We start from the raw sequence: 230,686 nt of genomic DNA on the forward strand, positions 1-230,686 counted from the left end.
TCCCGAAGACGCGTGGGAACGTGCGGACGGGTTCGGAATGCTCGTCAAGGATCTGCACCACGTCGTGTCCCAACCCCACCGTGAGCATCCGCCCGTGGAAGACGGGCCCGGCGGCGTACGTGTTCCCGTCAATGAGCAGGTTCCCGGTCTTGTCGGCCTTGCGCGATTCGTAGCGCACGGCATCGAAACCGATCCCCGGCAGTTCCATGGAGGCGGCCACGTCCTGGGCGAACAGCTCACCCAGGGGCAGGCCCTTGCGGTAGTGCACTGTGGTGGCCAACGCATCGCAGCGCGCCATGAGGACCTTGTTGAGCCCCTCCAAGGTGGCGGCCTCCGGCTCGGGGACCATGAAGTTCCGGCGCAGGAACCCCACCGCGTTCTCCACGTTGCCCTTCTCGTGGCCCGAGTATGGATTGCAATAGCGGGACTGGGACCGGTAATGGAGTTTGAAGGCGCCAAACAGCTTCGTCTCGGTCACCCTGGTTCCCACCCGGTTTCCGATGCCCGTCGCGTTGTCAAAGACCATGTGCCGCGGCGCAGCCCGAATGTGCTCGAACACGGTCCGCAGCCCGTGGGCAACGCATTCAGCGGTCTCGCCGCGGTATGCCTGGACGAAGCGCATGTTCGAGAACGGGAAGGTCACCACGAGGATGTGCAGGACCTGCCGGATCCCGGCAATGATGGCCTCGGCCTGACCGAAGTCGACCTGCACGGTGCCGGCAGGCCAGACCAGTTCGGTGAACCCCTCGCCGGGCTGCCGGTTGGCGGCCAACCATTTCTTCACGTGCCGCTGGACCGGTGAATAGGTGCCGGTGAACCCATGCTCTTCCACGAGCCTGTCAAAGATCCGCTTGACCGTGTGCCGCTGCTTGCGGTTCCGGCGCGCATCCTCGATGAGCCACCGCTCAATGATGTGCTCGAACCCGGCCAGGACCGAGGCACCCGGCCTGGCCAGCGGTGCCGGCGGCGCCGGGGAGAAGTCCTGCTGCTCGGCGTACTTGGCCGCCGAGGTCCGGCTGACTCCCAGCCTGCGGGCGATCTCCCGCACGGGGACTCCCTGGGAGTCGAGTCGTCTGATATTTTCTTGTACGGACATGGGTACCGTCATCTGCTTTCCAGCCCTTCCGGCGCATACGCTTCGCAATGGCAGCGCCGTAAGGAACCTATCTGGGGGTGGCGGGCCCATGTCCCTGACACTCAAGGCGGGGCCCGAACCACCGGGTGATCTCTATCTCCAAACCAGCCCCCGAAACCTGATTCCGGGATGAAATGACTGGCCTGATTCTTACCGCTCTTTTGGCCTGAAACGAGCCACCAACGTGGCCCATATTCTCGGCTGAAACGGCCTACAGATAGTCGATCACACACACCTGGCCTTCCCGGCCCTGGAACGCTCCGGCCTGCTCGCCTGTGCACGGGAAACACTGGGGGCCTTGCCGAACGGTTTCTACGGGCTGGACACCATCCTCATCGACGCGGTGCTCCGTGCCCTGGCCGGGCAGGCCCGCGCCGAGGGCGCGACCCGCTTCACCCCCCAGGATTTGGGCCGGATCCTCGGATTGGACCGCGCCCCGGAAGTAAAGACCATCCGCCGCAAAATCGGCCGGCTCGCCGAAACAGGCAAAGCCGCCGAACTGATTGCCGCCCTGGCCGCCCACCACCTGCACGCGGCCGGCCCCGGCGGGGAGAACCTCGCCGCCGTGTTGTATGTTGATGGGCATGTGCGCGCCTACCAGGGCACGAAAAAGATCGGCAAGCTCTACTCGACCCGGTTGAAGTTCCCGGTCCCGGCGACCGAGGAAACCTGGGTCAGTGACGCCCACGGCTCCCCGGTCTTGTTGGTTATGGCCGACCCCGGCGCCTCCCTGGCCAGCGAGCTGCGCCGCATCCTCCCCGAACTGCGCACCATCATTGGCGATTCCCGCCGGGTGCTCGTGGGCTTTGACCGCGGCGGCTGGTCCCCGGCCCTCTTCGCGCACATGGCTGCCCAGGGTTTTGACGTGCTGACCTGGCGGAAAGGCAAAACAGAAGACATCGACGCGTCCCTGTTCACCGAGGTGTCCCACACGGACGGGCACGGTGAAACCCGGTCCTGGCCGGTCGCTGACACGCTCGTGGACCTGCCCCTGGCCGGCAGCAAAACCACCGGGGAAGTCTTCCAAACCCGCCAGATCACCCGCACCGTTCCAACGGCCGGCGGCGCCACCCGGCAGATCCACATCCTCACCACCGATCACGACCTGCCGGCCGGGGAGGCGGTCTACCGGATGGGGGCCAGGTGGCGGCAGGAGAACCAGTTCCGCTACGCCCGCATGCACTTCGACCTGGACTCGCACGATTCCTACACGTCAGTGGACGATGACCCGGACCGGATGGTGCCCAACCCCGCCAAGGCCACGGCGTACCAACGGGTTGTGGCCGCGAAGAAGCACTTCACCGACATTGCCGCCGACACCGACGCGGCATTGCTCACCCTGCACACCCCGCCACCGGGAACGACCGGCCTCATTCTCACCAATGCCATGGTCAATGCGATCGAGGCACCCCGCTGGGAGGCCGAAGCAGCCCTCGACGCCGTGGAAGCCGCCCACAAGTCCCTTCCTGCCAGGGTCCGGCTCGGGGACCTGCCCCCGGCCAGCAGGTGGCGGACACCGGGACGAAACTCATCCACCACGGAATCCGCATGGCCGCCTACAACACGATGATGTCCCTCGCCCGGGAAATCCGCACGAACACCGGCTACAAACGCGCCGCCGACGAAGCCCACGCCCTCATCCGCCACGCCTTCAGCCAATCCGGCGACATCGACCCCACCATCCCCGGCCAGCTGACAATCACCTTGGACCCGCTGCCAACAGCCAGGGCGACCAGGGCCCTTGCGGAACTCTGCGAACACCTCACCGGCACCGAAACCCGCTACCCCGGCACCGGCCTCATCCTCAAATACGCCATCAAAACGAAGGCCCCGGCTCCGGGGAATTAAATCGTGATGTCCCGAGTCCTGAGCCTGGCGCCGGCAGCCCGGCAGCCCGGCAGCCCGGCACTGCGGAGTCCTGCCGGGGCCGGCACGGGCCGGCACTGTGCCGAACCCCACGAAAAGACCGCGCACCGCCATCGGCGGTGCGCGGTCTTTTCGTGTTTTACCGGCCACGTCCCGGCGGCTACCCGAGCTGGAGCACGGCAATCCCCGCCACCGCCGCCACCGCCACCACCGCCAAGGCAGCCGGTGGCTGTGTGCAGAAACACGCCCCGCGCAGCCCGCCGCAGCCGGCAACCCGGCGCAGGCAGGCCGGCACCGCACCCGGGCCGTGGGCCGAGGGGATGGGCCCGGCACCGCGCGGCCCGGCACTCCGGCCGCCACGGGCCGGCACTGTGCCGAATCCCACGGAAAGACCGCGCACCGCCATCGGCGGGGCGCGGCCTTCGTGGCTGACCGGCCACATTGCAGCGGCTACCCGAGCTGGAGCACGGCAATCCCCGCCACCGCCACCACCGACAGGGCCGCCCGGCGGACGCTGAACCGCTCCCGAAAGAACAACACACCCAGAACCCCGGCCAACAGCACACTGCACTCCCGCAACGCCGACACCAACGCCAACGGGGCCAGGCCCTGCGCCCACACCACCATGGCGTAGGCCACCAGCGACAACAGCCCTCCCAGCAACCCCAGGCGCCACCAGCGGCCCACCTCCCCGGCCAGCACCCGGCCGTCCGGCGCACGCAACCAGCAGATGGCCGGCACCACGACCCCCTGGAGGGCAAACAGCCACATGGCATAGCCCAACGGGGAACCGGACAGCCGCACCCCCACCCCGTCGATCAGCGAATACGCCGCGATGCACAACCCGGTCACCAGGGCAAAACCCGCCCCGCGCCGCTGCCCGCCGGAGAACAACGACACACCGGAACCAACGCGCATTCTTTCCCTGCCCAGCGGAAATGGTGATTTCACGTGTCGATATTTAAAACCAAATTCTGCGCAATGCGCTTATTTTTCGGCTTTGCTCATCGGCATGGCACTGCTGTTTGCCGGTGCCGCGTTGCACGGGAGCCGGGGAAATCATCCGGTTGCCAGGATCGGGGCCATGGTGGGTTTCATGTGCTGCCTGGTTTGGTGGTGTTTTCTCCGCGAAAACGGGGCATGGGTGATGTGACGCTTGCCATACTACTTGGACGGTACCTAAGTGACCTTCGGCTGGGGCCGGTCACACTGGCGCTGCTCACTGGTATCAACATGAGGGTCGTGGCGGGTGTGGCCCTGATGTTCCGCGGATTCGTAGGGCTTGAACCCGCCATCCCGTGTGGTCCGTCCATGGGCTTGGGGCAGGGCTCCTGCAAAGTCTTTGATGGGCGGCTTGGGTCTTAAGATGTGAGACGACGCGGGCGGGGCTGTTAAAAGGCGAGTGTGATGTCTCAAGACACCGGTGACAGTTCTGCACCAGTACATCGGTAGCACTCGGTGTCTCAAGACATCGGTGACACTTACCCCATTTCCGGCGGGTTCTGGAACATTGCAATGGCATGCTTCAAGCTCAGATACGTGACGCCGTCTGGGAACGGATAGTCATATTTCGTGATCAATTCACCCTCCATCGAGATCACCATCAACTCCGCCTGATCCCAGACGACTTTCACCATGGCGCTGCGTAGTAGCTTGCCCAAATAGAGCTCCACACCCGCAACCCGCAGGCACCTGTTCTTATTGACCCGCATCAGCTGACTGCCGGTCGCCTCCATGTGCTCGGTGCGCAGCGTGGCACTAAGTTTGGCCGGCTCCGGGGTTGAACCGTCCTGCGGCGGTGGCGATTGCTCTTCACTGGGCCATACGGCCAGGACGGCTTCGCCGACGCCCGGAGGAGGCGTGGTGCTGTGCTTCATCCATTCCCCGGGTGCGAGGGGCTCAGCGACCGGTGTGGCATCCCACGCCTCCTGCGGTGTCATCCGATCCTCCAAGGCCTGATGGCCGCGCTGCGTATTGTAGGCCTGGTCAAAGACCTCAACCTGCGCCTGCAGTTCGGCCAGGTCCTTGGCGAAAGGTTGCTTCTTCAACCACTTGAACAGCGTCGAATGAAAGCGCTCATTCTTCCCCTGAGTCGTGGGCTTATACGGCTTGCCGGTAATCGTGGCAACGCCGAGACTGTTGGCGTACGCGACCAGTTCGCTGATCACGCCCCGACGGATGGGGTTCAGGGCCTCGCCATTGTCACTGAGCAGGCGCTGTGGTATTCCGTGGGCGGCGACACCCATGCGGAAGACCTTCACCGCGTCCGGACCGTTCTCCGTCCTTGCCACTAACGAGGCCACGGCCAGGCGGGAATGGTCATCGAGCAGCTGGAAGATCACGCATTTGCGACCGCCTTCCACCACGTACTCGGTAGCATCGAGCTGCCAGCAGGCGTTGGGCATCGGATAGCGGAAGGAACGGTAGGAGGAGCGGGGACGCTTCTGCGGGGCCGGGGTGACAAGGCCGCGTTCGCTGAAGATCCTGGCCAGGGACGCAATCGAGGGGGTTTGCATGCCAAGCTTGCGCATTTGGTCGTGCACGCTGATCGGACCGTGGTCCCAGCCTGCGTCTTCCATGGACTTGCGCATGGCGACGGCTTGGTCTTTGAGGGTTTCGGTGGTGGCGTTGGGCGAGGTCTTCGGGCGGCGGGAACGGGGTTCGAGTGCGGCTGCTTGTCCTTCGGTGCGGGCTCGTTTGAGGATTTGGTAGAACGTTTTGCGGCTGATGTGGTTCTCGGTGCAAAACGCTGTGACAGCTCCTCTGGGTGCGTCTTCTGGCCATCGGGCGATGGCCAGGCGTATCGTCGGTTCAACTGGATCATTTTTCACACAATCCAGTTCAGCAGCCCGCCGTTGGCCTTCGTGCCAGAGGCGGGCTGTGTGCTTGCCGAGGTTAAAAGGTGGGGTGAAGTGTCACCACCAAGGAGCACTGTTGTGTCACCGATGTCGTGAGGCAGAACTGTTACCGATGTCCTGCGAGATAACACTGTTAAAAGGCGAGAACCCCTGTTAAGCATGTGATTGTTCAGTCCCACATGTTGCCAGGAGTTCTCTCGTGCCATCTTCCCACCTTGCCCTGTTCCATGACGAATTCGCCCGGATGGGACCAGTGGAAATCGATCCTGGAGCTGTTCTGGCCGCCTTGTGCGGGTTGCCGGATCCGCGGAAGAAACGCGGGGTGCGGCACCGTTTCGCCCACTTGCTGGTCATCATGGTCTGTTCGGTGTTGGCTGGGGCAACATCGTTGGTGGAGATGGCTGAATGGGCTGCCGACACAGCGCGGGACCAGCTGGCCGTCTTGGGGATTGGTACCCCGCACGCGACGACGCTGGGCCGGGTCCTTGAACGCCTCGATGCGGACTTGCTGGACCGGTTGGCGGGGAGCTGGGTGCAAGCTGCCGCGACCGTGACGGCTGTGGCCATCGACGGGAAGGAAGTCCGCGGCGCCAAGAATGGCGGAGGCACACGGGTCCATCTGCTCTCTGGCATCGACCAGGGAACCGGCGCCGTCCTGATGCAGCAGAACGTAGCCGAGAAGCACAACGAGATCACCTATTTCAAGCCACTGTTGGAGGGCGTGAAAGAGCTGACGGGTGTCATCGTCACAGCGGACGCCCTCCACACCCAGCGTGAGCACGCCGTCTACCTGCACGGGCGTGGCGCCCACTTTGTACTCACCGTCAAAGCCAACCAACCCAAGCTCCACGACCAGCTTCGCTCCCTGCCCTGGAACCGGATCCGGTCAGGGAGCAAGACACTGGAGACCGCCAATGGCCGCGAGATCGAACGCACCATCAAGTGCGTCGGTCTGGCCGGCGGGATCAACTTCCCCCACGCCGCCCAAGCCGGACAAATCACCAGAAAGTCCCGGCCGATAGGGGCCCGGAAGTGGAACACGGAGACCGTCTACATAGTCACGTCGCTCAAACCGGCAGCCGGAAAACCGGCCCACATCGGCGCCCTGGTCCGCGGCCACTGGGCCATCGAAAACGGCCTCCATTGGAGAAGGGACGTTCTCTACCGTGAGGACCACAGCCAGGTCAGGAGAGGCAACGCCCCCAGGGTAATGGCCTCCCTGCGCAACACTGCCATCAGCATCCTGCGACTGGAAGGAGAAACCAACCTCGCCAAAGCCACACGGGCCGCCCGCAACTACCCGCTCCGCGCCCTAAAACTCGCCGGCCTCACTACCAGCTAAACGACTTTGCAGGAGCCCTGGGGCTTGGGGTACCTGCCCGCCGTGCTGTTTGGGTCCCCACTCAGGGGTCGTCATTCTGCCCTTGCTGTTCGGGTAGCCCCGGCCATGCAGGTGGTGCCATCCGAAAGTGGAGTGGCCACCCAAACAAGTAGAGTGTTGCGGACCGTTGCCCGGTGGTGCCGGCGCCCGGTAAATATTGTTTATCGAAGTTCGACGGAACCTAAATCCGGGGGATGCAAAAGAATTTCGAGTCATGTCGCTTCCAAAGAAAAAGGAATACGAAAATGAACACTTTCATGGTCTCAATGCTCTCTTTCGTCGCCGGCGTCAAGAACCGGTTCACCGACGAGGAGAAGGGTGCCACCGCCGTTGAGTACGGCATCATGGTCTCGCTGATCGCGGTTGCCATCATCGGCGCTGTCGCCCTGATCGGCACCAACCTCAACACCATATTCGGAGTCGTCAACACCAACCTCAAGCTGACCAAGTAGCACCCACCGCAGGCCACCGTGGAGGCGGCACCAGGCTTGTCTGGGGCCGCCTCCACTGCTTTCCAACCGGAGGGATTGTCATGAAGTGCAAGGATTCGGAGCGGGGTGCCGCGGCAGTGGAATTCGCGCTCCTGTTGCCGGTGCTGCTGCTACTGGTCATGGGCATCATGGAGTTTGGACGGGCGTACAACGTCCAGATTTCCGCAAGCCAGGCGGCGCGCGAAGGTGCCCGCTACGTGGCGGTAAATTACCCGTCTATTTACTTTTCTGCCGATACCGCCAAAACCACTGCGCTGGATGCCGCGCCTGGCCTGCCTGCCGGCACGACTGTCTCCATCGAGTACAAGCAGGCCAATGGCGGCGCTGCAGGGGCATGCGCCTCAGGGTCCGCGGTGACCGTCACGGTAGTTAACCAACTGAACTGGCTGACGGGCTATCTGCCCATTGCTGGGCCGAAAATCACCGGAGTGGGGGTTATGCAATGCGGCGGATGAGGCTGTTCAGGCACAAAACAGACAATGAACGCGGGGCGGCAGCAGTGATAGTGGCTATCCTGATGGTGGCGCTGCTGGGTTTTGGGGCAATCTCTGTGGATATCGGCATGATGTATGCCGAACGGGGCCAGCTGCAAAACGGTGCGGACGCCGCCGCACTGGCCGTGGCCAACAACTGTGCCAAGGGCAGCTGCGGTGACTACCAGGCCACCGCCGGTGCACTGGCCAACTCAAATGCAAACGACGGCGCCGCCAAGACCAACAGCGTGACGTTTCCGCAGCCCGGCAGCGTCGAAGTGGTTACGTCAAGCAAGGACGACGCCGGCAACGACTTCATTCGTCTCGCCTTTGCCAACATCTTTGGCATCAGCACAACGAATATCGGCGCCGAGGCCACCGCCTCATGGGGTGGACCTTCGGCGGGGCCAGCTGCCTTTCCGCTCACGTTTTCGGACTGCCAATTTGTGCTGAGCGGTGAAGTCCAACTTCTGCAGTCCCACAAGACCGATGAGGGCCATGAATGCAAGCGTGGAACCTCGGGGCAGATCCTGCCTGGCGGCTTCGGCTGGCTGGACCAGGACCCCGGAAAATGCCAAGCCTCCATCAATATCAATGCCTACGGTGGCACCGTTGGGGGTGACACGGGGAACAACCCGCCCAGTAACTGTGACGACGTGCTCAATGGCTGGAAAGCGAAAATCGAAGCCGGTCAGCCGGCCATCGTACTTCTGCCGGTGTATGACCAGGCCGATGGCAATGGGTCGAATGCCACGTTCCACATCCGCGGGTTCTCCGCATTCCAAGTGATGGGCTGGAAATTCTCCGGTGGAGACAACAGCCCCCCATTGTCCTTCCGCAACAGCGGCAATGCGTCCAACAATTGCACCCGAAGCTGTCGGGGCATCATTGGGAAGTTCGTCAAGTACGTGTCGCTGGACGCTGGGTTCACACCCGGCGGACCGGATCTGGGTGCTACTACCGTCCAACTGATCAAGTGATTTAGGAGTCAAAAGTGAAAACACGCCTGCTGGGGGGCGTTGCCGCACTGGTGCTAGCCATTGTGGGTGCTGTCCTCCTTGCTACCTACGTCCAAGCCGCAGACCACCGAGCCCAAGCCGGGATGAACCCGGTGGAGGTGTTGGTGGTCCAACAGCCCATCGCGGCTGGCACCACGCTTGACCAGCTCACAACGCTGGTCAAGGCCCAATCCGTTCCTCAGGCGGCCGTCGCGGACGGTGCCGTCACAGATCTGTCGACCTTCAGTGGAAAGGTTGCTGGCGTGGCGCTGGTCCCGGGCGAGCAATTGCTGTCCTCCCGACTAGTGGATCCGGGCAGTCTCTCTGCGCCCGACCAGGTGGACGTGCCCAAGGGGCTTGAGGAAGTCACGCTCAAACTGGAACCGGAGCGGGTCCTCGGCGGAGCGCTGCAGGCCGGAGACACCGTGGGTGTCTTCATCTCCTACAACTCGGGCACAGGAACCGGCACGGCGGACAACCCGGCCACCAAGCTGCAATTCCACAAGGTGCTGGTCACCAAGGTGGGCACAGGAACCGGCACGGCAGACAAATCAGCGGGGTCCAGCCAGCAGCCCAGCTCCGGTGGAAGCATCTACATCACGCTGGCCCAATCGGGAGCCGATACCGTGCAGACCGTCCACGGCATCGAATTCGGCAAGATCTACCTCTCCAAGGAGAACGCCGATTCCAGCACCGCCGGTGTGGATGCCCTGCTCAAGGATGGTGTGCTGAAATGAGCCGCTTCATCATCATCACCACGGCCGCCGACTTTGAGCAGCGCGTCCGCGCGGCAGTGTCCGGAGGGCTGCATGGATCTGTCCAATCGCTACCGGAATCCGCCATCAACGGCGCGCCGCAGGACATCGTCCGCCAAGACCCGGCAGAGCCTGCAGAGGTCATCATCCTCGGTCCCGGGGTGTCCACCGATGAGGCGCTCAAACTGGCCACCGTCGTCGATCTCCAGTTCCCGGAAATCAGCGTGATCCTGGCCGCTGACACTTCGGCGGACCTGGTCCTGACCGCCATGCGTTCCGGGGTGAGGGACATTGTCAGTCCGAGCGCGGATACCGCCACCATCCGGGTCATGCTTGAACGGGCCTGCCTGTCCGCCGCCGGCCGGCGCCGGGGTTTGACAGTGCAGGGAAACTCCGAGCATGAGACCGGACGGGTCATTGCCGTCATGTCCCCCAAGGGCGGCGTCGGGAAGACCACCATCGCGACCAATCTGGCGATGGGGCTGGGCAAGGTGGCCCCCATGGGCGTGGTGATAGTTGACCTGGACCTCCAGTTCGGTGACGTTGCCTCCGGGCTGTCGCTGGATCCGGAGCACACGTTGCTGGACGCGGTGACGGGTGCGGCGGCGCATGACGCCATGGTGCTCAAGGCGTTCCTGACAGTACACTCCGGGGGAGTGTACGCACTGTGCGCGCCGCGGAATCCCAATGAAGCGGATCTGGTCACGGCAGACCATGTGCGCCATTTGATCGCCCAACTTGCCACCGAATTCAAGTACGTGGTGGTCGATACGGCCCCCGGTCTGGGCGAGCATGCATTGGCCACGCTGGAACATGCCACGGATGCCGTCTGGGTGGTGGGCATGGACATTCCCAGCGTCAAGGGGCTGCGCACCGGGCTCGGCATTCTCAACGAGCTCGGCCTGCTCCCGCAGGGACGCCATGTGGTGCTCAACTTCGCCAACCGGCACGCCGGCCTGAACATCCAGGACGTCGAGGCCACTATTCGTGTTCCTGTCGATGTCGTGATCCCGCATTCCGCGGCCATGCCGTTCGCCACCAACAAGGGCGTCCCGCTGCTCCAGGAGGGCGTGCGGAATGCAGCCACCAAGAACCTGCGCCGGCTGGTGGCGCGCTTTGAGCCCGATTGGGGCACCCAGGTACACAAGAAACTCCATCGACGGGCGGTAGTGGCATGAACCTCTCAGCACGATTGAATGCGGCCAGGGGCAACAGCCCGGCTAGCGAGTCGGCGGGGTTCACCGTCCCCTCAGTTCCTGTAATTCCGCTCACCGCCACGGCCGAGACAGCGACGTCGAGTGCGGGCGGGACGGCCTTGGCCGGCCTGAAGCAGCGCGCCGGCGAGGCCCTCTTTGAGCGGATGGGCGGGCGACTGACGGATCCACACCTATCCGAAGATGACTTGCGTAAATCCGCCCGGGAAGAACTCAGCCAGGTCATTGACGAGGAGCAGGTTCCACTGACCCCGGAGGAAAGGCGCCGGCTGATCCGCGAAATCGGGGACGATGTGCTCGGCTACGGCCCGCTGCAGCGCTTCCTTGATGATGACTCGGTCACGGAAATCATGGTCAACAAGGCAGACCAGATCTATGTGGAGCAGGCCGGTCAGCTGACCCTCACTGACTCAAAGTTCGCCACCGAGGACCACCTGCGCCGCGTGATCGAGCGGATCGTCTCCAAGGTGGGACGGAGAATTGACGAGTCCTCCCCCATGGTGGATGCTCGGCTGGAAGACGGCTCGCGCGTCAATGCGATCATCCCTCCGCTAGCCGTCAACGGCCCGTCACTCACTATCCGCAAGTTCAGCCGGGTGCCCCTGACGGTGCAAAACCTGGCCGACTTTGGCACGTTGACCCCCGAAATGGCAGAGCTGCTAGATGCCTGCGTGAAGGCCCGGCTGAACATCCTGGTCACCGGCGGCACCGGCACCGGAAAGACCACGCTGCTCAATGTCCTCTCGGGGTTCCTCCCCGCCGAGGACCGGATTGTCACCATTGAGGATGCCGTGGAACTGCAGCTGCAGCAGGCACATGTGGTGCGGCTGGAAAGCCGGCCGGCCAATATTGAGGGCCGGGGCGAGGTTTCCATCCGTGACCTCCTGCGGAACTCGTTGCGCATGCGGCCGGACCGGATTGTGGTGGGCGAGGTCCGTGGCGGCGAGGCGCTGGACATGCTCCAGGCCATGAACACCGGCCACGACGGATCCATTTCCACCGTCCACGCCAATTCGCCCCGGGACGCCATTGCCCGTCTGGAAACCCTGGTGCTGATGGCCGGCATGGACCTCCCGCTGCGCGCCGTACGCGAGCAGATTGCCTCCGCCATCAACCTGATCGTTCACCTGAGCCGGCTCCGCGACGGCACACGGCGTGTCACGCACATTACCGAGGTGCAGGGCATGGAGGGCGACGTCGTCACGCTGCAGGACGCGTTCGTGTTCGACTACTCCGCCGGCGTGGACAGGAACGGAAGGTTTCTGGGCAAGCCGGTGCCCACAGGTGTCCTGCCGCGCTTCGTCGACCATTTTGCCGAGCTCGGCATCACCGTCTCGCCCCGTGTCTTTGCTTCGCAGCCGCTGCTCACCGGGAGGCGGTAGCCATGCCCACCATTGTTCCCATTGCCGGTTTTGCCCTCTGTTTTGGCGCTCTGCTGGTGGCCCTGCTGGTGGTCTTCAAACCGCGACGGACCGCCGTCCCAGTGGGGCGCCGCCGCCCCTTCGGGGACACCAGCAAGACTGCGCTGGGCAGCCTCACCGACTCCACCGTCGCCGTGCTGGACAGGACCGTGGGTGGTGGCCCGTACAGCCGCTCAAAACTGGAGGACGCCGGGCTGCGGATGCCGCCGTCCAACTTCCTGATCATGGTCATCGCCGCCGCCGCCGTCGCCGGGTTGGTGGGCCTGCTGCTCGGCGGGCCAGGGCTCGCCGTGGTACTTGCGATAGTGGCCCCGTTGGTGGCTTGGGCCTATTTGGCTCTGCTGGCGGACCGCCGCCGGGTCAAGTTTGACGAGCAGCTGGGCGACAATCTGCTGCTCATCTCCGGCGGCCTGCGCGCCGGCCACAGCGTGATGTCATCCATCGATGCGGCAGCGCAGGAGGCCGAGACCCCGTCGTCGGAGGAATTTGCCCGTATCGTCAACGAGGTCAGGATTGGCAGGAACCTCGAGGCTTCGCTAGCGGACACAGCGGCCCGCATGAAAAGCGATGATTTCGCGTGGATCGGGCAAGCGATCCAGATCAACCGCGAGGTGGGCGGGGACTTGGCGGAGGTTCTTGACCATGTGGGCGAAACCATCCGCGAGCGTGGCCAGATCAAGGCCCAGGTCAAGGCGCTGAGCGCGGAGGGCCGGATGTCCGCCATCATCTTGCTTGCGCTGCCGTTTGGCATCGGCCTGATGCTGATGGTGGCCAACCCGAAGTATCTGGCAGTCCTTACCACCAATGTGGTGGGTTGGTTAATGCTCGGAGCTGGCGCCATCATGATGGTCATTGGCAGCCTGTGGCTGCGCAAAATCGTCCAGATCAAGTTTTGAGAGGGTGAAAGCACATGACTGCTCTTTCCTGGATTCTCATCGCGGCAGTTGTCCTGCCGGTGGGCTATCTCGTCTGGTCCTTTATCAGCGTGGATACCAAATCCCGGCTGGTCATCCGCAGCAACCTCAACCGTGGCAGCCAATCCGGGCAGTCTGTGGCCGTTTCCGGCAACAGGAGTGCATTGGAGCTGGCACGCAGGTTTACGCCGGACGGATACACGGCCAAGCTGGATCGGCTGCTGGCCCGTGCCGGACGCCCGGCCACCATGCCCCTGTCCCGGCTGCTGGTGGCCAAGCCCTTGCTGGCGCTGGCCGGCGCGGCAGTGGGAGCGCTGATTATCGCCATTAAACCTGGAGCTCCGATGGTGCTGGTGGCCCTGTTTTTGACAGCCCTGTGCTATTTCATTCCCGACCTCCTGGTGATGAGCAAAGCCCAGGAACGGCAAAAGGCCATCCAACAGGAACTGCCGGACACCTTGGACCAGATGCTGATCTCGGTGGAGGCCGGCTTGGGCTTTGAAAGCGCCATGGCCCGGGCCGGTACCAACGGGAAGGGACCTATGGCCGAGGAACTGGTCCGTACGCTGCAGGACATGCAGATGGGCCGAGCCCGCCGCGACTCCTACCAGGCCCTGGCCGACCGCACCACTGTGGCGGAGCTGAAAAGCTTTGTCCGGGCCGTGGTGCAGGCTGATACTTACGGTATCGGCATTGCCAAGGTGCTGCGGACCCAGGCGCAACAGATGCGGATCAAGCGCCGGCAACGGGCGGAGGAAAAAGCCATGAAGCTGCCGGTGCTGGTGCTGTTCCCGCTGCTGTTCTTCATCTTCCCTACGCTGTTCATCATCATCCTGGGCCCCGCAGTCATCAACATCATCGCGGCCTTTAGCCATGGAGGCGGACTGGGCCAATAGCCCCTGCCGTCGGTGGGGCCGGGGGAGCTGCAACCGTTGGTGCAGGCGCCTCAGCGGAAGGCAGCAATCCCGGTGATGTGCTGCCCCAGGATCAGGGTGTGGATCTCATCGGTGCCCTCATAGGTGCGCACTGACTCCAAGTTGTTGGCATGGCGCAGCGGGGAGTAGTCCAGGGTGATGCCGTTGCCGCCGAGCATGGAGCGTGCATCGCGGCAGATCTGGATGGCCTCACGGCAGTTGTTGAGCTTGCCCACTGAAATCTGGTGTGGTTTGAGCCGGCCGGCGTCCTTTAGCCGGCCGATCTGCACGGCAAGCAGCATGCCCTTGTTGATCTCCAGCGCCATGTTGACCAGCTTTTCCTGCGTGAGCTGGTAGCCCGCCAGCGGCTTGTCGAACTGGAGGCGTTCCTGAGAATACTTCACCACCGTTTCGTAGCTGTCGCGCGCTGCCCCCATGGCACCCCAGATGATGCCGTAGCGGGCCTCGGTCAGGCATTCGAACGGTCCTCGCAGTCCCCGGGCGTGCGGCAGCACGGCATCGGCCGGAAGCCGGACCTCATCCAGGACGATGTCGCATTGGATGGAGGCACGCATGGAGAGCTTGGGGCCGATTGTCGTGGCCGAGAAGCCGGGGGAGCCGGTGGGCACGATGAATCCGCGGACACCGTCGTCGGTCATGGCCCAGATGATGGCAATCTGCGCGATCGTGGCCAGACCGATCCAGCGTTTGGTGCCGGTAAGCACCCAACCAGCGCCGTCGCGGCGGGCAAAGGTCTTCATGCTGCCCGGATCCGAGCCGGCGGTGGGCTCTGTCAGGCCAAAACAGCCGACGACGTCGCCCGCGGCCATGCGGGGAAGCCACCGGTTCTTCTGTTCCTCGGAGCCGTGCTTGTGGATGGCACCCATGGCGAGCGAACCCTGCACAGAGACGAAGGTGCGCAGGCCGGAATCGCCGGCCTCCAACTCCAAGGCCGCCAGCCCGTAGTCGACGGCGGTGCGGCCGGGACAGCCATATCCCGGCAGGTTCATGCCCAACAGGTTGAGCTCGGCAAGCTCCTTGATGATTTCGACGGGGAAGACCGCTTGTTCGTACCAGCCGGCGATGTGTGGACGGATCCGCCTGTCCACGAAGGCCCGGACAGTGTCCCGCAGCGCCAGCTCGTCCGCGCTGAGGAGTGAATCGATATTCAAGAGGTCGTATGTTTCAGTCATGGCGTTCTCCATGTGGACTCTCCACGCCTTACCGGGGGACGGGCCAAGGCGTCGGATGGGCTGCTGCTTCAAGGACTCGAAGCCTAGCAACGGCCCCTAGGAGGGCGCTGAACAAGGGGCAATTCGGGGCCGCGGGTTTGGCTGTCGCACCTTTCCGGGGCCTTTGGCGGCCCGCTGGGGGTCTCCTTTCTGATCGCCGGAGATCTGGTTCGTGATTTTTGCGGGCCTTGTACCTCCGTTCGTGGCTCCCCGCGGCTGGGATTTGGCCCAGGACCGGGGTGGGGGCCCTTTCCGGGTCTTATCCCAGGGCCCAGGCCCCGTTGTGGCGGGTGAGGCCCAGTTTCAGGAGTCGCCGGAGGTTCAGCGCGGCGGTGCGGACCTGCAGCCAGGCGTTGTTCTTTTCCACGCCCCGGTATCTCAGGGCCCGGTTGCCTCCGGCGACCAGCCAGCCGATGGACCGTTCCACCAGGGGCCGGTGGGCCCGGTAGTCGTGCCGGAACCCGGGCTCGAGGGCGGCGGCCCGGTGGGCGCGCTGCCGTGCGTGGTGGACGGTGATGACGACCTTGCGCCCGCCCTTGGCCGTGGTGCATTTCTCCCGCAGCGGGCAGGCCTTGCAGGCGGTGCCGAAGTTCACGTTGCCTCTGGCGCTGATGGTGCGCACCTCACCTTTGGGGCAGGTGAGCGTGTTCTTTGCTTCGTCGTGGGTGAAGTCGTCCAGGTCGTAGCCGCCGGGCACTGCCGGGCGCAGCGGCCTGGGCTTGACCAGCCCCTGGTGCCCGGCCCCGTCGAGGTGTTCGAGCATGGGCCCGGAGCCGTAGGCCGAATCGCCAAGCATTTGGTAGTCAACCTCCGTATCCTTCATGGTCGGATCGGCGGCGGCCAGCCCGATTCCGGCCTCCGCGTCGCTGGAACCGGGGCCGGCGGCCCGGGTCATCACGGCGCTGGTGTAGAGCCCGGTTTCCGGTTCGGCAATGATGTGTCCCTTGAACCCGTCCATCATCACCGAGCGGGACTTGTGCGCGTGCCTGGCCTCGGGATCCACGATGGAGACCATCCGGTCCCGGGCGACCTTCCGGGCGATCCGCCACCGCCCGTCGGTGCCGTCGGAACCCTCGGCCGGCTCCACGTCCTGGCCCGAAACCAACGCCAGCAGCACGTAGGCCTGCGCCTGCGGCGAGTCTTCTTCCAGGGTGTCGGGATCCACCGCGCCAAGCAGGGCCAGGGCGTCGGTGACCAGCCCCGAGACCAGGGCGTCCTTCGCTTCCTTGTCGTCCCAGGCGATGTCCGGCTTGCCCACGTGCGAGTAATCGTAGGAGGTGGCATGGACCGCCATGAGCGTGGCCCCGTGCTCCATGGCCCTGCCGAAACGGCGGATCACGGCAATCAGCTGGGTGATGGTGTCCTGCCGGGCCACCGCATCGGCGAACACGGTCGAATCCACCGCCCGGCGGTGCCGGCCGGTGAGGACACCGGTCGCGGTGATGACCTGGGCGACGGCTTCGGTGATGCGGTGCGGGTTGCTGCTGCCGCGCAGGCGGTTGCGCCAATGCACCAGCGCCGTGGGATGGAACGCGGTCTCGGTCAGCCCGTACCCGCAGGCGGCCTTCCACCGCAGGTCAAAGGTCAAGGCTTCGGCGGCGGCCCGGTCCGAGAGACCCTCCAGGGCCTGCAGGACCAGGACGGTGCCGATGACCGCGGCCGGGATCGAGGGCCTGCCCCGGGTGGAGGGAAACAGGTCCTCCATCATCGAGTCCGGGAAAAGCTCCGAGCGGTGCCCGGCCAGAAACGCGTAGGCACTCCCCGGGGCCAACAGCTCCCCGGCCAGCGCCTCCACATCCAAATACCCGCGCTGGGCCTCTTCAATTCCTTGCATGCATCCAGTCTTAAGGACCAGGACCCGAAGTCCAGCAGGCGCGCCTTAAACCACCCAAATTGTTCAGCACAGTCCTAGCACCCGCCCGGTGCGCCCCGGATTTGCGCGGGGCCGCAAAGGCGTGTAATGTATTTCGAGTTGCCCCGGACGCCGGGGAAACGAAAAACCCCCCTTGCGACCGTCCGGTGGAATATCCGGCGGTCCGCCGCGCCCGGAGTTTTCAACCGATGGATCATTGGTTGGTTTGCTTGCCGGGGGCGGATCGGGTAGGGTTGGAAAGTTGCTCCGGCACTGATCGCCGCGGAAACCACCGGTTTCCTGCAGGTGCGTGTTGGCCGGAAGCTCCTGTTGTTTGAGAACTCAATAGTGTGCCAAGTTTTATTGATACCAATGAATCATTGATTGGTTGAACGGGCCCGTCCATCCCACCCCCGTGGTGGTGGCGGCCCGAACAGCCGGTTTCAAATTTAGTGCACCGTGTGTCCGCCCTTTTCCGGCGGTCCGGGGTGTGTCTGTAAAAACATTTATGGAGAGTTTGATCCTGGCTCAGGATGAACGCTGGCGGCGTGCTTAACACATGCAAGTCGAACGATGGCCCCCCGCTTGCGGGGGTGATTAGTGGCGAACGGGTGAGTAACACGTGAGTAACCTGCCCTTAACTCTGGGATAAGCCTGGGAAACCGGGTCTAATACCGGATATTTACCCTCCTCCGCATGGCGGGGGGTGGAAAGCCTTGTGCGGTTTTGGATGGACTCGCGGCCTATCAGCTTGTTGGTGGGGTAATGGCCCACCAAGGCGACGACGGGTAGCCGGCCTGAGAGGGTGACCGGCCACACTGGGACTGAGACACGGCCCAGACTCCTACGGGAGGCAGCAGTGGGGAATATTGCACAATGGGCGAAAGCCTGATGCAGCGACGCCGCGTGAGGGATGACGGCCTTCGGGTTGTAAACCTCTTTCAGTAGGGAAGAAGCGAAAGTGACGGTACCTGCAGAAGAAGCGCCGGCTAACTACGTGCCAGCAGCCGCGGTAATACGTAGGGCGCAAGCGTTATCCGGAATTATTGGGCGTAAAGAGCTCGTAGGCGGTTTGTCGCGTCTGCCGTGAAAGTCCGGGGCTCAACCCCGGATCTGCGGTGGGTACGGGCAGACTAGAGTGATGTAGGGGAGACTGGAATTCCTGGTGTAGCGGTGAAATGCGCAGATATCAGGAGGAACACCGATGGCGAAGGCAGGTCTCTGGGCATTAACTGACGCTGAGGAGCGAAAGCATGGGGAGCGAACAGGATTAGATACCCTGGTAGTCCATGCCGTAAACGTTGGGCACTAGGTGTGGGGGACATTCCACGTTTTCCGCGCCGTAGCTAACGCATTAAGTGCCCCGCCTGGGGAGTACGGCCGCAAGGCTAAAACTCAAAGGAATTGACGGGGGCCCGCACAAGCGGCGGAGCATGCGGATTAATTCGATGCAACGCGAAGAACCTTACCAAGGCTTGACATGAACCGGAAACGCCTGGAAACAGGCGCCCCGCTTGCGGTCGGTTTACAGGTGGTGCATGGTTGTCGTCAGCTCGTGTCGTGAGATGTTGGGTTAAGTCCCGCAACGAGCGCAACCCTCGTTCCATGTTGCCAGCGGGTTATGCCGGGGACTCATGGGAGACTGCCGGGGTCAACTCGGAGGAAGGTGGGGACGACGTCAAATCATCATGCCCCTTATGTCTTGGGCTTCACGCATGCTACAATGGCCGGTACAAAGGGTTGCGATACTGTGAGGTGGAGCTAATCCCAAAAAGCCGGTCTCAGTTCGGATTGGGGTCTGCAACTCGACCCCATGAAGTCGGAGTCGCTAGTAATCGCAGATCAGCAACGCTGCGGTGAATACGTTCCCGGGCCTTGTACACACCGCCCGTCAAGTCACGAAAGTTGGTAACACCCGAAGCCGGTGGCCTAACCCCTTGTGGGAGGGAGCTGTCGAAGGTGGGACCGGCGATTGGGACTAAGTCGTAACAAGGTAGCCGTACCGGAAGGTGCGGCTGGATCACCTCCTTTCTAAGGAGCACCAAGCACGCGACGGTGCACCGCATGGTGTCCTGTCGCTGTGAGGAAGCAAAGCCCATTGCGAGAACGATTGTTTCTCGGTGGGTGCTCACGGGTGGAATTTCAATGGAACAGACCCCTGGCGGGTTTGGCCGGTTTTCCAAGTACGGATGTCCGCACGCTTGCGTGGGGTGTCCTGGAACGGAGCGTGACCGGCCTTCTTCGTGGGGGGATCGTTTGGCACACTGTTGGGTCCTGAGGCAACAGGAACCGTTGGTGCTTAGGCATCACCGGTTGGCTGGTTGGCTTGGTTTCCCGCACACGACCCCGTCCCCGGGGTCCGCCGGCACGCCCGAAAGGGTGGTGTTGGTTCCGGGGTGTGGTGTGTGACGGGGTTGTTGGTTGAGAACTACATAGTGGACGCGAGCATCTTATAAAGGAAGCAATTTCTTATGAGTTGATGAACCTGGATCTGGCACGCCCTTGGGTGTGTCTGTTTTCATGGTTCTCTCGAAATATTATATTGAATTCTGTGATCTAAGTGGTCAAGTTTTTAAGGGCACACGGTGGATGCCTTGGCATTAGGAGCCGATGAAGGACGTAGGAATCTGCGATAAGCCTCGGGGAGTTGATAACCGAACGGTGATCCGAGGATGTCCGAATGGGGAAACCCCGCCACGCGCCGCAAGGTGACGTGGTGACCCATGCCTGAACACATAGGGCATGTGGAGGGAACGTGGGGAAGTGAAACATCTCAGTACCCACAGGAAGAGAAAACAACAGTGATTCCGTCAGTAGTGGCGAGCGAACGCGGACGAGGCTAAACCGGTCCATGTGTGATAGCCGGCGGGCGTTGCATGGTCGGGGTTGTGGGACTTTCCATTCCAGTTCTGCCGGACTGGTGAGGTGAGAGTGTAGGCATAGGTGAACGGTCTTGAAAGGCCGACCGGAGAGGGTGCGAGTCCCGTAACCGAAATGCTTGTTACACCGCCTGGGAAGCATCCCAAGTAGCACGGGGCCCGAGAAATCCCGTGCGAATCTGTCAGGACCACCTGATAAGCCTAAATACTACCTAATGACCGATAGCGGACAAGTACCGTGAGGGAAAGGTGAAAAGTACCCCGGGAGGGGAGTGAAATAGTACCTGAAACCGTGTGCTTACAAACCGTCAGAGCAGGCTTGGTTCCTGTGATGGCGTGCCTTTTGAAGAATGAGCCTGCGAGTTAGTGTTACGTCGCGAGGTTAACCCGTGTGGGGAAGCCGTAGCGAAAGCGAGTCTGAATAGGGCGAGTGAGTGGCGTGATCTAGACCCGAAGCGAAGTGATCTACCCATGGCCAGGTTGAAGCGACGGTAAGACGTCGTGGAGGACCGAACCCACTTCAGTTGAAAATGGAGGGGATGAGCTGTGGGTAGGGGTGAAAGGCCAATCAAACTTCGTGATAGCTGGTTCTCCCCGAAATGCATTTAGGTGCAGCGTTGCGTGTTTCTTGCCGGAGGTAGAGCTACTGGATGGCCGATGGGCCCTACAAGGTTACTGACGTCAGCCAAACTCCGAATGCCGGCAAGTGAGAGCGCAGCAGTGAGACTGTGGGGGATAAGCTTCATAGTCGAGAGGGAAACAGCCCAGACCACCAACTAAGGCCCCTAAGCGTGTGCTAAGTGGGAAAGGATGTGGGATTGCGAAGACAACCAGGAGGTTGGCTTAGAAGCAGCCATCCTTAAAAGAGTGCGTAATAGCTCACTGGTCAAGTGATTCCGCGCCGACAATGTAGCGGGGCTCAAGTACACCGCCGAAGTTGTGGATTTCCGGTACCAGGCAAGCCTTCGTGGTTCAGCCGCCGGGAGTGGTAGGGGAGCGTCGTGTGGGCAGTGAAGTCGCGGTGTAAACCAGCGGTGGAGCCCACACGAGTGAGAATGCAGGCATGAGTAGCGAAAGACGGGTGAGAAACCCGTCCGCCGAATGATCAAGGGTTCCAGGGTCAAGCTAATCTGCCCTGGGTAAGTCGGGACCTAAGGCGAGGCCGACAGGCGTAGTCGATGGACAACGGGTTGATATTCCCGTACCGGCGAAAAACCGCCCATGCCAAGCGGGGGACACTCACCGCCCGAAGCCTGCCCGGGGACACCCTTGTGGTGGAAGGGTTTTGGTGGAGCGCGGGAGAAGATCCCGGGAGGCAAGCGTATTAACAGGTGTGACGCAGGAAGGTAGCCGAGCCGGGCGATGGTTGTCCCGGTCTAAGGATGTAGGGCGGGCCGTAGGCAAATCCGCGGCCCTTAAATGCCTGAGATCTGATGGGACCCCCGTCAAGGGGGGATTCGGTGATCCTATGCTGCCTAGAAAAGCATCGGCGCGAGGTTTTAGCCGCCCGTACCCCAAACCGACACAGGTGATCAGGTAGAGAATACTAAGGCGATCGAGAGAATTATGGTTAAGGAACTCGGCAAAATGCCCCCGTAACTTCGGGAGAAGGGGGCCCCAACCTTGAACCACCCGCGCGGTGGGGAGGGGATCGGGGCCGCAGAGACCAGGGGGAAGCGACTGTTTACTAAAAACACAGGTCCGTGCGAAGTCGCAAGACGATGTATACGGACTGACTCCTGCCCGGTGCTGGAAGGTTAAGAGGACCGGTTAGCCGCAAGGCGAAGCTGAGAATTTAAGCCCCAGTAAACGGCGGTGGTAACTATAACCATCCTAAGGTAGCGAAATTCCTTGTCGGGTAAGTTCCGACCTGCACGAATGGAGTAACGACTTCCCCGCTGTCTCAACCATAAACTCGGCGAAATTGCAGTACGAGTAAAGATGCTCGTTACGCGCAGCAGGACGGAAAGACCCCGAGACCTTTACTATAGTTTGGTATTGGTGTTCGGAGTGGCTTGTGTAGGATAGGTGGGAGACTGTGAAGCGCCAACGCCAGTTGGTGTGGAGTCATCGTTGAAATACCACTCTGGTCACTTTGGACATCTAACTTCGGCCCGTAATCCGGGTCAGGGACAGTGCCTGATGGGTAGTTTAACTGGGGCGGTTGCCTCCTAAAGAGTAACGGAGGCGCCCAAAGGTTCCCTCAGCCTGGTTGGCAATCAGGTGTCGAGTGTAAGTGCACAAGGGAGCTTGACTGTGAGAGCGACAGCTCGAGCAGGGACGAAAGTCGGGACTAGTGATCCGGCGGCACATTGTGGAATGGCCGTCGCTCAACGGATAAAAGGTACCTCGGGGATAACAGGCTGATCTTGCCCAAGAGTCCATATCGACGGCATGGTTTGGCACCTCGATGTCGGCTCGTCGCATCCTGGGGCTGGAGTAGGTCCCAAGGGTTGGGCTGTTCGCCCATTAAAGCGGTACGCGAGCTGGGTTTAGAACGTCGTGAGACAGTTCGGTCCCTATCCGCTGCGCGCGCAGGAAATTTGAGAAGGGCTGTCCTTAGTACGAGAGGACCGGGACGGACGAACCTCTGGTGTGTCAGTTGTACTGCCAAGTGCACCGCTGATTAGCTACGTTCGGATGGGATAACCGCTGAAAGCATCTAAGCGGGAAGCTCGCTTCGAGATGAGATTTCCATGAACTTTGGTTCGAGAGGCCCCCAGCCAGACCACTGGGTTGATAGGCCGGATGTGGAAGCGAGGACTAACGACTCGTGAAGCTGACCGGTACTAATAGGCCGATAACTTACACCACCCCACACCTGGGTGAACCCGTTCTTCAAAAGGGGTTTACCACCTAAGGGTGTGGAGGTCACTGCATGCTTGCGTCCACTATGTGGTTCCCGGCCAACAACTTCCGTTGTTGCGCGGGGGACGAACACCCGCCACGGGTTTCCCCTCGGAAGCCCCGGCACGGGTGATAAATGAATGAAACGACACACGTTTCCCTGGTTTTCCCGCACCACCCCGCCTGAAAAGGCCAGGGTGTGGTGTGTGGAGGTAGAGTTACGGCGGTCACAGCGTGGGGGAAACGCCCGGTCCCATTCCGAACCCGGAAGCTAAGGCCCACAGCGCCGATGGTACTGCACTCGTGAGGGTGTGGGAGAGTAGGACGCCGCCGGACACCCATTAGGGCAGGCCCCGCACCGTTGGTGCGGGGCCTGCCCGCATTTAACACCCGTTTTGGGGGCCGGGGGCGGTGATTCCGGCACGCCCGGCCCCCTCCCGGGATTCCGGCAACACGGTCCGCAGACGCCTTGCCGCCACTCCCGGCAGCAAGCGCACGGTTGGGCGGAGAGACGGACGGGAACTGTGCGCACAAACACGCCCCGCGCAGCCCGCCGCAGCCCGGCACACCACCGGTGTTGGCGCCCTGGAGGGTGCGGCCCTGGCACTTTTGCCGCCGCCCGGCCGGCCAACACTGTGTTGAATCCCACGGAAAGACCGCGCTCCGCCATCGGCGGGGCGCGGCCTTCGTGGCTGACCAGCCACATTGCAGCGGCTTCCCTGGCTGGAGCACGGCAATCGCCGCCACCGCCACCGGGGCCGCCCGACGGACGGGAACCGTGCCGAACCCCATACAAAATTCGCGCACCGCCATTGGCGGTACGGTTTGCTGCCTGGCATGCCGTTCACTCCACGTAACTTGTCTTGACCCCGCCCCGGATCCACGGGCAGCCGTCAGGCATCTCCGGCACTGGGCCGCACTGTCGCGCTGCAGCCGCCGCAGGCTGTCCTGCCTGTCGGGTGCGCGTCGGGAGCCCGCGACACGGTCCGCACGCGCCATGCCGCCACGCCCGGCAGCAGCCGGCGCACGGTTGGGCGGAGACACGGACGGGAACTGTGCGCAGAAACACGCCCCGCGCAACCTGCCGCAGCCGGCAGCCCGGAGCAGGCAGCCCGGTGTTAGCGGCCATGGCAAACTGCCCATAGGCGGCCATGTAACTGCCCACTGGCTTGAATTCCAGGGGTCGTTGCAACACCCGAGGTCAGCTGGCTACCAGTAGATCACGTAGACGCTCGGCCGGGGTGTCCCAGTCGAGTGTTTTGCGTGGTCGGGCGTTGAGTTCCTGGGCGACGTGCTCGAGGTCCTCGGGCCCGTAGGCGAACAGGTCGGTGCCCTTGGGGAAGCACTGTCGCAGCAGCCCGTTCGTGTTCTCGTTGGATCCGCGTTGCCAGGGGCTGCCGGGGTCGCAGAAGTAGACGTCCATGTCGGTGGCAAGGCTGAAGGTCTTGTGTTTGGCCATTTCGGCGCCTTGGTCCCAGATGAGGGATCCGCGCAGGTGCGCCGGCAGGGTCCCATGGTCTTGATCAGCCCGTCGCGGACCGATTCGGCGGTGTGGTCCACCGGCAGGTGCACCAGCATCACGTAGCGCGTGGTGCGTTCCACCAGCGTTGCGATCGCCGACTGGTTGTAAGCTCCGGTCACGTAGGGTCGGGCCGGAGCGCGACACCGGAATTGCTCCCGGCTCGTTTCTCCGACCCGCCCTCCGCACCGGACGTGCGACTCTCATCGCATCCGGCGCTCCACGGATAGCCACTCAACCAACAACACTGGATGCCCACGGCGTCGGGATATTGTGTGCCCGCCACCGGTACCGTGTCACCGGTACCGTCGCGGTGTCGAACATGGTAATTCCCTCGGCCTGCGGCTGGTTCCCGGGCCTTCCTGTCAGAAAGCGCCGGTAGAGTTCCCGCCAAGTAATGCCCGGGTGCCGTTTGCGAATCCACTGGGTCACCCGATGCCAAATGAACGCATCGAGGTAGCCGAAGGTCGCCTTCGAAACCCCATGGCGGAAATAGTTGCACCAGCCCCGCACCACCTGATTGAGCCGGCGGAGCAGGACGTCCAGCGATGGATGTTCCGCTCGACGTGTCAGCGCCCGCACCTTTCCGAGAATCGTCAATAACGACTTCTTCGACGGATAGGTGTAGACACTCATCTTCCGGGTTCCTTTCTTTAGTCTTCGCTGGATGTGAAAACCAAGAAAGTCGAACCCCTCATCCACATGGCAGACCCGGGACTTTGCGACGGAAATCTTCAACCCCAACGGGGCGATAACCTCCGCAACCTCGTCCCAGAGGGCTTCCGCATGGGCTTGGGTACCGGCGACCATGATCACGAAGTCATCCGCGTAGCGGATGATCCGGTACGTGGCCCCGCCCCGTTTCCGGTGCGCTTCCCTGCGATATGGGGTGCCATGGGCATCCCATAGGTCGCAGAAATGCTTATCCAGTACCGTCAAGGCGATATTGGCCAGAAGCGGGGAAATGTTTCCTCCCTGCGGGGTCCCGGTGCTGGATTCCCTGATCTTCCCCTCGGCGGACATGATGCCTGCCTTGAGGAACCTGCCGATCAGGGTCAGAACGCGCTTGTCAGTGACGCGCTTGCGCACCTCGGCAATGACTGCCGAGTGTTTCAGCTCGTCAAAGCATGCCTGGATATCGGCCTCAAACACCCAGTGATAATGACGGGTGCCCATGGCGTGTATTTCGGCAATCGCATCCTGAGCCCGTCGTCCGGGGGGAAACCGTAACTGACCGGTTTGAAGTCCGCCTCGAAGATCGGTTCCATCACCAATGCCAAGGATGCCTGAACCACCCGGTCCCTCGCGGTGGGAATGCCGAGCCGCCGAAGCTTCGTGCTTCCCGGTTTGGGGATCAAGCGTTCCCTCACCGGCAACGGAAGAAAGGCCCGGGACTTCAACAGCTCCCTGACCTCATCCAAAAACTCCACGGTTTCGGCACCAGCACCGATCAGGGCCGGAATGCGCCGGTCAACACCGGCCGTTCGGGCACCCTTGTTTCCTTTGACCCGGCCCCACGCAACGGTGAGGAAATCCCGGTCGTAGACGAGGTTGAACACATCGTCGAACAGACGGTCAGGGTCACTGACCGCCCAGTGGTGCAGTTTCGTCTGCATCGCACGTACCCGCACGGTCGCCTCATCGAGGTCAGCCCAACGCGGTTCATCGGTATTCACCAATGCCTCGCGTTCCTTGCAGTAACTACTGCGTCATATCCGCTGGGGCCCTTCGCCATGTACGAGGCTTTCCCCCGCTCGGACTACTACGGCCCCTCCGCCCCATCGCGCGCCGATCGACGGACAACACGCCCACCCGAAACCGTGACCCTGGATGGGCCTACGATCACGGGAGATGCACGATGGTTCCCACGTTCACTGTTTACCGAGTGGCAGGTTAGGCGCCCAGCTATGCCCCTGCGATATCGCCACGGCTACGCCGCAGGCCTTCACCGTGGCCTCGGATGCCAGCGATCTTAACCGACATCCAAGTTCCCGTCCCGTAATGAGGGGGCGGTGCGCATCGCAGGCCAGCCCATATCCACCGAATTTGAGCTGGCGGGAGACTTGAGAAGCTTTTAGCACTGGTTCCTCTCGTACACCTTCCTGCCTTGCTTGCCGGACCCGACCCATTCGGTAGTACTGGACCGTCCCGGCGTTGTCGGGGCTGCTCTCCACCCTTCCCGGTGTTTCCTCGGGTCAGGCTGCCCCCAGCTTCTTCATGCTGCTGCGACAGCACAAAGGCGAAGGTCTTCCACCTCCGCTCGGTAAAACAGCGCCTCGTGGCGCACCAGATCCCCTTCCCAATGGCCCGGGACGGCGCGGTCTTGGACCTCGGGCGGGGCGTTCGGAAATGTTGACCATCGGGTCCCGGAAACGATGGGTGCGTTCTTCGGGATTCCTGTGCTGCTTGCGGCGGGTCCGCCCGGTGCGCAGGGCCTCCTTGACCTCGCGTTTGAGTCCGCCGCCGGCCTGCAGGTAGAGGGCCTGGTAGATCGTTTCGTGGCTCACGCGCATCTGCCCGTCCTCGGGAAAGTCCTTGATCAGCAGCTTCGAAATCTGTTGCGGGGACCAGCGTGTGAGGAGCCTGGTTTTTACGTAGTCGTGCAGTTCCCCGGGTTCTGCCAGCTTACTGTCCTTGGGGCGTGCCCGGGCCGCCGTGGCGGTGCGGTGGGCGCCGTAGGGCCGGTAGCCGAGCACCGGGTGGCTGTTGCGTTTGATCTCGCGGCTGATGGTGCCCACGGAGCGGCCCAACGCCCTGCCGATCGCCTGCATCGAGGATCCCCGGGAGCGCAAGTCCGCGATCCTCTCCCGTTCGGGCAGGGACAGGTAGCGGGCGCTGACGGACTGCTCCAGGGCCTCCAAAGCCACCGGAGCGGATACTGGCTCCGCCGTCGCTGGGGCTGGCGGCTCCGGCGCCGCTGCAGGGGCCGAAGGTTCCGCAAACGATACTGTCACTTCCTGTTTATACGGCAGATCCACAGTATGGCCCTCGGCAGCCGCCGTGTCCTTGGCAGCCTGTTGCCGGTCCCAGTTGTAGGAGCTCTGTTTGCTGGCACCAACGGCGAGGGCGGCGTCCCTCCGGCCGGCTCCTTCTTGGCGCAAGCGCAGGTAGTGAAGCTGTTTCTCCGATGGGCGCCGCAGACATTTGGAGGCCATGCCGGCATCGATCGCCCAGTTGGAGCAGGTGGAGCGGTTCAGGCCCAGCTGCTTCGCTGCCGCACTGACGCTGCCGATTTCGCGCAGCACGCTGAGGAACTCCTCAACCACCGCAGGTGGGTGGCGTTGCGCGGGATCGGTCTTCACGGTTCTCGTGGCCCGTGGTTTTCTCCCGGCAGGATTGACCCTGCCGGCCCAGGTGTGCGCGGTGCTGATGTTCAGCCCCAGTTCCCTGGCTGTCGCCACGATGCTGCCGGTCCGGTCAAGGACGGCATGGAACTGTTCCTTCTCGGCCGGGGTGTACTGGCGTTGACGCCTGATCCGGACAGCGTTCGCCCACTTCTGGCACGTGCTCCGGTTAATGCCGAGTTCCTGAGCCGCCTCGGCGACAGTTCCCAGGCGCTCCACGGCGGAAAGGAAATCCTGTCTTTGCGCACGGGTATAGGACTGCTGGGGACGCTTCCCCGGCGCCCCGGCCATAGACGCCGGTTCCTTCGTCGACGGAGACTTTTTCCTTAAGGAAGAACTATTTTTTGATGGTGATTCCATGGGTGTTGCAACTCCCGGATTTTCGGGGATGTTGCGACGATCGCTAGAACTCGCCTGGGCGGGCAGAAGAAGTGGCCGCTGGTGGGCAGAAGCTCATGGCCCTTGACAGCCCGGCACCGCGCCGGAGTTGGCGCCCTGGAGGGTGCGGCCCCGGCACTCTTGCCGCCGCCCAGCCGGCCACATTGTGTCGAATCCCACGGAAAGACCGCGCTCCGCCATCGGCAGGACGCGGTCTTCGTGGTTAACCGGCTCTTCCGACAACGTATCCGGCCACCACCAGCCCCTGCTGGGCCCGTTGCCGCTCCGGACGTACCGCTTGCGCAATGGCCGACTGAAACAGTGCGGAGCGAAAATTGTCAAGCTGTGTGGAGTCGCTTGGTTGGTTGTTTGGTGGTTTTTGTGTCGGGGAGGTTGGGGAGGTTGATGCCGACGTGTCCGGCTGGGGCTGGGGTGGTGGGTCGCTGGCGGAATCGTTCGGGGTGTTTCCCGTAGTAGTCCTGGAGCGCGTGGTCGCGTGTTTTCCAGACATCTTTCCAGGTCCCGTTGTGCACTTGTGAAGGGGAGAAGAGTGCAATGCCTGAGTGCTTGTGTTTGGTGTTGTACCAGGGCACGTAGTCGGCGAGGTAGGCCCTGGCGGTCTCGACTTCGGTGAAGACGCGCGGATAGCCCGGCCTGTACTTCATCGTCCGGAACCCCGACTCGCTGAAGGGGTTGTCATTGGAGACATAGGGCCGGTTGTGGGATAGCTCCACGCCGTGGGTGGTGAGGGCATCGCGGAGCAGGTTTGATCGCATGGCAGGCCCCGAATCGGCGTGGACGATCTGCGGTGCGCCGTGACGGTCGATGGCGGCTTCGAACATCTCCACGGCGAGGTGGTCGGCTTCTCGTTCCTCGACCCGCCAGGCAACCATCTCACGGGAGTAGATATCAAGGACCGAGTCGGCCTTGAACGCCTTTCCCCGCCAGGGCGAGTAGAGATCGGTGATGTCCCACGAGCAGACCTGGCCCGGGCCGGTGGCCTTCACGACCGGCTTCTCCCGCGGGCGGCGTTTGTTCTCGGCCTTGGTGGGGATGGTGGGCCGGAGCATCTGGTCCTCGATCTCCGTCGCGATACGCCACCACGTGCGGCGGGAAGCGAGCATCACCCCGGCGTCCCAGGCCACCGCGAAGGAGTGGTCAACGGAGACCTGGCCGGCCCAGCCTTCCATGATGCACCCGCTGATCCGGTCACGATCCGCGGTGCTGATGCGACACTGGTAGGCGCGCTCGGACTGCCGGAGCGGGTCCTGGACCCGCTCGCGGGGATTCTGCCGGTAATGCCACGTCGAACGCGACACGCCGGCCAGTTCGAGGGCTTGCCGCTGCGAGCCCGTGAGCTTCGTCAGAGACCGCACAAGACGGTTCTCTGCGTCTATGAACTTTTCGGATCGTTCGCCTGTTTCGTCTCGGGCTCTGGCACGCTCAACTCGTGCAAGAGCCCGATAGCTTTTCCCAGGGCCTCATTCGTGCCCTCCAGCTCGGCAATACGCTTCTCGAGCTTCGAGATATCGGATTGGTGCTCGGCGATCTCCCTGGCACGCATCTTCTCAAACGCGGACCTCTCGCCATTCTTGCGTGTCATGCCCCCATCGTCCCTTGGAACAAGGGTCCGGTCGAGGTCGCCCTCGAACACCATCGTGCGCCACTGCCGAAACGTCCACACCGTCAGTGACTTCGAATCAAGCCACGCCTTCCTCTTTCCATGCGGCTGAAGATAATACTCATGCACGAACCCACGAATCTCATCACGGGTATATCCCTGCGTAATACCTGACATGGCTGGCTCCTTCAATCAACAAGAAAAGAATGACTCACAACCAGCCTGACGTAGAGGGCAGGAGCTGCTCCTGCGCAGCGTCCGGCCCAGGGACTGCGCAGCCCGGTGCGCAGACATGGGGTGCGGGCTAAGCCCACCCGGGCCGTGGGCCGAGGGGATGGGCCCGGCACCGCGCGGCCCGGCACTCCGGCCGCCACGGGCCGGCACTGTGCCGAATTCCACGGAAAGACCGCGCACCGCCATCGGCGGTGCGCGGTCTTCGTGGCTGACCGGCCACATTGCAGCGGCTACCCGAGCTGGAGCACGGCAATCCCCGCCACCGCCACCACCGACAGGGCCGCCCGGCGGACGCTGAACCGCTCCCGAAAGAACAACACGCCCAGAACCCCGGCCAACAGCACGCTGCACTCCCGCAACGCCGACACCAACACTAAGGGGAAGGAGACCGACCAGGAAGGGTCTCGGGGCGCAGGCGGTCCGAGGAGCGGAAACCTCGAACCTCCCTGATCTGGCTCTCCGAAGCAGAGAGCCCCAACCTAGACAAGTCGTTGGTCATTGCCCGATTGCAGCCGGTCGCGCATGTGGTGCCGCCGCCGTTGGCCCCATTGCAACGCGGCCATATTGACCAGCAGAGGCAAATGGATACTTTGGCGGCGGACAGTACGGGGAACGGTGCCCGAACCATCGTTGCCACTCGCGAAAATGCTTCCGCGGGCATTGTGCTCAGGTTTCTTCGGACTCCCCTGAGGAAGCTGGCGGATCGTTCGCCGCTCGAGCAGGGGATCCAGAGTGGTCCGCCGTGCCAGCCAGCAGGGCGCTTCCTGGATGCGGTTCATCGGTGGAAAGGAGTGCAGCCGCCGCATGGCTCCCAGAGTTCAGCGGAGCCATGCGGCTTCTCTAGTCTTGGTGCAGCTGTACCAGGTTGCCAAAGCTATCGTCGAACACCGCGGACACTGCTCCTGTTGGATCCGGCGCCGGGCTTGCCGTAAAGACGACACCGGCGGCGTTGAGCCGCTCATACTCTCCCTGCACGTCCGAAACGCCGAAGACAATGCAGGGAATCCCCTGGCTGTGGAGGCCCTCACGGTAGGCGGAGGCAATCGGATTGTCACTTGGCTCCAGCAACAGGCCAGTTCCTTCGCCGGCCGTCGGGGATTTGACGATGAAGAGGTTGTACTCAGGCATGGCCATGAGGGTTTCGAAGCCGAGTGTCTCGGTATAGAAAGCATGGGCGGAGGCGGGCTCGGTGACATGGATACTGCACATCTTGATTCTCATCTGGCTACGGTAGCCAATGGGCCCCGTCTGGTCGAGCCTCTCGCGGATGAGGCTGTGCATTGGTGGCCGCCGGTGCCTTGTGGGCCGGCCGTTCCCGGCCGGGCGCCCGCCCGGTGCGCCCCGGATTTGCGCGGGGCCGCAAAGGCGTGTAATGTATTTCGAGTTGCCCCGGACGCCGGGGAAACGAAAAACCCCCCTTGCGACCGTCCGGTGGAATATCCGGCGGTCCGCCGCGCCCGGAGTTTTCAACCGATGGATCATTGGTTGGTTTGCTTGCCGGGGGCGGATCGGGTAGGGTTGGAAAGTTGCTCCGGCACTGATCGCCGCGGAAACCACCGGTTTCCTGCAGGTGCGTGTTGGCCGGAAGCTCCTGTTGTTTGAGAACTCAATAGTGTGCCAAGTTTTATTGATACCAATGAATCATTGATTGGTTGAACGGGCCCGTCCATCCCACCCCCGTGGTGGTGGCGGCCCGAACAGCCGGTTTCAAATTTAGTGCACCGTGTGTCCGCCCTTTTCCGGCGGTCCGGGGTGTGTCTGTAAAAACATTTATGGAGAGTTTGATCCTGGCTCAGGATGAACGCTGGCGGCGTGCTTAACACATGCAAGTCGAACGATGGCCCCCCGCTTGCGGGGGTGATTAGTGGCGAACGGGTGAGTAACACGTGAGTAACCTGCCCTTAACTCTGGGATAAGCCTGGGAAACCGGGTCTAATACCGGATATTTACCCTCCTCCGCATGGCGGGGGGTGGAAAGCCTTGTGCGGTTTTGGATGGACTCGCGGCCTATCAGCTTGTTGGTGGGGTAATGGCCCACCAAGGCGACGACGGGTAGCCGGCCTGAGAGGGTGACCGGCCACACTGGGACTGAGACACGGCCCAGACTCCTACGGGAGGCAGCAGTGGGGAATATTGCACAATGGGCGAAAGCCTGATGCAGCGACGCCGCGTGAGGGATGACGGCCTTCGGGTTGTAAACCTCTTTCAGTAGGGAAGAAGCGAAAGTGACGGTACCTGCAGAAGAAGCGCCGGCTAACTACGTGCCAGCAGCCGCGGTAATACGTAGGGCGCAAGCGTTATCCGGAATTATTGGGCGTAAAGAGCTCGTAGGCGGTTTGTCGCGTCTGCCGTGAAAGTCCGGGGCTCAACCCCGGATCTGCGGTGGGTACGGGCAGACTAGAGTGATGTAGGGGAGACTGGAATTCCTGGTGTAGCGGTGAAATGCGCAGATATCAGGAGGAACACCGATGGCGAAGGCAGGTCTCTGGGCATTAACTGACGCTGAGGAGCGAAAGCATGGGGAGCGAACAGGATTAGATACCCTGGTAGTCCATGCCGTAAACGTTGGGCACTAGGTGTGGGGGACATTCCACGTTTTCCGCGCCGTAGCTAACGCATTAAGTGCCCCGCCTGGGGAGTACGGCCGCAAGGCTAAAACTCAAAGGAATTGACGGGGGCCCGCACAAGCGGCGGAGCATGCGGATTAATTCGATGCAACGCGAAGAACCTTACCAAGGCTTGACATGAACCGGAAACGCCTGGAAACAGGCGCCCCGCTTGCGGTCGGTTTACAGGTGGTGCATGGTTGTCGTCAGCTCGTGTCGTGAGATGTTGGGTTAAGTCCCGCAACGAGCGCAACCCTCGTTCCATGTTGCCAGCGGGTTATGCCGGGGACTCATGGGAGACTGCCGGGGTCAACTCGGAGGAAGGTGGGGACGACGTCAAATCATCATGCCCCTTATGTCTTGGGCTTCACGCATGCTACAATGGCCGGTACAAAGGGTTGCGATACTGTGAGGTGGAGCTAATCCCAAAAAGCCGGTCTCAGTTCGGATTGGGGTCTGCAACTCGACCCCATGAAGTCGGAGTCGCTAGTAATCGCAGATCAGCAACGCTGCGGTGAATACGTTCCCGGGCCTTGTACACACCGCCCGTCAAGTCACGAAAGTTGGTAACACCCGAAGCCGGTGGCCTAACCCCTTGTGGGAGGGAGCTGTCGAAGGTGGGACCGGCGATTGGGACTAAGTCGTAACAAGGTAGCCGTACCGGAAGGTGCGGCTGGATCACCTCCTTTCTAAGGAGCACCAAGCACGCGACGGTGCACCACCGCATGGTGTCCTGTCGCTGTGAGGAAGCAAAGCCCATTGCGAGAACGATTGTTTCTCGGTGGGTGCTCACGGGTGGAATTTCAATGGAACAGACCCCTGGCGGGTTTGGCCGGTTTTCCAAGTACGGATGTCCGCACGCTTGCGTGGGGTGTCCTGGAACGGAGCGTGACCGGCCTTCTTCGTGGGGGGATCGTTTGGCACACTGTTGGGTCCTGAGGCAACAGGAACCGTTGGTGCTTAGGCATCACCGGTTGGCTGGTTGGCTTGGTTTCCCGCACACGACCCCGTCCCCGGGGTCCGCCGGCACGCCCGAAAGGGTGGTGTTGGTTCCGGGGTGTGGTGTGTGACGGGGTTGTTGGTTGAGAACTACATAGTGGACGCGAGCATCTTATAAAGGAAGCAATTTCTTATGAGTTGATGAACCTGGATCTGGCACGCCCTTGGGTGTGTCTGTTTTCATGGTTCTCTCGAAATATTATATTGAATTCTGTGATCTAGTGGTCAAGTTTTTAAGGGCACACGGTGGATGCCTTGGCATTAGGAGCCGATGAAGGACGTAGGAATCTGCGATAAGCCTCGGGGAGTTGATAACCGAACGGTGATCCGAGGATGTCCGAATGGGGAAACCCCGCCACGCGCCGCAAGGTGACGTGGTGACCCATGCCTGAACACATAGGGCATGTGGAGGGAACGTGGGGAAGTGAAACATCTCAGTACCCACAGGAAGAGAAAACAACAGTGATTCCGTCAGTAGTGGCGAGCGAACGCGGACGAGGCTAAACCGGTCCATGTGTGATAGCCGGCGGGCGTTGCATGGTCGGGGTTGTGGGACTTTCCATTCCAGTTCTGCCGGACTGGTGAGGTGAGAGTGTAGGCATAGGTGAACGGTCTTGAAAGGCCGACCGGAGAGGGTGCGAGTCCCGTAACCGAAATGCTTGTTACACCGCCTGGGAAGCATCCCAAGTAGCACGGGGCCCGAGAAATCCCGTGCGAATCTGTCAGGACCACCTGATAAGCCTAAATACTACCTAATGACCGATAGCGGACAAGTACCGTGAGGGAAAGGTGAAAAGTACCCCGGGAGGGGAGTGAAATAGTACCTGAAACCGTGTGCTTACAAACCGTCAGAGCAGGCTTGGTTCCTGTGATGGCGTGCCTTTTGAAGAATGAGCCTGCGAGTTAGTGTTACGTCGCGAGGTTAACCCGTGTGGGGAAGCCGTAGCGAAAGCGAGTCTGAATAGGGCGAGTGAGTGGCGTGATCTAGACCCGAAGCGAAGTGATCTACCCATGGCCAGGTTGAAGCGACGGTAAGACGTCGTGGAGGACCGAACCCACTTCAGTTGAAAATGGAGGGGATGAGCTGTGGGTAGGGGTGAAAGGCCAATCAAACTTCGTGATAGCTGGTTCTCCCCGAAATGCATTTAGGTGCAGCGTTGCGTGTTTCTTGCCGGAGGTAGAGCTACTGGATGGCCGATGGGCCCTACAAGGTTACTGACGTCAGCCAAACTCCGAATGCCGGCAAGTGAGAGCGCAGCAGTGAGACTGTGGGGGATAAGCTTCATAGTCGAGAGGGAAACAGCCCAGACCACCAACTAAGGCCCCTAAGCGTGTGCTAAGTGGGAAAGGATGTGGGATTGCGAAGACAACCAGGAGGTTGGCTTAGAAGCAGCCATCCTTAAAAGAGTGCGTAATAGCTCACTGGTCAAGTGATTCCGCGCCGACAATGTAGCGGGGCTCAAGTACACCGCCGAAGTTGTGGATTTCCGGTACCAGGCAAGCCTTCGTGGTTCAGCCGCCGGGAGTGGTAGGGGAGCGTCGTGTGGGCAGTGAAGTCGCGGTGTAAACCAGCGGTGGAGCCCACACGAGTGAGAATGCAGGCATGAGTAGCGAAAGACGGGTGAGAAACCCGTCCGCCGAATGATCAAGGGTTCCAGGGTCAAGCTAATCTGCCCTGGGTAAGTCGGGACCTAAGGCGAGGCCGACAGGCGTAGTCGATGGACAACGGGTTGATATTCCCGTACCGGCGAAAAACCGCCCATGCCAAGCGGGGGACACTCACCGCCCGAAGCCTGCCCGGACACCCTTGTGGTGGAAGGGTTTTGGTGGAGCGCGGGAGAAGATCCCGGGAGGCAAGCGTATTAACAGGTGTGACGCAGGAAGGTAGCCGAGCCGGGCGATGGTTGTCCCGGTCTAAGGATGTAGGGCGGGCCGTAGGCAAATCCGCGGCCCTTTAAATGCCTGAGATCTGATGGGACCCCCGTCAAGGGGGATTCGGTGATCCTATGCTGCCTAGAAAAGCATCGGCGCGAGGTTTTAGCCGCCCGTACCCCAAACCGACACAGGTGATCAGGTAGAGAATACTAAGGCGATCGAGAGAATTATGGTTAAGGAACTCGGCAAAATGCCCCCGTAACTTCGGGAGAAGGGGGCCCCAACCTTGAACCACCCGCGCGGTGGGGAGGGGATCGGGGCCGCAGAGACCAGGGGGAAGCGAGTTTACTAAAAACACAGGTCCGTGCGAAGTCGCAAGACGATGTATACGGACTGACTCCTGCCCGGTGCTGGAAGGTTAAGAGGACCGGTTAGCCGCAAGGCGAAGCTGAGAATTTAAGCCCCAGTAAACGGCGGTGGTAACTATAACCATCCTAAGGTAGCGAAATTCCTTGTCGGGTAAGTTCCGACCTGCACGAATGGAGTAACGACTTCCCCGCTGTCTCAACCATAAACTCGGCGAAATTGCAGTACGAGTAAAGATGCTCGTTACGCGCAGCAGGACGGAAAGACCCCGAGACCTTTACTATAGTTTGGTATTGGTGTTCGGAGTGGCTTGTGTAGGATAGGTGGGAGACTGTGAAGCGCCAACGCCAGTTGGTGTGGAGTCATCGTTGAAATACCACTCTGGTCACTTTGGACATCTAACTTCGGCCCGTAATCCGGGTCAGGGACAGTGCCTGATGGGTAGTTTAACTGGGGCGGTTGCCTCCTAAAGAGTAACGGAGGCGCCCAAAGGTTCCCTCAGCCTGGTTGGCAATCAGGTGTCGAGTGTAAGTGCACAAGGGAGCTTGACTGTGAGAGCGACAGCTCGAGCAGGGACGAAAGTCGGGACTAGTGATCCGGCGGCACATTGTGGAATGGCCGTCGCTCAACGGATAAAAGGTACCTCGGGGATAACAGGCTGATCTTGCCCAAGAGTCCATATCGACGGCATGGTTTGGCACCTCGATGTCGGCTCGTCGCATCCTGGGGCTGGAGTAGGTCCCAAGGGTTGGGCTGTTCGCCCATTAAAGCGGTACGCGAGCTGGGTTTAGAACGTCGTGAGACAGTTCGGTCCCTATCCGCTGCGCGCGCAGGAAATTTGAGAAGGGCTGTCCTTAGTACGAGAGGACCGGGACGGACGAACCTCTGGTGTGTCAGTTGTACTGCCAAGTGCACCGCTGATTAGCTACGTTCGGATGGGATAACCGCTGAAAGCATCTAAGCGGGAAGCTCGCTTCGAGATGAGATTTCCATGAACTTTGGTTCGAGAGGCCCCCAGCCAGACCACTGGGTTGATAGGCCGGATGTGGAAGCGAGGACTAACGACTCGTGAAGCTGACCGGTACTAATAGGCCGATAACTTACACCACCCCACACCTGGGTGAACCCGTTCTTCAAAAGGGGTTTACCACCTAAGGGTGTGGAGGTCACTGCATGCTTGCGTCCACTATGTGGTTCCCGGCCAACAACTTCCGTTGTTGCGCGGGGGACGAACACCCGCCACGGGTTTCCCCTCGGAAGCCCCGGCACGGGTGATAAATGAATGAAACGACACACGTTTCCCTGGTTTTCCCGCACCACCCCGCCTGAAAAGGCCAGGGTGTGGTGTGTGGAGGTAGAGTTACGGCGGTCACAGCGTGGGGGAAACGCCCGGTCCCATTCCGAACCCGGAAGCTAAGGCCCACAGCGCCGATGGTACTGCACTCGTGAGGGTGTGGGAGAGTAGGACGCCGCCGGACACCCATTAGGGCAGGCCCCGCACCGTTGGTGCGGGGCCTGCCCGCATTTAACACCCGTTTTGGGGGCGGGGGCGCGGCGCACGGTGCGTGGCCCGGATCCCCGGGACCGGCCGCACGGGCCGGGGGCGCGGCGCCGAACCCCACGGAAAGGCCGCGCCCCGCCACGCCCGGCAGCAGCCGGAGCATGGTCGGGCCGCCCGGCGGGCGGTGGCTGTGCGCAGAAACACGCCCCGTGCAGCCGGTTCACAGCCGGCAGCCTCAGGACTCCGGTCATGGTCGGGTGACGGGTTTGCGGGTTTGTTGATTTTTCGGGGTTCTTGGTCGGTGAAGGGCTGTTAATTCCCTACCGATATTCGATATAATAGATTCAAGAATCCGTATCGATTGGAAGGGTGGAATGATGGGTGTCGTGACTACCCAGCCTCCCCTTCCCGTGGCGATGGTCCTGGATGCCGCGCCCCTGGGATTGGCTGGTTCCCTGGAACGCGATGGTGCCGGCGGCGGTGCCGTTTACCTCCACGGCCAGGTGGTGTTTTCCTGGGATGCCGGCGATGAGGCCGCACGCCGGTGGGCGGCGGTGAAGCTGGCGCAGATGAAGGCCGCTCCGGTGGGTGAGGTCGCCGCCGCTTTCGAGGTCACTCCCGGAATGGTGTGGCTGTGGGGACAATTGCTGGCCGCCGGCGGCATCGTGTCCCTCGTTCCGGAAAAGAAAGGCCCCAAAAAGGCATCCCGGCTCAGCGGCGACGTCATCGCCCGCATCGTGGAACTGCGCGGCACCGGCCTGTCCCAGCAGGCCGTCGGCGATGCGGTCGGCGTCTCCGAGTTCAGTGTCCGCCGGGCCCTGAAACTCGCCGCCGGGCAGGGGGCCGAAGCCGCGCAAACACCCACTGGGGAACCGGAACCGGCACCGGCGCCCGTTGCCGCGGAACTGCCGGTCCTGCCGGCACCGGTGGCCCGTTCCGTGGAGCGTGCCGCCGCGGGCGTGCCCGGGTGCGCTGCCCCGGTGTTTGCCCCGGCGGCCCGCATCCCGCATGCCGGGTTGTTCCTGGCCTTCCCGGCCCTGGAACGCTCCGGCCTGCTCGCCTGTGCACGGGAAACACTGGGGGCCTTGCCGAACGGTTTCTACGGGCTGGACACCATCCTCATCGACGCGGTGCTCCGTGCCCTGGCCGGGCAGGCCCGCGCCGAGGGCGCGACCCGCTTCACCCCCCAGGATTTGGGCCGGATCCTCGGATTGGACCGCGCCCCGGAAGTAAAGACCATCCGCCGCAAAATCGGCCGGCTCGCCGAAACAGGCAAAGCCGCCGAACTGATTGCCGCCCTGGCCGCCCACCACCTGCACGCGGCCGGCCCCGGCGGGGAGAACCTCGCCGCCGTGTTGTATGTTGATGGGCATGTGCGCGCCTACCAGGGCACGAAAAAGATCGGCAAGCTCTACTCGACCCGGTTGAAGTTCCCGGTCCCGGCGACCGAGGAAACCTGGGTCAGTGACGCCCACGGCTCCCCGGTCTTGTTGGTTATGGCCGACCCCGGCGCCTCCCTGGCCAGCGAGCTGCGCCGCATCCTCCCCGAACTGCGCACCATCATTGGCGATTCCCGCCGGGTGCTCGTGGGCTTTGACCGCGGCGGCTGGTCCCCGGCCCTCTTCGCGCACATGGCTGCCCAGGGTTTTGACGTGCTGACCTGGCGGAAAGGCAAAACAGAAGACATCGACGCGTCCCTGTTCACCGAGGTGTCCCACACGGACGGGCACGGTGAAACCCGGTCCTGGCCGGTCGCTGACACGCTCGTGGACCTGCCCCTGGCCGGCAGCAAAACCACCGGGGAAGTCTTCCAAACCCGCCAGATCACCCGCACCGTTCCAACGGCCGGCGGCGCCACCCGGCAGATCCACATCCTCACCACCGATCACGACCTGCCGGCCGGGGAGGCGGTCTACCGGATGGGGGCCAGGTGGCGGCAGGATGAACCGCACTGGGTTTTGTAGAGACTCGGTTTATGCAGTCTGCGATGACAGAATACACGCTTTTTGATGGTTGGTTTCATATTCCATTGGCGGGATGTCGCCGATCCCGGTATGCAACCGTTCGGAGTTGTACCAGGTGACCCAGCGCGCCGTTTCGGTCTCGACCTGCTGGCATGATTTCCATGTCGTGCGCCTGTTCCGGTCGATCAGCTCGGTCTTGTACAGACCGATTGTTGACTCCATCAGGGCGTTGTCGTACGCGTCACCCACGGTGCCGATGGAGCCTGCCATCCCGGCGGCGGCGAGCTGGTCCGTGAGCATCACGGAGGTGTACTGGCTGCCGGCATCCGAGTGGTGGATGAGCCCCTCCGGGGTGAACCCCGTCAGCGTCCTCCTGCGCACCGAGAGCGCCTGCGCCAGGGCGTCGGTGACCAAGACCGTCTCCTTGGACGTGGAGACCTTCCAGCCCAGGATCCGCCGCGATGCGGCATCCGTGACGAACGACACATAACAGAACCCTGCGTAGGTCCATACGTACGTGAAATCGGCGACCCAGATCCGGTCCGGGACGCCTGTGTCCCAGCGGCGGTTGACCCGGTCCGGGAACCGGGCCGCCGTGTCGTCCCGGCGCGTGGTGAACGTCTTGCGCCCGCCGCGCAACACCCCGTACAACCCGGCACGGCGCATGAGCCGGGCGACCTGGTCGCGGCCGACACGGTGGCCGTCACGGAGGAGTTTCTTCCACATTTTATGCACTCCATACACTGAGAAATTGGCGGCATGAATGGTCTGGATGACGTCGGTCATCAACTGGTCCGAGACCGCCCGTTTGGACGGGCCGCGGCGGGTCGCCGCGTAGTAGGTCGAGGGGGCAATTTTGCAGCCGTGCTCGGTGAGCACGGTGCAGATTGGTTCGACGCCCCATCGCAGGCCTTTGGTGTCTTTACGCCCCTTGTGGGCCGCAATGAAGGCAACTATCTGGTGTGTGGCCGGTCGATCTCGGCCGCGAAGAAAGCCGAGGCCGCCTTCAAAATGGAATTGGCCCGGCGCAGTTCGGCGTTCTCCCGGCGCAGCTTCTTGACCTCTTCGCTTTCGGCGATTGTTGACCCGGCCCGGGTGCCGTTTTCGATCTCATGCTGGGCAATCCAGGGCCTCATGGACTGCTCGCTGATCCCCACCAACCCACTGACATGCCGCCTCGAAGCAGCCCCTGACTCGGCAGGCATTTCGCCCCGTCGCTCCAGGTACAGGCGCACCACACGGGCCTTGGTTTCCTCGTCAAACTTCTTGCCACTGGCCATGACTCTATTCTCCCTGTGAGGTTGGAGTCTCCACCAAACCCAGTGCGGTTCACAGCAGCCTGAGCTGCCGCTCCTTCCGGCCCCTGTGTCCCGCACGGCGGAGCGTGCCGCCGCCGGCTTGCTTGAGGGCGCATCCCCGGCGTTTTCCCCGGCCGCCCATGTTCGGCATGCCGGCTTGTTTCTGGCGTTCCCGGCATTGGAAAGCACCGGGCTGCTCTCCTGCGCGAAGGAGGTGTACGGGGCGTTGCCGAAGGGTTTCTACGGGCTCGATACCGTCCTGATCGATGGTGTGCTGAGGGCGTTGGCCGGGGAGGCCCGGGCCGAGGGCGCGACCCGCTTCGACCCCGTGGAGCTTGGGCGGGTGTTGGGGTTGGATCGTGCCCCGGAAGTGAAAACCATCCGCCGGCGGATCAGCCAGCTCGCCGAGACGGGCAAGGCCCCGGAACTGATCGCAGCCCTGGCAGCCCACCACCTGGCCGGCACCGGTCCGGGCGGTGAGGACCTGGCCGCGGTCCTCTACGTTGACGGGCATGTGCGCGCCTACCAGGGCACGAAGAAGATCGGGAAAATCTACTCCACCCGGCTCAAGTTCCCGGTCCCGGCGACCGAGGAAACCTGGGTCACCGACGCCCACGGTTCCCCCGTCTTCGTCGTCATGGCACAGCCCGGTGCGTCCCTGGCCGCTGAACTCCGCGACCTCCTGCTCGAACTCCGCACCGCCGTGGGCGACGGGCGGCGGGTGCTGGCCGGCTTTGACCGGGGCGGCTGGTCCCCGGCCTTGTTCAAACACATGGATGCGGCTGGTTTTGATGTGCTGACCTGGCGCAAAGGCACCATCAAAGACATCGAAGAGAAGCTGTTCACCGAGGTGTCCCACACCGACGAGCATGGGCAGGAGAAGAACTGGTCGGTGGCTGACACGCTCGTTGACCTGCCCCTGGCCACGACCAAAAGCAGCGGGGAGGTCTTTGGGATGCGCCAGATCAGCCGGATCGTGCCCGCCGCCGGCGGCGGCACGAGGCAAATCCACATCCTCACCACCGACCACGACCTGCCGTCCGGGGAGGTCGTGTATCTGATGGGGAACCGGTGGCGGCAGGAGAACCAGTTCCGTTACGCCCGCATACACTTCGAGCTGGACTCCCACGACTCCTACACCAGCACCGAGGACAACGAAGACCGGACGGTGCCGAACCCGGCCAAGGCCAAGGCGTACCAGAAAGTCGTGACCGCCCGGAATGCCCATACCGAGGCCGCCGCCATCGCCGACATCAACCTGATGGCACTGAAAACCCCGGCAGAAGGCTCCAAGGAACTGGCCGTCACGATCACCAGTGCCATGCACAACCGCGCCATGGCACCGCTCTGGGAAGCGGAGAACGCGCTGATCGCAGCCGAGAAGGCCCACAAGAAGATTCCGGCGAAGCTCCGCCTCGGGGAGCTGAACCCGGGCCAGCAAGTACTCGACACCGAGACGAAACTGATCCACACCGGCATCCGGATGGCCGCCTACAACACCGCAATGACCATCGCCAGGGAGATCCGCACCAACACCGGCTACCGGCGCGCCACCCAGGAAGCCCACGCCCTCATGCGCCAAATGTTCAACCAGACGGGAGACATCGACACCACCGAGCCCGGCCACCTCACCATCAGACTGGACCCGCTGCCGACCACAGCCAAAACCGCGGCCGCCGCCGAACTCTGCGCCCACCTCACCAGCACCAAAACCAGCTACCCCGGCACCAACCTCACCCTCAAATACGCCATCAAAACAAAGCCCCAGGGCTCCGGTCATGGTCTGGTGGCGGGTTTGGAAGTTCGTTGACTTTCGGGGGTTTTGAGCGGCTTGGGGGATGTTAATTTTACCTGTTTTGCGATAAAACAGAGTTAGTATTTTATCGTCTATCGAGGGGTGAAATGATGGTTTTCATGACTGCTCAACGTCCCCTGCCGGTGGCGATGGATCCTGTTGCCGTGCCGGTGGGCTTGGCGGTGTCCTTGGTGGAGAACGACCGGGGCGGGGAAGTCTATATCCGCGGGCAGCTCTGTGACGTGTGGGATGCCGAAGATGCTGCGGCACGCCGGTGGGCGGCAGTGAAATTGGTGCGTCTGGGCGCGGCCTCGCAGGCGCAGATCGCGGCAGCTTTCGGAGTTTCCTCGGTGGCGGTGTGGAAATGGGTCCAGCTGGCAGCCACCGGTGGTGTTACCGCCCTGGTGGCGGAGAAGAAAGGCCCCAAGCGCCCCTCCCAGCTGGTCACTGCCACGATCGAGCGCATCGTGGCCCTACGCGCACAAAACCAGTCACTGCGGACCATCGGCGAGACGGTGGGAGTCTCCGAGTTCAGTGTCCGCCGCGCCCTGAAACTCGTTGCCGGGCAGGGCGCCAACGCCGCGGAAACACCCGCCGCCGGTGAACCTGAAACCCAGGAACCAACACCAGCACAGCAGCCTGAACTGCCGCTCCGGCCGGCCCCGGCACCCCGCGCTGCGGAGCGTGCCGCCGCCGGCTTGCCCGGGTGCGCGGTCCCGGTGTTTGCCCCGGCAGCACACATCCGGCATGCCGGGCTGTTCTTGGCCTTCCCCGCCTTGGAAACCACCGGCCTGCTCTCCTGCGCGAAGGATGTCTACGGGTCCTTGCCGAATGGTTTCTACGGCCTGGAAACGATCCTGATCGATAGCGTGCTCCGGGCCTTGGCCGGGGAAGCCCGGGCCGAGGGCGCGACGCGTTTTGACCCGGAAGAACTTGGGCGGGTGTTGGGATTGGACCGGGCCCCGGAAGTGAAAACCATCCGCCGCCGGATCAGCCACCTCGCCGAGACGGGCAAAGCCGCCGAACTGATCGCCGCCCTGGCCGCCCACCACCTGGCCGGCACGGGCCCGGGCGGGGACAACCTGGCCGCGGTCCTCTATGTTGACGGGCATGTGCGCGCCTACCAGGGACGCAAGAAGATCGGAAAGCGGTACTCCACGAGGTTGAAGTTCCCGGTCCCTGCGACCGAGGAAACCTGGGTCACCGGCGCCCACGGCGCCCCCGTGTTCGTCGTCATGGCCGCCCCCGGTGCATCCCTTGCCGCGGAACTGCGCGACCTCCTACCCGAACTACGTATAGCGGTGGGTGACGAGCGGCGGGTGCTGGTTGGTTTTGACCGCGGCGGCCGGTCACCGGCCTTGTTCAAACACATGGACGCTTCGGGTTTTGATGTGCTGACCTGGCGCAAAGGCGCCACGGAAGACATCAAGGAAGAGCTGTTCGCCGAGGTGTCCCACACCCACGATCATGGTGAAGAGAAGACCTGGAAAGTGGCTGACACGCTCGTTGACCTTCCCCTGAACGCCACCAGGACGACCGGGGAGGTCTTCCAGATCCGCCAGCTCAGCCGGGTTGTGGCCACCACCGGCGGGGGCACGAGGCAAATCCACATCCTCACCACCGATCGCGGCCTTCCCGCCGGGGAGGTGGTGTATCGGATGGGGAACCGGTGGCGGCAGGAGAACCAGTTCCGTTACGCCCGCATGCACTTCGACCTTGACTCCCACGACTCCTACGCCAGCACCGAGGACGACGAGGACCGGATGGTGCCGAACCTGGCCAAGGCCAAGGCGTACCAAAAAGTCGTTGCCGCCAGGAATGCCCATGCCGAGGCCGCCGCCATCGCCGATATCAACCTGTTGGAGCTGAAAACCCCGCCAGAAGGAAGCAAGGAACTGATCGTCACGGTCACCAGTGCCATGCACAACCAGGCCATGGCACCACTCCGGGAAGCGGAGAACGCGCTGATCGCAGCCGAGAAGGCCCACAAGGGAATCCCTGCCACGCTCCGCCTCGGAGAACTCAACCCGGGCCAGCAGGTCCTGGATACCGAGGTGAAGCTGATCCATACCGGCATCCGGATGGCCGCCTACAACACCGCGATGACCATCGCGAGGGAGATCCGCACCAACACCGGCTACCGGCGCGCCACCCAGGAAGCCCACACCCTCATGCGCCAACTGTTCAACCAGTCCGGCGACATCGACCCCACCACCCCCGGCCACCTCACCATCAGACTGGATCCGCTGCCAACCAAGGCCAAGACCGCGGCCGCCGCCGAGTTGTGCGAGCACCTCACCGCCACCGAAACCCGCTACCCCGGCACCGATCTCATCCTCAAATACACCATCAAAAACCGGGCTCAATCCTAAAAGCATTAAATCGCCATGACCGGAGTCCTGAGCCCGCGGCTCTCAGGAATTAAATCGTGATGTCAGGAGCCCTGGCTCCTGGTGTCCATTGCAGCCCTGCTGATCGCCTCCTTCGCCTTCAACTTCAACAACTTCAACGTCATCTACATACTCACCGGCGGCGGTCCGCGTTTCACCGACACCAGCCGTGACATCGGCTCGACCAACATCCTGGTCACGCTGGTGTACACGGTGGCGTTTGGCCAGGGCAGCGGCGACTACGGCTTGGCCAGCGCCGTGGCAATCATCATCTTTCTCATCGTGGCCACGGTTTCGCGGTCAGCTTCAAGAAGACCAAAGCGCTGGAGGACGTGAACTCATGAGCACCCAGACCACCGTGGCTGTGCAGGCCACGACGACGGCGGTTCTTCCGTCCCGGCCCCGCCGCCGCTTCGGCGCCTGGTTCAAGGACAAGGGCTGGCGGCACCTGGTGGGCGCGCTGGTGAGCATTTTTGCCGTCTTCCCGCTGTTGTACATCCTCTCCGCGGCGCTGAATTCCAATGGCACGCTGGTGGTGTCCAACGCACTCTTCAGCCAGATCGACGCCGGCAACTTCACCAAACTGTTCAGCGATGCCAGCCGGCCTTTTGGCCGCTGGTTCATCAACACGATGGTCATTGGCCTGGTGACCAGCGCGGCCACCGTCTTCCTGGGGGCCATGGCCGCCTACGCGTTTTCGCGGATGCGGTTCACGGGCCGACGCGTGGGGCTGCTGTCGCTGCTGCTGGAGATGTTCCCGCAGCTGCTCGCCGTCGTCGCAATCTTCCTGCTGCTCAGCGGGATTTCCGACGTCGTCCCGTGGCTGGGGCTGGGCAGCCAGCTGCACCTGGTGACGCCCATCTTGGCCGTCGTCGGATTGCTGGCGTTCATCGGCATTTCCAGCGAATTTGTCATTGCTAGTGTAGTGTCTCCAAAATAGTTCATGGCTTGGGTGTTAAGCTTGGGTCATGTCGAATCACGCCCCCGCATTGGCCCTTGGTGACGTCCAGCGCGAGGTCCTGGCGGCCCTGTCCAGGTCGCAGGTTGCCTCGCACCGGGAGGTGCAGCGGGCGCAGGTGCTGCTGATGGCGTCCGAGGGTCTGGCCAATGAGTGGATTGCCCGGGTGGTGGGCGTGAACCCGGGCACGGTGCGTGCCTGGCGTGCCCGCTTTGCCCAGGACGGGCTGGTGAAGTTCGGTGCGGTGCGTGCCGGGCGCGGCCGGAAGCCGGTGATCCCGGAAGCGAAGATCGCCGAGATCGTGTGGCTGACGCAGAACACCAGGCCGGCGGCGGAAACACACTGGTCGGTGCGTTCCATGGCCGCCCGCGTCGGTGTCTCCCCGGCCCAGGTGCAGCGGATCTGGGCCGCCCGGGGGCTCAAGCCCCACCTGGTCAAGACGTTCAAGCCCTCCAACGATCCGAACTTCGACGAGAAGCTCATTGACGTGTGCGGGCTGTACCTGAACCCGCCGGAGAACGCGATCGTGCTGTGCATGGACGAGAAGACTTCCATCCAGGCCCTGGACCGCACCCAGCCGTCCCTGCCCATGGTCAAGGGCCGCGGGGAAACCATGACACACGACTACAAGCGCAACGGGACCACCACGCTCTTCGCCGCCCTGGAGGTCGCCACGGGCAAGGTGCTGGGAACGTGCGTGCCCAAGCACCGCCACAATGAATTCCTTGATTTCCTGAAGACCCTTGAGAAGGAAGTCCCGAAGGGCTTGGAGATCCATCTGATCATCGACAACTACGCGACCCACAAGCATGCCAACGTCAAGGCCTGGCTCCAGAAGCATCCGCGGTTCCACCTGCACTTCACACCGACGTCCTCGTCCTGGCTGAACCTGGTCGAAGGCTGGTTCCGGGACCTGACGGAGAAGGCCCTGCGCCGCGGAGTCTTCCACTCCGTGCCGGACCTCATCGAAAAAATCGAGGACTACATCCGCGCCAACAACGAAAACCCCAAGCCGCTGATCTGGACCGCGACCGCCGAATCCATCCTTGAAAAAGTCAACCGCGGCCGCGTCGCACTTCAAGCCACCAAACAAAACTGAGACACCACACTAGTGTGGTGCTCACCGAGCCGGAGAGCCAAACGCTGGCCGTGGGACTGTATTCCTTTGTGGCGGACACCAAATCCAAGAATTGGGGCGTGTTCTCCGCGGGCGCTGTCCTGGCCGCGGTCCCGGTCATGGCGCTCTTCCTGTTTTTGCAGCGGTACATTGTCAGCGGTCGGGTCCAGCGCGTCTGGGTGCGCTCCGTGCAGGACGGCGAGCCTCGCTACGACGAGGCGGCCCGTTTGGGCGAGGCCGACGGTTGGACGTGGTGGGAGGCCGCCATGCTGGTGGCCAACCCCGTGGCCAAATACCGTTTCCTCTTCGAAGCGGCCTCGGAGTGCGGCCGGTGCGAATACTGGTGGCTGAACAACGCCGGCCTGCACAACCGCGATGTCTCCGACTACGCGGACTTCAGGCTGAGTGCACTCGCCGCGGAACCGGACTGGGTGCACCGGTCGGTGATGTACCAGATCGTCCCCGACAGGTTTGCCCAGTCCGCGGACGCCGATGTGCACACTGCGCCATCGTCTACCTGACCCCGTTCTTCCCCGCCGGGTCCAACCACCGCTACGACGCCGCCACCTTCGAAGGCGTGGATCCGCTGCTGGGCGGCGATGCGGCCCTGATCGACCTGGTGGCGGCCGCCCACGCCCGCGGCATGAAGGTGGGGGGTGACCTCACGGCCAACCATTCCGTCAGCAGCCATGAATGGTTCCAGCGCGCGCTCACCGATCCCGCGGCGCCCGAGGCTGGCTACTACCACTTCAGCCCGGACTACAGCAGCTACGAGTCATGGCGGGGCGTGCCCTCGCTGCCCAAATTCAACTGGGCCTCGGCCGGACTGTGCGAAGCCTATACCACGGGCGAGGACTCGGTGGTGGCACATTGGCTCAAACCACCCTTCAACCTGGACGGCTGGCGGCTCGACGTGGGCAACATGGCGGGGCGCCTGGGCGCGCAGGACGTGAACCATGAGGTGGCCACGTTGATCCGGGACCGCGTGGTGGCGGTCAATCCCGACGCCCTGCTGCTGGGGGAGCCCACCAGCGACGCCGGCCCCGACGCCGACGGTTCCGGCTAGCAGGGGGCCATGACGTACTCCAACTTCACCCGGCCGCTGTGGCAATGGCTCGCCGGCGATGCCCGCGGCGTGGACTTCTTCGGCCCGCCGCTGGATGGTCCCAACCGGATCCCGGCGGAGGTCTTTCTGGCCACGCACCAGGACAGGATCTGGCCGGTGCCTTCAGCTGGCGCGTCCGCTCGTCGAATATGAACGCGCTCAACACCCATGACACGGCCCGCGCCGCCAGCGTGATGCTCCACGGCGGCCAGCTCGTGGGTGCGGCCACGGCCTTCACGCTGCCGGGCATCCCCGTGGTCTTTGCCGGCGACGAGTTTGGCCTGCGGGGGACCAACGGGGAGTTTTCCCGGACGCCGATGCCGTGGGAGGACCCGGAACGGATCGCCACGGACCTGCGCGCGGCCTACGGGCAGTTGGCGGCCCTGCCCCACGAACATGACGCGTCCGCCGGCGGCGGGCTCGCTGCACGTTGTGGCCGCCAGGAGTGCGTTTTCGGGCATCCGCTTTGACGCCGCGGTGCTCTTCGGCGCCGCTCTGGCCGCCATCGCCGGGGCACCGCTCTTCGCGACGGGGGAGTGGTCGTGGGCAGCGGCCGACGGCGGGGGTGTGCTCGGGGGATCCGGCCCGGTGCGTACATCTGGCGCCTTCCCGGCAGCCCGGCGCCAAACCACGCGGGATGACGGCCGGCGTCCCGCCGTGAACCCGCCAGGGTTTCTGTGGGGCACCGGCTGTTGCCTAGACTGATACCCAGCGGCCGGGGCAGTTGCGCGGCCGCCAGGATCGACGGGATTGGACCTACTGTGGCGCCACACAACACCACCAACGCGGCATTTGTGCAGGACCTGGGGGCGGCGCTGGCACCGGAGCAGCTGAGCGTCGACGCCGGTGTGCGCGCCGCCTACGCCGTCGACCAGGGGCCCGTGACGGACTACGCCGAGCCCCTGGCGGTGGTCTGGGCCGGATCCGTGGCGGACGTGCAGGCGGTGGTCCGCATCGCCGCAGCGCACGGCGTACCCGTGATCGCCCGCGGTGCCGGCACAGGGGTCTCCGGCGGGGCGCATGCCACCACCGGCAGCATCATCCTGAGCCTGGAGCGGATGGACCGCATCCTGGAGATCAACGCCGAGGACGAAATTGCCCGGGTGGAGCCCGGCGTCGTCAACGCCGACCTGAACGACGCCGTGGCCGAGCACGGCCTGATGTACGCGCCGGACCCGGCCAGCTACAAGACGTCCACCATCGGCGGCAACGTGGCCACGAACGCCGGCGGTCTGCGCTGCGCCAAATATGGGGTCACCCGCGACGCCGTGCTGGCCCTGGACGTGGTGCTGGCGGACGGGCAGCTCATCCACACCGGGCACCGCACGTTCAAGGGCGTGGCCGGCTACGACCTCACCAGCCTGTTCGTCGGCTCCGAGGGGACACTGGGCATCGTGGTGGGCATCACCGTGCGGCTGAAATACCTGCCCATGGACATCCGGACCCTGGCCGTCTTCTTCCCCACCGTCCAGGCCGCAGCCAGGGGCGTGCTGGCTCTGGGCAAGGCCCGCGTCCAGCCGTGCATCCTGGAACTGATGGATGGCCCGTCCCTGCAGGAACTGGACTTTCGCAACGGCTCGGACTTGGCCAGCCGCGGCACGGCGCTGCTCCTGGCCCAGTTCGACGGACTGGCCGCCGCCCAGGAAGTGGAGATCGCGACGGCAGAGCTGACCGCACTCGGCGGCAGCGTCAACCAGGAGCACTCCGACGAGGCGGCGCGGCTGGTGGACCTGCGCCGGCACAGCCGCGGCATGGATGTGGACTCGGAGATCACGGTGGGGGAGGACGTGGCCGTGCCGCGCTCGCAGCTGGTCCACTACGTGAGCGCACTGGAGGAAATGGCCGCGCGCCACGGTGTGGGCGTGCGCGTCATCGCCCATGCCGGCGACGGCAACCTGCACCCGACGTTCTATGTGGAGAGCCAGGATGCCCGGTCCGTGGCCGCCCTCAACCGTGCCCTGGACGAGTCCATTGAAAAGGCGTTGGAGCTCGGTGGCACCATTACGGGCGAGCACGGCGTGGGCCAGTACAAGCTCCGCTGGCTGCCGTTGGAACAGCGCGAAGAGGTGTTGGAGCTCCAGCGCCGGCTCAAGGACCTGTTCGATCCGGCCCATGTCCTCAACCCGGGCAAGGCCATTTCCGCTCCGGCCTGACTTGCATTATTCACAACGCCACGGGAGGATGCCACGGGGAGGAAAATTCCGCCCCCGTGGTGGAGCCCGCCAAATACTCGGAGTTTTGCATTGAATTCGCGCATTCGTTCTGCCGCCGCGACGGGGCTCTCGGCCCTGGCCCTTGTCCTTTTGGGATCGGTTGGCGCCCTGTCGGTGTCCAGTGCGGCCCATGCCGATGACAAGCCCTCCGCCACCGCCCCCGCCGTGGTGACTCAGCCTGCAGAAACCACCGCTCCCGCGGCACCCACCACCGCTGCGCCCCAGCCGAGCCTGGAGCCGGTGGAGCCGGCCCCGGCTCCGGCGACGGTGCCTGCACCGCAGCCAACCGCCACAGTGGTGCCGGATGAACCCACCCCGGCCGCGGAAGAGACTGCCACGGACGAGCCCACCACCTCGGACAGCCCCAGCGAATCGGCCTGGCCCACCTATACGGCGAGCCCCAAGGCAACGGTCAGCGACGCCGCCACCGACAAGCCGTCCGGGGGTTCGACGAGCCTCACCGATGTCCAGACTGCCTCCACCAGCGGCGGGGTCATGACCTGGCTGCTGGTGCTGCTTTCGGCCGCTGTCATTGGCGGCGGCATGTACACGGTGTATGCCCTGAACAAGGAGAGCGCGGGCCGCCACTAGGCCTCGCGCGCGGCGGTCCCGGCTCCCAGCCGCACCCAGCGCGCCGCGACGGTCCACCCCGTCCAGGACACCGGAGTGGTGCCGTCCCGGAGGGGGTTGGGCGTCACGGGTGCAGTTGGGTGTCATGGTTCGAGTTCCATGGCGGTGCGGGGTCTCGGCTCCGCTCGACCAGCGAGGTCTCGCGGGGCTGCTAGGGTGTGTCTCCCAATGCGGCGCTCCAGATGACGACGGCGTGCAGGACGGCCGCTGAGCGGTAGGTGAGGGCCAGTTTGTCGTAGCGGGTGGCCAGGGACCGCCATTGCTTGAGGGTGTTGAAGCTGCGCTCGACCACATTGCGCCGTTTGTAGGCGTCCCTGTCGTATCTGACGGGGCGTCCCCCGGCGGAGCCCTTGCGTTTCCGGTTGGCCTTCTGGTCGTCCTTTTCCGGGATAACGCACTCGATGCCCCGCCCGCGCAGGTACGCCCGGATTGCTTTGGAGGAATAGGCCTTGTCGGCCATGGCCCGGTCCGGGCGGGTGCGGGCCCGGCCGGGACCGGGCCTTTCTACCTTCAGGGCCTCCATGAGGTTCTCAAACATCGGCGAGTCCCCGCCCTGGCCCGGCCCCAGCAGCAGGACCAGGGGACGCATGTTGCCATCCACCAGGGCGTGGATCTTGGTGGTCAGCCCGCCGCGGGACCGGCCGATGGCATGGTCCTCAGGCTCGTCGAGCAGATTCCTGTAATTCGACAGGTCCCCCTGTGTGGCGGGGCAGGTTCGTGCCGTGCTGGTGGGCACGGTTGACCGTGGAGTCGATCGAGACCTCCCAGTTGATCAGCCCGGCCGTGTCCGCGCGGGTCAGCAACGCCGCCAGGACCTTGTCCCAGGTCCCGTTGGCGGCGTTGCGGCGGTGGTGCTTCCACACGGTCTTCCACGACCCGAAATAGGCAGGGAGATCACGCCATGGGATCCCTGCCCGGTAGCGGTAGATGATGCCCTCGGTCATCAGCCGGTGGTCGTTGAAGGGTCGGCCCGGTTTCCCCGACGAATCGGGCATCAACGGGGCAATGGACTCCCACTGGGCATCGGACAACACGGAATAGCGAGAAGGCACCCATCAATCATGCCAAACCGCAAAACCACTGATTAGGAGACACACCCTAGTCGTCCTCGGATTCGGTGAGGACGCCGCCCTCTAGAATTGCCATGGTGGCGGTGTCGGCCGTGAGCATGATGGCGGCCTCGTCCCGGCGGTGGCGCAGGATGGTGTCGATGTAGCTCTGCAGCGCCTCCGACAAGGGTGTGTTGCGGTCCTGGGCCTGGGACATGTACCAGCGGTGCTCCAGCACCTCGTGGACCACCTCCGCCGGTTCCAGCTTGCCGCCGAGCTCGCGCGGGATGGCGCGGACGATCGGCTCGAAGATGGAGCTCACCCAGGAGTGGGCGCTGATCTCCTCGTCCAGGTCCGGGTTGGTGTCCGCCCGGAAGGAATCCATCTCGTTCAGCAGCCTGCGGGCCTGGTTTTCCTGGGCATCGATGCCGGTCAGGCGCAACAGCCGGCGCTGGTGGTGGCCGGCGTCGACCACCTTGGGTTGGAGCTGGATGGTGGAACCGTCCGGGGTGGTCTTGATGGCGTATTCCTCCACATCGAAGCCCAGCTCGTTGAGCCGGCGGATGCGGGCGCCCACGCGCCACCGTTCGCCGAGTTCGAAGGATTCCTTCTCCGTGAGTTCTTTCCAGAGCCGGCGGTAGCTCTCCATGATGAGCTCGCTGGTGGCCACGGGGTCCACCTTTTCCTCGATCAGGCCGCCCTCGAGCAGGTCCATGAGTTCCCCGGCGATGTTGACCCGGGCAATCTCCAGATCGTACTCGCGCTGGCCGGTGGAGAGGTCCGGGTAAAGCTCGCCGGTTTCGGCGTCCACCAGGTAGGCCGCAAAGGCACCGGCATCGCGGCGGAAGAGCGTGTTGGACAGGGAGACATCGCCCCAGTAGAAACCGATCAGGTGCAGCCGGACCAGCAGCAGGGCCTGCGCGTCGATCAGGCGGGTCAGGGTGTCGCGGCGCAGCTTCTGCGAGAACAGGGCCCGGTAGGGCAGCGAGAACTTCAGGTGACGGGTGACCAGCACCGGGTCCAGTGGTGCGCCCGTCGGGGTGGTGCGGCCGGTGATGACGGCGACCGGCTCCACGCAGGGCACGTCCAGCCGGGCCAGTTTGCGCAGCATATGGTACTCGTGGCGGGCCACGTGCTCGGAGGTTTCCTTGATGGCGATCACGGAGCCATCCAGGTGGGCAAAGCGCACCACGTGGCGGGAGATGCCGCGGGGCAGGGCCGCCAGGTTCTCCGCCGGCCAGTCCTCCAGCCGGATGTGCCAGGGCAGGTCCAGCAGCCCGGGATCGGCCGAGGCCGCGGTGATGTTCAGTGAACCGAGCACCGACGCCGGGGCAGCGGTGGTGGTGCCCACGCGGGGCAGCTTGCCGTGCTGGTCAAAATCCGTGGGTTCATCGGTCCACTGGGCGCCGCTGGGTTCAGTCATGGCCTCATTCTTTCTTAAAAGGGAAAGCGCGGGTGACTCGTGTGGTCCCGGCAAGCGTGACCAGCGGAGTCACCCGCGCAATCCGGTGGGGACTAGCCCAGACGCAGACCGGACGTGGCGTCGAACAGGTGGACGTGGCCAACCTGCGGACGGACGTAGATCTTGTCGCCCTTGAGCGGGGGACGGCGGCCGTCGACACGGACCACGATGTCGCGGTCGGCGCCATCGATGGAGGTGTGGCCGTACACGTAAGCGTCGGCACCGAGCTCTTCAACGACGTCGGCCTCAACGGCCATGCCGTCGCCGGCGCCAACGAGTTCCAGGTCCTCCGGGCGGACACCCAGCGTGACGGTGGAGCCGTGGGCAGCTTCGAGGACATCGCGCGGCACGGGGTAGACGGCGCCGCCGAACTTCACGCCGCCGTCGACGACGGGCAGCTCGAGCAGGTTCATGGCGGGGGAGCCGATGAAGCCGGCCACGAAGACGTTCTTGGGCGTGTCGTAGAGGTTGCGCGGGGTGTCAACCTGCATCAGCAGGCCGTCCTTCAGCACTGCCACGCGGTCACCCATGGTCATGGCCTCGACCTGGTCGTGGGTCACGTAGACGGTGGTGACGCCCAGACGGCGGGTCAGCGAGGCGATCTGGGTGCGGGTCTGCACGCGCAGCTTGGCATCGAGGTTGGAGAGCGGCTCATCCATGAGGAAGACCTGCGGGTTGCGCACGATGGCGCGGCCCATGGCAACGCGCTGGCGCTGGCCACCGGAGAGGGCCTTGGGCTTGCGGTCCAGGTACGCTTCCAGGTCCAGCAGCTTTGCGGCTTCCCGGACGCGGGTGGCGCGCTCTTCCTTGGAAACGCCGGCGATCTTCAGGGCGAAGCCCATGTTGTCGGCGACGGACATGTGCGGGTACAGCGCGTAGTTCTGGAAGACCATTGCGATGTCGCGGTCCTTCGGCGGAACGTCGGTGACGTCGCGGTCGCCAATGAGGATGCGGCCGGCGTTGACGTCTTCCAGGCCTGCGAGCATGCGCAGGGAGGTGGACTTGCCACAGCCGGAGGGGCCAACGAGGACGAGGAATTCGCCATCGGCGATTTCAATGTTGAGCTTGTCAACAGCGGGCTTGTCGGTGCCCGGGTAAAGACGCGTTGCGTTGTCAAAAGTAACTGTAGCCACAGTTGATCAATCCCTTCATCGGCAGGTACGTGCCGAACGATCCGTTGTGAATGGTGAGTATTCAGTTGTGGTTGGCGGTGAGGCCAACAGTTAGAAGTATGGCATACCGCGGGGTGCGCTTCGTCACATTTGCTCCGGCCGTCCACATGCTGGACGGCCAGAATGGCCCTACGACGCGGGGATCCGCGCCGCCAGCTGGGCCAGCGAGGGCTCGCGGCCCAGCTCGATGTGCGCATAGGCCAGCGCTGCGGCCAGGTCCGGTTTTCCCGCACGGATGGCCGCGGACAGGGCCAGATGCTCGGTGTACTGGGCCTGGGGGTCCCTGTCGCTGGTGAGCGCGAACAGCCGCCGCAGCCGCCCCAGCACCGGGCGCATGGCCGTGTCGAGCAGCGAGTTGTCGCTCATGGCGATGATCTCGGCATGGAAGGCGGTGTTGGCGGCAGCGATCGCCGGGACGTCGTCGGCCAGCATGGCCGCTTTGGTCCGGTCCATCAGCTCGGCCAGCCGCGGGGAGGCGCCGCCGGCGGCGACGGATTCGGCGGCCTTGCGCGCGGCAAAGACCTCCAGATTCAGCCGGACGTCGAACAGTTCCTCCACGTCCTTGAGCGTGAAACCGCGCACGACGGCGCCGCGCCGGGGGAAGGTGGCAATGAACCCGTCCGCTTCCAGCTGGGGCAGGGCCTCCCGGATCGGGATCCGGGAGACCGCCAGGTCCTCCGAGATCTCGCGTTCACGCAGCCGGTGGCCCGCGGCATACTCGCCGCGGATGATCTTGTCGCTGATGCGCAGATAGGTCTGGTCGGCGAGCGAGCGGTGCGGCTGCGGGCCGGCGTCGGGGTCCGGATGGTCCATGGGTCTGTTTCCTCCACTGCGGGCGGTCGGCGCGTGCCCACTGCCAGCATAAGCGAACGGGCGGGGCCGCCCGCATGGCGGCCCCGCCCGGTGCGGTGGTGCCTAGACCAGCCGGAGCTGGTCCGCCACCACACGGCCCTGGTGGATCACCGTGCGGTCGGCCGGGCGGTCCATGACCGCGGCGCTGACGCATTCGGCCGCCACCAGCACCAGCTCGGCGGGGTCGCCGACGGCGGTGCCCGGGCGGTCCGCCGTCGAGGCCAGGCGCGTGGCGCCGGGGTCCAGGATGGAGGCGCCGCCCACGGTGGCCACGGCCAGGGCGTGCTCGAGCAGTTCGTCCGCGCGGAAGCCGTTGGCGAAGGCCAGCTGCCAGGTGCGGTCCAGCATGTCCGCGTTGCCGTACGGGGACCAGTAGTCGCGCTGGCCGTCCTCGCCCAGGCCCACCCGGACGCCGGCCGCGGCCAGCTCGGCCAGCGGCAGCTGGTGGCGGCCCCCGGGCGCGACTGTCGCGGTGGAAATGTCCAGCTCGGCCCAGGTCTCGATCAGCCGGCGGGTGTGCGCCTCGCTGACACCCCAGAGCGGGTAGCCGTGCGAGATGGTGACGTTGCCCTGCATGCCCAACGCCTTGGTGCGCTCGGCAATGAGCTCGGCGCTGAAGTGGCCCAGCTCGCCGGGTTCGTGCAGGTGGACGTCGATGGGCACCTGGTACTTCTCCGCCAGCCCAAAGAGGACGTCCAGATGGCGCACGGGGTCCCGGTCCAGGGTGCAGGGATCGATGCCGCCCATGACGTCGGCGCCGTTCTTCAGCGCCTCCTCCATCAGGGCCGCGGTGCCGTCCTCCAGCAGCAGGCCGGCCTGCGGGAAGGCGATGATCTTGACCTCGGCGCGGTCCTTGTGGGTCTCCCGGGCGGCGGCCACGGCCTCAAAACGCTCCAATCCGCAGTCCATGTCCACCTGGGCGAAGCCGCGGACCCGGGTGGTGCCGCGTTCGATCATCATGCGCAGGGTGGTCTCGGTGCGTTCGCCCATGGAGGCCTCGGCGTTGCGCCAGTTGTTGCGGTCGTTCATCATCATGCCCCAGACGCCCGGGGCGCCGGTGTGTTCGCGGAAGGGCAGGCCCAGGCGGGTGGAGTCGAGGTGCACGTGCACGTCGGAGAAGGAGGGCAGCAGCAGCCGATCCCGCCCCTGGACCACCGTGGCCGAGGCGTCGGCCACGGTGGCCGGGTCGTGCGGGGCGACGGCGGCGATGCGGCCGTCGGCCAGGGTGACGTCGCTGGACTGGCCGCCCCACGGGCGCACCTGCCGGAGAATCGTGGATGCCATGAATGGGCCTTTCGCCGCTGAAGGAGTATTTTGTATCCCAAATATGGCAATACTAACGCTAAATTGCCAACATTGTGCGCATTTTCTCTATTTTGGTATACCAGAACTCGTCTTCGGCTAGCGGTGGCTGCGTTCGTCCAGGAGCAGCTCCAGTACCGGGGGCAGTCCGGCGGGGGAGGGAATGCGGAAGCCCGCCGCCGTGTCTCCGGGGCCGACCTTGACGCCGACGTCGGCGGGCCCCAGGGCGGCAAAGGCATGTTCGTCGGTGACGTCGTCGCCGGCAAAGAACACGGCCGTGGCGCCGGCCGCCTCCTTAAGCAGCGCCAGCCCCTGGCCCTTGTCGGCATGGACCACGGCGGCCTCCAGCACGCGCTTGCCGTCGGAGAGGAAGACCCCGGGCAGTGCGGCCAGCAGGCCCCGCGCGGCGGCAACGGCGGCGTCACCGGTGGACTCGTCCGTCTGCCGGGTGTGCAGGACGGCGCCGGCCGGCTTGTATTCGACGGTGGTGCCTGGGTGCGCGGCAGCCACCGCCTCCATGATCTGGACCGTTTGGTGCAACGCCGCCGCCTGGGCCGCGTCCAGCGCCAAGGGCTCGGCACCGGGCCCCAGCCAGACCTCCGCACCGTGGCTGCCCACCAGCAGTGTGTCCGTCGTCGGGCCGGCGACCAGGCGCAGGCTGGCCAAGGCCCGCCCGGAGATCAGCGCCGTCGTCGTGCCCGGCAGTGCGGCCAGTGCGGCCAATGCCGAGGCCGACTCCGGCAGCGGTCGGGCGTCCTGGGGCCGCGGCACCAGCGGTGACATGGTGCCGTCAAAGTCCAAGGCCACCAGCAGGTGCTCTGCAGCGGCAAGGCGCACGACGGCGCTGTGCAGCCCGGCGGGTAGCTCCCGGTCCGCTGTCACGGCAGGTGCGCCCCACCCTTGGCCGCGCTCTGGGCCAGCGTGGCCAGGAAGTCCCTGGACCAGCGCTGGACATCGTGGTCCAGCACCTGCCGGCGCATGGAGCGCATCCGCCGGCCGGACTCGGACCGGCTGAGGTTGACGGCCTTCACGATGGTCTCCTTGAGCCCGTCGATGTCGTGCGGATTCACCTGCAGGGCGGCCTTGAGCTGGTCCGCGGCACCGGTGAATTCGCTGAGCACCAGGGCGCCCGTGCTGTCCACGCGGGAGGCCACATACTCCTTGGCCACCAGGTTCATGCCGTCGCGCAGGGCGGTGACCAGCATGACGTCGGCGGCCAGGTACAGCGCCACCATCTCCTCCACCGGGTAGCTGTGGTGCAGGTAGCGGATGGCGGTGTTCTGCATGGTGTCGAACTGGCCGTTGATCCGGCCCACCATGCCGTCCACCTCCTCGCGCAGCAGCCGGTAGCTTTCCACGCGCTCGCGGCTGGGGCTGGCCACCTGGATCAGTGCGGCGTCCTCCACCTTCAGGGAGCCGTCGTGCAGCAGCTCGCCGTAGGCCTTGAGCCGGTGCGTGATGCCCTTGGTGTAGTCCAGCCGGTCCACGCCCAGCAGGATGGTCTTCGGGTTGCCCAGGTCTTCGCGGATCTGCTTGGCGCGGGCAATGACGTCCGGGCGGACCGCCAGCTCCTGGATGCGGCCGACATCGATGGAGATGGGGAACGGCTCGGCCCGGGAGCTACGGCGCGCGCCGCCGCTGGCGGTTTCCAGGTTTACATGCCGGGCCTTGACCGTGGCGCCCAGGAAGCGGCGGGTGCAGCGCAGGAAATTGGCGGTGTCGCTGGGGCGCTGGAAGCCGATCAGGTCAGCGCCCAGGAGCCCCTCCAGGATCGACTGGCGCCAGGGCATCTGGGCAAAGATCTCGGGGGAGGGGAACGGGATGTGGTTGAAGAAGCCAATCACCAGGTCCGGCCGGAGCTCGCGCAGGTACTGGGGGACCAGCTGCAGCTGGTAGTCCTGGACCCACACGGTGGCGCCCTCCGCGGCGACGGCGGCCACGGCCTCGCCAAAGCGCAGGTTGACCTGGTGGTAGGCGTCCCACCACGTGCGGTGGAACTCGGGCGGGGCAATGACGTCATGGTAGAGCGGCCAGAGGGTGCTGTTGGCAAAGCCCTCGTAGTACAGCTCAACTTCTTCCTCCGACAACGGGACGGGGACCAGATGCATGTTCTGGTTGTCGAAGGGTTCCAGCGTCTCGCCGGGAGCGCCGTGCCAGCCCACCCAGGCGCCGTCGTGCCCCTCCATCACCGGGGCCAGTGCCGTGACCAGCCCGCCGGGGGAACGCCGCCAGCCCTGGACGCCGTCGTCGTCGGTGACCCGGTCCACGGGCAGGCGGTTGGAGACCACGACAAAGTCGTAGGGGCCGCGCGCGGCGAGCGGGCGGTCCACATTGGGGCGGACGATCTGGATCGGCCGCGTAAGGGGACTGGACAAGCGTGACTCCCACCACTGATGGATCCTTTGTCCCAGCGTAACCGTTCCCCCGCGGGCGTGCAGGCATGTGGTGCGGCCACAAGGTTGCTTCAAGGTTTCTCACCTAGACTGAACCCGATGCCGCCGCGCGGTCCAGATGCCGCGCCTACTACGACGAGGAACAACGAGCCAATGAACGACGACTCACGGCTGTCCAAAGCCGAACGCACAGCCAAGGCCCGCGAACAGGCCCGCGTAATCCGCGAGGCGCAGGCCAAAAAGGAGAAGCGCAACAGCTGGCTGATCCGTGGCGGCGTACTGCTTGCCGCCGTGGCCGTAGTAGTCATCGCCGCCCTCTTCATCGTCCAGGCGCAGAAGAACGCCGAGCCCATCCCGGCCGCCGGTCCGGTCCCGGCCAACGCCAACGCCTACGGCGGCGTGGTCCTGGGCAAGGACAACGCCGTGGTTCCTCCGGCAGCCGCCGCGGGCACTGTGGACAAGGGCACCCTGCCGCCGGCCCCGACCGCTGCGCCCACCGCGGCCACCGACCTGTCCGCCATTGGCATTGCCAACTCTGGCGACGGCAAGCCCGTGCAGATCGTGGCCTACATCGACCTGCTCTGCCCGCACTGCAAGGCCTTCGAGGACAGCTTCGGCGCCCAGCTGAAGACCTGGCAGGACGCCGGCAAGGCCACCGTGGAGTACCGTTCCACCGGCCTGCTGGACCAGTACTCCACCACCAACTACTCCTCCCGCGCCGCCGCCGCGGCCGCCTGCGTGGCCAACTCCGTGCCCGAGAAGTACTCGGCCTTCCTGCATGGCGCCTTTGCCCAGCAGCCCGCCGAGAACGGCCCCGGCCTGACCAACGACCAGCTGAAGAAGATCGCCTCCGACGCCGGGGCGGACATCAGCGGTTGCGTGGACGCCAAGACCTACCGCCCGTTCGTTGCGTACACCACCGCCAGCGCCACCGCCCACGGCGTCAACGGCACGCCCACCGTGTTTGTGGACGGCCAGCAGTGGAGCACCGGCGACTTCGGCGCCTTCGCCACTGCCATCGTGGACGCCAAGAAGTAGATCGTCCCTTTGCACCACAGGCCGGGCCCGCAGCATTCGCTGCGGGCCCGGCCTGTTTTCGTGATCGGTGCATGCCTGAGCTACCCTTGTCTAGCGCCGAAAGTGCGTGTCTGTGGCCTGGGGGCCGCATGGCACGCGGTGCACGCCTCCTTAGCTCAGTTGGCCAGAGCACCTGTCTTGTAAACAGGGGGTCGCCGGTTCGAATCCGGCAGGGGGCTCCACCCGAAAGGCCCCGGTTCCCAGCAATAGCAAGGGATCGGGGCCTTTGCGTTGCAAGACTGCCATTCTTCTTGACGAAACTGATCAGGTGTGGATTCCCTTGGAATCCGGCCGATTCTCTAGGGAATTGTGACTGGATTCGAATGAAGCTTCGTTGCCGCAACGGCCTCCGAGCATCTGTGCTTGGAATACACCGCCATGGCAATGCAACGGGCGAGTGCGACCGATGCGGAAAAGCCGCCCGAACCTCTGGATGCGAGCCAGAGGTTCGGGCGGCTTTTGGTGGGTCAAAGGCAGGGGCTGCGGCAGGCTAGACCAGGGTGGCAACCGGCAGGGGCTCCAGCGGCACGTGGCGCACCGCTCCCTTGTCTGCCGACAGAGCGAAGGCCGCGTACGCACGCAGTGCGGGGGAGACGGCGCGCTCGCGGTTGCGGGGCCGGTAGCCGGTGGTCGCCTCCAGCAGTGCGCGGCGGCGGCCAAGCTCGTCGTCGGACACCTCCACGGTGATGGAGCGGGCGGGAATGTCGATGGAAATCGTGTCCCCGTTCTCGACGAGCGCGATGTTTCCGCCCGCGGCAGCCTCCGGGGAGACATGGCCGATCGACAGCCCGGACGTGCCGCCGGAGAACCGGCCGTCGGTGATGAGGGCGCACTTCGCCCCCAGCCCGAGACCCTTCAGGAACGACGTCGGGTACAGCATTTCCTGCATGCCCGGGCCGCCGCGCGGTCCTTCGTAGCGAATCACGACGACGTCGCCGGCGACGATCTGCTTGCTCAGGATGGCCTCGACCGCATCGTCCTGCGATTCGAAGACCACGGCCGGGCCGGAGAACTGGAAGATCGATTCGTCCACGCCGGCGGTCTTCACCACGCAGCCGTCGACCGAGATGTTGCCGCGGAGCACGGCCAGGCCGCCCTCAACCGAGTGCGCGTGTTCCATGGAGTGGATGCAGCCGTTCTGTGCGTCCAAGTCCAGGGTGTCCCAGCGCTCGGACTGGGAGAATGCCTCGGCGGAGCGCACGCAGCCGGGGGCGGCATGGAACAGCTCGACGGCGGTGTCCGTCGCCTTGCCTCCGCGGATGTCCCAGTCGTCCAGCCAGGAGCGCAGGTCTTCGCTGTGCACGGAGCGGACGTCGTGGTTGAGCCGGCCGCCGCGGTCCAGCTCGCCCAGGATGGCGGGGATGCCGCCGGCGCGGTGCACGTCCTCCACCAGGTAGTCGCCGTTAGGGGCAACCTTGGTCAGGCAGGGGGTGCGGCGGGAGATCTCATCGATGTCCTCCAGGGTGAAGTCAAGCTCGGCTTCCTGGGCTGCTGCGAGCAGGTGCAGGATGGTGTTCGAGGACCCTCCCATGGCAATGTCCATCGTCATCGCGTTCTCAAACGCCGCCCGGCCGGCGATCGCCCGCGGAAGGACGGAGTCGTCGTCGCCGAAGTAGTGGGCGTTGGTGATGTCGACAATCGCCTTGCCGGCATCCTGGTAGAGGTCGCGGCGGGCGGTGTGGGTGGCCAGCGTGGTGCCGTTGCCGGGCAGGGAGAGGCCCAACGCCTCGGTCAGGCAGTTCATCGAGTTCGCGGTAAACATGCCCGAACAGGAACCGCAGGTGGGGCACGACGCCTCCTCGATGCGGAGCAGGTCCTCGTCGGAGACAGAATCATTGACGGCGTCGGCAATGGCGGAGATCAGGTTCAGGCGCTTGCGCACCGTGCCATCGACCAGGACGGCGGTGCCGCCCTCCATTGGTCCGCCGCTGACGAAGACGGTGGGGATGTTCAGGCGCATGGCGGCCATCATCATGCCGGGGGTGATCTTGTCGCAATTGGAGATGCAGATCAGCGCATCGGCGCAGTGGGCGTTGACCATGTACTCGACCGAGTCGGCGATCAGGTCGCGCGAGGGCAGCGAGTAGAGCATGCCGCCGTGGCCCATGGCAATGCCGTCGTCGACGGCGATCGTGTTGAACTCGCGCGGGATGCCGCCGGCCTCGATGATGGCGTCGGAGACGATGCGCCCGACCGGCTGGAGGTGGGTATGCCCGGGGACGAATTCGGTGAAGCTGTTGGCGACGGCGATGATCGGCTTTCCGAAGTCGGAACCCTTGACGCCGGCGGCGCGGAGCAGGGCGCGTGCGCCGACCATGTTGCGGCCGTGGGTGACTGTGCGTGAACGAAGAGGAGGCATGGCACCAGTCAACCAGCCCAAGCGCCGGGGGTGGAAGACGCTCCTGATACTAGTAGTGGCAGTGCTAGATTTAGTCGAATGAGTGATGAGCGCAGGCGGGAGCTGGGGCAGTTCCTGCGGGACAGGCGCGGGAGCCTTGTCCGCGCGGAGCTGGGGTTGGGGCCCATCGGACGCAACCGAACCCTGGGCCTGCGCCGTGAAGAGGTGGCTTCCTTTTCCGCGGTCAGCGTCACCTGGTACACCTGGCTCGAACAGGGCCGGGAGATCAATGCCTCCCGGCAGGTGCTCGAGGCCATCTCGCGGGTGCTTGGCCTGACCGGCGCCGAGAGGTCGTACCTGCTGGCGATGGGCGGCTATGCTCCCGTTCCGGCCGCGGAGGTCGCCATCATCGAGCAGGCCCCCGCGCACCTTCAGCGCCTGCTTGACTCCCTCGACTTCCCGGCCTTCGCCGTGGCCCCGGACTGGGGGATCGCCGGCTGGAACCGCGCCTACGCCGGCCTGTATTCACGGATCGCTTCCGTGGACCCGGCCGACAGGAACCTGCTGTGGTTGATCTTTACGGACCCGCACCTGCGCGAAATGCTGCCCGACTGGGAAGAAACCTCACGGCACTTTGTTGCCGAGTTCCGGGCCGAGGCAGGGGCCCGGCTCGGATCGGCCGCCCACGCCGCGCTGATCAACCGGTTGGGTGAGGCCAGCCCGGAGTTCGCCCAGCTCTGGGCCGACCGCGGGGTGGAGCGGTTTGCCTCCCGACAACGGGTGTTCCTGCATCCCGTCGTCGGTGAGCTGGTCTTTGAGCAGCACCGCCTGGTGCCCTCGGACGCGCCGGAACTGCACCTGGTGATGTACGCCCCGGTGCCGGGCACGCCAACCGGTGCGCGGATGCTGGCGCTGGTGGCTGATTAGGCGCCGCTTCGGCGTGATCTTCCCGGCCCGGCCATGTTGAATGAACCGGAGTATTATGTGCGTATGTGACGCATGTCATATCAATTTTCCCACTTCATAAAATGCACATTCCACTATTTGGAATTTAGTTTTCGGAGGGATTATGAGCGGCCCGGTTGAAGGACCACGCGGAACTCCAGACCTGACTGAACATGGCCATCATCCCGAAATTCGAAGGATCCACTCGGAGGGGCGCGTTGTCAGCGACCGGCTCTGGAATGAAGACCTTGCCCCGGCGCGGGAGCGCAAGTGGAATGTCCGGAGCCTGTTTGCCCTGTGGATGTGCGATGTCCACAGCATTGCCGGCTATACCTTTGCTGCCGGCCTGTTCATCACGGGCTTGGTGGGCTGGCAGGTTTTCCTGGCCTTGGTGCTGGGAATTTTCATTGTCTATTTCCTGATGAATTTCGCCGGTACGGCGGGGCAAAAGACAGGTGTCCCGTATCCGGTGCTGGCGAGGATCTCCTTCGGGCTGTTTGGTGCAAACCTTGCCGCTTTGATCCGGGCCTTGATCGCCATTGCCTGGTACGGCATCCAGACCTGGCTGGCCTCGCAGGCGGTCCTGGTGCTGGTGTTCTCGATCTGGCCGGAGCTCGCGTACCTGAATGCCCGCGGCACGGTGGACATCCTCGGGTTGACCCCGATCGGCTGGCTGGCGTTCCTGGTGCTCTGGGCGGTGCAGCTGCTGGTGATCCGCCGTGGGATGGAAACCGTGCGCCGGTTCCAGGACTGGGCCGGACCGGCGATTTGGGTTGCGATGCTGGCCTTGGCCATCTATATCGTGTCCCAGGCCGGCAGCAGGTTCAGCCTGGCGATCCCCGGCGTCGAACCGTTGCAGGGCCCCGCGGTCCTGAGCCAGTTCCTTGCCGCCACGGCCCTGACCGTGACGTACTTCGCCGCGCTGCTGCTCAACTTCTGCGACTTTTCCAGGTTCGCCCCGAACCGGAGGACCATCCTGGTGGGGAACTTTTGGGGCCTGCCGGTGAACTTCATTGCCTTCGCACTGGTCACCGTGGTGGTGACGGCGGGTGCGGCGTCGTACTTTACCGATGACCAGTACCAGGGCGAGGACATGTTCAAGGTCATCACGGATCCGGTGACGATCATCAAGGCGATCAACAACCCGTGGATAACGATCATTGGAGCGGTGACCTTCGTTGTTGCCACCATCGGCATCAACGTGGTGGCAAACTTCGTCTCGGCGTCCTACGACCTTGCCAACCTGGCTCCGCGGCTGATTTCGTTCCGCCGGGGCGGGTTGATCAGCGCAGTGCTGGCCATCGTGATTCTGCCGTGGAACCTGTTCAACAGCCCCGTGGTGATCACCTATTTCCTGGGCGGTCTGGGCGCGTTGCTCGGCCCGCTGTTCGGCGTCCTGTTCACCGACTTTTTCCGGGTCCGCCACCAGCGGATCAAGATTTCCGATCTGTACCATGAGGACCCCCAGGGCCTGTATGTCTACACGCGCGGCTGGAACCCGAAGGCGTTGGCGGCGTTTATCCCGGCCGCAATCATTGCCGGCATCGTGGCCCTGACTCCGGGCCTCCAGAACATCCTGCCCGGTGGCGGCGGCCTGGGCCCGTACTCCTGGTTTGTCGGTGTGGTCATTGCCGGAATCATCTACTTCGTGATCACCCGCAACGATCCGGTGATCAAGCGTGCCATTGCGGAGGCCGACGGCTGAGCGCATGCCCGCTACCGCGCACGACGGCGGCCGCACCGGTGTGGTGCGGCCGCCGCTGCGTCCGGATGTGCGCCCGCATCGATGGCGCCAGCCGGCTATGCGGGGTCTGGTTTGTCGCGCCGTTCGTGCGTCTCTCCGTAGGGGACGTCGCGGCTGACGGCGACGGTGTAGCTGGTGCAGTCGTGCCGGGTGACCAGGATGCCGTGCCGGCGGTCCTGCATGGCACGTGCGCGGGCGATGGCCTCGGCGGTGTTCAGGTCGTTTTCGATGGTGTCCGGATCGTGGGCGGTGATTTCCAGGACGAGGTCGGAATGGTGCTTGATCATCGTGGTCTCCATTGGGGTGGTCTGCCGGAGGTGCCGGCGTCGGAATGGGGATGGACAACGGGTGCCGGGAAGGGGCATGCAGGGCTGGGGAGGAAGCTGTGGTTCGGTGGGGTGCCCGGCATGCTGTGATGGGGCGGCGGCCGGCCGTGGTGTCCGGCGGGCTGGATCGGGAGCGTTGTACGTCTCGCGGATCCACCCCCAGTCTGTGCGATCGGCGGCCCGGAGGCAAGCTGTGCCAGCACTTTTGTTGCCTGCACCGGCGGAAAGTGGCGAAGGTCACTCCGATGGGCCAACGGCGAAGACGGCTAGCGCGGCCCCATCTCGGACCCGAAAATTGGCCCCGGGTCCGGCCTCTTGGGCGCCACGCCGCCGCTGATGGGGTGGCGGGCGATTCCGCGGAGGACCCATGGCACCAGGTAGTCGCGGGTCCAGGCCAGGTCCTCCGTCCTGGCCTGGCGCCAGCCTTGCGGAGGAAGGGGAAGGGGGAAAAGCGGCTGCAGGGAATGGTCCACGTTCAATGCGTCCAGGACCATGACGGCAACGGTGTGGTGCCCCAGCGCGGACAGGTGCAGCCGGTCTTCGTCCCACATTTGCGGATCGGCCAACCGGGACAGGGCCCACATGTCGGCCACCACGGCATCGTGCTGTGCCGCAATGGTGCGCAGGTTCTCGTTGAAGATGGCAATCTTGGCCCGGAACCGCCCCAGGACAGTTGACCGTCCGGAATCGGGCCCAACGAAGAGGACCACTGTTGCTCCGCCCGACGCCAACACTGCGATGGCCGGGTCAAGCATTGCCGCCATCTTGTCCGGGTCGCTGCCGGGATGGATGATGTCGTTGCCGCCGGCCTGGAAGGACACCAGATCCGGCTTCAAGGCCATGGCCGGGGCAAGCTGGCAGTCGATTACCTGTTCCAGCAGCAGGCCGCGAACGGCCAGGTTGGCATAGGAGAAACCATTCTGCCTGGCGCCGAGTTCCTCCGCGGTGCGGTCCGCCCAGCCCCGGTGCCCGCCCACGCTTCCGGGATCTGGATCGCCCAGCCCCTCGGTGAGGGAGTCCCCGAGCGCGACGTAGCGGTGCCATGGGTGCTGGTTGGCCAAGGGGGCAGCCGCTGCGGCTTCGGGCCCGCGCGAAGTGTTCTCCGGCCCTGCACCACGGATGATCACGGCACTTCCGCCTCCTATTGGCCCCCAACCCCTACACTGCCACTTTTGCCAAGGGCGGCGTCGTCTTTGGTCTGAACGGTTTTGGCGGATTCCTTCCCCGCGCGCCGGGCAGCGGTCTCGGCGGGCACGATCAGGGCGAGCGAGACGGCCAGGCACAGAGCGAGCAGGACACTGCCGGCGGTCAGGGCGTTGCCGACGTGGCCGGCGACGGCAACCTGTGTGGTGCTGCCCCCGGTTGCCGTTGCACCCGCGGCGGTGACGAGGATGCCGAGGCCGAGGCTGCTGCCGAGCTGGTGGGCGGTGTTGACCAGCCCGGAGGCGGCCCCGGCGTCCCGGGCGGTGGCGCCGGCGATGCCGGCCGAGGTGAGGGGTGCGAAGGCGAGGCCCTGGCCGATGCCGAGCAGCACCATGGGCAGTGCAACGGCGGTCAGGTAGAGGCTGCCGGCGTCGATCCGGCTCAGCCACACCATGCCGGCAAGCGTCACGGCGACGCCGATGGCGAGCAGCGCCGCGTTCCCAAACCGTGCCGTCAGCCGCGGAATGGCCATGGCGACGGCGAAATTGACCACTGTCATCGGGAAGAAGGCCATGCCGGCCTGGAGCGGGTTGTATCCGAGGACTTCCTGGAGGAACTGTGTGGTGAAGTAGAAGAACCCGATCATGGCACCCATATAGAGCATGCGGGCGGTGTAGGCGCCGGTGCGTTCGCCACTTGTGAAAAGCCGCAGCGGCATGATCGGATGCGTGGCCCGCCGCTCGTTGAGCACAAAGAGCGTGAGCAGCACGGCGCCGGCGGCAATGGCGGCGATGGTCGCCGGCGAACCCCAGCCGGCGTCGGCCGAGCTGATGATCCCGAAGACGACGGCACCCATGCCCAGTGTTGCGGTGATGGCGCCGACGACGTCGAACCGTCCCACGGCGCGCAGGGACTCGGGCAGGTACCGGGGCGCCAGGACGATCATGGCGATGCCGATGGGCACGTTGAGAAAGAATCCGGCGCACCAGGAGATCCAGTGGGCGAGGGCGCCGCCGAGGACCAGTCCGAGGCTGGCCCCGATGCCGGCGGTGGCCCCGTACCAGGCTACGGCCCGCGTGCGCTCGCGGCCCGGCGGGAAGCTCGCAGTCAGCAGGGACAACGACGAGGGGGCAACGATGGCTGCACCGACGCCTTGCAGCGCACGGGCGCCGATCAGCCACCCGCCGTCCGGGGCCAGACCGATCAGCAGCGAGGCAGTGGCAAAGATGGCAAGCCCCGCGAGAAAGACGCGGCGGCGGCCGAGTAGGTCGCCGGCGCGGGCCCCGAGGAGCAGCAAGCCGCCGAAGACGAGCGTGTACGCGTCCTGCACCCAGGCCAGGCCGGTTGCCGACAAGTCCATGGCCGACTGGATGCTCGGCAGCCCCGTGAAAATGATCGAGTTGTCGAGCAGGATCATGAAGTAGCTGGCGAGGATGATCGCCAGGATGGCGCCGGTCTTGGCGGGGGCGGCGGCGGAAGTGCGTGGCACGCGTCTCCTTGGGTTGGGGTGGATTGCGGCGGCGGAACTCCGCCGCCCGCCGTCGTACTGCCTTAGGGCCGGACGAGGACCTTGAGCGCCTCGCGGCTGTCCATGGCGCGGTAGCCGTCGGGCACCTCGTCGAGGCCGATGGTGCGGTCGAAGACCTTGCCGGGCTCGATGGTGCCGTCGAGCACGTCGGACATCAGCTCGTCGATGTAGGCGCGCACGGGCGCGGGGCCGCCGGTGAGGGTGATGTTGGGCCCGAAGAGGCTGCCGAACCCGATGGGGGCTTCCTCGTACTGGGGCACGCCGACGCGGCTGATCACTCCTCCCGGGCGCACGACGCCGACCGCCTGCTGGTAGGCCTCCCGGAACCCGACGGCCTCAAGCACCGTGTGGGTGCCATGACCGCCGGTCAGTTCGCGGACCTTCGCGATGCCTTCGGCGCCGCGCTCGGCGACGACGTCGGTGGCGCCAAACTCGACTCCGAGGTCGGTGCGGTCCCGGTGGCGGCCCATGAGGATGATGCGTTCGGCGCCGAGCCGTTTGGCCGACAGGACGGCCATCAGCCCCACAGCGCCGTCACCGACCACCGTGACGGTGGTCCGCGGATTCACGCCCGCGCTCTTGGCGGCGTGGTAGCCGGTGCCCAGCACATCCGAGAGCGTCAGCAGGGACGGCAGCAGAGCCGGATCCTCACCTCCCGGGACCTTGACAAGGGTGCCGTCGGCCAGCGGCACACGCACGGCCTCGGCCTGGCCGCCGCCGATCCCGTTCCAGAAGCCGCCGTGCAGGCACGAGGTCTGCAGCCCCTCGCGGCAGAACTCGCAGGTTCCGTCGGACCAGGCGAACGGGGCGATGACGAAGTCGCCCTTGGCCAGGGTGGCGACAGCCGAACCCACCTCCTCGACGACGCCGATGAACTCGTGGCCCATCGAGGTCCCCTCGGCGCTGGCCGGCAGCTGGTGGTACGGGTGCAGGTCGCTGCCGCAGATGCACGCATTCACGACGCGCACGATGGCATCGGAGGGGTGTTGCAGCACCGGATCCGGGACGGTCACGATCCGAACGTCGCCGGCTCCGTACATATAGGTTGCTCGCATGGTGTTTAGTCCTCAATGTGGGAAGTCGATCCCGGCGCCGGGGGTCTGCGCCCGGGCCGGTCCTTCCATTGAAGGTGGGCTGCGCCGCGGGTGGGAGTGGCCGCTGGTACAGGTAATGGCAGGGCCTCCCTCCGCTGCGCGGCCCGGCGTACCGTTGACCGCATGGACCACCGAAATGAGATCCGCGAGTTCCTGACCACTCGCCGTGCCACGATCACCCCCGAGCAGGCCGGCCTGCCGGCCTATGGCGGGAACCGCCGGGTGAAAGGGCTGCGCCGCGAAGAGGTCTGCCTCCTCCCCGGCGTCAGCATCGACTACTACGTGCGGATGGAACGGGGCAATCTGGCGGGCGTGTCGGACAGTGTGCTCGAGGCCCTCGCCCGGGCGCTGCAATTGGACGACGCCGAGCATGACCACCTGTTCGACCTGGCCCGCAAATCCGTCGCGGTGCCGCCGGCACGGCGGCGGCCGGCGGCACCCAAGCAGGTGCGCCAGCCGATCCTGCAGATGCTTGAGGCGATCCCGGACGCCCCCGCCTGGCTCCGCAATGCACGGCACGACCTGCTGGCCGCGAACCGGATGGCCCGTGCGCTGTACGCGCCCATGCTCGCCGACCCGCACCAACCACCGAACACCGCCCGTTTCGTCTACCTCGACCCGGCCGCCAAGACGTTCTTTCCCGACTGGGACCGTGCCTCCGACGACATCGCCGCGATGCTCCGGTCGGAAGCGGGAAAGAACCCGTACGACAAGGCCCTCACCGACCTCATCGGCGAACTGTCCACCCGCAGCGAGGATTTCCGGCAACGCTGGGCCGCGCACAATGTGCGCTTCCACCGCACCGGCTTCAAGCGGCTCCACCACCCGATCGTCGGCGACCTCGAACTCAACTTCGAGGCCATGGAGTTCCCCTCCGATCCAGGCCTCACACTCCTCGTCTACACGGCAGCAGCGGGGGCGCCAAGTGCCCGATGCCTTGAAGCTCCTGGCCAGCTGGGCGAGCACCCAAGACCAACCCAACGAACACCCGGCGAGCGCCGCATCGGCCGCCGCTTCACAGAAGGAATAGAAATGCACCTCATCCCCAAGACCCCCTCCACCAAGGGCCCGGGCGGAATGTTCACCGGCGATGTCCACTTCGACGTCATCGCCGCCGGCGTTGCGCCCTCGAGGCTGCGCGTGAACATCGTCAGGTTTGCCCCCGGTGCCCGCACGGCGTGGCACCGCCATGCAAACGGCCAGACCCTCCATGTGACCGACGGCCAGGGGCTGGTCCAGGCCCGCGGAGGCGCCGTCGTCGAAATGCGCCCCGGCGACACGGTCTACACGCCGCCGGGCGAATGGCACTGGCACGGCGCCGCACCCGAGCATTTCATGTCGCACCTGGCGATGTGGGAGTCCCTCGCCGACGGGCAGGACGGCCCCGAGACCGAATGGGGCGAGCACGTGAGCGACGGCGAATACGGAACGCCCCAGCCGTAGATCCGTTGGGCCGGGCCCGGCCGGACGGCGCCATCCCCGCATCCCTGGGGTGGAAGGGTGTTGCCGGCTGGGCCCCCGGGCTAGGCTGGCGCCATGACCGATCAAAGCACTGCCCTTGCAGCCAAAGCCGCCGAATTCCTGCGCCTGCACCAGTCCCCGGACGTCCTCCAGCTCATCAACGTCTGGGATGTGGCCACGGCCCGGGTCATCGCCGATCTGCCGGGCACCACGGCCCTGGCCACGGCGTCGCACTCAATCTCTGCGTCCCTTGGTTATCCGGACGGGGAGAACATACCCGTCGAACTCATGATCGAGGCGGTCGGCCGCATCGCCGCCGCCACCGACCTGCCCGTCAGTGCGGATCTGGAGGCCGGCTACGGCAACCCCGGTGAGACCGTCCGGCGTGCCATCGGGGTCGGCATTGTCGGGGCCAACATCGAGGACCAGATGCGCCCGCTGGCCGACGCGGTGGCGCAGATGGGCGACGCCGTCAGGGCCGGAGCGGCCGAGGGGATCGACTTTTTCCTCAACGCCCGCACCGATGCGTTCCGCAAGGGAGCGGACCGGGACCCCAAGGACGTCCTGGCCGACGCCATCGAACGCGGGCGGGCATTCCTGGATGCCGGGGCGGCCTGCGTTTTCGTGCCGGGAAAGCTGGACGAGCCGACGGTGGCCGCCCTGGTCGAGGGCATCGGCCGTCAGAAGGTCAGCGTCATCAACGTCCCTGGTTCCCTGGCCCCGTCCAGGCTGCAGGAGCTCGGCGTTGCCCGGATCTCCTACGGGCCCTGGACCCAGCGTGTGGCGCTGACCGCCCTGGCGGACGCGGCCCTGGTTCTCTTGAACGACGGCGCCCTGCCGGCGGGGACCCGGGCCCTCAACTGACACCCGCAACACCTGCGCCGCAGGGGAGTGGCACCACTTAACTTAAGCGCTTTAGTTTAGGATGGTTGATGACGTAGGTCACAGGTCCGCCGATGGGCCGCCACCACTGCTACAGGCTAGGAACTTGCATGGAACTGCTGCCCCACCGCGGCCCTCATTTCGCCCCCAGCTCGCGCGCGGACTCCGGATTCCGCACCTCGTCGCCGTGGAAGTACGCCATGGGCGCCCACGAGCTGGCGGCCGCGGCGGGATCGGTGCGGCGGGCCACGCTGCGGGCGGTGTCGACGCCGATCGTGGCAGGCAGCACGCTGTCCTATGTGGTGTTCCCGGCGTTTGCCGGCAACGACGCGGATCCGGCCGGCGGCTACGGTGCCTGCGCGGCCGCCGTCGACCTTCTCCTTGACGACGGCAGCCGGCTCTCCGGGACGGCCCTGTGCGACCAGTACGGTTTTGGCGTCTCCGCGCAGGCGCAGGGTGCGGCCAAGACGGTGGTGCCGGACCAGTGGAACATCCGCCGCGTGGACCTGTCCGCACTGGCCGGGCGGACGGTGGTCGCCATCGAGGCCGCGGTGCACGTACCCAAGGGCCTGGCCGACACCTCGCTTGCGGGCTGGATCGACGACGTCGTGATCCGCACGGTGGACGCCCTGCCGGACGCCGGCCTGCGGCCCTCCGACCATGTGCGTTCCACCCGCGGCACCCATTCCTCCGGTGCCCTCTCCCGCGGCAACGCCCTCCCGGCGACGGCCGTTCCCTACGGGTTCAACTTCATCACCCCGGCCACCGAAGCGCGGACCACCCAGTGGGTCTACGCCTACCACCAGCACGACGTCGCCCCCGGAACCAGTGCGCTGCAGGCCCTGAGCATCTCCCACCAGCCCAGCCCGTGGATGAACGACTACAGCGTCCTGCAGTTCATGCCCGGCACCACGGAGGGCACGCCCGACCCTGCCCCGGCCGCCCGGGCCCTGGCCTTCCGGCACGGCAACGAGGACGCCAAGGCGCACCGCTACCGTGTCCGCTTCGACAACGGCCTGGTGGCCGAGGCCGCGCCCACCGACCACGCCGCCGCCCTGCGCTTTGTGTATCCGGGCGACGATGCCACGCTGCTCATCGACCAGCTGGACGACAACGGATCCCTGGTGATCGGCATGGACGCCGCGGGCCGGCCCGTGCTGAGCGGCTATGTGGACGGCAGCAGCGGATCGACGGCGCTGCGGATGTACTTCTACGCCACGGCGGACCGCCCGCTGGACGGCTTCGGGAAGTTTGCCGGCGCCCATGCCAACGTGTCCGGCTACCTGCGCTTCCGGCTGGACGCGGACCGGACCGTGAACTTCAAGGTCGCCACGTCCTTCATCAGCGTCGCGATGGCGCGGCACAGCCTGGAGCTTGAAATCCCGGATGGGGTTGGCGTGGACGCCATCGCCGCGCTGGCCCAGGATCTGTGGGACGAGAAGCTGGGCGCCGTCCAGGTGGCCGGCGCCAGTGCGGACCAGCTGGCCACGCTGTATTCGAACCTGTACCGGATGTTCCTGTACCCCAACTCGGCCAGCGAAAACGCCGGGACAGCCCAGGACCCGCAGTGGCAGTACGCCAGCTTCCTGCGGCCGGCAGCCAAGCATGGCGCCGAGGCCACCGGGGCGCCGGTCCGGGCCGGCCGCATTTACGTCAACAACGGATTCTGGGACACCTACCGGACCGAATGGCCGGCGCTGTGCCTGCTCGATCCAGACCAGGCCGGGCGGATGCTGGACGGCTTTGTGGAGCACTACCGCGAGGGCGGCTGGACGCCGCGGTGGTCGGCCCCAGGCTACGCGGACTGCATGGTGGGCACCAGCAGCGACCTGGTCTTTGCTGACGCCGCGCGCAACGGGGTGGGCGGCTTTGACCTGGAACAGGCGTACGACTCTGCCTTGCGCAATGCAACAGTCCCCTCCGATGCCTCGGCGACAGGGCGCAAGGGCCTGGGCCTCGGTATCTTCACCGGCTACATCCCCACCAGCACGGATGAGGCCATGTCCTGGTCGCTGGAGAATGCCATCAGCGACTTTGGCATCGCGCAGTTCTCGGAAGTGATGCTCGACCGCAGCGGCGAGGACGACCCGCGCCGCAGCGAATACGCGGCCAACGCGGCCTATTTCGCCAACCGGGCGCTGGGCTACAAGCTGCTCTTTGACCCGAGCGTTGGCTTTTTCCAGGGTCGGGACAGTGACGGCACGTTCCGGCACACGCCGGAGACGTTCGACCCGCGTGTGTGGGGGCACGACTACACCGAGACCAACGCCTGGGGCATGGCCTTCAGCGTGCCGCACGACGGCGCCGGCCTCGCCGGGTTGTATGGCGGCCGGGCCGGGCTGGAGGCAAAGCTGGACGAGTACTTCAGCACTCCTGAAACGGCGCGCGAGGAATTCCGGGGCTCGTATTGGGCCGTCATCCACGAGATGGTCGAGGCCCGGAACATCCGGATGGGCATGTTCGGCATCTCCAACCAGCCGGCCCACCATGCCCCGTTCATGTATGCCTTCACCGATGCCCCGCACAAGATGCAGGCCATCACCCGCGAGGCCGTCGGCCGGCTGTTTACCGGCAGCGAGATTGGCCAGGGGTATCCAGGGGACGAGGACAACGGCGAGATGTCCGCTTGGTACGTGTTTGCCGCGCTCGGCTTCTATCCGCTCAGCCTGGCCTCCGGGGGGTTCATCCTCACCTCGCCCCTGTACGGCGAGGCCACCGTCACGCTGGCCGGGGGCAAGACCATCACCATCCGCGCGACGAACAATGCCCGGGAGAACGTCTACATCCAGTCGGTGGCCGTCAACGGGGTTGCCTGGGAGAGCCCGTTCATCGACCACGCCACGCTGGCCGATGGCGCCACGCTGGAGTTCGTGATGGGGCCCGAGCCCTCCGGCTGGGGGTCCTCGCCCGAGCTGGCCCCGCCGTCGTTGAGTGCGCCGGGCTCGCAAGCTGTGCCGGCGTCGGACCTCACCACCCCGGCCGGGGCCGCCACGGCCAGCGTGCCGGATGCGCACCTGGCCTTCGACGACTCGTCGGCCACGGGAGTCCGCCTCCACGGCGGCGACTGGGTGGGCTACGCCCTGCGCCAGCCGGCGGCGGTGCCCCTGTACACCATCACGGCCGGGCCCGCCCTTTCCGGCTGGGATCTGCAGGGCTCGGCGGACGGCCACGAGTGGACCGCCGTCGAGCGCCGCCGCGGTGAAACCTTCCGGTGGGAGCGACAGACGCGCCCGTTCCTTGTCCCGTCTGTCCCGGATGCCGACCGCTTCCGGCACTACCGGGTGCGAGTGGCGGGCCACCCGGCAGCGTCTGCCACGCTGTACCAGCTGGAACTGTTTCCGGAGCACTAACGGATCACGCCCGGCCGCCGGGGACCGGTGATCGAGCTTGTCGAAATCCGGTGGGCCGGGGGTGTCCCCGGGTTTCGCCGTCGGGTGCGGGCCGGCGGCATCGACCTCACGACGCCGCACCCGAACCGGGTCATCTTCACCAACGATCCGCCCAACACCGAGATGGTGCTCAGCGGGCAGCTGGGGTCCGTCCTGGACACGGCCGGGGTCTTCCTGGTCTCGTGGCTGAACGTGGTCAAGGACGAGGCCATTCTTCAGAGCCGGTTGCGCGAACGTGCGCAACTGGTGGCGGCACTGCCCGGGGACGCCACCGTCCTCTACGAAGATGCGGGCTTCCACGTCCCGGCCTATGCCGGCCGGGTGCGCGACGCCATGGCGGACATGGTGGATGTCTACAGCATGAACGAGGACGACATGCACCACCACCTGGACCGGGAGGTGGATCTGCTCGATGCCGTGGCCTATGAACGGGGCCTGCAGGGCGGCATCACCATGGCGAGCACCCGCTTCCGCCATGGCGACGGTTTCACCGTCCAGGACCACGAAGCGGTGGGCCTGCTGCCGGTCAATCCGGCCGGTGCCCGGTTCGGCGCGGACATCGAGGCCCGGCTGGGCCCGGCGGTGCGGTGCCTTCCCGCCTTCGCCCTGGACTCCGCCGCGCCGGCCACCATCGGTGTGGGGGATTCCTTCGTGGGTGGATTCATCGCTGCCCTGGCGGGGCAGTGACTGTGGGGCCCGCTCCGCCGCCGGACTTGATGCAGCCCGGCAGCTGCCTCAGTCAGCCGGCGTGGGCGGTCGCCGGCCCGAGTGCCGCGGGCAGGGCCGCGAGGGAGTTGAAGCTGTAGAGGTGCAGTCCGGCGATGTGGGTGGGGGCGAGCCCGTCGATGAGGGCATCCGGCTGGTAGCGCTCGCCGCCGAGCATGTGCCGGGCGAAGGACCCCTTGGTGCTCAGGAAGCGCAGCGAGGTGCCGACGCCGATCTTGCCGGCCAGCGCCAGGAGTTTGGTGCGCGGCACGGCGCCGGCCACACCGGCCCAGACCGGCAACCGGACGCCCTCGCGGCGCAGCAGCCCCGCGTAGTTGTTGATGGCCTCGGCCGAAAAGCACATCTGCGTGACCACGCGGGAGGCCAGCTCCTGCTTGGCCAACAGCTCATCGAGCAGCTGGACGCCGTGGGTGGCGGGGTGCCCCTCCGGGTATCCCGCCACCCCCATTTTCATGCTGCCGGCGCTCAGCTCGGCGATGTCCGCCATTAACGGCGTGCTGGATGCGTAGGGCCCGGCGGCACGCGGGGCGTCGCCGCTGATGGTGAAGACCTCGGTGATCCCGGCGGTGGCGCAGTCGGCCAGCAGGTTGCGCAGCTGCCCCTTGTCCGCCACCGCCCGCGCGGCGAGGTGCGGGACGACGGCGTAGCCCAGGTCCGCGAGCTCGAGGGCGGCCGCCATGGTCCGTTCAATGCCGTGGGCGGGCAGGCACGTGATGGTCAGTGTCGTGGACGTCGGCAGGTGCCGCGACACCATTGCGGCGATGCCATTGGCGGGGATGATCTCGACGCGCGAATCGAACATGGCTGGCCTCTGCTTGTCGGGGGTTAGTGTCCGGCGAGGAGGGTGGCGGCCTCCTGGCGGGTGGTGCCGGAGTCCTGAATGCCCTCGGCGATGTGGGCCAGGTGGGCGGGGATGTCGCGGCCCTTCTTGCGCATCGCGGTGGCCCAGAGCCGGCCGGCCCGGTAGGAGGAGCGCACGAGGGGTCCGGACATGACGCCCAGGAAGCCCAGCTCCTCGGCCTCGGCGGCGAGCTCGACGAACTCCTGGGGCTTGACCCACCGGTCCACGGGCAGGTGCCGTTCGGAGGGGCGCAGGTACTGGGTGATGGTGAGAAGGTCGCAGCCGGCCCCGTGCAGGTCCGCGAGGGCCTCGGAGATCTCCGCCCGGGTTTCGCCCATGCCCAGGATCAGGTTGGACTTGGTGACCATGCCGTGGTCCCGGCCCTGGGTGAGAACGTCCAGGGAGCGGTCGTAGCGGAACGCGGGGCGGATCCGCTTGAAGATCCGGGGCACGGTCTCCACGTTGTGCGCGAACACCTCCGGGGCGGAGTCGCAGATCGCGGCGATGTGCTCGGGGTTGCCGGAGAAGTCCGGGATGAGCAGCTCGACGCCGGTGTTGGGGTTCAGTTCGTGGATTTTCCGCACGGTTTCGGCGTACAGCCAGGTGCCCTCGTCGGCGAGGTCGTCGCGGGCGACGCCGGTGACGGTGGCGTAGCGCAGGTTCATCTTCACCACGGAGCGGGCGACCTTGGTGGGTTCGAACCGGTCGATGGGGGAGGGTTTGCCGGTGTCGATCTGGCAGAAGTCGCAGCGGCGGGTGCATTCGGAGCCGCCGATCAAAAACGTCGCCTCGCGGTCCTCCCAGCATTCGAAGATGTTCGGGCAGCCCGCCTCCTCGCAGACGGTGTGCAGGCCCTCCTTTTTGACCAGGTTCTTCATGGCGATGTATTCCGGGCCCATGGAGACCTTGGCCTTGATCCAGTCGGGTTTGCGCTCGACCGGGGTGGCGGCGTTGCGCGCTTCGATGCGCAGCATCTTGCGGCCTTCGGGTGCCAGCGTCACAGTGCTGCTCCTTCTGCGGGGGTGGCGGCAGGCATCAGCACGCCACCACATTCACGGCGAGGCCGCCCAGGGCGGTCTCCTTGTATTTGGAACTCATGTCCTTGCCGGTTTCGCGCATGGTGACAATGACCTCATCGAGGGAAACCCGGTGGGTGCCGTCGCCCCAGAGCGCCATCTTGGCGGCGTTGATGGCCTTGGCCGCGGCAATGGCGTTGCGCTCGATGCAAGGGATCTGCACCAGCCCGCCGATGGGATCGCAGGTCAGGCCCAGGTTGTGCTCCATCGCGATCTCCGCGGCGTTCTCCACCTGCTCCGGAGTGCCGCCCATGACCTCGGCCAGGCCGGCGGCGGCCATCGACGACGCCGAGCCCACCTCGCCCTGGCAACCCACCTCGGCCCCGGAGATGGAGGCCTGCTCCTTGTAGAGCACGCCGACGGCGCCGGCGGCGAGCAGGAACTTGACCACGACGTCGTCGACGGCGTCCTGGCCGGCCTCGGCGATGCCCGGTGTGTAGTGGGTGGCATAGAACATGACTGCCGGAATGATGCCGGCGGCGCCGTTGGTGGGAGCGGTGACCACGCGCCCGCCGGAGGCATTTTCCTCGTTGACGGCCAGGGCCACCAGGTTGACCCATTCCTGCCAGAACTTCGGATCGCGGTCCGGATCCTCGGAGCGCAGGCGGGCGTGCCAATCGGGTGCCCGGCGGCGGACGTTCAGCCCGCCCGGCAGCAGCCCAGTGCGCTTGAGCGAGGAGTTCTTGCACTCCTCCATGACGTCGCGGATGTGCAGCAGGGAGCTGCGGATCTCGGCTTCGGGGCGGAGGCTCTTTTCGTTCTCGAGCATGACACCGCTGAAGTTCAGTGAGTTGGCGGTGCAGTGGGCCAGCAGCTCCGCGGCGGTGCGGAAGGGCAGCGGCAGCTCTTGGATGGAGTCCTCCAGCTCGGCCATGGCGCTGTCCTCGCTGCCCTCGCGGACAATGAACCCGCCGCCAACGGAGAAGAAGGTGGCCTGGTGCAGGACGGTTCCGGCGGCGTCGGAGACGGCAAACTTCATGCCATTGGTGTGGCGGGGCAGCACCGTGAGCGGGTGCAGGACTATGTCCTTGACCGCGTAGGGCAGCTCAACCTCGCCGGCCAGCCGCAGCGTTCCGGTGTCGGCAATGATGGCCAGGCGTTCCTCCACCTCGTCGGGGAGGATGAGCTCGGGGTAGTAGCCCTCCAGGCCCAGGAGCACGGCGGTCATGGTGCCGTGTCCGTGCCCGGTGGCGGCGAGCGAGCCGTAGAGGTCCACCCGCAGGCTTGCCGCCCGGCCCAGGGTTCCGCCGGTGCGGAGCTCCTCGGCGAACACGGCGGCGGCGCGCATGGGGCCCACCGTGTGCGAACTGGACGGTCCGATGCCTATCGAAAAGAGGTCAAAGACTCCGACTGCCATGGGGTGTTCCTTACGTGCAAAAGCAATGGTCCGGCAGATTGTCCTGCCGGAAAGGATGGGCGCACGGTGGTGGGGTGCGCCCATCCCGGGCGTCCTGCGCCGGGCCGCCGCGGGTGGCGGCGTCCGGCGCAGGAGGGTGGACCCTAGCTGGGCCGGCCCGAGAGGGCCGGCACGGCGGGGTAGAGCGGATGGGCGCCGGCCAGGGCCTCAACCCGGGTCCGCAGACCGGAAAGGTCGGCATCGGCGTCGGCCGTCAGGGCCTCAGCAATGATATCGGCAACCTCCGTGAAGGCCGCCTCGCCGAAACCACGGGTGGCCAGCGCCGGGGTGCCGATGCGCAGGCCAGAGGTGACCATCGGCGGGCGCGGGTCGAACGGAACGGCGTTGCGGTTGACGGTGATGTCGATCGCGGCCAGGCGGTCCTCGGCCTGCTGGCCGTCCAGCTCGCAATTGCGCAGGTCCACCAGCACCAGGTGCACGTCGGTGCCGCCGGAGATGACGGAGATGCCCTTGGCGGCGACGTCCGGCTGGATGAGGCGCTCGGCCAGGATCCGGGCGCCGTCGAGCACGCGCTGCTGGCGCTCGGCGAATTCCGCGGAGGCCGCGATCTTGAAGGCCACGGCCTTGCCGGCGATCACGTGCTCAAGCGGACCGCCCTGCTGGCCGGGGAACACCGCCGAGTTGATCTTCTTGGCGATGTCGGCGTCGTTGCTCAGGATGATGCCGCCGCGCGGACCGGCCAGGGTCTTGTGCGTGGTGGAGGTGGTGACGTGGGCATGCGGCACAGGGTTCGGGTGCAGGCCCGCGGCCACCAGACCGGCAAAGTGGGCCATGTCCACCATCAGGTAGGCGCCCACCAGGTCTGCGATCCGGCGGAACTCGGCGAAGTCCAGCTGGCGGGCGTAGGCGGACCAGCCGGCCACGATCAGTGCCGGCTTGTGCTCCAGCGCCAGGCGCTCCACCTCGGCCATGTCGACGCGGTGGGTGTCCTCGCGCACCTGGTACGGGATGACGTTGTAGAGCTTGCCCGAGAAGTTGATCTTCATGCCGTGCGTCAGGTGTCCGCCGTGGGCCAGGTTCAGGCCCATGATGGTGTCGCCCGGCTTGATCAGCGCGTGCATCACCGAGGCGTTGGCCTGGGCGCCGGAGTGCGGCTGGACGTTTGCGTAGGCGGCGCCGAAGAGGGCCTTGACCCGGTCGATGGCCAGCTGTTCGACGACATCCACGTGCTCGCAGCCGCCATAGTAGCGCCGGCCGGGGTAGCCCTCGGCGTACTTGTTGGTCAGCACCGAGCCCTGGGCCTGCATCACCGCTGTGGCGGTGTGGTTCTCGGAGGCGATCATCTCCAGGCCGGAGCGCTGGCGGGCCAGCTCGTTGTCGATCTGCACCGCGATTTCCGGATCCAGCTCGGACAGCTGCGCGTCGAGGCTGGGGGAGACGACCTGCTCGAACGCCGTGGTGGCGCTTGCCGCGCTCACAGCTCGCCGCCGTTCTTGGCAGCGTAGTCCACCGCGGAGAGCAGCGGGCCGTGGGATTCGGCGGCCACCTTGAACAGCCAACCGGCGCCGTAGGGGTCGGAGTTGATCAGGGCCGGATCCTCGACGACGGCGGTGTTCACCTCGGTGACCTCGCCGGTGACGGGGGAATAGAGATCGGAAACGGACTTGGTGGATTCCACCTCGCCGCAGGTCTCCCCGGCCGTGACGGCGGTGCCGACCTCGGGCAGGTCGACGTAGACGATGTCGCCCAGGGCGTCCGTGGCGACGGCGGAGATGCCGATCGAGACGAGATTGCCGGCCTCATTGGCCACCCACTCATGCTCTTCGGAGTACTGCAGTTCGGGTGCTACTTGTGCCATCTTTGCTTCCTTCGGGTCTGGTGGGGCGGACGTTACTTTTGGCGCTTGTAGAACGGCAGGGCAATGACCTCGAAGGGCTCGGCCTTGCCGCGCAGGTCGACGTCCAGGGCGGTGCCCAGGGCTGCGTGCTCGACGTCGACGTAGGCCAGGGCCACGGGGAAGCCGAGCGTCGGGCTGGGCTGGCCGGAGGTCACCTCGCCGACGACGACGCCGTCCTTCAGCACCGGGTAGTGGCTGCGGCCGGCGCGGCGGCCCAGGCCCTTCAGGCCCACCAGCTTGCGCCCGGTGGTCTCGCCCTCGCCGGCGGCCTTGGCGGCCTCCAGTGCGGCGCGGCCTACGAAATCGCTCTCCTTGGCCAGCGACACGACGGGGCCCAGGCCGGCGGCGTAGGCGTTGCCCTCGCGGGAGAGTTCGTTGCCGTAGAGCGGCATGCCGGCCTCCAGGCGCAGCGAGTCGCGGCAGGCCAGGCCGGCCGGCACGAGTTCGCCGTCGTGCGCCACGGCCGCGATCTCTTGCCAGAGGGCTGCCGCATGGTCGTTGGCCACGAAGATCTCGAAGCCGTCCTCGCCGGTGTAGCCGGTGCGGGCGAGCAGCAGTTCGGCGGTGCGCCCGCCGAACGTGAAGGGGACCTCGACGGCGGCGTAGTACTTCAGCCCGGTGACCAGGGCGTGCGCCTGGGCCGGCACCAGGCGCAGCAGGATCTCCTCGGCCTTGGGGCCCTGCACGGCGATCAGCGAGGTCTCGGCGGAGGCATCCTCCACGACGACGTCGAACGCCGCGGCGCGCACGGTGAGGGCGGCGGCCACCACGGGGGCGTTGCCGGCATTGGGCACCACCAGGAACTTGTCTGTGCCTTCATCCGTGGCCGGACGGCGGTACACGATGAGGTCGTCGATGATGCCGCCGTCCTCTTGGCAGATCAGCGAGTACTTGGCCTTGCCCACGCTCATGGCGGAGATCTTGCCCGCCAGGGCGTAGTCCAGGAACGCGGACGCCGCCGGGCCGCTGACCCAGACCTCGCCCATGTGGGAGAGGTCGAACAGTCCGGCCGACTGGCGGACGGCGTGGTGCTCGGCCAGCTCGGAGGAGTACTTCAGGGGCATCTGCCAGCCACCGAAATCGGTGAAGGAGGCGTCGAGCTTCTTGTGCTCTTCGTAGAGCGCGGTGTAGTTCTCAGTCATTGAAGGGTTCCTTAGTTCTCGAACTCGGAGATGGGAGGGCAGGAGCAGACGAGGTTGCGGTCGCCGGCTGCGCCGTCGATCCGGCCCACCGGCGGGAAGTACTTGTCCTGGCGCAGGGCCGCCACCGGGAAGACGGCCTGCTCGCGCGGGTAGCTGCGCTCCCAGCCGGAATCGACGACGGCGGCCGCGGTGTGCGGGGCGTTGCGCAGCGGGCTCTGCTCCACAGTGAAGTCGCCGTTGGCGACCTGGTCGATCTCGGCCCGGATGGTGACCATGGCCGCGATGAACCGGTCGATCTCCGCCAGGTCCTCGGATTCGGTCGGCTCCACCATCAGCGTGCCCGCCACGGGGAACGCCAAGGTGGGGGCGTGGAAGCCGTAGTCGATCAGGCGCTTGGCCACGTCCTCGGCGGTGACGCCCGTCGCGGCCGTCAGCTCGCGCAGGTCCAGGATGCACTCGTGCGCCACGAGGTCCCCGGCGCCGGTGTAGAGGACGGGGAAGTGCTCGTTGAGCCGGGAGGCGATGTAGTTCGCTGCCAGCAGGGCGGACTTGGTGGCCTCGGTCAGCCCGGAACCGCCCATCAGCTTCACATAGGCCCAGGAGATCGGCAGCACGCCGGCGGAGCCGAAGCGCGACGCCGAGATCGGCACGTCCCCACCCTCGGTCCAGGACGTGGCGTCGCCGGGCATGAACGGAGCCAGGTGCGCCTTGGCCGCGACCGGGCCGACGCCGGGGCCGCCACCGCCGTGCGGGATGCAGAAGGTCTTGTGCAGGTTCAGGTGGCTGACGTCGCCGCCGAACTTGCCCGGCTGGGCCACGCCCACCAGGGCGTTGAGGTTGGCGCCGTCGATGTACACCTGGCCGCCGGCGGCGTGCACGGAGTCGCAGACCTCGCGCACATCGGCGTCGTACACGCCGTGCGTGGACGGGTAGGTGATCATGATGGCGGAGAGGACGTCCTTGTGGGCCTCGATCTTGGCCTTGAGGTCCGCATGGTCGATGGTGCCGTCGGGCGCGGTGGCCACCACGACCACCTTCATGCCGGCCAATACGGCGGAGGCGGCGTTGGTGCCATGCGCCGAGGCAGGGATGAGGCAGACGGTGCGCTGGGATTCGCCGCGGGAGTGGTGGTAGCCGCGGATGGCCAGCAGGCCGGCGAGCTCGCCCTGGGAACCGGCGTTGGGCTGCAGCGAAACCTGGTCGTAGCCGGTGATCTCGGCCAGATCGGCCTCGAGGCCGGAGATCAGCTCGCGCCAGCCCTCGGTCTGGGAATCGGGGGCGAACGGGTGGATGGACGCGAACTCCGGCCAGGAGATGGCCTCCATCTCGGCCGTGGCGTTCAGCTTCATGGTGCACGAGCCCAGCGGGATCATGGTGCGGTCCAGTGCCAGGTCGCGGTCGCTGAGCTTGCGGATGTAGCGCAGCAGCTGGGTTTCGGAGCGGTGGGTGTTGAACACCGGGTGCTGGAGGTAGTCGGTGGTGCGCTCCACACCGGCATCGAGGCCGAACGTGGCCGCGCCGGTGTCCACGCCGTCGCCTGCGGCGGAGGCGCCAAAGGCGCCGGCCACGCGGGCGACGATGTCCGTCGTCGTCGTCTCGTCCACGGAGATGCCCACGTGGTCGGCGTCGATGGCGCGCAGGTTGATGCCGCGCACCTCGGCCAGGCCAACAATGGCATTGGCCCGGCCCGGGACGCGGACGGTGAGCGTGTCAAAGAAGGAGTTGTGCAGGACCTCGATGCCGGAGGCGGACAGGGCCGCCGCCAGCGTGCGGGCGTGGCCGTGGACGGTCTCGGCGATCGCCTTCAGTCCCTCGGGGCCGTGGTAGACGGCGTACATGGAGGAGACGATGGCCAGCAGCGCCTGCGCGGTGCAGATGTTGGAGGTGGCCTTCTCGCGGCGGATGTGCTGCTCGCGGGTCTGCAGGGCCAGGCGGTAGGCCGGAATGCCGGCGGAATCCTTGGACACACCGACGAGGCGGCCGGGCAGGGAGCGCTCCAGGCCCTGGCGGACGGCCATGTAGGCCGCGTGCGGACCGCCGAAGAACAGCGGCACGCCAAAGCGCTGGGTGGAGCCGACGGCGATGTCGGCGCCCTGCTCGCCGGGAGGGGTGATCAGGGTCAGGGCGAGCAGGTCGGCGGCCACCGTGACCAGTGCACCGCGTTCCTTGGCGGCGGCAATGACGGGCGCGTGGTCGAAGACGCGGCCGGAGACGCCGGGCTGCTGGAGCACGACGCCGTTGATGTCGCCGTCGGGCAGGCCCAGGGACAGGTCGGCGATCTCCACCTCGAAGCCGAGGGCCTCGGCGCGGCCGCGGACGATGGCGATGGTCTGCGGCAGCAGGTCGGCGTCCAGGACGGTCTTGCCGTCGGTGGCGGGCTTGGACTTGTTGGCCCGGCGCATCAGCAGCACGGCCTCGGCCACGGCGGTGGCTTCATCCAGCAGGGAGGCATTGGCGATCGGCAGGCCCACCAGGTCCTGGACCATGGTCTGGAAGTTCAGCAGCGCCTCAAGCCGGCCCTGGGAGATCTCGGGCTGGTAGGGGGTGTAGGCCGTGTACCAGGCCGGGGATTCGAGGATGTTGCGGCGGATCACCGGGGGAGTGACGGTGTCGAAGTAGCCCTGGCCGATCATCTGCACGGCTGTGACGTTCTTGGCAGCCAACTCACGGAGTTCGGCCAGCACCTCAACCTCGCTGAGGGCCCGCTGCAGCGCCAGGGGAGCGTCCTGGCGGATGTCGCCGGGAACGGCCGTGTCCACGAGGGATTCGAGGGTGTCGTAGCCGATGGACTTGAGCATGGTGTCGATGTCGGCCTGGCGGCGCGCACCAATGTGGCGGTCAACGAATGCGGCGGGGGTTGCTTGAACTGTCAAGGGGAACTCCAAGGTATGGCCGGCGCCGAATGCGCCGGAGTGGACCGGGTTCCTCCCCGCTCTGTATTGGACCTGAGAGTTTCCGCGGACCAAAGTCCGCTTGCACCGTCGGTGAGTCCGGGCTGGCGCCTGACTACTTTCCAGAGTTGCCTCGCCGTGGCGGTACGGGGGCCTGAGAGATTCCTGGGGAGGATTTGCTCCTACGGCGCCTGCCGGCTGGTTGGCTGGAGGACTCTCCCGCCACGGTTCAAAAGGCATGTTCAGTTGTTGGTGATTCAGGACACAGATTACACGCAATCCGGGCGGCGGGCAAAAAACCTTAGTGGGGGCGATTTAGCCATTGCCTGGAGGATTTGGGGCGCGGGGGCTCGGCTTGACATTTTTGTGTGACGCACTCCACACTGATCCGGGAGCCGCCGAACGACACGTGCCGGCCCTGACCCCGCCAGCTGCCACTGCTGGCCTACGACCAAAACTTCGACGCAATTCCCCGAGCGGACGGCCCCGATGGGCCCTGACCCCGCCAGCTGGTTGCGCTACGAAACACCGCACATTGTCCGTCGCCGACGACGGTCCATGTTGTGCTGTCGCTGCGGCTGGCAGATCCGCAGCACAAGAAAACAGCCCTGCCGCACCATGGTCCACAAGACCAGCCTTTCCTGATGAGAAAGAAGCCCCATGCCAAAGCAAACGACAGCCCTGCCGGATAGCGCCGGATCCACCACCGCAGACGCCGGCCCGCACCTGTCCCGCTCGCTGTCCAACCGCCACATCCAGCTGATCGCCATTGGCGGCGCCATTGGCACCGGCCTGTTCATGGGCTCGGGAAAAACCATTTCGGCGGCCGGCCCCTCGGTCATCTTCGTCTACATGATCATCGGCTTCATGCTGTTCTTTGTCATGCGGGCGATGGGCGAGCTGCTGCTGAGCAACCTGCACTACAAATCCTTCAGCGACTTCGCCGCGGACCTGCTGGGCCCCTGGGCAGGCTTCTTCACGGGGTGGACCTACTGGTTCTGCTGGGTGATCACCGGCATCGCCGACGTGATCGCCATCGCCGGGTACACCAAGGAACTCTGGCCGGGGCTGCCCCTGTGGATCCCGGGGCTGGCCACCATCGCCATCCTGCTGCTGCTGAACCTGACCACCGTGAAGGCCTTCGGCGAGACCGAATTCTGGTTCGCCCTGATCAAGATCATCGCCATCGCGGCCCTGATCGTGGTGGGCCTGTTCATGATCTTCAGCGGATTCTCCTCCGAGGCCGGACCGGCCAGCTTCACCAACCTGTGGAGCCATGGTGGCTTCTTCCCCAACGAGTTCATGGGCTTTGTGGCCGGTTTCCAGATTGCCGTGTTCGCCTTCGTGGGCATCGAGCTGGTGGGCACCACCGCGGCGGAGGCCAAGGACCCGGAGAAGAACCTGCCCAAGGCCATCAACTCCATCCCGGTGCGCGTGCTGCTCTTCTACGTGGGCGCCCTCATCATCTTGATGTCGGTCATCCCGTGGACCCAGTTCGCCGCCGGACACAGCCCCTTCATCGCCATGTTCTCGCTGGCCGGTTTGGGGGCCGCCGCCACGGTGGTCAACTTGGTGGTGCTCAGCTCAGCGATGTCCTCGGCCAACTCAGGCATCTACTCCACCTCCCGTATGGTCTACGGCCTGGCCCAGGAGGGCGACGCACCGGCCCTCTTCAGCGGCCTGTCCGGCCGCAAGGTGCCCCGCAACGCCCTCTTCCTCTCCTGTGTGCTGCTGCTCTCCGGCGTCGTGCTGATGTACGCCGGACAGGACATCGGCAAGGCCTTCGACATGGTGACCACCGTGTCAGCGGTCTGCTTCGTCTTCGTCTGGTCGATCATCCTGGCCAGCTACCTCGCCTTCCGCCGGCGCCGCCCGCAGCTCCATGACGCGTCCAGGTTCAAGATGCCCGGCGGCATCCCCATGGTGTGGGTGGTCTTCGCGTTCTTTGGCTTTGTGCTCTGGGCGCTGACCACCCAGCCGGACACGCTGCTGGCGCTGCTGGCCACACCGCTCTGGTTCATCGTGCTCGGCGTCGCCTGGTTCATCCTGCGCCGGCGCCCCGCGCATCTGGCCCGCTACGCATCGTTCCAGAACGAGCTCGCCTCGGACAAGGACTCGGCGGACATCCACCTCCAGGGGCGCTGACCGGCTCCGTTTGAAGTACAGCTACGCGGCGGCCGGCCGGTTCCCGGCCGCCGGACCGGCCAGCCCCGCGGGACCCGCGGGGCTGGCCGGCAGTTCAAATGACCTGGCCGCCCGTGAACCGGCCAGGGTGCTGGCGGCGATCGTCACCAGCGCACCAAGGATCAGGGCCGCCGCTTCACCGGGGAGGAGCAGGCCCTGCTGGGTGCCGATGGTGGCCGCTGCGACCGGCACGCCCAGCTGCGCGCAGGAGAGCACCCCCAGCGACATCGGCATGCCGATGATGCGCAGGGCGCCGTGGGCCACCATGGTTCCGGCGCCCAGGCACAGCCCCAGCAGGACCATCTGCGGGTGGCTGCCGAGGTCGCGCAGGTTCAGCGAGGCACCCAGCCAGACAAAGAACAGCGGCCCCAAAAACCCCTCGGTCAAGGCAAACAGCTGCCGGGCCAGCCGGCGGGGCTCGCCGACGGCAGCGACGGTGAGGCCGAACGAGAACCCGGCGAGCATGATCGATACATGTCCCAGGGTGGCCAGCCCAGCCAGTCCGAAGAGGATGGCCAGCTGGATCCGCAGCTCGAGGGCAAACTTGCGCCGCTCGGAGAGCCGGTGGACCCGGCCGCGGATCCCGGCGCCTTCCAGCCAGCGCAGTACAAAGAACAGTCCGACGGCGCAGCCGGCCACCAGGGCGGCGCCCAGTGCGGCGGGCCCCGCATTGGCGGGATTGATCGCCAGCGGCAGAGCCACAATGGCGGCGATGTCCGCAATGGCCACCTGCGCCGTCATGGCCAGCACCTCTGGTCCGCCCAGCCGCAGGGAATCGATGATCGGCAGGATCAACGCGGCCGAGGACGAGGCAATCAGCACCACATACATCGGGGCGTGGGCCGTGCCGAACGCCCAGGCAATGGCGGTTCCCAGGCCGGCGGACAGCACGGCGGCCAGGCCTGCCCGCACCCCGCCGCGCCCCAGGGCCGAGCGGATGGCGGCATCCCGGAAGGGAACGTGGGTGCCCGCGACAAACATGATCAGGGCGAAACCAATGTCCGCCAGCAGGACGAACGAGGAATCGTGCGGATCCACCAGCGACAGGCCGCTTTGCCCAATCACGACGCCGGCGAGAAGCTCGCCGAGGACCACGGGCAGGCGCCACGTTGCCGGCATCGCCAGCAGGGGACCTGCCAGGGCGACGACGGCGACAAGGGCCAGCGAGAGAAAGGTCACCGGGTGCTTCCATCCCCTTGGGCGGAAAGGGGCGCAAGTTTGATGGGGATGTCGGTGTTCTCGTCGGTGTAGTAGCTGGCGCAAACGCGGTGGTAGCCATCGGCGATGTGGGCCGGGACGCCGGCGGCCATGTTGCCGCGGACCAGCAACACAGGGGAGAGCTTGTGGCCGGCGGCAATCTTGGCCAGGTCCGAGGCAACATGCGGGTTGTCCCGCGGCAGCAGCGCCAGCCCCGCGGCGCGCAGAATGTCCTTGGCCAATTGGTGGGTGACGGGGGCATCCCGCAGCGCTTGGACGGTGGCCGCCACGCCGCCGTCGTCCGCCAGCAGCGCCAGGTACTGCGCGGCCGCCGGATAGTCCTGGTCTTCTGGCTGCTGCAACCAGAAGACCAGCGGGCCGGGGTCCTTTTTATGGACGTCCTTGTGCTCGTTTCTGGCCATGCTGGTTCCTCCCGGACGGCATTGGAACGAGACTACTCCGGGGCCTGCCGGCTTTCTGGCTCTGAGGGATCGCCGGCCCGCTGCTTTGCGCGACTTCCGTATGAAGTTGCGGCCAACTCATCCTGCCGAGGAGGGGGCCACCGGATTCGAAGCGGTCAGCCCGCGCCCTGACCCTCGCGGGCCACCTCTTCCAGAATCCTCGCTGTTGGCGATGCCGTCATCAGATCCCCTATCACCTCGGGTTTGTCCCACACCTGGCTGCGCAGCTGTTCCAGAAAGACGCCCGCAGCGTCCTTGGTGTCGAAGTCAAGGTGCACGACCACACTGTTCTGGTCGGCTGTATCCCGGAGCAGGCGGACAGACCGGGCGCCCGAGGCGGCGCGGCCTGCGGGATCAGTGTCGAATACTTTCTTAAAAGCCCCGTAGTCCCGGACCGGATAGCTGATCTGCAGGGTGAACATCGTCGTTCCTTTCCTCGTGCTATGTCAGCACCACGATAGGCCGTCCAGAGTCATCCCGGTAGGGGGAGTTTCTAGACCATGGCAAACGCCAAGGCACCGATGGGGTGGGTCAGCATGGATCCGAGCAGCCGTCCGGCGGGACCGCTGGGCGGAGAACGCCACCAAGGGAAGCGGGCCCGCCACCGCCCGCCAGCCAAGGACCACTCCGGCCAGGGCGGCAGCCATCAGAGCGGTCAGCAGATTGTTGATCCGGGAAGCCCACGGACCCCGCGCTGGTGCGTGCCGCCGTCGTGCTTGGCCTGGAAGCTAGGCCAGCTCGATCGGGCCCAGCTCCGCCAGCAGGTCCCCGGGCCCCGGGTTGGCCGGGGCGGAACTGCCGCCCAGGTGCGTGAGCACACCCCACACGGCGTTGAGCCCGGTGCTGACGGCACCCTCGGCCCAGCCGGCGGTGAAGGAGACGTCGTCGCCGGCCAGGAAGATGCCGCGCTGGGACGCCGGCAGCGAGTCCTGCTTGAAGTGGCTGAACAGGCGCTGCTGGTAGCGGTAGTGGCCGGGCAGATTGGCCTTGAAGGCACCCATGAAGTTCGGGTCCGCCTCCCAGGAGACGGTGATCGGCTCGCCCACGATGTGCGAGGCGATGTCCACGCCGGGGTAGATCTGGGCGAGGGAATGCAGCATCAGGCGCACCCGCTCGTCGGCATCGAGCGAGAGCCACTTCAGGGCGTCGTCGTTCCAGGTGTAGGAGAGCAGGATGACGGCGGGCTTGTCCGGGCCGTTGTCCAGCAGGTAGGTGGCGCGCGGCAGCCGGTCCGTCAGCGTCATGCTGAGCACCTCCTGGCCGGTCACCGGGTCGCGGTCCTTCCAGAACGGCCGGTCCACCATGACAAAGGTCTTGGAGGACTGCATGTAGTGGTTGCGCTCAATGGCCGTCCACAGCCCGGCCGGGAACAGGGCCTCATCGGTGTGGATCCGGGTGGAGAGCAGCCAGGTCTGGCAGGTCACGACGGCGGTGGGGTAGGACGCGCTGTGTCCCCAGCGGTCGGTGAGCACGATGTCCCCGGCCGGATTGGACTCAGTGGGTGCGCCGCGGGTGATGCTGGCGACGGCGCCGCGCGGGCTGCCCTTGTGCAGGGATTTCAGCGAGGTGCCGGCCGGCCAGAAGGCGGCGTCCGCCGGCGCGTGCTCCCACAAGGCCTCGGGCAGCCGCTGGGCCCCGCCCACGATGCCGCGGTGCGCGTCGTCGGCGTCGGTGTAGACCACGCGGAGGATTTCCAGGATGGTATTGGGAAAATCGGTGTCCCAGCCGCCGGTGCCAAAGCCCACCTGGCCGAAGGCCTCGCGGTGGGCAAAGCCGGCCGTGCGGAAGGAACGGCTCGCAGCGACGAAGCCGTAGAACGTCTGCTCGTCGAACTCGGGCAGCATGGCGTTCCACAGTTCCTTGATCCGGGCGGTGTCCCGGCTCCGGATGGCCGCCTGCATCTCATCGAAGGAGGCGTGCTCGCGCAGCGCGGCCTTCCAGGCGTCGGCGACCTCGCGGAAGAAGTCCGGCAGATCCTCGGCCTTTTCGGCGTAGTGCTTCTCCCCGGCCAGCTCGATCACGGTGCTGGAGGTGGGGCCGGCCAGCGGGTTGGGGAACTCCTCCGTGGCCAGGCCCAGCAGGTCCACGTAGTGGTAGAAGGCCCGCCCCGAAACGGGGAAGCGCATGCCGCCCAGGTCCGCGACGACGTCGGGGGCACCGGGGAAGGACTCCGTCTTGAGCCGGCCCCCAATGGACCCCGGCTCGTAGATGACCGGCTTGAGCCCCAGCTTCATCAGCTCGTAGGCGGCGACGAGGCCGGACAGCCCGGCACCCACCACGGCCACCTCGGTGCCGTAGAGGTGCTCCGGCACGGTGCCCAGCCCGGCCGGATTGGCCAGGTAGTGGTCGTAGCTGAAGGGGAAGTCCGGGTTCAGCATGGTGATCGGCGCGGACTCGGGCATGGCCTGGCGTGGTTCGGCGAGCAGGTCGGTGGCTTGTGACATGGCGTGCGTGCTTTCAGTTGGAGGGGTGGTGGCGTGCGGATCAGGCGCGGACGGGCTCGGCGCTCGCCGGCTCGGCGGCCGGTTCGATGGCGTCGGGTTCGGCGTCGGAGAGCGTGGTGTAGTCGGCCTGGCTCAGTGCCGCCACGCGGGAGTTGCGCCGGCCGTAGCCGAAGTAGGCGGCGATGCCCACCAGCATCCAGACCCCAAAGACCCACCAGGTGGTGGCGCCGAGGTTGGCCATCAGGTAGATGCACATGAGGGTGCCCAGGATGGGGGTGATGGGGTACAGCGGCACGCGGAAGGTGCGCTTGAGGGTGGGCCGGCTGCGGCGCAGGTAGATGACGGAGAGGTTCACCAGGGCAAAGGCGAAGAGCGTGCCGATGCTGGTGGCGTCGGCGAGGGCGCCCAGCGGCACCAGGCCGGCGGTGATGGCGACGGCGGTGCCCACGATCAGCGTCCCGGCCACGGGGGTGCCCGTCTTGGGGGAGACGCGGCCAAAGACCTTGGGCACCAGTCCGTCGCGGGACATGGACATCAGGATGCGGGTCTGGCCGTACAGCACCGTCAGCACGATGCTGGCGATGGCCAGGACGGCGCCGATGGAGAAGACCAGGGCCAGCCAGGGGTTGCCGGTGATTTCCTGCAGGATCTGCACCAGCGCGGCCTCGGTGCCGTCGAACCAGCTCCATTCCCGGGCACCGATGGCGGCGACCGCCACCAGGATGTAGATGGAGGTGATGATGACCATGGAGGCGATGATGGCGCGCGGCAGGTCCCGCTGCGGGTTCTTGGCCTCCTCGCCGGCGGTGGAGGCGGCGTCGAAGCCGATGTAGGAGAAGAACAGCCGGGAGGCGGCGGCGGACATGCCGGCCATGCCCATCGGCATCAGGGTGTCGAAGTGGTGGCCGTTGAAGGCCGTGAACGCGATGATGCAGAACATCAGCAGCACGGCGATCTTGACCGTCACCATGATGGTGTTGACCCAGGCGCTTTCCTTGGCGCCGCGGACCAGCAGCACCATGGCCAGGAGCACGATGGCGAGGGCGGGCACGTTCAGCAGGCCGCCGTCGGTCCCGGGCGGGGCGGTGATGGCGGCTGGCAGGGACAGTCCGAAGGCGCTGAGGGTCTCGTTGACGTATTCCCCGGAACCGACGGCGACGGCGGCCACGGAGACGGCGTATTCGAGCACCAGGCACCAGCCGCAGATCCAGGCGATGCCCTCGCCCATGGTGGCGTAGCTGTAGGAGTAGCTGGAGCCGGAGACCGGCACGGCCCCGGCCATTTCGGCGTAGGAGATGGCCGAGAGCAGCGCGGCGAAGCCTGCCACGAGGAAGGAGATCCAGATGGCGGGTCCGGCCAGCGGGACGGAGGAGCCGAGGATGACAAAGATTCCGGTGCCGAGCGTGGCGCCGACGCTGATCATCGTCAGCTGCCAGACGCCCAGGCTGCGGCGCAGCGACGGGCCGTGGGTGGACGTGCCGGCTTCCTGGATCATTTGGCCGAGCGGCTTGCGCCGCAGGAGCTGCCCGGTCAGGCTGAGGGGCTGATCGTTCAGACGTATCTGCTGGGTCATCATTGACCTCCATTCGTGCTGTGGGGCCCGCCGGGGCGGGGTGGGAGGCCCGGTGGCCGGGTCTCCGTGCAACCAACTCTGCCATGTGATGCCGGTTACATGTGAGGATAAAATGACCTACACTGATCAACCATGAGACATTTTGCACACACGCCGGCCATGTCCGGCCGGCCACAGGCCGGCCAGATCACCGTGGATCTGAAGGCCATCGCTGACAATGTCGGGATCCTGCGCAAGCACTCGCCGGGGGCCGGGTTCATGGCGGTGGTCAAGGGCAACGCCTACGGCCACGGGCTCGTGGAGGTTTCCCGGACGGCGCTGGATGCCGGTGCCGGCTGGCTGGGCACCGCCCAGCTGGCGGAGGCCGTGGCGCTGCGCCAGGCTGGCATCACCGCCCCCATCCTCGCCTGGCTGTACCTGGCCTCGAGCGACAGCGGCACCATCCGCGCGGCCGTGGAGAACTCCATCGACGTCTCCGTGGGCAGCATCGAGGCCCTCGAGGCGGTGGCGGCCATTGCCAAGGAGCGCGGCACCCGGGCACAGATCCACCTGGAACTGGACAGCGGACTCAGCCGCGGCGGAGCCCGGCCGGACGAGTGGGCGAAGCTGGTGGAGGCAGCGGCCGCGGCCGAGCGCACGGCGGGCCCCGGCGGGGTGGGCGTGCGCGGGATCTGGACGCACCTGGCCTGGGCCGACGTGCCCGTCCACCCGGGCAACGCGGCCGCCGTCGCCGGCTACGAGGCCGCCGTCGGCCAGGCCCGCGCCGCCGGGCTGGAGCCGGAGCTGCGGCACGTGGCCAGCTCGGCCAATTTGCTCGCCCGGCCCGAATACCACTTCGACATGGTGCGGGCCGGACTGGCCATGTACGGGCTCTCGCCCGCGGACCACCTGGATCCGGCGGACTTTGGGCTGCGCCCGGCGCTGAGTGCCACGGCGCCGCTGGTGATGGTCAAGAAGGTCCCGGCCGGCACCGGCGTCAGCTACGAGCACAAGGCCATCACGCACGAAACGCGCTATCTTGGGCTGATCCCTCTGGGCTATGCCGACGGCATCCCCAAGGACATCAGCGGCCGCGGCATCGTGACGGTGGCCGGAGCGCGAGTGCGCGTGATGGGAAAGGTGTGCATGGACCAGTTCATGGTTGATTTGGGGCCGGATCCGCGGGGCATCCGCCCGGGCGATATGGCGCAGCTCTTTGGCGACCCGGCCGCCGGTGCAGCCAGTGCCGACGAGTGGGGCGAGGCGATCGGCAGCCACGGCGATGAGATCATCAACCGGATCGCGCCCCGGCTGCCGCGGACCTTCCTGCCCGTGGCGGGCCGCGCGTGAGCCTGGCACAGGGGCAGACGCACGACGGCGGACTGCCGGGATCGCTGGGACGGGTGACGCTGGGGGACTTCCTGGCGAGCCTGCCGGACGGGCCGGAGCTGGTGGTGGACGGCGATGGACTGGAGCACGCCGCCGACATCACCGTGGGCTGGATGGAGCCCAGCGAGCTGGAGGACCCCACCCCGTACCTGCTGGAGGGTGAGATCATCCTGACCGCCGGGCTGCAGTTTGTCGGCGACGGCGGCTCTCCGGAGCGCGTGGACGGCTACGTCCGCCGGCTGGTGGAGGCCAAGGTCTGTGCCCTCGGCTTTGGCATCCGGCCCTACTTCGACGATGTGCCCGATGCGGTGGTGGACGCCTGCCGGCGGCACGGGCTGATGCTGCTGCGCGTGCCCGAACGGGTGCCGTTTGCCGCACTGGGCATGCTCTACGCCCGGCTGCTGGAGACCCAGAACATGCGCGCCCTGCGCCGGATCTCCGAGGCCACCCGGGCGCTGCTGCGCGGCGCCCTGTCGGACCGGCCGGAGGGCCAAGTGCTGGAGGTGCTGGCCCGGCAGGTCCCGCTGTGGGCGGTGCTGGCCGGCGCCGACGGGCGCCCGCGGCACCGGGCCGCCGCGCCGGGGCTGGTCCCGGCCGAACCGGACCGGTTGGAGCCGCTGCTGGCGAAGCTGTTCGCCGGATCCGGGCCGCGGATCGAGGTGGACTCCTTTGCGGAGCCGTCCTCCGCCGCCGTCACGGGCTATCCGCTGCGCAGCGCCCGGGACGCCAACATCGGCGCCCTGGTGATCGGCATGGCCGAGCGCCCGGGCCCGGTGGAGCGGAACATCGTGGAGGTCGCGGTGGGACTGCTGGAGGCCCTGAGCCGCCAGCGCACCGGCGGGGCACTGGCGCCGGGCCAGCTGGCCACCGCACTGCTGTTGCACCCGGCGACGGCGCTGTCCGCCATCGCCCGGGGCGGCGGGCCGGCCAAGGACCTGCTGGCGCAGTGCACCTCCTCCTCCCGGGCGGCGGCACTGCGGGTGGTCCAGGGCATCCGGGCCGATGCGACGGCGTCCGCGCGCACCGCCGCGGAGGAGCCGGGCCGGGAGCTGCTGCAGTGGCGTCGGATCTTCGACACCAGGCTGGTGGAGCTGACCGACTTCGGCTTCAGCGCCGTCACCCGGCTCAAGGTGGACGACGCCGCCATCGCCGAGGCCGAGCGCAACGGCTGGCTGCTGGCCATCTCCGACGCCGTCGAGCCCGCCGAGCTGGCCGCCGCGCACCAGCGGGCCACCGCCATGCGGGCGCAGGTGCGCAGCTCCGGGCGCAGCATCCGGGTGGACACCATGGCCTGGTCGGTGGAGGGCCTGCTGGGCCGCGACGCCGGGGCCATGCTGGCCGCCCAACTGCTGGGGCCGCTGCTGGCTCCGGGGGACGGGAAGGCCCGCGGCGTGCTGCGCGTGCTCAAGGGTTGGCTGGAGGAAAACGGCAGCTGGGATGCGGCCGCCAAGGCGCTGGGCCTGCACCGCAACAGCGTGCGCCGGCTGGTGGGTCAGGCCGGCGAAATGCTGGGCAAGGACCTCGCCGACGCCGGGACGCGGGCGGAGCTGCTGATTGCCATGCGCTTCCTTGACCCGGGGATCTTTGCCGTGGACCCGGACGCCGCGGCCCAGTCCGCGTAGAGGTCCGGGCGCCGATCGCGCAGATAGGGGACCTGGTCCCGGGCGCGGGCAATGTCTTCGGCGCCGACGTCGGCGAGGAGCAGTTCAAAGCCCTGCCCGGGCACCGGTGCCGTGGCGGCCTGGGCCAGCAGGCGCCCGTCGGGCCCGGCGATGATGCTGCCGCCGCCCAGGGCCAGCGTGCCGCCGCCGGCCACCGGCGCCGTGCCCACCTGGTTGGCGTAGGCCAGGGCCACCTGGCTCTCCAGCGCGCGGGCGCGCAGCAGGATCTGGGGAACGTCGTTGAACCCCGCGGCCAGGGCGGTGGGGACCAGGACGGCGTCGGCGCCGGCCGCAGCCAGCGCCCGCACGGACTCGGGGAACTCGGCGTCGTAGCAGACCAGCAGGCCCACGTGCAGTCCTGCCAGCTCCACGACGCCGGGCGCCGCGGCGGCCGGGGCAAAGGCGGCCCGCTCCTCTGCGCCAAAGAGGTGGACCTTGGCGTAGCGCAGGATCTCGGCGCCGGCGCCGTCCAGCAGCACCGCACCGATGTGCCAGCCGCCGCCCGGGGCCGGGACGGGGCGGCTGTAGGCCACGGCCACCGAGTGCCGGGCCGCGATGGCGGCGGCGCCGGCGTCGATCCGGGCCGCCAGCGCCGGGGTGAAGGCCGCAGCCACGGCCGCCGGGGCGTAGCCGGTGGGAAAGAGTTCAGGTGTCAGCAGGACGTCCGCGCCCGCCGCCGCGGCGCGCTCGGCCGCGGCATCCACCACCGCCAGATTGGCCGCAATGTCCAGCACGGTGCTGGCGGCCTGCAGAACGGCAATGCGCATCGAAACTCCCCTGTGAGCGTGGAAACGTGGATCTCCAGCCTAGGCTGGACCGGCAGCCGTGCGGCAGGGCAATTGGCACCATGATTCACCGTGCCAGGGTGAAATGCACCAAAGCCGGCGGGATGGTCCGGCAGCTGCCGGACCATCCCGCCGTTGTGGCTATGGCAACCCCGGCCCTGACTCACTAGCGTGGTAGCGGGCAGTGGATAGTTCCGCCGGCGTGGTCCGGCGTGCAGGACGCAAGGAATCAGGCAAACGAACCAGGCCAGGGGGCCAGCAATGGATGGGCAGCAGATACACCACCGGATCCAGGAACTCGTGGAAAAGGAGCAGCTCCTCCGGGAGCAGGCACCGTCCCAGGGCGCATCGGAGGCCCGCAGCCAGGAGCTCCACACTATCGAGGTCCAGCTGGACCAGTGCTGGGATCTGTTGCGCCAGCGCGACGCCAAGATCCGTGCCGGTGCCAACCCGGATGAAGCCAAGCTGCGCCCTGCCGACAAGGTGGAAGGTTACCGGCAGTGACCGGCGGCGGCCCGTGCCTTGGGTGGGCATCGCGCCCAAGGCACGGGCCGCGGGTGCTAGGGCGTGTCTCCCAATGCGGCGCTCCAGATGACGACGGCGTGCAGGACGGCCGCTGAGCGGTAGGTGAGGGCCAGTTTGTCGTAGCGGGTGGCCAGGGACCGCCATTGCTTGAGGGTGTTGAAGCTGCGCTCGACCACATTGCGCCGTTTGTAGGCGTCCCTGTCGTATCTGACGGGGCGTCCCCCGGCGGAGCCCTTGCGTTTCCGGTTGGCCTTCTGGTCGTCCTTTTCCGGGATAACGCACTCGATGCCCCGCCCGCGCAGGTACGCCCGGATTGCTTTGGAGGAATAGGCCTTGTCGGCCATGGCCCGGTCCGGGCGGGTGCGGGCCCGGCCGGGACCGGGCCTTTCTACCTTCAGGGCCTCCATGAGGTTCTCAAACATCGGCGAGTCCCCGCCCTGGCCCGGCCCCAGCAGCAGGACCAGGGGACGCATGTTGCCATCCACCAGGGCGTGGATCTTGGTGGTCAGCCCGCCGCGGGACCGGCCGATGGCATGGTCCTCAGGCTCGTCGAGCAGATTCCTGTAATTCGACAGGTCCCCCTGTGTGGCGGGGCAGGTTCGTGCCGTGCTGGTGGGCACGGTTGACCGTGGAGTCGATCGAGACCTCCCAGTTGATCAGCCCGGCCGTGTCCGCGCGGGTCAGCAACGCCGCCAGGACCTTGTCCCAGGTCCCGTTGGCGGCGTTGCGGCGGTGGTGCTTCCACACGGTCTTCCACGACCCGAAATAGGCAGGGAGATCACGCCATGGGATCCCTGCCCGGTAGCGGTAGATGATGCCCTCGGTCATCAGCCGGTGGTCGTTGAAGGGTCGGCCCGGTTTCCCCGACGAATCGGGCATCAACGGGGCAATGGACTCCCACTGGGCATCGGACAACACGGAATAGCGAGAAGGCACCCATCAATCATGCCAAACCGCAAAACCACTGATTAGGAGACACACCCTAGAGGACCTTGTTCAGGAAGTCCCGCACCCGGGGGTTCTCATTGGTGTCGGAGAAGAACTCCTCCGGCGGCATGTCCGCGGCGATGACGCCGCCGTCGACGAAGACCACGCGGTCGGCGACCTTGCGGGCGAAGCCCATCTCGTGCGTCACCACCACCATGGTCATGCCCTGCTGCGCCAGATCGGCCATGACGCCCAGGACGTCGTTGACGACCTCCGGGTCCAGGGCGCTGGTGGGCTCATCGAAGAGCATCAGCTTCGGGCTCATGGCGACGGCGCGGGCAATGGCGATGCGCTGCTTCTGGCCGCCGGAGAGCTGGCTGGGGTAGGCGTGGGCGCGGTGCGTCATGCCCACCTTCTCCAACAGCTCCAGCGCGTGCTTCTCGGCGTCGGCCTTGCTGGTGCCCAGCACGTTCATCTGCGGGAGCATGATGTTCTTCAGTGCCGTCATGTTGTGGAACAGGTTGAACTGCTGGAACACCATGCCCATGCGGGCGCGGAGCCGGTCCAGGTCGACGTCCGGGGCCAGCAGGTCCTCGCCGTCGAAGATGACATGGCCGGAGGTGGGGGTTTCCAGCAGGTTCAGGCAGCGCAGGAACGTTGACTTGCCGCCGCCGCTGGGACCGATGACGGCCACCACCTCGCCGGGTTCGATGGAGAAGTCGATGCCGTTGAGGACCTTGAGCGTGCCAAACGTCTTGGTGATCGCCGTGGTGTGGAGCAGTGCCATTAGATGTAAACCGCCAGTTTCTTCTCAAGGGTGTTTGCCACAAACCCGATGATGTTCGTGAGGATGTAGTAGACCAACCCGATGAACAGGTACACGGTCAGGGCGTCAAAGGTGCGGGAGATGATCGACTGGCCCACCAGGAACAATTCGCTGATGGTCACGAAGGACACCAGGGCCGAGTTCTTGGTCAGCGAGACAAACTCGTTGCCCAGCGGCGGCAGCATGCGCAGGAAGGCCTGCGGGATGATTACGTGCCGCAGGGCAGCGGCGGAACTCATGCCGCACGAGCGGGCCGCTTCCATCTGGCCCTTGTCCACGGACTGGACGGCACCGCGGAAAATCTCCGTGACATACGAGCCGCTGTACAGGCCCAGCGCCAGGACACCGGCCACCATGGGCTGCAGCTGCACGCCCAGCTGGGGGAGGCCGAAGTAGATCAGGAACAGCTGGACGATGAACGGGGTGCCGCGGATGACCGAGACGTACGCGGTGCCCAGCCAGCGCAGGGGCAGGATCTTGGAGAGCTTCGCGAAACCGCCCAACATGCCAAAGCCCAGGCTCAGGACCAGCGACATGCCGATGATTTCCATCGTTGTGACCAGGCCGCGCCAGAGCTGGTCGGCCGAGTTGGTGATGGAGGAGATGTTGATCAGGCTGTGGGCTTTCGCCGGCTCGGTGGAGGCCGAGGCCACATCGCCGAACCACTGCTCCGTGAGCTTGTCGTAGCCGCCGTCGCCCTTCAGGTCCGTGAGCGCCTTGTTGAAGGCGTCCTTGATGTCGGTGTCCCCCTTTTGGAACGCGTACCCGTAGTTCTCATTCGTCAGGCGGTCGCCCACCTGCTTCAGGCCGCCCTGCTGGTGGATGAAGTAGCGCCCGCCCGGCTGTCCGGTGACCACGGCGTCGGCCTGGCCCAGCTTCACGGACGTGAACATCTGGTCGTTGGTCTGGACCTGCACCAGCTCCGCCTTGGGCTGGTTTTGCTCCAGCCAGGCCACGGACTTGGTGCCCACCTGGACCGCGACCTTCTTGCCGGCCAGGTCGGCGAGCGAGTTGATGGCCGTGTTGGAATCGGCCACGAAGATGGACAGGCCGCCGGGGTAGTAGACGTCGGAGAAGTCGATGGCCTTGGCGCGTTCGGCACTGATGTAGATGGCCGATGCGCCGAGGTCGATCTGGTTTGCCTGCAACGCCGGAACGATGTTGCCGAACGGCATCTGGGTGAACTCGACGTTCTTGATGCCGGCCTTGGCCGCCAGCGCCCGGACCAGATCGACGTCGAAGCCCATCTTCTCGCCGTTGGCGTCGGTGAACTCGAAGGGCGGGAACGTGGCGTCGGTGCCAACCCGCAGGGCCACCTTTCCGGATTGCAGGTCAGCAAGCTTCGCGGACGTGGTGGCAGGGGCGGCCGGTGGCGTGGTGGCCGCCGTCGCCGCCTGGGCGGCAGCGCCGGTGATGCCCAGGACAAAGGCGGCCACGATGGCCCAGAAACGGTAGCGGGTGAACAGTCTTTTCACGGGAGCTCAATTCGATGATGGTTCGCAATTGCCGGTTCGGCAGAGGGCTCCCGCAGGAGCGTGGTGTGCTCGTCCGCGATGGCCTGGATGAGCCGGGCGGCGGTACGTGCGGTTCTGTTGTCGATGTCGAAGCGCGGATTGAGTTCGACGACGTCAACGAGGATGAGCTTGGGGGAGCGGGCCAGCTGTTTGCAGACGGCCAGCACGACGTCGAATGGCACCCCGAGCGCGGCCGGCGCACTGACGCCGGGGGCCACATAGGCGGGGAGGACGTCAAGGTCGATGGTCAGGTAGACGGCGTCGACGTCGTTGATGAACGCCGCGACGAAGTCGGTGACCTGCTCCAGCCTGGTGCTGCCGCAGTCCTCGTCCGCCAGGTATTCCACCCCCAGCTCGCTGGCCGTCTGGAAGAGCTCCAGCGTGTTGTTGGCGGCACTGATGCCAACGACCCGGTACGTGAAGCCGTGGCCCGCGGCACGTTCGGCCGCGGCAATCTGCCGGAACGGGGTGCCGGAGGACGGGATGGGGTCCGAGCGCAGGTCAAAGTGGGCGTCGAGGTTAATGATGCCCAGCCGCTTGTTCTCCAGCGTGGTGCCGGCGCGCAGCCCGAGGTAGCTGCCGAAGGCGGTTTCGTGGCCGCCGCCCAGGACGATGGGCAGCTGGCCGCCGGCCAGCGCCGCGGCAATGGCGCGGCCCAGGTTGGCTTGGCCCGCGTCCAGGTCGCCGGTGGCCACCGAGACATCGCCCAGGTCCTGGACCGCGAAATCCGCCGGGGCCGCCAACGGGGCAAGGGCGGAGCGGATCACGGCCGGGGCATCGAACGCGCCGATGCGGCCCTTGTTCCGGCGCACGCCCTCATCGCTGCGGAAGCCGAGCACGGCAATGCCCGCCCGGCCGGCGCGGCGCAGGGGGTCGGCGAGCGAGTCGTTGACGGCATGGTGCCACCGCCTGTGTTCCGGGCCGGGCCCGTCGTCGCGGCCCGTCCACGGTTGGGGACTGAGGTCGGTGGTCATCAAATTCCTTTGTCTGCTTGGTTGAGGAGAACGGCGGTGGAGTGGGTGAGCGCGATGAGCCGCTTTTCATTCCGGATGGCCCGGGCCGAGGGCGCCATGGAGCTCACGGTGCCGACGAGTTGCCCGGACGAGTCAAAGACGGGGAAGCTGACACCCCACACGCCGGCGTCAACGGCGCCATTGCTCAGGGCGAATCCGCGGTGTGCCACGATCGCCAGCTCCTGGCGCAGGGCGTCTTCCCCGGCGGTGTCCAAGGCCAGCGCGCTGATGATGCCGGAGCGCCGTTCGGGGGACAGATGGGCGAGCAACGCCATGGCGCTTGCGCCGCGGTACAGCGGCTGCGACCGGCCGGGGGAGTAGCTGCAACGCAGCATTTGCGGGCCTTCGACGGCGTCGACGCACAGGGCCTGCATGCCGCTGACCACCAGGTAGGCGGCCAATTCCTGGGTTTCATCACAGAGCTGCTGCAGCGCGGAGCTGACGTGGCTTCGCACGATTGATTCCTGCCGGAAGTGTGCGGCCAGCCGCAGCGTCTCCGGGCCGGCGGAGAACTGGCCCCGGTTGTTTGCCGTTGCCACCAGGCCGGACTGGAGCAGGACCGCGAGGTGCCGGTAGACGGCACTGGCGGGAATGCCCGTGCGGGTTGAGATTTGGGCGGCGGTCAGCGCCTGCGCCGATGCGAATTGGAGCAGGATCTCGATGGACCGGGAGGAATTTGCTTCGCCCTTCACCGAGCCGCCATGTGTTTCAACCATGCAGGCGACATTAGTGTCTGAAATTACAGCCAGCTAGGGGAGATTCCCACTCAATGGGAATCGGATTTCCAATGGGTGGGTATTTGTTCCGCGGCGGGTCTGCGGCGCCCATGGCGTCGGAGGGGCGGGCCTGCACGGCAAAGGGCGCGGCGGGTGCCGGGGGACTTGCGTCCCCGGCACCCGCCGCGCCCTTGCCTCAAGCATCCATGCGTTCCTAGCGGGGCGCGGTTGCCTCCTCGGTGATCTTGCCGCGGGCCAGGCGGAACTTGCGGTCCGTCTTGGCCGCCAGGGCATGGTCGTGCGTGACCACCAGGATGGTGGTGTTCTTCTGGTGCGAGAGGTTGCGCAGCAGGTCGATGATGAGCTCGCCGGTCTCATCGTCCAGGTTGCCCGTGGGCTCGTCGGCGAGGACCAGCTTGGGGTTGTTGGCCAGGGCCCGGGCAATGGAGACGCGCTGCTGCATGCCGCCGGAGAGCCGGTTGGCCTTGCGGTCGTGCATCTCATCCTCCAGCCCCACCTGGTTCAGCAGCTCCGCGGCGCGGGCGCTCCGCTCGGCGCGGGGCAGCCCGGCGAACTCCATCGGCAGCATCACGTTGTCCTTGGCGGAGAGGTTGGGGATCAGGTTGTAGGCCTGGAAGACGAAACCGATGTCATCGCGCCGGTAGGCGGTGAGTTTGGCATCGGGCAGCGTGGAAATGTTCACCCCATCCACCACCACATCCCCCGAGGTGGCCTTGTCCAGCGCCCCCAGCAAGGACAGCAGGGTGCTCTTGCCACTGCCGCTCTTGCCCAGGATGGCGGCAAAGGTGCCCTGCTCGATGCTGAACGAAATGCCGTTCACGGGCTTGATGGTGTGGTCGCCGGCTTTGAACGCCTTGACGACGTCTCTGACATCCAACATGGCTTACTCTCCTCGCAGAACTTCGATGGGGCGGACCTTGGCGGTCAGCAGGGCCGGGACCAGGGCGCCGACGGCGGCAATGAGCAGGATGCCGACCACGCCGACAACCAGCGTCTGCCAGCCGACGGAGGTGTTGATGGTGCCGATCAGCTGGCTGGCGCCGGCGAAGGCGCCGCGCCCGCCGCCAAACTGGCCACCGCCCGGCAACCCGCCGGCGGCGGCCTGTCCGGCGAACTGGGAGGCGGCGCCGCCGGTGCCGCGCGCCCGGGTGCCCGCCGTCGTGCTGGCGGTGTTCCCGGCCACCAGGGCGCTGACGATCGAATTGGAGCTGAAGGCCGCGACGGCGGCGCCCCCCACCGAGCCCATGACCACCAGGACCAGGGCCTCGATGACGAACTGCACGCCGATGGTGCGGTTGGAGGCGCCGATGGCCTTGAGCACGCCGATCTCCCGGCGGCGCTCGCGGACCACCATGATCATGATCAGCAGGACGATCAGCCCGGCCGTGACCAGGGCGGCGATGAAACCGATCAGCGAGATGTTCTGCACCGTGGACAGCGAGCTGACGGCCGATTCAAGGTTCTGGCCGCCGGAGCTGACATCCACCCGGGTGCTGCCCAGGGCATTCGCGAGGGCGGTCTTGGTGGCCTCGACGTTGTCGATGCTGTCCACCGTGACGGTCATGGTGCTGATCTCCCCGGCCTGGTCCAGCAGTGTCTGGGTGGCGGCCAGCGGCAGGAAGATGGTGTTGTTGTCGAAGGCGGTGCCGGCGTCGAAGATGCCCGCCACCGTCACGGTCCGGTCCTGGACGGTGAACGTGGAGCCCACCTGCAGGGAGTTCTTGGTGGCCAGCGTGGTGCCCACCAGGGCCTGCGTTGAGGTGGCGGCGAAGTCGCTCAGGGCGGCGCCGTCGGTGATGTTGATGGCCTCGCCGCTGGCATTGAGGGTGCCTGAGATGCCGGTGGCCTCTATCGGGATGGTGAAGGTGCGCCGGGCGGTGCTGCCGGTGCCCGACGTTGCGGATCCGGAGCTGTTCGCCCGGTTGCCCAGCGTGCCCGGGTCAACCGCGGAGGTGAGGCTGGTGGTGCCGCCGGCACCGAAGCCGCCGGGCCCGCCCGGTGCGGCACCGGCGTCGGCCGTTCCGGTGGTGGTGCTGGCCGCCGCGTTGCTGAGCCGGGCCGACAGCGAACCCGTGACGTCGCTGACGTGGGCCACGGCGGCGGCCTTGGTGACGTCCGCGGCCGTCAGGGGCTCGCCACCACCCTGGCCGCCGCGCGCCCCGGCGGGGTTGACCGTCAGGTTGTTGCCGACGGAGGCCTTGAGCGAGCTGACCTTGGCGGCCACCGCCTGGTTGGCCACCAGCATGGACAGCGCGAGACCGATCGCCACGGCCAAAATGACCACGACGGCGCCGGTGCGCACCTTGTTTCGCAACGCATTGCCCACGCTGCGGGCTATGACACTCATATTCAGGCTCCGATACATCCCTTGGGCGCCGGGCGGCGTCCCATCGTCTCCATCGTCTGGGCACCCGCCGTGGCTTTGCTTTGGCCTTGCTGTGCGTGGGCTGTGAACCGCGCGGCCCTGGGCCTTCAGCGGATGCACAGGTGCCGCCCGCTAGACTTGGACCAGGACGTAAGCAGCAACGTAATTGAGGGTCTCTTGCCAGAATTCACCGCCAGGTTTGCCACTCCCGCCGAGATCGCCAACTGGGATGCGCATGTGACCGCCAACCCCAATGGCGGCAACATCCTCCAGTCAGAGGCCTTCGCCGCCGTCAAGGCAAACTACGGCTGGAAGCCGCAGTACCTGGCCATCGAGGGGCCGGCTTGGACCAGCTACAACCTGGTCCTGGAAAAGACGTTTCCGGTGCTGGGCCGGCTCTGGTACCTGATCAAGGGGCCCGACGCCGCCGCCGTCGAGGATGTGCCGGGCATGGTGGCCGCCGTCCGCGGGTTTGTCCGCCGCGACATGCTCAACGTGTTCATGCTCAAGATCGAGCCGGACATCGTGGACTCCGAGGCGGCCCGCGCCGTGCTCACCGGCGCCGGGCTGGTCAAGACCTTCGACCTGCAGCCCAACGACAACACCGCCATCCTGGACATCTCCCCGGAGGAGAACCAGCTGCTGCGCAACCTGCATTCGCGCGGCCGCAACGCCGTCCGCCGGGCCATCCGCGAGGGCGTGGAGGTGGTTCCCGTGGAGGCGAACGAGGCGAACCTGCGCACCATGTTCGAGTTGATGCAGGGCACGCTGGCGGCCAAGAGCACCAACCAGCTGCGCGAATACGCCTACTACCGCTCGTTCTGGCACGAGTTCACCAGCCGCGGCCAGGGCCACCTGTACTTCGTCTACGAGGACGGCCGCCCCGCGGTGGGCGCGTTCGTCATCAACTACGGCCGCAAGGCCACGTACAAGGACGGCGGATCCCTGCAGAACCGCTCCCAGTACGGTGACTCCCACCTGGTGCAGTGGCAGGCCATCGGCGACATGAAGGCCCTGGGCGCGGTGGAGTACGACTTCTGCGGTGCCCCGCCGGCCGCCCGGCTGAAGGACCCCACCCACCCGCACCACGGCCTGGGGCTGTTCAAGACCAGCTTCACCAAGACCGTGACGGACTTCGTGGGCTGCTACGACCTGGCGCTGCGCCCGCTGAAGTACAAGGTGTGGATGGCGGCCGGCGAACGGATCTTCCGCCAGCTGTACAGCCGCCGCACCGGCCACCAGTTCTACTAAGCCGAATCCAGCGACGACGGCGGCGCGCCAGGCGGGCCGCCAAAGAAGGGCACATGAGCGAGGAAGCAGCGGACAGGCCGGCAGCGGAACCGCGGGTTGGCATGATCCCGGTGGTGCCGGTCCCCGGCCGCGCGCCGCAGGCCGGGAAGCCCGCCGGGGCTCGCGCCCGTGCGCCGGAGCCGGACGGGACTCTGGTCCGCGCGCCGGAGCCGGTGCAGCCGGCCACCCCGGCCGTCGGAGCCGCCGTGGTGGCCGCCCGCATCGAAGGCCCGATGCGGCCCAGCTTTGCCGCCCGCCGGGTCCTGCGCCGGCTGGTCCAGGGCGAGGCGCCGCCCACGGCGCCGATGAACATCGTGGACCGGTTGGCGGGAAGCCCCTATGCCAACCCCACCATCCAGGTGGGCGGGGTGGACCCCTCCGCCCGCAAGACCATGGACTTTGCCCTGCATCTGGCCGAGACCATGTTCCGCTACGGCGCCGGTGCCCTGGAGGTGGAGACCTCGATGATTGCCGTGACGGCCGCCATGGGCCTGCGCAACATCGAGGTGGACATCACCAACCAGTCGGTGGTGATCAACTATGCCAAGAAGGACGCCACCCCCATTACGCTGCTGCGCGTGGTGCGGTCGTGGACCGACAACTACGCCGGCCTGGCCAAGATCCACGAGCTGGTGACGGGCATCGTCTCCGGCGGCGTGACCCGCGACGCCGCCACCAAGCGGCTGGACGAGATCGTCCGCAGCCCCAAGCCGTTCCCGCGCTGGCTGGTGGTGCTGGCCGAGGCCATCTTCGCCGCCGCGGTGGTGGCCGTGATCGGCGGCACCTGGGCCGGTGCGCTGGTGGCCTTCCTGAGCAGCCTGCTGGTCGGGGGCATTGCCCGCACGCTGGGCCGCTGGCGGGTGCCGGACTTCTTCGTGGTGGGCACCAGTTCCTTTGTGGTCACCGCCGTCGCCATCACCTGCCTGCTGCTGAAGGTTCCGCTGACGCCTGCCCTGGTGGTGGCGGGCGGAATCCTGCTGCTGCTGCCGACCGGGCGGCTGGTCTCGGCGGTCCAGGACGCCATCAACGGCTTCCCCGTCACGGCGGCCGGGCGGTTCCTGTCCGCCTTCCTGACCTTTGGCGCCATCGTGTCCGGCATCGCCGTCGCGCTGGTCTGCGGGGCGGTCTTCGGCACCGAACGGCTGGATGTCGCCGAACCCCTGACGGGGAGCCTGCCGCTGGCGGCGCTGCTGCCGCTGGTGGCGGTGGCCACCGTGGCCATCTGCATCGCCGAGCAGACCTCCCTGCGGCTGGTCCTGCCGACGACGATGGTGGGGCTGCTGGGCTACGTGGTCTACTTCGCGACCACCAACGCCGGGCTGGGCGGGCGCTTCGCCCCGGCCGTCGCGGCCGTGGTGATTGGCCTCGTGGCCCGCGTGGTGGCCCTGCGGATGGGTGCGCCGGCGCTGGTGGTGGCCGTGCCGTCCATCTTGTTCCTGCTCACCGGGCTGTCCATTTTCCGGGCCATGTTTGTCCTGACCATCACCCCCGACCAGTCCGCCGAGGGTGCCATCGGCATCTTCAATGCGCTGACCACCATCCTGGCGGTGGCGGCCGGGGTGGTGCTGGGCGACAACATCGCCCGGCCGCTGACCGGGCAGAAGGGCGGCAAGAACCGCCGCAACCGCCGCCGCTAGGACCCGCGCCGCTGCCAGGGCCCGCGCCGGTGCGGTTCACCGCCCCACGGGATCGGAGATCCGGGGCAGGGCCGCCTCGGCGCTTCCGTGGGAGCTTCCCGCCGCCTCCATCACGTCCACCAGCAGCGGCCGCAGGACCACGATGAGGGCCTGCCCCTCCAGGGTTGTCGCGCCGAAATCCCCGGGCGCGAGCCGTCCGGCCAACTGGACAAGGGACCCGCGGCACCGGGCCAGCCGGGCGTCCCGGCGCCCTGCGTCGGCCTCGGCGAAGGCATCGGCCAGCGCTCCCACCTGCCCGGCCAGCACGGCCAGGAAACCGGCCAGCCCGCCGGCGGCCGCCTCGGACAGGGCTGCATTGTTGATGGCGTAGGTCAGCCGCCGGGAGAAGACCCTGCTGTTGCGCAGCCCCAGATCCAATTTGCCGGCGGCCGCCAGGAGGAGGTCCATGCCGGCCCGCCGCCGGAACGGGGACAGGATGGCTGCCTCATGGGCCCTGGCCAGGACGGCGGCCGTTTCATTGATGGCCGACTGGCTGCTGCGCGCGCGGACCAGGGCGTGCCAGGCCAGCGTCGAATCGTTGGCCTCCAGCGCCGCCGCGCACTGGCGCAGCACGGCCGAGAGTTCGCCGGCCAGACCGGCGATGGCCTGGCGGGGCAACCCGTGCCGCCCCAGCGGTGCCAGGGCGGTGAACAGCAGCGCGCAGCCGCCGCCCACCGCGGCATCGATGCTTGTGTCCAGGATGCCCTCCAGTGTGGTGCCGCGCATGGACGCCAGCACCGCCTGGATGGCCATCTGGGTGGCGAAGACGGCGCCCTTGTCCAGAAACCGGGCGACCACCACAAAGGCGAAGACGATCAGGACCGACTGGGCAGGGCCCTGGCCCAGCAGCAGCGTAAACAACCCGCCGCCGGCGACACCGAGGGTGCAGCCGATGGCCACCTCCAGGACACGGCGGCTGCGCAGGTCCGAGGAGAACTGCAGGGCAATCAGGGCCGAGGTTGCCGTGAAGATCGGGGCCGGGTGGCCCAGGACGCGTTCGGCAAAGAGATAGGCGAGGACCGCGCACAACGCCATGAGCAGGGCCTGGCCCAGCGAGGACCGGCTGCGCACCAGTCCGCTGCGGACGTAGCGTTGAAACTTTTCCACCATGGTTGTGGACATTCTCCCTGGTCCCGCCATGGCACCATGGCGGGCATTGGCGACACCGGCATGCACGCTCCACCGGCCGTCCGGGGAGCATCCACGGCCACGCTAGCGCGACCATGTTTCGCGCCGATTGCCCGCAGGTTTCCCGGGCACCGCTTTCCCCGGGGCCCTGCTGCCGCCGGGAAAGCGGTGCGGCGGGATTCCTAGGCCGGGGCCAGGATCTGGCCGATGGGTTCCTTCTTTTCCGCCTGGAAGTAGTCCTCGGTGCGCCCGTAGGCCCAGTACCCCGACAGGGACACCTGGGAGCGCTCCAGTCCCTGGCCCTTGAAGAGGACATCGCGCAGGGCCTTCATGTATTCACGCTCGCCATGGGCGAAGACGTCCACCCGGCCCAGTTCCCACGGCGCACCGGCCACGGCCTCGGCCAGCAGCGTGGCGGTGCCCGCCGGCTGGCCGCGGCGGAACAGCCACTCGATCTGCATTCCGGCGGGGGCCTTGATGTCCTGGATGTCGGCCTCCTCGTCGACCTCCAGGTAGGTGCGCCCGACGGCGCCGGCCGGCAGGGCCTCGAGGCAGGAGGCAATGGCGGGGATGGCGGCGTCGTCGCCCGCGTACAGGTACCAGTCCGCCTCCGGATTGGGCTTGTAGCCGGCGCCCGGACCGGAAATGATGAGCCTGTCGCCGGGCTTGGCGTTGGCGGCCCAGGGCCCGGCCAACCCCTCGTCGCCGTGCACCACAAAGTCGATGGCGAGTTCGCGCGCCGCCAGGTCCAGCCAGCGGATGGAATAGGTCCGGGTGGCGGGCCACTGCTCGCGCGGCATGTGCTCGCGCAGGGCAAACACGTCCAGCGGCTCTTGGTACGCGACGCCGGGGTGCGGGAAATGGATCTTCACGTACATGTCGGTGAAGTCCTTGGGCGTAAACGTGCCAAACCCGTCGCCGCCGGCCACCACGCGCACCATATGGGCGCTGGGCCACTCGGTGCGCAGCACCACCAGGGTCGATTGCGGGCGAGGCTTCACGGCGGGGGCAACAGTCACGGGGAGGCTCCTTGGGTGCCGGCGGGGCCGGCCGTTCGCGGGGCGCCCAGGTGAGGGCACCCTAACTACTTTAGCGCCGCCGGCAATTCCCAGTCGACCGGCGCGAGGCGCCGGGCCGCCAGCAACTCGTTGGTCCGGCTGAAGGGGCGCGACCCGAAGAAGCCGCGCGAGGCCGAAAGCGGGCTGGGATGGGCGGAGGCCACGATGTCCGCGCGGCCGAGCTGGGGGCGGAGCTTGAGGGCATCGTTGCCCCAGAGCACGGCCACGGCCGGCCTGTCCCTGGCAGCCAGGGCGGCGATGGCGGCATCGGTGACCTGTTCCCAGCCCTTGCCCCGGTGCGATCCCGCGGCACCGGGGGAGACGGTCAGGACCCTGTTGAGCAGCAGTACGCCCCGCTCAGCCCAAGCCGAGAGGTCCCCGTGCTGCGCCGGAGCGATCCCCAAGTCGGCCTGCAGTTCCTTGTAGATGTTGGCCAGGCTGCGCGGCAGCGGCCGGGTGGCCGGGTCCACGCTAAAGGAGAGCCCGACGGCGTGCCCCGGGGTGGGATAGGGGTCCTGGCCGGTGATGAGCACCTTGACCCCGTCCAGCGGGTGGGAAAAGGCGCGCAGCACGTTGGCGGGGCGGGGCAGGAAGCCGGTGCCGCCGTCGTGCTCGCGCCGCAGGAACGCGCCCAGGGCGCGCAGCTGGGGCTCCACCCCGGACATGGCCGCGGCCCAGTCCGGGGCCATGAAGGACAGGGGATCGGCGGCCAGCCGCTCCAGGGCCGCATGGTCTTGTGCCGCGGTGCGGGCCGCATGCGGGGATTCGGGGGCGTCAAAGAGCGCGGGCTGGTTGTCCATCCCTCCATTGTTCGCCACGCCGGGCCCGCCGGGGCGTCTTCCGTGAGGTCTTCCGGGCTGGTCGCCAAATGACAAGCCTGTGAATGGGAACTAGCATGGAGAGACTGGCCATTTTTGTAAGTCGTGGAAGGAACCAAGGCATGTCCGACGCCGAACAGGCTGCGCACGAGCTCCACGCTCCCTCCGCCGAGCCGGCCGCAGACGCCGCCCAGGACACCGCCGGAGCCTGGGGTCTGAGCGAGCGCGATGCCCAGATGCTGGCCCTGGAACGGCAATGGTGGAAGTATGCGGGGGCCAAGGAACAGGCCATCCGCGAACTCTTCGACATCTCCGCGACGCACTACTACCAGATCCTCAACGCGCTGATCGACACCGAGGCTGCCCTGGCCCACGATCCCATGTTGGTGAAGAGATTGCGTAGACTACGTACGTCGCGCCAGCAGGCCCGCACGGCCCGCCGCCTGGGCAGCTGACGCCACCCGTTGCCACAACACCACAAGGACACCGCCGCCACATGAGCACCTACCCTCGGGACGAATTCGACAAGATCCCGGAAAATTCCTCACGCCACGGAGTCCACCGCACGTCCATCGCCCCGGCACGAAACAGCCTGTTTCCGCTGATGGCCTTTGGTGTCCTGGCCTTGATCGTGGGGCTGGCAGCCTTCTTTGTGCTCCCGAGGCTGGGCATCGGCGGGAGCGGCAACGTTCCCCCCGCGGCCGTGGCCACGACGGATACGGCCACGACCGGAGCGGCTCCCACCGAGAATCCGCCGGCCAGTGAAACGCCGTCGGTGCCGGCCTCCGAGTCCGCATCCCCGGGGCCCACCGAGCCGCCGGCCGCGGTGGACAAGAGCGTCCCCGTCCAGGTCTTCAACGCCTCCGGCATCTCCGGGCTGGCCGCGAAGTACAGCGGGATCATCTCCAGCGCCGGCTGGGGCGTGAACCAGACCGCCAACTGGACGGGCGCAATACAGCCCAGCTCGGTGGTGTTCTACAGCGTTCCGGCCCAGAAGGCGAACGCAGAAGCGCTGGCCCAGCTGCTGGGCATCCCCCGCACGGCCGAGCTGGCCGAGCTGGCCATTCCGCTGGCCGTGGTGCTGGGCCCCGGGGCCCAGTAAGCCCCCGAACGCACAGCAGCTGCCCCGCAGCCGGTGCCCGCTTGATGGCTCAAGCGGGCACCGGCTGCGGGGCAGCGTGCGTTGGAGCTAGTCGCGCAGCGGGATGCCCCTGGCGTCCCTGCGGAAGTTTTCCGAGCCGGTGAGGATCAGGATGCCCTCGATCAGGCCCCAGATGGAGCTGACGATGGCGAGGGTGCCCACGGACAGCACACTGATCAGCAGCTGGATGACGGCCTTCGTGGTGAAGCCGAGGTAGAAGTTGTGGATGCCCAGGCCGCCGAGGAAAATGCCCAGCAGGCCGGCCGCGATCTTGGACTTCTGCTCCGCCGGGGCCCCATAGGGGGCGGCGTAGGGGCCGGGCTGGCCGTACGGCGCCTGGTTGTAAGGCGCCTGGTTGTAGAGCGGCGGGGCCGGCGGGGCCGGGTACTGTGCCGGGTGCTGTGCCGGGCCAATGGGTGGCGCCGGCGGGGCCGCGTACTGGGTGGGATCGGCTGGCGGAGCGGGCGGCGGCTGCGGAACGACCGGCGGCTGCGGCGTGGCCGCGGGTTCGGGGGTGGGGATTTCGCTCAAGGTGCGCCTCCGGTTCATGTGTGCGGGCACCATCCACGTGCCCCACTAAATGCGTGCAATGGAATATTTCATGGCCAACGCTAGGGCATGGACGGCCCCTGCGGAAGCGTCGCCGGTTTCACCAGAAGCAGATGTGGCGTCCAATTGTTTGCACTCTGGGGTGCCGAGTGCTAATTATTGAGTTAGCACTCTGTGGTGGAGACTGCCAGTTTTGTCTCCACCAGCAGCAGTGAACACACTTCCGGTGTGGTGAGGGTGAGTTGGCCGGCGTACAGAGATCGCCGTCCAATGCAGCCCGTCCGTCGCGGGCGCCACAGTTCGGAAACTGAGTCCAAAATGACTGTCCCGAAAGGACTGAAGCCTCCATGGCCAAGATCATTGCATTCGATGAAGAGGCACGCCGCGGCCTTGAGCGCGGATTGAACATCCTCGCCGACGCCGTCAAGGTCACCCTGGGCCCGCGTGGCCGCAACGTCGTTCTCGAAAAGAAGTGGGGCGCCCCCACGATCACCAACGATGGTGTGTCCATCGCCAAGGAGATCGAGCTGGAGGACCCGTTCGAGAAGATCGGTGCCGAGCTGGTCAAGGAAGTTGCCAAGAAGACCGACGACGTGGCCGGCGACGGCACCACGACCGCTACGGTTCTGGCACAGGCCCTGGTCAAGGAAGGCCTGCGCAACGTTGCAGCCGGAGCCGACCCGCTGAGCCTCAAGCGCGGCATCGAGAAGGCCACCGCGGCCGTCATCGCCGAGCTGCTGGCCAACGCCAAGGAGATCGAGACCAAGGAAGAGATCGCAGCCACGGCTTCCATCTCCGCCGGCGACACCGAGATCGGCAACCTCATTGCCGAGGCCCTGGACAAGGTTGGCAAGGAAGGTGTTATCACCGTCGAGGAGTCCAACACCTTCGGCCTGGAGCTTGAGCTCACCGAGGGCATGCGCTTCGACAAGGGGTACATCTCCGCCTACTTCGTCACCGACGCCGAGCGCCAGGAAACCGTCCTCGAGGACGCCTACATCCTGATCGTCAACTCCAAGATCTCCAACGTGAAGGACCTCGTTGCAGTTCTGGAGAAGGTCATGCAGTCCAACAAGCCGCTGCTGATCATCGCCGAGGACATCGAGGGCGAGGCCCTGGCCACGCTGATCGTGAACAAGATCCGCGGCACCTTCAAGTCCGTCGCCGTCAAGGCTCCGGGCTTCGGCGACCGCCGCAAGGCCCAGCTGGCCGACATCGCCATCCTCACCGGTGGCCAGGTCATCGCCGAGGAAGTTGGCCTGAAGCTGGAGAACACCACCCTTGAGCTGCTGGGCAAGGCCCGCAAGGTTGTTGTGACCAAGGACGAGACCACCATCGTCGAAGGTGCCGGCGACGCCGACGCCATCGCCGGCCGCGTGGCCCAGATCCGCGCCGAGATCGAGAACTCCGATTCCGACTACGACCGCGAGAAGCTGCAGGAGCGCCTGGCCAAGCTGGCCGGCGGCGTTGCAGTCATCAAGGCCGGTGCCGCAACCGAGGTTGAGCTCAAGGAGCGCAAGCACCGCATCGAGGACGCAGTCCGCAATGCCAAGGCAGCCGTTGAAGAGGGCATCGTCCCCGGCGGTGGCGTGGCCCTGATCCAGGCCGGCGTGAAGGCATTCGCCAACCTGAACCTCACGGGTGACGAGGCCACCGGCGCGAACATCGTCCGCGTTGCCATCGACGCTCCGCTGAAGCAGATCGCCTTCAACGCCGGCCTCGAGCCCGGCGTTGTGGTGGACAAGGTCCGCGGCCTGCCCGCAGGCCACGGCCTGAACGCCGCCACCGGCCAGTACGAAGACCTGCTGGCTGCCGGCGTCAACGACCCGGTAAAGGTGACCCGCTCTGCACTGCAGAACGCGGCCTCCATTGCCGGTCTGTTCCTGACCACCGAAGCTGTTGTGGCCGACAAGCCGCAGAAGTCGGCTCCGGCCGGCGGCGGCGACGACATGGGCGGCATGGGCGGCTTCTAGTCCCCAACCTCTCCCCAATACGGGCTCGCTAGCGAGCCCGTATTGGGGGCCCTCGAGGTTGTGGGCCCACCCAACCTCTCCCCAAAGCTCGCTAGCGAGCCCGTATTGGGGGCCCTCGAGGTTGTGGGCCCACCCACACTCCGTAGGGCAGTCGGCTGGCTGTTTGGACGGCGGCGGTGCCACGGTTCCCTGCACGGGGAACTGTGGCACCGCCGCCGCTGCTTTAAGCGCCTGCCCGGCGCCCCGCCGGTCTCACCAGCGGTGCGCCACATCGATCACCAGCCGCGACCCTTCACCCGGGCCGGCCAGGGTGGAGACCCGGAACGGCAGCCGGGCACGGACGCCCAGACCGATCTGGGTCACGGCCTCAAAGCTGCCGAGGAAGGCCACCTGGCGGAAGGTCCGGAAGCCGGAGACGTCCGCCGCCTCGTTCCTGTCCGCCGGGGTGTAGGTCGGCTGGTAGTTGCTGTCGTGGGCCGGCGCCAGAACGCTCACCTGGAGGGAGGCGCGCCCCCGCAGCGGAACGATGGAGCCGGACCCGTCCTGTGTCACGTCGTCGACATAGCGCACGTTGTACGCCGGGGCCACGCCGTTGACGTCGACCACCAAGCGGTCAAAGCAGCCATGGCGTCCGGCCCGGATATTGGTGATCGGATCCTGGCTTGGGCCCGGCACCGTAGCGGCGTTCGACTTGGCCTGCGAACCCCAGACGAGCCCGCAGGTGGGGGCCGCCGAGGCAATGGCCGGGGATACCAGCCCCAGGCCGGCGGCCAGCACCAGGGCAGCAAGGGCGGCCTTCGCCCCCATCAATGTGGGCCGACCCTTCGGCTGCGCCCTGGTCCGCGGCGATGGGGACAAGGTCCCGCCCGCGGGGATCGCCGCGCGGGAGGTAGAATGATGGCGCAGCCGTCCCCACGCTGCCCGGAGATTGATGCGCATTTTGCATCCTGCTTGCTCAACTGATTGCGGGTGGAAATCGTCCGCCGTACGCGGCGGACTCCACGGCCGTGCAGCCCAAGGCACCCTCCGTCCACGCGTGCCGCGTGCCGTGGTGCATTCAGCGTCTGCCGCCGGAGGACCATAGACAAGCAAGATTCGGGGACAATGGTGAAACGGATCGGCATCAATTTCCTGGCCTGTCAATCCCCGGCCCTGTCCGGAACCCGAGGCCGGCGGAAAATCCGGTGCCCGCGCGTGAAAGTATTGGTGCATGACGATTGTTGCTGCTGCGGATGGTTCCGCGCTGGGAAATCCGGGACCCGCAGGCTGGGCCTGGTATGTGGACGAGAACTGCTGGCAGGCCGGCGGCTGGCCGCACGGCACCAACAACCAGGGCGAGCTCATGGCCGTGCTGGACCTGTTCCGGGCCACCGAGCACGTTGCCGCCGAGCCGCTGCGGATCCTGTGCGACAGCCAGTACGTGATCAACTGCATCACCAAATGGATGCCGGGCTGGAAGCGCAAGGGCTGGCGCAAGGCCGATGGCAAGCCCGTCCTGAACCTGGACCTGCTCAAGGACATCGACGCCGCCATCGTGGGCCGCAACTACACCTTTGAGTGGGTCAAGGGCCACGCCGGCCACGACCTCAACGAGGCCGCCGACGACAAGGCCCGTGCCGCCGCGACGGCCTACCAGGCCAAGCGCCAGCCGCCCCGCGGCCCCGGCTTCCCGAACACCCCGGCGGGCGGAGCGGCCACGGCCGAGGCCAAGGAGCCCGCTGCGGCAGCGTCCGCGCCCGTGGCCGGCAACGCTGCGGCCGCCCTGCCGGCAGCGGCAGCGCCCTTCGAGCTGCCGGGCCACGAGCAGCCGGACCTCTTTTCCTCCCTGGAGGAGGAATTCGCACCCGCCGGCGGCACCGCCGTCGACGCCGTGGTGGCTCTGGAGCGCGAGCTCCTGACGCCCTCGGTCCGGGCGGATGTCAGCCGCGTTGCCGTGCTGCTGCACCCCGACTTTGAGGAGATCGGCGCCTCCGGACGCATGTGGACCCGTGACGCCGTGCTGGCGTCCATGGACCAGGGCGCAGCCAAGGCGCCATCCATGGACGTGCTCGCTGTGGACCTGCTGGACCCCGCCACGGCGCTGCTGACCTACCGCAGCACCGACCACCGGGGGACCGCGCTGCGCAGCTCGCTCTGGCGGCTGCTGGAGGGCCAATGGCGCCTGCGCTTCCACCAGGGCACGCCGGAGGCCTAGACATCTAGGCCGGTTCCGGCCTGCAGGCCAAACCGGTGGCTGGTCCGGGTGCGTTGCCGCCCGGACCAGCCACTTTGCCGTTGCCGGCGGGAGCCGGGTCTAGGCTGGGGGCATGGCCATTGAAGACTTTGACGCGACCGATGACGTTGCAGGGGCGATTTCCGCCGTCGACATTGCCGACTGGCGCCTGCGCACCTTTGCCCTCTACGACATTGTCCGGACGATGGCTGCCACCGATCCGGCCGAGGCCCATGCATGGTGGCAGCGCGAACGCCTCCGGATGTTCCTTACGCACCCCGCCTCCGCGCTGACCGAAGAGATGAAGGCGGACTTTGCGGGCCTGCGGACCGCCCCGTACGATCCCGGCTTCCGGAAGTACGCGCCATTGTCTCCCCATGGTGCGGGCGAGGAGCTGAACGTCCAGACCGGAACGGACGGCATTGTCCCGTTCGTGCGCCTGGGCACCCTTAACGTCCCGGACCTGGGCACCCTGGCGCTGTGGCGGCTGTGCAGCTATGGCGGAGGCCTGTTCCTGCCGTTCCGCGACGCCACGGCCGGGAAGCCCGGCGGCAGCTACGGTGCCGGACGCTACCTGCTGGACACCAACAAGGGCGCCTTCCACGGTGTCCGCGAAACCCCGGCGGGCCAGGAGTTCGTGCTGGACTTCAACTTTGCCTACAATCCATCGTGCGCGTACAACGAGGCGTGGGCCTGCCCGCTGCCCGGGCCCGCCAACAGGCTCGAAGTCGAGGTGCCCGTCGGCGAGCTCTACGCCCCAGCCTAGCGGGCGGAGAAGAGCCGGGTGTTGGCATCCTCGGCCTGGGCGTACTGGCTGGCCGCCGTGCCGAGGGCGGCATTGATGCCCTCCAGCGACGCCTCCACCCGGAGTTGGGTGGCGCGCCACTCATTCACCAGCACCTGGAAGTTGGTGGACGCCGCTCCGGTCCAGGTGGACTGCAGGTCCGCCAAGTTCCGCGCCATGGCATCCACCTCGGCGCGGATGCGGTCGACGGAGCCGTGGACGGCCTGGTTCTTCAGGGCGAGGTCATCGGAATTGACGTTGAACTGTGCCATGGTGTTCCTCCTGGAGCTGGCGTGTTGACGTCTTCCACGCTAGGACCCATGCCGCACCCGCGCCCGTGCCCGCGGCTCAGGTGTGCGTGGAGGACCCTTCGGCCGCGCCTGTGGAGGAGTCCTGGCCTTCGGCGGCCGCATCCGCGCCGTCGGTTTGCTCGGCATCCGCATCGGCATCGGCTTCGCCCTCGCCAGATCCGCCGTCGGTGCCCGGAACGGCATGGAAGGGGAGCGTGATGACCATGGTGGCTCCGCCGCCGTTGGTCTCCTCCAGTCTGACCGTCCCGCTGTGGGCCGCGACAATGGCCGCCACAATGGCCAGCCCCAGCCCGCTGCCGCCGGTGTCCCGGTTGCGCGATGTGTCGGCCCGGTAGAAGCGTTCAAAGACGCGCGGGGCCTCGGCCTCGGAGATGCCGGGCCCATGGTCGCGGATGGACAGCACCGACACCTGCCGGCCGGATTCGGTCCGCGTGCCCACCTGAATCTCCAGCGGGCTGCCCTCGGGGGTGTAGCGCAGGCAATTACCCATCAGGTTGGCCACCACCTGGCGCAGCTTGGCCTCGTCGCCCAGGATGGGGGCGCTGGTGCCCTGGCCGCCGTCGAGCCCCAGCAAGGTGATGGTCCGGTCCCCGGCAATGGCGCGCGCGTCCACCACGGCATCGTGGCCCAACAAGAGCAGGTCCACGGGTTTGCGCTGGAGCGGGCGCTGCTCGTCGATGCGGGCCAGCAGGAGCAGGTCCTCCACCAGCTCGCCCATCCGCTTGGCCTCGCTCTCGATCCGGCCCATGGCCTTCCCGACATCCTCCGTGGACTCCAGGGCCCCGTGCCGGTACAGCTCGGAATAGCCGCGGATGGTCACCAGCGGGGTGCGCAGCTCGTGCGAGGCATCGGCGACAAAGCGGCGCATGCGTGTTTCGGAGGCGGTCCGCGCGGCAAAGGCGGACTCGATGTGCGCCAGCATGGCGTTCAGCGACCCCGACAGCCTACCCACCTCGGTGGAGGGATTCTCGATGTGGACGCGGCGCGACAGGTCTCCGGCGGCAATGGCCGCCGCCGTCTTCTCCACCCGGGCGAGCGGGCGGAAGGACCGCGTCACCGTCCAGTAGGCGATCATGGTGCCCAGCGTGACGGCCAGAACGGCGACGCCGGCGATCACCACGGCCAGGCGCTCCATGGTCACGTTCAGCGAGTCATAGGGCAGGCCGATGACGACGTAGCCGGTGAAGTAGGTGGGCGCCCCGTCCTTGCTGGTGACAACAATCCTGGAGGGCGAGACCACAATGAGCCGCCAGGGGTCGCTGCCGTCCGAGCTGGGGACGGTGAACGGCTGGGTGGCCCGGGCCGTGGCCTGGTTCATGGTGAGCAGCGGCATCATCGGCTGGTCCTGGCCCGACCGGTTCTGGTCCACCAGCTCGCCGTCCGGATAGAAGTAGCCCACGTAGTAGTCGAAGCCGATGGGGTTGGCACCGGTGTTTTCCGCGTTCACCGTGCCGACCGTGCCGATGGACTTCTGGAAGGTCTGCAGCTGCGCGTCCATCTGGTCCTCCAGGAAGGAGTGCAGCAGCAGGAACGTCGTTGCGCCCAGCGCCAGCAGCGAGACCGTCAGCAGGGCGCTGATGATGGCAACCAGCTGTGAGCGCAGCGAGGCGTTCTTCCAGGTTTGAATCAAGGCTCTAGCGCTTTTCGGCCGTCCGCAGCACGTAGCCCACGCCGCGCTTGGTCTGGATCAGTGCAGGCAGCGAGGGATCGATGTCCACCTTGCGGCGCAGGTAGGAGATATAGGACTCCACAATGGAGGCGTCGCCGTTGAAGTCGTATTCCCACACGTGGTCAAGGATCTGGGCCTTGGACAGCACGCGGTTGGGGTTGAGCATCAGGTAGCGCAGCAGCTTGAATTCGGTGGGGGAGAGCTCCACTGTGGTGCCGGCCCGGCGGACCTCGTGGGCGTCGTCGTCGAGCTCCAGGTCATCGACCCGGATGACGGCGTCGTCGTCGTCCACCTGCTGGGTGCGGCGCAGCACCGCACGGATGCGGGCCACCACCTCGTCCAGGCTGAACGGCTTGGTGACGTAGTCGTCCCCGCCGACGGTCAGGCCGGTGACCTTGTCCTCGGTGTCGTCGCGGGCGGTCAGGAACAGGACCGGGAAATGCCGGCCGGCGGCGCGCAGCCGCCGGGTGACGGTGAACCCGTCCATGTCCGGCAGCATCACATCCAGCACGGCCAGGTCGGGGTTGTGCTCCTCCGCGGCCGCCAGGGCCTCATGGCCGGTGCCGGCGGCCACGACGTCGAAACCGGCGAACCGGAGGGAGGTGCAGAGCAGCTCGCGGATGTTTGGCTCATCGTCAACAACGAGCAGCTTGGCTTCGGGTCCTGTCTTTTTCACCATTTCAGTCTCCGACCACTGGCTGGGAATTAGCTGGGTGTACCTTGTGAGTGCTCTGTCAGCGTACGCCCAGCGGGCACCCTGCGTACAGCCAGAAACCGGACTCCGGGGCACCCCGGCCGGCCTCGGGCGGGCCCGGCGGTCCTCAGCGCATGCCTTCCCGGCGGATGGCCGTGGCGATGGCCGCGGCCCGGGTTTCGACGCCGAGCTTGGCGTAGATGTGGGCCAGATGGGTCTTGACCGTGGCTTCGGAGATGAAGAGCCGCTGGCCCAGCTCGCGGTTGCCCAGTCCCTGGGTCAGCAGCGCAAGCAGTTCGGCCTCCCGCGGCGTCAGCACGGCGTCGGGATTGCGCAATTGCGCGAACAGGCGCGAGGCCACGGGGGCGCTCATGTGGCTGCGGCCGGCAACTGCACCGCGGACGGCGGCGAAGATCTCCTCCGGAGCGGCGTCCTTGAGCAGATAGCCCATGGCCCCGGCATCGACGGCGCGGACAATGTCGGCATCCGAATCGTAGGTGGTGAAGACCAGGATGGGTTGGCGGGAATTGCGCCGGCGCAGCACCTTGATGGCCTCGATGCCGTCCATGCCCGGCCCCATCGCCAGGTCCATGATGACCACGTCCGGGGACCACTGCTCCACGGCAACCAGGGCCTCCTCGCCCGAGCCCGCCTCGGCCACGACGTCCAGGTCCGGCTGGGTGTCCAGCAGCGCCTTCAGCCCGGTGCGGACCACCAGATGGTCGTCCACCAGCAGGATCCGGATAGTGGTCATGGGGTGTCCTCCAAGGGTGGCAGCGGAATCTGGGCGGCGATGATGGTGCCCTCGCCGGGGGTGCTCTCCACCGAGAACACGCCGGCCAGCTGCTCCACGCGCTGGCGCATGGCACGCAGCCCGTAGCCGCCGTCCTGGCTGGGCGGCGGCACCGCGGCCGGGTCGAAGCCGCGGCCGTCGTCGTAGATGTCCAGCGTGAGGGCGTCCGGCAGATAGCCGAGGGTCAGGCTGACGTTGCCGGCGCCGGCGTGCAGTTTGATGTTGGCGCAGGCGCTCTGGGTGACCCGCAGCAGCACATGCCGCACGTCCAGGGGAACCGGGCGCTCCTGGCCGGTGACCTGGAGCCGGACGCCGTCCACGTAGGCCGAGGCCGCGGTGAGCAGGGCCTGCGGGAGGGGCTGTCCGTCGGCGGCGGGGGTGGAGAGCTCATGGACCAGGCTGCGGGTGTCGGCCAGGTTCCCGCGCAGCAAGGCACTGGCCTGGCGGATGTCCTCCCGCGCGGCCGGGGCGGGCCACGAGCGCAGCGCGGCCTCCAACAGCAGGATGTTCGAGGCCAGGCCCTGGGTGACGGTGTCGTGGATTTCACGGGAGACGCGCTCGCACTCCCCGGCGGCCCCGGCCGCGCGCTCGCTGGCCAGCAGCCGTTGCTGCGCCAGCTGGACCTGTGCGTGGAGCTGGCGCTGGATGCGGGCGTCGGCTTCAATCCGGTCGTAGACAACCGTCAGCAGCACACCTACCGCCACGGGTCCCAGCAGCATCGCGATGTCAGTGGCCCCGCTGAGCCGGAACAGGCCGGCGGCGGTGGACAGTGTGGTGGCCCCCGCCGCCACATAGGCCACCGCTCCGCTGAAGGCGGCGCGGCACAGGAAGTACACGGCGAACGAGCACCAGGCAAAGCTGGGGGCCATCAGCACCAGGGCCGCCCAGGCCGCCACGAGCACCAGCATCGCGCCAAGGTGCGGTTCGCGGTGCCGGGCGAGGGCGGCGATGAGGATGTAGAGGGCCGTGACGGCGACGGCGAGCACCAGCACCCCGAGGTTGTCCGCGGGGCTGTGCCGCATGGCATAGCGCACCCCGGAGGCCACCATGAGCACCGCGAAGCCGAAATGGACGACGGCGTCGATCCGGCCCAGCGCCGGGCGCGGCGCCGGGGGCGCGGTGGAATCGGCAGTCATGTGGGGTCCGTCCAGGGGTCGAAAAGCATCTCCCACCATGCTAGGGCGTGTCTCCCAATGCGGCGCTCCAGATGACGACGGCGTGCAGGACGGCCGCTGAGCGGTAGGTGAGGGCCAGTTTGTCGTAGCGGGTGGCCAGGGACCGCCATTGCTTGAGGGTGTTGAAGCTGCGCTCGACCACATTGCGCCGTTTGTAGGCGTCCCTGTCGTATCTGACGGGGCGTCCCCCGGCGGAGCCCTTGCGTTTCCGGTTGGCCTTCTGGTCGTCCTTTTCCGGGATAACGCACTCGATGCCCCGCCCGCGCAGGTACGCCCGGATTGCTTTGGAGGAATAGGCCTTGTCGGCCATGGCCCGGTCCGGGCGGGTGCGGGCCCGGCCGGGACCGGGCCTTTCTACCTTCAGGGCCTCCATGAGGTTCTCAAACATCGGCGAGTCCCCGCCCTGGCCCGGCCCCAGCAGCAGGACCAGGGGACGCATGTTGCCATCCACCAGGGCGTGGATCTTGGTGGTCAGCCCGCCGCGGGACCGGCCGATGGCATGGTCCTCAGGCTCGTCGAGCAGATTCCTGTAATTCGACAGGTCCCCCTGTGTGGCGGGGCAGGTTCGTGCCGTGCTGGTGGGCACGGTTGACCGTGGAGTCGATCGAGACCTCCCAGTTGATCAGCCCGGCCGTGTCCGCGCGGGTCAGCAACGCCGCCAGGACCTTGTCCCAGGTCCCGTTGGCGGCGTTGCGGCGGTGGTGCTTCCACACGGTCTTCCACGACCCGAAATAGGCAGGGAGATCACGCCATGGGATCCCTGCCCGGTAGCGGTAGATGATGCCCTCGGTCATCAGCCGGTGGTCGTTGAAGGGTCGGCCCGGTTTCCCCGACGAATCGGGCATCAACGGGGCAATGGACTCCCACTGGGCATCGGACAACACGGAATAGCGAGAAGGCACCCATCAATCATGCCAAACCGCAAAACCACTGATTAGGAGACACACCCTAGGGCCCGCGCCGTTGTTGGCGGCTCAGCCATTTGGCTGATGCCGGGAGCCCAACGGCCGAGGCAGCGGCAGCCTAACGCCCGATGCTGCGGCGGTGTCCGCCCGGCCAGCATGGAGGAGCAAGCATTTCCGCCATCGATCCACCACCCCAGGAGACCCCCGTGAAGAAGTCCACCAAGATCTTTGCCGCCGCATCCGCAGCCGCCCTGCTGACCACCGGCGGGGCCACAGTGGCCGCCAACGCGGCCCTGGCGCCGGAACTGGCCACCCGCTCCAGCGCCACCGTTGACATTGCCCCGGTCCCTGAAACGGTGGTGGCCCAGAACCGGATCACGGTCAAGGCCTCGGCCGCCGCCGTGGGTGCGGCCATGGACAAGTGCCAGGCGGACAAGCTCGGGTTTGTGACAGTGGCGCTGGTGGACCGCTTCGGCACCCTCCAGGCCCTGCTGCGCGGCGACAACGCCGCCGAGCACACCATCGAGGCCGCGAAGCGGAAGGCCTACACCGCCGCCGCGTTCGGCGCACCCACCAGTGAGCTGGCCAAGCGCATCAACGGCAACGGGCCGGGCATCGCTGATCTGCCCGGCACGTTGTTCCTGGCCGGCGGCGTGCCGCTGAAGGTCAACGGTGTCTCGGTGGCCGGCATCGGCGTCGGCGGCGCCCCGGACGGCGCGCTGGATGAGGCCTGCGCCGCTGCCGGTGTTGCGGCGCTGGCCGCCGCGGCCAAGTAGGCTCGGTTCCATGGGCTCCTTTCGGCACCTGGCGCGTGCGCTTTCCGCTGCCGTGGCAGGGCTGCTGCTGTTGGCAGGCTGCGCTCCATCGGACGGGCCGGCGACCGGTGCCGGAGGGACAGCCACGGTGTCGGCGACGTCGTCGGCATCCGGGTCCCAGCCGGTGACCACGGAGCCGCTGCAGCCGCCGTCGTCGGCTCCGGCCGCCACACCGACGGCGCCCGCGCCCACCCCGCTGACGAAAGAGGAACAGATGGCACTGGACACTGACCTCATCCTGGCCGCCAAGGCCAACGACGCCGCCCGCGTGCGCGGGCTCATCGAGGCCGGCGGCAACGTCAACACCAAGGATGCGATCCAGGACTCGGCGTTCCTCTACGCCGGGGCGGAGGGGTACAACGAGGTGCTGGCCCTGACGCTGGCCCATGGCGCCGACGTCGCGAGCACTAACCGCTACGGCGGCACGGCCCTGATCCCGGCCAGCGAGCACGGGCATGTGGAGACCGTGCGGATCCTCATCGCCGCCGGCGTGCCCGTCAACCACGTCAACAACCTGGGCTGGACGGCCATGCAGGAGGCCGTGCTGCTCAACGACGGCGGGCCCAACCAGCAGCAGGTGGTGTCCCTGCTGCTGGCCGCCGGGGCAGACCCGGGCATCCGCGACCCCCAGGGGCGCACGGCGCTGGAGAATGCCGACAGGCTGGGCCTCACCGGAATTGCCGCCGTGATCCGGGGTGCCGGCTTCTAGAGCCAGCGCCGGCGCTTGAACACCGCGTACAGCCCCACGCCCAGCACGACCATCAAGCCGATCGCAAAAGGGTAGCCGAACTCCCAATGGAGCTCGGGCATGGCAGCTAAGTTCTTGCCGTAGACGGTGCCCACCAACGTCGGAGCGAACAGGATGGCGGCCCAGGAGGAAATCTTCTTGGTCTCCACGTTCTGCGCAATGCTGGTCACCGTCATGTGCCGCAGCTCATCGTTGTGCCGCTGCGTCACGAGCGTGGCGTGGACGTTGATGGCGGTTTCCAGCAGGGTGCGGAAGCTGTTGGCCCGGTCCGTGACCCGCAGCAGATGGTCCTGCACATCGCGCAGGGAGCGCTGCAGTTCGATGTCCACCCGGTACTTCAGCGAGCCGCGCTGCAGGCCCTGGAGCATGTCGCCCAGCGGTTGGACGGTGCGCTGGAAGTTGATGACCTCACGGGAGAGCTCGTAGATGCGCCGGGACAGATCGCCCTTGTAGTCGCTGTCGAAGAGCTGGTCCTCGATCTCATCGATGTCGTTCTGCAGCCCCGCAATGACGGGCTCGTCCTCATCCACCACCTCGTCCAGGATGGCGTACAGGACGGCCTCCGGGCCCTTGGCCAGCAGCTCCGGGGTGGCCTCCAGCCGCAGCCGGACGCGGGCCAGATTGGGGGATTCGGCGTGGCGGATGGTCACCACAGAGTCCTTGCCCATCAAGATGTGCAGTTCGCCGAACTCCACCACCTCGTCCGCGTCAAGGTACCGGGCCGGGCGCAGCACCAGAAACAGGGTGTCGCCATAGCGTTCGAGCTTGGAGCGCTGGTGTCCGGAGAGTGCGTCCTCGACGGCAAGGTGGTGCAGGTCGAACTCGGCCGCCACGGAGCGGATGGCCGCCGGCTCCGGGCGGTACAAGCCGATCCAGGCCATGCCGTCGCCGGCATGCATCGCCTCGTAGGTTTCCAGCAGATTGGTGGGGTTTCCGTGCGCCGTCCTGCGACGTACAGGCCGTTGTCAACGATGGTCATGGGCAGGCTCCGATCTGGTGGCCGGCCCGCCGGATCGCGGCGGGGCACGGCAACGGCAGCACCGCAACGACGGCGGTGTCCCGGGGGATGTGTGGTCCGGGAGCCGATGCTGCGGCGTCTTGGAGCGGGCCCGGGCCTGGGCGGCGGAACGGGAGGTTCGGCCTAGAGGGGGCGGGGGCGGTGCAAGAGGGCCCGGCCTGGGTCGGCGCACATACTATGGCTGGCCACAGCCTCTCCTCTTGCGAGCTTGGAAGGCCCTCAGGCACCAAGGCTGGTGCGGGCCTGAACCGTGCATAGCAATGGCCCCCGGCCGGAGCGCAAACGGGTGCCGCGCAGGGCCATGCCCCTCCCGCTGCGTAGCCCGCGCAGGGTTCGGTGCTGTGTCCCCATGAACCAGGCACCAGCCCAGCCACCTGTCACCTTCGGCCGCGCGATCGCCACGGCCTTGCGCAAATACGCGGACTTTGACGGACGGGCAACACGGCCGGAATTCTGGTGGTTCGCGCTCTTTGCCGCCCTGGTGGGCAGCGCCCTCGGTGCCTTGAACATTGCGACGGCGGACGGCATGATCGCCATCGGCTCCAGCCTCGCGTCGGCGTGGTCCGTCGTCGTCCTCCTGCCCACATTGGCGGCCATGGTCCGCCGGCTGCGCGATGCCGGTCGCCAGTGGGGTGAGGTGTTCTGGCTGCTGGTGCCCATCGCGGGGCTCATCGTGCTCGCCATCCACCTCAGCGAACCGTCAAAGACCGGGGATGCCAAGGCCGGCAGTGCCGGCCTTGGCATCCCCTCTAGCGGGACCTAGTACGGCACGGCAAAGATGCCGGCCCGGACGGCGGGGTCCACAGCGGCCGGCAGGATGAGCCGTTTGAGGAAGCCGTCGTCGCCCGTCTCCAGACACCACGCCAGCAGCGCGCAGCGCATTTCCTCCAGCACCTCGTCGTAGGCGGCTTCCACCGCCAGGTTCCGCTGTTCACCGGGATCCTGGGCCAGATCGTGCAACTGTTCGCGGTGCCGCCCCCAGCTGTAGACGGTGTACTTGAACGCACCGGAGAGCAGGCTCCGGCCCGTGGTTTCCGGGCCAGGCCCACCGGCGAACCGCGTTTGGACCACCACCGGCGACGGTTCGTCGGTGAGCATGCTGCCCTCCGGCAGCCGGGGAGGAGCATCGATTCCGGCTACGTGGCACAGGGTTGGCAGCAGGGCCAGCGCCGCCGGGACGGGATGGCCGATCCGGCGCGGGCTTTCGCGGGCGGAGCGGATGAGCAGCGGAACGCGGATGGACTCCTGGATCAGTGAGGTCTTCTGGTTCCAGCCGTGCGAGGCATCGCCGTCGCCGTGGTCGCTGAGGAAAACGACGGCCGTGTCCGTCCCCTCGACGGCGTCCAGCAAGGCCCCGATCTGCCCATCCACGCGGGCCACCAGGGCGGCGTAGGCCTGCCGGTACCTGCGCCAATCATCGGGGCCATACTCGAGGGTTCCGTAGACGGTGGAGGCGCGGCGCCGCTCCTCCACCGGGGCCTCGGGCGCGTAGGCGGCCCGGTGGTGGTTGGCCGGCAAGGGTGGGGCCGAGCGGACGTCCGACGGCGGGACGTTTCCATAGGGGAGCGGCTGGCGGCGGGCGTATTCACAGATCGTGTGGGGGTCGTCGAAGGAGGCCACCAGCAGGAAGGGCCTCTCGGTGGTCCGCCCCGCGAGCCACCCGGTGCAGGCTTCGACAAGCCCCACGTCGCCGAAAGCGTGGATCGGATCGAAGCCGTCCAGGACGCCGGCACTGGGCTGCGGGGCATGCCACTTGCCCGCGTAGGCGCAGTCGTAGCCATGGGCGGCGAACCAATGGCCCAAGCTCTCTGCCCCCTGCCCGGGTTGGTTGTGGACGGAGTGGTCGTTGCCCGTGATGCCCAATTGGTGCGGATAGCGGCCGGTGACCATGGAGCTGCGGGCCGGAACGCACAGCGGAAAGCTGGTGTAGGCCTGCGGGAACACGACCGATTCGCCAACCAGACGGTCGAGGTTGGGGGTGGCGAAGTGCCCGTCCGTGCCATCGCGGTGTTCCAGCACGTGGGCAGAGAACTGGTCGGCCATGACCAGCAGAATGTTCTGCGCGGGGGCGCCGGCGGCGCTCATCGCAGGGCCGCCGGGTCCACCGCGGCCACCAAGTCCGCGGCGAGCCGCCGAATCCCGGGCAGGCCTGCCCAGTCATCGCCGACCGTCCCTAGCTCCGCCACCAGGCGGGCTGCCCGTTTCGCCACGGTGCGTCCGTCGGTGAGCGGATGAAGCTCATACGGGTCGGCGTCCAGGTCGAAGCACTCCACTGTGGTGCCGGTGGCGGGGGAGTGGGTGGCCACAATCTTCCAGCCGGCGGTCCGGAAGCCGCGCAGGCTGGGGGAAGCGGGGTCGTGGGGGTAGTGGAAGTAGAGGGCCCCGGCGTCGGCATCGGCAGCGTCCGGGTCCAGCAGCGAGGCGGCCCGGTTGGTGCCCTGCATGGCGGCGGGGATGCCGTCCGCCAGACCCATCAGCCCGAGCAGGGTGGGGCCGGTGTCCACGCTGGAGAGCACCGTTGCATTGGGCCCGGCGGGGATCCTGCCGGGCCAGCGCAGGACGAAGGGGATCCGCATGGACTCCTCATGCGGGACGTTCTTGTACAGCAGTTGGTGGCTGCCCATCTGCTGGCCGTGGTCGGAGGTGAAGACCACGAGGGTGTCCTCGGCCAGGCCGCGGTCCGCCAGCGCATCCAGCAGCCGCCCGACTTGGGCGTCGATGCCGGCGACGGCGGCGAAGTACAGGGGTGCGATCCGCGCCGCCTCCCGGCCGGCGTCGCTGTCCAGGTCCACATTGGGCCGCGGCAGCAGCTCGTCGGCCCCAAGGTCCCCATAGCGTTGATCCCAGGCGTCGGGCAGCTGGTCGAAGGGCTGGTGCGGCGGATTGTAGGAGACGACGAGCGCGAACGGCGCATGGCCGTCGTCGTCCAGACTGTTGCCCAGAACGTCGTCGAGGAAGTTGATGGCCACGTCCGTCTCGTGGGCCGCGGACCAGCCCTGGATGTCGATGCGCTGCTCCCGCGGCGCACCCCCGGTCCAGTAATGCGGCGTCAGATGCTGGTCGCAGCAGCCGTAGGAGTACCAATAATCAAAGCCGTGCCGGCATTCCGGGGGCGAATAGGCGTCCCAATAGCGTCCGTCCTCCAGGATGCCTTCGCCGTGGACGGCGTCCTCGGGGGCCGGGGCCTGCAGATGCCACTTGCCGATGTAGCCCGTCCGGTAGCCGGCGGCGCGCAGCACCCGGGCCCATGACGGCGCGTCGGCGCGCAGGCCCACGCCCCAGGCCGCCGTCAGCGAGTTCACATTGTGGGTCACGTGGTTCTGGTGCGGATACTGACCGGTCATGAGCATCGCCCGGTGCGGGCTGCAGACGGGGTAGTTGCTGACAGCGTGGCGCAGGGAGGTCCCCTGCGCCACGAGGGCGTCCAGCGACGGCGTCGACACGGGGTCGCCGCCGTCGCCGGGCGTGTCCAGGCACATGGCCCGGAACTGGTCCGCCAGGACAAAGAGCAGATTGGTCCTGCTCATTTGCCCATGCCCAGGGTCAGCCCCTCCGTGAGGTGGTGGCCGAGCCAGACGTAGACGATCAGCATGGGCAGCACCACGATGCACAGGCCGGCGAAGAGCCCGCCCCAGTCCGCTCCGGAGTACGTCTGCTGCTGGACAAAGGAGATCAGCGCGATCGGCAGCGTGTACTTTTCGGTGGATTGGATCAGGGTCAAGGCGAGCAGTGTTTCGTTCCAGTGGCTGACCACCTGCAGGACGAAGGCGGTCAGGATGCCACCCTTGGCCAGCGGCAGCGTGATCTGCACAAAGGTCCGCAGCGCCGAGGCGCCGTCCAAGGCGGCCGCCTCCTCCATCTCCAGCGGCAGGCTGCGGAAGAACGCCGTCAGCAGGAACACGGTGAATGGCATCGACACGCCGATGTACACCAGATTCAGGCCGAACAGGCTGTCGGTGAGGTGCGCTTCATTCAGCATCACGAACAGCGGAATCAGGATCACCTGCGCCGGAATGCCCAGTCCGAGGATGAAGTACAGGCTCAGCGCCCCGGTCAGACGGCTTTCCACCCGGCTGAGGTAGTACGCCGCCGGGGCCGCGATGGCCACGGTCAGGAACGAGGACACGCCGGTGGTGACGACGCTGTTGAACGTCGCCGTGGCGAAATCGCTGGCCGTCCAGGCCCGGACAAAGTTCACCATGTCCAAGGACTCGGGCATGCCCCACGGGTTGCTGAGGATGGCGCGGGTGTCGCGGAAGGCCTGCAGCAGCATCCACACCAGCATGCCAATGCTGATGGCGACGACGCCCCACAGGAGTACGACGCCGATGCTGCGGGCGACACTGCGCTCCGCCCGCAGCGCGGGGCTGGTGCCGCGGCGATTGGCGGGCCGGCTACGGGGAGCGGGTGCCGGCGGCTTGTGTTTGGTCAGAGTTGTCATGATGATCCTTAGAATTCGACGGCGTCGCGGCGCATGGCCCGGCGCAGCACGACGACGAGCACCGAGACGAGGGCCAGCGAGATGATGGCCGACGCCGTCGCCGCCCCGTAGGCCGGTGTCGACTGGCCGGAGAAGGCTGTCACATAGGTGTAGACGGCCGTGGTCCAGCTCTGCGTCGGCGGGATGCCGGCGCCGCTGCTGCCACCGAAGACCCAGATGATCTCGAAGATCTTGATCGAAGAGATGGTCCACAACACCGCGCAGGTGCCGAACACATCCCACGTCAGCGGCAAGATCACATAGCGCAGCCGCTGGAACGGGGTGGCCCCGGCCAGGGCGCAGTCCTCGTAGTAGTATGGCGGAATGCGGTCCACACCGGCCATCAAGATGGTGGTGAAGTAGCCGGTAGTGGTGGCCACCAGCGTGGCCATGATGAGCGGAAAGATGTTGTCCTGGGCCAACCACGCCGGTGGATTGTCCACACCGAACGGTGCCAGCAGGGTGTTCACGATGCCGCCGGGGTTGAAGATGAATCCGGCCAGTACGCCAAAGACCAGGGCATTGATCAGGTGCGGGAAGAAGATCACCGAACGCACAATCTTCTTCCCGGCCATGTCCCGCAGCACCAGCGTCATGGCGAAGGCCAGGATGAAGATGGCAGCGCCCACCACGAAGAGCAGCAGCAGGGTGTTGCCAAAGGACTTCATAAACAGCGGGTCCCTGAACACCTTCAGGTAGTTCTCAATGCCCACGAAGGTCATGGGACCGCTGCCGGCCCATTTGTGCAGGCTGATCCAGGCGGCTCCAATGGCAGGGACGATGAACAGAGCCGTGTAGAAGATGAACGCCGGGCCCACGAAGGGCAGCAGCAGTTTGCGGCGCTGGCGGTCCATGGTGCTTCCGCCGGTCTCGGGGCGGCGGGCCGCCATGGAAGAGGCGGCGCGCCGGGTGTTGGTGGCCGTGCTCATCAGCCGTTGTCCTTCCAGTACTGGATTTGGGCATCCTTCATCTTGGCGACGAATTCCGCCGCGGAGATCTTGCCCAGGAACAGCTGGTCATCGATCGGCCAGAACACCTTCTCCACGTAACCCGGGAACGTCACGCCGTCGTTCTGCTGGTACACGGAGGTGGCGCTGTCCAAGGACTTCTTGACCGAGTCCATCTGCGGGGAGAAGGCGGCATCGGCCCGGATCGGCAGCACCTTGGCCTTGGTGCCGTAGTCGTCCTGGTACTTCTTGTGCAGCATGAAGGTGGCCAGCTGCTGGGCCAGCTCGGGGCTCTTGGCCTTCTTCGGCACGGCCCAGCCGACAAAGTCCGCGCGGACCGAGGTGGGCTTGCCATCGATGGCGGGGAACGGGAAGGAGGAGTACTGGAAACCCTCGGCGGCGTAAGTGCCGGTCTCGGTGGGCAGCCAGGAGCCGTTGAGGATCAGTGAGGCCTTGCCGCTGGCCCACACCTGCTGTTGGGCCGGCCACTTGCTGGCATCGTAGCCGGGGATCAGGTAGCCGCCCTTGGCGATCTCCTCGACCTTCTTCGCCGCGGTGAGGGCCGCCGGCGAATCCCAGCCAGCCCCGGTCTTGTCACTGGCGATCGTCTTGAAGGACCCCGGACCCTCGGCCCGGATCAGGGCCGTGGTGAACCACAACGAGTTGTACCCGGCCACATCGCCGTCGGCGGCCAGGGGTGCAGCGCCGGAGGCCTTGAGCTTGGCCAGCTCAGCGATGAAGGCATCCCAATCGGCCGGCGGGTTGGCCACCAGCTCCGGGTGCTTGGCCGCATCAAACCAGATGGCGTCCGAGCTGAGGCTGTACGGCAGCATCCAGGGAGTCCCGTCCTCGCCCTTGATGTTGCTGATGGAGGTGTACTTGGCCGGAATGAGTTCGGAAACCTTCTTGCCTTCCACCACGGTGTCGTAGGCGGCGCCCAGTGACAGGGCCTGCCCGGTGTCGCCCAGCACGGGCGCCAGCTTGGCGTAGGGGCCGTCCACGATGTCTGGCACATTGTTGGTGTTCAGGGCCGGCACGAGCTTCTCGGTGTTGGAACGGCCCTGCCACTGCACCTTGACGGTCGCGCCCGTCTGCTGCTCAAAATCGGCGATCGCCGCGGCAATCACCTTCTGCTGCGGCTCGCCGTCCTTCCACATGGACCAGTACGTCAATGTACCGCCCTCGGTTGGCGCCGTGCTGGCCGAACCCTGTCCACAGGCGGTCAGGGCCAGTGAAGCGCCGGCCAGAACGGCCAGTGCCTGCACAATGCGGGACTTGGAATTCATGAAGCCACCTCTGTTAAGTCGTTGGGCTGTATCTAAGTTCTTGTTTGCCAAGAGTCTCTGCGCCGCCGTGGCGGCTGTGTCCCACGACTCAAACAGTACTGAAAGAGAGGAATCAAGGAGTATCTGGTGAACATTTCGCAGGATTGACCCGCATTTCGCGCTGCGGCTTCTTCCTACGTTCCGCATCGCACTGTTGTTCCAGCGATTTGGCGGTGGCATGGTGGACAGGTAGTGGGAATTCTTTTGGAATAGTCCTTTATTCATTTCTTTTCAACCCGGGATACTCGGTTCCCGGAGCACAATCCGCGCAGAGGAGGGGTCGTGGCAGCAACAGGTGCAACGCGCCGCATCAGGGACACGGTGTCAAAGGATCTCAAATTCCAATCTCTGGCCGACGAGCTTCGTCGGGGCATCCTCGCCGGCACGTGGGCGGTGGGTGCCAAGCTTCCAACGGAAGCCCAGCTGGCCAGCGGGACGGGGTTGTCCCTGACCACCGTGCGTCGTGCCTTCGACGAGCTGGTTGAATCCGGGCTGGTGGTTAGGCGGCAGGGGGCCGGCAGCTTTGTCGCGCCGCCGCAGCCGGTCCGACGGCGCTCGCGGTTCACCGTGGGGGTGCTGCTGCCCGACACCCAGTTGTACTACCCCCGGGTTCTGCAGGGCATCGAACAAACGTTGTCGGCAGCGGATGTGAGCCTGCAACTGTCCACGTACAACTACCAGCCGGAACGCGAGGACGCCAGCATCGACTTCCTGCTGGGCTCCGGCGTCGACGGATTGATTCTGGTGCCCACGCTGACGGGCATCCCCGAACCAAGCCGCCGGGTGGCGGAACTGATGGGGCTGGGTGTGCCGGTGATCCTGCTGGAACGCAGCCTCACGGACCTGGGCCCGGGGGACCGCAGCGAGCATGTCTGCTCCGACCACCAGGGCGGGGCCTACGACGCGGTGGCCCATCTGCGGGCCCTCGGGCATGGGCGGATTGCGCTGCTGACGCGCACCAACACCCCCACGGAGCCTGCCATCGTGGCCGGCTACGAGCGCGCCGCAGCGGACATGGGGTTTGCCCCGCAGATCGTCCGGCGGACCAAGCTGGAATGGGAGGACGGCGCGGCCGAGGGCATGCTGGCGGCCCTGCGCGAAGTGGGAGCCACAGCGGCCCTGGTGTTCGGCGACCGGGAGGCGGCCCTCCTGGAGGCCGCCGCGCGGCGGGCCGGGGTGCGGATCCCCGAGGATTTGGCGCTCGTCTCGTACGACGACGAACTGGCCGATGTGGCCGAGGTGCCGTTGACAGCCGTGGCCCCAGCCAAGCACCGGATGGGCAGGATGGCAGCTGAAATCATGCTGCGCAGGCTGGTGGAGGGCACCGAATGCCCGCTGCACCAGGTGCGGCTGCGGCCCGGACTCGTAGTGCGGGAATCGTGCGGCGCCCGGCTGCTGCAGGCCACTGGCCGGGCAAGCACCGATCTGACGAGCACCGAGCTGGCAAGCACCGGCTTGATAAGCACTGACTAAAGAACCACTACAGAAAAGGGAATGGGAATGCGGATAGGAATCATCGGTGCCGGGGCGGTGGCCCCCTTGCATGCGCAGGGGGCAGCCAGCATTGAGGGCATGACACTGACGGCTGTCTGCGATCTGAACCTGGAGCGGGCCGCCGCCGTTGCGGCCGAGTGGGGAGCCGCCGTCTTCACCGACTACCGGGAGCTGCTGGCCAGCGGCCTGGTGGACGCCGTCGTCGTCAACACTCCGCACAGCCTGCACACGGAAATGGTGCTGGCGGCAGCCGCCTCCGGCATCCATGTACTGGTGGAGAAGCCCATGGCGACCACCCTGGCCGACTGCCAGCTGATGGAGGATGCCTGCGAACGTTTCGGCGTCGTCTTGGTCATCGGGCAGATCCAGCATTTCCTTCCCGAGAAGACCGCCATGGCGCAGGCGTTGGCTACGGGGGAGATGGGTCAGGTGCTGATGATCCACGACTACCGCAGCACCGACTACCGCCCCGGCCACCGCTCGGCCTGGTTCTTCGATAGGGAGGTCTCCGGAGGCGGCGCGTTCATCAACATCGGCGCCCACTGTCTGGACCGGAGCCTGTGGATGGGCGGAGCCCGCGCGGCATCGATTTCGGCCACTAACCGCAACCGTTTTGGCTCGCCCGTGGAGACCGACGGCGCCATGGAGCTTGAGCTGGCCAACGGGGTCCAGGTGCGCATCTTCATTGCCTCGGACGCGCCCCGGCACCTCGACGAGATCATGGTGGTGTGCGAGCACGGGCTGGTCAGTGCGGATCCGCGCACAGGCACCTTTGTCAGGCGCGACGGCGTCACCACGCAGATCCACGAGTCCTCGCCGTCGGACATCCAGACGGCCTTCACCGCACAGCTGGCCGACTTCGCCTCAGTCGTGGCGGGCGGCCAGCCGGCTGTCAGCACGGCCCATGCCCGCCACGTGGTGGAGCTGGTGCTGCAGTCCTACGAGTCGGCCGCCCGCGGCGAGGCGGTGGCGCTGGCCGTTCCGGCGTAGGCGATTCGCCGGGCCCGGGGTGTTGCCCCGGACCCGGCAGTCCGCCATCGGGCACAGGGAAGGGGGCCAGTTCAATGAACTGGCCCCCTTCCCTGTGCCCACTGGCTACTTGTGCAGCTTCAGCTCAACGGTGGCCCCGGCCAGCCCCGCCGTCGGGATGGTGACGACGACGTCGCCGTTGGCGGCGCGGACCAGGGTGGCCCCGGAGCCGGCGTCCACGCGGGTGAACTTCGTGCCCGTAATGGTCAGAACCACCGAGGCGGCGCTCTGCGTGGGGTCCGACACGGCCAGCTTCAGCACGCCGGGCGTCTGCCAGGCCAGCACGCAGGCGGGACCGCCGGCGGCGATGCTGCCCACCGTGGCCGGTTGCCAGAACGTGGCGGCCGTCAGCTTGCCCGAGGCGATGCCCTGGGCCGCTGCGTCGTTGCGCAGCACCGTGGGCCTGTCCTTCGCCGAGGCCTTGGCTGTCGTTTCCGCGGTGGCGCCGGGCAGCACGGCATAGGCGTAGCCTCCCTGCGCGGGGCTGGCCCCGTGGTCCACCAGCAGCGTGGCGTACTGGCGGGTGGTGGTTGCCGCCGTGCCGCCGGTGTTGATGGCCTTCCACGATCCCGTGCGGTTTTCGCGCAGGGCCGTGACAGGCCCGCCGTCGAGGAACAAGTAGCCGGCCACCCCGTCCAGATGCGCCCACTGGGGGTTGGTGTGGACGCTGGGGGCACCGGCCTCGGTCTGGACCGCGGTGCCGTCGACCACCAGCGCATTGCCGCCCGTGGCACCGAGGTTGCGGTGTTCGATGATGCTCTCGACGCTCTTCCCGCTGTTGGTGCGGATGTCCGAGCCGAGCGCCACCACCATGTCCGGCAGGAAGAACCAGGACTTGCGCGCCTTCATGCCGGTGCCGCCCGGGGCCACCAGATGCATGCCGACCACGCCGTAGTCCTCCAGCGTGGCGCCGCCCGTCCACTCATTCTGCGGCGTCTTGGCACCCCACTCGCCCTCCACCTTGGGCTTGAGCGGCGTGGTGTCGACGGTGGTGCCGGGCAGGCGGTTCAAGTTCGCCGTCGGCCAGAAGTCGTCGTCGAAGTGGCCGCCGTCGCCGGTGTACAGATAGGTCAGGCCGGAGCCAGTGTGGTAGCCGGTGTTGTTCTCGCCGTTGCCGCATTCGTACCAGGTCATCCGGCGGCTGGAGAGCCCCAGCGCCACCGCCCAGCCCTCGGACCGGTAGACGGAGCGGTCCATGCCGGCAAAGAACTTGTGCCCCAGCGGTTCCGGTGCCGCGGCTGCGCCGGCGGACAGCAGTTCCTTGAGCAGGGCGGTGCGGGGGATCGTGGCTCCCTCGGTCGGGCTCTTGTAGGTGCTCCGCTCGATCCAGCCCCCGCACAGCGAGCTCCAACGGGCGGTGGTGGCGGAATCCACGGCACGGGCCAGCCACAGGATCGCCTCGATGGCCATCGCGCCGTCCTCGTAGCTGCGCTCCTGGGCGCGGGAGATGGCCCGGCCACGCACGGAGTCCATCATGGCGCCGTCGTGGATGAACGGGGCAAAGGAACCCTCGACGGCGTCGAAGAGGATGCTGCGCGAAGGATCGGCGACGGCGTGGGGCGAGCCGCCCAGAAGCGAGAACAGCTTCGCCAGGCCGCCAAGCAGGACGACGCCATACGTGCCGGTGTAGCCGATGGTCGAGTGCTGGACAAAGGAGCCGTCGGCGAAGAAGCCGTTGCCCGTGGTGACGTACTGCCACACCGGGCTGAGTGCGGCGATCGCTGCGGACAGCCGCTGGGTGTCCTGGCCCACGATCGAGCGGATGATGATCGCCTGGCAGATGTCCACCCGGTTGGCACCATCGGAGAGGATCTTGCCGCGGCTGTCCGGGAACTGCATCGTCGGGTCCGGGATGAAGTGGTCGATGGCAGCGCAGTAGTTGGCGATCTCGGTAGCGTCGAGCTTGTCCCCGAGGATGGCCATCGTGTCCGTCAGAGCCTTCGGCGTGCCGATCTCCCAGGACCACCAGTTGCCGTACTCGGCCTGCCCGGTGTTGTAGACCAGCCGGTGGCCGTCCGCCAGCCCGGCGCGGATGTCGGCCAACAGGGCCTCATCGCCGAGGTAACGCGAGCCCGGCGTGGCCCAGGCCGTGGCCATCTGCGCCAGCCGCTTGTAGACCGTGACGATCTGGGCGTCGACGGCGAAATCGGTGTCGGAGAAGACCTTGGTCCGGGCGGCGCCGGGGACCAGCAGCGCCAGTGAAGCGGCGACCGCGGTGTCGAGCCGCGACAGGGCCGCGGCGAAATCCGGGTCCGAAGCCGAGACCACCGTGCGGCCGGTGGTCTGGTCCACCCAGCGTTCGCGCAGCGCCAACAGATCAGCATCCGTGGCGGTGGTGGCGGCCTGGGCCAGGGGTGCGAAGCCGGCTCCCAGGGCCGTCAGGAGCGAGGCGGCGACGCCGCCTTGCAACAGCTGGCGTCGGGTGAGTGCGATGTTCATTCAATGCCCTTTCGATGCCCGCGTGGCGGCGCCGATGCCGTCCACTGCGTTGTTGAAGTCAATGACAACGCTTGACAAGCAATAAAGGGGTAATTGGAAGATTGCGGCGTTTGTATTGCGTGGGTGGCTTTCTGAGATGAATTTGTGTGGCCCTCACTTAGCGCGTCGGACTCCGATGGTCAGAAGATCCGCTTGCCGCTGCGGCGCCGATCAGCTTAGTTTGGCGGCTCCGCTGCGCATGGACATAAGGATGCGGGGCCGTCATAGATGTCGTTACCGCGCAGCCGCCGCGCACATCGTGCTAGGCGCCGCCCGTATCGAAAACTAGTGTAGAGGGGTTTAAGGACGGGCGTTACTGGCGTGAAGTTGAGGCCGGTTTTGGTGATGAACCCGTCGAGCAGGCCGGGCCGGTGCTGGATGTGCCGGAGCCGGGACCTCACCAGGGCGGCGAGCCGGTCGATGCCGCATTTGACGAGGTGGGCCAGGGACCGCTTCAGGTGGGACCACACGGCTTCCACCGGGTTGAATTCGGGCGCGTGGGGCCGAAACTGGCAGACGGTCAGCCACTGCCGTGCCGCTGCCAGCCGGCGCATCGCGGCGCTGGTGTGGGTGTTGTTGTCGCAGACCAGCACGATCGGGCCGCCGGGCCGCCGGGCCGCCGGGCCGCCGGGCCGCCGGGCCGCCGAGCCGCCGAGCCGCCGAGCCGCCGGTGTCCCGCGTCCAGGAGCCGGGCGTAGCCGGCTTCGGCGAAGCCCTTGCGCCGTCCCTTGGCCGGACCCCGGTGGACGTGGGTGCGCCAGAACAGCCGCCCCTGGTGCAGACCAGGCCGGCCAGCGAGACCCGCTTGGTGCCTGCGGCGGTCACCTTCACCACGGGCGTGGTCCCGCGCCGGCCCCAGGTGCGTCCCTTCGGCGGCCTCAGCCCCTGGCCGGCCTCATCCTCGAAGCAAAGCCAGGCACCCAGGTCCGCCGCGGTGCTTTGAGGACCGGCCACTGCTGCTCCTTCCAGGCGGCAATCTTCGCCTCGTCGCGCTCGGCGGCCCGCCGGGTTGGCACCTGCACGCTCCAGCCGGCCCGGTGCAGCAGCAGGCCGGTCCCGGCCCGGGTGTAGCCGGCATCGAACAAACGGCGGATCACCTCGGCGATCCGGGCCAGCGTCCAGCATTGGTCCTCGTCCCACCCCTGTACGCCCGGGCCGGCGTCCAGGACCTGCTTGAGTTCGCGTAGCTGGTCCGGAGTAAGCCCGCAGTGGGCGCCGCCTGCCACCTTCGAGGCCAAGGCCGCCCTGCCGCCGGTGGCCAGGACCGGCCGCCACCGGCTCACCGACATCCGGGTCACCTCCCGGCCGGTCGCCACGGACTGGATCAATTCGGCCGCGGCGAGCCGTAACCGCTCACGCCGGGCCCGTTCATCGGCGGTCAGCCCGCCACCATCGGGATACCTCATACAACCGGCATACCCCACCAATCACCGGCCGGGAACCCCACGCTTAAACCTCTCTAGATGCCGTCCCAATTCGGCCCGGTGAAGGCACCGATCGGATCGGCACCGAGGGGGTGGTGTTGGCCGGCGCCGGCCACCGGAAGCGCGGCTCCGTCGAAGGCGGGCACGCCGTGGTGGCGGAACCAGACATCGAGCTGGGCGCGCAGATCCCCGAGGCGTTCCGCACACAACGGATCTCCCACCAGATTGTGCCGCTCGCCCGGGTCCCCGGCCAGGTCGTAGAGCTCGTGGGGTCCATGCGGATACCGGTGCACATACTTCCACTCGGCGGTGCGGATCATCCGCACGGGGCCGTACTCGTCATAGACCACGACGGCGTACGATGCGCGTGATCCGCCGTCGGCCGGGGTCCCGTCGGCCAGCAGGGGAGCGAACGAGGATCCCGGCCCCGTTTCGAAGGGTGCCGGGTCCAGCCCGGCCAGCTCCAGCAGCGTCGCCGCCACATCGTAGGCGCTCAGCAGTTCCGAGCGGACCTGCCCGGCGGCGACCCGGCCCGGCAGGTGGAAGATGGCGGGCACCTTGACGGAGGAATCGTACATATTCTGCGGGAACGTGCCGTTGCCCTTGCCCCAGATGCCGTGGTGGCCGCAGTTGAAGCCGTTGTCGCTGCTGAAGACGATCAGGGTGTTGGAGTCCAGCCCCAGGCTGCCCAGCTGGGTGCGGATGCGGCCGATGGCGGCATCCATGGCGCTGACGGCGGCGAAGTAGCCCACCAGCGCCGCCCGGACATCGGGCTCGCCGCCGATGGCGACGCCGTCCACCGTGGGCTGCCACGGGTGCGCCGGTTCCTGCGGGCAGCTGTCGAAGACACAGTCATCGTACAACGCCTCGAACTCGGGAGGGTGCTGGCCCTTCCAGGGCTTGTGCGGTGCCGTGTAGTTAACGGCCAGGAAGAACGGCTCCTCCCGTGGCGCCTCGGCCTCCAGGAACCCCAGCGCGTCCTCGGTGATGGCGTCCGTCAGATACTCGGTGACCTGTTCGGCCTCGCCGTTGCGGTACATGGTGGAGCGGAGGTAGGGGCTGCCGCCGCCCTCCAGCCCGTACCAGTGGACAAAGCCGTGGCGCGGGGCATCGTTGGCGCCCAGATGCCACTTGCCCGAGAGCCCCAGCCGGTAGCCGTTCTCGGCAAGGACATCCGTAAACAGAGCCTGGCCGGCGAGGTAGTCGGGTGCCTGCGGGCCGACCTCGACGCCGGTGAGGTAGTCGTGGACGCCGTGCCGGGAAGGGATCTGCCCGGTCATGAGGCTGGCACGGGCGGGGGAGCAGACGGGGGAGACGCAGAAGAAGTTCTCCAGCCGGGTGCCGGCGGCGGCCAGGGCGTCCAGATTCGGCGTGTGGATCTCGTCATTGCCGGCGCAGCCCAGGGCCCATGGACCCTGGTCGTCGCTGAGGACAAAGACGATGTTGGGCCGGGTTGGGTCCGTGCTGGCCACGTGGCTCCTTCGGTTGGTGGTGGTTCGACGACGACGTCAGCGCCGGGGAGGCGGGCCGCCGGACTGGATCAGACGGAAACGGGCGAAACTCCGGCGTCGATGGCTGTCCGCCACTGCTCGTGGAGGGCTGTCAGCTCCGCCACGACGGAAGGTTCCAGGGCGGCCAGGTTGGTGGTCTCGGATTCATCCCGGGCCAGGTTGGCCAGGAAGAATCCGCTGCCGGGATCGGCATGCTCCACCCTCCGGATTGAATCGGGCACCGGGGAGGTGGCGTCGACAAATGACAACTTCCAGTCGCCGCGGCGAACCGCCCACTGCCAGCCGCAGTCCCAGTGCAGCGTCTCGTGTCCGGACCCGCTGCCGGAATCGCCGTCGTCGTCGGCCCCAAATCCGGCCATCAGGTCTAGGCCATCTACGTGGCCGTAGGCCTGCGGATCGGCACCGGCTGCGGCCAGCGCCGTGGGCAGGATGTCCATGGAACTGGCCAGGCCCCCGCGCACGGCGCCGGCGGGGATCCGCCCGCTCCACCGGGCCAGGAACGGCACCCGGATGCCGCCCTCCCACAGGGTGTATTTGGTGCCGCGGAGGGGCTCGTTGACCCCGTAGTTGCAGGTGGAACCGCCGTTGTCGGTGGTGTAGACAACCAGTGTGTCCTCGGCCAGGCCCAGCTCATCGAGGTGGTCAAGGATCTGCCCGATCTGGGCGTCCATCAGCTCCAGCTGGGCCAGGTAGTACGCCCGGCCGTTCTCCAGATGAGGGCTGATGGCGCCGTCGTACCAGTCCAGGTACTCGCTCTCGCCCGGATTCCAATCCTCGTAGGCCGGCAGGCCGCGCTTGGCCAGCTCCTCCGGCGGCAGCTGCCAGCAGAAGTTGTGGACGGCGTTGAAGGCCACTGTGGCCAGGAACGGTTCCCCCGCGTGGTCGGAGATGAACGTACGGGCCCGGGCACCGATCTCATCCGTCAGGAACCCCTCCAGTTCGGCCGGTTCGCCGTCCTCCCACAGGGGCTGGACGGCCATCGGGAAGGCGGCCTCGCCGTAGGAGTCCACGGCTGCTTCGGAGTGGTGGAGGTAGTTCAGCCGCCCCATCGATTCGCCGGCCAGGCCGTAGAAGGATTCGTCGTAGCCGTGCTGCGGCGGGGTGCCCCTGTCGCCGGAGTGCTCGGTGCCGTAGTGGACCTTCCCGAAGTACCCGGTGGCGTACCCCTCGGCACGCAGCAGTTCGGCCATGGTGGGGACCTCGGCGGGGCCGATCTCGGAATCATTGAACCAAAAAGCGCCCCACCGCTGCTGGTAGGAGCCCGCCGCCAGTCCGGCCCGAGACGGCGAACAGATGGGTGCCGTGACGTAGGCGTTGGCATAGCTGGCCCCCTGGGCCGCGAGCCTGTCCAAGGCAGGTGTGGAGACATCGTCCCGGGTGCCCAGCGCGGACCTGTCGGCGTAGCCATGGTCATCGGACACAATGACAATGATGTTGGGGCGGCGTGCGGCGGCGCCATCGCGCGGGGGCATTGGGGGGGTCCTTTGCAGTGGGGGATCGGGCGCATCCGCACTGCGGCGGCCCGGGCCGGGCCGGCCCACCTCCAGTCTCCAAGGGCGCGGGGGGATGAATCAAGGAGGAATCGCCTCAAGTCCACTCGCCGGCGCGGGACTCAGGGCTTGTGGCTGAAGATTTCCACCGGGGCGAGGATCCCGGCGTTGAAGGCCGCCAGCAGATTGCCAAAGCGGACAAGTCCGTCCGGGCCTTGCATGGTGAGGTTGCCGCCAAATGGACCCGCTGCACCGGCGGCCCTGCCGTGCTCGAGGAAGCTGATGCCGAACTCCCTGCGGCTGCGCTCGGAATCCACCTCCAGGCCGGCCTGCCCCAGCGCATCAGAGTAGGCCATGGGCGGCTGGACAAAGGACGTCGCGGGCTCACTGGACCACGGGAGCGGGAACTCGGGGTCCTCGCCGCCCATCTTCATGATGTCGTAGATGGCGAAGACGCCACCGGAGCGCAGGACGCGGGCCACCTCGGCAAAGACCCGGTCCTTGTCGCGGATGTTCATGCCCACGTGCAGCATGGTGGCAATGTCAAAGCTGGCATCCTCAAAGGGGAGCGAGGCGGCGTTGCCGACACCGAAGGAGACCTGGTGGTCCAGGCCCACCCGCGCGGACAGGGAGGTGGCCACGTCGACATACTCCGGGGTGAGGTCGATTCCCTGCACAGTGGCGCCAAAAGCATGGGCATAGACGCGGGCCGGGCCGCCCATCCCGCAGCCGACGTCCAGCACGTGGCTGCTGCCGTTGATGCCGGCGCCGCGGGCAATGTCCAGTGCGGCTTCCAGTCCGCCAGTGTGCAGCTGGTCGAGGCCTGTCAGGTCATCGGGATGCAGATGCGCGGGATCCTTGCCGCCAGTGCGCAGGGCGGCCAGGATTTGCTCCTCCAGGTTGCCGCTGCTGTAGTGCTTGACCACTGATTCTTCGACGCCCATGATGGCCTCCAGATGCTGGTTTGGTGCCGATCTTACTCCAGTGCGCCGGCAATGTCCTTGGCATCGAGGATCCTGTACGCATAGCCCTGTTCGGCCAGGAACCGCTGGCGTTTGGCGGCAAAATCGGCGTCCAAAGTGTCCCGGGAAACCAGCGTGTAGAAGCGGGCGGCGCGGCCGTCCGCCTTGGGCCGCAGGAGCCGGCCCAGGCGTTGGGCCTCCTCCTGGCGCGAGCCGAAGGAGCCCGAAACCTGGATGGCCACGGAGGCCTCCGGCAGGTCGATGGAGAAGTTGGCCACCTTGGACACCACCAGGGTGTGGATCTCGCCGCGGCGGAAGGCTTCAAAGAGCCGCTGGCGTTCCTTGACCTTGGTCTCGCCCTTGATCACCGGCGCATCCAGCCGCTCCGCGATCTCGTCCAGCTGGTCGATGTACTGGCCGATCACCAGCAGCTGCTCGCCGCGGTGCGCGGCCACCAGCGCCTCCACCACCTTGGTCTTGGTCTCGCTGGTGGCGCACAGGCGGTACTTGTCGGCGTCCTCGGCCATGGCGTAGGCCATCCGCTCGTCGCGCGGCAGGTCCACCCGGACCTCCACGCAGTCGGCCGGGGCGATGTAGCCCTGGGCCTCGATGTCCTTCCACGGGGCGTCGTAGCGTTTGGGCCCGATCAGCGAGAAGACCTCGCCCTCGCGGCCGTCCTCGCGCACTAGCGTGGCCGTCAGCCCCAGCCGGCGGCGCGCCTGCAGGTCCGCCGTCATGCGGAAGACCGGGGCCGGCAGCAGGTGGACCTCGTCGTAGACGATCAGGCCCCAGTCGTTGGCGTCGAGCAGTTCAAGGTGGGGGTAGAGGCCGCCGCGGCGGGCGGTGAGCACCTGGTAGGTGGCAATGGTGACGGGCCGGACCTCCTTCACCGCGCCGGAGTACTCCCCGATCTCGGCCTCGGTCAGCGAGGTCCGTTTGAGCAGTTCGTCCTTCCACTGGCGGGCCGAGACGGTGTTGGTGACCAGGATCAGCGTGGTGGTGGAGGAGACGGCCATGGCCGCCGCTCCCACCAGCGTCTTGCCGGCGCCGCAGGGGAGCACGACGACGCCGGAGCCGCCCGCCCAGAAGTTCTCCACCGCAAGGTGCTGGTATGGGCGCAGGGACCAGCCCTCCTCGCGCAGGGCGATGGGGTGCGGGGTGCCGTCGACAAAGCCGGCCGCATCCTCCGCGGGCCAGCCGATCTTGAGCAGCAGCTGCTTCAGGGCCCCGCGCTGGGAGGAATGCACCACCACCGTCAGGGGATCGATCCGCGGCCCCAGCAGGGGTTCGATCTTCTTGGCCCGGACCACCTCCTCGAGCACGTAGTAATCGTCGGTGCGCATGACCAGGCCGTGGATCGGGTCCTTTTCCAGCCGCAGCCGGCCGTAGCGGGACATGGTCTCTTCGACGTCGACCAGCAGGGAGTGCGGCACCGGGAAGCGCGAGTACATCAGCAGCGTGTCCAGCACCTTCTCGGCGTCGATCCCGGCGGCGCGCGCATTCCACAGGCCCAACGGCGTGAGCCGGTAGCTGTGCATGTGCTCCGGTGCCCGTTCCAGCTCGGCAAAGGCCGCAATGGCATGCCGTGCCTCGGTGGCCTGCGGGTGGTCCACCTCCAGCAGGATGGTCTTGTCGCTCTGCACGATCAGCGGTCCATCAGCCATGCTGTGCCTCCCCGGGGTCCGTTTCCACAACTTCCACATCCATGATCCGGTGGATGGAGAACACGCGCTCGCTCTCCCGCCCGGCGTCGAAGGTCCGCACCCGCCCGCCGGAGAGCGAGAGCGGGAACACGGCGAGATCCTCGGCATTGCTGGAACCGTCCACCACCGACATCCGGACCGCCACCTTGCGCCGGATGGCCTGCGCCAGCGTCTCCAGCACCAGGGCCGGAGCGGCCTCCGCGCCGTGCGGTGCCCACGCCGGCCGGCTGCGCAGCAGCGCCAGGGCCGCCTCCACGCCGTCGCCGCCGTCGGGGACGGCGCGCTCATAGGGGGCCAGGCCCGCCGGCGCGGGGTGCCCGGCCGGACGGCGGACCGAGAGCACCGCCTCCGCGGGGTCGAGCATGGCCGGGGCCAGGCCTGCGGCCGCCAGGGCGGCGGAGAGTTCCCGTGCACCGGCCGAGGCGACGGCCACGGTGGGCGCCAGCAGCCGCAGCCCGAGCGCGGCGAAGGCCGGCTGGGCCGGGAGGTCCGCCAGCAGGCCGTCGTCGTCGCTGGTGACAAAGCTCGACGCCGTGCCCACCTTGAGCGCCCCGTGCCGGGCGGCGGTGTCCCGGAGGAGGTACTCCAGGGGCTGTGGCACGGGGGTGGCCGAGTGGCCGGCGAGGAAGGCGGCAATGCCCGCCCCGGTGCGGCCGGCATCCAGGGCCCGGCGGATGGAGGCCACGCTGAATCGGTAGATGGTGGCCGGACCCTGGCCCTCGGCGTCGGCCAGCAGCGCCAGCTCGGCGGCCAGCGCGGGGGAGAGGTAGCCCGGTGCGACGGCCGTGAGGTCCGCCTGCAGGAGCACATGCTCCAAGGCCTCGGGCAGGGCGCCAGCCAGCTGCGCCAGCGCCGCCTCCCAGCGTTGGTGCGCGACGGCGCTGCCCGCCGGGGTGAGGGCGCCGGCCCCCGTCAGGCCCAACAGCTCGGCCTCGGCGAGGAACCCGGGCAGCAGCCTGGCCGCCCGGCGCGCCATCCGCGGGTGGTGCCACCTGAAGCGGGCCATCACGGCCGCCGGCTCCAGCACCGGCGCGGTGCCCTCGGGGCCGCCGGAGACGGCCAGCTCGGCCATGGCGGCGAGCACCCGGCGGCGCAGGGCCGGGGCCTCGGGGCGCTGGGCCTCGGCGGCCAGGGCGTTGATGCTGGCCCCGCCGGCGGAGCGGATGCCGCTGCTGGTGCCTACCAGCGCCGGGGCCCGGTCCGCCCCCAGCCAGGCGCTGGCCAGCCACAGCCACTGCTGCGGGCGCGGCCGCGACAGCCAGCCGGCGGGATGCGCCACCCACGCCGAGGTATCGACGTCGAGCACCACCAGCGCCGCCATGGCGGCCAGTTCAAGGTGGAAGGTGGCCGCGGCGGCGTCCACGCGCAGGGCCGCGGCGAGCCTGCGGACCTCGCGCACGCCCACCCCGCCGGTGCGCAGCGTGGCCACCGGGACCGCGGCGACCTCGGCCAGCAGCGCCGTCATGGTGCGCAGGAGCTCGGCAATGGAACCCAGCGAGGCGTTCTCCCGCACCGTGAGGCGGGTGTGCGGGGTGGGGACGGCCGGCGGTTCGGGGGCGAAGTCGGCCACCAGGTACCCGCCGCGCACCAGCCGGGATACCTCCGCCGGCAGCTCCACGTGCTCGCCATCGATCGGGACCAGCAGCCCGCGGGCCACCAGCCAGCCCAGGGCGGTCCCGCCGTCGTCGTCCAGGCTGGCCCGCAGCAGTGCCGGGCCGCGCACGCCGGCCGGGACGCTGCCGATGGGGCCTGTGGCGAAGCGGGCCAGCAGGGCGGCCGTGGCGTCCGGTGCGCCCAGCAGCAGCTGGTCCAGGACGGCGAATTGGCCCACCCAGCCGGCCAGGGCGGCGGCGGCCTCGGCGGGGGTGCCGGCCGGGGCAATGTCCGTGCCGTGGCTTCGCAGGTCCGCCGCGACAGCCACCAGCGCGGCGCCCCAGGCCGGGTTGCTGCGCGCAAAACCGCTGTAGCGCCGGCCCAGCCCGGCCGGGTGGGCGCCGATGACGTCCTTGAGGCTGGACACCGGCAGGTACTGCGGCAGCATGCCCGGGTCCGCGTCTTGGGGCCACGGATAGATCAACGCACGGGCGGCGAGCTCGGCGAGGATGGACTGCACCACAGCCACCGTGCCGCCTTGGAGGTAGCCGGCCAGGTCCGCGGCGCCCGCCGCGACGCCGGTGTCCTCGTCCGTGTCCAGATGGAGGGCCTCCAGCACCTGCAGCGCCGGAGCGCAGAGGCCGTCCAGGGCCCGGGACATGCTGGCGCGGCTGGACGCACGGGCGGCCAGCGCGGCAAAATCCGGGGTGGGCGGAGCGGCCAGGTCCGGGCGCACCGCCAGCAGGGCGCGCAGGGAATCATCGCTGCGGGCGGCCAGGGCCGTGGTCAATACCTTGAGGGAGGGCACTGGGCCACGCTACTCTCTCCGGCGGCTCGGGGCGGTGCGCTCAGACGCTGCGGCGCCGGACGATGGCCCGCAGCACGGAGCTCCCCAGCATCACAAAGGCCACGGGCAGCCCGACCATGGGGATCCAGACCAGCCCGGACCAGGTGTCCGCCCCGGCCAGCTTCAACAGCAGCAGCGCCGCGAGCGAGCCCACGGACACGACGGCGAGGACCGTCGCGGCGGCGGCAAAAACGGCCCAGCCGCGGGGGTTTCCACGCGGCGGATTCCGGGGTCCGGCGGGCGGCTGTGCGGAGTCTTGGACGCGGGTTGGGGCCGGGCGGCCCGTGTTTGTCATGGACTTAACGCTAACAGCGGACAGCAGCGGCACAAAGCCGCCCCTGCCGCGCCAACACGCTAATCTAGAGGCAACAGACCAGCATGGTCCATGCTGTTGCGCCCATCAGGCAGCGCGCGCACGCAGGCTATGGTTCCCGATAGACAGGCGAGGTAAGCAAGTGCCAACCGGCAAAGTTAAGTGGTACGACAACGAAAAGGGCTTCGGCTTCCTCACCACCGACGACGGCAAGGAAGTCTTCCTGCACGCCAACGCGCTGCCGGCCGACGCCGGGGAGATCAAGGTCGGCACCCGGATGGAGTTCGGCGTAGCCGACGGCCGCAAGGGCGCCCAGGCGATGGCCGCGCGCATCCTGGACAAGGCGCCCTCCGTGGCCAAGGCCAAGCGGATGTCCGCCAAGGACCTGGCCCCCATCGTGCAGGACCTGGTCAGCCTGCTGGAGCGTTCCGTGGGATCGCTCACCAACGGCAAGTACCCGGAAGGCGACGCCAGCAAGATTGCTGCTGCGTTGCGCAAGGTTGCCGACAACTTCGACGCATAGAGAAGGATCCCCTTTGACTGCCGCAGATTCCACCCCAGCCGCCCAGCGGACCACCGCGAAGCGCACCCCCAAGCGTCCCGCCGGCCGCCCTGGCGTGCCCGTGTGGCGCGTCGGCAAGCCTGATGCCTTCCTGGCCGACGCCGTCGGGCCCGCCCGCGAGGCGGTGCGCACCATTGCCGCCGACGCGGCGATCGGCGCCCACCTGGGTGCGCGCAGCGAGGGCGAGCGGGTGGTGACCCATCTGTTCGAGTGCACCATGTCCGGCTACAGCGGGTGGACCTGGTTTGCCGTGCTGGCCCGGGTCTCGCGCGCCAAGACGGTCACTGTCAACGAGGTGGGCCTGCTGCCCACCGAGGACTCCGTGCTGGCGCCGGAGTGGGTGCCGTGGGCCGCACGCGTGCGCCCCGAGGACGCCGAGGCATTGGAGGAGGCAGAGGAGGCCGCACTGCCCGAGATCGACACCGTGCCCGCCCTGGACGACGAGGCCGACGACGAGGCCGACGACGAGGCCGACGACGAGGCCGACGACGAGGCCGACGACGAGGCCGACGACGACGAGTCCGAGGACGCCGAGAGCGATGCCGAAGACAGCGACGGCGGCGCCTAGGCTTCACACCCTGCTTCGTGCACTGCGGAATCCCCCTGGCAACAGGGGGATTCCGCGTTTAAGGTGCGTTGGCGGCCGTTCCCATGGTGTGTCCGCGGCATGAGCATAGGATAGGGGCACTGGGATGATCTCGGCCGAGGGCGGTTGCACATGACGTATTTGGCAGACCCACGTGTTGACGCGTACATCGCCGCCCTGCCGGACTGGCAGCGCGGGATTTGCGCCGAGGTGCGGGACCTGGTCCATGCGGTGGACGCTGGTGTGGTGGAAACCATCAAGCGGACGGACCGGCCCTACTTTGTCCTGCAAGGCAACATCTGCGCCTTGTTGGCGGCGAAGGACCACGTTAATGTGTTCCTCTACGACGGTGCCATGGTGCCCGATCCGGAGGGAATCATCACCGCCGGGCACGGGAACAAGACGGCACGGACAGTGTCCTACCGCAGGGACGAGAAAATCAACGCACCCGCACTGGCGGCCATGCTGGGCCAGATCATTGCCAACAACAAAGCCGGAGGCTGGCGCAAGCTTAGGCGTGGGGACTCCGGCCCCTTGTGACGGTCCGGGCCGCATGGTGGGCGTTCCAACCAACCAATGGGTGCCGGGCATCCAATCCGCCGGCGGCCAGGGCAACGAATGCAGGGGGGACGGCCTGTTCTGCCAACCGTTCTGCCAACAGAGAGGATCGAATGATGGCTGTACGTGACTTGCCGGAGACCGATTCGGCCACCGCTCCGGCACGCCTGGGCGGTGCGGCGGCCGCTGCCACCATGATCGAGTTCAAAGGCGTCAGCAAGACGTACCAGGGCAACCCGCCCGCCGTTGACGGGCTGAGCATGGGCATCGAACGCGGCAAGATCACCGTCTTCGTTGGGCCATCGGGCTGCGGAAAGACCACCTCGCTGCGGATGATCAACCGCATGGTTGAACCCAGCGGCGGGGCCATCACCGTGGACGGCCGCGACGTCAGCACCGTCCCTGCAGCCGCGCTGCGCCGTTCCATGGGCTACGTCATGCAGTCCGCCGGGCTGTTGCCGCACCGGACGGTCAATGACAATGTGGCCACCGTGCTGCGGCTCAACCGGGTGCCCCGGTCTCAGGCCAGACGCCGTGCCGCGGAGCTGCTGGAGGTGGTTGGCCTCTCCGCAGCCATGGGCAAGCGCTATCCTGCGCAGCTCTCCGGTGGCCAGCAACAGCGTGTGGGCGTGGCCCGCGCCCTGGCCGCCGATCCGCCGGTGCTCCTGATGGATGAACCCTTCAGTGCCGTGGATCCCGTGGTCCGGGCGGAGTTGCAGCAAGAACTCCTGCGGCTGCAGCGGGACCTAGCCAAGACGATTGTTTTTGTCACCCACGACATCGACGAGGCCACGCTGCTGGGCGACAAGGTGGCGGTTTTCGCCACCGGTGGCCGGTTGGCCCAGTACGCGTCTCCGGAGGAAATCCTGCGGGCCCCGGTGGATGACTTTGTCGCGGCGTTCGTGGGCCGGGACAGGGGCTTTCGGCACCTGTCCTTCAGCAGCGGCGCGGGCGTGCCCATCCGCCCGGTTGACACAGTGGTTCTGGACCCGGCGCTTCCGCACTCCATGGCCGGCAACTCCGACGGGTGGACCTTGGCCGTGGACGCCCGGAACCGCCCCATGGGCTGGCTGCCGCCGGCGCGGGCCACCGGGCTGGTTCCCGGCGGCTCGCTTTTCCGCGACGGGGAATCGCTGCGCGGTGCCCTGGATGCGGCACTGTCCTCGCCCGCGGGTCTGGGCGTGGCCGTGGACGACGACGGCGCGCTCCGTGGGGTTGTCACAGCGGCTGAGGTTTTGGCCGTGATTGAGGCAGGCCGGCAATTGCGCGAGGGCGGTGCCTGATGGTCTGGCTCAACGCAAACCTTGGCTACGTGCTCGACCTCGCCGGGTACCACCTGCTCCAGGCGGTTGTCCCGCTGGTGCTCAGCGTCCTCATCGCCATTCCCCTGGCCCAGCTGGCCCGGCTCAACAAAACTGCCGGAGGGGTCCTGCTGACAGCCGGGTCGGTGCTGTACACCGTTCCATCCTTGGCGCTGTTTGTCATTCTGCCCAGCATCCTGGGCACCCGGATCCTGGACCTCGCCAACATCATTGTGGCGCTGACCATCTATGCTGTCGCATTGCTGGTCCGGTCCACCGTGGATGCGCTCAATTCCGTGGACGACGGCATCCGCCAGGCGGCCGTGGCGATGGGTTTCAAACCCCTCCAACGCTTCCTGTCCGTGGACCTGCCGCTGTCCGTCCCGGTGCTTTTTGCCGGCCTTCGCGTCATCTCGGTCAGCAACGTCTCGCTGGTCACTGTCGGGGCGCTGCTGGGGATCCCCAGCCTGGGCTTCCTGTTCACCGATGGTTTGAGGCGGGACTTCATGACGGAGATCGTAGTGGGCATCGCGGGCACGTTGCTGCTGGCCCTGGTCCTGGACGCCATTTTGGTCCTCCTGCAACGGCTGCTCACGCCTTGGCTTCGCTCCCCGCGGGCAGCTGCGGCGGCCACCGGAACCGCGGCCGCAGGCGGCGCCGCATGAGTGGCGCAGGGATGCCCGGCGGCTACACCAGCAATAGCCCGTTCGTCCAGGGCTTCCAATGGCTGTCCAACCCGGCCAGTTGGCAGGGACCGCTGGGCATCCCCGCCCGGACCGTGGAGCATTTGGGGTACACCGGGCTGACCCTGGCCATTGCCTTGGCCATTGCACTTCCCCTGGGCTTCTACGTGGGCCACACGGGCCGGGGGAGGGTGGTGGCCATTGCACTGGCCGGTGTATTGCGGGCACTGCCGACCCTGGGCGTCATGACCCTCTTCGTCCTCATGGCCAGCAGCACGCTCTCCCTCATGCCGCCCCTCTGGGCGCTTGTCCTGTTGGCCGTGCCGCCCATCCTGGCCGGCACCTACGCGGGGATTTCCTCGGTCAGCCGGGACACGGTGGATGCGGCGCGGGGCATTGGCATGACGGAGCTGCAGATCCTGTTCCGGGTTGAAGTGCCCAACGGACTGGCAGTGATGCTCGGTGGCATCCGGGCCGCTGTCCTGCAAGTCATCGCCACCGTGGCGGTGGTGGCCTATATCAGCCTTGGGGGTCTGGGCCGTTTCATCATTGACGGGCTGGCCGTCCAGGACTACGGACAGGTGCTCGGCGGCGCCGCCGTCATCGCCGTGATCGCCATCGGCATCGACCTGGTGCTGGCGGGACTGCAGCGGGCCGCGGTTTCACCCGGGCTCAAGGATGTCCGGCACCTGCCGGCAGAACCACCCACTGGCAGCGAAAGGCTCACTGCCAGCGCACTAGGAGGAGAACCATGATGGACAAGAAGCGTTTCCTGCCCGGCAGCATCCTTCCCCGCCGGACATTCGTTGGCCTGGCCGTTGGAGCGTCGCTCGTTCTGGCCACGACGGCCTGCGGCGGCAGCCCGTTGAGCACCGCCACGGGCACCGCGGCCTCCTCCGGCGGCGCCGTTGTCGTCGGCTCGGCCGATTTCCCCGAAAGCGCCACCATTGCGGAGATCTATGCCGGTGCGCTGACGGCCGCCGGGGTCAGCGCCACCACCAAACTCAACATCGGTTCCCGGGAGATCTACCTCAAAGCGGTCCAGGACGGATCCGTTGACCTGGTGCCCGATTACAGCGGCAACCTGCTGGGCTACGTCGATCCCGCCAACACGGTGACGGATCCGGAGGGCATCCTCAAGGCCCTGCCCGGCAAGCTGCCCGCCGGCTTGGGCGTTCTGGATGCCGCCGAGGCCCAGGACAAGGACGCCATGGTGGTCACCGAGGCCACGGCAGCCAAATACGGCAGCCTGAAGACCATCGACGATCTGGCCAAGGTCTGCGGCGAGATTGCCCTGGGCGCCCCGCCGGAGTTCCGCACGCGCCCCTACGGCCTGCCCGGGCTCGCGGCGAAATACAACTGCGTGCCCGGCACGTTCACGCCCATCGGCGACAGCGGCGGTCCGCTGACGCTCAAGGCGCTGCTGAACAACGATGTCCAGGTGGCCGACATCTACACCACGACCCCGGCCATCGCGGACAACAAGCTGGTGGTCCTGGCTGATCCGAAGAACAACTGGCTGGCCCAGCAGGTGCTGCCGCTGGTGAAATCGGACAAGATCTCCGACACCGCCAAGACGGCGCTCAACAACGTCTCGAAGGTGTTGACCACCGATGATCTGATCAGCCTGAACCGGATGGTCAGCGGCGACGCCAAGATGGATCCCAAGGACGCAGCCGCCCAGTGGCTCAAGGACAAGGGCATCACCAAATAGGCCACCAAGCACTACGGAAGGCGTTGCGATGACTGATCTGGCAGATGTTGTGGTGGTGGGGCTCGGCCCCGGCGGCGAGGCCTTGGCCGGGGAACTGGCCGAAGCAGGGCTGAGCGTTGTCGGGGTCGAATCGCGGCTGGTGGGCGGCGAGTGCCCCTACTACGGCTGCATCCCGAGCAAGATGATCGTCCGCGCCGCCGGCACACTCGCCGAGGCCCGCAGGGTGCACTCCCTGGCCGGGGACGCCGTTGTCAGCCCCGACTGGACCCCGGTGGCGGAGCGGATCCGCTCCGAGGCAACGGACGATTGGAACGACGCAGTGGCGGCCAAGCGACTTGCGGACAAGGGCGTGCGCCTGGTCCGCGGCCGCGGCCGGCTGTCCGGGCCCCGGACGCTGGTGGTGGACGGCGCGAGCATCACGGCGCGGCGGGCCATTGTGCTCAACCCGGGCACGGAGCCTTCGATTCCGCCGATCCCCGGTCTGGCCGCCACCCCCTATTGGACCAACCGGGATGCGGTGGCCGCCACGGCGGCGCCCGCATCGCTGATGGTCATTGGCGGCGGGGCCATCGGATCGGAGCTGGCCCAGGCCTTCGCCCGCTTCGGCACGCGCACCACCGTGCTCGAGGCTGCCCCCGGGCTGCTCCCGCCGGAGGAACCGGAAGCCGGCGAATTGCTGGCCGGAGTGCTGCGGGAGGAGGGCATCACTGTCCTTGCCGGGGCGCACATTGACCGGGTGGACCACGACGGCGCCATGTTCACCGCCGTCGTCGACGGGCACAGCCTGGCCGCGGAACGGCTGCTGGTGGCCACCGGCAGAACATCCAACCTGGCTTCCACGGGCATTGAAGTCCTGGGCCTTGACCCGGCCGCCCGGTTTCCCGAGGTGGATGCCTTCCTGCAGATCGCCGACGGCGTGTACGCCATCGGCGACGTGGCGGGCAAGGGCGCTTTCACCCACATGTCGATGTACCAGGCATCCATTGCGGCGGGCCACATCCTTGGCCTGGACCGCGGCGGTGCCGAGTACCACGCCGTGCCCCGGGTGACCTTCACGGATCCGGAAATCGGCTCCGTGGGAATGACCGAATCCCAGGCGCGCGAAAAGGGGTTGCAGGTTCTGGTGGGCAGCACCGACCTGCCGTCCTCCTCCCGGGGCTGGATCCACAAGGCGGGAAACCAAGGGTTCATCAAGCTGGTGGCCGACGCGGAACAGGGCGTTCTGGTGGGGGCGACGGCGGCCGGCCCGTCGGGCGGCGAAGTGCTCTCGGCCCTGGTGCTGGCGGTGCACGCGCGGATTCCGCTCGCCACGCTGAGGCGGATGATCTACGCGTACCCCACGTTCCACCGCGCCATCGAAACGGCCCTCACGAACCTGGCCTGACGGCCGGGCGGCTGCCCGCGCCGCAAGCGCCGGCCGGAGGACTTCCATCCCCCGGCCGGCGCTTGCGGCAGCTTTGCCGCAGCGGGAACCCCTAGAGGCTGTACTCCGCTCCGACGCCCAGGGTTTCATGGATGCACAGGATGTTGTTCTCCGTGTCCATGAACCAGGCGCACTTTTCCGAATCGGTGGTGCAGATGTGGTTTTCGGTCTTCAGGTCGGGCAGGTCGTAGTCCTGGAACTTCACGCCGTGGGCGCTCATTTCCGCAACTGCGGCCTCCACATCCGGTACTTCGAAACTGATGGCGGTGTGCTCCGAGTGCATGCCGTCGGTGGTCGGCATCAATTGCAGCATGGGGCCGCCTTCATTGCCGAACAGATCGCTTCCGTCACTTGCCATGCCATGGTGCGGGAGTCCAAGGGTTTCGGTGTAGAAACCGTGGGCGCGGGCTAGATCATCGACTGGCAGGACTGTTGTGGCTTTGCTTAATACGAGTGTCATTTTGGCACCTCCTACCCTGTGAATTTTACGCCCCACAGCCAGGGAAGGCCCCGTGGAAAGCGGCCGGATCGGCGCTAATTTGGCCCGGGGGAGACCCGCGGCAACCGGGCGGGAGGCGCTGTGGCAGGCTCGGGTTAAAACGCCGTGGGCGCCCCTCGAAGATCGAGGGGCGCCCACGGCAGGGGTGCTAACGTCCGGGGCCGCTAGAGGTTTTCAATCACGTAGTCGATGCAGCGGGTCAGCGCCGTGACATCCTCGGGGTCGATGGCCACGAAGGTGGCCACGCGCAGCTGGTTGCGGCCGAGCTTGCGGTAGGGCTCCACGTCCACAATGCCGTTGGCGCGCAGCACCTTGGCCACCTTGGCGGCGTCGACGCCCTCGTCGAAGTCGATGGTGACGATCACGTTGGAGCGGTCGGCCGGATCGGCGACGAACGGCGTCGCAACGGCGGAGGACTCGGCCCAGGAGTACAGGCGGCCGGCGGAATCGGCGGTGCGGGCGCTGGCGAAGTCAAGGCCGCCGTTGTCGTTGAGCCACTTCACCTGGGAATTCAGCGACACCAGCGTGGACAGCGCGGGCGTGTTGTAGGTCTGGTTCAGCTTGGAGTTGTCAATGGCCGTCTGCAGGTCCAGGAAGTCCGGGATCCAGCGGCCGCTGGCCTTGATGCGGGCGGCACGCTCCAGCGCGGCGGGGGAGAACAGGCCCAGCCACAGGCCGCCGTCGGAGGCGAAGTTCTTCTGCGGGGCAAAGTAGTACACATCGGCCTGGTCGATGTCCACGTGCAGGCCGCCGGCGGCGGAGGTGGCATCGATGACCACCAGCGCATCGTCGTCGGCGCCGTCAACGCGCTTGACCGGGGCGGCAACGCCGGTGGAGGTCTCGTTCTGCGGCCAGGCGTAGACGTCCACGCCGGCCTCGGCCACCGACACCGGGCGGGTGCCGGGCTCGGAGGTGATGATGGAGGAGGCCTCAATGAACGGGGCCTTGTTGGTGGCGGAGGCAAACTTGGAGCCAAACTCGCCGAAGCTCAGGTGCTGGGCCTTCTTCTCCACCAGGCCAAAGCTGGCGATGTCCCAGAATGCGGTGGAACCGCCCACGCCCAAGATGACTTCGTAGCCTTCGGGGGCCTTGAAGAACTGGCTCAGGCCGCTGCGGACCTCGCCCACGAGGTTCTTCACGGGCGCCTGGCGGTGGGAGGTGCCCAGGAGGTTGCGGCCGGCGGCGGCAAGTGCCTCCACCTGCTCTGCGCGGACCTTGGACGGGCCGGCACCGAACCGTCCGTCCGCGGGCAGCAAATCTGCGGGAATGGTCAGGGCAGTGGATTCGCTCACAAGTGGCTCCAAAGAAATTGGCGGTGGGTGGCGGCCCGGAGGCTATGGACAATTCTGCCGCAGACGTGCGCTGAGAACTAACCGGCGTAATACGAACGTAGGATGGGTGGGGGCGTGCGCCAGCAGCGCCAACGGTGAACCGCGGCATCTGTGACCAAGGCCACCCACTGAACTTCAAACGCCAGGAGGGTGTTGACATGACGGACCTGATCGACACAACGGAAATGTACCTTCGGACCATTTTGGAGCTCGAAGAAGAGAACATTGTTGCGCTGCGGGCGCGCATTGCCGAGCGTCTGCACCACTCGGGGCCCACCGTCTCCCAGACCGTCGGGCGGATGGAGCGCGATGGCCTGGTGGTGGTTTCCGGCGACAGGCACCTGGAGCTGACCGCGCTGGGCCGCGACAAGGCCACCAAGGTGATGCGCAAGCACCGCCTGGCCGAACGGCTGCTCTCCGATGTCATCGGCCTGGATTGGGCCTACGTCCATGACGAGGCCTGCCGGTGGGAGCACGTGATGAGCGAGCGCGTGGAACAGCGGCTCTTTGACCTGCTCGGCCACCCCGCGGAATCCCCGTACGGCAACCCGATCCCCGGCCTGGAAGAGCTGGGCGGGCCGGCCCCGGCGTCCTTCACCGACGGCGTCGTGAACCTGATCGATGTCATGGAAAACTACACCGCTGGCAGCAGTGTCCGCATCGCCCGCTTGTCCGAGCGTATCCAGGTGGAACCGGAGCTGCTGACCCAGCTGGACGAGGGTGGCATGCGCCCCGGGGCGAAGATTTCCCTGGAGCAGGTGGGCGAGTACATTTCCGTCCGCGTGCCGGGCATCGAAGGTGCCTTGGAGCTCCCGCCGGAAGTTGCCGGCCACGTCTTTGTGACGGTCGGCTAACGCACACTGGATATCGGACAACCCACCAGTTCTCCACAGCTTAGGTAACAAGCAGGTCACGGTCTGATCCGATTCACGTATAGTGGTTACCAGACGCTGATACCAAAGCGTTACATTCTCCGGCGCCGAGCCTTGCCTGCGGAGAGTGGCTTACATCCTTGACAGGCAGGGCGGAGGAACCACTTTTCCGGCTGCGGTATTGACCGTGGCCTTGGGGTGAAGTCCGTTCACGGCGGCCGCACGATCTGCACAGATGCATCCCTTCCTTCAGGTGCCTGTGCCCTGTGCGGGCGTTGCGCCGGGCCGAGTTGACGCAAGTCTCTGACTCGAATCCGACAGCTAACTCCGCAGGTGTACAAGAGAGGCTTAGAAACTTGTCCATCGAGAAACAGCACGGCCGACGCCGCGCCGGCGGCAACCTGCCCGCCACGCCCTCCGCCGTCGACCTTGTTATGGCGGCACCCGCGGCGGCCAGCACGCTTAGCCGCCGCGATGCAATCCGCGCCGAACAGCGCACCCGCCACCGCGGCCTCGGCGGCACCGCCCGCCAGCTCTCGGACCTGGCCGTCGCCACCGGCGCCGGCCAGAAGGTCGGCATTGCGCTGGCCGTGACGGGACTGGCCCTGGCCGTCACGGTCCCCGGCACAACCCCGGCCTTGGCCACCGAAGGCACCGGCTCTGTGGCCGCAGAAGCGGCCATGGTGACAGCAGACTCCGCCGCATCCGTCTCCTTCTCCCGCCCGTCCGTGGGCAGCTCGCTGGACGCCGACGGCAAGTTGCACCAGACCCTGACTGCCACCGCCGCCAAGGTCACGCCCGCGGCCGCCAAGGGAACCCTTGGCGCTCCGCTGGACTCGCTGACCCCCACGTCGGGCTTCGGTGCCCGCGTGAACCCGCTCACCGGCCAGCTGGGCGAAGAGCACACCGGCCAGGACTTCGCCATCGCCTGTGGCACGCCCGTCCACGCTGCCGCCGGCGGCACCGTGACCTTTGCCGGCTGGCACCCCTATGGCGGCGGAAACCGCGTGGTGATTGACCATGGCAACGGGCTCTCCAGCACGTACAACCACCTCTCCTCCATTGAGGTCAAGGTGGGCCAGAAGCTCACCCGCGGCCAGGAACTGGCCCTCAGCGGCACCACGGGAGCCTCCACCGGCTGCCACCTGCACTTCGAAGTGATGATCGATGGCAAGACCGTCGACCCGCTCGGTTGGCTCTAAAAAGCTAGAGGCGGAAGATCACGATTTCCACAATGTTCCGTGATCTTAACGTGACATTGATTTGAAACTCCTGTACCGTCGTAAGTGCGCCTCCTTCCAATAAAAGGGGGCGCCCGCACGTGGATTGCCTAGCTCTGCCACCACCTGCGGTCCGTTCGCAACATTCGTCTGGCAGAGGCGGGGGAACCAATTTCGGGCTTCTTTCCAAAGAAGCCCTTGGGGTGAAGCCGCGAAGCATTCCACGGGTCAACCGATGGGAATGTGGAGCGGCCGGGTGACTCCCATCCGAATCCGACAGCTTACCTCGCAGGCATTGGGAGAGGCTCTAGTCGTGTCTTCAAACACCGTCCTTGGGCGCCACCGTGCGCCCTCTGCAAGCGTGAACCCGCTTGCGGCTATTTCTAAAGCAGTCTCGTCCAATGCCGGGACCTTTGGCCGCCAGGCCGCTGTCGTTGCAGCCGCCTCCGGCCTCATCGTCAGCATTGGCCTCCCTGCCCAGGCCGCCGAATCCGGCCCCGTGAGCACCGAAACTTCCTCAGCCGTCCAGGTTGCCGAGACCCCCGTAACGGTCCCCGCCACCGCGGCTGTTTCTTTTGCCCGCACCGAGGTCTCCTCGGAGCTGGTGGCAGCCCCCGTGGTTGCCCAGGTGGCAGCCAAGGCCGACACCGTAGAGGCCGCCGCTCCGGCTGCCGCACCCGCCACTGCGCCCGCTGCCGCCACCGTGCCTGCTGCGGCCGCTGCGGCTCCGGCCGCCATGGTCGGCGCGGGACAGGCCGGCGTTGCCGCTGCCGCCTACGCCGGCATCGGTTCCCCCTACGTTTGGGGCGGCACCAGCCCGGGCGGCTGGGACTGCTCCGGATTTGTCCAGTGGGCCTACGCCCAGGCCGGCATCTCCATCCCGCGCGTCAACCAGTGGAGCGTCATGGTTCCCACCGCCAACCCGCAGCCGGGTGACCTGGTGGTCCAGAACGGCGGCGTCCACGTCGGCATCTACGTCGGCAACGGCATGGTCATCAGCGCGCTGAACCCGAGCCAGGGCACCTTGCTCCTGCCGGCGTCGGCCACTGGAACCAGCGTTTTCTACACCCTCCCGTAACTTGCACAGGCGGGCCGGCGGGCCGCCCAATCTTCCGCCGAGCCCGAAACACCAGAAAGCTGAACCCCCTCCAGCTTGAGGACATCGAAAGAGAGCATTACATGACGACTCGTGCACCGATTGCACGGCACCGCGCCGAGGTCACCAAGACCAGCTCGATCTCAGTCATTGCCAAGGCTGTTAGCAACAACGCAGGTGGCGTAGGCCGCCAGGCAGCTGTCATCGCTGCCGCTTCCGGACTGGTCCTGACCTCCGGAATCGCCGCCAACGCGGCCGAACCCACCGTGGAGCGCACTGCTGACGCAACCTCCACCCTGAACGTCAACACCGAGGCTGCCGAGGCCGTCACCGCGGCCTCCACCGTGAAGATCTCCTTCGCCAGCCCGGCCGTGAGCTCCACCCCGGCCCCCGAGGTTGTCAAGCCCGTCGTCGAGGTCAAGAGCAACGACGTCGCCACCGTACAGGGCCCCGGCGCCGCGCTGGCCGCTGCTCCGGCCGCCTCCAACGGCACCCCGGGCACCGGCACGGCTCCCATTGTTGCCAGCGGTGTTGGCGCCACGATCGCCGCTGCTGCGTACTCCCAGCTGGGTGTCATGCAGGACTGCACCGCGCTGGCCAGCAACTCCCTTGCTGCCGCAGGCATCTTCTACCACGGCTGGCCGGCCGGCTACCTGTCCCTGGGCCGCACCGTCTCCGCCGCCGAGGCACAGCCGGGCGACCTGATCTACTACGGCAACGCCGGCGCCGGTGTCCCGCACATCGCCGTATACGTTGGCAACGGCCAGGCCGTGCACGGCGGCTTCAACGGTGGCACCACCGCCGTGGCAAGCGCCTACCTGGGTTCCGGCCCGGTCTTCATCGCCATCGGCCACTAGGTCCGATCGCACCGCACCAGCCCCCACTGTCCAGGTGGGGGCTGCGCGCGTTTAACGCCCCTTCCACTCCGCCGAACAAGCGCTTGCGGCTAGTGTGGGGGCCCAACACTATCCGCAAGTGCTTGTTCGCGTGGTTGGAAGGGGAATGATGGCGGGGTTGGCGGTGGCGCAGAGCGCAATTGTGCTGGCCGGGGGGCGGTCCTCCCGGTTGGGCGGGGTGTCCAAGGCGGCACTGGAGTACGACGGCGAGGCGCTGTTGGCCCGCACGGTGGCCGCCGTGCGGTCGGTGCTGGAGAGGCCGGGCTGCCGCGTGCCCATGGCCGTCGTCGGCCCCGAGGCAGAGGCCGCGGCGCTGCTGGAAACCGTCCCGGGCGCCCTGCTGGTGCGCGAGGATCCGCCGTTCGCCGGACCGGCGGCCGCCATCGCGGCGGGCCTGGCTGCGCTGCCGCCGCAGGACCGGGAACCCGGTGCACGCGTGGTGGTGCTGGCGTGCGACATGCCCGGCATCGCCGGTGCGCTGGAGGCACTGTCCGGCTGGCTCGCGGACCATCCGGAGGCGGCGGGGGCCATCGCGGTGGACGCCGGGCGCGACCAGCCGCTGGCCGCCGTCTATCCGGCCGCCGGGCTCGGCGCGGCGCTGGCGGATCTGCGGGCAACGCGGGGTCTCGAAAACGCCCCGGTGCACCCCTTGGTTGCTAGTCTTGAAGCGGCCGGGCTGCCGCTGGCACGGGTTATCGTTCCGGCAGCCAGCACGGCCGACGTCGATACCTGGGCCGATGCCGCACAACTGGGCGTTGGCCCGCACCGGGCCACCGAGCCCGGCACCATCTGAGCCGCACCGGGAGGATCCACATGAAAAGCCAGGACGAGGTCCTTAGCGATTGGCTGCACACATTGGTGCAGGCGTTTGAAATCTCCGACATCGAGATCGATGCCGACGCCATCCTGTCGCTGGCCGCCGTGGCTGCGCACCGCGTGGTCCGCCCGGCCGCCCCGCTGACCACCTTCGTGGCGGGGCTGGCGGCGGGCCTCGCCGCCGGCCACGGAGAGTCCACCGCGGACCTGGCCATCCGTTCGGCCATCGACATGGCGCGGGCGCTGGCCGAGGCGGAATCCGGAGAACCGGCGTAGTGGGGGAGGTCCCCGGCATCGAGGGTGCGGGGGAGGCGGTGCGGCTGCCGCGCAGTTGGGACGAGGCGCGGGCCCGCGCCTTCGACTGCACGGCGCCGCTGCCTGCCCACGCCGTGCCGCTGGCCCAGGGGCTGGGCCGGATCCTGGCCGCCGACGCCGTGGCCGCCCACGACATGCCGCACTATGCGTCCTCCGCGATGGATGGCTGGGCCGTGGCCGGAAGCCCGCCGTGGATCCTGGCCGAGCCCGGGGCCGCGCTGGTCGCGGGCCAGGCCAGCCCGATCGTCACGGGAGGAAACATTCCGCCCGGGGCCAAGGCCGTGCTGCGCAGTGAGTGGGGCGAGCTGTCCACGGACGACGACGGCCTGCCGGTGCTGGTGCGCGGCGCCGCGGCCCGGCCGGGGGAGCCAAAGAACGGCGTCCACATCCGCCCGGCGGCCCAGGAGGCCGCCCGGGACGAGGTGCTGGTCAAGGCCGGGACCACGCTGAACCCGGCACACCTCGCACTGGCGGCCTTGGGCGGGCTCGACGAACTGCAGGTGCTGGGCCGGCCCGCCGTGAAGCTGGTGTTCACCGGCGACGAGGTGGTGGAATCCGGCATCCCGGCCGCCGGGGAGGTCCGCGACGCGTTCTCGCCCCAGCTCGGCGCCGTCGTCACCCTGTTGGGCGGCGCGGTGGTGGGCCAGCAGCGCGCCGCCGACTCGCTCGCCTCGGTGCTGGCCGCACTGGAGGATTCCGCCCAGGACCCGGCCGACGTGCTTGTCACCACCGGTGCCACCGGCCACTCGCGCGCGGATTTCCTCCGCGAGGCCATCGCCACCATGGGCGGGACGTTCCTGATCGAGAGCATCGCCATGCGCCCGGGGCACCCCACCCTGCTGGCGGAGCTGCCGGACGGCCGCTTCGTGGTGGGGCTGCCGGGCAATCCGCTGGCGGCCATGATCGGGCTGCTGACCGTAGGGGCGCCGCTGCTGGCCCGGCTGGGCAGCCGACCGGCCCCGGCCACTTTGGAGGTGGCCTGCGGGACGCCGATCAAGGAATACGCCGGACCCACGCGGCTGATGCCGTACCGGCTGGTCTATGGGCTGGCCTCGCCCACTGCGCACAGCGACTCGGCGATGATGCGCGGGCTGGCCGCGGCCGACGGCGTGATGCTGGTGCCGCCGCACGGGGCGAAGATGGGCGAAATGGTCCGGGCCATCCCGCTGCCCTGGAAGTAGCCGCCGGGTCCGGTGGCCGGTGCTTGTCGAGACCTCCCGGGGCACCTCTCCAGGACGCACAACTGCATCCATGACGCCGATTCCCTTCTGGGACATGACCACGACTGCGTCATGAACGGAATTCGGCGTCAGCCTCGGCCGGGGGCACGGCCGTCTCACCGGGTTTCGACAGGCTCAACCAGCGAGAGCGTGGAAGCCCGGTGGCTGGGCTCGCGAGACCTTCGGGCCCAACCACCGGACGCCTTCAGCCTAACCCGCGGCCGGCTCGAGGCGAATGACCACGGACTTCGACGTCGGCGTGCCGCTGACATCGGCGGTGGAATCCAGCGGCACCAGGACGTTGGTCTCCGGGTAGTAGGCCGCCGCGCAGCCCACCGGGGTGGAGTAGGCCACGGCGCGGAAGCCCGGCGCCCGGCGGTCCACGCCGTCGGTCCATTCCGAGACCAGGTCCACCATCGCGCCGTCGGCGATGCCCAGCGTGGCCAGGTCCGCCGCGTTCACCAGCACCACGCGGCGGCCGCCGTAAATGCCGCGGTAGCGGTCGTCCTTGCCGTAGATGGTGGTGTTGTATTGGTCGTGCGAGCGCAGGGTCTGCAGCAGCAGCCGGCCCGCCGGCACCTTGGGGTATTCCAGCGGGTTGGCCGTGAAGACCGCCTTGCCGCTGGGCGTGTCGAAGGTGCGCCCATCGCGCGGGCCGTGCGGCAGGATGAAGCCGGCGGGCTTGGCGATCTTCTCCTCGAAGCCGCCAAAGCCGGGCACCACGGCGGCAATGTGCGCCCGCACCCGGCCGTAGTCCGCGGCCATCGCGTCCCAGTCGGCCACCGGGGCGCCGGGGCGCGCACCGCCGTCGTCGCCGGTGAACAGGCGAGCGGCCAGCGCGCAGACGATGGCCACCTCGGACATCAGCGACGCCGACGCCGGGGCCAGCCGGCCGCGGGAGGCATGCACTGCGCTCATGGAGTCCTCCACCGTGACCCGCTGGTCGCCGCCGGACTGGGTGTCCCGCTCCGTGCGGCCCAGGGTGGGCAGGATCAGGGCCTGCCGCCCGGTGACCAGGTGCGAGCGGTTCAGCTTGGTGGAGATCTGCACCGTCAAGTCCAGCTTGCGCAGGGCGGCCTCGGTGACGGAGGTGTCGGGGGTGGCGCGGGCAAAGTTGCCGCCCATGCCCACAAAGACCCGGGCTGCGCCGTCGCGCATGGCCCCGATGGCGGCCACGGTGTCGTAGCCGTGGGCGCGCGGGGAGGCAAACCTGAACTCGGCATCGAGGGCGTCGTGGAAGGCTGCGGGCATCCGCTCGAAGATCCCCATGGTCCGGTCTCCCTGGACGTTGGAGTGGCCGCGGACCGGGCAGACGCCGGCGCCGGGCTTGCCAATGTTGCCCTGGAGCAGCAGCAGGTTCACCACATCGCGCAGCGTGGCCACGGAGTGCTTGTGCTGGGTCAGGCCCATGGCCCAGCAGACCACCGTGGCCTTGGACTCCAGCAGGCGCCGGCCGGTGGCATGGATCTGCTCCAGCTCCAGGCCCGTTGCCAGCACAATCTCGTCCCAGGACACGGCGGCCAGCTGGTCCAGGCACTCGTGCAGCCCGGTGGTGTACGCCTCGATGAAGGGGGTGTCCAGCACCCGGCCTTCCCAGGTGCCGCCGGGGCGGCGGTGCTCCTCGAGCAGGAACTTGCCCAGCCCCTGGAACAGCGCCTGGTCCCCGCCGAGGCGGATCTGCAGGAAATCGTCCGTCAGCGCGGTGCCGCCGCCCACCAGGCCGCGCGGGGTTTGCGGGTTTTCAAAGTTCATCAGCCCGGCCTCCGGCAGCGGATTGACGCTGACGATGGCAGCGCCGTTCTGCTTGGCCTTCTCCAGCGCACTGAGCATCCGCGGGTGGTTGGTGCCGGGGTTCTGCCCGGCGATGATGATCAGCTCGGCGTTGTGGATGTCCGCCAGCGAGACGGAGCCCTTGCCGATGCCGATGGTCTCGGTCAGGGCCGAGCCGGAGGATTCGTGGCACATGTTCGAACAGTCCGGCAGGTTGTTGGTGCCCAGCCCGCGCACCAGCAGCTGGTAGACGAAGGCGGCCTCGTTGGACGTCCGGCCGGAGGTGTAGAAGATGGCCTCGTTGGGATCGGCGAGACCCAAGAGAGCGCTGGCCAGCAGGTCCAGCGCAAAATCCCAGGACACCGGCGCATAGTGCTCCGCGCCGTCGGCCAAGAACATCGGGTCCGTCAGCCGGCCCTGCTGCCCCAGCCAGTAGTCGTCGCGCCACAGCAGGGACGCCACGGAGTGCTCGGCGAAGAACGACGGCGGGACGCGCCGCCGGGTGGCCTCCTCGGCAACCGCCTTGGCCCCGTTTTCACAGAACTCGGCGGCATGCCGCTTCTCCTCCTCGGGCCAGGCACAGCCGGGGCAGTCGAAGCCGTCCTTCTGGTTGATTTTCAGCAGGGTTTGGGCCGTGCGCACCGGCCCCATCTGTTCCAGCGAGATGGCCATGGCATGCATAATGCCGGGGATGCCCACCGCCTTGGACTTGACCTTGCCAACGTGCAGATTCTGCTCGTCGATATTGTTCTGCGGTGCCTTGGAGGCCATGATGGGTTCCCTTCGCCATTGAAGCTCTACGCTGATCCTAGACAATCAGACTCACCCGGAGGAATCATGGGACGGCTCAGCATGCGCGTTCGCGCGCTCAAGATCAGGTTTACCGCGTCGGATGCGGAATCGCCAAAGCAGGTGCGCACCGTGACGCGCGAGGAGCAGCTTGCGGTGGAGGAACCACTGGAGATCCGGCTGGGGCACGGGCCCTTCAGCGTCACAATGCGCACGCCGGGTGACGACTTCGACCTGGTGGCCGGCTTCCTGCTCTCCGAGGGCGTCATCTGGGAACCCGGGCAGCTCATCTCGGAGCGGTTCTGCGCCGGCGAGGATGAAAACGGCCTGCAGACCTTCAACGTGGTGGAGGCCCAGCTGCGCCCCGACGTCGCCCTGCCGGACACGGCCGCCGCCCGTAACGTCTACACCACCAGCTCCTGCGGCATCTGCGGCACCGCCTCGATCGACGCGGTCCGCAAGGCCTCCCGGCACCCCGTGGCCCCGGCCGGCGACACGCCGATGGTGGCCGCCGGGCTGCTGGCCGGACTGCCGGATGAGCTGCGCAGCGGCCAGAAGCTCTTTGAGAAGACCGGCGGGGTGCACGCCGCCGGTCTGTACGGCGCCGACGGCAGGCTGCTCTACCTGCGCGAAGACGTGGGCCGGCACAATGCCGTGGACAAGGTGCTGGGCGCGGCCCTGCGCGACGGGCGGCTGCCGCTGCACAATACAGTGCTGCAGGTCTCAGGCCGGGCTTCCTTTGAACTGGTGCAGAAGGCGGCCATGGCGGGCGTGCCCGTGCTGGCAGCGGTGAGCGCGCCGTCGTCGCTGGCCGTTGAACTGGCGATCGAGTCTGGCGTGACGCTGGTGGGGTTCAGCCGCGGCGCCTCGATGAATGTCTACAGCCACCCGGAGCGGATCGGCGGCACGGGCTCCGGCGCCTGACTGGACGCCGCCCGACGTCGGCGGGCGGCCCGGTGGCGCCCGGCCGCCGCGGGGCGTCACCGTCGTTGTCCCCGCCGGGCACCCACACTAGGGTGGAGCTGCGGCGGGCCTGCACTGTCGCGGACCGTGCGAGGAGACGCCCGTGCATGATGACCGCCTGCTGACCGAGGCCCGGCTGGACCGCTTCGTGTACGAACGCCTGGATCCGGCCATCTACCGCCGCCAGTGGCCGCTGGCCGCCACCCGGTGGGACGCGCCGGGGGAGCCGGTGCTCTTTGCCGAGGCGGTGGCGCAGGAGTTCACGCCCGCCGCGGCCGGCGATCCGTGGGGTGCGCCATGGTCCACCACCTGGCTGCACATCACCGGCGCCCTGCCCGGGGAGTACGACGCCGGTGCCGGGCCGCTGGAGGTGTTGGTGGAGCTGGGCTTCACCGCCGAGGCCCCCGGTTTCCAGTGCGAGGGCCTGGCCTGGCGGCTGGACGGCACCATCGCCAAAGCCGTCTCGCCGCGCACCAGGCACGTGCCCGTGGACCTGCTGGGGACGGTGGACGGACGGTTGGACTTCTACGTGGAGGCCGCCGGCAACCCGGACGTGGCGCAGGGCTTCTCCTTTGCCCCCAACCCGCTGGGGGACCGCGCCACCGCGGGGGACGTGCCGGCCTACCGGCTGGGGACCATCACCGTGGCCCAGCTGGACACCGAGGTGTGGGAGCTGCGCCAGGACGTCCAGACGCTGCGCGGGCTCATGCACGAGCTCCCCATGGAGGAGCCCCGCCGCCACGGGCTGCTGCGCGCGCTGGAGGCCATGATGGACCGGATGGACCCCGACGACGTCGCCGGCACCGCCGCGTCCGGCCGGCAAGCCCTGGCGCCGGCGCTGGCCAGCCCGGCCCACGCCTCGGCCCATGCACTGGTGGCCACCGGTCATGCGCACATCGATTCGGCCTGGCTGTGGCCGGTGCGCGAGACCATCCGCAAATGCGCGCGCACCTTCTCCAACGTCCTGGCATTGATGGACCAGCACCCCGACTTTGTCTTTTCCTGCTCCTCCGCCCAGCAGCTGGCGTGGATGCAGGAGCACTACGCGGACCTGTTCGCCCGGATCCGGGCCAAGGCCGCCGCCGGGCAGTTTGTGCCGGTGGGCGGCATGTGGGTGGAATCGGACACCAATATGCCCGGCGGGGAGGCCATGGCCCGGCAATTCCTGGAGGGAAAGAGCTTCTTTCGAAGCGAGCTGGGCGTGGACTGCCGGGAGACCTGGCTGCCGGACAGCTTCGGCTACTCCGGCGCCCTGCCGCAGATTGCCGCGGCGGCGGGCATGGAGTGGTTCCTGACCCAGAAGATCTCCTGGAACCAGGCCAACAGGTTCCCGCACCACACCTTCCTTTGGGAGGGCATCGACGGCACCCGGATCTTCACCCATTTCCCGCCGGTGGACACGTACAACTCGGATCTGGACGCCCGGCAGCTGGCCCATGCGCAGCGCAACTACCGCGAGCACGGCCGCGGCACGATGTCCCTGGTGCCCTTTGGCTACGGCGACGGCGGTGGCGGCCCCACCCGCGAAATGGTCGCCGCAGCGCACCGGGCGGCGGACCTGGAGGGTTCGCCCACCGTCAGCATCGGCACCTCCGCCCAGTTCTTTGCCCAGGCCCAGGCCGAATATGCGGCGCCGCCGGTGTGGCTGGGCGAGCTCTACCTGGAGCTGCACCGCGGCACCTACACCAGCCAGGCGAACACCAAGAAGGGCAACCGCCGCAGCGAGCACCTGCTGCGCGAGGCGGAGCTCTGGGCCGCCACGGCCACCGTCCGCACCGGTGCCGCCTATCCGGCGGCGGAGCTCAAGCGGCTCTGGCGGCTGGTCCTGCTGCAGCAATTCCACGACATCCTGCCCGGCAGCTCCATCGCCTGGGTCTACCAGGACGCCGAACGCAACTACGCCGCCGTCGAGCGCGGCCTGGAGGCCATCATCGCCGCCGCCACATCCGCGCTAGCAGGGGGAACCGCGGGGGCGGGGGACGCGGAGCTGCTCTTCAACGCCGCCCCGCACCCGCGCGCCGGGGTGCCGGCGCTCGGTGCCGGGCCGGTGTCCGCCGCCGGGCCGGAGGAGGTCAGTGCCGAGGCGCTCGACGGCGGCTGGGTGCTGGACAACGGCGTCATCCGCGCCGTGCTGGACGCCAACGGACTGCTGGCCTCGCTGCTGGACCACGCCTCGGGCCGCGAGGCCATCGCCCCCGGTTCCGTCGGCAACCTGCTTCAGCTGCACCGCGACACCCCCAACGCCTGGGATGCCTGGGACATTGACGAGTTCTACCGGCACGACACCGTCCGCGCCGGCATCGCGCGCTCGGTGGCGCTGGAACGTGCCGGCGCAGCCGGGGACCACAGCGCCGTCGTCGTGGTGGAGAGGCTGGTGGGGAGCTCCCCGGTGCGCCAGCGGATCAGGCTGGCCGCCGGTGCGCCGTCGCTGGAGATCACCACCATCGTGGACTGGCAGGAGAGCCAGAAGCTGCTCAAGCTGGGTTTCGGGCTGGACGTACGGGCCGCCGTGTCCTCCGCGGAGACCCAGTTCGGCCATCTCCAGCGGCCCACGCACACCAACACCTCTTGGGAGGCGGCCAAGTTCGAGGTCTGCGCGCACCGCTGGATCCACGTGGCCGAGCCCGGCTACGGCGTGGCCATCGCCAACGGCTCCACGTACGGGCACGACGTCACTCGCGCCGTCCGCTCCGAGGATGGCGGCACGACGACGACGGTGCGGCTTTCGCTGCTGCGCGCGCCCAAGAGCCCGGACCCCTTTGCCGACCTGGGCCGCCATGAACTGGTGGTGGCCATCCGTCCCGGGGCCTCCATTGCCGACGCCGTGGAGGAGGGATACCGGACCAACCTGGCCCCGCGCGTGGTCCGCGGGTCCACCGCCGTGGAGCCGCTGGTCTCCGTGTCCAACCCGGCGCTGGTGGTGGAGGCCGTGAAGCTGGCCGAGGACGGCTCCGGCGATGTCATCGTGCGGCTGTACGAATCGCTGGGCGAGCGCTCCGCGGGGCGGATCGGCGCCAACTTCCCGGTCTCCGTGGTCACGGTGGTGGACCTGCTGGAGGACCCGGCGGCCGTGCCTGCCGGCGTCGACCTTGGCCCGGACCATGCACAGCTGGTGCTGCGGCCGTTCCAGCTGCTGACCCTCAGGTTCGCCCTCTAGCCCAACTGAGTGGCAGCTACGTCACGTTTTTGACCTCGAAACGTGCGATAACTGCCACTCAGTTGGGGCGGGATCATGCGCCGCCGTTATGCCCCCAGCTTGGCGATCCGCCATTTGCCACTGGCATGGTCGTAGTCCACCAGCTGCGGCACGTTGGACGTGCCCGCGGCATGCCAGGCATCGTTCAGGGCCACCGGCAGGCTGGTCCGTGCGACGCGGGCAGCGCTCTCCTGGTAGCTCCGCTTGGACTCGGGGGAAACTCCCGGCACCACGTCCGAAAACGTGGTGACCAGCAGCAACGCGCCTCCGGCCACCACGTTCAGGCTCCGGGCCATGCTGCCTGTGCCAAGGCAGATCAATTCGATATGCCGTGCGGCCACCAAATCCTGGGTGGATGTCAAAAGCCAAACATCGGCCATGAGGGCCCCCTTCCGCGGGGACGGTCCCCCATGGGGCCACAGTGGCCGCGGGTTGGGGCGAGTTCTAGTGCCCATGCCGTGTAGTGGGATTCTGCGGGCCGTTGTCAAGGGAATGTCTCCGGCCAGGATATCGATGCCTATGGGGCCTGGCGCCCGTGCCGGTCGGGTTGCTGCCACGGGCCTGGCATTTCGAGGCCGCCCGTTTCACGATCCTGGGGCAGACACGCAGACACGCAGACACGCAGACACGCAGGCGACGTGGGGGCAGCAGGTGGGCCAGGATCCCGGGGCCATCGGTCCCAGGATCCTGGCCCACGGCCAGATCGAGGCCGTCTATGCGATGGCGGGGGCCTGGGCCGCCAGTTGCCACGACCCGCTATCCATGGCCTACCAGAGCGTGTCTCCAAAATAGATGGCTTCTTGTGGACGGGACTGGGTTCAGGTCGAACCCGGTACCGGCCCTGGCCCCCACCGACGCCCAGCGCACCGTCCTGGAAGCGCTGGCCGCATCCCAGATCGCGTCCCATCGCGAGGTGCAGCGGGCCCGGGTCCTTTGATGGCCTCCGAAGGTCTGGCCAACGAGTGGATTGCCCGGTTCGTGGGCATTGCCCCGGTCACGGTGCGCTCCTGGCGTGCCCGGTTTGCCGAGGAAGGCCTGTCCAGGCCTGTCCAGGCTTGGCAAGGTGCGTGCCGGACGGGGCCGCAAACCCGTGGTCCCGCAGTCGAGGATCGACGAAATCGTTGAGCTGACGCAGAACTCAAAGCCCGAAGGGCACACCCACTGGTCGGTGCGCACCATGGCCGCGCAGGTCGGAGTCTCCCCGGCCCACGTGCAACGCATCTGGGCCGCCCGTGGGTTGAAACCGCACCTGGTGAAGACCTTCAAGCTCTCCACCGACCCGAAGTTCCAGGAGAATCTCATCGATGTGTGCGGGCTGTCTCTGAAGCCACCCGAAAACGCGATCGTGCTCTGCCTGGACGAAAAGACCTCCATCCAGGCCCTGGACCGCTCCCAACCCTCGCTGCCGATGAAGAAGGGCCGCGGGGAAACAATGACCCACGACTACAAACGCAACGGAACCACCACGCTCTTCGCTGCCTTGGAGGTCGCCACCGGCAAGGTCATCGGTTCCTGTGTTCCCCAGCACCGCCATGGCGGGTTCCTCGGGTTCCTGAAGACCATCGACACACAGGTTCCCAACGGCCTGGAAAAGCACCCGCGGTTCCACCTGCAGAACACCGCGGCCTCGTCCTCCTGGCTGAACCTGGCCGAACGCCGGTTCCGGGAGCTGACGGAGAAGGCACTGGGCCGCGGGGTCTTCCCCTCCGTCCCGGACCTGACCGCGGCGATCGAGGAATACATTGCGGTGAACAACACCGATCCCGGCCGCTGGTCTGGACGGCCAGCGCTGAATCAATCCTGGAAAAAGCCGCCCGCGGCCGCGTTGCACGTCAATCCGTCAAGGAAAACTGAGACACCGCACTAGAACTCGTGCAGAAGCCGGCGGACAAACTGCTGGGTCCGCTCCTCCTTGGGCACGCGCAGCACCTCCTGGGCGGGGCCGCGTTCGACGACGACGCCGCCGTCCATAAAGATGACCTCATCGGCCGTCTGCCGGGCAAACGCCAGCTCATGGGTGACCATCACCATCGTCCAGCCCTCATCGGCGAGTTCCTTGATGACCTCCAGAACATCGCCCACCAGCTCCGGATCCAGGGCGGAGGTGGGCTCGTCGAAGAGGAGCAGCTGCGGCTTCAGTGCCAGCGCGCGGACGATGCCCACCCGCTGCTGCTGACCGCCGGAGAGCTCAAAGGGGTAGGCGTCCTTCTTCTCCAGCAGGCCCACCCGGTCCAGCAGCTTTTCCGCCTCCGCTTGCGCCTCGGCCCGGGGGCGCTTGTGCACTTGGATGGGCCCCTCCGTGACGTTTTGCAGCACCGTCATGTGCGGAAAGAGGTTGTAGTGCTGGAAGACCATGGCGCTGCGGTCGCGCAGCGCCGCGATCGTCTTGGTGCCCACCTTGGCGGCAAAATCGACGGCCAGCGGCGGACGCTCGCTGCCGGCACTGCCGCCGCCGTCGTCGCCGGCAACGGCAACGGTCCCAGCATCGGGGATCTCCAGCCCGTTGAGCGAGCGCAGAATCGTCGTCTTGCCCGAACCGGAGGGCCCGATCAGGGCCACCACCGAGCCGCGCGGTACATCCAGATCGATGCCACGGAGCACGGTGTTGGTGCCGAAGGACTTCTTCAGACCACGGACGCTCAGGACCGGTGCCTCGTTGGCGGAGCCAGCCGGAGCGGTGGAGCCTGTTGAGGAATCAGTGGGCGACATAGCGGTCCAACCTCTTTTCAAGCATGGACTGGAGGGTGGAGAGGCCCAGGCAGATCACCCAGTAGATCAGGGCCGCCTCCAGATACAGCAGCATGAACTCCTGGCTGAACGCCGCCACCTGCTGCGCGGCGCGGAACAGCTCCGTCACCAGGATCAGCGAGGCCAGCGAGGTGTCCTTGACCAGGGAAATGAAGGTGTTGGACAGCGGCGGCACCGACACCCTTGCCGCCTGCGGCAGGATGATCCGCAGCAGCGTCTGGCCGCGGGACATGCCGATGGTGTGCCCGGCCTCCCACTGGCCGCGCGGGACGGAGAGGATGGCGGCACGGATGATCTCCGCCGCATACCCGCCCACATTCAGGGAGAAGGCGATGACGGCGCTCGGCCACGGATCCAGCTTGATCCCCAGCGAGGGGAGCCCGTAGAAGATGACAAAGAGCTGCACCAGCAGCGGGGTGCCGCGGATGATGGAGACGTAGACGCGCGCGACGGCGGCGAGGATGCGGTTGCCGCTGATGCGCATCAGGGCGATCAGCAGGGCCATCAGCAGACCCAGCGCAAAGGAGATCAAGGTCAGGGGAATGGTTCCCCGGACAGCCTCCAGCAGCATCGGGCCCAGAGACCGAAGAGCCAGATCAAGATTCATGGTTCACCCTAACCCCGATTCCCGGGGCCCGTTGGGACGTGCGGGACAGGGGCTACTTGCTGACGTCGGCGCCGAAGTACTTCTCGGAAAGGGCCGCCAGAGTGCCGTCCGCTGCCAGCTCGGCCAGGGCCTTGTCGACGGCGGACACCAGTTCGGTGGAGCCCTTGCGGAAGGCGATGGCGCTCTGCGAGGTGTCGGTGGTGGTGGCGGCGACCTTCAGGCCGGAGTTGGGGGTGTTCTTGTTGTAGTCCAGCCAGGTCAGCTTGTCATTGACGATGGCATCCACCCGGTCCTGCTGGACCAGGGCAACGCCTTGGGCCCAACCCTCCACGGCCTGGACATTCGCGCCGCTCTGGGTGGCCAGCGTGTACCAGTTGCTGGTCAGCGACTGTGCGGTGGTCTTGCCCTTGAGGTCGGCGAAGGACTTGATCGAGTCATTCGAGTCCTTGACCACTATCACGCCCGCGGAGACGGTGTACGGGGTGGAAAAATCGTACTTGGCCGTGCGGTCGGCATTGATGGTGACCTGGTTGGCAATGGCGTCAAAGCGCTTGGCCTCCAGGCCGGCAAAGATACCGTCCCACTGGGTCTCCTGGAAGGTTGCCTTCACGCCCAGCTTGCCGGCCACGGCCTGGGCCACCTCGACGTCGTAGCCGGTGAGCGCGCCGGCGCCGCCCTCGTGGAAGCTGAAGGGCTTGTAGGTGCCCTCGGTGGCGAAGACGATTTCGCCCTTGCTCTTCACATCCGAGAGCGAGGTGTCCCCGCCCGTCGCCGTGGACCCGGTGCCGCCGGAGCATGCGGCCAGTGCGATCGAGGCGGCGGCAAGCATTCCAACAAGTCCAAAACGGCGGCGGTTCATCGGGTGTCCTTTGGTAGAGCGGCAGGGCCGACGCCGGATCGCGGCGGCGGCAGTGGGAGCGAGACTACCAGCCACAACGCCGCGGTGCGGCACTTCTATTTCCAAGTATGACGCAATTGTGAAGGTGGTGATTTGACCCACAGGCTCCGGCGTGGGTGCCGATGGTGGTGTCTGCGGCGGCTAGGTGGGTTGGAGCCGGCGCAGGTAGTGGTTCTTGAGCCCGAAGCGGAGCCGGCGCGGCAGCCGCGGATAGACGGCGGCGGTGGCGCGCAGGAGCCGGTGGTACCGGCGCGCCCGGGCGGGGCCGAATGGGAGGCCAAACTGCTCGCGCAGCGGCTGCGGCAGCAGGCCGGTGGTGAGCAGGCGGGCCGTGGGCATGGCCAGCCGGAGCCAGAGCGGGCCGGCGGCCGGGTGCAGGAGATCATGCGCCACGGACCGGGCCTCGTCGCTGACCTTCAGGGTCTCCAGCTGGGTGTCCCAATAGGCGCCGAAGGCGGCCCTGTCGCACGGCCAGAGCCCGGACGGCATCTGCAGGACCGTGCCCAGAGCCGCGTAGCGCTGGTACAGCAGCTCCGCCGTCGCCTCATCCAAGGGGCCGAAGATGGCCTCTTCCACCGTCACGGCCGTTTGGTAGAGCGTGGCGGCAACCCACAGCTGCAGGGCCGGATCGTAGGCGCTGTAGGCCGGTGCGCGGCCGTCGCCGGACTCCGCGCCGCGGACCCGGGCATGGGCCCGGTTGACACGGCGGCGGACCTCGGCGATCTGCGCCTCGGTGCCGTGGGCCGCTGCGTAGACGTACGTCAGGGTGGCCTCGAGGCGCTCAAGGGGCCGCTCGGCAAAGGTGCTGTGCTCGGCCACACCGCGGCCGACGGCCGGGTGGGCGATCTGGAGCAGGATGGCCCGGGGCCCGCCGGCCAGCTGGACCCCCTCCGACCTGATCTCCTCCACCGTGCGCGCCATGCCTCAAATGTACCCAACCGGACCCCCTGCGCGCTGGTCCGCGCCGGTCCCGCGCCTGCGCGCTGGTCCGCACCGGACCACGCGCCGGGCCGCCGGGTTCCGCGCCCGGTCCGCCGCGCGGATCCCGCCGTCGCTCCCCGCGCGTAGTCTTGGTACCTATGGCCGGCGCAGCTGCCGGCCCCTAGTTTGGAGGACCGCTCGATGAGCATGGAAGGCGCAGCGTGGAGCTCGCTGTGGAGTTCGATGCGCTCGGACAAGAGCAGCAACGCGATCTCCAAGGACACCGTACGGCGCACCCTGGCCTTTGCCCAGCCCTACGCCCGCAAGCTGGCCGTGTTCGTGGTGCTGTCAGTGGCCTCCGCCGTGCTGGCCGTGGCCACCCCGGTGCTGGCCGGGCGCGTGGTAGACGCCATCGTGGCCAAATCCGATGTGCAGGTGGTCATCAACCTGGCGCTGCTGATCGCGCTGGTGGCGGTGTTGGACGCCGGGCTGAGCCTGGTGATCCGCTGGCTCTCCTCCAACCTGGGCGAGGGCGTCATCCTGGACCTGCGCACGGCCGTGTTCAACCACGTGCAGAAGATGCCGATTGCCTTCTTCACCCGGACGCGCACGGGTGCGTTGGTCAGCCGGCTCAACAGCGACGTCATCGGCGCCCAGCAGGCCTTCAGCGGCACCCTGTCCGGCATTGTCTCCAATGTGGTGGCGCTGGTGCTGACGCTGGTGGTCATGCTCAACACCTCCTGGGTGGTCACGGTGCTGGCCCTGGTGCTGCTGCCCATCTTCCTCATCCCGGCCCGGCGCTTTGGCTCCCGGCTGGCCGGGTTGCGCCGCGAGGCGGCCAACCTGAACGCGGACATGAGCACCCAGATGACCGAGCGGTTCTCCGCCCCCGGCGCCACACTGGTGAAGCTCTTTGGCCGCCCGGCCGACGAGTCGCGCGAGTTCTCCGCCCGGGCCTCCCGGGTGCGCGACATCGGCGTCAAGACAGCCATCATGCAGTTCGTCTTCTTCACCGCCCTGATGCTGGTCTCCTCCCTGGCCCTGGCGCTGGTCTACGGGCTGGGCGGCTATTTCGCCATCGCGGGCCAGCTGGCGCCCGGCGACGTCGTCGTGCTGGCCCTGCTGCTGACCCGGCTGTACGCGCCGCTGACAGCGCTGGCCAACGCCCGTGTGGACATCATGAGCGCCCTGGTCAGCTTTGACCGCGTCTTTGAAATCCTGGACCTGAAGCCGCTCATCCAGGAGGCCCCCGGTGCGCGGGCCCTGCCCACGGGTGCGGTCGGGATCGAGTTCGACGACGTCCGCTTTGCCTACCCCTCCGCGGAGAAGGTGTCGCTGGCCTCGCTGGAGGACGTGGCGGTGCTGGACAGCCGGGGCGGGGACGAGATCCTGCACGGGATCAGCTTCCGCGCCGAGCCCGGGCAGACCATCGCCCTGGTGGGCTCCTCCGGCGCCGGCAAATCCACCATCGCCCAGCTGCTCTCCCGGCTGTACGACGTCGACTCGGGCACCATCCGCATTGCCGGGGTGGACGTACGGGACGTGACCTTCGATTCGCTGCGCGCCAGCATCGGCATGGTCACCCAGGACGGGCACCTGTTCCACGAGACCATCCGCTCCAACCTGCGCCTGGCCAAGCCGGATGCCACGGATGAGGAGATCTGGGATGTGCTGCACCGGGCCCGGCTGCAGGACTTTGCCGCCGCCCTTCCCGATGGCTTGGACACGGTGGTGGGGGAGCGCGGCTACCGGCTCTCCGGCGGCGAACGCCAGCGCCTGACCATCGCCCGCCTGCTGCTGGTGCAGCCGGCCGTGGTGATCCTGGATGAGGCGACGGCGGCGCTGGACTCCACCAACGAGGCAGCGGTCCAAGCTGCCTTGGCGGAGGCTCTGCAGGGGCGCACCGCCGTCGTCATCGCCCACCGGCTCTCCACGATCCGTGCCGCCGACGCCATCTTGGTGGTGGAGGGCGGGCAGATTGTGGAGCGCGGCACGCACCAGGACCTGCTTGCCGCGGGCGGCCGCTACGCCGAGCTGCACCAGACCCAGTTTGCCCAGGCCGTGGCCGCCGTGTCCGACGCCGCTCCGCAGGACTAGGTCTGCCCTGCGCCTACCAGGTGGCGACGACGGCGCGGTTGCGGCCCGCGGCCTTCGCCCGGTAGAGCGCCACATCGGCACGCCGGACCAGCGACTCGACAGGCTCTTTGGCGTCAGAGGTGCTGACGATGCCGAAGCTTGCCGTCGGCGCAACGGCCATGGCGGCCAGCGCGGGCGATGCCGCCAACCCCTGATTGATGCCATCGGCGATGCGTGTTGCACCCTCCGCGTCCACGCCCCTCACCAGCAGCATGAATTCCTCCCCGCCGTACCGCCCGATAAGGTCGGTGGAGCGCACGGATCCCCGGCAGGCATCGGCAAAGGCCGTGATCACCTGGTCCCCGGCCCCGTGCCCCAGGGTGTCGTTGATGCTCTTGAAATGGTCCAGATCGGCCATGACCAGTGTTGCGGGCGTACCGGCTTCCGCGGCGGCATGCAGCTGCACTTGGGCCTGCTTGAGGAACTCGGTGCGCGTCAGCAGTCCGGTCAGGCCATCCTGGGCAGCCTGCGCCTTGAGCAGCTGGAGGTGCTGCTCGCTGCTGAGCGAGGCCATGCTTGAAGTCACCACGATGAGCATGAGCATCGAGAGCAGGGTCCCGACTCCCGGGCCGAACACCGTGACGGCAACCAGCGCCTCGGGGCCCAGGATTGCCTGGACCGGGGCACGGACCAGGAAATAGACGGCGCAGGCCGCGGAGGCCACGGCCAGCGGACGGGAGCCGACCCTGCTGTCGGACCATACCCGGAGCAATTCGACGGCACCCAGGCCAAATCCCGCACCGACCAGCGCAATGATGACCGATTCGGTGGACGTGGGGCCGTCATTGGTGGTGGCCAGGGCGGCCACGCCGGCAAGCACCGGGGCCGGAGCCCAGTGCCGCCAGCCGACCTGGCGCCCCGCCAGCGAGCGTGATCCGGCCCAGATGAATGCCGCACCGAGCACGAGGATGCCGTTGCCGAGGTGCCTGGCCCATCCCTGGCCACCGGTGGAGGCCACCAGCTGCAGCAGAGCGTTGAGGTTGAACGCCGCGACGGTTCCGCACCACCATGCGCAATACGGGGCCGAGGTGCGGCGGTAGGTGTCCAGATAGAACAGGACCAACATGGCGAAGGTGAGGATGGCAAAGACGATCCGCATCGTCGCAAGGTCCAGCATTTTCTTCCATTCCCCTCGGGGCAGGTTTGGACAGGCCCCGTGCCAACGGCCGGGGGTGGTGCAGGAGCCTCTAGTCTGCCAGCAGTGCGGGCAGGACAAAGTCTGTAAGCAGCGGGGCCAAGTCATCGTGCCCGGCCCCGGCATCGAGGGCCATCCAGCGCAGCTGGGCGATCTCGGCCGCCGGCGTGGCGGTCCAGGCGCCGGGGGCGGTGAAGACGGTGGCCTCGATGTCCGTGGCGGCCTCGTTGGCGGCCTCGCCGTGCCAGACGCCGAGCAGCACCAGATCCTCCACGGCCAGCTCGATGCCGACCTCCTCGCGCAGCTCGCGGACGGCGGCCTGCGCGGCGCTCTCGCCGGGCTCGGGCTTGCCGCCCGGGTGCATGAACTTGGTGGTGCCGGCCTTGCGCACTGTCAACAACCGGCCGTCGTCGTCGAACACGCACACGGCTGACACTTTCAACGATTCCCTCACCCGCCAAGTCTAGGGCGTCCCGGACGGCGAAGGGTCCCGGCGAGGAAGCACCGGGACCCTTCGCTGAAACGGTTGGATCTGTGCGCGAGGCGGGATTCGAACCCGCGACCTTCCCTTTAGGAGAGGGACGCTCTATCCTGCTGAGCTACTCACGCCTGCCACCGCCGGAACCGGAAATCCGAGGGCTCCATGCGGTTGCGGTATCCACCTTACCGGGTGCGCGGGGCACCGCGTGGACACCTCGATCCTATGCGCCCGGCGCGTCCTTGCGCTTGCGCCCCGTATAGAGCGCAAAGCCGCCGGCCAGCACCGAGAGGACCAGCAGGATCCAGGAGGACACCACCAGGATGCTGGCCAGGCCCACCTGCCCGGCATCCACGGCGGGTGCGGTGAGCATGGCGCCCACGGCCACATTGGCCCAGAGCTGGACGACGGCGAACAGCAGCGGGGCCGCCCACAACGCCCAGCGCAGCGGCTTTCTGGCCACGTTGACGGCAATAAGGACCAGCCAGCTGAAGGCGAAGACCAGCGGGAACAGGGTGCCGGCCGTCTTGTGCACGTACTCCAGCTGGCCCAGGGCATCGGCGTTCATGGCCGCACGCAGGGCCGCCACGTGCTCGACGCCGAAACCGCCCAGCAGTGAATCCGGCATGGCCAGCCCGTTGGAGAGGTCCGTCATCTGCACCAGCGTGAGCAGGTGGAAGTACCAGAACAGGAACGCGCTGGCCACCACGCCGGCGATCACCAGCAGGTTGGCATTGCCGGGGTTCGTGGCGGGGTTGCGTGGGGCGTAGGGGTTGGCCGCGGCGGCCCGGCCGGCGGGGACGGCCTTGTCGCCGTGTTTGGCCGCGCGCTGTGCTGGGGTTTTCGACATGCTCCCATTATCGCCGCCCCACCTGTGCCCCGCGTCCGCCCCCGAGCCGGTTCGCTAGGGTGGTTCCGTGGCCGACGACCTGGATCCCCGACTTCCCGATGACCAACTGGCCTCGGCGCTGCTCCGGCACGCCGGCGCCCTGGCGCTGCGCATGCGCACCGAAGGGCTGGCGGGGGAACGGAAAACCTCCGTTTCCGACGTCGTGACGGCGGCCGACCTGGCCGCGGAGGCCTGGCTGGTGGGCCAGCTGCGCCGCGCCCGACCGGAGGACGGGATCTTGGGCGAGGAGGGCGCCAGCCACGAGGGCACCAGTGGGCGGGCCTGGGTGATCGACCCGGTGGACGGCACCTACAACTTCCTCTCGGGTTCCAGCTACTGGTGCACGGCGCTGGCGCTGGTGGAGCTGCCGCCCGACGGCGCACCGGACGGAGCTGATGGCGGCGGGCCGGACGGTGCCCCGGACGGCGGCGGGCCGGACGGCGCCCCCGACGGTGGCGGACCGGAGGGAGGGCCGCTGGCCGACGCCGCGGTGCTGCTGGGTGCCGTCTACCAGCCGCAGGAGGACCTGCTCTGGCTGGGTGGGCACGGCGTCCCTGCCACACTGAACGGCAAGCCGATCGACACCATGGGGGACGCGTCCCTGGCCGGCATCAGCGCCGGCACCTACATCCACCCCGGCTGGTTGGCGGATCCCCGCGCCGGGGCGCCGTGGACGGCGGCCGCCGTCCTGCCCGCCACGCTGCGGATGCTTGGCTCCGGCTCCTGCGACCTGGCGCGGGTGGCCGCGGGCCAGCTTGGCTGCTGGTTCCAGCACAGCTGCCCGCCCTGGGACTGGCTGCCGGGCAAGGCCCTGGTCCGGGCGGTGGGCGGGGACACCGCCGTCGTGCGCGTCAACGGACTGGACTGGTTCCTGGCCGGGCCGCCCAACGCCGTCGGCGAACTGGCGCTCGCCCTGCGCAGCGGTGCCCTGGCCCGGTGACGGCGCCCAAAGCCCTGCCACGGGCCGGTGTTGGTGGCGGCAACTAGACTTGGAGGACCATGGATATGTTGTTTGACCCTTACTCCGCCCCCCGCCAGAGTCCGCCCACGCCTGCCCTGCCCGGCGCCGAAGAGCTGCTGTCGGGGCTCAACCCGCAGCAGGAAGAGGCCGTCAAACACGCCGGTTCGCCGCTGCTGATTGTGGCAGGCGCCGGTTCGGGCAAGACGCGCGTGCTCAGCAACAGGATCGCGTATCTGCTGGCGACCAGGCGCGCCCATCCGGGGGAGATCCTGGCCATCACCTTTACCAACAAGGCGGCCGCGGAGATGCGCGAGCGCATTGGCGCCCTGGTGGGGGAGCCGGCGAAGAACATGTGGATCTCCACCTTCCACTCCTCCTGCGTGCGTATCCTGCGGCGGGAGGCGTCCACCATCGGGATGAATTCCAGTTTCTCCATCTACGATTCCGCCGACTCGCTGCGCCTCGTCACGCTGGTGGCCAAGGGCCTGGATGTGGACCCCAAGCGCTTTGCGCCCAAGGCGATCCAACACAAGATCTCCGCGTTGAAGAACGAGCTCATCGACGCGGACGACTACTCCTCCTCCGCCAACCACAGCGATCCGTTCGAGGCCGCCGTAGCAGGCGTCTACAGCGGGTACACCCAGCGCCTGCGCCAGGCCAATGCCATGGACTTTGACGACCTCATCGCCCAGACGGTCTACATGTTCCGCGCCTTCCCCGGGGTGGCCGAGTCCTACCGGCGCCGCTTCCGCCATGTGCTGGTGGACGAATACCAGGACACCAACCACGCCCAGTACGCGCTGGTGAAGGAGATCGTCGGGACGGACGCGGTTTCGACGGTTTCGACAGGCTCAACCCAAGCGACCACCGGCATCGCCCCGGCCGAACTGACGGTGGTGGGCGATTCCGACCAGTCCATCTACGCCTTCCGCGGCGCGGATATCCGCAACATTGTGGAATTCGCCAAGGACTATCCCAACGCCCGCACCATCAAGCTGGAGCAGAACTACCGCTCCACCCAGACCATCCTCAGCGCCGCCAACGCCGTCATCTCCCGCAACCCCAACCGGCCGGAGAAGCGCCTGTGGACCGCGGAGGGCGACGGCGAGAAGATCATCGGCTTTGTGGCCGAGAACGAGCACGAGGAAGCGCGTTTCATCGCCGAGGAGATCGACAGGCTCCAGGACGAGGGGGATCTGCGCCCCGGAGACGTCGCCATCTTCTACCGCACCAACGCCCAGTCCCGTTCCATCGAGGACGTGCTGGTCCGCGTGGGCCTGCCCTACCGGGTGGTGGGCGGCACGCGCTTCTACGAGCGCAAGGAAATCAAGGATGCGCTGGCCTACCTGCGCGTGCTCTCCAACCCCGACGACGACGTCAACGTGCGCCGGATCCTCAACGAACCCAAGCGCGGCATCGGCGAGCGGGCCGAGGGGGCCGTGGCCGCGTTGGCCGAACGCGAGCGGAGCAGCTTCATGGCGGCCCTGCACCGCGCCGAGGAGGCGCCGGGGATGGCCACGCGCTCGCTGAACGCGGTGAACCAGTTTGTGGCCATGATGGACAGCCTCGCCGAGGTGGCCGCCGGCTCGGGCCCTGTCGCGGCGCTGGAGGCCGTGCTGGAGCAGACCGGCTACCTGGCCGGGCTGCGCGCCAGCTCGGATCCGCAGGACGAATCCCGGGTGGAAAACCTGGCCGAACTGGTGGCGGTGCTGCGCGAGTTCGAGCGCGACAATCCGGAAGGGACGCTGGCCGAATTCCTGGAGCAGGTCTCCCTGGTGGCCGATGCCGACCAGATCCCCGACGCTCCCGAAGGGTCCAGTGCTGACGCAGCCGCCGCCGTCGCCGAGGCCAGGCGCCTGGGCGTGGTGACCCTGATGACGCTGCACACCGCCAAGGGGCTGGAGTTTCCCGTGGTGTTCCTGACCGGCATGGAGCACGGGTTGTTCCCGCATGCCCGCTCCGCCACCGACCCCGCCGAGCTGGCGGAGGAGCGCCGGCTGGCCTATGTGGGCCTGACCCGTGCCCGCAAGCGGCTGTACCTGACCCGCTCCGAGGTGCGCAGCCTGTGGGGCCAAAGCCAGTACAACCCCGCCAGCCAGTTCATCGACGAGGTGCCGGCGGAGCTGATCGATTGGAAGCGCGAGGGCAGCGCCAAGGTGGCTCCCGTTGGCTCGTTTGGCGGCGGCAACTTCGGCAGCAGCCGGTACGGGGGATCGTTCTGGGGCGCGGGCTCCGCCGTCGGCGGCCGGGACACCGGCGAGCTGCCGCCAAGCCTCTCCACCCGCACCGTGGCGGGCGCGGCGAAGCCGAAGAAGGACGTGATTTCCGTGGTGGTCGGCGACAAACTGAACCACACCAGCTTTGGCAACGGCACGGTGGTGGCCGTGGAGGGTGCAGGCGACAAGGCGGTGGCCACGGTCCGCTTCGACATCGGCGAGAAGCGCCTGCTGCTGCGCCTGGCCCCCGTGGTCAAGGTGGGCACGTAGCCCCGGCCCCGGCCATAACCGCCCCGGCGCCTGCTGGCCAGCATATGTGGGGTTATTCACTAAACCGGTAGTCTGTGTCAGGGGGTTCCCCCCTCTGCACTAAAGTTCCCCTTGGGGTATTGGGTCCTGCTTTTTCTTGCAACAGGCAGGCCTGTGCACCGCAGTCCATAGGACTGGAAAAGAACACTACTTCGACGTAGAAGGACACAAACCCGTGGACCTGTTTGAATACCAGGCGCGCGACATGTTTGAGGCACACGGGGTTCCCGTGCTGGCCGGCATCATCGCGCACACTCCTGAAGAAGCAAAGGCAGCAGCCGAGAAGATTGGCGGCGTCACTGTCGTCAAGGCACAGGTAAAGGTTGGTGGCCGCGGCAAGGCCGGCGGCGTCAAGGTGGCCAAGACCGCGGATGAGGCGTTTGAACACGCCTCGGCAATCCTCGGCATGGACATCAAGGGCCACACCGTCAACACTGTCATGATCGCCCAGGGCGCCGACATTGCTGAAGAGTTCTACTTCTCCGTCCTGCTGGACCGCGCCAACCGCAACTACCTGGCGATGTGCTCGGTGGAGGGTGGCATGGAGATCGAGGAGCTCGCCGTTGAGCGTCCCGAGGCTCTAGCCCGCATCGCCGTCGACCCGGCCGTGGGCATCGACGCAGCCAAGGCCGACGAGATCGTCGCCGCCGCAGGCTTCTCCGCCGAACTGGCCCCCAAGGTTGCCGCCGCGATCATCAAGCTGTGGGACGTCTTCAAGAAGGAAGACGCCACCCTGGTTGAGGTCAACCCGCTGGTCCGCACCGGCGCCGGCGACATCGTGGCCCTGGACGGCAAGGTCTCGCTCGACGAGAACGCCGACTTCCGCCACCCGCACCACGTCGAGCTCGAGGACAAGGCTGCAGCCGACCCGCTGGAAGCCAAGGCCAAGGCCGCAGACCTGAACTACGTCAAGCTGGACGGCGAGGTGGGCATCATCGGCAACGGGGCCGGCCTGGTCATGTCCACGCTGGATGTTGTTGCCTACGCCGGTGAAAACCACGGCAACGTCAAGCCCGCCAACTTCCTGGACATCGGCGGTGGAGCATCCGCCGAGGTCATGGCCGCCGGTCTGGACGTCATCCTCAACGACCCCCAGGTCAAGAGCGTGTTCGTGAACGTCTTCGGTGGAATCACCGCCTGCGACGCCGTTGCCAAGGGCATCGTCGGCGCGCTGGCCGAGCTGGGCTCCGCCGCCAACAAGCCGCTGGTTGTCCGCCTCGACGGCAACAACGTCGAAGAGGGCCGCAAGATCCTCAACGAGGCAAACCACCCGCTGGTCACCCTGGCCGCCACCATGGACGAGGGCGCCGACAAGGCCGCCGAACTCGCCCACGCTGCTAAGTAAAGCGAGGACTTCCACTATGTCTATTTTTCTGAACAAGGACTCCAAGGTCATCGTCCAGGGCATCACCGGCGGCGAGGGCACCAAGCACACCGCCCTGATGCTCAAGGCCGGCACCCAGGTTGTCGGTGGCGTGAACGCCCGCAAGGCCGGCACCACCGTTGTCCACGGCGCCGTTGAACTGCCCGTCTACGGCACCGTCGTCGAGGCCGTCGAAAAGACCGGCGCCGACGTCTCCATCGTCTTCGTGCCGCCGGCATTCACCAAGGCCGCAGTGGTTGAGGCCATCGAGGCCGGCGTGCCGCTGGTTGTCGTCATCACCGAAGGCGTGCCCGTACAGGACTCCGCCGAGTTCTGGGCCCTGGCCCAGTCCAAGGTTGACGCCGACGGCAAGCAGATCACCCGCATCATCGGCCCGAACTGCCCCGGCATCATCACCCCGGGCGAGGCACTGGTTGGCATCACCCCGAACAACATCACGGGCAAGGGCCCGATCGGCTTGGTCTCCAAGTCCGGCACCCTGACCTACCAGATGATGTTCGAGCTGCGCGACCTGGGCTTCTCCACCGCCATCGGCATCGGTGGCGACCCCGTCATCGGCACCACCCACATCGACGCTCTGGCCGCCTTCGAGGCAGACCCGGAGACCAAGGCGATTGTGATGATCGGCGAGATCGGTGGCGACGCCGAAGAGCGCGCCGCCGACTATATCAAGGCACACGTCACCAAGCCGGTTGTCGGCTACGTGGCAGGCTTCACCGCACCGGAGGGCAAGACCATGGGCCACGCCGGCGCCATCGTCTCCGGCTCCGCCGGTACGGCACAGGCCAAGAAGGAAGCCCTCGAGGCCGCCGGCGTGAAGGTCGGCAAGACGCCGTCCGAGACCGCCACCCTGCTGCGCGAGGTTTTCGCAGCCCTGTAGCAACTGCTCCACCGCAACGCCCGGCGGCCCGCCACCTCTCGAGTGAAAGGTGGCGGGCCGCCGTCGTTCCCCCCGTCCCTCAACTGGGGCGCAGCAACTGCACGGAATCCGCGGATTTCGTGCAGTTGCTGCGCCCCAGTTGCGCGATTCCCGAAAGTTGTCCACAATCGGCTGCGGTGACCTATGCCGGGATGGGCTGGTTTGCCATCATCGGGGCATGGACAAACATGGAGAACCAGCAGCCGGCCCCGCCCTGGGGATGGAGAATGTGGCAATCAGTGTCCGGGCGCACGCGGCCGGGACGCTGCCCTGTGACGGTGAAACAGAGATCGCAGGGGTGGCACTTCCGGCTGGCCGCCGCGTCCGGCCCGAGCCGTACCCCTACACTGACGCGCAAGGTCGGCAGCAGATGAGCAAGCTCCTGCCGCATTTCGGCTGGTACAGCGGCGTCGCCTGAGATGATGCCCCGGCCCGGTGGCTCGAATTCGCGCGCGCCTTTCCGCAGACCGGACTTTGGCCCGTGATCGGCGGGCCCACGCGGCGGTGCGGGGATCCAGATGCTGCATACGCGCCCTCGCCGCCAAGCAGGGACCATGGCGGAGAGGCGGCCAACGTGCTCCAGCGGTGCTGGGACGGGATGGCCCTGGTCGATGCTGATACAGGTGAGCCGCTGCCCGAAAAGCGGACACCCTACCCGGGGATACCGCCCGCCCAGGCACCTGCAGGGAGCCTCGAAAGCATCCGGTTGGAGCGGTCGGAGCACTGGGGCGCCGGATACCCCGGTCCTGAGGCGGGCCTGCTGTTGGTCCCGACGACCAGTCCGGCTGCTGTCCCCGGTCTCGTGGGCTGGACGGGTGCGTGCAACTATTTCCTGGGTGGCCGAGAGATTTCCGCCGTATTGGGGTCGTGGGAGGAGCGGTTCGGTGCCGTGTTGTATCAGCTGGGCGAGGCCACCCTGACACTGCTCATCGGCCGCCCACCGACAACCCCTGCTGCTGCCCGGGCGCTGGCCACAGAGCACTATTTGTTGTGTCCTGACAATTTCTATCCCCAGGACTATCGGCCGCCGATCAGCGAAGGGGACTACGCACGCAGGCTCCTTGGCGCGCCGGCCTGGGATTTCTGGTGGGACTGAACTGGGTTTGGTTGCGCACTCCTCCCGCACCTGCTCCGGACGAGCTCGGCCACCGTCGGGCCGCCGTCGTTCTCCCTGGCCCCTAACTGGGGCGCAGCAACTGCATGGAATTCGCAGATTTTGTGCAGTTACTGCGCCCCAGTTGAGGGCGTCCCGCAGGTGCTCCCCGTCAGACCTTGGTGATGGCTTTCCCGCGTGGGGCCTCGAGCCGCAGACCGCTGAGGTCGGGCCCGCTCTGGCCGGCGATCCGCACCGCCGTGGCGCCGGCACCGTGGGCGATGATCTTCCCGCCCACGGCCAGCGTGCCCACGGGGCCCTCCAGATCCACCGTGGCCAGGGAATCGCCGGCGGTGGCGGCGTTCCCGCCGATGTCCACCGAGCCGATGCTGCCCGTGGGCTTCACGCTCAGGGCGATCGCCGACAGCGGCATCAGCACCCCCTTGACCAGGCTTTCGCCGGTGCCGCCGGAGGTGGAGAGGCTGCCGGTCACTGTGAGGGAGGGCAGTTCGCGGCTGACCTGGATGCCGACCGAGCCGTCGCCGCGGGTGGTGATGGACTCAAAGGTGGCCGCCCGCAGGGAGCCGTCGTACACGTTGAATCCGCGGGCTCCCAGACCGGTGGTCTCGATGGGCGCCTCCACCGTGAGCACGCCGATGTCGCCAAAATTGACGAAGCCGATGCCGCTGGGGCCGTGCGAGGTGACGGCGGCCTTGGCCGTCCAGTGTCCCACCGCTCCCCAGTTGTCCAGCACCATGTCGTTCTGGCCGTAGGTGGTGGTGGTTCCGAGGTTCACCACCGCCGCGGCGTGGGCGCCGCTGATGACGAAGACGCCGCCGCTGATCACATCCGGCGTACCGGGGGCGATGCCGCCGTCGGAGAACACGTCTCCGGTGGAGAGCAGCTCCACGGCGACCGTGCCGCCGTCGGCCTTGCCCGCCTTGTCCCCGTGCCCGCCGACAAACACGCCGCCGCCGCGCACCGGGGCGCCGTCGCTGCCGGCGGAAATGTTCTCCAGCCGCGCCGTGAGGGCGACGGCGGTGTCCGGCTGCCGGTTCCACAGCGTGAAGGCGCCCTGCAGTGCCTCGACGCCGAACCCTGTGGGCCGGTCCACCCGGCCGCGGGTGTCCGCCTCGGCCACGTGGACGCCGTCGGCCTCCACCCGGCCGGCCCGGATGCTGCCCTCGGCCGTGAGGTAGACCTGCCCGTGGGCTGTGACATTCTTTAGCCGGATGGTGCCCAGATCCGCCACGGTGGGATCGTTGTAGATGGCCAGCTCCTGCGCCGACGTCCGCACGGTGGTGTCCGCCAGCGTGTTGTTGCTGGTCAGCCGCAGGCCCTTGGCCCCAAAGACCAGTTCCCCACCCCGCAGGGAGACCCCGGGCGGGAGCGTCAGCGAGGGCATGCCCTGCAGCGTTCCGGAGACCTCAATCTCCGTCGCGCCCGAGGCCAGGGCCGCATTGAATTGCGCCGCGTCCGATACCTGTGTCCAGGACACAACACCACCGCCGTTCTATCGATCCAACATTCTTGATCCAATTCCGAAGGGCAGGACCACCTTTGGCCCTGCCCTTGGCACTGTACCCCCGTTCCCGGCGTTCCGGGTGTGGATTTCCCTGCAGCTGTGGCCGGCCGCCCGGGACTAGGCTAGCGGGATGAATGATCCCGATTTTGTGTCCGAACAACGCTTCATCGCCGCCCCCGCCGAGGAGATCTTCGAGCTGCTGGCCGTGCCCGCCATGCATTCGGTGATCGACGGCTCCGGCACTGTCCAGGGCGAGCAGCCCGGCGGCCCGGCCCGGCTGTCGCTTGGCGCCCGGTTCGGCATGGAGATGAACATGGCCGTGGACTACAAGATCCTCAACACCGTGGTCGAGTTCGAAGAGGGGCGCCGGATCGCCTGGCAGCACTTCGGCAAGCACATCTGGCGCTACATCCTCCAGCCGGCCGACGGTGGCACCTTGGTGACGGAGGAGTGGGACGCGCGCCAAAGCCGGCTCCGCTTTGTCATGCGCCTGCTGCGCTACCGGAGCCGCAATGCTGCGGGCATCGAGCGCACCCTGGCGAAACTGGATGCCCACCTGGCCGGCCGGCCCTAGGCTGGTGCCGTGACCCCTTCCCTGGCCCCGCGCAGGCGCAACGTCGACGTCGACGATCTGGCGCGCTTTGATGCCCTGGTGTCCGGCGGCGCCGTCTCCATGCATGGCTGGCACGTCCAATCGGTGGACCTGCGTGGGCGGACCACGGCATTGCTCGGGCTGGCCGCGGCCGGGGCTATCTTCATGGGCTGCACCTTTGCCGAGGGGGTGGACGACACCCTGCGCTCCCGCGGCGCCCTGCTCTTTCCGCGGCTGCCGGACATCCCCTTCAATCCCTACCGCGGCCGGCTCTACACCGGGGCCGAGCTGTACCAGGGCATCGCGACCCGCGCCTACGAGAAGACGCCCGACGCGCGGATCTACCAGTGGGCGCTGCAGGCCGCACGGGAGCGTTCGCTGGATGCCACGCTGGCCACCGCCATGCATGACCACGCCATCTCCGATGCCCTCGACGAGGCGCTGCAGGACGGCGCGTTGTCCGGGGCTCCGGTGGTGGGCATGATGGGCGGGCACGCCTCGGCGCGGGGGAGCGGGGACTATGCGACGGCGGCCGGCCTGGGCCGGCTGCTGGCGCGGCAGGGGTGCGTGGTGGCCACGGGCGGCGGCCCGGGAGCCATGGAGGCGGCCAACCTGGGCGCGTACCTGGCGGACGAGGACGACGCCGCGCTGGAGTGGGCGCTGGACAGGCTGGCCCCGGTCCCGGGGTTCAGGCCCTCGGTGTCCGCCTGGGCGCGCGCGGCGGACGCGGTGCTGGCGCGCTACCCGGCCGGGCGCACCAACCTGGGCATCCCCACCTGGTTCTACGGCCACGAGCCGCCCAATTCATTTGCGACCCATATCGCGAAGTTCTTTGCCAATTCAATCCGCGAGGCCATGCTGCTGGAGCGCTGCGGCGGCGGGATCGTCTTCCTGCCCGGCGCTGCGGGGACGGTGCAGGAAATCTTCCAGGACGGCTGCGAGAACTACTACGCCGCCGACGCGGCAGTGGCACCGATGGTGCTGGTGGGCCGGGACCACTGGGAACGGGTGCTGCCGGTGTGGCCGCTGCTGTCCAGGCTGGCTGCGGGGCGCGCCATGGCCGGGCGGATCCAGTGCGTGGACAGCGTGGAGGATGCGGTGCGGGCGCTGCGGGTCTAGGGGCCGGGGCAGCGGTCCACTGCCTCAGCGCTCGGGTAGGCTGGTCTCACTTGAACAGAGCGGAGCGAACTTGGCCTTGCACGTGAGGAGCTACAGCAAGCCTGGCACCTTGATGCCCTGGCAGGCGATCTCCGCCGTACTTGCCTTAGTACTTCTTTTCGCCGGGCTGGTTTCGACTTGTCTTGGGGGGGGGTCGCACGCCTCCGGACATACGGGTCATGGCGTAGAAAGCAACGCCCCGACGAACGCTTCCCACGTGCACCATGCACTCATCAGTGATTCGTTTCCGCAGCCGGACACCGGCGCGGTACCCAACCCGAACATGCAGGCCACGGTCGTATTTCACGCGGAACACCCGGCGTCATCGCCCCTTGGGGATGACGGCTGCGCCCATAGCGTCCTCGTTCACAGGGATCGAGGAACAGTGCGCGCCCCAGCCGTGGTTCTGCACGTCGTGAACACCGCCACCTCGGGCCGGCTCGTGCCGGACCTCCACTCCTCTTTTTCTCCGGCGGCCCTCGAAAGGGCAACGACGCCAGTAACGCCGTCGATCGTTCAGCTCTCCATCAGCCGGACATAGACAAGCGGTCTGCAAGAAACCGGCCGGTTCAATCCGCCTAAGTCGACCGCTGCTCGACGCGGAGACTGTCCGGTACGCGGCCAACCATCGATTTCGGTGGCCCTTGATGCCTGGCCCGCGGGACGGAGTTCCCCGGTGCCGGCGGTTGCCGCTACAGCGATGGCTTAAAAGCACGCCTTCACATAGATCACCACGCTCACGCGACGTGTTCGCCTGGGCTCATCGAAAGCCAATCATCATGACGAAAACCCAATCCCTTGTCGTCGCCACCGATGGGTATGACACCATCGCCGAAGCGATGATGGCCCTCCAGTCCATGCTCGATGAATCTCTCGCGGGGACCTTGAATCTGTTGGAAGAGGAAGGCAGCCATCTTTGGTCCATAGAGTCGGGGACGCATGCTGTGACGTCAATTCCGGCATACGCCCCGAATGCACACAGTCCATTTCCATCCGGCAGCCAGCCCAAGGTGCAATTCGTTGCTTCCTCGGTGGTTTTGATCACGTACTAGGCCAGCGACACTGCCCCGACGAGCAATTCCAAGGGTGGCACTGGTTGCAGGCGATCAGTGAACGACGGCCGGCCCGGCTGGTCCTGAGGGCGTCGTTGATCGATTCGATGATCTGCCGCAGGGGTCAGAAGAACCGGGCCCGGGACGAGGGTCTTCGCCCTTGCGGGCCGGGATCACGAGCACCTACAACCACTTGGCCAGCATCGGAGTCGGGAGCGGAAGTGGCCCAGCAGCGTCGACTCGGACGGGGCGTCGGCGAGGGTCCCTACCATGATCCGCCTGACCTGGGCCGCGGTGCGGCGCGGGAGCTCAATCTTCAACATCGCGGCCAGCGCCAGGACCGAGCCCGGATCCACCGGTCAAGGGTTTCGCGCGAGCAATGCACCGTCTCGCCGGCCGGGCCGGTAGGCCCGGTGGTGGCCAGGGCGGGGTGAACCTTTGAAACCTTACGCCGGGCCGTTCGTTGTATCCGGTTATCGCCAGCCTGACGCCGCCGGCCGGTGCGTCGGCCTCACCGTGCTGCGCGGCCGGGCGGAGCGGGCGCGGGACCGCGGATACTGGACCATTCAATCGTCCATCTTCTTCCCCGAAAATCTGCCCAGCGTGGCTCTCTACGAAAAGGCCGGCTACCGGCGGATCGGCCATCGCGAACACATCGCCCGCATGGCCTACGGGCCCTACGCCGGAGTCTGGCCGGACACGATTCTGGTGGAACAACATTTGTAATGCGGAAATCCTCCGGCAGCCCGGAATCGTAGGAACCCGCTTCCCCATTCGTTTTTTGCGTGACGGCATTGCCGGCCGCTGCCCCACGGGACCAAAGGACCGCCAAACGAAGCTGTGATTTAGCCTCCCACCGAAGTCAACAGTCACAGGGTATCCGGCGCTGCCGAAAGGCGGTCTCAGTTCCGAAGAGCCGAGTCCGTTGGATAAGCCTGAAAGAGGAGCAGAGTCCTGTCAGGACCTTCGCGAAAAACATCCGGCACCGAATTGAGACTTGCCTGTGCGGATAGGCGATGTCTAGGCTGGCGTATGTTCAGGATTTGGCTGGCCGCTGTTGCGTTGGCGCTGGTCCCCGTCCTGGCTGGCTGCGCGCCCGGCCCGGTGTGTCCGGCCATCGCGACCTTCCGTGGAATAACGGTCGTAGTGGGTGCCGACCTTGCGCCGCAGGTCGGTTCCCTGGCGGTCCGGGCCTGCCAGGCCGGAACCTGCACGCAGGAGACTCTGGCGCTGGTTCCGGGGAGTCTCGCGCTTCCATCCCCGTGCCAGTCCGGCCAGGAGGAGCCGTGCACTGCCTCGCCGACTCCGGATGGGACGCTGGTGGGCAACGTGTCGCTACCGGAGCTGACTGAGGAGGCGTTGGACGTGACTATGACCGGCAGCGACAAATCCGGCACTGGTCTTCCGGCGCGCAGCATCACGGTGCACCCGGCATTGACGAGGCCATTCGGCAAGGACTGCCCGGCCTTTGGCCCGATGGCAAGCCTGCGTCTGGGCCTGGCCGGACTGAGTGAAAGTCCGGCCAGGTAGTCGGAGTCCGCCTGCTCGGCAGCCCTTTCCGGTTCCTACGGCATACCGGTAAGGGTGGATTCGGATTGAAAGCATGGGAAGGCAACGAGCGCACCGCAACTGTTCTTCGGAATCACCGCCCGTGTGACATATGAGGATTTTGGATGGCACCCGTTCAATCCAACATCCGCCTCCCGAGCCGCGCAGGTGTTCCTCGGCACGGTGGCAGGGCATTGACCTCGGATCTGCTCCCGCAGGCCAGAACCGTGGCTCCGTCCGTTGAGGAGTGCCCGCCGCGGGCGTAGCGTGCCGGTACGCGTCGGGTGGGCAATACAAACAATGCCTCGAACGCGCGGGCTAGCCTTGTCGTGTTGTACGCCGTCGTTGTATGCACCACTCCGGCGTGCACGCCAACGGGCACGCCTGATGCCACGCCATCGGCCGGCGCTACGTCCAGTGCTCTCTCCGGAGAGGGAACGGAGATCACCCCGTTCAATGCCGATCCGATACAGACGTTCAACTGCGTGGATCCGATCAGATCCGGGGACTCAGCCGATGCAACGGCGGCCGGTACCGCCGTGCTGGCCACCACCTTGCATGTGCCTGGTTGCTCGTCCGGGCAACACCCAGATGCCAACTGGCTCGTCTACCCGGGAGGTTTTTGGCTCACAGCTCCCGCATGCGTTCCGTTGACCATCCGAACCGATGCCGGGTCCCAAACCATCACCATTCCGGTCGGGAAGAGCTGCCCTTAAGGCAAGCGACAATTGCCTACCGGCACGGAAGAACGTGAAGTTCTTTACGTCTCCTGATGCGGATGCTGATGTCGGTCCGTGTCGCCTTCCCCATGGATCCCGGCGGTCTTGGCCAGGTGGTTCCATCCCACGCTGCTTAGGGTATGCCACGCTGCGTGGACTTCTCGGGCGGGGAGAACGGCAGCGCTCGTCTCGCCCGCCTCCAACGCGATGGCTAACCGCCCGGCGGCGTTGGCAAACTGTGTTGCCTGTGGCTGGAGTTCCTCTGGCCAGAAAACGGCAGCGACCGCGATGAGCGCGTTGTGGGCGTGCCCGGACCACGATGGGTCGATCGTGGGCGATGCCGAGCCAAGGGCCATGTCGATGCCATGGAAGCCGGCGCCGTCGATGTAGGAAAGGGCAGCGATCATGCCAACGGTTTGGGCGGCGGTTTCGCTGCCCGGGCTGCCGTGACCATTCATTGGATTCTCCTTTTGGGGTTGGCGCGCCGCTGACCTGCCCGTCCCTCGTCGACGGCGGCTTGGAGGCTTCCGTACTGCTTTCGTTGCCCATACCCGGTCATGCCCCGCGGTTTGTACAGCGACAGCGTCGTGGCCACGAGCAACACCAGCAGTGCGGCACCGGCCTGGACCACGACTTGGATCCTCAGCCCGCGAAGACTGGTGCTGGATAATGCCGTGGCTGCCGCAGCGTCTGCAAGCCCGCTAATGGGGCCCATGTGCACCAGCAAAACGGCAGTGGCCAGGACCGTTATCAGTAGCTTTATCAGAACCCAATAGTGCCGGAATAGGCCCCAGGTGGTCCCCAGCGATGAGACAACCCCGGTAAGCAACGAAGCGAGCGCCAAAGGGACAATGACAAACCAGCCGGTCATCTCCGTCGCAAGATACGCGGCCCGCACCACCTGGGCATCCGGGCTGGCCAGGCCGGCAACGGCGAGAGCCAGGAATGCAGCGACCGCGCCGAACCAGCCAACCGAGGACGTCACATGCGCGGTGAGCACGGCCTTGCGGAGGCGGGGCGTCATGGTCATCACGGCGTGTGGCTCCCTATGCCGCCGCCGGCCAGGTGGTTGATGACAAACAAAAGGATCAGGACGGCGGCGATGATGCCAAACACCTTTACCCACCGTGGTGTGCCGATGGGCGCTCCGCGACCGCGCCCCACTCCGGTGTCGGGAATGGCGTCATCCTTGGGGTCGCGGCCGGGGGGCACGTCGGTCATGTAGGTTTCCTCTTCTGCCATGGGTGGTATTTACGATGCCGAGTCCACGTTATCGAGACACTCTGTCTTAATCAAGACGGAGTGTCGTGACGTCGTCGTCTCGTATACTTGGATGGTGCCGAAGCTATGGAATGAGACTATTGAGGCGCACCGCGGTGCGGTGCGGGAGGCAATCCTGGACACCGCGGCGGCCTTGGTGTCCGAGCAGGGGCTGCTGTCCCTGACCATGTCGCACGTCGCCCAGATGGCCGGCATCGGGCGCGCGACCCTCTACAAGTACTTTCCGAATGTCGAAGCAATCCTTCACGCCCAACACGACCGCCAGATTGCCGGCCACCTCGAACACCTCGCCGCAGTCACGCACGCGGGAGGAGATGCGGGCCACCAGTTGGAGGCGGTGCTCCACATGCACGCCATGATGACCTACGAGCACCGCGGCTCGGCCATGGCCGCGACCATGCACCACGAAGGTGCCCGGCAACGCCAAGACGCCTTTATCCAGGACGTGCTGCGCCGCGCCGCCGAAACCGGCGCCATCCGCAATGACCTGACACCCGAGGAACTCGCAAACTACTGCCTCCACGCCCTCGCAGCGGCCGCGGAATCGACGTCGACGGCGGCCGTGCAGCGCCTCGTCCACCTCACGCTCGATGGCCTTCGATCAAAGGGCTGAACCGTGGGCATCCCGCAGTTTCCCGCCCTTTCGCCCCCAAGGCCCGAGACAGGGGCACGCATGGGCTGGTTCTCAACCACGAGAGCCGCAATCCACCGCTGAGTGTCGCGGATGTCCCCTGCCCAGGGGCGCCGGGCGCCCCTGACCTGTTCTTCGCCAGGCCGCGGGCGCGGTTCCTGTCGAAGGGCTGGACCGGATTCTCTGGCAGGGATGGCGCTTGACAGGCAGGGGCGGGCGCGGGTGGCCCCTGTGGCAGGCCCATCCTGGGAGACCGGCTTGATGGCGCCGCCGCACCGCGAACGCGTTTCCCCGGCAGCGGGGTGGGGTGCGGCACCTGGAAGTCCGGTCGGTGCGACGGGCCCGCGGGCTGGTTTCCCGTGTGGCCAACGTGGATCCGCATACCCCCGGGGGGTACTGGCCTTATACCCCACGGGGGTATATTGTTAGCTTCAGTCACAGAGAGGAGCCATGATGAGCGAAATGGTTGATGAACACATCGATCACGGCTACACCACCGACAAGGACGCCTACCTGCGCCGCCTGAAGCGCATCGAGGGGCAGGTGCGCGGAATCGCCCGCATGGTGGACGAGGACAAGTACTGCATCGACATCCTCACCCAGGTGGCCGCAGTCAACAAGGCGCTCCACGCGGTCAGCCTCGGTCTGGTCGAGGACCACATCGCCCATTGTGTCGTCGGCGCCGCCCGCCAGTCCGATGCCAGCGGCGACCCGGCCATTGTCCAGGACAAAGTCAAGGAAGCCACCGACGCCATCGGCCGGCTCCTGCGCTAGACCACCGCACCGAAAATTGGGAGAAACCACCATGAACACCACCGTCAGCATTTCCGGCATGCACTGCGGCCATTGTGTTGCCTCGGTCACCGAAGAGCTCGAATCCCTCAAAGGGGTCGAAGCAGTCGCCGTCGAGCTGAATGTGGGCGGTATTTCCACCGCCACCATCACCTCGCACCTGACGATCCCGCCCGAAGAGATCGGGGAGGCCGTCGCCGAAGCCGGGTACCTCGTCGTATCCAACGACGCCTAGACCACACCCACCACCGAAGGAAGCATCCATGAGCACCGAAGAGTTGCTGCGCCAGCCCTCCACCCATGTGATTGAGCTCGACATCGAAGGCATGACCTGCGCATCCTGTGTCGGCCGGGTGGAGCGGAAGCTCGGCAAACTCGACGGCGTCCAGGCCTCGGTGAACCTGCCGCTGGAATCAGCCCAGGTCAGTGTCCCTGAAGGAATTTCCGACCAGCAGGTCATCGACACGGTCAACGCCACCGGCTACAAGGCCCGGCTCAAACCCGTACCGTCGCCCGGCCTCGACACCCGCACCTCCGACATGTCCGGCCACGTACACGCCATGCAGGGCGGCCAGGACCCGGACGCAGTGCCGGGTGCCGACAGCCATGACCACACGAACCACGGAGGAACCGCCGCGGCGCTGCGGCCGCGGCTGGTTCTGGCCGTGGTGTTGAGCGCCCCGGTGTTCCTGATCTCCATGTTTCCTGCCCTGCAGTTTCCCCACTGGGGCTGGGTGGTCGGCGTCCTGGCCCTGCCCGTGGTGACCTGGTCCGCGTGGCCGTTCCACCGGGCCGCAGGCATCAACGCCCGCCACCTGGCATCCACCATGGACACGCTGGTGTCCCTGGGCGTCATCGCCGCCTACCTCTTCTCGGCCGTCATGCTGGCCACCAACCCCACCATGACGGCCCATCCGGGGATGGGCGGGCACGCCGAACTCTACTTTGAGGTCGCCGCCGTCGTCACCACCTTCCTCCTGCTGGGCCGCTATTTGGAAGCGAACGCCAAGGCACGGGCCGGGGACGCGCTCAAGGCACTCCTGCGCCTGGGGGCCAAGGACGCCACGGTGATCCGTGGGGGATCCGAGGTGAAAATCCCCGTCGATGAGCTGGTCCACGGGGATGTCTTTGTCGTCCGGCCCGGCGAAAAGATCGCCACCGACGGATTCGTCGTCGAGGGCCGCTCGGCCATCGACGCCTCGCTCATCACCGGGGAATCGCTGCCCGTGGACGTGGACGTCGATGACACGGTCACCGGAGCCACCCTCAACACCTCCGGGCGGCTGCTCGTGAAAGCCACCCGGGTGGGAAGTGAAACCACGCTGGCCCAGATGGGGCGGCTGGTCAGCCAGGCCCAGTCGGGCAAGGCCCCGATTGCCCGCCTGGCGGACCGGGTCAGCGCCGTCTTTGTCCCCATCGTGATCGGGATCTCCCTGCTCACCTTCCTCCTGTGGCTGCTGACCACCGGCAACGTGCAGGACGCCTTCACCGCCGCCGTCGCCGTCCTGGTCATCGCCTGCCCCTGCGCCCTGGGCCTGGCCACCCCCGTGGGCCTGTTGACCGGCACCGGGCGCGGCGCCCAACTGGGCATCCTCATCAAGGGACCCCAGGTCCTGGAGGACACCCGAACGGTGGACACGATCCTGCTGGACAAGACCGGAACGGTCACCACCGGCAAGCTCGCCGTCGCCCGCACCCGCCCCCTGGACACCCTTGACGCGATTGAGGTGCTCCGCCTGGCCGGGGCCGTGGAGGCCGCCAGCGAGCACCCCATTGCCCAAGCGATCGCCCACGCCGCGAAGTCCGGTCCGGGCCTTGCACCGGTGTCGGACTTCGAGTCCGCCCCCGGCGGCGGGGTTCGCGGAACGGTTGACGGACAGACTGTGTTGGCCGGCCGGGCCGGCTGGCTGACCGGGAACGGCATCGCCCTCACCGCGGCCCACCAGGCGGCCCTGGAAGAGGAGCAGAATACCGGGGCGACGGCGATTTGGGTGGCCGTCGACGGCCGGCCCGTGGGCATCATCAGTTTGGAAGACACCATCAAGGACGGCTCCCGCGCAGCCATCGCCCGGTTGCAGGCGCTGGGTCTGCGCCCGATCCTGCTCACCGGCGACAACGCGGCGGTGGCAGCCCAGGTGGCCGCGGCCGTCGGCATAGCGGCCCAGGATGTCTTCGCCGAGGTCCTGCCCGAGGGCAAGGTGGAGGCCGTCAAGCGGCTGCAGACGGAAGGGGCCACGGTGGCCATGGCCGGCGACGGCGTGAACGATGCCGCCGCCCTTGCCCAGGCGGACCTGGGCATCGCCATGGGCTCTGGCACCGATGTGGCCATCGAGGCCGCGGACCTGACGGTCATGGGGAACGACCTGGGCCAGGTGGCCACCGCCATCGAATTGTCACGGAAGACCCTGGCAACCATCAAGACCAATCTGTTCTGGGCGTTCTTCTACAACGCCATCGGCATTCCCGTCGCCGCCCTGGGCCTGCTGAACCCGATGATCGCCGGCGCCGCGATGGCCGCCAGCTCCGTTTTGGTGGTGGCGAACTCGTTGCGGCTGCGCCGGTTCGGACGGCAAACCCGCTGAAGGGCGAACCGGCGGCCATACCTGTGGTCATCTTCCCTGGCACCGGCTCGTCGAGCGCCCGATGTCCGGTGGTGATTCGGGCCGAATCCTGGCGTCCGCGAATCGCCGCAGGGCATGGACCGCTCGGCGGCTGCCCGGGATAGAGGATCCTCCCCGAGATGTTTGCCCGCCGCGCAGCGCTGAAACCATCCGGGGACCCGACCTGCGCTACTTCGCCCGGACGGCCGTGAATCCACCGGTGGGCCCGCCGGCAGCCGTCCACTCGGTAGGCTGGCTGCATGCCCGTCGCCTTTGTTGCCAGTCTCGCTGCGACCGTCGCCGCCCTCCTGGTTCTGCGGCGCCTGGTGCCGGGTTTGCCCCTTCGCCGGGCGGCAGCGCCCCTTTCGGTGGCTGAGGCCATCGTGGCCGCCATGGGGGTGATCGGGCTGGCCTGGCACTGCGGCGCCATGTTCTACCGCCCGCTGGTTGGAGGCCTTCCGGGCACCGGCGTCATGATCGATCAGATCAACGCAATGGGCGTCGCGAGCCTCATCTGGTACGCCGTGCCGGCTGTGTTGCTGCTGGTTGGATTGCGCCGCCAGCACGCCGTGGCGGTCGTGGCGATGGCCGTGGCCTTGCTCGCCGTTGGGGTGACGATGTACGACGACGGCCCCCTCCCGGCGCATCTGGCCGCGATCTTCGCCAGCGTCGTCGTGCTCGCCGCCGTGGTCTCACTGCTGATCGTTCCGCCGTGGAGGCGACGCCCCGTGGTGTCCGGAAAGTAGCCTCCCCCGTGTGGCCGCCGCGTGAGCGGCCCCAACACCCTCCCGTCCCTGGCGCAGGGCATCGCACTCCGCCCCTTGCATGGCTGTCGACGCCGCCGGGTATCCCCTGGGGACATGGGGCCGCACCTTCATCCAGCCTCGGGGCGACGGTGGTGACATTGGCCCATCGGGTGGCCGACCCCGTTCCGCCACCCCACGGACGAACCAAGTAGCTCCGGCATCATACCGGGTACTCCGCGGCCAGAAGCGGGTACCCCACACTCAAGCCCTGGCGCCTCCGCTTTCTGTAGCGTCCATGGAAGCCGGGGGGCAAGGCGCGCGGTGTTGTGTCAGCGCATTGGCGCAGGTGCCGGGTGCCGTGAATCCGCGGCCCCGGCAACAGGCAGGACGTTCCAGGAGGCTGGTCTCACATGGTTCAGAAGAAGACGGCGCCCCACGGGCCAAAGAGTAGCGCACCGACGGCTCCGGACCGGCCCGGCCGGGGAACCCGATGGGTGGCCTCCCTGGTCGCCCTGCTCCTGATGGGCTTCTTCATCGTCGCCACCGGGGCCCCGGCCCGGGCCGCCGCCCCGACCACAGTGACCCTGACCTTTGACGACGGCGACGGGGACCAGATGGCCGCGGCCGCCATCATGAAAACCTATGGTCTGCACGGCACCTTCTACACGCCCTCCGGGTACATCAACCAGCCCGGGTACATGACGGTGGCCAATCTGAAAACCCTGGCCGCCGACGGGAACGAAATCGCCGGGCACACGGTGACCCACGCGGACCTGGCCACCCTGCCGGCCGATGAAGCAACACGGCAGATCTGCAACGACCGGGTCAACCTGACCAACTGGGGCTTCCGCGTCACCAGCTTCGCCTACCCCTTTGCCTCCCTGACCGCCGCGACGGAGACGATCGTGAAGAACTGCGGGTTCAACAGCGCCCGCGGCCTCGGAGACATCCAAACCCGCTTCGGCTGCGCCGGCTGCGACCTGGCCGAAACCATCCCCCCGGCCGATCCCTACCTGACACAGGCCCCCGACGAGGTGGACAACACCTGGACGCTGGCGGACCTGCAAAAAACCGTCACCCAGGCCGAAACGGGCGGTGGCTGGGTCCAGCTGACCTTCCACCACATCGGCACCGGAGGAACGGACCCGCTCATCATCTCGCCCACACTCTTTGGGCAGTTTGCCGCGTGGCTGAAGACACGCCCCGCCACGACCGTGGTCAAGACGGTGGACCAGGTCATCGGCGGCACGGTCAAGCCCGTCGTCTCCGGCCCGGCCGTGCCGCCTAAGACGGCGGGCAGCAACCTGATCGCGAACCCCGGAATGGAAACCCTGGCCAACGGTGTGCCGCAGTGCTGGCAGAACGGCGCCTACGGCACCAACACGCCCACCTTCACCACGGTTTCGCCGGGGCGCACCGGAACCAGGGCTGCGGTGCTGACCATGGCCGGATATGCCAGCGGCGACGCCAAATGGCTGCCTGCCTTGGACCTGGGCGGGTGTTCCCCCAGCGCCACGCCCGGACACGCCTACGCCCTGTCCGCCTGGTACAAGTCGAGCGTGCCGACGCAGATCGAGGTCTACTACCGCACCGGCCTGGGGTCCTGGACCTACTGGACGGCGAGCCCGTTCTTTACCTCGGCCACGGCCTACCGGCAAGCCTCCTGGACCACACCCGCACTTCCCGCCGGGGCCAGTGCGGTCAGTTTTGGGCTGAACGTGGTCAGCAACGGCACCCTCACCACCGACGACTACACCATGTACGACGCGGCAACGATCCCGCCGCCGCCTCCGCCGGCGCCGGGCACCAACCTCGTCTTGAACCCGAGCCTGGAAACGGCCGGAACCAACGCCCTGCCGCAATGCTGGCAGGCCGGAGGATACGGGACCAACACCCCCGTCTTCAGTGCCAGCTCCGCAGCGCACACCGGCACGAAGGCCGAGAAGCTAACGGTCACCGGCTACGCCAACGGTGACGCCAAACTCCTGCCGACCATGGACAACGGAAGTTGCTCGCCGGCGGGAATTCCCGGGCACACCTACTCGCTGCGCACCTGGTACACCTCCACCGTGCCGACGCAATTTGCGCTCTACTACCGGGCCGCCAACGGCACCTGGACGTACTGGACGTCGAGCCCGTGGTTCGCTTCAACGGCCGCCTACGCCCACGCGGTGTGGACGACCCCGGCCCTGCCGGCCGGCGCCACGGCCATCAGCTTCGGACTCAACCTCTTCCAAAACGGGACACTGACCACCGACGATTACGCCCTCTACGACACGGTCGGAGCACCGGCCCCCTGACAACCGCCACCGGCCCGGCACCGGCGATCCGGCGGGCGGCAAGGGCCTACGAACCGGTTGCGGGGGAGGGGCTTGGCGGGCCGCGGCCGGCCCATCCTGTTCCGCGCGTGTCCGGGTTCGGATGCGCAGCAGGGTGGCAGCGGCGACGATGAGCGCCATCACCGCCGCAGCTGCAATGCCGGTGCGCAGCAACACCTCCAACACGCTATCGGCTGGTTTTCGGGACAGCGGGAGGCCGATGCGCCGGGCCAGTGGACGGGGGTCTGGTTTTCGCTGTCAGACCCGGCCTTGGGCACCACCGCACCGGGCGAGGTGGGCACGGTTGAGTTCCTCCAGCAACCAGAGTAGGTCCCCGGCCAGCTGCTGGTCCCGCAAGGGGGTCGGCATCCAGGCGGGATGGTTGGCCAGGGCCTGGATGGCGCCGTCGAAGATCTGGGGGCTCATGCGCATCAGCACCCCCGGCACCGCATCGACCAACAGCTCGATGAAGACGTAGATGAATTCGATCACGATCAGGGCGCTGACGGCCCCGGCGACGCCGCCTTCGATGATCGGCACCGTCATCAGTAGCCCGACGACCGGAACCAGCACCATCAACACCTCATCGGCCGGCACCCCAGAGACACCTCCAGCCGTGCCGCACCGGCAGGGCCCAGGGTTTGCCGGGCCAGGGTCAACGGTTTGCCGATGCCGACCAGCGGCGGAACCACGAACAGGCAGCAGGTGACTTTCAGGGTGAAGGCCCACCGCGGGTCGTGGCTGTAGACACCGGTTAAGCCGAAGCTGAGGGCGGCGAAACTCCCCAGCCCCAGAACGTAGAACGCCAACGTCCGCCAGACCGGCCAGCCCAGGCCCAGACGCCGGGTCGCGGCCAGACCGCGGGCGTACAGGACGGCGGCAGGAAGAAGGATCGCCAGGGCGGCCCAGTTCAGGGTCCACGAAGTGGCCACCACGTCCCAAGGTGGCATGGTCAGCGTTTCCCTTTGGCCGTCTGGCCGGCCATGATGGCGCCGATGAGGATCAGCGCAGCCCCGGTGGGGTAGCCGATGAAGATGTCGGCCGCAATGCTCGGTCCCTGGCCGTTGGGTGCGAGGTGGGTGATCCAGTGCGAGAGGGCGACCAGGGCGCTGGCGGCCATGAGCGCCTGGCCTGCCCGGATCAGCCGGCGGCGACGGCGGTGGCTTTTCGCTGCCTCGTGGTCGGATTCGTTGGTGTTCCTGGTGCCTCCCTGGGCGGTTGGTGGGGTGTGGTGGGGATGCCGGTCAGCCGTTGGCGCCGCCGGAGCAGGCTGCCCCGGGTTCGGGGGTTTGGGGCCCCTGGGCGTAGGCCTTGATGAAGGCGGGGAGGCGGGCGTCGGCCGGGTCCTGCAGGCCCAGCTGGGTGCCCCAGGCCGTGACGGTGACCGGTGCCTGCTGGGCGGCGTTGGGGCTGAGCAGGACGTACGGATTTCCCTTGGCCAGGGCGGTGAGAGTGTCCACCCCTGGTTGGGGGAGCCCGGGTTTGTAGGTGATCCAGACGGCGCCGTGTTCCAGGGAGTGGACGGCCCGGTCTTCGTTGACCGGGTCGGTGTAGATGCCGCAGTTGGTCCAGGTCGGGGAGTGGTCGCCGCCGACCCCCGGCTGCTGTGGGTAGGTCACCAGGGTCTGGACGTGGTTGCGGGAGAGGTTGCTGTAGGTGGCGACGCCGGCGATCGGTTGCTTGGCCGCCTCGGAGACGGCATTGCGTTGTTGGATCGATCCGGTGACAACAACGGCCACGATGGTGATGATGGCGGCCACCAACAGCCCAAAGCCGCCATAGACGAGGAGGTTCCATTTGCGTTGTTTGGCGCGGTGGCCGGCGTAGACGGCGTCGAGGATGGCCTGGCGTTCGGTGCGCCGGTCGTTGGACTTCTTGCTCATTCGGAGTTCCTTTCAGGGATGAGGCGGGGTTCGGGGCGCGGTCTGTCCGGTGTCGCGGACGAGCGTTCCCGCCGGCGCAGCAGCAGGTATGCGGCCAGGCCGGCGAGCAGCAGCAGCGCGGAGACCCAGGTGTTCACCCGCAGGCCCAGGATGGTGTTGGCATAGTCCGAGCGCAGCAGCTCAAAGACGAACCGGCCGGACGTGTAGAAGATGACGTAGAGGGCGAAGACGGATCCGGCCCCGAGCCGGAATCTGCGGTCCAGGAAGAGCAGGAGCGCGGCCGCTGCCAGGCACCAGAGGGATTCGTAGAGGAAGGTGGGCTGGAAGTAGCCCAGGACGACCGGTGCGCCCGTGGCGTCCGTGACGGCCCGCCCGGTGGTGAAGTCCATCTGGTGGATCTGCAGCTTCCATGGAAGCGTGCTCGGGTCGCCGTAGAGTTCATTGTTGAACCAGTTGCCCCACCGTCCCAGCCCCTGGGCGAGGAGCAGGCCCGGGGCGGCGGAATCGATGAGTGCCGTGAAGGGGACGCCGTGGCGGCGGCAGCCGATGTACGCCCCGACCAGGCCCAGGGCCACGGCACCCCAGATCCCCAGCCCGCCGTCCCAGATCTTCAGCGCATCCCACGGGTTTCTGCCGGGCAGGAAATACAGCTCCGGGTCGGTGATGACATGGTAGATCCGTCCGCCGGCGATGCCGAAGGGCACCGCCCAGAGGGTGACGTCCAGGATCGCCCCGGGGCGCCCGCCCCTGGCGGTCAGCCGACGGCCGGCGAGCCAGACGGCCAGAACGATCCCGGCAATAATGCACAGGGCGTAGAAACGCAGGGTCAGGGGGCCGAGCTGGAGGGCGCTGACCGTCGGGGAGGGAAGGAAGAGTTCCGTCACGGTGGGGTGGTTCATGAAGGGCCTGCCTTAGCTGATGTAGGAGAGGACGCCCATCATGCCGCGTTCGGCATGGTAGGCGTTGTGGCAATGGAAGAGCCACTGGCCGGGGTTGTCGGCGTCGAACTGGACGGTGACGCTCTGCCGGGGCCGGACGATGACGGTGTCCTTGCGCGCCCCGCCGTCCCCGACCTGGAACGTGTGGCCGTGGATGTGCATCGGATGCCACATGTCGGTGTCGTTGATGAACTTCACCTCCACCCGTTCGCCCACCTTCAGGTCGAAGGTGTTCTCGAGGGGTTTGGCCATGTCGAAGCGGTGGCCGTTGATGCCCCAGTCGTACTGGTCCATCCCCCCGGTCAGGTGCACCTCATGGGTACGGTCCGGTGTTCTGGCGGGCAGGTTCACGGACGGGTCCGCGCGCAGCTGGCCCCCGTCGACCACATTTCCCGTCAGGGTGGTGGGCAGGGCCGCCTTCGCCGGTGCCGTTCCGGTGCCGGTGGAGACCAGGCCGAAGCTTATCTGGCCCTTCCCCTCGGCCAGGGCCAGCACCGGGGTGTAGCCGTCGCGGACGGTCAGGAGTGCGTCGATGCGTTCGCCCATCCCCAGCACGACGGCGTCGACATCGGCGTGTTGGACGGGGAAGCCGTCGGTGTGGGTCAGGGTCAGTTGCTGGCCGGGGACCCCGACCCGGTAGGCGGTGTCGCCGGCGGCATTGATGATGCGCAGCCTGATCCGTTCCCCTGCCGCGGCCGTAATCGTCTCGGGGTCCTCCGGGTCACGTCCGTTGAAGAGGTGGAGGGGGTAGGCGACGTCGCCGGCGTCACCGCCGAGGAAGTCGCTGGTGGCGCCCATGAGCATGTGCCCCATCACCATGCCGCCTCCGCCACCGCCGTGGTTCATGCCTCCCATGCTGCCCATGCCCTTGGACAGCTCCTGCAGGACCTCATCCGGGGTTCCGGTGACGCCGTCGAGCCAGTCGTCGAGCACGATCACCCAGTCCCGGTCGTAGGCGAGGGTCTCCTGCGGGTCCTGGACGATGAGGGCGCCGTAGAGGGCGCGTTCGCGCTGCATTTCCACGTGCGAGTGGTACCAGTACGTGCCCGGGTGCGGCAGCTTGAAACTGTAGGGATAGTCCTGGCCTGCGGCGATCGGGTCCTGGGTGAGGCCCGGGACGCCGTCGGCGTCGTTGCGCAGGGCGAGTCCGTGCCAGTGGATGCTGGTGGCCTCCGGGAGCCCATTGGCGACGGTGACGTCGAGGAGGTCTCCCGCCTGGGCGCGGATCGTCGGCGCGACGAGGGCGCCGTTGTAGCCCCACGTGGTGATGGTCTTGCCGGCCAGGGTGGTGGTGAAGGGTGCCGGGGCGAGGTCCTGTCGGACGCCGGCACCGGTGGAGGGGCGTTTGGATTCGTAGTCGGCGACGAGTGGGTCCCCGGGCAGGATCCGCTTCGGCCGGGCCGGTGCGGTGGCCGGGGTGCAGGCGGCGAGGGCCGCCGTGGCCGTGGCCGCGACGGAAAGCCCCATGAAAGAGCGTCTGTTGAGTTGGAGGGTCATCTGCTGTTTCCTTGGCGTGTGGTGGGTTAGACGGGGGTGGTGAAGGTGCCGGCGAGGTTTTGCACCTGGTAGATCCATTGGATCCAGAGGCCGCTGACCATGGTGAGCCCCAGGATGATCAGCAGGGAGGCGCCGGCAACGTTGACGGTGCGGATGTGGCGGCGGACGACCGAGAGAACCCGGGTGACCCAGCCCAGGCCCAGGGCGGCCAGGGCAAAGGGGATGCCCAGGCCCAGGCAGTAGATGAAGGCCAGCAGGGCCCCGCGCCAGGCATTTCCGCTCGTCACGCTCAGCGCCAGGACGGCGCTGAGCGTCGGGCCCATGCACGGTGTCCAGCCCAGGCCGAACACGATCCCCAGCAGGGGTGCGCCGGCGAGCCCGGTGCGGCGGGTCAACGGGATTTTGCGCGTTTGCTGCAGCCAGGAGAATTTTCCCAGCAGCACCAGCCCCATCGCGATCACGATGACCCCCAACCCGCGCATGAGCGGGTCCTGCCAGCGCACGAGCCATGACCCGATGAGTCCAAAGGCCGCCCCGTAGAGGGTGAACACGGCGCCGAATCCCAAGACAAACAGGGCCACACCGGTTAGCACGCGGCGCCGGTTCCGTGGCTGGTCCGGGTCGGTGAGCCCGGAGACATAGCCGAGGTAGCCCGGCACGAGGGGCAGTATGCACGGCGAGAGGAAGGACACGATGCCGGCGATCAGGGCCAGTGGAATGGCTCCGAGCAGGGCGCCGGAGGTGACGGTGGTGGCGAAGAACTCTCCGATGGTCATGGGGCTAGGGAGTGGCGGGGCGGAAGGTCGCGCCGCCGTCGGTGGAGACCTGGACGCCGGTGGTGGTGGAGGCCCAGATCCAGGGTTTGCCGGGCGTTCCCTCCATGGCGGTGATGGCGTTGACCTGGCCGCTGATCCGTCCCGTCTGCACCCAGCCCACGCCCGCATCGGTGGAGACGTACACGGTCCCGTCCGGGGCCACTCCGGCGGCCACTATCGCGGCCTTGTCCGCCGAGGCGGCGAAGGCGGCGAACTGCATGAGCGGCGCCGCGGAGTTGGACTGCCAGGTCTTGCCGCCGTCAGTGGAGCGTTGCAGGCCGTTTTGGGTGGTCGCCAGCACAACCGTGGTGGTGGGGCTGCCGGCGAGGACGGCCGGGGTGAAGGCCGCCGTCGCGGGTGTCCAGGTGGTGCCGTCGGGGCTGGTGAGCAGGGTGCCGTCGTAGGCGACGAGGCCGGTGTTGGTGGAGGTCAGGGCGTGGAAGTCGGACTGGCCCTGCCGGGAGACCGGCGCCCACGTTTTCCCGGAGTCGGTGGAGCGGATGAGCCCGGCCGGGTTGGGCAGGGTTGAGCCGGGGCCCGGGTGGCCGGAGGCGTAGAAGACGGTGGGGTCGCCCGTGGGGGTGAAGCCCATCAGGTCAATGGTGTCGCTGATTTTGACCGGGGCCTTGGAAGTGGCGTCAAAGAGCCCGTCATGGGTGGCCAGCAGGATCCTGGTGGACATTGGGTCGACGCTGATGCCGTGGACATGCCCGCCGGTGGCTGCGGGGGAGGGGTCGGCGGCGGGTGCGCCTGTGGAGCATCCGGCCAGCACGAGGGGCAGGGCCAGCAGGGCCACGGCGGATGCTTTGCGGGTAGGGAAAATGGGGGTGCGGGATGTCACGGGGTACTCCAAAAGAGGATGGCGAAGGAGGGGCGGTGGCCCGGCACGGGTCCGGGCCACCACCACTGGGGGAAGGGGCCGGCTGCTAGAGGGTGGCCAGCAGGGCCTTCATGTCCTTGATTTCGGATTCCTGGCTGGAGGCGATGCTCTTGGCCAGGGCGAGGGCGTCGGCGTTCTTGCCGCCGGTGGCCTCGGACTTCGCCATCTCGACGGCGCCTTCGTGGTGGGCGATCATCTGGGAGAGGAACAGCTTGCTTGCCCCGGTGCCCTGCGCTGCTGTGAGTTTGTCCATATCGGCGCCGGTCATCATGCCGTTCATGCCGTGGTTGCCGGCCATGGCGGTGGGCTCGGACCAGCCGGTGAGCCAGCCGGTCATCTTTCGGATTTCCGGGCCTTGGGCGGCCTTGATGTCCTTGGCCAGGGTGGTGATTTTCGCGTCGAGGCCGGTCTTGGCGAGCATGATGTCGCTCATCTCCACCGCCTGGGCGTGATGCGGGATCATGGCCTGGGCGAACATCGTGTCGGCGGAATTGTGGTCCCCGCCGCTAACGGGTGCCTGGGTGCTGGAGGTGGTTGAGCCGCCGTGGTCATGCCCGGCATGGAACCACCATCAGTGCTTGTGGAGCACCCGGCCAGGGCGATCATGGCCGCAGCAGCGGTGGCGGAGAGGGGCAGAAATTTCTTCATAGGGAACAGTCCTTCACTAAAAAGGGTCTCGATAGGTAGCCGGCACTCCCTGTTTGGGGTGCGTGTCGATGGGGGCCTGCCACAAGGTGGCGGCCCGGGCATCGGTTTATGTTCGGCTGATCGAGAGCTGGGCCAGTGACGGGCCGTCGGGCGCCCGGCCCCGGGTGTTGGGACTGGGCGTGCCGGTGAAGGCCGTCCAGGCGGAGACGCGGGTGAATGTGCCGGGGAGCGGGGGGGCCGGGGTGGCCGGAGCCACCGAGGGGACGCATGCCCCGTGCAGGTCCATCGAACCGGGACAGGCGGGAGAGCAGCCGCACATGGCCGGAGACTGGTTCTGGTCCGGCTTGGCCGGGCCGGCTGCAGGGGTTTCGGCCGACGTGTGGTGCGCAGCGACGGGGGTGGCACGGCCATGTCGGGCGCGGTGGCCGGGCTTCCCATGGCCGCCGGTCCCATCGACACCATCTGGGCCCCGCCCATGACGTGCATGCCCAGAAGCCCGCCAATGATGGCCAGCACGGCCGCCAGGAGGCCGGCCCACCGCAGGAAGGATCCGATGCCGGGCATCTCAAGGGTGCTGCGCATCGACGGGTCCTTTCCGTGGGTGGGGTTGGTGTGCATTCTACCGGTGCATGCTCCGGGCACGCACAGGGCCGGTGTCAGTGCACGTCGGCCGGGTTGAGTGTGAGGCGCCGCAGGAGCTGGGCGTTCAGGGCCACCACGATGGTGGAGGCGGACATGAGGACGGCCCCGGCCGCGGGGGAGAGCACGACGCCGGCGAAGGCCAGCACGCCGGCGGCCAGCGGGACGGAAATGATGTTGTAGCCGGTGGCCCACACCAGGTTCTGCCACATCTTGCGGTAGCTGGCCCGGGACAGGTCCACCGTCGACAGGACGGCCCGGGGGTCGTTGCCGGCCAGCACCACCCCCGCCGATTCCATCGCCACGTCCGTTCCTGCCCCAATCGCAATGCCGACCTCGGCCCGGGCCAGGGCGGGTGCGTCGTTGACGCCGTCGCCGACCATGGCGACCTTCAGGCCGCGGGCCTGCAGCTCGGCGACCTTCTGGTCCTTGTCCTGGGGCAGGACCTCGGCGAAGACCTCATCGATGTGCAGTTCGGCGGCCACGGCGGCGGCGACCTGGCGGGCGTCGCCGGTGATCATCGCCACCGCGATGCCCCGGCGCTGGAGTGCCTGGACGGCCTGCCTGGATTCGTCGCGGACCTCGTCCTCCAGCGCAACGGCGCCGATCACGGCCCCATCCCGGATCACGTGCAGCACGGCCGCGCCCCGGTCCATCCACGCCGTCGTCGACGCGCTGATGGGCTCCGGCTCGGCCAGCTGGAGCTCAGTGAGCAGGGCCGGCCCGCCCACGGCGACGTTGGATCCGCCGACGGTGGCCCGGACGCCGCGGCCGGTCAGTGACCGGAAGTCCGTGGCTTCCAAGGCCGGGCTGCCGGTGTGGCGGGCGGCGGCCAGGATGGCGCGGGCCACGGGGTGTTCGCTGTCGGACTCGACGGCGCCGGCCAGGGCCAGCAGCTCATCGGTTGTCACGCCCTCGACGGCCACCACGCCGGTGACGGCCGGTTCGCCCCTGGTCAGGGTCCCGGTCTTGTCGAACAGGACGACGTCGATGGTGCGCATCCGCTCCAGGGCCATCCGGTCCTTGATCAGCACCCCGGCCCGGGCCGCCCGCTCGGTGGAAATGGCGATCACCAGCGGGATCGCCAGGCCGAGGGCATGCGGGCAGGCGATGACCAGGACCGTCACCGTCCGGGTCACGGCGTCGGGGACACTGCCCAGCAGCGACCAGACGATGAACGTGATAAGGCCCGCCCCAGAGGCGAAGTAGAACAGGAACGCCGCCGCCCGGTCGGCCAGGGCCTGGGCGCGCGAGGTGGAGGACTGTGCCTCGGCGACCAGACGCTGGATGCCGGCCAGTGCGGTGTCGCCGCCCACGGCCGTCACCTTGACCCGGAGGGAGCCGTCGGTGGCGACCGTCCCGGCCACCACCGGATCCCCGACGGTGCGGGGGACCGTTTTGGATTCGCCGGTGATCATCGACTCGTCCACCTCCGCGGATCCGTCGGTGATCTCGCCGTCGGCGGGCATCCTGGCCCCCGGACGGACCAGGACAAGGTCGCCGGCGGCCAGTTCGGCGACGCTGACGGTCTCGGTGCCGCCGTCGATGACACGTTCGGCTTCATCGGGCAGCAGCGCCGCCAGGGCGTCCAGGGCGCCGCGGGCCGAGCCCAGGGCCCGCATTTCAATCCAATGCCCCAGCAGCATGATGGCCACCAGCAGCGCCAGCTCCCACCAGAAATCCAGATCAAACCCGCCGATGCCCAGGCTCGTCACCCAGGACGCGATGAACGCCACACTGATGGCCATGGAAATCAGCAGCATCATCCCCGGCTGCCGGGACTTGAGTTCCTGCCACCCGCCCCGCAGGAACGGCTGCCCGCCGTACGCGAAGATGACGGTGCCCAGCAACGGCGGAATCCACGCGGCCCCGGCGAACCGAGGCGGGGCGTAGCCCAAAAGGTGCCCGGCCATGGGGCTGAAATACACCACGGGGACGGAGAGCGCCAGTGTCAGCCAGAAACGGTTCTTGAACATGGCGGTGCTGTGCCCGGCATGCTGGCCCTGGCTGTGGACGGCATGGTCATCGTGGTCCATGCCGCCGTGCCCCATGGCTGCATGGTCCATGGCGGGGGCCGGTCCGTGGAGGCCGGCGGCCGGGGCGTGTGCCACGCTTGGGTGGCCGTGTCCGTTGCTGTGCTCTTCCATGGCTCTCCCTGCCGGGGCTGGTTGGAGGGTTTCTAGTTTCCTGTGACGGCGTAGCCGGCCGCGGCAACCGCGGCGCGGACCGCCGCCGGGTCCGCCGTGCCGGAGACGGTCAGCGTTGAGGTGCCGCCTGCGACCAGGTCGATGCTGGCCGATTCCACGCCGGCAACGGCCGAGACGGCCGTCTCGACGGTCTGGACGCAATGCCCGCAGGTCAGTCCGTCCAGCCCGTAGGCCGTGCCGGTTGCATCGGCCGGTGCGGCGGTTGTTGCCCCGGTGGAGCAGCAGGCGCAGGAGGTTTCCGCGGCGGGGGTCAGGGTGAGGTCTTTACGGGTGTCGGTTCCGCACATGTCGGGTGAGTCCTTTGAACGAGGTGGTGTGTGCGTTGCGGGTTGAACGGCAGTGGCGGCCGGAAGGATCATCGGCCGGGACAAACTGCTTCACTGACAACAACACCAATATACCCCCTGGGGGTATTGTATGCAAGGCCTCCGGGGCGCGCCATGGCCGGGCGGATCCAGTGCGTGGACAGCGTCGAGGATGCGCTGCGGGCGCTGCGGGTCTGGCAACTTTTGGCCAGCCTTGGCGGGCGGGCCCATTGCTGCCCCGTCCAGCGCGGGCCTAGAATGATCCTGCATCACTCGTCCCGGGGGCATCTTGGTTGTGGGCAATGGCAATGCCCGCCACCCACGGTCGAAGTCACTCATCTGGGCGCAAAACACCTGCCAGGTGCAGGCACCAGCCCAACCGGCCCCTGCGCGGAACAATCCGGGGCCACCTTCTATGGCTCGTTCACTGCGCAATGCCTTGGTTCTGCCCGGGGCAGCAATTCCGGAAATCATTCTTGACCGCCGATATCGTGCTGGCCGGGCACAACCGCAACCCGCACAGCGGATCTAAAGCGCATTGGCCGTGGGCGCCGTCCATGACGGAAGAAGTGCACAATGAGACGCAAAATCACCACGGCATTGATCTCCCTGGCGATGGTCATTCTTGGGACCGTTGCCATCGCTCCACCTGCAAACGCGTCATCCGGTGGCAGTTTTTGTTTCGTGAACGCGGACGGGAGCGCCTATGCAAACCTGCCTGCGTTTGTTCAATTGAGCCCGGACAACTCCACTGGCTGGTTCAATGTCATGGAGATGGCTACCGAGGCGACCGGATGCGGCGCGTTCACCCTGACGGGAAGCTATACCGGTTACTTCGTCCGCGCTGTGGCGTACCACGATTTCCACAACCCCGGCGAGGGAGCCTTGATCTACTGGTCAGGCATTGCCCCGCTCAACGGGATTCCGGGTGATGCGGCACCGCACCTCGGGACCGGCATCGTCACCTGTACCCCGTGGGCGCTGCCCTGCGAGGCATTTTAGCCGGCACCTGCAGTCCAGCCGCAGCCGTCAGGCCCGGGGCGAGGCCCCGCCCAGCCGGGCCGTGACCAGCCGCGCGGCACCGGCGCAGGCCTCGCCCAGCGCCTGCAGCGTTTCGGGGGAGACCCGGAAGCGCGGCGCCGGGATCAGCACGGCGGCTACGACGTCGCCGCGGTGGTCGTAGACGGGGGCGGCGACGCCCACCTCGTCCATGGAGGATTCCCCGTAGTTGGTGGCGTAGCCGCGGCGGGCGGCGTCCTGCAGCCGGATCAGGTAGCCCTCCAGGCTGGTCTCGTCCAGGCCGGGGTAGGTGATCGTGCCGCTGTGCATGAGGGCGCGCACGCGTTCCTCCGGCTCGGTGGCCAGGAACACCTGGACGGAGGCGCTCATGGCGTCGTGGTAGCGGGCGCCCAGCGGGGCGGTGTGCTTGACCTGCTTGGGGCTGGCGATCTGCTCCACGCACATGGATTCGGTGCCGTGCCAGACCATCAGGGCGCTGGTTTCGCCGGTGCGCTCGGTCAGCTGGCGGAGCACGGGGTAGGCCACCTTGCGCTCCTCCAGCTCGGCCAGCAGGGGGCCGGCGACGGCGATCAGCCCCAGGCCCAGTTTGAACCGGCGGGAGTCCACGTCCCGCTCCACCAGCTCCTCCGCCTCCAGCGTGGCCAGGATGCGCGAGACGGTGCTCTTGTGCAGCCCCACCCTTGAGGCAATGTCCGTCACGCCCAGCATCGGTTCGGCAGCGGAAAAGCAGCGCAGCACGGCGATGGCGTTGACAATGACGGAGGTGCCGCGGGCGTCGGTGGTGCTGTCGCTGGACTCGGTTTTGGCTGCAGGGCTCATAGTGCTCACTATATTTCCGTATCGGGGCCCGGTGCGGCGCCACGGGCTCCGTGGCGCCGCACCGGCCGGGGTCAGGCTCCGATGATGTTGTATTCCGGGCCGAACGGGAACTTGGTGATGTTCTCCGCGCCGTCCTCGCCCACCACCAGGATGTCGTGCTCGCGGTAGCCGCCGGCGCCCGGCTGGCCATCGAGCACCGTGATCATCGGCTCCATGGAAACCACCATGCCTGGCTCCAGCACGGTGTCGATGTCCTCGCGCAGCTCCAGCCCGGCCTCGCGGCCGTAGTAGTGGCTCAGGACGCCGAAGGAGTGGCCGTAGCCGAAGGTGCGGTTGGCCAGCAGGCCGTGGCCCACGTAGATCTCGTTCAGCTCGGCGGCGATGTCCTTGCAGACGGCGCCGGGCTTGATCAGTTCCAGGCCGCGCTGGTGGACCTCGACGTTGATGTTCCACAGTTCCAGCGAACGGGCATCTGGTTCGCCGTAGAACAGCGTCCGCTCCAGGGCCGTGTAGTAGCCGCTCGTCATCGGGAAGCAGTTGAGCGAGAGGATGTCGTGCTCCTGGATCTTGCGGGTGGTGGCCCAGTTGTGGGCACCGTCGGTGTTCAGGCCGGACTGGAACCAGACCCAGGTGTCGCGGATCTCGGAGTTGGGGAAAGTGCGCGCAATCTCGTGCACCATGGCCTCGGTGCCGATCAGGGCCACCTCGTACTCGGTGATGCCGGCGGTGATGGCGTTGCGGATGGCCTCGCCGCCGAGGTCGCCGATGCGGGCGCCGTGCTTGATGACGGCGATTTCCTCGGCGGACTTGATCATGCGCTGGCGCATGGCGGCCTGGGCCACATCCACCAGCGTGGCACCCGGGAAGGCGGCCTGGATCTTGTTGCGGTTGTCCGTGGGCAGCGAGTCATCCTCGACGCCGAGACGGCGGGCGTTGATGCCGCGGGTGCGCAGGCTTTCCTGGATGGCAAAGATGTAGTTGTCCCGGCGCCAGTCCGTGTAGACCAGGTTGTCGCCAAAGCTGCGGCGCCACGGCATGCCGGCGTCGATGTTGGCGGTGACGGTGACGGTGTCGTCCTTGGTGACCACCATGGCGTAGGAACGGCCGAAGTAGGTGAACAGGAAGTCGGAGTAGTACTTGATCGAGTGGTAGCTGGTCAGGACGACGGCGTCCAGCTCCTTTGCTGCCATGATCTCCCGGAGGCCGGCCAGGCGGCGCTCAAACTCGGCGTCGGAGAAGGTCAGCTCCACTTTTTCGCCATTGTGGAGGACCTTCAGGCGCTCCAGCTCTGTGACGGAGGTGGCGGTGTCGGGGGTGGTGATGCTCATGGTGTCTCCTTTAGAGGTGATGGTCGTGCGGAAGGGAAAAGCGGTGAAAACGGGGCGGCTAGTGCGCCTTGAGCGGGTCCTTGGACGTTTCCCTGGCGCAGAGCACCGCGATGAGGGAAACGACGGCGGCCGCCATCAGGTACCAGCCGGGGGCCAGCTTGGATCCTGACATGCCGATCAGCAGCGTGGCCACGAAGGGCGCGGTGCCGCCGAAGAGGGCGTTGGAGAGGTTGAAGCTGACGGCAAAGCCGCTGTAGCGGACCCGGGTGGGGAAGAGCTCGGCCAGGAAGCTGGGCAGGGTGCCGTCGTTGAGCGTGAGCATGCCGCCGAGCAGGATCTGGACCAGTACGATCACCAGGAAGTTCCCGGTGTCCAGCAGCATGAACGCCGGAACCGTCAACACGATGAACAGGACGGAGGCGGTGATCAGCACCTTCTTGCGGCCGTACCTGTCCGAGGCCATGCCGGTGAGGAAGATGAAGCCGATGTAGGTCAGCAGGGCGATGGTGGTGGCCGCGAAGGATTCCGTGGCACCGAAGCCCAGCTCCGAGCTGAGGTACGTAGGCATGTAGCTGAGGATCACGTAGAAGCCGACGGCGTTCAGCAGCACCGCGCCCACTGCCAGCAGCAGCGACTTCCAGTGGTTGCGGAACAGCGCGGCCACGGGTGCCTTAATGGCCTTGTCCTCGTCGGTCAGGGCGCGGAAGGCCGGGGTGTCCTCCAGCTTGGTCCGGATGTAGCGGCCAATGAGGCCCATCGGGGCCGCCAGCAGGAACGGCAGGCGCCAGCCCCAGTCCTGCATCTGGTCGGCGGTCAGGGTGATGGAGAGGATGGCCGCCAGCAGCGAGCCCAGCAGCAGGCCCGCTGCGGTGCTGGCGGGCACGACGGCGGCGTAGAGGCCGCGGCGGTTGGCCGGGGCGTACTCCACCAGGAAGGCGGAGGCGCCGGCGTACTCGCCGGCGGCCGAGAAGCCCTGGACCACGCGGACCAGCAGCAGCAGGATCGGGGCCCACATGCCGATGGTGTTGTAGCCGGGGATCAGCGCGATGGCGAAGGTGGCAGCGGACATGATCAGGATCGACAGGGACAGGGCGTTCTTGCGGCCGAGCTTGTCGCCGATCTGGCCCCAGACGAATCCGCCCAGCGGCCGGACGAAGAAGGAGATGGCGAAGACGCCGAAGGTCAGCAGCAGTCCCGACTGCTTGTCGGCCGTGGGGAAGAATGCTCCGGCGATGGTAGCCGCGAGGTATCCGTACACGGCGTAGTCGAACCATTCGACGAAGTTGCCGATGAAGCTTGCCGTGATGACGCGGCGGCGGGTGTCCTTGCCGATGCCGTCGCCGGTGTTGGGGCGCGGTTGGCCGCTCATGGTTGCCTGGTCCCGCGGCGACGCTGCCACGGCGGCGGGAACGCCAACTGAGGGTGTTTCATTTTTCATCAGATCCACCAAGATTGTTTGGGTTGCATCTATCGCAACGCTGTTGCACCAGATTATGTGTGGCGTGGATCACCGTCAAGGCATTAATCCCCTTATTTCGGGAAACTTTGCGAAGCGAACGATTTGGTTGATTGTGATTGCCATCACCTCTTGACCGCCACCCCATCAGGTTCTACAGTTGCATTCACTGCAACCACGTTGCACTGGATGCGACCAATCTGAAGGAAGACCAATGACTGCCACTCTTGATGACTCACTGGCCAGCGTCGACGCCGATGTCGATGCAGCCATCACCAAGGAACTGCTCCGCCAGCAATCGACGCTGGAGATGATCGCGTCGGAAAACTTCGCCCCGGCCGCCGTCATGGAAGCCCAGGGCTCGGTGCTGACCAACAAGTACGCCGAGGGCTACCCCGGCAAGCGCTACTACGGCGGTTGCGAGCACGTGGACGTCATCGAGCAGCTGGCCATCGACCGCGTCAAAGCGCTCTTCGGTGCCGAAGCCGCCAACGTCCAGCCGCACTCCGGCGCCCAGGCCAACGCCGCCGCCATGTTTGCCCTGCTGGAGCCCGGCGACACCATCCTGGGCCTGGCCCTGGCCCACGGCGGCCACCTAACGCACGGCATGCGGATCAACTTCTCCGGCAAGCTCTACAACGTGGTGCCGTACCACGTCAGCGAGACGGACATGCTGGTGGACATGGCCGAGGTGGAGGCGCTGGCGCTCGAACACCGGCCCAAGCTGATTGTGGCTGGCTGGTCCGCCTACTCCCGCCAGCTCGACTTCGCCGAGTTCCGCCGGATCGCGGACCTGGTGGGTGCCTACCTGATGGTGGACATGGCCCACTTTGCCGGCCTGGTGGCCGCGGGCCTGCACCCGAACCCTGTGCCGTACGCCGACGTCGTCACCACCACGACGCACAAGACGCTGGGCGGCCCGCGCGGCGGCGTCATCCTGAGCAAGGAATCGCTGGCCCGCAAGATCAACAGCGCCGTCTTCCCCGGCCAGCAGGGCGGTCCGCTGGAGCATGTGATCGCCGCCAAGGCCGTGGCCTTCAAGATTGCCGCCTCGCCCGAGTTCAGGGAACGCCAGGAGCGCACCCTCGAAGGCGCCAAGATCCTGGCCGAGCGGTTGCTGGCCGACGACGTCAACGCCGCCGGCATCTCCGTGGTCAACGGTGGCACGGATGTGCACCTGGTGCTCGTTGACCTGCGGCACTCCGAACTGGACGGCCAGCAGGGCGAGGACCGGCTGCACCGGATCGGCATCACCGTCAACCGCAACGCCGTGCCCTTTGACCCGCGTCCGCCGATGGTCTCCTCCGGACTGCGCATCGGCACCCCGGCCCTGGCCACCCGCGGCTTTGGCCGCGCCGAATTCACCGAGGTGGCCGACATCATCGCCACCGCGCTGAAGGAAGAGCTCAGCGAGGAGCTGGCCGTGCTGCTGCGCGACCGCGTCAGCGTGCTGGCCGGGAAGTTCCCGCTCTACCCCCACCTGTCCGCCATCACCGGCAACGAAATCCTGATCGGAGCCCAGCAGTGAGCACCCAGCAGCTTCCCGAACACCCCGACTTCCTCTGGCGGAACCCGGAGCCCAAGTCCTCCTACGACGCCGTGATTGTCGGCGGCGGCGGGCACGGCCTGGCCACCGCCTACTTCCTGGCCAAGAACCATGGCATGACCAACATCGCGGTGCTGGAAAAGGGTTGGCTGGCCGGGGGCAACATGGCCCGCAACACCACCATCATCCGCTCCAACTACCTTTGGGACGAGAGCGCGGCCATCTACGAGCACGCGCTCAAGCTCTGGGAGATCCTGCCCGAGGAACTGGAATACGACTTCCTGTTCAGCCAGCGCGGCGTGATGAACCTGGCCCACACCCTGGGCGACGTGCGTGAAAGCGTCCGCCGGGTGGGCGCCAACAAGCTCAACGGCGTCGACGCCGAATGGCTGGACCCGGCGCAGGTCAAGGAACTGTGCCCCATCCTGAACATCAGCGACAACATCCGCTACCCGGTGATGGGCGCCACGTACCAGCCGCGCGCCGGCATCGCCAAGCACGACCACGTGGCCTGGGCGTTCGCCCGCAAATGCGACGAGCTGGGCGTGGACATCATCCAGAACTGCGAGGTCACCGGCTTCATCAAGGACGGAAACCGCGTCACGGGCGTCAAGACCAACCGCGGCACCATCAACACCGAAAAGGTGGGCCTGTGCGCCGCCGGGCACAGCTCGGTGCTGGCCGAGATGGCCGGCTTCCGCCTCCCGATCCAGTCCCACCCGCTGCAGGCGCTGGTCTCGGAACTGCACGAGCCGGTCCACCCCACGGTGGTCATGTCCAACCACGTCCACGTCTACGTCTCCCAGGCCCACAAGGGCGAGCTGGTGATGGGCGCCGGCGTCGACTCCTACAACGGCTACGGCCAGCGCGGCTCCTTCCACGTGATCGAGGAGCAGATGGCGGCCGCCGTCGAGCTCTTCCCGATCTTTGCCCGGGCCCATGTGCTGCGCACCTGGGGCGGCATCGTGGACACCACCATGGACGCCTCCCCGATCGTGGGCACCACGCCGGTGGAGAACATGTTCGTGAACTGTGGCTGGGGCACCGGCGGCTTCAAGGGCACCCCCGCCGCCGGGCTCACCTTTGCGCACACCATCGCCACCGGCACACCGCACGAGCTGAACAAGCCGTTCTCGCTGGAACGCTTCGAGACCGGCGCCCTGATCGACGAGCACGGCGCCGCCGCCGTCGCGCACTAGAAGGAGGAAGACAATGCTGTTGATCGAATGCCCCAATTGCGGGCCGCGCGACGAAACCGAGTTCCACTACGGCGGACAGGCGCACATCGCCTACCCCGAACACCCGGAGGAGCTCGACGACCGGGCTTGGGCCGAGTACCTGTTTTACCGCGACAACACCAAGGGAACCTTTGCCGAGCGTTGGGTGCACAGCACCGGCTGCCGGCAGTGGTTCAACATGCTCCGGGACACCGTGAGCTACGAGATCCACGCCATCTACAAGATGGGGGAGCGCCCCGCGGGCCAGCTCTCCGCAGGGAAAACCACCAACACCACCGATCAGGAAGGAGCGCAGCGATGACCTCCCAGGACAACCAGACGCCGGGCCGCCTCCCCGCCGGCGGACGGATCGACCGCAGCATCAGCTGGCGGTTCACCGTCGACGGCGCCGAGTACACCGGACACCCGGGGGACACCATCGCCTCCGCACTGCTGGCCAACGGCCGCATCGAGGTGGGCAACTCGCTCTACGAGGACCGCCCCCGCGGCATTATCTCCGCCGGCGTGGAGGAGTCCAACGCGCTGGTCAAGATCGCCAGCCGTTTCCCGGGCCACGCCGCCGAATCCATGCTGCCGGCCACGGCCGTGGCCCTGGTGGAAGGGCTCAACGTCGAGTTCCTCTCCGGCCTGGGCAAGCTGGACCCCACCGAGGACAAGGCGGTGTACGACAAGAAGTACGTGCACACCGATGTCCTGGTGGTGGGCGGCGGCCCCGCCGGCCTGGCTGCGGCCCGCGAGGCCGTGCGCACCGGCGCCCGGGTCATCCTTCTCGACGACCAGCCCGAGCTGGGCGGCTCGCTGCTCTCCGGCAGCGGCGACGTGGTGGAGGGCGTGCCGGCCCTGGACTGGCTGGCCGACGTCGAGGCGGAGCTGGTCTCCGCGGCCGAGGGCACCGTGCTCAACCGCACCACCGCCTTCGGCTCCTACGACGCCAATTACTTCATCGCCGTCGAGAACCGCACCGACCACCTGTCCAGCCCGGCCGCCGACGGCGTGTCCCGGCAGCGCATCTGGCACATCCGCGCCCGCCAGGTGGTCCTGGCCACCGGCGCCCACGAGCGCCCGATCGTGTTCGAGAACAACGACCGCCCGGGCATCATGCTCGCCTCGGCCGCCCGCACCTACCTCAACCGCTACGGCGTCGCCGCCGGCTCCAAGGTGGTCATCGCCACCACCAACGACAGCGCCTACGCATTGGCCGCGGACCTGCTGGCCGCCGGCGTCGAGGTGGCCGCCGTCGTGGACTCCCGCCCGGAACTCTCCCCACTGGCCGCGGCCCTGGGCGAAGACGTCCGCGTTCTCACCGCCAGCGCCGTCGTCAACACCTCGGGGGACACCCGGCTGGACGGCGTGACGGTCAGCGGCCTGGATGCCGAGGGCCAGCTCACCGGCGAGGCCGAGGAGATCGCCGCCGATCTGCTGGCCGTCTCCGGCGGCTGGAGCCCGGTGGTCCACCTGCACTCCCAGCGCCAGGGCAAGCTGCGCTGGGACGAGGAGCTGGCGGGCTTCGTGCCCAGCAGCGTGGTCAAGGACCAGGCCGTCATCGGCGCGGCCCGCGGCAGCTACGCGCTCGCCGACGCCGTGGCCGAGGGCATTTCCGCCGGCTCAACCGCCGCCGTGGATGCCGGGTTCGCCACCGCCGCGGCAGTTGCCGCCGCAACGGCCGCCGCAGCCCGCCCGGCCACCGGTGCCAGGGCCTTGGCCCCGACCCGGCCGCTGTGGCTGGTCCCCGGCCAGCAGGGCACCCCGGCCGATTGGCACGAGCACTACGTGGACTTCCAGCGCGACCAGAGCGTGGCCGATGTGATCCGCTCCACCGGGGCCGGCATGCGCTCGGTGGAGCACATCAAGCGCTACACCTCCATCAGCACCGCCAACGACCAGGGCAAGACCTCCGGGGTGAACGCCATCGGCGTGATCGCCGCGGCGCTGAAGTTCTCCGCGGGCGGATCCGCCGGGGGCGAGACTGGAGACGGGCGCGGGATCGGCGAGATTGGCACCACCACCTACCGTGCGCCCTTCACCCCGGTGGCCTTCGCGGCCCTGGCGGGCCGGGAGCGCGGGGACCTCTTCGACCCGGCGCGCCGGACCTCCATCCACCCCTGGCACGTGGCCCAGGGTGCGCTCTTCGAGGACGTCGGCCAGTGGAAGCGGCCCTGGTACTACCCGGCGCCGGGGGAGGACATGGACGCCGCGGTGCTGCGCGAATGCGCCGCCGTGCGCGAGTCCGTGGGCTTCATGGACGCCACCACGCTGGGCAAGATCGAAATCCGCGGCAAGGATGCCGGGGAGTTCCTGAACCGGATCTACACCAACGCCTTCAAGAAGCTGGCCCCCGGCTCCGCCCGGTACGGCGTCATGTGCACCCCGGACGGGATGATCTTCGACGACGGCGTGACCCTGCGCCTGGACGACGAGCGCTACTTCATGACCACCACCACCGGCGGCGCCGCCAAGGTGCTGGACTGGCTGGAGGAATGGCTGCAGACCGAATGGCCCGAGCTGGATGTGCACTGCACCTCGGTGACGGAGCAGTGGACCACCATCGCCGTCGTCGGGCCCAAGTCCCGCGCGGTGCTGGCCAAGCTGGCCCCGGAACTGGACCTCGGCAACGACGCCTTCCCGTTCATGGCCTTCCGCGAGACGGTGCTGGGCTCCGGCGTGGCGGCCCGCGTCTGCCGGATTTCCTTCTCCGGCGAGCTGGCCTACGAAATCAACGTGCCGGCCTGGTATGGCCTCACCCTCTGGGAGTCCGTGGCGGCCGCGGGGGCCGAATTCAACATCACCCCGTACGGCACCGAAACCATGCACGTGCTCCGTGCCGAGAAGGGCTACCCGATCGTTGGGCAGGACACCGACGGGACCGTCACCCCGGCGGATGCCGGCATGGACTGGGTGGTGTCCAAGGTCAAGGACTTCATCGGCAAGCGCTCCTACCAGCGTGCCGATGCGGCCCGCACGGACCGCAAGCACCTGGTCAGCGTGCTCCCGGTGGACGGATCCATCCGCCTTCCGGAGGGCACCCAGCTGGTGGAGAAGGGGGTAGCCGTCAACTCCGCCTACGGGCCCGTCCCGATGCAGGGCTTCGTCACCTCGAGCTACCACAGCGCCGCGCTGGGCCGGTCCTTTGGCCTGGCCCTGATCAAGAACGGCCGCAACCGGATCGGTGAGGAAATGGTGGCCGCGGTGGGGGACGAGCTGGTCCCCGTAGTTGTTGGAGAAACTGTACTTTTTGATGCCGAAGGGAAGCGCCGTGATGGGTGAAGCAATGACTGCACAAGAGGCAACCGCAGGAGTCCGTGCGCTGCGCCGCAGCCCGGCCGCCCACCTGTGGGAGGACTTTGCCCGCGGAACCGTGGCCGGCGGCCACGGGGTGTCGCTGAAGGAGGTGCCCTTCCTGACCATGGTGGGCGTCCGGGTCGACCCGGCCTCCGCGGCCGGGGCGCGGATCGCCGCCGCCACCGGCGGGCTGCCGACCGCCTGCGGCGCCGTGGTGTCCGGCCCCGCGGGGCTGGCCACCCTGTGGCTGGGCCCGGCGGAGTTCCTGGTGGCGGCACCGGAGCAGGCCCACGACGGCGTGCTCTCGGCCCTGCTGGATGCGCTCGCCGACGGCGCCGGCCAGGTGGTGGACCTCTCCGCCAACCGGACCACGTTCGAACTCGCCGGACCCAGCGCCCGTGCCGTGTTGGAGAAGAGCTGCGCGCTGGACCTGCACCCGCGCTCCTTCGCCGCCGGCACGGCGCTGGCCACCGAGATCGGCCACATCCCCACCATGCTCTGGAAGGTGGACGAGGCCACCTTCCGGATCTTCCCGCGGGCCTCCTTCGCCGACTTCCTGGGCCGCTGGCTGCTGGACGGCATGCGCGAGTTTGCCTCCACCGAGGACCAGTAATGGCGCTGAGCGTGCTGGACCTGTTCTCCGTCGGCATCGGGCCCTCCTCCTCCCATACGGTGGGCCCGATGCGGGCGGCGAAGCGGTTCGCCGAGGGCCTGGCCGGCTCCGGCGACCTCGCGGCCACGGTGCGCGTCCAGGCGGAGCTCTTCGGCTCCCTGGGCGCCACCGGCCGCGGCCACGGCTCGGACAAGGCCGTGGTGCTGGGGCTGCAGGGACAGGACCCGGAAACAGTGGACACCCACACGGCGGACGACCAGGTGGCGGCGGCCGCGCTCGATGCGCGGCTGCTGCTGGCGGGGGAGCGCGCCATCGACTTCAACTTCGACGAGGACGTGCTGCTGCACCGGCGCAAGTCCTTGCCGGCGCACCCCAACGGCATGACGTTCCGTGCCCTGGACCACGCCGGCACGGTGCTGCGCGAGCGCAGCTACTACTCGGTGGGCGGCGGCTTTGTCGTGGACGAGCAGGCCGCCGGGGCCGACAAGGTGATTCTGGACGAGACGGTGCTGCCGTACCCGTTCACGACGGCGAACGAGCTGCTGGCCATCTGCGCCGCGGAGCAGCTCTCCATCTCCGCGGTCATGATGGCCAACGAGATGGTCTGGCACACGGAGGCCGAGCTGCGCGCCAAGCTGCTGGGCATCTGGGCCGTGATGCAGGAGTGCGTGGCCAACGGCTGCGCCGCCGAGGGCATCCTGCCCGGCGGGCTGAACGTGGTCCGCCGCGCGCCGGCGCTCTTTGCCACGCTCGGCGGGCCCGAGGACGCCTCCGATCCGCTGCGCGCCATGGAATGGGTGAACCTGTTTGCCCTGGCGGTCAACGAGGAAAACGCCGCGGGCGGCCGGATCGTCACGGCCCCGACCAACGGCGCCGCCGGCATCATTCCGGCGGTGCTGCACTTCTACCAAAAGTTCGTGCCGGGGGCCAACGACGACGGCGTCGTGCGCTTCCTGCTCACGGCGGCCGCCGTCGGGATCCTGTTCAAGATCAACGCCTCGATCTCCGGTGCCGAGGTGGGCTGCCAGGGCGAGGTGGGCTCGGCCTGTTCGATGGCCGCCGCCGGGCTCTGCGAGCTCCTCGGCGGCACACCGGCCCAGGTGGAGAACGCCGCCGAGGTGGGCATTGAACACAATCTGGGCCTGACCTGCGATCCCGTGGGCGGGCTGGTGCAGATTCCCTGCATCGAACGCAACGCCATTGCCAGCGTCAAGGCGATCAACGCCGCCCGGCTGGCGCTGCATGGGGACGGAAGCCACAAGGTTTCCCTCGACAAGGCCATCAAAACGATGCGCGAGACAGGAGCGGACATGAAGACCAAGTACAAGGAAACCTCCCGCGGAGGCCTGGCCGTGAATGTGATCGAGTGCTGAGCCATGACACTGACCACACACCAACAGTCATCCCCGTCCCAGCCGCAGACCACTGTTGAGCATGTCCTGACCCTGGACTGCGCGGAAACCCCGGGCATCGTCCACGCCGTCTCCGGCTTCCTGCTGGAGCACGGCTGCGACATCATCGACAACAAGCAATTCGGCGACCGGGCCCACCTGCCCCACGGACCGGAGGCCGCCGACGACGCCGGGCACTTCTTCATGCGCGTCCACTTCGCCTCCACCGGGGACGGTTCGACGGTGGAGACGCTGCGGGCGGAATTCGCGCCGCTGGCGCAGGAGTACGGCATGACCTGGCAGCTGGAGCGCCACGGGGCCCGGCGGCGGGTGCTGATCATGGTCTCCAAGTTTGAGCACTGCCTCAATGACCTGCTCTTCCGCGCCCGGGTGGGGGAGCTGCCGGTGGAGGTGGTCGCCGTCGTCTCCAACCACCGCGACCACCAGAGCCTGGTGGAGTGGCACGGCATCCCGTTCTTCCATGTACCGGTCACTGCCGGCACCAAGCCCGCGGCGGAGGCCCGGCTGCTGGAGCTCATCGAGGACTACGACGTCGAGCTGGTGGTCCTGGCGCGCTACATGCAGGTGCTCAGCGATTCCCTCACGCGCAAGCTGGACGGACGGGCGATCAACATCCACCACTCGTTCCTGCCCAGCTTCAAGGGGGCCAAGCCCTACCACCAGGCCTACGCCCGTGGGGTCAAGACCGTCGGTGCCACGGCGCACTACGTCAACGCGGAACTTGACGAAGGGCCCATCATTGCCCAGCAGGTGGTGGAGGTGGACCACACCTTTGGCCCCGACGACCTGGTGGCCGCCGGCCGCGACACCGAGTGCAAGGCGCTCAGCAATGCCGTGCGCTGGCATTGCGAGGGCCGGGTGATCCTGCAGGGGAACAGGACTATCGTCCTGCGTTGAACTCGAGTTGGGCGGCGATCCGCACGGCGACCGCCAGGCCGGCCAGCCTGCCGGTGCCGCGTGGATCGCCGCCGGTCAGCGTGAAGATCCGCGCCAGCCTGTTGTGCAGTGACTGCCGCTCCAGGTGCAGCTCCCGCGCGGTCTCGGCGGTGTTGCAGCCACAGCGCAGCCACATGCCCAAGGTCTCCACCAGCTTTGATCCGCGCGCGGCGTCATGGTCGATGAGCTCGCCAATCAGCTCCGTGACAAACTCGCGCCCGAGCTCCGGCTCCGCCACCCGGGCGGCCAGCCGCTCCACGGCCAGCGCCTCGGCGTCGACCACCATGCCGCGCTCGAGTGTGGCCGGGAGCACCGACAGGCTCATCCGCGCCTCGCGCAGCGACCGGGGAGCCTGCACCACCGAATAGGCCGCCGGCCCCACGGCAAACGCCAGCGCCAGCTCCGCCGGCCCGGCGGACAGGTCCGCCATGACGGCCGCCCGCGAGGCGCGGACCGCCGTGGGGTCCAGGGCCACCACGGCCACCACCTCCCGCTGGTCCGCGTGCAGCACCACCCGTGCCGCGCGGGAGGCCAGCAGCTTCTCCACCGCCCCCGGCCGGCCGCCGGCGCCCAGCTGCTGGCCGACCACCACGCACAGCGGCGCGTCCGGGTCCAGTCCGGCCGCACCGGCCAGCTGCACCAGCCGGGTGCCGGATTCCCCGGTCAGGACCGCGCGGATGAGCTCGGCCCCGCCCACCTCCCGCAGCGTGGGCGCCTGGTATTTCAGCAGGGCCAGCGAGAGCACATCGATGCCGCGCCCGCCCACGACGGCGGCGAGGTCGCTGTCGGTGCCGTCGTCCACCGCCAACCTGAGCACCGCACCCACCACCCCGCGCACCGGAACATCGAATTCCAGCGGCGCCGGGTGGGTGGCTCTCGCCGTGGGCAGGCTGTCGCCGTCGGCCTCGCCGCCCGCCGCGGCCATCACCGCGCCGGAACCGTCCACGAGGGCAACCTCCGCGGGCAGCTCCCGGGCCAGGATGGCCACCAGTTCGGCCAGCGACCCGCCGTTGGCGAACTCCAGGGCCAGCGCATGCGAAATGGCGTCCGAGCGCTGCAGCCGCGCCACCGACTCGCTGACCAGGGTGGAGTTGATGGCCTCGGCGACGGCGACAAAGGGAACCACCCGGCGCAGCTCGATCAGGGCCAGCGCACACTCCCGCGCGGCCTCGATGGCCTCGGGCGGCATCACGGCCAGCGACCCGCCGGTTTCCACGGCCAGGGCGGCAATGCCGCGCTCGGCCAGGGATTCGATGTAGTGCCGCCGCTCGGCCGCGGAGGCGGTGGCCAGGGCCTCGCCGCCGGTGAGCAGCAGTTCCCCGCCGCGCAGCAGCGGGGCGATGTTGAGCACCTCGGAGGAGTGCACCCAGCGGACGGCCACCTCCGCCATCGCCTCGGTCTCCGCATGGAGCAGGGGGTCCCCGGCCGCCATGGTGGGGTGGGCCAGAACCTCACGCAAGGTCAATGCCATGACAATGTGCCTACTTTTCTCCCGATTTGATTGACACATCGTATCTTGTTGAATGTGATGAGGGCTACATACTCTTGAGGGGTTCCCTCAATCCCGGAGGTTTTCCATGAGAAACAACCACGCCGCGGCATCCCCCACCGCAGCCCCCCACGCAGGAGCGCCGACCCCGACAACGCAGTCGGCCAGCGATGTTGAACAGAACCTTCAAGCCATTCCAGAATCGTCCCGGACGCGCAGTGTGTCGGGCCAGTTCTGGATCTGGGCCGGCGCCAACCTTGCTCCAATCAACTGGGTTCTGGGGGCCCTGGGTGTGCAGCTGGGGCTTGGATTTGCCGACACCGTCATCGTCCTGGTGGTCGGCAACCTGATCGGCATGGCCCTCTTTGGCCTCTTCGTGCTGTTGGGGCAGCGCACCGGGGCCACCGGCATGGTGCTGGCGCGGGCCGTCTTTGGCCGCCGCGGCAACTACCTGCCCAGCGCCATCCAGGCCGTCTTGGGCATCGGCTGGTGCGCCGTGAACACTTGGATCATCCTGGACCTGGTGATGGCCCTGCTGGGCAAGCTGGGCATGGTGGATCCTGACGCGGACAATGTGGGCCCCAAGGTCCTGGTGGCCGGCCTGATCATGGCCGCCCAAGTGACCATCGCCTGGTTTGGCTACAAGGCCATTGCCGCCTTCGAGCGCTGGACCGTCCCGCCGACCATCGTCGTCCTGGTGGCCATGTCCGCCGTCGCCTGGTTCGGCATGAACATCGACTGGAGCTACGCTGGCCCTCCCGGGGCCGTGCTTGAGGGCGGCGCCCGGATCGCGGCGATGACCACCGTCATGACTGTGATCGGCATCGGCTGGGGCATCACCTGGTTCACCTACGCCGCCGACTACTCGCGCTTCGTCAGCCGTTCGGTGCCGCGCCGCAAGGTCTACCTGGCCTCCGTCTTCGGCCAGTTCCTGCCCGTCGTCTGGCTGGGCATCCTCGGTGCCAGCCTGGCCACCAAGAGCGGCACGGCCGATCCCGGCCACCTGATCGTGGACAACTTCGGTGTCCTCGCCGTCCCGGTGCTCTTCCTGGTCCTGCACGGACCGATTGCCACCAACATCTTGAACATCTACACCTTCTCCGTGGCGGCCCAGGCCCTGGACATCAAGGCCAAGCGCCGGTCCCTGAACCTGTTCGTGGGCTTCCTGGCCCTGGCCGGAGTGGTCTTTTTCATCCTGCAGGAGGACTTCGCCTCCGCACTGAGCACCTGGCTGGGCGGCCTGGTGGCCTGGGTGGCCGCCTGGGGCGGCATCATGCTGGTGCACTACTTCTGGGTGGACAAGCGCATGCCCGTCGCCGTCGACCGGCTCTTTGACGGCGTGGACACCCGCCGGCTGCCGGCCTTCAACTGGGCCGGGCTGACCGCCCTGCTGACGGGCATCTTCGCCACCTGGCTGTTCATGTTCGGCGTGCTGCCGATCATGCAGGGCCCCATCGCCACCGCCATGGGCGGGGTGGACCTGTCCTGGCTGGCCGGTGGGCTGGTGGCCGCCGCCGTTTACGCCGTTCTGGGTCCGCGGGTCCATGCCCGGTACGCCACGGAGGCCGTGCAGGGTGTGCCGGCGGTTGAACCGCAGGCACCTGCGGCACCCGCAGCGCCGTCGGACCCCACACCGGCACCCGCGCAGCGCAGCCTGGTCAACGACTAGCCCGCCACCACCACCGATCCTTTACTGGAGAGCCATGACGCCTAACGCATTCCCCGACGCAGTCCACCCCATCACCTGGCCGGAGGGCCATCGGGCCGCAGCCTCGTTCACCTTTGATGTCGATGCCGAGTCCTGCATCCTGGCCCACGACCCCTCATCTACCAAGCGGATGTCGCTGATGAGCCACCAGTCCTACGGCCCGCGCGTCGCCATCCCGCGGCTGCTGCAGATCCTGGACCGGCAGGGCATCAAGGGCACGTTCTTCATCCCCGGCTTCACGGCCGAATCCTACCCGGACACGGTGCGCCGGATTGTCGACGGCGGGCACGAGGTGGCGCACCACGGCTACCTGCACGAGCAGATGCAGGGCATCGATGCGGCCACCGAGGCACGCTACCTGGACCGCGGCCTGGACGCCTTGGAGCGGGTGGCGGGCATCCGGCCGGTGGGCTTCCGCGCCCCCTGGTGGGAGTTGAACTGGCACACGCCCAAGCTGCTGGCGGACCGGGGCTTCCTCTACGATTCCTCCCTGCTCGACGGCGATGCGCCCTACCGGCTCTCCGTCGCCGAGGGGGATGCCCGGGACATCGTGGAGATCCCCGTCGACTGGACGTTGGACGATTGGGAGCAGTATGCGTTCTACCCCGGCGTGACGGGCAGCGGCGTGATTGAGAGTCCCGCCAAGGTGCAGGAGATGTGGACGCTGGAGGCCGAGGCCCACCACGCCCAGGGCAGCTGTTTTGTGCTGACCAATCATCCCTTCATCTCCGGCCGGCCGTCCAAGGCCGTGGCCCTGGAGCGGCTGATCGAGCGGGTCCGCGGCATGGAGGGCATGTGGGTCGCCACGCTGGCCGAGATTGCCCGGCACACGGCGGAGACTGTCGCCGAGGTGCACCAGATGGGCCGGGTGGAGATTGCCGGCTTCCCGGACGCCGGCGTGAGCATGCGCCCGGCCCGGGTGCACAGCGCCGCCGCCACGTTCGCCGCCAGCCGGCGCTGAGCTGCGGGGACACGGCCATGCCCGTCATCGTCGGATATCTGCCCACCCCGGAGGGTGCCGCCGCCCTGGAGCGCGGCATCCACGAGGCGAGCCTGCGCGGCGAACGGCTGATAGTGGTCAACGCCTCGCGCGGGGACGCCCTGGCCGGCGACGCCTCGATCGCCGCCGGGGCGGCCCTGGCGGGGGCGGCGCGGCTGCTGGCGGATTCCGGCGTCGAGCACGAGATCCGCCAGCCGCAGCGGGGCCGTTCACCGGCCGAGGAGCTGGTGCGCACCGCCGAGGAGGACGAAGCCTCGATGATCGTGATCGGCCTGCGCCGGCGCTCCCCGGTGGGGAAGATCCTCTGGGGCAGCACGGCCCAGGAGGTCCTGCTGGAGGCGGACGGCCCGGTGGTGGCGGTGAAGCCCGCCCGGCGCTGACCGGGCATCGTGGGAACCGGCGGCGGCTGCCGGACCTGTGGGTCCGGCAGCCGCCATCGTCGGTTCCTCTATTGCACCGGCGACGCCCGTCCCCGTCCAGGATGGGCAACCGGCGCCGTCGCAGGCGGGAACGGACGTCCCGGATGCCCGCTAGCCCACCACTGAGCCGAAGGCCAGGCCCAGCACGTAGGTGGCGGTGGCGGCGCCGAAGCCGATGGCCAGCTGGCGCAGGCCGCGCCACAGCGGCGAGGCACCGGAGAGGAGCCCGACGACGGCGCCGGTGCCCAGCAGGGCCAGGCCCACCAGCGCGGCGGCCAGCACCAGGGCGCCGAGGCCCGTCATGCCGAAGATGAACGGAATGATGGGGATGATGGCGCCGGAGGCAAAGAAGCAGAAGCTGGCGGCGGCCGCACCCCACGCGGTGCCCAGGGTCTCGTGCCCGTTGGCCTCCTGGAACTCCTCCGGCTGCAGCGACAGGCTGGGGTCGCAATCGCAGGTGAACTGGCCCATCCGCTCGGCGGCGCGGTGCTCGGCCGCCTCCCGGGACATGCCGCGGGCCAGATAGACCAGGATGAGCTCGTTGTGTTCGAGGTCCAGCCGGGGAGCTGCGGTCAGCGTGACCTGGGTCGGCATGGAGGCGTCCAGAAGTTCGCGCTGCGAGCGGACCGAAACAAACTCCCCTGCCCCCATGGAGAGGGCGCCGGCCAGCAGGCCCGCGACGCCGCTGAAGAGCACCACCTTGGAATCGACGCCGGTGGCCGCCATGCCCATGACCAGGGACAGGTTGGAGACCAGTCCGTCATTGGCGCCAAAGACGGCGGCGCGGAAGCTGCCCGAGAGTCTGTTGCGGCCCCGAGTGGCCAGGCCGCGGACCACCTCCTCATGGATCGCCTCGTCGGCGGCCATGGCATCGGTGGCGTCGGCGTCGGTGGCGTAGGGGGAGCGGGACTCGGCGCGCTGGGCCAGGGCCAGCACAAAGACCGAGCCAAAGCGGCGCGCCAGCAGGCCCACCAGGCGGTTGCGGAACGAGGGGTGCGCAGCAGTGTCGGCATGCTCGCCCAGCAGGTTCAGCCAATGCTGTTCATGGCGGCCCTCGGCCTCGGCCAGGGCCAGCAGGATCTGCTGCTCCTCGCCGTCTCGCCGCTTGGCGAGGTCGCGGTAGACGGCGGCCTCGGCCCGCTCGTCCGCCAGATATTGGCGCCAACGCTTGATGTCGGCGGGCGTAGGGGTGCGTTCCAGCACGGTGGATCTCCTCTGGTCAGCCATCACTGTAGCCCGTTGGCGGGTTGAATACTGGACGGTAAACCTGTCCGCTGGATTTCGGCCCGGCGAAATTCCCGCTCCGTTGGTTGGGCTTGTCCCCGGTGGTTGGGCCTGCCGAAACCGGGGTCTTGACAGCGCCCGCACGGAGGATCATATTTAACACAGCGGTTAATTAACAGATTGGTGAAATACGTACATGGCCACCGACCAGCTCAGCCTGATCTTCGCCGCACTGGCGGACCCCACCCGGCGGGCCATCCTGGCCCGGCTGAGCGAGGGGGAGGCCACGGTCGGTGAGCTGGCCGAACCATTCGAGATTTCACTGCCCGCCATCTCCCGGCACCTGAAGGTGCTCGAGGGGGCCGGACTGATCACCCGAAGCAAAAGCGCCCAGTGGCGCACCAGCAGGCTCTCGGCCGAGCCGCTGCGGGAAGTGGCCGCCTATATGGAGAAATACCGTCGGTTCTGGGACAGCAGCCTGGACCGGCTGGATGAACACGTCAAGCGAATCCAAAGGGAGCGATTGAAATGAGCACCGCAGAAAACACCGTTGACACACTGGCCCGCGAGGGCGAATCCATGGTGGTGGACGGCACCACGCTGACCATCGTGCGGTTCTTTGACGCACCGCGCGAGGTGTTGTTCGAGGCCTGGACGGATCCGGACCAGCTGGCGCAGTGGTGGGGCCCGGAGCATCTGCACACCCCGCGCGACAGCGTGGCGATCGAGGCCGTCGTCGGCGGCTTCTGGAAGGCCAG

General features: G+C 67.3%; 188 protein-coding genes, 2 tRNA genes, 6 rRNA genes, 9 pseudogenes and 3 riboswitches (2 of these 208 only partly in view). Of the genes and pseudogenes, 101 read left to right on the forward strand and 104 right to left on the reverse strand.

All coding sequences use genetic code 11. The features are described from left to right. Positions 1 to 1,096, reverse strand: partial view of an IS21 family transposase gene (gene istA / locus ACQCSX_RS16835; RefSeq protein ID WP_427016398.1) — the 5' portion only. 371 nt of this gene lie to the left of the window's left edge; 1,096 of the gene's 1,467 nt are visible here — the first part of the coding sequence; its start codon is at positions 1,094 to 1,096; its stop codon lies off the left edge, out of view. Positions 1,097 to 1,370: 274 nt separating this feature from the next. On the opposite strand from istA, the gene ACQCSX_RS16840 reads away from it, so the two are divergent. Next, entirely contained in the window at positions 1,371 to 2,705 is a 1,335-nt protein-coding gene (locus ACQCSX_RS16840; RefSeq protein ID WP_427019084.1) for a putative transposase, read from the forward strand. Continuing rightward, entirely contained in the window at positions 2,684 to 2,983 is a 300-nt protein-coding gene (locus ACQCSX_RS16845) for a putative transposase (protein WP_427016399.1), read from the forward strand. Before ACQCSX_RS16840 ends, ACQCSX_RS16845 begins: the two co-directional genes overlap by 22 nt. A gap of 178 nt (positions 2,984 to 3,161) precedes the next feature. On the opposite strand, the gene ACQCSX_RS16850 is transcribed toward ACQCSX_RS16845, so the two are convergent. The 3 genes from ACQCSX_RS16850 to ACQCSX_RS16860 all read right to left on the reverse strand — a co-directional run bounded on the left by ACQCSX_RS16850 (position 3,162) and on the right by ACQCSX_RS16860 (position 5,832). Then, positions 3,162 to 3,443 (reverse strand): hypothetical protein, encoded by a 282-nt coding sequence (locus tag ACQCSX_RS16850; protein ID WP_427016400.1) that lies wholly within the window; start codon positions 3,441 to 3,443, stop codon positions 3,162 to 3,164. Positions 3,444 to 3,451: 8 nt separating this feature from the next. After that, the gene (locus tag ACQCSX_RS16855) at positions 3,452 to 3,919 is read right to left on the reverse strand and encodes an EamA family transporter (protein WP_427016401.1); all 468 of its coding nucleotides are present in this window, start codon (positions 3,917 to 3,919) and stop codon (positions 3,452 to 3,454) included. Positions 3,920 to 4,482: 563 nt separating this feature from the next. Then, entirely contained in the window at positions 4,483 to 5,832 is a 1,350-nt protein-coding gene (locus ACQCSX_RS16860; protein ID WP_427016402.1) for a DDE-type integrase/transposase/recombinase, read from the reverse strand. 271 nt (positions 5,833 to 6,103) lie between these two features. Between ACQCSX_RS16860 and ACQCSX_RS16865 the strand changes: the two genes are divergently transcribed. The 9 genes from ACQCSX_RS16865 (at position 6,104) to ACQCSX_RS16905 (ending at position 14,402) form a co-directional block, all read left to right on the forward strand. Continuing rightward, positions 6,104 to 7,201 carry an ISAs1 family transposase gene (locus ACQCSX_RS16865; RefSeq protein ID WP_427019085.1) on the forward strand — a complete coding sequence of 366 codons (1,098 nt, stop codon included), beginning with the start codon at positions 6,104 to 6,106 and terminating at the stop codon, positions 7,199 to 7,201. Positions 7,202 to 7,485: 284 nt separating this feature from the next. After that, entirely contained in the window at positions 7,486 to 7,692 is a 207-nt protein-coding gene (locus ACQCSX_RS16870; protein ID WP_427016403.1) for a Flp family type IVb pilin, read from the forward strand. A gap of 80 nt (positions 7,693 to 7,772) precedes the next feature. Then, positions 7,773 to 8,186: a TadE/TadG family type IV pilus assembly protein gene (locus tag ACQCSX_RS16875; RefSeq protein WP_427016404.1), complete on the forward strand. Its 414-nt coding sequence runs from the start codon at positions 7,773 to 7,775 to the stop codon at positions 8,184 to 8,186. Continuing rightward, positions 8,183 to 9,184, forward strand: coding sequence for a TadE/TadG family type IV pilus assembly protein (locus tag ACQCSX_RS16880; RefSeq protein ID WP_427016405.1), 1,002 nt, complete (start codon positions 8,183 to 8,185; stop codon positions 9,182 to 9,184). The genes ACQCSX_RS16875 and ACQCSX_RS16880 overlap by 4 nt, the downstream gene beginning before the upstream one ends. Before the next feature lie 14 nt (positions 9,185 to 9,198). Next, positions 9,199 to 9,939, forward strand: a complete 741-nt coding sequence (gene cpaB, locus ACQCSX_RS16885) for a Flp pilus assembly protein CpaB (protein WP_427016406.1) — start codon at positions 9,199 to 9,201, stop codon at positions 9,937 to 9,939. Further along, on the forward strand, positions 9,936 to 11,135 hold the full coding sequence (locus ACQCSX_RS16890; RefSeq protein ID WP_427016407.1) for an AAA family ATPase: 1,200 nt from the start codon (positions 9,936 to 9,938) through the stop codon (positions 11,133 to 11,135). The genes cpaB and ACQCSX_RS16890 overlap by 4 nt, the downstream gene beginning before the upstream one ends. Further along, positions 11,132 to 12,553 carry a CpaF family protein gene (locus ACQCSX_RS16895; protein ID WP_427016408.1) on the forward strand — a complete coding sequence of 474 codons (1,422 nt, stop codon included), beginning with the start codon at positions 11,132 to 11,134 and terminating at the stop codon, positions 12,551 to 12,553. Before ACQCSX_RS16890 ends, ACQCSX_RS16895 begins: the two co-directional genes overlap by 4 nt. Positions 12,554 to 12,555: 2 nt before the next feature. After that, positions 12,556 to 13,488 (forward strand): type II secretion system F family protein, encoded by a 933-nt coding sequence (locus ACQCSX_RS16900; protein WP_427016409.1) that lies wholly within the window; start codon positions 12,556 to 12,558, stop codon positions 13,486 to 13,488. A 14-nt stretch (positions 13,489 to 13,502) separates the two neighbouring features. Then, positions 13,503 to 14,402, forward strand: coding sequence for a type II secretion system F family protein (locus ACQCSX_RS16905; protein WP_427016410.1), 900 nt, complete (start codon positions 13,503 to 13,505; stop codon positions 14,400 to 14,402). Positions 14,403 to 14,452: 50 nt separating this feature from the next. On the opposite strand, the gene ACQCSX_RS16910 is transcribed toward ACQCSX_RS16905, so the two are convergent. Together ACQCSX_RS16910 and ACQCSX_RS16915 are read right to left on the reverse strand one after the other, a co-directional pair. Then, a complete protein-coding gene (locus ACQCSX_RS16910; protein ID WP_427016411.1) occupies positions 14,453 to 15,613 on the reverse strand; it encodes an acyl-CoA dehydrogenase family protein in 1,161 nt (386 codons plus the stop codon). Between the two features lie 298 nt (positions 15,614 to 15,911). After that, positions 15,912 to 17,486, reverse strand: coding sequence for an IS1182 family transposase (locus ACQCSX_RS16915; RefSeq protein WP_427015623.1), 1,575 nt, complete (start codon positions 17,484 to 17,486; stop codon positions 15,912 to 15,914). Positions 17,487 to 18,009: 523 nt separating this feature from the next. Between ACQCSX_RS16915 and ACQCSX_RS16920 the strand changes: the two genes are divergently transcribed. The 3 genes from ACQCSX_RS16920 (at position 18,010) to rrf (ACQCSX_RS16930) (ending at position 23,566) form a co-directional block, all read left to right on the forward strand. Beyond that, positions 18,010 to 19,535, forward strand: a 16S ribosomal RNA gene (locus ACQCSX_RS16920). Positions 19,536 to 20,066: 531 nt separating this feature from the next. Further along, positions 20,067 to 23,197, forward strand: a 23S ribosomal RNA gene (locus tag ACQCSX_RS16925). Between the two features lie 252 nt (positions 23,198 to 23,449). After that, positions 23,450 to 23,566 (forward strand): 5S ribosomal RNA (gene rrf / locus ACQCSX_RS16930). The 16S, 23S and 5S rRNA genes sit together here, the layout of an rRNA operon. 865 nt (positions 23,567 to 24,431) lie before the next feature. On the opposite strand, the pseudogene ACQCSX_RS16935 reads toward rrf (ACQCSX_RS16930), so the two are convergent. The 8 genes and pseudogenes from ACQCSX_RS16935 to ACQCSX_RS16970 all read right to left on the reverse strand — a co-directional run. After that, a pseudogene (locus tag ACQCSX_RS16935) lies at positions 24,432 to 24,856 on the reverse strand (IS30 family transposase); the annotation flags it as partial. Between the two features lie 127 nt (positions 24,857 to 24,983). Continuing rightward, a complete protein-coding gene (locus ACQCSX_RS16940) occupies positions 24,984 to 25,943 on the reverse strand; it encodes a reverse transcriptase domain-containing protein (protein WP_427019086.1) in 960 nt (319 codons plus the stop codon). Next, positions 25,862 to 26,425 (reverse strand): hypothetical protein, encoded by a 564-nt coding sequence (locus tag ACQCSX_RS16945; protein ID WP_427016412.1) that lies wholly within the window; start codon positions 26,423 to 26,425, stop codon positions 25,862 to 25,864. Before ACQCSX_RS16945 ends, ACQCSX_RS16940 begins: the two co-directional genes overlap by 82 nt. Positions 26,426 to 26,944: 519 nt before the next feature. Beyond that, positions 26,945 to 28,453, reverse strand: coding sequence for a transposase (locus tag ACQCSX_RS16950; protein WP_427016413.1), 1,509 nt, complete (start codon positions 28,451 to 28,453; stop codon positions 26,945 to 26,947). A gap of 356 nt (positions 28,454 to 28,809) precedes the next feature. Beyond that, a complete protein-coding gene (locus ACQCSX_RS16955) occupies positions 28,810 to 29,847 on the reverse strand; it encodes a transposase (protein WP_427016414.1) in 1,038 nt (345 codons plus the stop codon). A gap of 17 nt (positions 29,848 to 29,864) precedes the next feature. Then, entirely contained in the window at positions 29,865 to 30,269 is a 405-nt protein-coding gene (locus ACQCSX_RS16960) for a hypothetical protein (protein WP_427016415.1), read from the reverse strand. 536 nt (positions 30,270 to 30,805) lie between these two features. Beyond that, positions 30,806 to 31,105, reverse strand: a complete 300-nt coding sequence (locus ACQCSX_RS16965; protein WP_427016416.1) for a hypothetical protein — start codon at positions 31,103 to 31,105, stop codon at positions 30,806 to 30,808. A gap of 61 nt (positions 31,106 to 31,166) precedes the next feature. Next, entirely contained in the window at positions 31,167 to 31,547 is a 381-nt protein-coding gene (locus tag ACQCSX_RS16970) for a VOC family protein (RefSeq protein WP_427019087.1), read from the reverse strand. A gap of 548 nt (positions 31,548 to 32,095) precedes the next feature. On the opposite strand from ACQCSX_RS16970, the gene ACQCSX_RS16975 reads away from it, so the two are divergent. From ACQCSX_RS16975 to ACQCSX_RS16990, 4 genes are all read left to right on the forward strand, one after another. After that, positions 32,096 to 33,621, forward strand: a 16S ribosomal RNA gene (locus ACQCSX_RS16975). A 533-nt stretch (positions 33,622 to 34,154) separates the two neighbouring features. Continuing rightward, positions 34,155 to 37,281 (forward strand): 23S ribosomal RNA (locus ACQCSX_RS16980). Positions 37,282 to 37,533: 252 nt separating this feature from the next. Beyond that, positions 37,534 to 37,650 (forward strand): 5S ribosomal RNA (rrf, locus tag ACQCSX_RS16985). Between the two features lie 409 nt (positions 37,651 to 38,059). Then, entirely contained in the window at positions 38,060 to 39,637 is a 1,578-nt protein-coding gene (locus tag ACQCSX_RS16990; RefSeq protein WP_427016417.1) for a putative transposase, read from the forward strand. Between the two features lie 9 nt (positions 39,638 to 39,646). On the opposite strand, the pseudogene ACQCSX_RS16995 reads toward ACQCSX_RS16990, so the two are convergent. Next, positions 39,647 to 40,917 (reverse strand): annotated as a pseudogene (locus ACQCSX_RS16995) (IS3 family transposase). Positions 40,918 to 41,002: 85 nt separating this feature from the next. Between ACQCSX_RS16995 and ACQCSX_RS17000 the strand changes: the two are divergent. The 11 genes and pseudogenes from ACQCSX_RS17000 (at position 41,003) to ACQCSX_RS17050 (ending at position 51,104) form a co-directional block, all read left to right on the forward strand. After that, positions 41,003 to 42,745, forward strand: coding sequence for a putative transposase (locus ACQCSX_RS17000; RefSeq protein WP_427016418.1), 1,743 nt, complete (start codon positions 41,003 to 41,005; stop codon positions 42,743 to 42,745). 104 nt (positions 42,746 to 42,849) lie between these two features. Next, complete coding sequence (locus ACQCSX_RS17005) at positions 42,850 to 45,102, forward strand: putative transposase (RefSeq protein ID WP_427016419.1); 2,253 nt, start codon at positions 42,850 to 42,852, stop codon at positions 45,100 to 45,102. A gap of 69 nt (positions 45,103 to 45,171) precedes the next feature. Further along, a pseudogene (locus tag ACQCSX_RS17010) lies at positions 45,172 to 45,464 on the forward strand (ABC transporter permease subunit); the annotation flags it as partial. Then, positions 45,461 to 46,048: pseudogene (locus tag ACQCSX_RS17015) on the forward strand (sugar ABC transporter permease); the annotation flags it as partial. The pseudogenes ACQCSX_RS17010 and ACQCSX_RS17015, both read left to right, overlap by 4 nt. A 40-nt stretch (positions 46,049 to 46,088) precedes the next feature. Further along, positions 46,089 to 47,177 (forward strand): IS630 family transposase, encoded by a 1,089-nt coding sequence (locus ACQCSX_RS17020; protein ID WP_427016420.1) that lies wholly within the window; start codon positions 46,089 to 46,091, stop codon positions 47,175 to 47,177. A gap of 11 nt (positions 47,178 to 47,188) precedes the next feature. Beyond that, a pseudogene (locus ACQCSX_RS17025) lies at positions 47,189 to 47,356 on the forward strand (sugar ABC transporter permease); the annotation flags it as partial. A gap of 182 nt (positions 47,357 to 47,538) precedes the next feature. Then, the gene (locus ACQCSX_RS17030) at positions 47,539 to 48,261 is read left to right on the forward strand and encodes an alpha-amylase family glycosyl hydrolase (RefSeq protein ID WP_427016421.1); all 723 of its coding nucleotides are present in this window, start codon (positions 47,539 to 47,541) and stop codon (positions 48,259 to 48,261) included. 9 nt (positions 48,262 to 48,270) lie between these two features. Continuing rightward, entirely contained in the window at positions 48,271 to 48,453 is a 183-nt protein-coding gene (locus tag ACQCSX_RS17035; RefSeq protein WP_427016422.1) for a hypothetical protein, read from the forward strand. Continuing rightward, positions 48,450 to 48,770, forward strand: a complete 321-nt coding sequence (locus ACQCSX_RS17040) for a hypothetical protein (protein ID WP_427016423.1) — start codon at positions 48,450 to 48,452, stop codon at positions 48,768 to 48,770. Before ACQCSX_RS17035 ends, ACQCSX_RS17040 begins: the two co-directional genes overlap by 4 nt. Positions 48,771 to 49,061: 291 nt before the next feature. Beyond that, positions 49,062 to 50,453, forward strand: a complete 1,392-nt coding sequence (locus ACQCSX_RS17045; protein ID WP_427016424.1) for an FAD-binding oxidoreductase — start codon at positions 49,062 to 49,064, stop codon at positions 50,451 to 50,453. A 90-nt stretch (positions 50,454 to 50,543) separates the two neighbouring features. Next, entirely contained in the window at positions 50,544 to 51,104 is a 561-nt protein-coding gene (locus ACQCSX_RS17050) for a hypothetical protein (RefSeq protein ID WP_427016425.1), read from the forward strand. Between the two features lie 190 nt (positions 51,105 to 51,294). Here ACQCSX_RS17050 and ACQCSX_RS17055 read toward each other — a convergent pair. The 7 genes from ACQCSX_RS17055 to ACQCSX_RS17085 all read right to left on the reverse strand — a co-directional run bounded on the left by ACQCSX_RS17055 (position 51,295) and on the right by ACQCSX_RS17085 (position 59,331). Then, a protein-coding gene (locus ACQCSX_RS17055; protein ID WP_427018933.1) for an IS5 family transposase occupies positions 51,295 to 52,138 on the reverse strand; the annotation gives its coding sequence in 2 pieces (ribosomal slippage) (positions 51,295 to 51,831 and positions 51,833 to 52,138; 843 coding nt in all). Between the two features lie 103 nt (positions 52,139 to 52,241). Next, positions 52,242 to 53,615: a DUF4032 domain-containing protein gene (locus ACQCSX_RS17060; RefSeq protein ID WP_427016426.1), complete on the reverse strand. Its 1,374-nt coding sequence runs from the start codon at positions 53,613 to 53,615 to the stop codon at positions 52,242 to 52,244. Between the two features lie 92 nt (positions 53,616 to 53,707). Beyond that, complete coding sequence (locus tag ACQCSX_RS17065; RefSeq protein WP_427016427.1) at positions 53,708 to 54,787, reverse strand: ABC transporter ATP-binding protein; 1,080 nt, start codon at positions 54,785 to 54,787, stop codon at positions 53,708 to 53,710. A gap of 168 nt (positions 54,788 to 54,955) precedes the next feature. Next, the gene (locus tag ACQCSX_RS17070) at positions 54,956 to 55,639 is read right to left on the reverse strand and encodes a GntR family transcriptional regulator (RefSeq protein ID WP_427016428.1); all 684 of its coding nucleotides are present in this window, start codon (positions 55,637 to 55,639) and stop codon (positions 54,956 to 54,958) included. Between the two features lie 102 nt (positions 55,640 to 55,741). Then, complete coding sequence (locus tag ACQCSX_RS17075; RefSeq protein ID WP_427016429.1) at positions 55,742 to 56,962, reverse strand: amidohydrolase; 1,221 nt, start codon at positions 56,960 to 56,962, stop codon at positions 55,742 to 55,744. Positions 56,963 to 57,079: 117 nt separating this feature from the next. Further along, on the reverse strand, positions 57,080 to 57,862 hold the full coding sequence (gene otsB / locus ACQCSX_RS17080; protein ID WP_427016430.1) for a trehalose-phosphatase: 783 nt from the start codon (positions 57,860 to 57,862) through the stop codon (positions 57,080 to 57,082). Continuing rightward, the gene (locus ACQCSX_RS17085; RefSeq protein ID WP_427019088.1) at positions 57,859 to 59,331 is read right to left on the reverse strand and encodes an alpha,alpha-trehalose-phosphate synthase (UDP-forming); all 1,473 of its coding nucleotides are present in this window, start codon (positions 59,329 to 59,331) and stop codon (positions 57,859 to 57,861) included. Before ACQCSX_RS17085 ends, otsB begins: the two co-directional genes overlap by 4 nt. A gap of 195 nt (positions 59,332 to 59,526) precedes the next feature. On the opposite strand from ACQCSX_RS17085, the gene ACQCSX_RS17090 reads away from it, so the two are divergent. Together ACQCSX_RS17090 and ACQCSX_RS17095 are read left to right on the forward strand one after the other, a co-directional pair. Beyond that, positions 59,527 to 60,411 carry a DsbA family protein gene (locus ACQCSX_RS17090; RefSeq protein ID WP_427016431.1) on the forward strand — a complete coding sequence of 295 codons (885 nt, stop codon included), beginning with the start codon at positions 59,527 to 59,529 and terminating at the stop codon, positions 60,409 to 60,411. A gap of 144 nt (positions 60,412 to 60,555) precedes the next feature. Continuing rightward, positions 60,556 to 60,632: transfer RNA gene (locus ACQCSX_RS17095), tRNA-Thr, on the forward strand. Positions 60,633 to 60,940: 308 nt separating this feature from the next. Here ACQCSX_RS17095 and ilvD read toward each other — a convergent pair. After that, positions 60,941 to 62,809 carry a dihydroxy-acid dehydratase gene (gene ilvD / locus ACQCSX_RS17100; RefSeq protein ID WP_427016432.1) on the reverse strand — a complete coding sequence of 623 codons (1,869 nt, stop codon included), beginning with the start codon at positions 62,807 to 62,809 and terminating at the stop codon, positions 60,941 to 60,943. Positions 62,810 to 62,887: 78 nt separating this feature from the next. Between ilvD and ACQCSX_RS17105 the strand changes: the two genes are divergently transcribed. Together ACQCSX_RS17105 and ACQCSX_RS17110 are read left to right on the forward strand one after the other, a co-directional pair. Beyond that, complete coding sequence (locus ACQCSX_RS17105) at positions 62,888 to 63,715, forward strand: helix-turn-helix transcriptional regulator (RefSeq protein WP_427016433.1); 828 nt, start codon at positions 62,888 to 62,890, stop codon at positions 63,713 to 63,715. A 142-nt stretch (positions 63,716 to 63,857) separates the two neighbouring features. Next, positions 63,858 to 65,438 (forward strand): NCS1 family nucleobase:cation symporter-1, encoded by a 1,581-nt coding sequence (locus ACQCSX_RS17110; protein ID WP_427016434.1) that lies wholly within the window; start codon positions 63,858 to 63,860, stop codon positions 65,436 to 65,438. Between the two features lie 95 nt (positions 65,439 to 65,533). Here ACQCSX_RS17110 and ACQCSX_RS17115 read toward each other — a convergent pair whose 3' ends face one another. From ACQCSX_RS17115 to ACQCSX_RS17130, 4 genes are all read right to left on the reverse strand, one after another. After that, entirely contained in the window at positions 65,534 to 65,764 is a 231-nt protein-coding gene (locus tag ACQCSX_RS17115) for a hypothetical protein (RefSeq protein WP_427016435.1), read from the reverse strand. Positions 65,765 to 66,069: 305 nt separating this feature from the next. Next, positions 66,070 to 66,864 carry an SGNH/GDSL hydrolase family protein gene (locus ACQCSX_RS17120; RefSeq protein WP_427016436.1) on the reverse strand — a complete coding sequence of 265 codons (795 nt, stop codon included), beginning with the start codon at positions 66,862 to 66,864 and terminating at the stop codon, positions 66,070 to 66,072. 80 nt (positions 66,865 to 66,944) lie between these two features. Then, on the reverse strand, positions 66,945 to 68,435 hold the full coding sequence (locus tag ACQCSX_RS17125) for an MFS transporter (protein ID WP_427016437.1): 1,491 nt from the start codon (positions 68,433 to 68,435) through the stop codon (positions 66,945 to 66,947). A gap of 62 nt (positions 68,436 to 68,497) precedes the next feature. Next, entirely contained in the window at positions 68,498 to 69,529 is a 1,032-nt protein-coding gene (locus tag ACQCSX_RS17130; protein ID WP_427016438.1) for a zinc-dependent alcohol dehydrogenase family protein, read from the reverse strand. A gap of 162 nt (positions 69,530 to 69,691) precedes the next feature. Between ACQCSX_RS17130 and ACQCSX_RS17135 the strand changes: the two genes are divergently transcribed. From ACQCSX_RS17135 to ACQCSX_RS17150, 4 genes are all read left to right on the forward strand, one after another. Next, positions 69,692 to 71,011, forward strand: coding sequence for a (R)-mandelonitrile lyase (locus ACQCSX_RS17135; protein ID WP_427016439.1), 1,320 nt, complete (start codon positions 69,692 to 69,694; stop codon positions 71,009 to 71,011). A gap of 93 nt (positions 71,012 to 71,104) precedes the next feature. Then, positions 71,105 to 71,893 (forward strand): isocitrate lyase/PEP mutase family protein, encoded by a 789-nt coding sequence (locus ACQCSX_RS17140; RefSeq protein ID WP_427016440.1) that lies wholly within the window; start codon positions 71,105 to 71,107, stop codon positions 71,891 to 71,893. Between the two features lie 128 nt (positions 71,894 to 72,021). After that, positions 72,022 to 75,261, forward strand: a complete 3,240-nt coding sequence (locus ACQCSX_RS17145) for a GH92 family glycosyl hydrolase (protein ID WP_427016441.1) — start codon at positions 72,022 to 72,024, stop codon at positions 75,259 to 75,261. Positions 75,262 to 75,288: 27 nt separating this feature from the next. Then, a complete protein-coding gene (locus ACQCSX_RS17150) occupies positions 75,289 to 75,987 on the forward strand; it encodes a hypothetical protein (RefSeq protein ID WP_427016442.1) in 699 nt (232 codons plus the stop codon). Between the two features lie 52 nt (positions 75,988 to 76,039). Here ACQCSX_RS17150 and ACQCSX_RS17155 read toward each other — a convergent pair whose 3' ends face one another. The 7 genes from ACQCSX_RS17155 to gcvP form a co-directional block, all read right to left on the reverse strand. Next, the gene (locus ACQCSX_RS17155; RefSeq protein ID WP_427016443.1) at positions 76,040 to 76,828 is read right to left on the reverse strand and encodes a methylenetetrahydrofolate reductase; all 789 of its coding nucleotides are present in this window, start codon (positions 76,826 to 76,828) and stop codon (positions 76,040 to 76,042) included. 23 nt (positions 76,829 to 76,851) lie between these two features. Further along, the gene (gene lipA / locus ACQCSX_RS17160) at positions 76,852 to 77,868 is read right to left on the reverse strand and encodes a lipoyl synthase (protein ID WP_427016444.1); all 1,017 of its coding nucleotides are present in this window, start codon (positions 77,866 to 77,868) and stop codon (positions 76,852 to 76,854) included. A gap of 34 nt (positions 77,869 to 77,902) precedes the next feature. Continuing rightward, a complete protein-coding gene (locus tag ACQCSX_RS17165; RefSeq protein ID WP_427016445.1) occupies positions 77,903 to 79,300 on the reverse strand; it encodes an L-serine ammonia-lyase in 1,398 nt (465 codons plus the stop codon). A gap of 143 nt (positions 79,301 to 79,443) precedes the next feature. Then, positions 79,444 to 80,778: a serine hydroxymethyltransferase gene (gene glyA / locus ACQCSX_RS17170; RefSeq protein ID WP_427016446.1), complete on the reverse strand. Its 1,335-nt coding sequence runs from the start codon at positions 80,776 to 80,778 to the stop codon at positions 79,444 to 79,446. Further along, positions 80,775 to 81,158, reverse strand: a complete 384-nt coding sequence (gcvH, locus tag ACQCSX_RS17175) for a glycine cleavage system protein GcvH (protein ID WP_427016447.1) — start codon at positions 81,156 to 81,158, stop codon at positions 80,775 to 80,777. The genes glyA (ACQCSX_RS17170) and gcvH overlap by 4 nt, the downstream gene beginning before the upstream one ends. A gap of 32 nt (positions 81,159 to 81,190) precedes the next feature. After that, positions 81,191 to 82,339: a glycine cleavage system aminomethyltransferase GcvT gene (gene gcvT, locus ACQCSX_RS17180; RefSeq protein WP_427016448.1), complete on the reverse strand. Its 1,149-nt coding sequence runs from the start codon at positions 82,337 to 82,339 to the stop codon at positions 81,191 to 81,193. A gap of 11 nt (positions 82,340 to 82,350) precedes the next feature. After that, complete coding sequence (gcvP, locus tag ACQCSX_RS17185; RefSeq protein WP_427016449.1) at positions 82,351 to 85,224, reverse strand: aminomethyl-transferring glycine dehydrogenase; 2,874 nt, start codon at positions 85,222 to 85,224, stop codon at positions 82,351 to 82,353. Positions 85,225 to 85,362: 138 nt separating this feature from the next. Then, positions 85,363 to 85,462, reverse strand: a riboswitch (glycine riboswitch). Between the two features lie 428 nt (positions 85,463 to 85,890). On the opposite strand from gcvP, the gene ACQCSX_RS17190 reads away from it, so the two are divergent. Then, positions 85,891 to 87,375 carry an amino acid permease gene (locus ACQCSX_RS17190; RefSeq protein ID WP_427016450.1) on the forward strand — a complete coding sequence of 495 codons (1,485 nt, stop codon included), beginning with the start codon at positions 85,891 to 85,893 and terminating at the stop codon, positions 87,373 to 87,375. A gap of 21 nt (positions 87,376 to 87,396) precedes the next feature. Here the strand turns inward: ACQCSX_RS17190 and ACQCSX_RS17195 are convergent, their stop codons facing one another. The 5 genes from ACQCSX_RS17195 to ACQCSX_RS17215 form a co-directional block, all read right to left on the reverse strand. Further along, positions 87,397 to 88,593, reverse strand: a complete 1,197-nt coding sequence (locus ACQCSX_RS17195) for a cation:proton antiporter (RefSeq protein WP_427016451.1) — start codon at positions 88,591 to 88,593, stop codon at positions 87,397 to 87,399. Beyond that, positions 88,590 to 89,033, reverse strand: a complete 444-nt coding sequence (locus ACQCSX_RS17200; RefSeq protein ID WP_427016452.1) for a hypothetical protein — start codon at positions 89,031 to 89,033, stop codon at positions 88,590 to 88,592. The genes ACQCSX_RS17195 and ACQCSX_RS17200 overlap by 4 nt, the downstream gene beginning before the upstream one ends. A 155-nt stretch (positions 89,034 to 89,188) precedes the next feature. Beyond that, the gene (locus tag ACQCSX_RS17205; protein WP_427016453.1) at positions 89,189 to 89,494 is read right to left on the reverse strand and encodes a hypothetical protein; all 306 of its coding nucleotides are present in this window, start codon (positions 89,492 to 89,494) and stop codon (positions 89,189 to 89,191) included. Between the two features lie 306 nt (positions 89,495 to 89,800). Next, positions 89,801 to 91,516, reverse strand: coding sequence for a flavin monoamine oxidase family protein (locus ACQCSX_RS17210; protein WP_427016454.1), 1,716 nt, complete (start codon positions 91,514 to 91,516; stop codon positions 89,801 to 89,803). Positions 91,517 to 91,556: 40 nt separating this feature from the next. After that, a complete protein-coding gene (locus tag ACQCSX_RS17215; RefSeq protein ID WP_427016455.1) occupies positions 91,557 to 93,092 on the reverse strand; it encodes an amino acid permease in 1,536 nt (511 codons plus the stop codon). A 129-nt stretch (positions 93,093 to 93,221) separates the two neighbouring features. Between ACQCSX_RS17215 and alr the strand changes: the two genes are divergently transcribed. Together alr and ACQCSX_RS17225 are read left to right on the forward strand one after the other, a co-directional pair. Next, positions 93,222 to 94,418 (forward strand): alanine racemase, encoded by a 1,197-nt coding sequence (gene alr / locus ACQCSX_RS17220; RefSeq protein WP_427016456.1) that lies wholly within the window; start codon positions 93,222 to 93,224, stop codon positions 94,416 to 94,418. Continuing rightward, the gene (locus tag ACQCSX_RS17225; protein ID WP_427016457.1) at positions 94,415 to 96,079 is read left to right on the forward strand and encodes a PucR family transcriptional regulator ligand-binding domain-containing protein; all 1,665 of its coding nucleotides are present in this window, start codon (positions 94,415 to 94,417) and stop codon (positions 96,077 to 96,079) included. Before alr ends, ACQCSX_RS17225 begins: the two co-directional genes overlap by 4 nt. Positions 96,080 to 96,201: 122 nt before the next feature. Here the strand turns inward: ACQCSX_RS17225 and ACQCSX_RS17230 are convergent. After that, positions 96,202 to 96,885, reverse strand: a pseudogene (locus ACQCSX_RS17230) (nitrilase-related carbon-nitrogen hydrolase); the annotation flags it as partial. Positions 96,886 to 97,164: 279 nt separating this feature from the next. On the opposite strand from ACQCSX_RS17230, the gene ACQCSX_RS17235 reads away from it, so the two are divergent. Continuing rightward, positions 97,165 to 97,407, forward strand: coding sequence for a DUF2630 family protein (locus ACQCSX_RS17235; protein ID WP_427016458.1), 243 nt, complete (start codon positions 97,165 to 97,167; stop codon positions 97,405 to 97,407). Between the two features lie 56 nt (positions 97,408 to 97,463). On the opposite strand, the gene ACQCSX_RS17240 is transcribed toward ACQCSX_RS17235, so the two are convergent. From ACQCSX_RS17240 to ACQCSX_RS17270, 7 genes are all read right to left on the reverse strand, one after another. Further along, positions 97,464 to 98,307, reverse strand: a protein-coding gene (locus ACQCSX_RS17240; RefSeq protein ID WP_427018933.1) for an IS5 family transposase whose coding sequence is annotated in 2 segments (ribosomal slippage) — positions 97,464 to 98,000 and positions 98,002 to 98,307 — 843 coding nt in all. Because the reading frame shifts where the segments join, the coding sequence is not laid out codon by codon here. Between the two features lie 103 nt (positions 98,308 to 98,410). Next, positions 98,411 to 99,142, reverse strand: coding sequence for an amino acid ABC transporter ATP-binding protein (locus ACQCSX_RS17245; RefSeq protein WP_427016459.1), 732 nt, complete (start codon positions 99,140 to 99,142; stop codon positions 98,411 to 98,413). Next, a complete protein-coding gene (locus tag ACQCSX_RS17250; RefSeq protein ID WP_427016460.1) occupies positions 99,142 to 100,656 on the reverse strand; it encodes an ABC transporter substrate-binding protein/permease in 1,515 nt (504 codons plus the stop codon). Before ACQCSX_RS17250 ends, ACQCSX_RS17245 begins: the two co-directional genes overlap by 1 nt. Further along, positions 100,653 to 101,669: a formimidoylglutamase gene (gene hutG / locus ACQCSX_RS17255; protein ID WP_427016461.1), complete on the reverse strand. Its 1,017-nt coding sequence runs from the start codon at positions 101,667 to 101,669 to the stop codon at positions 100,653 to 100,655. The genes ACQCSX_RS17250 and hutG overlap by 4 nt, the downstream gene beginning before the upstream one ends. Beyond that, entirely contained in the window at positions 101,669 to 102,424 is a 756-nt protein-coding gene (locus ACQCSX_RS17260) for an IclR family transcriptional regulator (RefSeq protein WP_427016462.1), read from the reverse strand. Before ACQCSX_RS17260 ends, hutG begins: the two co-directional genes overlap by 1 nt. A 214-nt stretch (positions 102,425 to 102,638) precedes the next feature. Then, positions 102,639 to 103,325, reverse strand: a complete 687-nt coding sequence (locus tag ACQCSX_RS17265) for an ABC transporter ATP-binding protein (RefSeq protein WP_427016463.1) — start codon at positions 103,323 to 103,325, stop codon at positions 102,639 to 102,641. 3 nt (positions 103,326 to 103,328) lie between these two features. Next, on the reverse strand, positions 103,329 to 104,792 hold the full coding sequence (locus ACQCSX_RS17270) for an ABC transporter permease (protein ID WP_427016464.1): 1,464 nt from the start codon (positions 104,790 to 104,792) through the stop codon (positions 103,329 to 103,331). Positions 104,793 to 104,987: 195 nt separating this feature from the next. Between ACQCSX_RS17270 and ACQCSX_RS17275 the strand changes: the two genes are divergently transcribed. Both ACQCSX_RS17275 and ACQCSX_RS17280 read left to right on the forward strand, forming a co-directional pair. Then, positions 104,988 to 106,061: a lipid II:glycine glycyltransferase FemX gene (locus tag ACQCSX_RS17275; RefSeq protein WP_427016465.1), complete on the forward strand. Its 1,074-nt coding sequence runs from the start codon at positions 104,988 to 104,990 to the stop codon at positions 106,059 to 106,061. 53 nt (positions 106,062 to 106,114) lie between these two features. After that, a complete protein-coding gene (locus ACQCSX_RS17280; RefSeq protein WP_427016466.1) occupies positions 106,115 to 107,737 on the forward strand; it encodes a threonine/serine exporter family protein in 1,623 nt (540 codons plus the stop codon). Between the two features lie 36 nt (positions 107,738 to 107,773). Here the strand turns inward: ACQCSX_RS17280 and ACQCSX_RS17285 are convergent, their stop codons facing one another. The 3 genes from ACQCSX_RS17285 to ACQCSX_RS17295 all read right to left on the reverse strand — a co-directional run bounded on the left by ACQCSX_RS17285 (position 107,774) and on the right by ACQCSX_RS17295 (position 110,762). Continuing rightward, positions 107,774 to 108,886, reverse strand: coding sequence for an FUSC family protein (locus ACQCSX_RS17285; protein ID WP_427016467.1), 1,113 nt, complete (start codon positions 108,884 to 108,886; stop codon positions 107,774 to 107,776). A gap of 200 nt (positions 108,887 to 109,086) precedes the next feature. After that, positions 109,087 to 109,923: a siderophore-interacting protein gene (locus tag ACQCSX_RS17290; RefSeq protein WP_427016468.1), complete on the reverse strand. Its 837-nt coding sequence runs from the start codon at positions 109,921 to 109,923 to the stop codon at positions 109,087 to 109,089. 65 nt (positions 109,924 to 109,988) lie between these two features. Then, entirely contained in the window at positions 109,989 to 110,762 is a 774-nt protein-coding gene (locus ACQCSX_RS17295) for a uracil-DNA glycosylase (RefSeq protein ID WP_427016469.1), read from the reverse strand. 140 nt (positions 110,763 to 110,902) lie between these two features. Between ACQCSX_RS17295 and ACQCSX_RS17300 the strand changes: the two genes are divergently transcribed. Both ACQCSX_RS17300 and ACQCSX_RS17305 read left to right on the forward strand, forming a co-directional pair. Continuing rightward, positions 110,903 to 111,235, forward strand: coding sequence for a DUF3263 domain-containing protein (locus tag ACQCSX_RS17300; RefSeq protein WP_427016470.1), 333 nt, complete (start codon positions 110,903 to 110,905; stop codon positions 111,233 to 111,235). Between the two features lie 41 nt (positions 111,236 to 111,276). Further along, positions 111,277 to 111,882: a LytR C-terminal domain-containing protein gene (locus ACQCSX_RS17305; RefSeq protein WP_427016471.1), complete on the forward strand. Its 606-nt coding sequence runs from the start codon at positions 111,277 to 111,279 to the stop codon at positions 111,880 to 111,882. Between the two features lie 87 nt (positions 111,883 to 111,969). On the opposite strand, the gene ACQCSX_RS17310 is transcribed toward ACQCSX_RS17305, so the two are convergent. Continuing rightward, positions 111,970 to 112,452 (reverse strand): TM2 domain-containing protein, encoded by a 483-nt coding sequence (locus ACQCSX_RS17310; protein ID WP_427016472.1) that lies wholly within the window; start codon positions 112,450 to 112,452, stop codon positions 111,970 to 111,972. 365 nt (positions 112,453 to 112,817) lie between these two features. Here ACQCSX_RS17310 and groL point away from each other — a divergent pair, with 365 nt between their 5' ends. Beyond that, a complete protein-coding gene (groL, locus tag ACQCSX_RS17315) occupies positions 112,818 to 114,443 on the forward strand; it encodes a chaperonin GroEL (protein ID WP_427016473.1) in 1,626 nt (541 codons plus the stop codon). Positions 114,444 to 114,695: 252 nt separating this feature from the next. On the opposite strand, the gene ACQCSX_RS17320 is transcribed toward groL, so the two are convergent. Next, a complete protein-coding gene (locus ACQCSX_RS17320) occupies positions 114,696 to 115,250 on the reverse strand; it encodes an AMIN-like domain-containing (lipo)protein (RefSeq protein WP_427016474.1) in 555 nt (184 codons plus the stop codon). 403 nt (positions 115,251 to 115,653) lie between these two features. Between ACQCSX_RS17320 and ACQCSX_RS17325 the strand changes: the two genes are divergently transcribed. Both ACQCSX_RS17325 and ACQCSX_RS17330 read left to right on the forward strand, forming a co-directional pair. Continuing rightward, entirely contained in the window at positions 115,654 to 116,637 is a 984-nt protein-coding gene (locus ACQCSX_RS17325) for an RNase H family protein (RefSeq protein ID WP_427016475.1), read from the forward strand. 112 nt (positions 116,638 to 116,749) lie between these two features. Next, positions 116,750 to 117,421 (forward strand): DUF1684 domain-containing protein, encoded by a 672-nt coding sequence (locus ACQCSX_RS17330; RefSeq protein ID WP_427016476.1) that lies wholly within the window; start codon positions 116,750 to 116,752, stop codon positions 117,419 to 117,421. Here the strand turns inward: ACQCSX_RS17330 and ACQCSX_RS17335 are convergent. From ACQCSX_RS17335 to ACQCSX_RS17360, 6 genes are all read right to left on the reverse strand, one after another. Beyond that, the gene (locus ACQCSX_RS17335; RefSeq protein ID WP_427016477.1) at positions 117,418 to 117,711 is read right to left on the reverse strand and encodes a WXG100 family type VII secretion target; all 294 of its coding nucleotides are present in this window, start codon (positions 117,709 to 117,711) and stop codon (positions 117,418 to 117,420) included. The two genes, ACQCSX_RS17330 and ACQCSX_RS17335, sit on opposite strands and share 4 nt — an antisense overlap. 76 nt (positions 117,712 to 117,787) lie before the next feature. Then, positions 117,788 to 119,380 carry an ATP-binding protein gene (locus tag ACQCSX_RS17340; RefSeq protein WP_427016478.1) on the reverse strand — a complete coding sequence of 531 codons (1,593 nt, stop codon included), beginning with the start codon at positions 119,378 to 119,380 and terminating at the stop codon, positions 117,788 to 117,790. A 4-nt stretch (positions 119,381 to 119,384) separates the two neighbouring features. Further along, positions 119,385 to 120,095 carry a response regulator transcription factor gene (locus ACQCSX_RS17345; protein ID WP_427016479.1) on the reverse strand — a complete coding sequence of 237 codons (711 nt, stop codon included), beginning with the start codon at positions 120,093 to 120,095 and terminating at the stop codon, positions 119,385 to 119,387. 145 nt (positions 120,096 to 120,240) lie between these two features. After that, entirely contained in the window at positions 120,241 to 120,867 is a 627-nt protein-coding gene (locus ACQCSX_RS17350) for a response regulator (protein ID WP_427016480.1), read from the reverse strand. Then, complete coding sequence (locus tag ACQCSX_RS17355) at positions 120,864 to 122,042, reverse strand: sensor histidine kinase (protein WP_427016481.1); 1,179 nt, start codon at positions 122,040 to 122,042, stop codon at positions 120,864 to 120,866. The genes ACQCSX_RS17350 and ACQCSX_RS17355 overlap by 4 nt, the downstream gene beginning before the upstream one ends. Positions 122,043 to 122,082: 40 nt before the next feature. Further along, a protein-coding gene (locus ACQCSX_RS17360) for an IS5 family transposase (RefSeq protein ID WP_427018933.1) occupies positions 122,083 to 122,926 on the reverse strand; the annotation gives its coding sequence in 2 pieces (ribosomal slippage) (positions 122,083 to 122,619 and positions 122,621 to 122,926; 843 coding nt in all). A 266-nt stretch (positions 122,927 to 123,192) separates the two neighbouring features. Here ACQCSX_RS17360 and ACQCSX_RS17365 point away from each other — a divergent pair. Then, the gene (locus ACQCSX_RS17365; protein ID WP_427016482.1) at positions 123,193 to 123,762 is read left to right on the forward strand and encodes a GlcG/HbpS family heme-binding protein; all 570 of its coding nucleotides are present in this window, start codon (positions 123,193 to 123,195) and stop codon (positions 123,760 to 123,762) included. A gap of 10 nt (positions 123,763 to 123,772) precedes the next feature. Continuing rightward, complete coding sequence (locus ACQCSX_RS17370; protein WP_427016483.1) at positions 123,773 to 124,510, forward strand: ankyrin repeat domain-containing protein; 738 nt, start codon at positions 123,773 to 123,775, stop codon at positions 124,508 to 124,510. Here the strand turns inward: ACQCSX_RS17370 and ACQCSX_RS17375 are convergent. Next, positions 124,507 to 125,528, reverse strand: a pseudogene (locus ACQCSX_RS17375) (magnesium and cobalt transport protein CorA). The gene ACQCSX_RS17370 and the pseudogene ACQCSX_RS17375 sit on opposite strands and share 4 nt — an antisense overlap. A 388-nt stretch (positions 125,529 to 125,916) precedes the next feature. Between ACQCSX_RS17375 and ACQCSX_RS17380 the strand changes: the two are divergent. After that, complete coding sequence (locus ACQCSX_RS17380; protein ID WP_427016484.1) at positions 125,917 to 126,330, forward strand: DUF805 domain-containing protein; 414 nt, start codon at positions 125,917 to 125,919, stop codon at positions 126,328 to 126,330. On the opposite strand, the gene ACQCSX_RS17385 is transcribed toward ACQCSX_RS17380, so the two are convergent. From ACQCSX_RS17385 to ACQCSX_RS17405, 5 genes are read right to left on the reverse strand one after another with little or no spacing between them, the layout of a single operon-like run. Beyond that, positions 126,327 to 127,652: a sulfatase family protein gene (locus ACQCSX_RS17385; protein ID WP_427016485.1), complete on the reverse strand. Its 1,326-nt coding sequence runs from the start codon at positions 127,650 to 127,652 to the stop codon at positions 126,327 to 126,329. The genes ACQCSX_RS17380 and ACQCSX_RS17385 overlap by 4 nt on opposite strands. Further along, positions 127,649 to 129,094: a sulfatase family protein gene (locus ACQCSX_RS17390; protein ID WP_427016486.1), complete on the reverse strand. Its 1,446-nt coding sequence runs from the start codon at positions 129,092 to 129,094 to the stop codon at positions 127,649 to 127,651. Before ACQCSX_RS17390 ends, ACQCSX_RS17385 begins: the two co-directional genes overlap by 4 nt. Next, positions 129,091 to 130,008, reverse strand: a complete 918-nt coding sequence (locus ACQCSX_RS17395) for a carbohydrate ABC transporter permease (RefSeq protein WP_427016487.1) — start codon at positions 130,006 to 130,008, stop codon at positions 129,091 to 129,093. Before ACQCSX_RS17395 ends, ACQCSX_RS17390 begins: the two co-directional genes overlap by 4 nt. Positions 130,009 to 130,016: 8 nt before the next feature. Beyond that, on the reverse strand, positions 130,017 to 130,976 hold the full coding sequence (locus ACQCSX_RS17400) for a carbohydrate ABC transporter permease (protein WP_427016488.1): 960 nt from the start codon (positions 130,974 to 130,976) through the stop codon (positions 130,017 to 130,019). Further along, positions 130,976 to 132,280, reverse strand: coding sequence for a sugar ABC transporter substrate-binding protein (locus ACQCSX_RS17405; RefSeq protein ID WP_427016489.1), 1,305 nt, complete (start codon positions 132,278 to 132,280; stop codon positions 130,976 to 130,978). Before ACQCSX_RS17405 ends, ACQCSX_RS17400 begins: the two co-directional genes overlap by 1 nt. Positions 132,281 to 132,601: 321 nt before the next feature. On the opposite strand from ACQCSX_RS17405, the gene ACQCSX_RS17410 reads away from it, so the two are divergent. Beyond that, positions 132,602 to 133,792, forward strand: coding sequence for a substrate-binding domain-containing protein (locus tag ACQCSX_RS17410; protein WP_427016490.1), 1,191 nt, complete (start codon positions 132,602 to 132,604; stop codon positions 133,790 to 133,792). A gap of 27 nt (positions 133,793 to 133,819) precedes the next feature. Next, positions 133,820 to 134,803: a Gfo/Idh/MocA family protein gene (locus ACQCSX_RS17415; RefSeq protein WP_427016491.1), complete on the forward strand. Its 984-nt coding sequence runs from the start codon at positions 133,820 to 133,822 to the stop codon at positions 134,801 to 134,803. Positions 134,804 to 134,908: 105 nt separating this feature from the next. On the opposite strand, the gene ACQCSX_RS17420 is transcribed toward ACQCSX_RS17415, so the two are convergent. The 9 genes from ACQCSX_RS17420 to ACQCSX_RS17460 all read right to left on the reverse strand — a co-directional run bounded on the left by ACQCSX_RS17420 (position 134,909) and on the right by ACQCSX_RS17460 (position 147,145). Continuing rightward, positions 134,909 to 137,281: a polysaccharide lyase 8 family protein gene (locus ACQCSX_RS17420; protein ID WP_427016492.1), complete on the reverse strand. Its 2,373-nt coding sequence runs from the start codon at positions 137,279 to 137,281 to the stop codon at positions 134,909 to 134,911. Between the two features lie 215 nt (positions 137,282 to 137,496). After that, entirely contained in the window at positions 137,497 to 137,913 is a 417-nt protein-coding gene (locus tag ACQCSX_RS17425) for a transposase (RefSeq protein WP_427016493.1), read from the reverse strand. A gap of 285 nt (positions 137,914 to 138,198) precedes the next feature. Then, the gene (locus tag ACQCSX_RS17430) at positions 138,199 to 138,726 is read right to left on the reverse strand and encodes a winged helix-turn-helix domain-containing protein (RefSeq protein WP_427016494.1); all 528 of its coding nucleotides are present in this window, start codon (positions 138,724 to 138,726) and stop codon (positions 138,199 to 138,201) included. A 53-nt stretch (positions 138,727 to 138,779) separates the two neighbouring features. Further along, positions 138,780 to 140,216, reverse strand: a complete 1,437-nt coding sequence (locus tag ACQCSX_RS17435; protein ID WP_427016495.1) for a sulfatase-like hydrolase/transferase — start codon at positions 140,214 to 140,216, stop codon at positions 138,780 to 138,782. Positions 140,217 to 140,284: 68 nt separating this feature from the next. After that, complete coding sequence (locus ACQCSX_RS17440) at positions 140,285 to 141,727, reverse strand: sulfatase family protein (protein ID WP_427016496.1); 1,443 nt, start codon at positions 141,725 to 141,727, stop codon at positions 140,285 to 140,287. 140 nt (positions 141,728 to 141,867) lie between these two features. Beyond that, positions 141,868 to 142,689, reverse strand: a complete 822-nt coding sequence (locus ACQCSX_RS17445; protein ID WP_427016497.1) for a class I SAM-dependent methyltransferase — start codon at positions 142,687 to 142,689, stop codon at positions 141,868 to 141,870. A gap of 32 nt (positions 142,690 to 142,721) precedes the next feature. Further along, positions 142,722 to 144,371, reverse strand: coding sequence for a DNA repair helicase XPB (locus ACQCSX_RS17450; RefSeq protein ID WP_427016498.1), 1,650 nt, complete (start codon positions 144,369 to 144,371; stop codon positions 142,722 to 142,724). Further along, positions 144,364 to 146,811 (reverse strand): helicase-associated domain-containing protein, encoded by a 2,448-nt coding sequence (locus ACQCSX_RS17455; RefSeq protein WP_427016499.1) that lies wholly within the window; start codon positions 146,809 to 146,811, stop codon positions 144,364 to 144,366. The genes ACQCSX_RS17450 and ACQCSX_RS17455 overlap by 8 nt, the downstream gene beginning before the upstream one ends. Before the next feature lie 40 nt (positions 146,812 to 146,851). Next, positions 146,852 to 147,145: a hypothetical protein gene (locus ACQCSX_RS17460; RefSeq protein ID WP_427016500.1), complete on the reverse strand. Its 294-nt coding sequence runs from the start codon at positions 147,143 to 147,145 to the stop codon at positions 146,852 to 146,854. Between the two features lie 160 nt (positions 147,146 to 147,305). Here ACQCSX_RS17460 and ACQCSX_RS17465 point away from each other — a divergent pair, with 160 nt between their 5' ends. From ACQCSX_RS17465 to ACQCSX_RS17500, 8 genes are all read left to right on the forward strand, one after another. Continuing rightward, on the forward strand, positions 147,306 to 147,686 hold the full coding sequence (locus ACQCSX_RS17465; protein WP_427016501.1) for a cold-shock protein: 381 nt from the start codon (positions 147,306 to 147,308) through the stop codon (positions 147,684 to 147,686). A gap of 13 nt (positions 147,687 to 147,699) precedes the next feature. After that, a complete protein-coding gene (locus tag ACQCSX_RS17470; RefSeq protein WP_427016502.1) occupies positions 147,700 to 148,293 on the forward strand; it encodes a DUF3027 domain-containing protein in 594 nt (197 codons plus the stop codon). 150 nt (positions 148,294 to 148,443) lie between these two features. After that, a complete protein-coding gene (locus ACQCSX_RS17475) occupies positions 148,444 to 148,851 on the forward strand; it encodes a DUF1801 domain-containing protein (protein ID WP_427016503.1) in 408 nt (135 codons plus the stop codon). Positions 148,852 to 149,063: 212 nt separating this feature from the next. Further along, complete coding sequence (locus tag ACQCSX_RS17480) at positions 149,064 to 150,152, forward strand: ABC transporter ATP-binding protein (RefSeq protein ID WP_427019089.1); 1,089 nt, start codon at positions 149,064 to 149,066, stop codon at positions 150,150 to 150,152. Next, on the forward strand, positions 150,152 to 150,835 hold the full coding sequence (locus ACQCSX_RS17485; RefSeq protein WP_427016504.1) for an ABC transporter permease: 684 nt from the start codon (positions 150,152 to 150,154) through the stop codon (positions 150,833 to 150,835). The genes ACQCSX_RS17480 and ACQCSX_RS17485 overlap by 1 nt, the downstream gene beginning before the upstream one ends. 11 nt (positions 150,836 to 150,846) lie before the next feature. Further along, a complete protein-coding gene (locus ACQCSX_RS17490) occupies positions 150,847 to 151,608 on the forward strand; it encodes an ABC transporter permease (RefSeq protein ID WP_427019090.1) in 762 nt (253 codons plus the stop codon). After that, entirely contained in the window at positions 151,605 to 152,567 is a 963-nt protein-coding gene (locus ACQCSX_RS17495; protein WP_427016505.1) for an ABC transporter substrate-binding protein, read from the forward strand. The genes ACQCSX_RS17490 and ACQCSX_RS17495 overlap by 4 nt, the downstream gene beginning before the upstream one ends. A gap of 28 nt (positions 152,568 to 152,595) precedes the next feature. Then, positions 152,596 to 153,951, forward strand: coding sequence for a dihydrolipoyl dehydrogenase family protein (locus ACQCSX_RS17500; RefSeq protein ID WP_427016506.1), 1,356 nt, complete (start codon positions 152,596 to 152,598; stop codon positions 153,949 to 153,951). A gap of 91 nt (positions 153,952 to 154,042) precedes the next feature. On the opposite strand, the gene ACQCSX_RS17505 is transcribed toward ACQCSX_RS17500, so the two are convergent. Beyond that, the gene (locus ACQCSX_RS17505; protein WP_427016507.1) at positions 154,043 to 154,450 is read right to left on the reverse strand and encodes a VOC family protein; all 408 of its coding nucleotides are present in this window, start codon (positions 154,448 to 154,450) and stop codon (positions 154,043 to 154,045) included. Positions 154,451 to 154,653: 203 nt separating this feature from the next. After that, the gene (gene serC / locus ACQCSX_RS17510; RefSeq protein ID WP_427016508.1) at positions 154,654 to 155,781 is read right to left on the reverse strand and encodes a phosphoserine transaminase; all 1,128 of its coding nucleotides are present in this window, start codon (positions 155,779 to 155,781) and stop codon (positions 154,654 to 154,656) included. Between the two features lie 197 nt (positions 155,782 to 155,978). On the opposite strand from serC, the gene ACQCSX_RS17515 reads away from it, so the two are divergent. The 7 genes from ACQCSX_RS17515 to ACQCSX_RS17545 all read left to right on the forward strand — a co-directional run bounded on the left by ACQCSX_RS17515 (position 155,979) and on the right by ACQCSX_RS17545 (position 162,216). Further along, positions 155,979 to 156,674, forward strand: coding sequence for a metal-dependent transcriptional regulator (locus ACQCSX_RS17515; RefSeq protein WP_427016509.1), 696 nt, complete (start codon positions 155,979 to 155,981; stop codon positions 156,672 to 156,674). Between the two features lie 137 nt (positions 156,675 to 156,811). Beyond that, positions 156,812 to 157,043: riboswitch (cyclic di-AMP (ydaO/yuaA leader) on the forward strand. A 5-nt stretch (positions 157,044 to 157,048) separates the two neighbouring features. Continuing rightward, entirely contained in the window at positions 157,049 to 157,894 is an 846-nt protein-coding gene (locus tag ACQCSX_RS17520) for a M23 family metallopeptidase (RefSeq protein WP_427016510.1), read from the forward strand. 146 nt (positions 157,895 to 158,040) lie between these two features. Next, positions 158,041 to 158,221: riboswitch (cyclic di-AMP (ydaO/yuaA leader) on the forward strand. Positions 158,222 to 158,273: 52 nt separating this feature from the next. After that, positions 158,274 to 158,990 carry a C40 family peptidase gene (locus tag ACQCSX_RS17525; protein WP_427016511.1) on the forward strand — a complete coding sequence of 239 codons (717 nt, stop codon included), beginning with the start codon at positions 158,274 to 158,276 and terminating at the stop codon, positions 158,988 to 158,990. A 101-nt stretch (positions 158,991 to 159,091) separates the two neighbouring features. After that, positions 159,092 to 159,865, forward strand: coding sequence for an NlpC/P60 family protein (locus ACQCSX_RS17530; protein ID WP_427016512.1), 774 nt, complete (start codon positions 159,092 to 159,094; stop codon positions 159,863 to 159,865). Between the two features lie 163 nt (positions 159,866 to 160,028). Beyond that, complete coding sequence (gene mobA, locus ACQCSX_RS17535) at positions 160,029 to 160,697, forward strand: molybdenum cofactor guanylyltransferase (RefSeq protein WP_427016513.1); 669 nt, start codon at positions 160,029 to 160,031, stop codon at positions 160,695 to 160,697. Positions 160,698 to 160,717: 20 nt separating this feature from the next. Further along, complete coding sequence (locus tag ACQCSX_RS17540; protein WP_427016514.1) at positions 160,718 to 160,996, forward strand: DUF6457 domain-containing protein; 279 nt, start codon at positions 160,718 to 160,720, stop codon at positions 160,994 to 160,996. Further along, a complete protein-coding gene (locus ACQCSX_RS17545; protein WP_427016515.1) occupies positions 160,996 to 162,216 on the forward strand; it encodes a molybdopterin molybdotransferase MoeA in 1,221 nt (406 codons plus the stop codon). The genes ACQCSX_RS17540 and ACQCSX_RS17545 overlap by 1 nt, the downstream gene beginning before the upstream one ends. 249 nt (positions 162,217 to 162,465) lie before the next feature. Here the strand turns inward: ACQCSX_RS17545 and ACQCSX_RS17550 are convergent, their stop codons facing one another. After that, positions 162,466 to 164,796: an FdhF/YdeP family oxidoreductase gene (locus ACQCSX_RS17550; RefSeq protein WP_427016516.1), complete on the reverse strand. Its 2,331-nt coding sequence runs from the start codon at positions 164,794 to 164,796 to the stop codon at positions 162,466 to 162,468. A gap of 66 nt (positions 164,797 to 164,862) precedes the next feature. Here ACQCSX_RS17550 and fdhD point away from each other — a divergent pair, with 66 nt between their 5' ends. Both fdhD and ACQCSX_RS17560 read left to right on the forward strand, forming a co-directional pair. Further along, entirely contained in the window at positions 164,863 to 165,738 is an 876-nt protein-coding gene (gene fdhD, locus ACQCSX_RS17555; protein ID WP_427016517.1) for a formate dehydrogenase accessory sulfurtransferase FdhD, read from the forward strand. Between the two features lie 142 nt (positions 165,739 to 165,880). Beyond that, the gene (locus ACQCSX_RS17560; RefSeq protein WP_427016518.1) at positions 165,881 to 168,934 is read left to right on the forward strand and encodes an alpha-mannosidase; all 3,054 of its coding nucleotides are present in this window, start codon (positions 165,881 to 165,883) and stop codon (positions 168,932 to 168,934) included. A gap of 86 nt (positions 168,935 to 169,020) precedes the next feature. Here the strand turns inward: ACQCSX_RS17560 and ACQCSX_RS17565 are convergent, their stop codons facing one another. Beyond that, positions 169,021 to 169,335 carry a hypothetical protein gene (locus tag ACQCSX_RS17565; protein ID WP_427016519.1) on the reverse strand — a complete coding sequence of 105 codons (315 nt, stop codon included), beginning with the start codon at positions 169,333 to 169,335 and terminating at the stop codon, positions 169,021 to 169,023. Between the two features lie 440 nt (positions 169,336 to 169,775). Between ACQCSX_RS17565 and ACQCSX_RS17570 the strand changes: the two are divergent. Continuing rightward, positions 169,776 to 170,827, forward strand: a pseudogene (locus tag ACQCSX_RS17570) (IS630 family transposase). Positions 170,828 to 170,836: 9 nt separating this feature from the next. Here ACQCSX_RS17570 and ACQCSX_RS17575 read toward each other — a convergent pair. The 4 genes from ACQCSX_RS17575 to ACQCSX_RS17590 all read right to left on the reverse strand — a co-directional run bounded on the left by ACQCSX_RS17575 (position 170,837) and on the right by ACQCSX_RS17590 (position 174,147). Continuing rightward, entirely contained in the window at positions 170,837 to 171,682 is an 846-nt protein-coding gene (locus ACQCSX_RS17575) for an amino acid ABC transporter ATP-binding protein (protein WP_427016520.1), read from the reverse strand. Further along, positions 171,669 to 172,328 carry an amino acid ABC transporter permease gene (locus ACQCSX_RS17580; RefSeq protein WP_427016521.1) on the reverse strand — a complete coding sequence of 220 codons (660 nt, stop codon included), beginning with the start codon at positions 172,326 to 172,328 and terminating at the stop codon, positions 171,669 to 171,671. The genes ACQCSX_RS17575 and ACQCSX_RS17580 overlap by 14 nt, the downstream gene beginning before the upstream one ends. A 52-nt stretch (positions 172,329 to 172,380) precedes the next feature. Further along, positions 172,381 to 173,187 carry an amino acid ABC transporter substrate-binding protein gene (locus ACQCSX_RS17585; RefSeq protein ID WP_427016522.1) on the reverse strand — a complete coding sequence of 269 codons (807 nt, stop codon included), beginning with the start codon at positions 173,185 to 173,187 and terminating at the stop codon, positions 172,381 to 172,383. A 180-nt stretch (positions 173,188 to 173,367) separates the two neighbouring features. Continuing rightward, positions 173,368 to 174,147, reverse strand: a complete 780-nt coding sequence (locus ACQCSX_RS17590) for an oxygenase MpaB family protein (RefSeq protein WP_427016523.1) — start codon at positions 174,145 to 174,147, stop codon at positions 173,368 to 173,370. A gap of 201 nt (positions 174,148 to 174,348) precedes the next feature. Between ACQCSX_RS17590 and ACQCSX_RS17595 the strand changes: the two genes are divergently transcribed. After that, complete coding sequence (locus tag ACQCSX_RS17595) at positions 174,349 to 176,244, forward strand: ABC transporter ATP-binding protein (RefSeq protein ID WP_427016524.1); 1,896 nt, start codon at positions 174,349 to 174,351, stop codon at positions 176,242 to 176,244. A gap of 13 nt (positions 176,245 to 176,257) precedes the next feature. Here the strand turns inward: ACQCSX_RS17595 and ACQCSX_RS17600 are convergent, their stop codons facing one another. The 4 genes from ACQCSX_RS17600 to ACQCSX_RS17615 all read right to left on the reverse strand — a co-directional run bounded on the left by ACQCSX_RS17600 (position 176,258) and on the right by ACQCSX_RS17615 (position 178,746). Continuing rightward, a complete protein-coding gene (locus tag ACQCSX_RS17600; RefSeq protein ID WP_427016525.1) occupies positions 176,258 to 177,400 on the reverse strand; it encodes a GGDEF domain-containing protein in 1,143 nt (380 codons plus the stop codon). Between the two features lie 70 nt (positions 177,401 to 177,470). Next, complete coding sequence (locus ACQCSX_RS17605) at positions 177,471 to 177,872, reverse strand: NUDIX hydrolase (RefSeq protein WP_427016526.1); 402 nt, start codon at positions 177,870 to 177,872, stop codon at positions 177,471 to 177,473. An 81-nt stretch (positions 177,873 to 177,953) separates the two neighbouring features. Continuing rightward, a tRNA-Arg gene (locus ACQCSX_RS17610) sits at positions 177,954 to 178,027 on the reverse strand. Positions 178,028 to 178,119: 92 nt separating this feature from the next. Next, positions 178,120 to 178,746, reverse strand: coding sequence for a hypothetical protein (locus ACQCSX_RS17615; RefSeq protein ID WP_427016527.1), 627 nt, complete (start codon positions 178,744 to 178,746; stop codon positions 178,120 to 178,122). A gap of 67 nt (positions 178,747 to 178,813) precedes the next feature. On the opposite strand from ACQCSX_RS17615, the gene ACQCSX_RS17620 reads away from it, so the two are divergent. From ACQCSX_RS17620 to ACQCSX_RS17640, 5 genes are all read left to right on the forward strand, one after another. Next, on the forward strand, positions 178,814 to 179,725 hold the full coding sequence (locus tag ACQCSX_RS17620) for an inositol monophosphatase family protein (protein WP_427016528.1): 912 nt from the start codon (positions 178,814 to 178,816) through the stop codon (positions 179,723 to 179,725). A gap of 59 nt (positions 179,726 to 179,784) precedes the next feature. After that, entirely contained in the window at positions 179,785 to 182,232 is a 2,448-nt protein-coding gene (gene pcrA / locus ACQCSX_RS17625; protein WP_427016529.1) for a DNA helicase PcrA, read from the forward strand. A gap of 214 nt (positions 182,233 to 182,446) precedes the next feature. Then, a complete protein-coding gene (gene sucC / locus ACQCSX_RS17630) occupies positions 182,447 to 183,616 on the forward strand; it encodes an ADP-forming succinate--CoA ligase subunit beta (protein WP_427016530.1) in 1,170 nt (389 codons plus the stop codon). 16 nt (positions 183,617 to 183,632) lie between these two features. Beyond that, positions 183,633 to 184,535: a succinate--CoA ligase subunit alpha gene (gene sucD, locus ACQCSX_RS17635; protein WP_427016531.1), complete on the forward strand. Its 903-nt coding sequence runs from the start codon at positions 183,633 to 183,635 to the stop codon at positions 184,533 to 184,535. Between the two features lie 637 nt (positions 184,536 to 185,172). Continuing rightward, a complete protein-coding gene (locus ACQCSX_RS17640) occupies positions 185,173 to 185,670 on the forward strand; it encodes a DUF4253 domain-containing protein (protein ID WP_427016532.1) in 498 nt (165 codons plus the stop codon). A gap of 169 nt (positions 185,671 to 185,839) precedes the next feature. On the opposite strand, the gene ACQCSX_RS17645 is transcribed toward ACQCSX_RS17640, so the two are convergent. Next, entirely contained in the window at positions 185,840 to 187,165 is a 1,326-nt protein-coding gene (locus tag ACQCSX_RS17645) for a hypothetical protein (protein ID WP_427016533.1), read from the reverse strand. A 157-nt stretch (positions 187,166 to 187,322) separates the two neighbouring features. On the opposite strand from ACQCSX_RS17645, the gene ACQCSX_RS17650 reads away from it, so the two are divergent. From ACQCSX_RS17650 to ACQCSX_RS17670, 5 genes are all read left to right on the forward strand, one after another. After that, positions 187,323 to 187,766, forward strand: coding sequence for an SRPBCC family protein (locus tag ACQCSX_RS17650; protein WP_427016534.1), 444 nt, complete (start codon positions 187,323 to 187,325; stop codon positions 187,764 to 187,766). 9 nt (positions 187,767 to 187,775) lie between these two features. Beyond that, a complete protein-coding gene (locus ACQCSX_RS17655) occupies positions 187,776 to 188,903 on the forward strand; it encodes an LOG family protein (RefSeq protein ID WP_427016535.1) in 1,128 nt (375 codons plus the stop codon). Between the two features lie 818 nt (positions 188,904 to 189,721). Continuing rightward, positions 189,722 to 189,994: a hypothetical protein gene (locus ACQCSX_RS17660; RefSeq protein ID WP_427016536.1), complete on the forward strand. Its 273-nt coding sequence runs from the start codon at positions 189,722 to 189,724 to the stop codon at positions 189,992 to 189,994. Positions 189,995 to 190,432: 438 nt separating this feature from the next. Then, positions 190,433 to 190,720 carry an N-acetyltransferase family protein gene (locus tag ACQCSX_RS17665; RefSeq protein WP_427016537.1) on the forward strand — a complete coding sequence of 96 codons (288 nt, stop codon included), beginning with the start codon at positions 190,433 to 190,435 and terminating at the stop codon, positions 190,718 to 190,720. A gap of 645 nt (positions 190,721 to 191,365) precedes the next feature. Beyond that, positions 191,366 to 191,524, forward strand: coding sequence for a hypothetical protein (locus ACQCSX_RS17670; RefSeq protein ID WP_427016538.1), 159 nt, complete (start codon positions 191,366 to 191,368; stop codon positions 191,522 to 191,524). A gap of 778 nt (positions 191,525 to 192,302) precedes the next feature. Here ACQCSX_RS17670 and ACQCSX_RS17675 read toward each other — a convergent pair. From ACQCSX_RS17675 to ACQCSX_RS17685, 3 genes are read right to left on the reverse strand one after another with little or no spacing between them, the layout of a single operon-like run. Continuing rightward, complete coding sequence (locus ACQCSX_RS17675; RefSeq protein ID WP_427016539.1) at positions 192,303 to 192,719, reverse strand: hypothetical protein; 417 nt, start codon at positions 192,717 to 192,719, stop codon at positions 192,303 to 192,305. Then, on the reverse strand, positions 192,716 to 193,291 hold the full coding sequence (locus tag ACQCSX_RS17680) for a DUF2269 domain-containing protein (RefSeq protein WP_427016540.1): 576 nt from the start codon (positions 193,289 to 193,291) through the stop codon (positions 192,716 to 192,718). The genes ACQCSX_RS17675 and ACQCSX_RS17680 overlap by 4 nt, the downstream gene beginning before the upstream one ends. Beyond that, positions 193,291 to 193,482 (reverse strand): hypothetical protein, encoded by a 192-nt coding sequence (locus ACQCSX_RS17685; protein ID WP_427016541.1) that lies wholly within the window; start codon positions 193,480 to 193,482, stop codon positions 193,291 to 193,293. Before ACQCSX_RS17685 ends, ACQCSX_RS17680 begins: the two co-directional genes overlap by 1 nt. 115 nt (positions 193,483 to 193,597) lie before the next feature. Between ACQCSX_RS17685 and ACQCSX_RS17690 the strand changes: the two genes are divergently transcribed. The 6 genes from ACQCSX_RS17690 (at position 193,598) to ACQCSX_RS17715 (ending at position 200,611) form a co-directional block, all read left to right on the forward strand. After that, a complete protein-coding gene (locus tag ACQCSX_RS17690) occupies positions 193,598 to 194,155 on the forward strand; it encodes a TetR/AcrR family transcriptional regulator (RefSeq protein ID WP_427016542.1) in 558 nt (185 codons plus the stop codon). Positions 194,156 to 194,635: 480 nt separating this feature from the next. Beyond that, positions 194,636 to 194,947, forward strand: a complete 312-nt coding sequence (locus ACQCSX_RS17695; protein ID WP_427016543.1) for a metal-sensitive transcriptional regulator — start codon at positions 194,636 to 194,638, stop codon at positions 194,945 to 194,947. Positions 194,948 to 194,978: 31 nt separating this feature from the next. After that, a complete protein-coding gene (locus tag ACQCSX_RS17700) occupies positions 194,979 to 195,200 on the forward strand; it encodes a heavy-metal-associated domain-containing protein (protein ID WP_427016544.1) in 222 nt (73 codons plus the stop codon). A 28-nt stretch (positions 195,201 to 195,228) separates the two neighbouring features. Continuing rightward, on the forward strand, positions 195,229 to 197,547 hold the full coding sequence (locus ACQCSX_RS17705) for a heavy metal translocating P-type ATPase (protein ID WP_427016545.1): 2,319 nt from the start codon (positions 195,229 to 195,231) through the stop codon (positions 197,545 to 197,547). Between the two features lie 278 nt (positions 197,548 to 197,825). Further along, the gene (locus ACQCSX_RS17710; RefSeq protein ID WP_427016546.1) at positions 197,826 to 198,311 is read left to right on the forward strand and encodes a hypothetical protein; all 486 of its coding nucleotides are present in this window, start codon (positions 197,826 to 197,828) and stop codon (positions 198,309 to 198,311) included. Positions 198,312 to 198,805: 494 nt separating this feature from the next. Continuing rightward, a complete protein-coding gene (locus ACQCSX_RS17715) occupies positions 198,806 to 200,611 on the forward strand; it encodes a polysaccharide deacetylase family protein (RefSeq protein WP_427016547.1) in 1,806 nt (601 codons plus the stop codon). Positions 200,612 to 200,887: 276 nt separating this feature from the next. On the opposite strand, the pseudogene ACQCSX_RS17720 reads toward ACQCSX_RS17715, so the two are convergent. The 10 genes and pseudogenes from ACQCSX_RS17720 to ACQCSX_RS17765 form a co-directional block, all read right to left on the reverse strand. Beyond that, positions 200,888 to 201,579, reverse strand: a pseudogene (locus tag ACQCSX_RS17720) (cytochrome c oxidase assembly protein). 2 nt (positions 201,580 to 201,581) lie between these two features. Then, the gene (locus ACQCSX_RS17725; protein WP_427016548.1) at positions 201,582 to 201,749 is read right to left on the reverse strand and encodes a hypothetical protein; all 168 of its coding nucleotides are present in this window, start codon (positions 201,747 to 201,749) and stop codon (positions 201,582 to 201,584) included. A gap of 124 nt (positions 201,750 to 201,873) precedes the next feature. Further along, the gene (locus tag ACQCSX_RS17730) at positions 201,874 to 202,512 is read right to left on the reverse strand and encodes a DUF3105 domain-containing protein (RefSeq protein ID WP_427016549.1); all 639 of its coding nucleotides are present in this window, start codon (positions 202,510 to 202,512) and stop codon (positions 201,874 to 201,876) included. Beyond that, complete coding sequence (gene lgt, locus ACQCSX_RS17735) at positions 202,509 to 203,411, reverse strand: prolipoprotein diacylglyceryl transferase (RefSeq protein ID WP_427016550.1); 903 nt, start codon at positions 203,409 to 203,411, stop codon at positions 202,509 to 202,511. Before lgt ends, ACQCSX_RS17730 begins: the two co-directional genes overlap by 4 nt. 12 nt (positions 203,412 to 203,423) lie before the next feature. Then, on the reverse strand, positions 203,424 to 204,947 hold the full coding sequence (locus ACQCSX_RS17740; protein ID WP_427016551.1) for a multicopper oxidase family protein: 1,524 nt from the start codon (positions 204,945 to 204,947) through the stop codon (positions 203,424 to 203,426). Between the two features lie 26 nt (positions 204,948 to 204,973). Further along, the gene (locus ACQCSX_RS17745; RefSeq protein ID WP_427016552.1) at positions 204,974 to 205,723 is read right to left on the reverse strand and encodes a cytochrome c biogenesis CcdA family protein; all 750 of its coding nucleotides are present in this window, start codon (positions 205,721 to 205,723) and stop codon (positions 204,974 to 204,976) included. A gap of 4 nt (positions 205,724 to 205,727) precedes the next feature. Then, a complete protein-coding gene (locus ACQCSX_RS17750) occupies positions 205,728 to 206,603 on the reverse strand; it encodes a F510_1955 family glycosylhydrolase (protein ID WP_427016553.1) in 876 nt (291 codons plus the stop codon). 85 nt (positions 206,604 to 206,688) lie between these two features. After that, positions 206,689 to 207,105: a DUF305 domain-containing protein gene (locus ACQCSX_RS17755; RefSeq protein ID WP_427016554.1), complete on the reverse strand. Its 417-nt coding sequence runs from the start codon at positions 207,103 to 207,105 to the stop codon at positions 206,689 to 206,691. Between the two features lie 841 nt (positions 207,106 to 207,946). Further along, positions 207,947 to 210,076 (reverse strand): copper-translocating P-type ATPase, encoded by a 2,130-nt coding sequence (locus tag ACQCSX_RS17760; RefSeq protein WP_427016555.1) that lies wholly within the window; start codon positions 210,074 to 210,076, stop codon positions 207,947 to 207,949. A 32-nt stretch (positions 210,077 to 210,108) separates the two neighbouring features. Next, entirely contained in the window at positions 210,109 to 210,423 is a 315-nt protein-coding gene (locus ACQCSX_RS17765; RefSeq protein WP_427016556.1) for a heavy-metal-associated domain-containing protein, read from the reverse strand. A gap of 594 nt (positions 210,424 to 211,017) precedes the next feature. Here ACQCSX_RS17765 and ACQCSX_RS17770 point away from each other — a divergent pair. Next, positions 211,018 to 211,443, forward strand: coding sequence for a hypothetical protein (locus tag ACQCSX_RS17770; RefSeq protein WP_427016557.1), 426 nt, complete (start codon positions 211,018 to 211,020; stop codon positions 211,441 to 211,443). A 27-nt stretch (positions 211,444 to 211,470) separates the two neighbouring features. Here ACQCSX_RS17770 and ACQCSX_RS17775 read toward each other — a convergent pair whose 3' ends face one another. The 3 genes from ACQCSX_RS17775 to ACQCSX_RS17785 all read right to left on the reverse strand — a co-directional run bounded on the left by ACQCSX_RS17775 (position 211,471) and on the right by ACQCSX_RS17785 (position 215,046). Beyond that, the gene (locus ACQCSX_RS17775; protein WP_427016558.1) at positions 211,471 to 212,280 is read right to left on the reverse strand and encodes an IclR family transcriptional regulator; all 810 of its coding nucleotides are present in this window, start codon (positions 212,278 to 212,280) and stop codon (positions 211,471 to 211,473) included. A gap of 71 nt (positions 212,281 to 212,351) precedes the next feature. Beyond that, positions 212,352 to 213,608 (reverse strand): M24 family metallopeptidase, encoded by a 1,257-nt coding sequence (locus ACQCSX_RS17780; protein ID WP_427016559.1) that lies wholly within the window; start codon positions 213,606 to 213,608, stop codon positions 212,352 to 212,354. A gap of 58 nt (positions 213,609 to 213,666) precedes the next feature. After that, on the reverse strand, positions 213,667 to 215,046 hold the full coding sequence (locus ACQCSX_RS17785; protein ID WP_427016560.1) for an MFS transporter: 1,380 nt from the start codon (positions 215,044 to 215,046) through the stop codon (positions 213,667 to 213,669). A 232-nt stretch (positions 215,047 to 215,278) separates the two neighbouring features. On the opposite strand from ACQCSX_RS17785, the gene glyA (ACQCSX_RS17790) reads away from it, so the two are divergent. The 7 genes from glyA (ACQCSX_RS17790) to purU are packed head-to-tail and all read left to right on the forward strand — an operon-like array spanning position 215,279 to position 224,049. Then, positions 215,279 to 216,592 carry a serine hydroxymethyltransferase gene (gene glyA, locus ACQCSX_RS17790; protein ID WP_427016561.1) on the forward strand — a complete coding sequence of 438 codons (1,314 nt, stop codon included), beginning with the start codon at positions 215,279 to 215,281 and terminating at the stop codon, positions 216,590 to 216,592. Beyond that, positions 216,589 to 217,809, forward strand: coding sequence for a sarcosine oxidase subunit beta family protein (locus tag ACQCSX_RS17795; protein WP_427016562.1), 1,221 nt, complete (start codon positions 216,589 to 216,591; stop codon positions 217,807 to 217,809). Before glyA (ACQCSX_RS17790) ends, ACQCSX_RS17795 begins: the two co-directional genes overlap by 4 nt. A 13-nt stretch (positions 217,810 to 217,822) precedes the next feature. Continuing rightward, positions 217,823 to 218,149, forward strand: a complete 327-nt coding sequence (locus ACQCSX_RS17800) for a sarcosine oxidase subunit delta (RefSeq protein ID WP_427016563.1) — start codon at positions 217,823 to 217,825, stop codon at positions 218,147 to 218,149. Beyond that, positions 218,146 to 221,112 (forward strand): 2Fe-2S iron-sulfur cluster-binding protein, encoded by a 2,967-nt coding sequence (locus ACQCSX_RS17805; RefSeq protein WP_427016564.1) that lies wholly within the window; start codon positions 218,146 to 218,148, stop codon positions 221,110 to 221,112. Before ACQCSX_RS17800 ends, ACQCSX_RS17805 begins: the two co-directional genes overlap by 4 nt. A 4-nt stretch (positions 221,113 to 221,116) precedes the next feature. Next, a complete protein-coding gene (locus ACQCSX_RS17810) occupies positions 221,117 to 221,740 on the forward strand; it encodes a sarcosine oxidase subunit gamma (protein ID WP_427016565.1) in 624 nt (207 codons plus the stop codon). Continuing rightward, positions 221,740 to 223,113 (forward strand): L-serine ammonia-lyase, encoded by a 1,374-nt coding sequence (locus ACQCSX_RS17815; protein WP_427016566.1) that lies wholly within the window; start codon positions 221,740 to 221,742, stop codon positions 223,111 to 223,113. The genes ACQCSX_RS17810 and ACQCSX_RS17815 overlap by 1 nt, the downstream gene beginning before the upstream one ends. A gap of 3 nt (positions 223,114 to 223,116) precedes the next feature. Then, positions 223,117 to 224,049: a formyltetrahydrofolate deformylase gene (gene purU / locus ACQCSX_RS17820; RefSeq protein WP_427016567.1), complete on the forward strand. Its 933-nt coding sequence runs from the start codon at positions 223,117 to 223,119 to the stop codon at positions 224,047 to 224,049. Here the strand turns inward: purU and ACQCSX_RS17825 are convergent. After that, positions 224,033 to 225,559 carry a PucR family transcriptional regulator gene (locus tag ACQCSX_RS17825; protein WP_427016568.1) on the reverse strand — a complete coding sequence of 509 codons (1,527 nt, stop codon included), beginning with the start codon at positions 225,557 to 225,559 and terminating at the stop codon, positions 224,033 to 224,035. The two genes, purU and ACQCSX_RS17825, sit on opposite strands and share 17 nt — an antisense overlap. Positions 225,560 to 225,665: 106 nt before the next feature. Between ACQCSX_RS17825 and ACQCSX_RS17830 the strand changes: the two genes are divergently transcribed. The 3 genes from ACQCSX_RS17830 to ACQCSX_RS17840 are packed head-to-tail and all read left to right on the forward strand — an operon-like array spanning position 225,666 to position 228,665. Further along, complete coding sequence (locus ACQCSX_RS17830) at positions 225,666 to 227,246, forward strand: purine-cytosine permease family protein (RefSeq protein WP_427016569.1); 1,581 nt, start codon at positions 225,666 to 225,668, stop codon at positions 227,244 to 227,246. Between the two features lie 34 nt (positions 227,247 to 227,280). Then, positions 227,281 to 228,246 carry a polysaccharide deacetylase family protein gene (locus ACQCSX_RS17835; RefSeq protein ID WP_427016570.1) on the forward strand — a complete coding sequence of 322 codons (966 nt, stop codon included), beginning with the start codon at positions 227,281 to 227,283 and terminating at the stop codon, positions 228,244 to 228,246. A gap of 17 nt (positions 228,247 to 228,263) precedes the next feature. Beyond that, on the forward strand, positions 228,264 to 228,665 hold the full coding sequence (locus tag ACQCSX_RS17840) for a universal stress protein (protein WP_427016571.1): 402 nt from the start codon (positions 228,264 to 228,266) through the stop codon (positions 228,663 to 228,665). Between the two features lie 150 nt (positions 228,666 to 228,815). Here ACQCSX_RS17840 and ACQCSX_RS17845 read toward each other — a convergent pair whose 3' ends face one another. Then, entirely contained in the window at positions 228,816 to 229,931 is a 1,116-nt protein-coding gene (locus ACQCSX_RS17845) for a VIT1/CCC1 transporter family protein (RefSeq protein ID WP_427016572.1), read from the reverse strand. A gap of 193 nt (positions 229,932 to 230,124) precedes the next feature. Here ACQCSX_RS17845 and ACQCSX_RS17850 point away from each other — a divergent pair, with 193 nt between their 5' ends. Both ACQCSX_RS17850 and ACQCSX_RS17855 read left to right on the forward strand, forming a co-directional pair. After that, the gene (locus ACQCSX_RS17850; protein ID WP_427016573.1) at positions 230,125 to 230,460 is read left to right on the forward strand and encodes an ArsR/SmtB family transcription factor; all 336 of its coding nucleotides are present in this window, start codon (positions 230,125 to 230,127) and stop codon (positions 230,458 to 230,460) included. Next, positions 230,457 to 230,686, forward strand: the beginning of a protein-coding gene (locus ACQCSX_RS17855; protein WP_427016574.1) for an SRPBCC family protein. It continues 262 nt past the right edge of the window; 230 of the gene's 492 nt are visible here — the first part of the coding sequence; the start codon lies at positions 230,457 to 230,459; the stop codon falls past the right edge of the window. The genes ACQCSX_RS17850 and ACQCSX_RS17855 overlap by 4 nt, the downstream gene beginning before the upstream one ends.

The sequence above is a fragment of the Pseudarthrobacter sp. P1 genome (assembly GCF_050156935.1).
Classification (GTDB): Bacteria; Actinomycetota; Actinomycetes; order Actinomycetales; family Micrococcaceae; genus Specibacter.

Excerpts from the sequence above, each read along its gene's own strand:
- ACQCSX_RS16845 (WP_427016399.1), top strand. The coding sequence starts at position 2,684 with ATGGCCGCCTACAACACGATGATGTCCCTCGCCCGGGAAATCCGCACG.
- ACQCSX_RS16850 (WP_427016400.1), bottom strand. The coding sequence starts at position 3,443 with ATGTGGCCGGTCAGCCACGAAGGCCGCGCCCCGCCGATGGCGGTGCGC.
- ACQCSX_RS16855 (WP_427016401.1), bottom strand. The coding sequence starts at position 3,919 with ATGCGCGTTGGTTCCGGTGTGTCGTTGTTCTCCGGCGGGCAGCGGCGC.
- ACQCSX_RS16865 (WP_427019085.1), top strand. The coding sequence starts at position 6,104 with ATGGGACCAGTGGAAATCGATCCTGGAGCTGTTCTGGCCGCCTTGTGC.
- ACQCSX_RS16870 (WP_427016403.1), top strand. The coding sequence starts at position 7,486 with ATGAACACTTTCATGGTCTCAATGCTCTCTTTCGTCGCCGGCGTCAAG.
- ACQCSX_RS16875 (WP_427016404.1), top strand. The coding sequence starts at position 7,773 with ATGAAGTGCAAGGATTCGGAGCGGGGTGCCGCGGCAGTGGAATTCGCG.
- ACQCSX_RS16880 (WP_427016405.1), top strand. The coding sequence starts at position 8,183 with ATGAGGCTGTTCAGGCACAAAACAGACAATGAACGCGGGGCGGCAGCA.
- ACQCSX_RS16890 (WP_427016407.1), top strand. The coding sequence starts at position 9,936 with ATGAGCCGCTTCATCATCATCACCACGGCCGCCGACTTTGAGCAGCGC.
- ACQCSX_RS16895 (WP_427016408.1), top strand. The coding sequence starts at position 11,132 with ATGAACCTCTCAGCACGATTGAATGCGGCCAGGGGCAACAGCCCGGCT.
- ACQCSX_RS16900 (WP_427016409.1), top strand. The coding sequence starts at position 12,556 with ATGCCCACCATTGTTCCCATTGCCGGTTTTGCCCTCTGTTTTGGCGCT.
- ACQCSX_RS16905 (WP_427016410.1), top strand. The coding sequence starts at position 13,503 with ATGACTGCTCTTTCCTGGATTCTCATCGCGGCAGTTGTCCTGCCGGTG.
- ACQCSX_RS16910 (WP_427016411.1), bottom strand. The coding sequence starts at position 15,613 with ATGACTGAAACATACGACCTCTTGAATATCGATTCACTCCTCAGCGCG.
- ACQCSX_RS16915 (WP_427015623.1), bottom strand. The coding sequence starts at position 17,486 with ATGCAAGGAATTGAAGAGGCCCAGCGCGGGTATTTGGATGTGGAGGCG.
- ACQCSX_RS16950 (WP_427016413.1), bottom strand. The coding sequence starts at position 28,453 with ATGGAATCACCATCAAAAAATAGTTCTTCCTTAAGGAAAAAGTCTCCG.
- ACQCSX_RS16960 (WP_427016415.1), bottom strand. The coding sequence starts at position 30,269 with ATGTCAGGTATTACGCAGGGATATACCCGTGATGAGATTCGTGGGTTC.
- ACQCSX_RS16965 (WP_427016416.1), bottom strand. The coding sequence starts at position 31,105 with ATGAACCGCATCCAGGAAGCGCCCTGCTGGCTGGCACGGCGGACCACT.
- ACQCSX_RS16970 (WP_427019087.1), bottom strand. The coding sequence starts at position 31,547 with ATGAGAATCAAGATGTGCAGTATCCATGTCACCGAGCCCGCCTCCGCC.
- ACQCSX_RS17005 (WP_427016419.1), top strand. The coding sequence starts at position 42,850 with ATGACTGCTCAACGTCCCCTGCCGGTGGCGATGGATCCTGTTGCCGTG.
- ACQCSX_RS17020 (WP_427016420.1), top strand. The coding sequence starts at position 46,089 with ATGTCGAATCACGCCCCCGCATTGGCCCTTGGTGACGTCCAGCGCGAG.
- ACQCSX_RS17035 (WP_427016422.1), top strand. The coding sequence starts at position 48,271 with ATGACGTACTCCAACTTCACCCGGCCGCTGTGGCAATGGCTCGCCGGC.
- ACQCSX_RS17040 (WP_427016423.1), top strand. The coding sequence starts at position 48,450 with ATGAACGCGCTCAACACCCATGACACGGCCCGCGCCGCCAGCGTGATG.
- ACQCSX_RS17060 (WP_427016426.1), bottom strand. The coding sequence starts at position 53,615 with ATGACTGAACCCAGCGGCGCCCAGTGGACCGATGAACCCACGGATTTT.
- ACQCSX_RS17070 (WP_427016428.1), bottom strand. The coding sequence starts at position 55,639 with ATGGACCATCCGGACCCCGACGCCGGCCCGCAGCCGCACCGCTCGCTC.
- ACQCSX_RS17075 (WP_427016429.1), bottom strand. The coding sequence starts at position 56,962 with ATGGCATCCACGATTCTCCGGCAGGTGCGCCCGTGGGGCGGCCAGTCC.
- ACQCSX_RS17090 (WP_427016431.1), top strand. The coding sequence starts at position 59,527 with ATGAACGACGACTCACGGCTGTCCAAAGCCGAACGCACAGCCAAGGCC.
- ilvD (WP_427016432.1), bottom strand. The coding sequence starts at position 62,809 with ATGCCTCCTCTTCGTTCACGCACAGTCACCCACGGCCGCAACATGGTC.
- ACQCSX_RS17105 (WP_427016433.1), top strand. The coding sequence starts at position 62,888 with ATGAGTGATGAGCGCAGGCGGGAGCTGGGGCAGTTCCTGCGGGACAGG.
- ACQCSX_RS17110 (WP_427016434.1), top strand. The coding sequence starts at position 63,858 with ATGAGCGGCCCGGTTGAAGGACCACGCGGAACTCCAGACCTGACTGAA.
- ACQCSX_RS17115 (WP_427016435.1), bottom strand. The coding sequence starts at position 65,764 with ATGATCAAGCACCATTCCGACCTCGTCCTGGAAATCACCGCCCACGAT.
- ACQCSX_RS17130 (WP_427016438.1), bottom strand. The coding sequence starts at position 69,529 with ATGCGAGCAACCTATATGTACGGAGCCGGCGACGTTCGGATCGTGACC.
- ACQCSX_RS17135 (WP_427016439.1), top strand. The coding sequence starts at position 69,692 with ATGGACCACCGAAATGAGATCCGCGAGTTCCTGACCACTCGCCGTGCC.
- ACQCSX_RS17140 (WP_427016440.1), top strand. The coding sequence starts at position 71,105 with ATGACCGATCAAAGCACTGCCCTTGCAGCCAAAGCCGCCGAATTCCTG.
- ACQCSX_RS17145 (WP_427016441.1), top strand. The coding sequence starts at position 72,022 with ATGGAACTGCTGCCCCACCGCGGCCCTCATTTCGCCCCCAGCTCGCGC.
- ACQCSX_RS17155 (WP_427016443.1), bottom strand. The coding sequence starts at position 76,828 with ATGTTCGATTCGCGCGTCGAGATCATCCCCGCCAATGGCATCGCCGCA.
- ACQCSX_RS17165 (WP_427016445.1), bottom strand. The coding sequence starts at position 79,300 with ATGGCAGTCGGAGTCTTTGACCTCTTTTCGATAGGCATCGGACCGTCC.
- gcvH (WP_427016447.1), bottom strand. The coding sequence starts at position 81,158 with ATGGCACAAGTAGCACCCGAACTGCAGTACTCCGAAGAGCATGAGTGG.
- gcvT (WP_427016448.1), bottom strand. The coding sequence starts at position 82,339 with ATGACTGAGAACTACACCGCGCTCTACGAAGAGCACAAGAAGCTCGAC.
- ACQCSX_RS17190 (WP_427016450.1), top strand. The coding sequence starts at position 85,891 with ATGCCAAAGCAAACGACAGCCCTGCCGGATAGCGCCGGATCCACCACC.
- ACQCSX_RS17200 (WP_427016452.1), bottom strand. The coding sequence starts at position 89,033 with ATGGCCAGAAACGAGCACAAGGACGTCCATAAAAAGGACCCCGGCCCG.
- ACQCSX_RS17205 (WP_427016453.1), bottom strand. The coding sequence starts at position 89,494 with ATGTTCACCCTGCAGATCAGCTATCCGGTCCGGGACTACGGGGCTTTT.
- ACQCSX_RS17210 (WP_427016454.1), bottom strand. The coding sequence starts at position 91,516 with ATGTCACAAGCCACCGACCTGCTCGCCGAACCACGCCAGGCCATGCCC.
- ACQCSX_RS17215 (WP_427016455.1), bottom strand. The coding sequence starts at position 93,092 with ATGATGACCCAGCAGATACGTCTGAACGATCAGCCCCTCAGCCTGACC.
- alr (WP_427016456.1), top strand. The coding sequence starts at position 93,222 with ATGAGACATTTTGCACACACGCCGGCCATGTCCGGCCGGCCACAGGCC.
- ACQCSX_RS17235 (WP_427016458.1), top strand. The coding sequence starts at position 97,165 with ATGGATGGGCAGCAGATACACCACCGGATCCAGGAACTCGTGGAAAAG.
- ACQCSX_RS17245 (WP_427016459.1), bottom strand. The coding sequence starts at position 99,142 with ATGGCACTGCTCCACACCACGGCGATCACCAAGACGTTTGGCACGCTC.
- hutG (WP_427016461.1), bottom strand. The coding sequence starts at position 101,669 with ATGACCACCGACCTCAGTCCCCAACCGTGGACGGGCCGCGACGACGGG.
- ACQCSX_RS17260 (WP_427016462.1), bottom strand. The coding sequence starts at position 102,424 with ATGGTTGAAACACATGGCGGCTCGGTGAAGGGCGAAGCAAATTCCTCC.
- ACQCSX_RS17265 (WP_427016463.1), bottom strand. The coding sequence starts at position 103,325 with ATGTTGGATGTCAGAGACGTCGTCAAGGCGTTCAAAGCCGGCGACCAC.
- ACQCSX_RS17270 (WP_427016464.1), bottom strand. The coding sequence starts at position 104,792 with ATGAGTGTCATAGCCCGCAGCGTGGGCAATGCGTTGCGAAACAAGGTG.
- ACQCSX_RS17280 (WP_427016466.1), top strand. The coding sequence starts at position 106,115 with ATGAGCGAGGAAGCAGCGGACAGGCCGGCAGCGGAACCGCGGGTTGGC.
- ACQCSX_RS17285 (WP_427016467.1), bottom strand. The coding sequence starts at position 108,886 with ATGGTGGAAAAGTTTCAACGCTACGTCCGCAGCGGACTGGTGCGCAGC.
- ACQCSX_RS17295 (WP_427016469.1), bottom strand. The coding sequence starts at position 110,762 with ATGGACAACCAGCCCGCGCTCTTTGACGCCCCCGAATCCCCGCATGCG.
- ACQCSX_RS17300 (WP_427016470.1), top strand. The coding sequence starts at position 110,903 with ATGTCCGACGCCGAACAGGCTGCGCACGAGCTCCACGCTCCCTCCGCC.
- ACQCSX_RS17305 (WP_427016471.1), top strand. The coding sequence starts at position 111,277 with ATGAGCACCTACCCTCGGGACGAATTCGACAAGATCCCGGAAAATTCC.
- groL (WP_427016473.1), top strand. The coding sequence starts at position 112,818 with ATGGCCAAGATCATTGCATTCGATGAAGAGGCACGCCGCGGCCTTGAG.
- ACQCSX_RS17320 (WP_427016474.1), bottom strand. The coding sequence starts at position 115,250 with ATGGGGGCGAAGGCCGCCCTTGCTGCCCTGGTGCTGGCCGCCGGCCTG.
- ACQCSX_RS17325 (WP_427016475.1), top strand. The coding sequence starts at position 115,654 with ATGACGATTGTTGCTGCTGCGGATGGTTCCGCGCTGGGAAATCCGGGA.
- ACQCSX_RS17330 (WP_427016476.1), top strand. The coding sequence starts at position 116,750 with ATGGCCATTGAAGACTTTGACGCGACCGATGACGTTGCAGGGGCGATT.
- ACQCSX_RS17335 (WP_427016477.1), bottom strand. The coding sequence starts at position 117,711 with ATGGCACAGTTCAACGTCAATTCCGATGACCTCGCCCTGAAGAACCAG.
- ACQCSX_RS17350 (WP_427016480.1), bottom strand. The coding sequence starts at position 120,867 with ATGACCACTATCCGGATCCTGCTGGTGGACGACCATCTGGTGGTCCGC.
- ACQCSX_RS17355 (WP_427016481.1), bottom strand. The coding sequence starts at position 122,042 with ATGACTGCCGATTCCACCGCGCCCCCGGCGCCGCGCCCGGCGCTGGGC.
- ACQCSX_RS17370 (WP_427016483.1), top strand. The coding sequence starts at position 123,773 with ATGGGCTCCTTTCGGCACCTGGCGCGTGCGCTTTCCGCTGCCGTGGCA.
- ACQCSX_RS17380 (WP_427016484.1), top strand. The coding sequence starts at position 125,917 with ATGAACCAGGCACCAGCCCAGCCACCTGTCACCTTCGGCCGCGCGATC.
- ACQCSX_RS17385 (WP_427016485.1), bottom strand. The coding sequence starts at position 127,652 with ATGAGCGCCGCCGGCGCCCCCGCGCAGAACATTCTGCTGGTCATGGCC.
- ACQCSX_RS17390 (WP_427016486.1), bottom strand. The coding sequence starts at position 129,094 with ATGAGCAGGACCAATCTGCTCTTTGTCCTGGCGGACCAGTTCCGGGCC.
- ACQCSX_RS17395 (WP_427016487.1), bottom strand. The coding sequence starts at position 130,008 with ATGACAACTCTGACCAAACACAAGCCGCCGGCACCCGCTCCCCGTAGC.
- ACQCSX_RS17400 (WP_427016488.1), bottom strand. The coding sequence starts at position 130,976 with ATGAGCACGGCCACCAACACCCGGCGCGCCGCCTCTTCCATGGCGGCC.
- ACQCSX_RS17405 (WP_427016489.1), bottom strand. The coding sequence starts at position 132,280 with ATGAATTCCAAGTCCCGCATTGTGCAGGCACTGGCCGTTCTGGCCGGC.
- ACQCSX_RS17415 (WP_427016491.1), top strand. The coding sequence starts at position 133,820 with ATGCGGATAGGAATCATCGGTGCCGGGGCGGTGGCCCCCTTGCATGCG.
- ACQCSX_RS17420 (WP_427016492.1), bottom strand. The coding sequence starts at position 137,281 with ATGAACATCGCACTCACCCGACGCCAGCTGTTGCAAGGCGGCGTCGCC.
- ACQCSX_RS17430 (WP_427016494.1), bottom strand. The coding sequence starts at position 138,726 with ATGAGGTATCCCGATGGTGGCGGGCTGACCGCCGATGAACGGGCCCGG.
- ACQCSX_RS17440 (WP_427016496.1), bottom strand. The coding sequence starts at position 141,727 with ATGCCCCCGCGCGATGGCGCCGCCGCACGCCGCCCCAACATCATTGTC.
- ACQCSX_RS17445 (WP_427016497.1), bottom strand. The coding sequence starts at position 142,689 with ATGGGCGTCGAAGAATCAGTGGTCAAGCACTACAGCAGCGGCAACCTG.
- ACQCSX_RS17450 (WP_427016498.1), bottom strand. The coding sequence starts at position 144,371 with ATGGCTGATGGACCGCTGATCGTGCAGAGCGACAAGACCATCCTGCTG.
- ACQCSX_RS17460 (WP_427016500.1), bottom strand. The coding sequence starts at position 147,145 with ATGACAAACACGGGCCGCCCGGCCCCAACCCGCGTCCAAGACTCCGCA.
- ACQCSX_RS17475 (WP_427016503.1), top strand. The coding sequence starts at position 148,444 with ATGACGTATTTGGCAGACCCACGTGTTGACGCGTACATCGCCGCCCTG.
- ACQCSX_RS17480 (WP_427019089.1), top strand. The coding sequence starts at position 149,064 with ATGATCGAGTTCAAAGGCGTCAGCAAGACGTACCAGGGCAACCCGCCC.
- ACQCSX_RS17485 (WP_427016504.1), top strand. The coding sequence starts at position 150,152 with ATGGTCTGGCTCAACGCAAACCTTGGCTACGTGCTCGACCTCGCCGGG.
- ACQCSX_RS17490 (WP_427019090.1), top strand. The coding sequence starts at position 150,847 with ATGCCCGGCGGCTACACCAGCAATAGCCCGTTCGTCCAGGGCTTCCAA.
- ACQCSX_RS17495 (WP_427016505.1), top strand. The coding sequence starts at position 151,605 with ATGATGGACAAGAAGCGTTTCCTGCCCGGCAGCATCCTTCCCCGCCGG.
- ACQCSX_RS17500 (WP_427016506.1), top strand. The coding sequence starts at position 152,596 with ATGACTGATCTGGCAGATGTTGTGGTGGTGGGGCTCGGCCCCGGCGGC.
- ACQCSX_RS17505 (WP_427016507.1), bottom strand. The coding sequence starts at position 154,450 with ATGACACTCGTATTAAGCAAAGCCACAACAGTCCTGCCAGTCGATGAT.
- ACQCSX_RS17515 (WP_427016509.1), top strand. The coding sequence starts at position 155,979 with ATGACGGACCTGATCGACACAACGGAAATGTACCTTCGGACCATTTTG.
- ACQCSX_RS17530 (WP_427016512.1), top strand. The coding sequence starts at position 159,092 with ATGACGACTCGTGCACCGATTGCACGGCACCGCGCCGAGGTCACCAAG.
- ACQCSX_RS17540 (WP_427016514.1), top strand. The coding sequence starts at position 160,718 with ATGAAAAGCCAGGACGAGGTCCTTAGCGATTGGCTGCACACATTGGTG.
- ACQCSX_RS17550 (WP_427016516.1), bottom strand. The coding sequence starts at position 164,796 with ATGGCCTCCAAGGCACCGCAGAACAATATCGACGAGCAGAATCTGCAC.
- fdhD (WP_427016517.1), top strand. The coding sequence starts at position 164,863 with ATGGGACGGCTCAGCATGCGCGTTCGCGCGCTCAAGATCAGGTTTACC.
- ACQCSX_RS17575 (WP_427016520.1), bottom strand. The coding sequence starts at position 171,682 with ATGTCGCCCACTGATTCCTCAACAGGCTCCACCGCTCCGGCTGGCTCC.
- ACQCSX_RS17580 (WP_427016521.1), bottom strand. The coding sequence starts at position 172,328 with ATGAATCTTGATCTGGCTCTTCGGTCTCTGGGCCCGATGCTGCTGGAG.
- ACQCSX_RS17585 (WP_427016522.1), bottom strand. The coding sequence starts at position 173,187 with ATGAACCGCCGCCGTTTTGGACTTGTTGGAATGCTTGCCGCCGCCTCG.
- ACQCSX_RS17590 (WP_427016523.1), bottom strand. The coding sequence starts at position 174,147 with ATGGCGCGCACGGTGGAGGAGATCAGGTCGGAGGGGGTCCAGCTGGCC.
- ACQCSX_RS17595 (WP_427016524.1), top strand. The coding sequence starts at position 174,349 with ATGAGCATGGAAGGCGCAGCGTGGAGCTCGCTGTGGAGTTCGATGCGC.
- ACQCSX_RS17600 (WP_427016525.1), bottom strand. The coding sequence starts at position 177,400 with ATGCTGGACCTTGCGACGATGCGGATCGTCTTTGCCATCCTCACCTTC.
- ACQCSX_RS17615 (WP_427016527.1), bottom strand. The coding sequence starts at position 178,746 with ATGTCGAAAACCCCAGCACAGCGCGCGGCCAAACACGGCGACAAGGCC.
- pcrA (WP_427016529.1), top strand. The coding sequence starts at position 179,785 with ATGGATATGTTGTTTGACCCTTACTCCGCCCCCCGCCAGAGTCCGCCC.
- sucD (WP_427016531.1), top strand. The coding sequence starts at position 183,633 with ATGTCTATTTTTCTGAACAAGGACTCCAAGGTCATCGTCCAGGGCATC.
- ACQCSX_RS17640 (WP_427016532.1), top strand. The coding sequence starts at position 185,173 with ATGGCCCTGGTCGATGCTGATACAGGTGAGCCGCTGCCCGAAAAGCGG.
- ACQCSX_RS17650 (WP_427016534.1), top strand. The coding sequence starts at position 187,323 with ATGAATGATCCCGATTTTGTGTCCGAACAACGCTTCATCGCCGCCCCC.
- ACQCSX_RS17660 (WP_427016536.1), top strand. The coding sequence starts at position 189,722 with ATGACGAAAACCCAATCCCTTGTCGTCGCCACCGATGGGTATGACACC.
- ACQCSX_RS17670 (WP_427016538.1), top strand. The coding sequence starts at position 191,366 with ATGACCGGCAGCGACAAATCCGGCACTGGTCTTCCGGCGCGCAGCATC.
- ACQCSX_RS17675 (WP_427016539.1), bottom strand. The coding sequence starts at position 192,719 with ATGAATGGTCACGGCAGCCCGGGCAGCGAAACCGCCGCCCAAACCGTT.
- ACQCSX_RS17680 (WP_427016540.1), bottom strand. The coding sequence starts at position 193,291 with ATGACCATGACGCCCCGCCTCCGCAAGGCCGTGCTCACCGCGCATGTG.
- ACQCSX_RS17685 (WP_427016541.1), bottom strand. The coding sequence starts at position 193,482 with ATGACCGACGTGCCCCCCGGCCGCGACCCCAAGGATGACGCCATTCCC.
- ACQCSX_RS17695 (WP_427016543.1), top strand. The coding sequence starts at position 194,636 with ATGGTTGATGAACACATCGATCACGGCTACACCACCGACAAGGACGCC.
- ACQCSX_RS17700 (WP_427016544.1), top strand. The coding sequence starts at position 194,979 with ATGAACACCACCGTCAGCATTTCCGGCATGCACTGCGGCCATTGTGTT.
- ACQCSX_RS17705 (WP_427016545.1), top strand. The coding sequence starts at position 195,229 with ATGAGCACCGAAGAGTTGCTGCGCCAGCCCTCCACCCATGTGATTGAG.
- ACQCSX_RS17710 (WP_427016546.1), top strand. The coding sequence starts at position 197,826 with ATGCCCGTCGCCTTTGTTGCCAGTCTCGCTGCGACCGTCGCCGCCCTC.
- ACQCSX_RS17725 (WP_427016548.1), bottom strand. The coding sequence starts at position 201,749 with ATGGCCGCCAGCGCCCTGGTCGCCCTCTCGCACTGGATCACCCACCTC.
- ACQCSX_RS17730 (WP_427016549.1), bottom strand. The coding sequence starts at position 202,512 with ATGAGCAAGAAGTCCAACGACCGGCGCACCGAACGCCAGGCCATCCTC.
- lgt (WP_427016550.1), bottom strand. The coding sequence starts at position 203,411 with ATGAACCACCCCACCGTGACGGAACTCTTCCTTCCCTCCCCGACGGTC.
- ACQCSX_RS17740 (WP_427016551.1), bottom strand. The coding sequence starts at position 204,947 with ATGACCCTCCAACTCAACAGACGCTCTTTCATGGGGCTTTCCGTCGCG.
- ACQCSX_RS17745 (WP_427016552.1), bottom strand. The coding sequence starts at position 205,723 with ATGACCATCGGAGAGTTCTTCGCCACCACCGTCACCTCCGGCGCCCTG.
- ACQCSX_RS17755 (WP_427016554.1), bottom strand. The coding sequence starts at position 207,105 with ATGATCCCGCATCACGCCCAGGCGGTGGAGATGAGCGACATCATGCTC.
- ACQCSX_RS17760 (WP_427016555.1), bottom strand. The coding sequence starts at position 210,076 with ATGGAAGAGCACAGCAACGGACACGGCCACCCAAGCGTGGCACACGCC.
- ACQCSX_RS17765 (WP_427016556.1), bottom strand. The coding sequence starts at position 210,423 with ATGTGCGGAACCGACACCCGTAAAGACCTCACCCTGACCCCCGCCGCG.
- ACQCSX_RS17770 (WP_427016557.1), top strand. The coding sequence starts at position 211,018 with ATGAGACGCAAAATCACCACGGCATTGATCTCCCTGGCGATGGTCATT.
- ACQCSX_RS17775 (WP_427016558.1), bottom strand. The coding sequence starts at position 212,280 with ATGAGCCCTGCAGCCAAAACCGAGTCCAGCGACAGCACCACCGACGCC.
- ACQCSX_RS17780 (WP_427016559.1), bottom strand. The coding sequence starts at position 213,608 with ATGAGCATCACCACCCCCGACACCGCCACCTCCGTCACAGAGCTGGAG.
- ACQCSX_RS17785 (WP_427016560.1), bottom strand. The coding sequence starts at position 215,046 with ATGAAAAATGAAACACCCTCAGTTGGCGTTCCCGCCGCCGTGGCAGCG.
- glyA (WP_427016561.1), top strand. The coding sequence starts at position 215,279 with ATGACTGCCACTCTTGATGACTCACTGGCCAGCGTCGACGCCGATGTC.
- ACQCSX_RS17800 (WP_427016563.1), top strand. The coding sequence starts at position 217,823 with ATGCTGTTGATCGAATGCCCCAATTGCGGGCCGCGCGACGAAACCGAG.
- ACQCSX_RS17805 (WP_427016564.1), top strand. The coding sequence starts at position 218,146 with ATGACCTCCCAGGACAACCAGACGCCGGGCCGCCTCCCCGCCGGCGGA.
- ACQCSX_RS17810 (WP_427016565.1), top strand. The coding sequence starts at position 221,117 with ATGACTGCACAAGAGGCAACCGCAGGAGTCCGTGCGCTGCGCCGCAGC.
- ACQCSX_RS17815 (WP_427016566.1), top strand. The coding sequence starts at position 221,740 with ATGGCGCTGAGCGTGCTGGACCTGTTCTCCGTCGGCATCGGGCCCTCC.
- purU (WP_427016567.1), top strand. The coding sequence starts at position 223,117 with ATGACACTGACCACACACCAACAGTCATCCCCGTCCCAGCCGCAGACC.
- ACQCSX_RS17825 (WP_427016568.1), bottom strand. The coding sequence starts at position 225,559 with ATGGCATTGACCTTGCGTGAGGTTCTGGCCCACCCCACCATGGCGGCC.
- ACQCSX_RS17830 (WP_427016569.1), top strand. The coding sequence starts at position 225,666 with ATGAGAAACAACCACGCCGCGGCATCCCCCACCGCAGCCCCCCACGCA.
- ACQCSX_RS17835 (WP_427016570.1), top strand. The coding sequence starts at position 227,281 with ATGACGCCTAACGCATTCCCCGACGCAGTCCACCCCATCACCTGGCCG.
- ACQCSX_RS17840 (WP_427016571.1), top strand. The coding sequence starts at position 228,264 with ATGCCCGTCATCGTCGGATATCTGCCCACCCCGGAGGGTGCCGCCGCC.
- ACQCSX_RS17845 (WP_427016572.1), bottom strand. The coding sequence starts at position 229,931 with ATGGCTGACCAGAGGAGATCCACCGTGCTGGAACGCACCCCTACGCCC.
- ACQCSX_RS17850 (WP_427016573.1), top strand. The coding sequence starts at position 230,125 with ATGGCCACCGACCAGCTCAGCCTGATCTTCGCCGCACTGGCGGACCCC.